Source organism: Rhodococcus jostii RHA1 (assembly GCF_000014565.1).
GTDB classification, from domain to species: Bacteria; Actinomycetota; Actinomycetes; order Mycobacteriales; family Mycobacteriaceae; genus Rhodococcus_F; species Rhodococcus_F jostii_A.
Map to the genome: position 1 here is coordinate 917,493 of NC_008269.1, position 205,583 is coordinate 1,123,075.

General features: G+C 63.5%; 168 protein-coding genes, 1 tRNA gene and 15 pseudogenes (1 of these 184 only partly in view). 85 read left to right on the top strand and 99 right to left on the bottom strand.

The genetic code is table 11. The features are described from left to right. The 3 genes from RHA1_RS39890 to RHA1_RS39900 form a co-directional block, all read left to right on the top strand. Nucleotides 1-135 carry the 3' portion of a cupin domain-containing protein gene (locus RHA1_RS39890; protein ID WP_011599675.1) on the top strand. Its footprint begins 429 nt before the window's first position, so the window shows 135 of its 564 coding nt (coding positions 430-564); its start codon lies off the left edge, out of view; the stop codon is at nucleotides 133-135. Between the two features lie 577 nt (nucleotides 136-712). Beyond that, complete coding sequence (locus RHA1_RS39895; protein ID WP_011599676.1) at nucleotides 713-1,990, top strand: PucR family transcriptional regulator; 1,278 nt, start codon at nucleotides 713-715, stop codon at nucleotides 1,988-1,990. A gap of 222 nt (nucleotides 1,991-2,212) precedes the next feature. Then, nucleotides 2,213-2,887: a hypothetical protein gene (locus RHA1_RS39900; protein WP_011599677.1), complete on the top strand. Its 675-nt coding sequence runs from the start codon at nucleotides 2,213-2,215 to the stop codon at nucleotides 2,885-2,887. 225 nt (nucleotides 2,888-3,112) lie between these two features. On the opposite strand, the gene RHA1_RS52610 is transcribed toward RHA1_RS39900, so the two are convergent. Next, the gene (locus RHA1_RS52610; RefSeq protein ID WP_011599678.1) at nucleotides 3,113-4,771 is read right to left on the bottom strand and encodes an SDR family oxidoreductase; all 1,659 of its coding nucleotides are present in this window, start codon (nucleotides 4,769-4,771) and stop codon (nucleotides 3,113-3,115) included. Between the two features lie 154 nt (nucleotides 4,772-4,925). On the opposite strand from RHA1_RS52610, the gene RHA1_RS39910 reads away from it, so the two are divergent. Further along, nucleotides 4,926-5,549 carry a TetR/AcrR family transcriptional regulator gene (locus tag RHA1_RS39910; RefSeq protein WP_011599679.1) on the top strand — a complete coding sequence of 208 codons (624 nt, stop codon included), beginning with the start codon at nucleotides 4,926-4,928 and terminating at the stop codon, nucleotides 5,547-5,549. 445 nt (nucleotides 5,550-5,994) lie between these two features. Here the strand turns inward: RHA1_RS39910 and RHA1_RS39915 are convergent, their stop codons facing one another. The 6 genes from RHA1_RS39915 to RHA1_RS39935 all read right to left on the bottom strand — a co-directional run bounded on the left by RHA1_RS39915 (nucleotide 5,995) and on the right by RHA1_RS39935 (nucleotide 10,717). Further along, entirely contained in the window at nucleotides 5,995-6,777 is a 783-nt protein-coding gene (locus RHA1_RS39915; RefSeq protein WP_011599681.1) for a class II aldolase/adducin family protein, read from the bottom strand. A gap of 77 nt (nucleotides 6,778-6,854) precedes the next feature. Next, entirely contained in the window at nucleotides 6,855-7,373 is a 519-nt protein-coding gene (locus tag RHA1_RS39920; protein ID WP_011599682.1) for a hypothetical protein, read from the bottom strand. Next, complete coding sequence (locus tag RHA1_RS47850) at nucleotides 7,357-7,950, bottom strand: flavin reductase family protein (protein ID WP_337505344.1); 594 nt, start codon at nucleotides 7,948-7,950, stop codon at nucleotides 7,357-7,359. Before RHA1_RS47850 ends, RHA1_RS39920 begins: the two co-directional genes overlap by 17 nt. 47 nt (nucleotides 7,951-7,997) lie before the next feature. After that, entirely contained in the window at nucleotides 7,998-9,191 is a 1,194-nt protein-coding gene (locus RHA1_RS45065) for an LLM class flavin-dependent oxidoreductase (protein WP_011599684.1), read from the bottom strand. A gap of 33 nt (nucleotides 9,192-9,224) precedes the next feature. Continuing rightward, a complete protein-coding gene (locus RHA1_RS39930) occupies nucleotides 9,225-9,650 on the bottom strand; it encodes a GlcG/HbpS family heme-binding protein (protein WP_011599685.1) in 426 nt (141 codons plus the stop codon). Nucleotides 9,651-9,688: 38 nt separating this feature from the next. Then, nucleotides 9,689-10,717: an NAD(P)-dependent alcohol dehydrogenase gene (locus tag RHA1_RS39935; RefSeq protein ID WP_011599686.1), complete on the bottom strand. Its 1,029-nt coding sequence runs from the start codon at nucleotides 10,715-10,717 to the stop codon at nucleotides 9,689-9,691. A 192-nt stretch (nucleotides 10,718-10,909) separates the two neighbouring features. Between RHA1_RS39935 and RHA1_RS39940 the strand changes: the two genes are divergently transcribed. From RHA1_RS39940 to RHA1_RS39965, 6 genes are all read left to right on the top strand, one after another. Further along, nucleotides 10,910-11,782 (top strand): LysR substrate-binding domain-containing protein, encoded by an 873-nt coding sequence (locus RHA1_RS39940; protein WP_011599687.1) that lies wholly within the window; start codon nucleotides 10,910-10,912, stop codon nucleotides 11,780-11,782. Between the two features lie 188 nt (nucleotides 11,783-11,970). Beyond that, nucleotides 11,971-13,488, top strand: a complete 1,518-nt coding sequence (locus RHA1_RS39945) for a GMC family oxidoreductase (protein ID WP_011599688.1) — start codon at nucleotides 11,971-11,973, stop codon at nucleotides 13,486-13,488. A gap of 67 nt (nucleotides 13,489-13,555) precedes the next feature. Continuing rightward, nucleotides 13,556-13,843, top strand: a complete 288-nt coding sequence (locus tag RHA1_RS47855) for a DUF1330 domain-containing protein (RefSeq protein ID WP_011599689.1) — start codon at nucleotides 13,556-13,558, stop codon at nucleotides 13,841-13,843. Between the two features lie 36 nt (nucleotides 13,844-13,879). Beyond that, a complete protein-coding gene (locus tag RHA1_RS39955) occupies nucleotides 13,880-14,800 on the top strand; it encodes a dihydrodipicolinate synthase family protein (RefSeq protein ID WP_011599690.1) in 921 nt (306 codons plus the stop codon). A 495-nt stretch (nucleotides 14,801-15,295) separates the two neighbouring features. Beyond that, nucleotides 15,296-16,960: an AMP-binding protein gene (locus RHA1_RS39960; RefSeq protein ID WP_011599692.1), complete on the top strand. Its 1,665-nt coding sequence runs from the start codon at nucleotides 15,296-15,298 to the stop codon at nucleotides 16,958-16,960. A 378-nt stretch (nucleotides 16,961-17,338) separates the two neighbouring features. Beyond that, nucleotides 17,339-18,895: an IS1634 family transposase gene (locus tag RHA1_RS39965; protein ID WP_011595823.1), complete on the top strand. Its 1,557-nt coding sequence runs from the start codon at nucleotides 17,339-17,341 to the stop codon at nucleotides 18,893-18,895. Nucleotides 18,896-19,603: 708 nt separating this feature from the next. Here RHA1_RS39965 and RHA1_RS39970 read toward each other — a convergent pair. The 3 genes and pseudogenes from RHA1_RS39970 to RHA1_RS39980 form a co-directional block, all read right to left on the bottom strand. Beyond that, nucleotides 19,604-20,676, bottom strand: a pseudogene (locus RHA1_RS39970) (IS110 family RNA-guided transposase); the annotation flags it as partial. A gap of 325 nt (nucleotides 20,677-21,001) precedes the next feature. Further along, nucleotides 21,002-21,642 (bottom strand): annotated as a pseudogene (locus RHA1_RS39975) (class II aldolase/adducin family protein). Nucleotides 21,643-21,644: 2 nt separating this feature from the next. Continuing rightward, nucleotides 21,645-22,076: a carbohydrate kinase family protein gene (locus tag RHA1_RS39980; RefSeq protein ID WP_050787593.1), complete on the bottom strand. Its 432-nt coding sequence runs from the start codon at nucleotides 22,074-22,076 to the stop codon at nucleotides 21,645-21,647. Between the two features lie 305 nt (nucleotides 22,077-22,381). Between RHA1_RS39980 and RHA1_RS39985 the strand changes: the two genes are divergently transcribed. Beyond that, a complete protein-coding gene (locus RHA1_RS39985; RefSeq protein WP_011599697.1) occupies nucleotides 22,382-23,209 on the top strand; it encodes a mycofactocin-coupled SDR family oxidoreductase in 828 nt (275 codons plus the stop codon). A 473-nt stretch (nucleotides 23,210-23,682) separates the two neighbouring features. On the opposite strand, the gene RHA1_RS50010 is transcribed toward RHA1_RS39985, so the two are convergent. The 3 genes from RHA1_RS50010 to RHA1_RS47880 all read right to left on the bottom strand — a co-directional run bounded on the left by RHA1_RS50010 (nucleotide 23,683) and on the right by RHA1_RS47880 (nucleotide 25,795). Continuing rightward, the gene (locus RHA1_RS50010; protein ID WP_148228493.1) at nucleotides 23,683-23,886 is read right to left on the bottom strand and encodes a hypothetical protein; all 204 of its coding nucleotides are present in this window, start codon (nucleotides 23,884-23,886) and stop codon (nucleotides 23,683-23,685) included. 50 nt (nucleotides 23,887-23,936) lie between these two features. Further along, nucleotides 23,937-24,386, bottom strand: a complete 450-nt coding sequence (locus tag RHA1_RS39990) for a nuclear transport factor 2 family protein (protein WP_011599699.1) — start codon at nucleotides 24,384-24,386, stop codon at nucleotides 23,937-23,939. A 1,055-nt stretch (nucleotides 24,387-25,441) separates the two neighbouring features. Continuing rightward, a complete protein-coding gene (locus tag RHA1_RS47880) occupies nucleotides 25,442-25,795 on the bottom strand; it encodes a hypothetical protein (protein WP_202800466.1) in 354 nt (117 codons plus the stop codon). Nucleotides 25,796-26,433: 638 nt separating this feature from the next. Here RHA1_RS47880 and RHA1_RS40000 point away from each other — a divergent pair. The 5 genes from RHA1_RS40000 to RHA1_RS40020 are packed head-to-tail and all read left to right on the top strand — an operon-like array spanning nucleotide 26,434 to nucleotide 31,219. Next, nucleotides 26,434-27,369: an SMP-30/gluconolactonase/LRE family protein gene (locus RHA1_RS40000; RefSeq protein ID WP_011599702.1), complete on the top strand. Its 936-nt coding sequence runs from the start codon at nucleotides 26,434-26,436 to the stop codon at nucleotides 27,367-27,369. Nucleotides 27,370-27,399: 30 nt separating this feature from the next. Continuing rightward, complete coding sequence (locus RHA1_RS40005; RefSeq protein WP_011599703.1) at nucleotides 27,400-28,305, top strand: SDR family NAD(P)-dependent oxidoreductase; 906 nt, start codon at nucleotides 27,400-27,402, stop codon at nucleotides 28,303-28,305. A gap of 40 nt (nucleotides 28,306-28,345) precedes the next feature. Then, nucleotides 28,346-29,578, top strand: coding sequence for a cytochrome P450 (locus tag RHA1_RS40010; protein WP_011599704.1), 1,233 nt, complete (start codon nucleotides 28,346-28,348; stop codon nucleotides 29,576-29,578). Nucleotides 29,579-29,586: 8 nt separating this feature from the next. Further along, on the top strand, nucleotides 29,587-29,907 hold the full coding sequence (locus tag RHA1_RS40015) for a 2Fe-2S iron-sulfur cluster-binding protein (protein ID WP_011599705.1): 321 nt from the start codon (nucleotides 29,587-29,589) through the stop codon (nucleotides 29,905-29,907). Continuing rightward, entirely contained in the window at nucleotides 29,894-31,219 is a 1,326-nt protein-coding gene (locus RHA1_RS40020; protein WP_011599706.1) for an NAD(P)/FAD-dependent oxidoreductase, read from the top strand. The genes RHA1_RS40015 and RHA1_RS40020 overlap by 14 nt, the downstream gene beginning before the upstream one ends. A gap of 7 nt (nucleotides 31,220-31,226) precedes the next feature. Here RHA1_RS40020 and RHA1_RS40025 read toward each other — a convergent pair whose 3' ends face one another. Further along, nucleotides 31,227-32,216, bottom strand: coding sequence for a MarR family winged helix-turn-helix transcriptional regulator (locus RHA1_RS40025; protein WP_011599707.1), 990 nt, complete (start codon nucleotides 32,214-32,216; stop codon nucleotides 31,227-31,229). 644 nt (nucleotides 32,217-32,860) lie between these two features. Between RHA1_RS40025 and RHA1_RS40030 the strand changes: the two genes are divergently transcribed. The 5 genes from RHA1_RS40030 to RHA1_RS53375 all read left to right on the top strand — a co-directional run bounded on the left by RHA1_RS40030 (nucleotide 32,861) and on the right by RHA1_RS53375 (nucleotide 38,939). Continuing rightward, nucleotides 32,861-34,108 carry an ABC transporter substrate-binding protein gene (locus tag RHA1_RS40030; protein WP_011599709.1) on the top strand — a complete coding sequence of 416 codons (1,248 nt, stop codon included), beginning with the start codon at nucleotides 32,861-32,863 and terminating at the stop codon, nucleotides 34,106-34,108. A 36-nt stretch (nucleotides 34,109-34,144) separates the two neighbouring features. Further along, the gene (locus tag RHA1_RS45075) at nucleotides 34,145-36,934 is read left to right on the top strand and encodes a branched-chain amino acid ABC transporter permease/ATP-binding protein (protein WP_050787596.1); all 2,790 of its coding nucleotides are present in this window, start codon (nucleotides 34,145-34,147) and stop codon (nucleotides 36,932-36,934) included. Then, nucleotides 36,931-37,665, top strand: a complete 735-nt coding sequence (locus RHA1_RS40040) for an ABC transporter ATP-binding protein (protein WP_011599711.1) — start codon at nucleotides 36,931-36,933, stop codon at nucleotides 37,663-37,665. Before RHA1_RS45075 ends, RHA1_RS40040 begins: the two co-directional genes overlap by 4 nt. Before the next feature lie 228 nt (nucleotides 37,666-37,893). After that, nucleotides 37,894-38,172 carry a hypothetical protein gene (locus tag RHA1_RS53370; protein WP_337505353.1) on the top strand — a complete coding sequence of 93 codons (279 nt, stop codon included), beginning with the start codon at nucleotides 37,894-37,896 and terminating at the stop codon, nucleotides 38,170-38,172. 236 nt (nucleotides 38,173-38,408) lie between these two features. Further along, nucleotides 38,409-38,939: a hypothetical protein gene (locus RHA1_RS53375; protein ID WP_337505354.1), complete on the top strand. Its 531-nt coding sequence runs from the start codon at nucleotides 38,409-38,411 to the stop codon at nucleotides 38,937-38,939. 97 nt (nucleotides 38,940-39,036) lie between these two features. On the opposite strand, the pseudogene RHA1_RS53825 reads toward RHA1_RS53375, so the two are convergent. The 5 genes and pseudogenes from RHA1_RS53825 to RHA1_RS40055 all read right to left on the bottom strand — a co-directional run. Continuing rightward, nucleotides 39,037-39,297 (bottom strand): annotated as a pseudogene (locus RHA1_RS53825) (FAD-binding protein); the annotation flags it as partial. Next, nucleotides 39,222-39,605 (bottom strand): hypothetical protein, encoded by a 384-nt coding sequence (locus RHA1_RS53830; RefSeq protein WP_011599713.1) that lies wholly within the window; start codon nucleotides 39,603-39,605, stop codon nucleotides 39,222-39,224. The gene RHA1_RS53830 and the pseudogene RHA1_RS53825, both read right to left, overlap by 76 nt. 117 nt (nucleotides 39,606-39,722) lie before the next feature. After that, nucleotides 39,723-39,902 carry a hypothetical protein gene (locus tag RHA1_RS53835; protein WP_423816305.1) on the bottom strand — a complete coding sequence of 60 codons (180 nt, stop codon included), beginning with the start codon at nucleotides 39,900-39,902 and terminating at the stop codon, nucleotides 39,723-39,725. Further along, nucleotides 39,902-40,399, bottom strand: a complete 498-nt coding sequence (locus RHA1_RS53840) for an FAD-binding protein (protein ID WP_423816306.1) — start codon at nucleotides 40,397-40,399, stop codon at nucleotides 39,902-39,904. Before RHA1_RS53840 ends, RHA1_RS53835 begins: the two co-directional genes overlap by 1 nt. Nucleotides 40,400-40,560: 161 nt before the next feature. Then, nucleotides 40,561-41,805 carry an NADH:flavin oxidoreductase gene (locus RHA1_RS40055; protein ID WP_011599716.1) on the bottom strand — a complete coding sequence of 415 codons (1,245 nt, stop codon included), beginning with the start codon at nucleotides 41,803-41,805 and terminating at the stop codon, nucleotides 40,561-40,563. A 173-nt stretch (nucleotides 41,806-41,978) separates the two neighbouring features. On the opposite strand from RHA1_RS40055, the gene RHA1_RS40060 reads away from it, so the two are divergent. Continuing rightward, nucleotides 41,979-42,587 carry a TetR/AcrR family transcriptional regulator gene (locus RHA1_RS40060; RefSeq protein ID WP_011599717.1) on the top strand — a complete coding sequence of 203 codons (609 nt, stop codon included), beginning with the start codon at nucleotides 41,979-41,981 and terminating at the stop codon, nucleotides 42,585-42,587. 151 nt (nucleotides 42,588-42,738) lie between these two features. Here the strand turns inward: RHA1_RS40060 and RHA1_RS53380 are convergent, their stop codons facing one another. The 4 genes from RHA1_RS53380 to RHA1_RS40080 form a co-directional block, all read right to left on the bottom strand. Next, on the bottom strand, nucleotides 42,739-43,854 hold the full coding sequence (locus RHA1_RS53380; RefSeq protein WP_337505356.1) for a flavin-containing monooxygenase: 1,116 nt from the start codon (nucleotides 43,852-43,854) through the stop codon (nucleotides 42,739-42,741). Beyond that, nucleotides 43,752-44,405 carry an NAD(P)-binding protein gene (locus RHA1_RS53385; protein WP_337505358.1) on the bottom strand — a complete coding sequence of 218 codons (654 nt, stop codon included), beginning with the start codon at nucleotides 44,403-44,405 and terminating at the stop codon, nucleotides 43,752-43,754. Before RHA1_RS53385 ends, RHA1_RS53380 begins: the two co-directional genes overlap by 103 nt. Continuing rightward, the gene (locus RHA1_RS53390; protein WP_011599720.1) at nucleotides 44,372-44,641 is read right to left on the bottom strand and encodes a hypothetical protein; all 270 of its coding nucleotides are present in this window, start codon (nucleotides 44,639-44,641) and stop codon (nucleotides 44,372-44,374) included. Before RHA1_RS53390 ends, RHA1_RS53385 begins: the two co-directional genes overlap by 34 nt. A 142-nt stretch (nucleotides 44,642-44,783) precedes the next feature. Then, nucleotides 44,784-45,173: a nuclear transport factor 2 family protein gene (locus RHA1_RS40080; RefSeq protein ID WP_011599721.1), complete on the bottom strand. Its 390-nt coding sequence runs from the start codon at nucleotides 45,171-45,173 to the stop codon at nucleotides 44,784-44,786. Between the two features lie 200 nt (nucleotides 45,174-45,373). On the opposite strand from RHA1_RS40080, the gene RHA1_RS40085 reads away from it, so the two are divergent. From RHA1_RS40085 to RHA1_RS40100, 4 genes are all read left to right on the top strand, one after another. Next, entirely contained in the window at nucleotides 45,374-46,459 is a 1,086-nt protein-coding gene (locus RHA1_RS40085) for a ferredoxin--NADP reductase (protein WP_011599722.1), read from the top strand. 134 nt (nucleotides 46,460-46,593) lie between these two features. After that, complete coding sequence (locus RHA1_RS40090) at nucleotides 46,594-47,757, top strand: 3-ketosteroid-9-alpha-monooxygenase, oxygenase component (protein WP_011599723.1); 1,164 nt, start codon at nucleotides 46,594-46,596, stop codon at nucleotides 47,755-47,757. Nucleotides 47,758-47,779: 22 nt separating this feature from the next. Beyond that, nucleotides 47,780-48,961, top strand: coding sequence for an acyl-CoA dehydrogenase family protein (locus RHA1_RS40095; RefSeq protein WP_011599724.1), 1,182 nt, complete (start codon nucleotides 47,780-47,782; stop codon nucleotides 48,959-48,961). A 45-nt stretch (nucleotides 48,962-49,006) separates the two neighbouring features. After that, entirely contained in the window at nucleotides 49,007-49,933 is a 927-nt protein-coding gene (locus RHA1_RS40100; RefSeq protein ID WP_011599725.1) for a VOC family protein, read from the top strand. A 73-nt stretch (nucleotides 49,934-50,006) separates the two neighbouring features. Here the strand turns inward: RHA1_RS40100 and RHA1_RS40105 are convergent, their stop codons facing one another. Beyond that, nucleotides 50,007-50,399, bottom strand: a complete 393-nt coding sequence (locus RHA1_RS40105) for a VOC family protein (protein WP_011599726.1) — start codon at nucleotides 50,397-50,399, stop codon at nucleotides 50,007-50,009. Nucleotides 50,400-50,632: 233 nt separating this feature from the next. On the opposite strand from RHA1_RS40105, the gene RHA1_RS40110 reads away from it, so the two are divergent. Together RHA1_RS40110 and RHA1_RS50970 are read left to right on the top strand one after the other, a co-directional pair. After that, complete coding sequence (locus tag RHA1_RS40110) at nucleotides 50,633-51,520, top strand: SDR family NAD(P)-dependent oxidoreductase (protein WP_041813273.1); 888 nt, start codon at nucleotides 50,633-50,635, stop codon at nucleotides 51,518-51,520. Between the two features lie 37 nt (nucleotides 51,521-51,557). After that, nucleotides 51,558-52,031 (top strand): hypothetical protein, encoded by a 474-nt coding sequence (locus tag RHA1_RS50970; RefSeq protein ID WP_041813480.1) that lies wholly within the window; start codon nucleotides 51,558-51,560, stop codon nucleotides 52,029-52,031. Here RHA1_RS50970 and RHA1_RS40120 read toward each other — a convergent pair. Continuing rightward, the gene (locus RHA1_RS40120; protein WP_011599729.1) at nucleotides 52,020-53,111 is read right to left on the bottom strand and encodes an IS630 family transposase; all 1,092 of its coding nucleotides are present in this window, start codon (nucleotides 53,109-53,111) and stop codon (nucleotides 52,020-52,022) included. The genes RHA1_RS50970 and RHA1_RS40120 overlap by 12 nt on opposite strands. A gap of 193 nt (nucleotides 53,112-53,304) precedes the next feature. Between RHA1_RS40120 and RHA1_RS40125 the strand changes: the two genes are divergently transcribed. The 4 genes from RHA1_RS40125 to RHA1_RS40140 all read left to right on the top strand — a co-directional run bounded on the left by RHA1_RS40125 (nucleotide 53,305) and on the right by RHA1_RS40140 (nucleotide 56,608). After that, nucleotides 53,305-54,183 carry an alpha/beta hydrolase gene (locus tag RHA1_RS40125; RefSeq protein ID WP_148228494.1) on the top strand — a complete coding sequence of 293 codons (879 nt, stop codon included), beginning with the start codon at nucleotides 53,305-53,307 and terminating at the stop codon, nucleotides 54,181-54,183. 658 nt (nucleotides 54,184-54,841) lie between these two features. Beyond that, nucleotides 54,842-55,387: a flavin reductase family protein gene (locus RHA1_RS40130; RefSeq protein WP_011599732.1), complete on the top strand. Its 546-nt coding sequence runs from the start codon at nucleotides 54,842-54,844 to the stop codon at nucleotides 55,385-55,387. 4 nt (nucleotides 55,388-55,391) lie between these two features. After that, nucleotides 55,392-55,664, top strand: coding sequence for a hypothetical protein (locus RHA1_RS47895; protein ID WP_011599733.1), 273 nt, complete (start codon nucleotides 55,392-55,394; stop codon nucleotides 55,662-55,664). Between the two features lie 77 nt (nucleotides 55,665-55,741). Then, on the top strand, nucleotides 55,742-56,608 hold the full coding sequence (locus RHA1_RS40140; protein WP_050787597.1) for an alpha/beta fold hydrolase: 867 nt from the start codon (nucleotides 55,742-55,744) through the stop codon (nucleotides 56,606-56,608). 258 nt (nucleotides 56,609-56,866) lie between these two features. Here the strand turns inward: RHA1_RS40140 and RHA1_RS40145 are convergent, their stop codons facing one another. Both RHA1_RS40145 and RHA1_RS40150 read right to left on the bottom strand, forming a co-directional pair. Next, the gene (locus RHA1_RS40145) at nucleotides 56,867-57,532 is read right to left on the bottom strand and encodes a Dabb family protein (protein WP_011599735.1); all 666 of its coding nucleotides are present in this window, start codon (nucleotides 57,530-57,532) and stop codon (nucleotides 56,867-56,869) included. Continuing rightward, entirely contained in the window at nucleotides 57,525-57,872 is a 348-nt protein-coding gene (locus tag RHA1_RS40150; RefSeq protein ID WP_011599736.1) for a hypothetical protein, read from the bottom strand. The genes RHA1_RS40145 and RHA1_RS40150 overlap by 8 nt, the downstream gene beginning before the upstream one ends. 154 nt (nucleotides 57,873-58,026) lie before the next feature. Here RHA1_RS40150 and RHA1_RS40155 point away from each other — a divergent pair, with 154 nt between their 5' ends. From RHA1_RS40155 to RHA1_RS40170, 4 genes are all read left to right on the top strand, one after another. After that, the gene (locus RHA1_RS40155) at nucleotides 58,027-58,713 is read left to right on the top strand and encodes a PadR family transcriptional regulator (protein ID WP_011599737.1); all 687 of its coding nucleotides are present in this window, start codon (nucleotides 58,027-58,029) and stop codon (nucleotides 58,711-58,713) included. A gap of 72 nt (nucleotides 58,714-58,785) precedes the next feature. Further along, a complete protein-coding gene (locus RHA1_RS40160; protein WP_041813279.1) occupies nucleotides 58,786-59,685 on the top strand; it encodes an acetaldehyde dehydrogenase (acetylating) in 900 nt (299 codons plus the stop codon). Next, a complete protein-coding gene (dmpG, locus tag RHA1_RS40165; RefSeq protein ID WP_011599739.1) occupies nucleotides 59,682-60,746 on the top strand; it encodes a 4-hydroxy-2-oxovalerate aldolase in 1,065 nt (354 codons plus the stop codon). The genes RHA1_RS40160 and dmpG overlap by 4 nt, the downstream gene beginning before the upstream one ends. A 308-nt stretch (nucleotides 60,747-61,054) precedes the next feature. Further along, nucleotides 61,055-61,861 carry a 2-keto-4-pentenoate hydratase gene (locus tag RHA1_RS40170; protein WP_011599741.1) on the top strand — a complete coding sequence of 269 codons (807 nt, stop codon included), beginning with the start codon at nucleotides 61,055-61,057 and terminating at the stop codon, nucleotides 61,859-61,861. A gap of 89 nt (nucleotides 61,862-61,950) precedes the next feature. On the opposite strand, the pseudogene RHA1_RS53845 reads toward RHA1_RS40170, so the two are convergent. Together RHA1_RS53845 and RHA1_RS40175 are read right to left on the bottom strand one after the other, a co-directional pair. Next, nucleotides 61,951-62,151 (bottom strand): annotated as a pseudogene (locus RHA1_RS53845) (IS110 family transposase); the annotation flags it as partial. A gap of 121 nt (nucleotides 62,152-62,272) precedes the next feature. After that, nucleotides 62,273-63,037 carry an IclR family transcriptional regulator gene (locus tag RHA1_RS40175; protein ID WP_011599742.1) on the bottom strand — a complete coding sequence of 255 codons (765 nt, stop codon included), beginning with the start codon at nucleotides 63,035-63,037 and terminating at the stop codon, nucleotides 62,273-62,275. A 612-nt stretch (nucleotides 63,038-63,649) separates the two neighbouring features. Between RHA1_RS40175 and RHA1_RS40180 the strand changes: the two genes are divergently transcribed. Then, nucleotides 63,650-65,386: a 3-ketosteroid-delta-1-dehydrogenase gene (locus RHA1_RS40180; RefSeq protein ID WP_011599743.1), complete on the top strand. Its 1,737-nt coding sequence runs from the start codon at nucleotides 63,650-63,652 to the stop codon at nucleotides 65,384-65,386. 465 nt (nucleotides 65,387-65,851) lie between these two features. Then, a pseudogene (locus tag RHA1_RS45085) lies at nucleotides 65,852-67,284 on the top strand (FAD-binding protein). A gap of 466 nt (nucleotides 67,285-67,750) precedes the next feature. Here RHA1_RS45085 and RHA1_RS40190 read toward each other — a convergent pair. Genes RHA1_RS40190 through RHA1_RS40215 form a run of 6 tightly spaced genes read right to left on the bottom strand, consistent with a single transcriptional unit; the run spans nucleotide 67,751 to nucleotide 73,834 of the window. Next, nucleotides 67,751-68,776, bottom strand: coding sequence for an alpha/beta hydrolase (locus RHA1_RS40190; protein WP_011599746.1), 1,026 nt, complete (start codon nucleotides 68,774-68,776; stop codon nucleotides 67,751-67,753). Nucleotides 68,777-68,811: 35 nt separating this feature from the next. Then, the gene (locus tag RHA1_RS40195) at nucleotides 68,812-69,486 is read right to left on the bottom strand and encodes a GntR family transcriptional regulator (RefSeq protein WP_011599747.1); all 675 of its coding nucleotides are present in this window, start codon (nucleotides 69,484-69,486) and stop codon (nucleotides 68,812-68,814) included. Between the two features lie 19 nt (nucleotides 69,487-69,505). Then, a complete protein-coding gene (locus tag RHA1_RS40200; protein WP_011599748.1) occupies nucleotides 69,506-70,759 on the bottom strand; it encodes a CaiB/BaiF CoA transferase family protein in 1,254 nt (417 codons plus the stop codon). Next, the gene (locus tag RHA1_RS40205; RefSeq protein WP_011599749.1) at nucleotides 70,756-71,871 is read right to left on the bottom strand and encodes an acyl-CoA dehydrogenase family protein; all 1,116 of its coding nucleotides are present in this window, start codon (nucleotides 71,869-71,871) and stop codon (nucleotides 70,756-70,758) included. Before RHA1_RS40205 ends, RHA1_RS40200 begins: the two co-directional genes overlap by 4 nt. Next, entirely contained in the window at nucleotides 71,868-73,001 is a 1,134-nt protein-coding gene (locus RHA1_RS40210; RefSeq protein ID WP_041813281.1) for an acyl-CoA dehydrogenase family protein, read from the bottom strand. Before RHA1_RS40210 ends, RHA1_RS40205 begins: the two co-directional genes overlap by 4 nt. Nucleotides 73,002-73,024: 23 nt before the next feature. Beyond that, the gene (locus RHA1_RS40215) at nucleotides 73,025-73,834 is read right to left on the bottom strand and encodes an enoyl-CoA hydratase-related protein (protein ID WP_041813284.1); all 810 of its coding nucleotides are present in this window, start codon (nucleotides 73,832-73,834) and stop codon (nucleotides 73,025-73,027) included. 128 nt (nucleotides 73,835-73,962) lie between these two features. Here RHA1_RS40215 and RHA1_RS40220 point away from each other — a divergent pair, with 128 nt between their 5' ends. Together RHA1_RS40220 and RHA1_RS40225 are read left to right on the top strand one after the other, a co-directional pair. Beyond that, nucleotides 73,963-74,721 (top strand): SDR family NAD(P)-dependent oxidoreductase, encoded by a 759-nt coding sequence (locus tag RHA1_RS40220; protein ID WP_011599752.1) that lies wholly within the window; start codon nucleotides 73,963-73,965, stop codon nucleotides 74,719-74,721. 35 nt (nucleotides 74,722-74,756) lie between these two features. Next, a complete protein-coding gene (locus RHA1_RS40225; RefSeq protein WP_041813287.1) occupies nucleotides 74,757-75,122 on the top strand; it encodes a VOC family protein in 366 nt (121 codons plus the stop codon). Nucleotides 75,123-75,555: 433 nt separating this feature from the next. Here the strand turns inward: RHA1_RS40225 and RHA1_RS40230 are convergent, their stop codons facing one another. Continuing rightward, a complete protein-coding gene (locus RHA1_RS40230) occupies nucleotides 75,556-76,356 on the bottom strand; it encodes an IclR family transcriptional regulator (RefSeq protein ID WP_011599754.1) in 801 nt (266 codons plus the stop codon). A gap of 610 nt (nucleotides 76,357-76,966) precedes the next feature. Here RHA1_RS40230 and RHA1_RS40235 point away from each other — a divergent pair. The 7 genes from RHA1_RS40235 (at nucleotide 76,967) to RHA1_RS40270 (ending at nucleotide 87,165) form a co-directional block, all read left to right on the top strand. Continuing rightward, nucleotides 76,967-78,592: a flavin-containing monooxygenase gene (locus RHA1_RS40235; RefSeq protein WP_011599755.1), complete on the top strand. Its 1,626-nt coding sequence runs from the start codon at nucleotides 76,967-76,969 to the stop codon at nucleotides 78,590-78,592. Between the two features lie 73 nt (nucleotides 78,593-78,665). Then, a complete protein-coding gene (locus tag RHA1_RS40240) occupies nucleotides 78,666-79,628 on the top strand; it encodes an alpha/beta hydrolase (RefSeq protein WP_011599756.1) in 963 nt (320 codons plus the stop codon). 88 nt (nucleotides 79,629-79,716) lie between these two features. Then, a complete protein-coding gene (locus RHA1_RS40245) occupies nucleotides 79,717-80,298 on the top strand; it encodes an SDR family NAD(P)-dependent oxidoreductase (protein WP_081437587.1) in 582 nt (193 codons plus the stop codon). Then, nucleotides 80,298-81,182 carry an SDR family NAD(P)-dependent oxidoreductase gene (locus RHA1_RS40250; protein ID WP_011599758.1) on the top strand — a complete coding sequence of 295 codons (885 nt, stop codon included), beginning with the start codon at nucleotides 80,298-80,300 and terminating at the stop codon, nucleotides 81,180-81,182. The genes RHA1_RS40245 and RHA1_RS40250 overlap by 1 nt, the downstream gene beginning before the upstream one ends. Next, nucleotides 81,179-83,170, top strand: a complete 1,992-nt coding sequence (locus RHA1_RS40255; RefSeq protein ID WP_011599759.1) for a flavin-containing monooxygenase — start codon at nucleotides 81,179-81,181, stop codon at nucleotides 83,168-83,170. Before RHA1_RS40250 ends, RHA1_RS40255 begins: the two co-directional genes overlap by 4 nt. Beyond that, a complete protein-coding gene (locus tag RHA1_RS40260; protein ID WP_011599760.1) occupies nucleotides 83,167-84,858 on the top strand; it encodes a 3-ketosteroid-delta-1-dehydrogenase in 1,692 nt (563 codons plus the stop codon). Before RHA1_RS40255 ends, RHA1_RS40260 begins: the two co-directional genes overlap by 4 nt. Before the next feature lie 1,491 nt (nucleotides 84,859-86,349). Further along, on the top strand, nucleotides 86,350-87,165 hold the full coding sequence (locus tag RHA1_RS40270) for a MaoC/PaaZ C-terminal domain-containing protein (RefSeq protein WP_041813295.1): 816 nt from the start codon (nucleotides 86,350-86,352) through the stop codon (nucleotides 87,163-87,165). A gap of 165 nt (nucleotides 87,166-87,330) precedes the next feature. On the opposite strand, the gene RHA1_RS40275 is transcribed toward RHA1_RS40270, so the two are convergent. The 8 genes from RHA1_RS40275 to RHA1_RS40310 form a co-directional block, all read right to left on the bottom strand. Continuing rightward, the gene (locus RHA1_RS40275) at nucleotides 87,331-88,389 is read right to left on the bottom strand and encodes a hypothetical protein (protein ID WP_011599763.1); all 1,059 of its coding nucleotides are present in this window, start codon (nucleotides 88,387-88,389) and stop codon (nucleotides 87,331-87,333) included. Between the two features lie 75 nt (nucleotides 88,390-88,464). Continuing rightward, entirely contained in the window at nucleotides 88,465-89,469 is a 1,005-nt protein-coding gene (locus tag RHA1_RS40280; RefSeq protein WP_011599764.1) for an ABC transporter ATP-binding protein, read from the bottom strand. Further along, the gene (locus RHA1_RS40285) at nucleotides 89,470-90,591 is read right to left on the bottom strand and encodes an ABC transporter ATP-binding protein (protein WP_011599765.1); all 1,122 of its coding nucleotides are present in this window, start codon (nucleotides 90,589-90,591) and stop codon (nucleotides 89,470-89,472) included. Next, nucleotides 90,588-91,457 (bottom strand): ABC transporter permease, encoded by an 870-nt coding sequence (locus tag RHA1_RS40290; RefSeq protein ID WP_237727079.1) that lies wholly within the window; start codon nucleotides 91,455-91,457, stop codon nucleotides 90,588-90,590. The genes RHA1_RS40285 and RHA1_RS40290 overlap by 4 nt, the downstream gene beginning before the upstream one ends. Nucleotides 91,458-91,522: 65 nt before the next feature. After that, nucleotides 91,523-92,470, bottom strand: a complete 948-nt coding sequence (locus tag RHA1_RS40295) for an ABC transporter permease (protein ID WP_011599767.1) — start codon at nucleotides 92,468-92,470, stop codon at nucleotides 91,523-91,525. A 55-nt stretch (nucleotides 92,471-92,525) separates the two neighbouring features. Beyond that, on the bottom strand, nucleotides 92,526-94,079 hold the full coding sequence (locus RHA1_RS40300) for an ABC transporter substrate-binding protein (protein ID WP_063721809.1): 1,554 nt from the start codon (nucleotides 94,077-94,079) through the stop codon (nucleotides 92,526-92,528). Nucleotides 94,080-94,723: 644 nt separating this feature from the next. Then, nucleotides 94,724-95,824, bottom strand: a complete 1,101-nt coding sequence (locus RHA1_RS40305) for a hypothetical protein (protein ID WP_011599769.1) — start codon at nucleotides 95,822-95,824, stop codon at nucleotides 94,724-94,726. 43 nt (nucleotides 95,825-95,867) lie between these two features. After that, nucleotides 95,868-96,308 (bottom strand): hypothetical protein, encoded by a 441-nt coding sequence (locus RHA1_RS40310; protein WP_011599770.1) that lies wholly within the window; start codon nucleotides 96,306-96,308, stop codon nucleotides 95,868-95,870. Nucleotides 96,309-96,703: 395 nt separating this feature from the next. Here RHA1_RS40310 and RHA1_RS53850 point away from each other — a divergent pair. Then, nucleotides 96,704-96,850 (top strand): annotated as a pseudogene (locus RHA1_RS53850) (IS701 family transposase); the annotation flags it as partial. Between the two features lie 1,879 nt (nucleotides 96,851-98,729). Here the strand turns inward: RHA1_RS53850 and RHA1_RS40320 are convergent. The 5 genes from RHA1_RS40320 to RHA1_RS40340 all read right to left on the bottom strand — a co-directional run bounded on the left by RHA1_RS40320 (nucleotide 98,730) and on the right by RHA1_RS40340 (nucleotide 103,191). After that, a complete protein-coding gene (locus tag RHA1_RS40320; protein ID WP_011599775.1) occupies nucleotides 98,730-99,251 on the bottom strand; it encodes a flavin reductase family protein in 522 nt (173 codons plus the stop codon). Nucleotides 99,252-99,261: 10 nt separating this feature from the next. Continuing rightward, nucleotides 99,262-99,573 (bottom strand): EthD family reductase, encoded by a 312-nt coding sequence (locus RHA1_RS40325; RefSeq protein ID WP_011599776.1) that lies wholly within the window; start codon nucleotides 99,571-99,573, stop codon nucleotides 99,262-99,264. Between the two features lie 11 nt (nucleotides 99,574-99,584). Next, nucleotides 99,585-100,829, bottom strand: a complete 1,245-nt coding sequence (locus RHA1_RS40330) for a styrene monooxygenase/indole monooxygenase family protein (RefSeq protein ID WP_011599777.1) — start codon at nucleotides 100,827-100,829, stop codon at nucleotides 99,585-99,587. Between the two features lie 84 nt (nucleotides 100,830-100,913). Beyond that, nucleotides 100,914-101,951, bottom strand: coding sequence for an AraC-like ligand-binding domain-containing protein (locus tag RHA1_RS40335; RefSeq protein ID WP_011599778.1), 1,038 nt, complete (start codon nucleotides 101,949-101,951; stop codon nucleotides 100,914-100,916). Nucleotides 101,952-101,967: 16 nt separating this feature from the next. Further along, nucleotides 101,968-103,191, bottom strand: a complete 1,224-nt coding sequence (locus RHA1_RS40340; protein WP_011599779.1) for a styrene monooxygenase/indole monooxygenase family protein — start codon at nucleotides 103,189-103,191, stop codon at nucleotides 101,968-101,970. Between the two features lie 110 nt (nucleotides 103,192-103,301). Between RHA1_RS40340 and RHA1_RS40345 the strand changes: the two genes are divergently transcribed. The 3 genes from RHA1_RS40345 to RHA1_RS50980 all read left to right on the top strand — a co-directional run bounded on the left by RHA1_RS40345 (nucleotide 103,302) and on the right by RHA1_RS50980 (nucleotide 104,565). Continuing rightward, complete coding sequence (locus RHA1_RS40345) at nucleotides 103,302-103,982, top strand: IclR family transcriptional regulator (protein ID WP_011599780.1); 681 nt, start codon at nucleotides 103,302-103,304, stop codon at nucleotides 103,980-103,982. Nucleotides 103,983-104,073: 91 nt separating this feature from the next. Beyond that, the gene (locus RHA1_RS50975; protein ID WP_167541000.1) at nucleotides 104,074-104,211 is read left to right on the top strand and encodes a hypothetical protein; all 138 of its coding nucleotides are present in this window, start codon (nucleotides 104,074-104,076) and stop codon (nucleotides 104,209-104,211) included. Between the two features lie 186 nt (nucleotides 104,212-104,397). Then, nucleotides 104,398-104,565, top strand: coding sequence for a hypothetical protein (locus RHA1_RS50980; RefSeq protein WP_167541001.1), 168 nt, complete (start codon nucleotides 104,398-104,400; stop codon nucleotides 104,563-104,565). A gap of 321 nt (nucleotides 104,566-104,886) precedes the next feature. Here the strand turns inward: RHA1_RS50980 and trxB are convergent, their stop codons facing one another. The 6 genes and pseudogenes from trxB to RHA1_RS40380 form a co-directional block, all read right to left on the bottom strand. Then, complete coding sequence (gene trxB / locus RHA1_RS40355) at nucleotides 104,887-105,870, bottom strand: thioredoxin-disulfide reductase (RefSeq protein ID WP_011599782.1); 984 nt, start codon at nucleotides 105,868-105,870, stop codon at nucleotides 104,887-104,889. Nucleotides 105,871-105,921: 51 nt separating this feature from the next. After that, entirely contained in the window at nucleotides 105,922-106,491 is a 570-nt protein-coding gene (locus tag RHA1_RS40360) for an OsmC family protein (protein WP_011599783.1), read from the bottom strand. Nucleotides 106,492-106,586: 95 nt separating this feature from the next. After that, nucleotides 106,587-107,675, bottom strand: a complete 1,089-nt coding sequence (locus tag RHA1_RS40365; protein ID WP_011599784.1) for an alkene reductase — start codon at nucleotides 107,673-107,675, stop codon at nucleotides 106,587-106,589. A 130-nt stretch (nucleotides 107,676-107,805) separates the two neighbouring features. Further along, nucleotides 107,806-108,183, bottom strand: coding sequence for a carboxymuconolactone decarboxylase family protein (locus RHA1_RS40370; protein WP_011599785.1), 378 nt, complete (start codon nucleotides 108,181-108,183; stop codon nucleotides 107,806-107,808). Between the two features lie 87 nt (nucleotides 108,184-108,270). Further along, nucleotides 108,271-108,693: a thioredoxin gene (gene trxA / locus RHA1_RS40375; protein WP_081437575.1), complete on the bottom strand. Its 423-nt coding sequence runs from the start codon at nucleotides 108,691-108,693 to the stop codon at nucleotides 108,271-108,273. A gap of 68 nt (nucleotides 108,694-108,761) precedes the next feature. Next, nucleotides 108,762-109,510: pseudogene (locus RHA1_RS40380) on the bottom strand (SDR family NAD(P)-dependent oxidoreductase). A 143-nt stretch (nucleotides 109,511-109,653) separates the two neighbouring features. On the opposite strand from RHA1_RS40380, the gene RHA1_RS40385 reads away from it, so the two are divergent. Together RHA1_RS40385 and RHA1_RS40390 are read left to right on the top strand one after the other, a co-directional pair. Continuing rightward, nucleotides 109,654-110,214 carry a TetR/AcrR family transcriptional regulator gene (locus tag RHA1_RS40385; protein ID WP_237727081.1) on the top strand — a complete coding sequence of 187 codons (561 nt, stop codon included), beginning with the start codon at nucleotides 109,654-109,656 and terminating at the stop codon, nucleotides 110,212-110,214. A 378-nt stretch (nucleotides 110,215-110,592) separates the two neighbouring features. Beyond that, a pseudogene (locus RHA1_RS40390) lies at nucleotides 110,593-111,411 on the top strand (transposase); the annotation flags it as partial. A gap of 51 nt (nucleotides 111,412-111,462) precedes the next feature. Here the strand turns inward: RHA1_RS40390 and RHA1_RS52620 are convergent. The 4 genes and pseudogenes from RHA1_RS52620 to RHA1_RS52635 form a co-directional block, all read right to left on the bottom strand. Then, nucleotides 111,463-111,648: a MerR family transcriptional regulator gene (locus RHA1_RS52620; protein WP_011599790.1), complete on the bottom strand. Its 186-nt coding sequence runs from the start codon at nucleotides 111,646-111,648 to the stop codon at nucleotides 111,463-111,465. 98 nt (nucleotides 111,649-111,746) lie between these two features. Further along, nucleotides 111,747-112,475, bottom strand: a complete 729-nt coding sequence (locus tag RHA1_RS52625; protein ID WP_011599791.1) for a hypothetical protein — start codon at nucleotides 112,473-112,475, stop codon at nucleotides 111,747-111,749. Nucleotides 112,476-112,634: 159 nt separating this feature from the next. Continuing rightward, nucleotides 112,635-112,871, bottom strand: a pseudogene (locus RHA1_RS52630) (recombinase family protein); the annotation flags it as partial. A 191-nt stretch (nucleotides 112,872-113,062) separates the two neighbouring features. Beyond that, a pseudogene (locus RHA1_RS52635) lies at nucleotides 113,063-113,524 on the bottom strand (recombinase family protein); the annotation flags it as partial. A 2-nt stretch (nucleotides 113,525-113,526) separates the two neighbouring features. On the opposite strand from RHA1_RS52635, the gene RHA1_RS50985 reads away from it, so the two are divergent. After that, nucleotides 113,527-113,913, top strand: coding sequence for a hypothetical protein (locus RHA1_RS50985; protein ID WP_041813303.1), 387 nt, complete (start codon nucleotides 113,527-113,529; stop codon nucleotides 113,911-113,913). 1 nt (nucleotide 113,914) lies between these two features. On the opposite strand, the gene RHA1_RS40405 is transcribed toward RHA1_RS50985, so the two are convergent. Both RHA1_RS40405 and RHA1_RS40410 read right to left on the bottom strand, forming a co-directional pair. After that, nucleotides 113,915-114,391, bottom strand: coding sequence for a helix-turn-helix domain-containing protein (locus tag RHA1_RS40405; RefSeq protein ID WP_011599794.1), 477 nt, complete (start codon nucleotides 114,389-114,391; stop codon nucleotides 113,915-113,917). A 173-nt stretch (nucleotides 114,392-114,564) separates the two neighbouring features. Beyond that, on the bottom strand, nucleotides 114,565-114,843 hold the full coding sequence (locus tag RHA1_RS40410) for a DUF5372 family protein (RefSeq protein ID WP_148228495.1): 279 nt from the start codon (nucleotides 114,841-114,843) through the stop codon (nucleotides 114,565-114,567). A gap of 101 nt (nucleotides 114,844-114,944) precedes the next feature. Here RHA1_RS40410 and RHA1_RS50990 point away from each other — a divergent pair. The 5 genes and pseudogenes from RHA1_RS50990 to RHA1_RS52640 form a co-directional block, all read left to right on the top strand. Continuing rightward, nucleotides 114,945-115,284: pseudogene (locus tag RHA1_RS50990) on the top strand (ATP-binding protein); the annotation flags it as partial. A 603-nt stretch (nucleotides 115,285-115,887) separates the two neighbouring features. Then, nucleotides 115,888-116,028 carry a hypothetical protein gene (locus RHA1_RS50995; protein WP_041813309.1) on the top strand — a complete coding sequence of 47 codons (141 nt, stop codon included), beginning with the start codon at nucleotides 115,888-115,890 and terminating at the stop codon, nucleotides 116,026-116,028. Nucleotides 116,029-116,186: 158 nt separating this feature from the next. Continuing rightward, a complete protein-coding gene (locus RHA1_RS40425; RefSeq protein WP_081437576.1) occupies nucleotides 116,187-116,468 on the top strand; it encodes a hypothetical protein in 282 nt (93 codons plus the stop codon). A gap of 799 nt (nucleotides 116,469-117,267) precedes the next feature. Then, a complete protein-coding gene (locus tag RHA1_RS40430; protein ID WP_041813497.1) occupies nucleotides 117,268-117,456 on the top strand; it encodes a hypothetical protein in 189 nt (62 codons plus the stop codon). Beyond that, nucleotides 117,456-117,542: pseudogene (locus RHA1_RS52640) on the top strand (hypothetical protein); the annotation flags it as partial. The gene RHA1_RS40430 and the pseudogene RHA1_RS52640, both read left to right, overlap by 1 nt. 30 nt (nucleotides 117,543-117,572) lie before the next feature. On the opposite strand, the gene RHA1_RS40435 reads toward RHA1_RS52640, so the two are convergent. From RHA1_RS40435 to RHA1_RS40470, 8 genes are all read right to left on the bottom strand, one after another. Further along, a complete protein-coding gene (locus RHA1_RS40435) occupies nucleotides 117,573-118,418 on the bottom strand; it encodes an SDR family NAD(P)-dependent oxidoreductase (RefSeq protein WP_011599799.1) in 846 nt (281 codons plus the stop codon). Nucleotides 118,419-119,325: 907 nt separating this feature from the next. Further along, nucleotides 119,326-120,162 (bottom strand): mycofactocin-coupled SDR family oxidoreductase, encoded by an 837-nt coding sequence (locus RHA1_RS40440; RefSeq protein ID WP_011599800.1) that lies wholly within the window; start codon nucleotides 120,160-120,162, stop codon nucleotides 119,326-119,328. Between the two features lie 70 nt (nucleotides 120,163-120,232). Continuing rightward, on the bottom strand, nucleotides 120,233-121,234 hold the full coding sequence (locus RHA1_RS40445) for an ABC transporter permease (protein WP_011599801.1): 1,002 nt from the start codon (nucleotides 121,232-121,234) through the stop codon (nucleotides 120,233-120,235). Further along, nucleotides 121,231-122,766 (bottom strand): sugar ABC transporter ATP-binding protein, encoded by a 1,536-nt coding sequence (locus RHA1_RS40450; RefSeq protein WP_011599802.1) that lies wholly within the window; start codon nucleotides 122,764-122,766, stop codon nucleotides 121,231-121,233. The genes RHA1_RS40445 and RHA1_RS40450 overlap by 4 nt, the downstream gene beginning before the upstream one ends. A 46-nt stretch (nucleotides 122,767-122,812) precedes the next feature. Then, nucleotides 122,813-123,883 carry a sugar ABC transporter substrate-binding protein gene (locus RHA1_RS40455; RefSeq protein ID WP_041813312.1) on the bottom strand — a complete coding sequence of 357 codons (1,071 nt, stop codon included), beginning with the start codon at nucleotides 123,881-123,883 and terminating at the stop codon, nucleotides 122,813-122,815. A 445-nt stretch (nucleotides 123,884-124,328) separates the two neighbouring features. Beyond that, on the bottom strand, nucleotides 124,329-125,333 hold the full coding sequence (locus tag RHA1_RS45105) for a 3,4-dihydroxy-2-butanone-4-phosphate synthase (RefSeq protein WP_011599804.1): 1,005 nt from the start codon (nucleotides 125,331-125,333) through the stop codon (nucleotides 124,329-124,331). 90 nt (nucleotides 125,334-125,423) lie between these two features. Beyond that, the gene (locus RHA1_RS40465) at nucleotides 125,424-126,593 is read right to left on the bottom strand and encodes an LLM class flavin-dependent oxidoreductase (RefSeq protein ID WP_011599805.1); all 1,170 of its coding nucleotides are present in this window, start codon (nucleotides 126,591-126,593) and stop codon (nucleotides 125,424-125,426) included. Nucleotides 126,594-126,665: 72 nt separating this feature from the next. Beyond that, complete coding sequence (locus RHA1_RS40470) at nucleotides 126,666-127,139, bottom strand: nuclear transport factor 2 family protein (RefSeq protein WP_011599806.1); 474 nt, start codon at nucleotides 127,137-127,139, stop codon at nucleotides 126,666-126,668. A 175-nt stretch (nucleotides 127,140-127,314) separates the two neighbouring features. Between RHA1_RS40470 and RHA1_RS40475 the strand changes: the two genes are divergently transcribed. Both RHA1_RS40475 and RHA1_RS40480 read left to right on the top strand, forming a co-directional pair. Continuing rightward, nucleotides 127,315-127,860 carry a flavin reductase family protein gene (locus RHA1_RS40475; RefSeq protein ID WP_011599807.1) on the top strand — a complete coding sequence of 182 codons (546 nt, stop codon included), beginning with the start codon at nucleotides 127,315-127,317 and terminating at the stop codon, nucleotides 127,858-127,860. 12 nt (nucleotides 127,861-127,872) lie between these two features. Beyond that, a complete protein-coding gene (locus tag RHA1_RS40480; RefSeq protein WP_011599808.1) occupies nucleotides 127,873-128,163 on the top strand; it encodes a hypothetical protein in 291 nt (96 codons plus the stop codon). A gap of 303 nt (nucleotides 128,164-128,466) precedes the next feature. Here RHA1_RS40480 and RHA1_RS40485 read toward each other — a convergent pair whose 3' ends face one another. The 4 genes from RHA1_RS40485 to RHA1_RS40500 all read right to left on the bottom strand — a co-directional run bounded on the left by RHA1_RS40485 (nucleotide 128,467) and on the right by RHA1_RS40500 (nucleotide 132,790). After that, nucleotides 128,467-130,041 carry an MFS transporter gene (locus RHA1_RS40485; protein ID WP_011599809.1) on the bottom strand — a complete coding sequence of 525 codons (1,575 nt, stop codon included), beginning with the start codon at nucleotides 130,039-130,041 and terminating at the stop codon, nucleotides 128,467-128,469. Nucleotides 130,042-130,122: 81 nt separating this feature from the next. Then, complete coding sequence (locus RHA1_RS40490) at nucleotides 130,123-131,457, bottom strand: FAD-dependent oxidoreductase (protein WP_011599810.1); 1,335 nt, start codon at nucleotides 131,455-131,457, stop codon at nucleotides 130,123-130,125. Nucleotides 131,458-132,113: 656 nt separating this feature from the next. Then, nucleotides 132,114-132,428, bottom strand: a complete 315-nt coding sequence (locus RHA1_RS40495) for a hypothetical protein (RefSeq protein WP_237727082.1) — start codon at nucleotides 132,426-132,428, stop codon at nucleotides 132,114-132,116. Nucleotides 132,429-132,430: 2 nt separating this feature from the next. Then, nucleotides 132,431-132,790 carry a hypothetical protein gene (locus tag RHA1_RS40500; protein WP_011599813.1) on the bottom strand — a complete coding sequence of 120 codons (360 nt, stop codon included), beginning with the start codon at nucleotides 132,788-132,790 and terminating at the stop codon, nucleotides 132,431-132,433. Between the two features lie 407 nt (nucleotides 132,791-133,197). On the opposite strand from RHA1_RS40500, the gene RHA1_RS40505 reads away from it, so the two are divergent. The 4 genes from RHA1_RS40505 to RHA1_RS40525 all read left to right on the top strand — a co-directional run bounded on the left by RHA1_RS40505 (nucleotide 133,198) and on the right by RHA1_RS40525 (nucleotide 136,438). Then, on the top strand, nucleotides 133,198-134,202 hold the full coding sequence (locus RHA1_RS40505) for a lipase family alpha/beta hydrolase (protein WP_041813321.1): 1,005 nt from the start codon (nucleotides 133,198-133,200) through the stop codon (nucleotides 134,200-134,202). Nucleotides 134,203-134,435: 233 nt separating this feature from the next. Next, nucleotides 134,436-135,602 carry an alpha/beta fold hydrolase gene (locus RHA1_RS40515; RefSeq protein ID WP_011599815.1) on the top strand — a complete coding sequence of 389 codons (1,167 nt, stop codon included), beginning with the start codon at nucleotides 134,436-134,438 and terminating at the stop codon, nucleotides 135,600-135,602. A 328-nt stretch (nucleotides 135,603-135,930) separates the two neighbouring features. Next, complete coding sequence (locus RHA1_RS40520) at nucleotides 135,931-136,278, top strand: hypothetical protein (protein WP_041813326.1); 348 nt, start codon at nucleotides 135,931-135,933, stop codon at nucleotides 136,276-136,278. Nucleotides 136,279-136,361: 83 nt separating this feature from the next. Beyond that, nucleotides 136,362-136,438, top strand: a tRNA-Ile gene (locus RHA1_RS40525). 143 nt (nucleotides 136,439-136,581) lie between these two features. Here the strand turns inward: RHA1_RS40525 and RHA1_RS40530 are convergent. Both RHA1_RS40530 and RHA1_RS40535 read right to left on the bottom strand, forming a co-directional pair. Further along, entirely contained in the window at nucleotides 136,582-136,872 is a 291-nt protein-coding gene (locus tag RHA1_RS40530; protein WP_011599817.1) for a DUF4193 domain-containing protein, read from the bottom strand. Between the two features lie 13 nt (nucleotides 136,873-136,885). Then, on the bottom strand, nucleotides 136,886-137,224 hold the full coding sequence (locus RHA1_RS40535; protein ID WP_011599818.1) for a WhiB family transcriptional regulator: 339 nt from the start codon (nucleotides 137,222-137,224) through the stop codon (nucleotides 136,886-136,888). An 837-nt stretch (nucleotides 137,225-138,061) separates the two neighbouring features. On the opposite strand from RHA1_RS40535, the pseudogene RHA1_RS53855 reads away from it, so the two are divergent. After that, nucleotides 138,062-138,221 (top strand): annotated as a pseudogene (locus RHA1_RS53855) (DUF4190 domain-containing protein); the annotation flags it as partial. 195 nt (nucleotides 138,222-138,416) lie between these two features. Here the strand turns inward: RHA1_RS53855 and RHA1_RS40545 are convergent. After that, nucleotides 138,417-138,917 (bottom strand): MTB12 C-terminal domain-containing protein, encoded by a 501-nt coding sequence (locus RHA1_RS40545; RefSeq protein ID WP_050787606.1) that lies wholly within the window; start codon nucleotides 138,915-138,917, stop codon nucleotides 138,417-138,419. 1,889 nt (nucleotides 138,918-140,806) lie between these two features. On the opposite strand from RHA1_RS40545, the gene RHA1_RS40560 reads away from it, so the two are divergent. The 6 genes from RHA1_RS40560 to RHA1_RS40580 all read left to right on the top strand — a co-directional run bounded on the left by RHA1_RS40560 (nucleotide 140,807) and on the right by RHA1_RS40580 (nucleotide 147,102). After that, a complete protein-coding gene (locus tag RHA1_RS40560) occupies nucleotides 140,807-141,127 on the top strand; it encodes a hypothetical protein (protein WP_011599824.1) in 321 nt (106 codons plus the stop codon). 551 nt (nucleotides 141,128-141,678) lie between these two features. Next, nucleotides 141,679-142,929, top strand: a complete 1,251-nt coding sequence (locus RHA1_RS40565) for an Lsr2 family DNA-binding protein (protein WP_050787607.1) — start codon at nucleotides 141,679-141,681, stop codon at nucleotides 142,927-142,929. A 368-nt stretch (nucleotides 142,930-143,297) separates the two neighbouring features. Beyond that, the gene (locus RHA1_RS40570; protein ID WP_011599826.1) at nucleotides 143,298-144,032 is read left to right on the top strand and encodes a hypothetical protein; all 735 of its coding nucleotides are present in this window, start codon (nucleotides 143,298-143,300) and stop codon (nucleotides 144,030-144,032) included. Between the two features lie 4 nt (nucleotides 144,033-144,036). Next, nucleotides 144,037-144,396, top strand: coding sequence for a hypothetical protein (locus RHA1_RS40575; protein WP_011599827.1), 360 nt, complete (start codon nucleotides 144,037-144,039; stop codon nucleotides 144,394-144,396). Between the two features lie 283 nt (nucleotides 144,397-144,679). Further along, on the top strand, nucleotides 144,680-144,850 hold the full coding sequence (locus tag RHA1_RS51000; RefSeq protein WP_167541002.1) for a hypothetical protein: 171 nt from the start codon (nucleotides 144,680-144,682) through the stop codon (nucleotides 144,848-144,850). 506 nt (nucleotides 144,851-145,356) lie between these two features. Further along, nucleotides 145,357-147,102, top strand: coding sequence for a hypothetical protein (locus RHA1_RS40580; protein ID WP_148228498.1), 1,746 nt, complete (start codon nucleotides 145,357-145,359; stop codon nucleotides 147,100-147,102). A 216-nt stretch (nucleotides 147,103-147,318) separates the two neighbouring features. Here the strand turns inward: RHA1_RS40580 and RHA1_RS40585 are convergent, their stop codons facing one another. The 5 genes from RHA1_RS40585 to RHA1_RS40605 form a co-directional block, all read right to left on the bottom strand. After that, the gene (locus tag RHA1_RS40585) at nucleotides 147,319-148,176 is read right to left on the bottom strand and encodes a helix-turn-helix domain-containing protein (RefSeq protein WP_167541003.1); all 858 of its coding nucleotides are present in this window, start codon (nucleotides 148,174-148,176) and stop codon (nucleotides 147,319-147,321) included. A 244-nt stretch (nucleotides 148,177-148,420) separates the two neighbouring features. Beyond that, nucleotides 148,421-149,593 carry a Wadjet anti-phage system protein JetD domain-containing protein gene (locus RHA1_RS40590; protein ID WP_011599831.1) on the bottom strand — a complete coding sequence of 391 codons (1,173 nt, stop codon included), beginning with the start codon at nucleotides 149,591-149,593 and terminating at the stop codon, nucleotides 148,421-148,423. Next, nucleotides 149,590-153,021 (bottom strand): ATP-binding protein, encoded by a 3,432-nt coding sequence (locus RHA1_RS40595; RefSeq protein ID WP_011599832.1) that lies wholly within the window; start codon nucleotides 153,019-153,021, stop codon nucleotides 149,590-149,592. The genes RHA1_RS40590 and RHA1_RS40595 overlap by 4 nt, the downstream gene beginning before the upstream one ends. Further along, a complete protein-coding gene (locus RHA1_RS40600) occupies nucleotides 153,008-153,796 on the bottom strand; it encodes a DUF4194 domain-containing protein (protein WP_011599833.1) in 789 nt (262 codons plus the stop codon). Before RHA1_RS40600 ends, RHA1_RS40595 begins: the two co-directional genes overlap by 14 nt. After that, entirely contained in the window at nucleotides 153,793-155,322 is a 1,530-nt protein-coding gene (locus RHA1_RS40605; RefSeq protein ID WP_011599834.1) for a DUF3375 family protein, read from the bottom strand. The genes RHA1_RS40600 and RHA1_RS40605 overlap by 4 nt, the downstream gene beginning before the upstream one ends. A gap of 278 nt (nucleotides 155,323-155,600) precedes the next feature. Between RHA1_RS40605 and RHA1_RS40610 the strand changes: the two genes are divergently transcribed. Next, nucleotides 155,601-155,912, top strand: a complete 312-nt coding sequence (locus tag RHA1_RS40610; protein ID WP_148228500.1) for a hypothetical protein — start codon at nucleotides 155,601-155,603, stop codon at nucleotides 155,910-155,912. A 395-nt stretch (nucleotides 155,913-156,307) separates the two neighbouring features. Beyond that, a complete protein-coding gene (locus tag RHA1_RS40615) occupies nucleotides 156,308-157,087 on the top strand; it encodes a DUF1883 domain-containing protein (protein WP_011599836.1) in 780 nt (259 codons plus the stop codon). A gap of 308 nt (nucleotides 157,088-157,395) precedes the next feature. Here the strand turns inward: RHA1_RS40615 and RHA1_RS40620 are convergent, their stop codons facing one another. Together RHA1_RS40620 and RHA1_RS40625 are read right to left on the bottom strand one after the other, a co-directional pair. Beyond that, complete coding sequence (locus RHA1_RS40620; protein ID WP_011599837.1) at nucleotides 157,396-158,250, bottom strand: hypothetical protein; 855 nt, start codon at nucleotides 158,248-158,250, stop codon at nucleotides 157,396-157,398. Continuing rightward, the gene (locus RHA1_RS40625; RefSeq protein ID WP_148228501.1) at nucleotides 158,247-159,467 is read right to left on the bottom strand and encodes a toll/interleukin-1 receptor domain-containing protein; all 1,221 of its coding nucleotides are present in this window, start codon (nucleotides 159,465-159,467) and stop codon (nucleotides 158,247-158,249) included. Before RHA1_RS40625 ends, RHA1_RS40620 begins: the two co-directional genes overlap by 4 nt. A gap of 101 nt (nucleotides 159,468-159,568) precedes the next feature. On the opposite strand from RHA1_RS40625, the gene RHA1_RS40630 reads away from it, so the two are divergent. From RHA1_RS40630 to RHA1_RS40640, 3 genes are read left to right on the top strand one after another with little or no spacing between them, the layout of a single operon-like run. Further along, nucleotides 159,569-160,036, top strand: a complete 468-nt coding sequence (locus RHA1_RS40630) for a TIR domain-containing protein (protein ID WP_011599839.1) — start codon at nucleotides 159,569-159,571, stop codon at nucleotides 160,034-160,036. Between the two features lie 13 nt (nucleotides 160,037-160,049). Continuing rightward, nucleotides 160,050-160,649: an Nmad2 family putative nucleotide modification protein gene (locus RHA1_RS40635; protein WP_011599840.1), complete on the top strand. Its 600-nt coding sequence runs from the start codon at nucleotides 160,050-160,052 to the stop codon at nucleotides 160,647-160,649. A 57-nt stretch (nucleotides 160,650-160,706) separates the two neighbouring features. Then, on the top strand, nucleotides 160,707-161,687 hold the full coding sequence (locus RHA1_RS40640; RefSeq protein ID WP_011599841.1) for a nucleoside triphosphate pyrophosphohydrolase family protein: 981 nt from the start codon (nucleotides 160,707-160,709) through the stop codon (nucleotides 161,685-161,687). A gap of 17 nt (nucleotides 161,688-161,704) precedes the next feature. On the opposite strand, the gene RHA1_RS40645 is transcribed toward RHA1_RS40640, so the two are convergent. The 8 genes from RHA1_RS40645 to RHA1_RS40685 all read right to left on the bottom strand — a co-directional run bounded on the left by RHA1_RS40645 (nucleotide 161,705) and on the right by RHA1_RS40685 (nucleotide 169,825). Further along, nucleotides 161,705-162,754, bottom strand: a complete 1,050-nt coding sequence (locus RHA1_RS40645) for a nucleotide kinase domain-containing protein (RefSeq protein WP_011599842.1) — start codon at nucleotides 162,752-162,754, stop codon at nucleotides 161,705-161,707. Between the two features lie 606 nt (nucleotides 162,755-163,360). After that, entirely contained in the window at nucleotides 163,361-164,524 is a 1,164-nt protein-coding gene (locus RHA1_RS47985) for a toll/interleukin-1 receptor domain-containing protein (RefSeq protein ID WP_011599843.1), read from the bottom strand. Nucleotides 164,525-164,598: 74 nt separating this feature from the next. Beyond that, nucleotides 164,599-165,963, bottom strand: coding sequence for a hypothetical protein (locus RHA1_RS40660; protein ID WP_011599844.1), 1,365 nt, complete (start codon nucleotides 165,961-165,963; stop codon nucleotides 164,599-164,601). 19 nt (nucleotides 165,964-165,982) lie between these two features. After that, nucleotides 165,983-167,620: a S8 family peptidase gene (locus RHA1_RS40665; RefSeq protein ID WP_011599845.1), complete on the bottom strand. Its 1,638-nt coding sequence runs from the start codon at nucleotides 167,618-167,620 to the stop codon at nucleotides 165,983-165,985. Nucleotides 167,621-167,951: 331 nt separating this feature from the next. Continuing rightward, complete coding sequence (locus RHA1_RS40670; RefSeq protein ID WP_041813338.1) at nucleotides 167,952-168,314, bottom strand: hypothetical protein; 363 nt, start codon at nucleotides 168,312-168,314, stop codon at nucleotides 167,952-167,954. Nucleotides 168,315-168,346: 32 nt separating this feature from the next. Next, nucleotides 168,347-168,616 (bottom strand): hypothetical protein, encoded by a 270-nt coding sequence (locus RHA1_RS40675; protein ID WP_041813341.1) that lies wholly within the window; start codon nucleotides 168,614-168,616, stop codon nucleotides 168,347-168,349. Between the two features lie 47 nt (nucleotides 168,617-168,663). Further along, the gene (locus tag RHA1_RS50030; RefSeq protein ID WP_041813343.1) at nucleotides 168,664-169,059 is read right to left on the bottom strand and encodes a hypothetical protein; all 396 of its coding nucleotides are present in this window, start codon (nucleotides 169,057-169,059) and stop codon (nucleotides 168,664-168,666) included. A gap of 37 nt (nucleotides 169,060-169,096) precedes the next feature. Beyond that, a complete protein-coding gene (locus tag RHA1_RS40685; protein WP_237727083.1) occupies nucleotides 169,097-169,825 on the bottom strand; it encodes a tyrosine-type recombinase/integrase in 729 nt (242 codons plus the stop codon). 112 nt (nucleotides 169,826-169,937) lie between these two features. On the opposite strand from RHA1_RS40685, the pseudogene RHA1_RS40690 reads away from it, so the two are divergent. After that, a pseudogene (locus RHA1_RS40690) lies at nucleotides 169,938-170,381 on the top strand (DDE-type integrase/transposase/recombinase); the annotation flags it as partial. A 1,515-nt stretch (nucleotides 170,382-171,896) separates the two neighbouring features. On the opposite strand, the gene RHA1_RS48000 reads toward RHA1_RS40690, so the two are convergent. From RHA1_RS48000 to RHA1_RS40715, 6 genes and pseudogenes are all read right to left on the bottom strand, one after another. Continuing rightward, on the bottom strand, nucleotides 171,897-172,457 hold the full coding sequence (locus RHA1_RS48000) for a 4a-hydroxytetrahydrobiopterin dehydratase (protein WP_148228502.1): 561 nt from the start codon (nucleotides 172,455-172,457) through the stop codon (nucleotides 171,897-171,899). 85 nt (nucleotides 172,458-172,542) lie between these two features. Beyond that, nucleotides 172,543-172,848 carry a toll/interleukin-1 receptor domain-containing protein gene (locus RHA1_RS53860; RefSeq protein ID WP_081437578.1) on the bottom strand — a complete coding sequence of 102 codons (306 nt, stop codon included), beginning with the start codon at nucleotides 172,846-172,848 and terminating at the stop codon, nucleotides 172,543-172,545. Nucleotides 172,849-173,630: 782 nt separating this feature from the next. After that, the gene (locus RHA1_RS45115; RefSeq protein ID WP_011599853.1) at nucleotides 173,631-175,439 is read right to left on the bottom strand and encodes a peptidoglycan DD-metalloendopeptidase family protein; all 1,809 of its coding nucleotides are present in this window, start codon (nucleotides 175,437-175,439) and stop codon (nucleotides 173,631-173,633) included. A 43-nt stretch (nucleotides 175,440-175,482) separates the two neighbouring features. Further along, nucleotides 175,483-175,791, bottom strand: a pseudogene (locus tag RHA1_RS40705) (integrase core domain-containing protein); the annotation flags it as partial. 7 nt (nucleotides 175,792-175,798) lie between these two features. Then, a complete protein-coding gene (locus tag RHA1_RS53865) occupies nucleotides 175,799-176,071 on the bottom strand; it encodes a DUF4185 domain-containing protein (protein ID WP_167541005.1) in 273 nt (90 codons plus the stop codon). A gap of 196 nt (nucleotides 176,072-176,267) precedes the next feature. Next, nucleotides 176,268-178,067, bottom strand: a complete 1,800-nt coding sequence (locus RHA1_RS40715) for a C39 family peptidase (protein WP_050787638.1) — start codon at nucleotides 178,065-178,067, stop codon at nucleotides 176,268-176,270. Between the two features lie 655 nt (nucleotides 178,068-178,722). On the opposite strand from RHA1_RS40715, the gene RHA1_RS40720 reads away from it, so the two are divergent. From RHA1_RS40720 to RHA1_RS40735, 4 genes are all read left to right on the top strand, one after another. Next, on the top strand, nucleotides 178,723-178,938 hold the full coding sequence (locus tag RHA1_RS40720; protein ID WP_011599858.1) for a hypothetical protein: 216 nt from the start codon (nucleotides 178,723-178,725) through the stop codon (nucleotides 178,936-178,938). Continuing rightward, on the top strand, nucleotides 178,935-179,282 hold the full coding sequence (locus RHA1_RS40725; protein WP_011599859.1) for a hypothetical protein: 348 nt from the start codon (nucleotides 178,935-178,937) through the stop codon (nucleotides 179,280-179,282). Before RHA1_RS40720 ends, RHA1_RS40725 begins: the two co-directional genes overlap by 4 nt. 682 nt (nucleotides 179,283-179,964) lie before the next feature. Beyond that, on the top strand, nucleotides 179,965-181,494 hold the full coding sequence (locus RHA1_RS40730; protein ID WP_041813348.1) for a M15 family metallopeptidase: 1,530 nt from the start codon (nucleotides 179,965-179,967) through the stop codon (nucleotides 181,492-181,494). 13 nt (nucleotides 181,495-181,507) lie between these two features. Next, entirely contained in the window at nucleotides 181,508-182,767 is a 1,260-nt protein-coding gene (locus RHA1_RS40735) for a glycoside hydrolase family 183 protein (protein ID WP_011599861.1), read from the top strand. A 334-nt stretch (nucleotides 182,768-183,101) separates the two neighbouring features. Here the strand turns inward: RHA1_RS40735 and RHA1_RS40740 are convergent, their stop codons facing one another. Continuing rightward, on the bottom strand, nucleotides 183,102-184,046 hold the full coding sequence (locus RHA1_RS40740; RefSeq protein ID WP_148228504.1) for a hypothetical protein: 945 nt from the start codon (nucleotides 184,044-184,046) through the stop codon (nucleotides 183,102-183,104). A 1,704-nt stretch (nucleotides 184,047-185,750) separates the two neighbouring features. Here RHA1_RS40740 and RHA1_RS40745 point away from each other — a divergent pair. The 3 genes from RHA1_RS40745 (at nucleotide 185,751) to RHA1_RS40755 (ending at nucleotide 203,828) form a co-directional block, all read left to right on the top strand. Further along, on the top strand, nucleotides 185,751-192,434 hold the full coding sequence (locus RHA1_RS40745) for a neuraminidase-like domain-containing protein (protein ID WP_167541006.1): 6,684 nt from the start codon (nucleotides 185,751-185,753) through the stop codon (nucleotides 192,432-192,434). Nucleotides 192,435-192,444: 10 nt separating this feature from the next. Continuing rightward, nucleotides 192,445-195,744, top strand: coding sequence for a Tc toxin subunit A-related protein (locus tag RHA1_RS40750; RefSeq protein WP_011599866.1), 3,300 nt, complete (start codon nucleotides 192,445-192,447; stop codon nucleotides 195,742-195,744). A 218-nt stretch (nucleotides 195,745-195,962) separates the two neighbouring features. Further along, nucleotides 195,963-203,828, top strand: coding sequence for a SpvB/TcaC N-terminal domain-containing protein (locus RHA1_RS40755; RefSeq protein ID WP_050787615.1), 7,866 nt, complete (start codon nucleotides 195,963-195,965; stop codon nucleotides 203,826-203,828). Between the two features lie 290 nt (nucleotides 203,829-204,118). Here the strand turns inward: RHA1_RS40755 and RHA1_RS51005 are convergent, their stop codons facing one another. Further along, nucleotides 204,119-204,313, bottom strand: coding sequence for a hypothetical protein (locus tag RHA1_RS51005; RefSeq protein ID WP_167541007.1), 195 nt, complete (start codon nucleotides 204,311-204,313; stop codon nucleotides 204,119-204,121). Nucleotides 204,314-205,583 lie beyond the last annotated feature (1,270 nt).

Consider the following 205,583-nt stretch of genomic DNA (forward strand, 5'->3'; position numbering starts at 1 on the left):
CTTCCGGGGTACTTCGCGGCCGTCCAGAATCTCGAGCTTGACCCCAACGACACGGCAGCGGTGGAGGCTTTCTGCGAAGAAACGCACAGGCTGTACGGGCTCGAGTTCTTGCCGCACATTCCTCTCGACGTGTGACGTCCGTGCCGGAAAAGAGTGAGTGCGCCAACGAAGAACTCGTCCACCGCTTCCTGGCCGCGATGGGCCGGTTGATGTTCCCGCGTTGAGCGAGCTCTTGGCGGAGGATGCAACCTGGTGGTTGGCTGGCGACCTGCCGGTCTCCGGGTTCTAAGACGGCAAGCCGGCTGCCATCGGGCGACTTCCTGTGGTCCGCAGCCGCTCTGTCCGAGCTGGGTTCTCTCGGCTTCAAACGGCGACACCTCGTCAGCGCGGCACGCACCGTCGTAGCCGAGTACGTCGCTCCGGACGGGGGATGCTCGGTGGTAGGCAATATCGCAATACGTACTGCACCGTGTTCGAGTGTCGCGACGGCAAGATCAGTCCGTGCGGGAGCTCGATACCGCACACGTCGGTGAGGTCCTCTACCAAACCGGCAACGCATAGTCGCACTGCTGGCCATAACGCAGCCGTAGGGGCTGCGGGTGCGCGCCGGCGCCCCGTAGCCCTGTGGCTGGCTGAGATTCTCAGCTGAACCATCTCATCGGATCGCGGAATTGCACGCCGGATCCGACCCGACTTGCGGCAGGATCGCCTCATGCGATGGTGGCAGAATTTGCGAGGCGAAGACATTCTCGTCCCGACGACTCAACCGAGAGCCGCACTGTCACTCGACGATGAGGTTCGCTCTCTGGCCGGTGCCGGCGCACTCGACTGGGCCCATGCACTCGCGGTGGATCTGACGCGGGAATATGTCGAAGTCTCGATTCCCGAGCTCAGGCGGTCGGCCGACTTCACCAGGGGCCTGCAGATCAGCGCGGAGGCGAACATACTCGGGGTCCTTCTTATCCTTGGCTCGCCCGGTTCGGAGGTCCAGCCGCCTCGAGAGGCGCTGGACTTCGCCGATGAGGCCGTCGTGCAGCAGGTGCCGCTGGTCGCGGTGCTGCGGGGCTATCAACTGGGTATGCAGCACTGGCTGCGGTGGTGCGCACCTGTGATTGCTCGCCATACCAATCCCGTGGTCCAGGCCGACGAGCTTCAACTCGCCGTCTCGGCAGTCGTGCGGTATATAGACCGCCTCTCCGAGATCATGATTGCCGAGTACGAGCGTGAACTGCAGCGACGTGCGACGTCGGGCGCTTCCCGTCGCGCCGCGCTGGTGAGAGCTGTCCTCGCCGGTGACGTGGTGAACGTCGACGACACCGCGCACCTCCTGCACTACCCACTGGCGGGCAGGCACATGGCGTTGGCCCTGCACAGCCGGGCGGACAGCACGAACCAGGTCGACGTTCTGGAGGCCGCAGCCAGATCTTTCGCTACTAGCGTCGGGGCAACTGGATTGCTGACCATTGCCACGGGCTTGGCCACCATGGATGCATGGGTCGCCGTCAAGGCGGACGGCGGAAGGCCGACGAACCCGATGCGCGAACGCGTCACCATCGGTGTCGGAACACCGCTGACTGGGGTAGCCGGCTTCGTTCAGTCCCACCGACAGGCGTTGCGGGCTCTGGAGATTCTTCACATGGCAGCGCCGGGGAAGCTGGACCCGATCACCTACTACGACCGAGTCCGGCTCATTTCCCTTGTAGCGAAGGATATTCCAGACGTCCAGACATTTGTCACTGCCACGCTGGGGGGTCTCGCGGGCAGAGATGAACGCTCTCACGAACTTCGCGAGACCCTCCTCGCGTTTTTGGAGGCGAACAAAAGTTATACCGCGGTGTCCCTCTCGTCTCATTTGCACAAGAACACCGTCGTTCAACGGGTGAAGAGGGCAAGCGAGCTAACCGGTCGAGATATCACGAATCACCTCAACCTGCATGTCGCCCTGATGCTGGTCGACGTGCTCGGCGAACGCGTTCTCGCTGATCCCTGACACCGAAGTGACCAGTGGAAAGAATGCTGAAGATGGGGGTCCTGTTACCGCAGGAGGCAGGCGTAGATGTTGCCACAGACCCAAACGGTCAGCGGCCGACCTATCGAGTTCGGTGTTGGGAGTGTGACATGTCCGTGTCATCCCATTGCACACTCAAGCCAATCGTCGATCGCGTTCATCGTGACCGAGAGTGCGTCGCCATCGAAAAGAAGGTGATCTGCGTTGAGGATCGAGACAAAGGTTGCCGACATCGAGGGTGAGATCGCAGCATTTCACGCCAATCCGGTGGATCGGCCCATGCCGTTGTACTTCCTCACCTTCCCGTCCGCGAAGGACCCCTCGTGGGACGAGCGCCATCCCGGGCGGGCCACCATCGACATCGGGGTGACAAGTCGGTCCCTCTTCGAGCCCTCTGCGGATACCGGGTGGATGAACCGCGGGGCGGACTACGACGAACTCAAAGCACGGCTCATCGAGGAACTGCTCGACCAGGTCTTCCGCTTCTGTCCCCAGCTGCGCGGCAAGATAGATCACACAGAACTGGCGACACCGCTGGGCTTCAACCATTTCCTCGGACGAGACCGTGGCGACTTCATGTCGCTCGCAGCCAGCCCGAAGCGATTCGCGATTCGTGGCCTCGGCGCGCACAGCGGCGTTCCCAACCTGTTTTTCAGCGAGCAAGATGTTGCCGCGGCCGGCGTCGTAGGCGCCGTGCAGGGCGGGGTGATCGCGGCATCCGGCGGTGCTCGGCAGGAACGTGCTCGAGGACCTTGCGGTTCAGTCCGGGTGAGTGTCGCCGCCACTACCGCGGACGTGGAGACGACTCGAGTACGTAGGCCGGCCGTGATCGAAGTCGGCGTTCCCGGCGGGTCCAAGGCTGCGACCAGGCCAGGTTGAACCTTCTTCGAGCAGTCCCGGTGATCAGACGCTTGTTCTCGCCTGTGTTGTACCTACTCAGAGTGGGCCGGGCTCATCCTGGACTCGCAGTTCCCGGTGGGACGACATGGTCGGATCATCGCGAACAGCGCCAACATCGAAGGAACAAGTGTCCTCCTACGCCTCGGACCCTCTGTCAGTTGGCGCGGTGACAGGGTTCAGATGAGCTGCGCTGTCCGCGATGGTTCAGAAGCCAGCGAACTTCTTGATCAGCCGGCGACGAATGGGAGCAGGCACGTTATTGGTGATCGCGCGAACAATCTTCAGCTTCGTGGTGTCGACGATCCAGTGAACTCGGGCCCTATCCTCGGCGGCTTCGAGGATCGTGGTCGCGACGTCGTCGGCGGTGAGATTGATTCCGATCGAGTCGACGATGTCTCCGTGGGCGGCATCCATCATCGGGGTTGCCACGAAGTTTGGCATGATGTCGCACACGTGAATACCGTGTCGCTCCCATTCGATGTTCATTGCCTCGGTGAAGCCGCGCACCCAGAATTTGCTGGCCGAGTAGGTGGCCTCGCTGGGCACTCCGTACTCGGCGGAGAGCGAACACATGTTGATCACCTTGGCGTCGCCAGTCTTCGACAGGTGGGGGAAGGCGAGGTAGGTGCAGTTGAGCACCCCGTTGACGTTGACGCGGGTGATCAGTTCGTGTTGTTCGAGGGTCATGTCCTCGAATTTGTCGATGAACGCGACGCCGGCGTTGTTGACCAAGACCTCGAACGAGCCACCGTGTGCTGCCGCGAACTCGGCGAAGACGCGGGCGATCTCTGCCTTGTCGGTGACGTCCAGGCTGGCGTAGGTGTGCTGGTCACCAAGGTCGGCGCGCAGTTCGTCGAGGGCGGACGAATCGACGTCCGTTGCACACAGCGTCCAGCCCTTCGCGGCGAAGCGGCGGGCCGCTGCGCGACCGATGCCTGCGCCTGCGCCGGTAATGACGACGGTGCGGGGCATGAGAGTCTCCTGGTTCGAGTCGAGGGCTTGCTGAAGGAACTGGATTTGGTCGGTGACGATGGTCTCGAATGTCTCGCCGAGGTAGGGGGCGAAGTGCCCGCAGTCGTAGGTACGCACAACGCCGCGCCGGGCACGCTTTCCGGCCTTGACAGCTGGTGTCGGCGGGGTGGTCTCGTCCTTGGTCGCGACCTGCACGAGGACGGGAATGTCGAGGTCGCGCAGTGCTCGGCCGGGCGAGTACAGACCGACCCGCAGTGCGAATCGCGCCGCGACCCGTTGGTCGAACTGATGCCCCTGCGGGACCAGCTGTAGATATCCGGCCGCCTCGGGTGCGGTCATCAGCGCGGGCGACCCGGGTTCGCCGGAGGCCGCGACGTAATGCGGGGACAGCCCGAGAGCAGAACGCACCACGTCGTAGAGGGCGTGGCCGGTCAACCTCAACGACTGCACCGGGGGGATCGCGAGCAGCGAGGCGATCCCGTCGGTGTGCGGTACCTGTGCGATTGCCGCGGCCGCGCCCACCGGTTTCGCCAGGGCCATGGCGTGCCCCCCGGACAAGGAGGAGCCCCACAACACGATTCGGGAGGAGTCCACTTCGGGCCGGGACCGGGCGTAGTCGACCGCCGCGATCCAGTCGGTGTGCTGCTTGCCGATGTCGAGGACCTGCCGCGGCGTACCGGCACTGGCACCGAAGTGCCGGTAGTCGAATACCAGCACGTGATACCCCTGGCCGGCGAACCGTTCCGCATACGCGTCCAGACGCATTTCCTTGACCCCCGCCAGTCCGTGCGCCATGACGATGCACGGCGCCGGTCCCTCGACGGCGGCGCGGTAGAACCACCCCGCGCACGCCTGTGAATCGGAAGTGAAGGTGATGTCGAAGCGGTCCATGGGGGGCTGCCTTCCGCGCCGGAGCGTCGTTGTGAGATGGCACCGATATTTCCGAACTGGTGTGGCCACCGACACACATTATATGGAACTACTTCCAAGATTGGAAGTAGTTCCAACTATGGAAGTGGTTATAGGTTCTGGGTAGGATGAGGAGGTGACTTCGCAGGGCACGAGCCGGACCGCGCGGCGGGCCGCCGCAACTTATCGGGCGATTGTGGATGCCGCCGAGGAAGTCATGCTCGAATACGGCTCCGACGCACTCACTTTGGACGCGGTGGCCGACCGTGCCGATGTGGCGGTACAGACGATCTACAACCGGGTCGGCGGCCGGTCGGCGCTGCTGGTCGCGGTGGCCGAGCGGGCGTTCGACGACAACCGTCAGTACATGGACGCCGCATACGCGGCCCCGGGTGCGCCAGTCGACCGGATCCTCCGGGCCGCGGAGGCGTACGCCAGGTTCGCGGCCGAGCGACCGCATCAGTTCCGACTGCTCGTCGAACCTCCAGACGAACCGGACGCTCTCACCCGGATCGCCGACCTCGTCGCCGAACAGAACAACAAACTCGCCGCGGCCCTGGCCGATGGGGCTGAGGACGGCAGCATCAACCCGCACCTCGATCCGGCGACCGCCGCGACCGCACTGTGGGCAGCGATGAACGGCATCCTTGCACTGACCTGGCGCGCGGACCGACTCCGTAGCGACGACGCGCAAGCCCGCGAGCTGGTCACCACCATGACGACGATGATCACTCAAGGCCTGTTCACAAGCACACGCTGACACGCTCCGGAGACTCCCAGGATCGGCCACCTTCTCGCCACGCCGCATGGTCTCTGATCCGCCGACGTCATCGATTCAGTTGGAGGCGCGGGTATGCGCCCGCGAGACTGCGTATTTCGTCATGGCCACAGTTCGATTGAGCAATAACCTGCCACAAGCGCTCGATGAACCGGTGCGTTGTCATTCCGAAGTGAACTAGGATTTCCTCCTCCGGAGCGCCGCCGTATGGTGCCCACATTCCGGCGAACTCGATGAGGCGCTCTGCTTCGGTGTCGGGGTATTTGCGTTTGCGCTGGGGTTCGTCCCAAGCGGCAGGACGCCTCTGGCGCCGCTGTCGATATTCGCGGGAGTTCATGGATGTCACAATCGGGACTGAGGAACATGTCGGAGTGTGTTGTTCTCGTCGCACCGAGGGACGAGCGGAGTGCCAAGCCCCATACCGCAACTAGTCGAGCAAATCGGGCTGTGATGCGACGATGCGCTGATATAGGGGCTGGAACTGGAACCAGCCGGCATATTCCAGACCGACCTGGTCATAGGTCAACTTCGCGGTTGCTGCATCGAGAGGTTTCGGATCACCTGCAGCCATAGCTATGAGTTGCGCCTGGCTTGACCGCTCCATCGTGATGAACCACCAAGCCGCGGAATCGACGGTGTGTCCGACTGTGAGGAGACCATGGTTTGCGAGGACTACCGCCTTGTTCTGGCCGAGGGCAACTCCGATCCGCCGACCTTCCTCCAACTCCGCTACGACGCCTGTGAAGTCATCGAATACGGCATGGTCGTTGTAAAACGCACATGCGTCCTGTGTCAAGGGATCAAGGCCTAGTTTGAGGCTGGACAATGCCTTGCCGTAGAGCGAGTGAGCGTGCGCGGCTGCGACCACGTCGGGCCTGGCGGCGTGTACCTGCGAGTGAATAACGAATGCTGCACGATTGACTGGCCGGTTTCCCTCGACAATTTCACCTTCATGGTTGACGAGGATCAAGTCGCTCGCCTTGATCATGCTGAAGTGCATCCCGAATGGGTTGACCCAAAAGTGATCCGTCTTTTCGGGGTCCCGAGCAGTAATGTGCCCGGCCACTCCTTCATCGAACCCGCACTGGCTGAACAGGCGCAACGCAGCCGCGAGACGCTGCTTACGGTGTTGCCGTTCGTCGTCCACCGAATCGAATTTCGGCGGTGACGGTACCTCGATGCCTTCGCGGGTTTGTGCGAATTCTGTCATTGTTCGGACTCCTACTCGTGTTGGTGCCGATGTCTCGCCCACCTGGCAAATTCAGGAGAGCGACTGGGCGCGGACGGCTAGTGCGCCACCGTGACTTCCGGTTTGTCGGACGCAGGCCGCACGCACGCGGATTTCCACCCGTCGGGTGCCCATCCGGGTACATGATCGATCACGCCGTAACCGTGGCTGCGCAAGTCGTCGGCGACCGCGTTCCAGAGTGCGGACGCATCGGTTGTCGGATCAACCGACACGACCGCACCATCCGCGATGCCGATTGCCGCGATGTCGTACAACAAGCTCGCGAGCGAGCGGACTCTGGTGGGCATGCGAAGGCAACTTTTACTCGCCACGTGCGCGGTTCGTGCATCGATGGATAGCAGAGTGCGGTGGGGGATCGCGGCGTACTCGTTGTCGATCTCGCGCGACATTGTCTGCGCCTGGCGTAGATCTGCCGCGGAGATAGTGATCAACTCATTTTCGGCCGGTCCGTTTCGGCGGAACCCTCCGGCATCCACGCCTACATAGAGGGTGATCACGCGTTCATCGCATTCACTCATAGTCCATCTCTTCTCGAATACGCTAAACGTGGAAGGCATTACGCTGTGCTATCGCGGGTCGACTCCCCGAATAGCGACCACGGTGATAGAGGAGCGGACTCGCACCGTCGGCAGTGGAAGCGAGGTGCCGTACCCGACCTACGACGATCAGGTGGTCACCCCCGGGATGGCTGGTCTCGATCTCGCACTCGATCCACGCGCACGCACCATCGATGATCGGGAGTCCTCCGGGTGACTCGCTCCAGGAGACACCCGCGAATTTGTCGCCACCCGATGTTGCGAAAGCGGCACTGATGGCCTGCTGCCCCTCGGTGAGGACGTTGACGCAGAATCTGCCGTGGCGCGCAATCAGCGGCCAACTCTTCGAGGACTTGGCTGGCAGTGCGAGAACCAGCGGCGGGTTCAGTGACAGCGACGAGAAGGATTGACATGTGAACCCTAGTGGGCCATCCGGCGATGTACCTGTAATCACCGTTATTCCGGTCGCGAAATGGCCCAGGACCTCGCGAAACGTGTCCCCTGGTTGTGCCGACATGGATGGTCGTCCTCTTTCATCAACGAGTTGCTGATCCGGATGCAGGCGGGAGTTTTCGGGTAACCCGCCCCCCGCCTGCATCCGACTGTCAGCGGCAGGTTCGCTTCACGCTGCTCGGGGGAGCGGACTCAACCACGCAGGCCCATCTTCTCCAGAATGGGGAAGATATCGTCCTGCATTGCGTGAAGCCCCTTCTGCGGGTCAAGGAAACAAGTCAGAATGCTCTCGGCCCCACCCTCCTGGTTCAGCTCACGCAATTTCTCGGCAATCGTCTCCGGGGAGCCGACAAGCTGAGGGGACATGAAACCGTGCGAGTAGCCCTCGTAGAACTCTTTGCCGAGGCCCGCATACGGGTCCTGGCTGAGCGCGTCCACGTCGCGGTCTTTGTACATCTCCATTCCGCCGAGTTGGCGGGCGTAGCCGAGCAGTGCTTCCCGGTCGATCTCTGATTGCAGCTCTGCGAACTTCTCCGCCGCGAGCTCGTCGGTGGCTTCGGCCACTACCCAACACATCGTTGCTGCACGGATTGACCGGCCGAACGATTCGGCCAGACTGTGCGCGCGGTCGACCTTCGCCCGAAGCTCCGGAACTGTGAGGCCAACGGTGAACAGCCAGTCGACATTGCGCGCACCGAAAAGCACTCCCCTGTCCGACATACCGGCGTTCATCAGAATCGGTCGCGGTGAGCGGGTCGGTCCGGGCTTCACAACTGCCCCGTACGACTGGTAGTACTTGCCCTCGAAGTCGAATGGTTCCGGTTCGGTCCACAGGTGCTTGAGCAACACGGTGAATTCCTCGGCCATGTCGTAAGCAACATCATGATCGATGTGCTCCATCCCGAATGCCGCCATCTCCTGCGCCTGATAGCCGGTGACAATGTTCAGGCCCCAGCGCCCGTTGGAAATGTGGTCGATGGATGCACCGATTTTCGCGATGTGGAGGGGATGAAACCGGAAGGTGATGTGGCAGGTGGAGAACACACCCATGTTCTCGGTGATCGGTGCGGTAGCGGCCGCCGTGGTGAGAAAGTCTAGCGACGCACCGTTGAAGTCGATGTCACCACCTGAGCCGAGCCAGCGGGCGAACGGAACCTGATAGTCGTATCCGATGTATTCCGCCTGCTCGATGAGGTTGCGGGAATTCGACCACTTCCAGTAGTCGCGCTCGCGGTCGTTGTTGCGGAGCGTTGCTTTGGACATGGTCATGCCGCCGCGAATGTTCCACCCGAAGAAGCCGAGTTCGAGGGCTTTACCTCTACGGCTGTCCGGCTGCCCACCGGGATCGTTGGGAATCCCGTCGGGGACGATCAGTTTTCTTGCCATCTTGAACTCCTGAAGTGAGGAACGGTGCGCTTGTCAGGAGGCCAACACTGCGGCGGCGGCGTTCGCGATCTGCTCATCCTGGTCGGGCATACCCCCACTGACACCCACCGCGCCGATCACCCGGCCCTCGAGCACAATAGGAACGCCACCGGAGATCGGGCAGATCCTGTCGATGCTGAACAGACCGAGCTCAAAATCCTTACTCGCACTGGTCACCCCGATCCACGCGCTTGTCGGGAGCTGGGTGGCGACGCTCGAGTAAGCCTTGTCCTGCGACACCTGAATGCCGGAGAGAAGGGAATTGTCCATACGAGAGAGAGCTTTCAGGATTCCGCTCTCGTCGAGGATCGCGATCGACGCTGCCAAACCAAGCCGCGCAGCTTCCGCTTCTCCCGCCTCGATCGCACGCTTCGCCGCGTCGGCACTGATGCTCTGCTTGGTGATGGTGACGTTTTGCATGTACTTCTCCTACTTTGTGGATCGTAAATTGATGGGGTTTACGGGACGAGCACGGCTCGACCGGCGACGGAACCGGTGGTCAGTGCGTGCAGGGCCTCGGTGGTGTCAGACAACGGGAATGTGGTGTGAAGCGACCGAAGCCCTGACCGCTGCATTCCGATGAGTTCCTGCAACTCGGTGTAGGTGCCCACCAGGTTGGTGACGATGGTGATCTCCTTGACGACGGCGCTGAGGGTGTCGACATTCAGTGATGCGCCGCCGCCGACGAGTGACACCGTTCCTCCCTTGCGGACGAAGTCCAACGGTGTCACCGACTGCGAGCCGCCGCTCGCGCAGTCCATGACGGCGTCGACGCCGCCGTTGGTCAGCTCGAGAACCGATTCGAGCAGTGTCTCGATCGGACCGTGGAAGCTGGCGTGCGCCCCCAGCTGTTCGCCGAGTTGAGCACGGGCGCTGTCCACATCGAGTGCAATCACAGTGCACGAGGTCATCTCTCGAAGTAGCTGAACCGCGAAGTGGCCTACGCCGCCCACTCCGATCACAGCGACGGTGCCGTTGGGATTCAGATACGGGACCAACCGCTTGACGGCGTGGTAGGCGGTGAGTCCCGCGTCGGAGAAACCCGCCAACTCCACCAGGTCCGCGTCACCCGGAAGTGGTACCACCGCACGTTCTCCGGTGAGCATGTACTCGGCGAAGCCTCCCCAGGTGGTGGCGTCCACTCCTGGAAATCGACTGTTCGAGCAGTACATGTCACGTCCCGCTCGGCACCCGTCGCAGAGTCCACATGTGATGAGGGGGTGAAGCAGGACTGGGTCGCCGGGGGCGACGACGGAGACCTCGGAACCGACTGCTTCCACCCAGCCCGTAGTTTCATGGCCGGCTACGTAAGGGAAGATCGGCTGGCCGTAGGCGGGGACGAGTCCTCCGGACATGGTTTCGAGATCGGTGCGGCAGACGCCGGCGGCGGCGACCTTGACGATCACGTCGGTGCTGCCGCTGAGTTGTGGGTCGTCGACCTCGCGAACCTTCATGCGGCCGAATTCGGGAATAACCGCGGCAATCATGATCTCTCCTCTTTCATGTCGTCACGCACAACGGGCCTGCGCTGAGGCGAGCCGGCGACCGGACGTATCCGCTCTGTGGGTGACGAAGACTGTATGACGATCATGGTGTGATGCAACTCGCAGATGCAAGACTATGTTGATATGGTTTGGCTATTGTTTGATATCGACAGAGTCTGAAGGAAGCCGCTCAGTATGGAGATCCGTCACCTCAAATACTTCCTCGCGGTCGCCGAGCACCTTCACTATGGGCGGGCAGCGAAATCGCTCAACATGGCACAACCGCCACTGAGCCAGCAGATCCGGCGCCTCGAGAAGATCCTCCAGATGGAGCTGTTCGATCGTTCGAGTCGACGCGTGACCCTGACGAACGAAGGTCAATTTCTCCTGGAGGCTGCCCGTGAGGTCGTCGGGCAGTCCGACCACTTCGAGAACCTCGCCAAAGCCCTACGCATGGGTGAGGCCGGCCAGTTGCGCATCGGCTTCGCCGCATCGGCGATGAACTGGGGATTGGGAACCAAGCTGCGGCAATTTCGTACAGCGTATCCAGAAGCCGACGTGATCGCCCACCAAATGTCCGTCGCCGATCAAGCGACGGCACTTCAAGATGATCGGATCGATCTCGCCTTCACGGTGGGCGGGCTCAACTACGAGAACCTGCAAGTGGTCGACCTGGACGAGGAGCCACTGCGAGCCGTCATTCCCAGCGATCACCCTCTCGCCGGAATGGAGACGGTCCGTCTTGCTGATCTCTCCCATGAGACGTTCGTGGGTTACCGCTTCGACGATCACCTGGAAGACATCATCGCCTCGGCCTGCTACCGGGCAGGGTTCACCCCAAAGATCTCGTTCCAAGGGGCACAGAGTCATACGTTGCTACACATGGTGAGCGCGGGTTTCGGGCTGGGTCTGCTACCGGCCTGTGACGCGCGGATGGGCGCCGACGGGGTCGTGTTCATCGACCTCGAGCCGCCTGTGCCCACGATGCGCATCTCGGTCGTGAGGCATTGGCGCCGCTTGACTCCGCTGGCCGAACGCATGCTCGAGCTAGTGAAACCGAAAGAATGACCCAAACGACGCCGCCACCCTGATTGATATCCGCAACGTCTCGAAACATCCACAACTGATATCGCCCTGCTCTTGCCTGTGGCCGGGGCCACAGAGCAGGCTTGTCCACGTCGTCACAGTGCAGTCGACGACGCGGCGAGTCCAGGAAACCTCTGGGCCGCTGATCTCAATGGGTGAGGGAGCGTGCGATGAAGCACTTCGACTACGTGATCATTGGGGCGGGATCCGCCGGATGCGTCATGGCCGACCGCCTTTCCAACGACGAGCGATGCACGGTGCTCGTCTTGGAGGCGGGCCCGGTCGACACGGACCCACGAATCTCCGACCCAGCTCGGTGGGTGGAACTCGGCGGGTCACCGGTCGACTGGGGCTACCTCACCGAACCGCAGAAGTACGCGGCCGGTCGACAGATCCCGTGGCCACGCGGACGCGTTGTGGGTGGAAGTAGCTCCATCAATGCGATGGTGCACATGCGCGGTTGCGCAGCCGATTACGACAATTGGGCTGCGCAAGGATGCACTGGGTGGGACTACGAGTCAGTGCTTCCCACGTTCAAGGCCTACGAAGACTTCGACGGTGGCGATTCCGGCTATCACGGAACTCGCGGCCCTTTGAAGGTGTCTCTGCCCCACGATGTTCACCCGCTATCCGAAGCCGCCCTCTCTGCAGCGCTCGGCCTCGGCCATCCAGCGAACTCGGATTTCAACGGCGAGACGACCCTCGGGGTCGGATGGAACCCGCTAACCGTCTGGGACGGACGCCGCCAAAGTGCTGCAGTCGCCTTTCTCGGCCCCGCCCTGAAAAGAAGCAATCTGACCCTGCGCACCGGCGTTCTCGTGACAAAACTCGTATCGAGCCAGGATCGGATCACGGGGGTCGAGTACGTAGAGAACGGCACCGCACGCACGGTTCACGTCGACGGTGAGGTGGTTCTCTGCGCCGGTGCCATCGAAACCCCGAAACTATTACTGCTGTCCGGAATCGGGCCGACCGACGATCTCAAGGACCTCGGCATCACCGTCACATCGCACGCACCGGGAGTCGGAGCCAATCTGCACGATCATCCCGGAGTGGGAATCACCTTCACCTCCAAGCAGCCGGTTGTACCCGGGCACAATCAACACAGCGAACTCGGAATGTTCGCCAACATCGACGGATCGCCAGAGCGACCACAGGTTCAGTTCGGAGTTGTCCTCGCTCCACACGTTGCGGAAGGTCTTGTCGCTCCGCCCAACGGCTTCACCTTCTATCCGTCGTGGACGACGCCCGAGAGTCGCGGATCACTAAAATTGCGTTCCGCTCGGCCCGAAGATCAACCCTTGATCGATCCGTGCTATCTCCAAACAGAGTCGGACTTGGACGGACTGACCGGCGCAATCGAACTATCTCGAGAATGGGCACACGCTCCGGCCATGGAGGACTGGACCGACAAAGAAGTGCTGCCGGGCCCAGGAATCCACGACAAACAAACACTGCGTGACTATGTTCGCCGCGCAGTAGGAACCTGGTTCCATCCAGTCGGCACCTGCCGCATGGGATCCGACATCGACTCGGTCGTCGATAATCGTCTGAAACTCCGGGCATTCGACAATGCCCGAGTCGCAGATGCCTCGATCATCCCGACTGTCCCCCTGGGTAACACGAATGCGCCCACTCTGATGATCGCCCACCGCGCGGCAGATTTCATCCTCGCAGACGCCCAGTGAAACCCATCCCTTTAGGTCGGGTAAATCCTGATATCGAACGACCGAAGGTGCCTCGAAGGAGAACCGCATGACCGCAATCGTCGTTGCCCGAATCCGTGTAACCGACGCAGACAAGTACGAGTCGTACAAACCTCTCTCCAAGCAAGCGATAGAGGAATTCGGAGGACGCTACTTAGTCCGTGGCGCCGCTCCGACCACTTTGGAAGGTAAATCCGACGATGTACGTTATGTCGTCGTGGAATTCGCATCCGTAGAGGCCGCAACAAAGTTCTACGACTCACCAGGTTATCTCCGTGCGCGCCAGGCGCGTGAGGGTGCCTCAGAAACCGTCATCGACGTCGTCGAAGGCGTATGAACCACTATTCAGCCTGCATCAAAAGGAGTATCTGAAATGACGCCACCCAGCTTTGACTGCACCGGAGTCATCCCGGCAAGTTTGCTTCCACTACATGCCGACTTCAGTATTGATATCGAGAGCTATCGGAAGCACCTCAACGACATGGCTGATGTTCGCGGAATTTCGGCGATCACCGTCAACGGGCACGCGTCGGAGGTCTCGTCGTGCACGTTCGACGAACAGCAACTTCTGCTCGAAACCGCCTGTGATCAGGTAGGTGATCGTGTGCCGATTGTCAGCGGAATCTACGCAGACAGCACCGCCGAAGCGGTACGTCTCGCTCGAATGGCTGAGAACGCCGGAGCCTCTGCATTGCTGGTCTTCCCCCCCAACGTATTTGCGCTGGGCAGTCGGCCGGAAATGGTGCTCGCGCACTTCACGAGCATCGCGGAAGCAACCTCGCTGCCACTGATCATATTCCAATTTCCAGTGAAGGAGCCGTTGTCGTACGGCCACGACGTCATCGGGCGTCTCATCGATTCCGTGCCCACAATCCGTGCGATGAAGGATGGTTCCAGCGATCCCGTTCGCAGCGAAATGGCGGTGCGTGAGTACCAATCCGATACCTTCAGTGTGCTGACAACCCATAGCGCATGGCTCTTGCAGTCGCTCGTCGTAGGATGCAAGGGAATACTCTCCGGCGCCGGTAGCACGATTGCGAATCTTCAAGTCGAGCTCTTCGAGGCGGTTCGAGGCCATGACCTCGAAGTAGCTCAAGCGGTTGCAGCCCGGATTTACAGCACGACACAAGCGTTTTACTGCAGCCCCGGGGTCGATATGCACAACCGAATGAAGGAGGCGCAAGTGCTGCTCGGGCGGTTGCCTTCATCCGTGGTGCGTCCTCCCCTGCAGAAGTTGCCGGCAGCAGAGGTCGAACGGATTGCTGAGCTCATGAGAGTTGCCCAAGTACTTTAGTCAGGACCCCCGGAGTTTTACCGGATCTCAGCGAAGCACGCGATCACGCATCAGTACCGGCGGGCGCTATCGCCCTGTAGTGCAGGTGAACAAATCGTCCAACCCTGGGCTATGCCCGGACGCCTACACCGGACCCGCAGCGTAACGGAAGTGCGCGGAAGAGGGACAAATGTCTGCACCACGTTGATTGGACTTCGGACAAGACCGGTCATCCAAGTCCCCGGGGAGAAGCATCGTTTCGTGCGCCACTGACCGCTGACTGGCCCGAAATGAATGCTGCGCTATGAGCAGTGCCACCCTGCGGGTGGATCTGGATGCTCGGAGGAGCACACCGCTGGCGATCGATGAAGCGAGCACGATGACGTGCCCCGCCCCATTCGGAACCGACGGGTCGAGATTTCCGCCCGGCTTCTTGAATCGACGATGGAGAAGCACTCGAGCGACCGGGACCGAGTCGACGTGCCGACTGCCCACGACCAATTCTAAAGGAGAACAATGCCATTCAAGAGCCCGTTTCCGGACGTCGAGATTCCGAACCTCAGCGTCTACGACTTCCTCTTCGGCCAGGTCGATGAGGCCGATCTGGATCGGCCGGCGCTGATCGACGGCGCTTCCGGTGCGGTCACCACCTATCAGGCATTGATCGCCCAGATCAACGGGGTCGCGGGGGCGCTCGCGGCCCGCGGTCTCGCCGTCGGTGGGGTGGCGGCGTTGCATTCGCCGAACGTGCCGGCGTTCGCGTCGGTGTTCCACGGGATCCTGCGGGCCGGTGGGGTCGCGACCACCATCAACGCCCTCTACACCGCGGAGGACATCGCCAAGCAGCTCACCGACTCGAAGGCGAAGTTCCTGTTCACCGTCTCCCCGCTGCTGCCGCAGGCGAAGGCCGCGGCCGCGCAGGTCGGGATCCCGGCCGCGCACGTGATCGTGTTGGACGGCGCCGACGGGCACCCGTCGCTGCAAGATCTACTGGCCGAAGGCGCGCCGGCGCCGGAGGTGTCGTTCGACCCGGCGACCCAGTTGGCGGTGCTGCCGTACTCGTCGGGCACCACCGGCCGGCCGAAGGGGGTGATGCTCACCCACCGCAACCTGGTGGCGAATGTGTGCCAGATCGACCGGCCGATCGGAATCCGCGCCGACGACAAAGTCCTCGCGGTGTTGCCGTTCTTCCACATCTACGGGATGACGGTGCTGCTCAACGCCGCCCTGCGCAAGCGGGCCGCGCTGGTGACGATGCCGAAGTTCGACCTGGTCGAGTTCTTGACGATCGTCGCCGAGCAGAAGTGCACGTATGTGTTCATCGCCCCGCCGGTGGCGGTGGCGTTGGCCAAGCACCCGCTGATCGACCAGTACGACCTGTCGAGTGTGCACTCGATCTTCTCCGGGGCCGCCCCGCTGGATCAGGAACTGGGTAAGGCGGTGGCGAACCGGCTCGGGTGCCGGGTGCGGCAGGGGTACGGAATGTCGGAGATGAGCCCGGTCTCGCATGCGATTCCGTTCGACCGGGACGATATCGCGCTGGACTCGGTGGGTCCGAGCATCGCGAACATGGAATGCAAGCTGGTCGATCCCGGCACCGGGGCGGAGATCGAGCAGCCGGCCGAGGGGGTCAGCGCGCCGGGGGAGTTGTGGTGCAAGGGCCCGAACATCATGGCCGGGTATCTCGGGGACGACGAGGCGACCGCGGAAACCCTGGATGCGGGCGGGTATCTGCATACCGGGGACATCGCGACGGTCGATTCGGAGGGGGTGGTGACGATCGTGGACCGGATGAAGGAGTTGATCAAGTACAAGGGTTACCAGGTGCCGCCCGCCGAGCTGGAGGCGTTGTTGTTGACGCACCCGCAGATCGCCGACGCCGCCGTGATCGGGGTTCTCGACGACGAGGGCGAGGAGGTGCCGAAGGCGTTCGTCGTCCGCCAGCCCGGTGCCGAATTGGATGAGGCCGCGGTGATCGCGTTCGTCGCCGAGCGGGTCTCACCGCACAAGAAGGTCCGCAGGGTCGAGTTCATCGATCTGGTGCCGAAATCCGCCGCCGGCAAAATCCTCCGCAAGGACCTACGCGCGACGGAGCCGTCGAGCACACACAGAGCGGCCCTGGTATGGATTCGTCGCGGTAGTCCAACGTCCGCGATACTCCTCGTCACAATGCGGACTTGAACGTACTCGGCACACACTTTACTGCCCACTGGTTCACTCCAACGAAGGCACACGGTATCGAGAATGAGTCTTCACGGACCTGGCACTGCGAAGTTGCATCGTCAAAGCTAAGCTATCTCTCCTGCAACGAGTCTCGCTGGCGGTCATGAGTCCGTATAGACAGGTCAGGCCGACCAGAACTGCAACCGAACCCAGTGTGCGAGCGGCCATGACGCCGACCCAGGACGTGATCCCGACGTCGACGAATACCTCCGCACGATCGACTAACCTGACTTGCACAGGTCGATGGGGATTTCCCGCTTCGGCTGGCGTTTGTGCTGGTAGTGGATTCGCGGGTCGGGGATATGGGGCACTAATCGGTCGGTAGGATCGCCGGTTGTGGCTGCCTATATCCGCAAGGTTCGGACCGCGTCGGGGGCGACGGCGGTGCAGATCGCCGCGAAGGACGGGGGCCGCCACAAGATCCTTGAGCACCTCGGTTCCGCCCACACCGAGGGCGAGTTGGCGGCACTGTTGCAGGCGGCCCGGGAAAAGCTGCAGGCCGGCCAGCAGGAACTCGACCTCGACCTCGGCGGTGGTGGGGAACGCGGATCGGTGATCGCGACGAAACGGTCCCGCTGGCTGATCGAGGCGATCGAGACCGGATGGCGACGCCTGGGTCTCGACGCTGTCGACGACGACGCGTTCTTCCAGTTGGTCCTCGGCCGGCTCGTCGAGCCGACATCGATGAGCGACACCAGCCGGGTCGTCGCCGAGATCGGCCTGACCCCGGCCCACCGCAACACCTACGCCAACGCATTGAAGCGTTGCGCCACAAACGATTACCGAGACCGGGTCGCGAAGAAATGTTTCGAGCATGCCGCCGCGACCGGCGGATTGAGCTTGGTGCTCTACGACGTCACCACGCTGTACTTCGAGGCAGAGAAGGAAGACGACCTGCGCAAGGTCGGATATTCGAAGGAACGCAGGGTGGATCCGCAGATCGTGGTAGGCCTGCTCGTCGACCGTACCGGATTCCCCCTCGAGATCGGCTGCTTCGAAGGGAACAAGGCAGAAACCCATACCATCGTCCCGATCGTCCGGCAGTTCCAGGCCCGCCACGACATCGAGGGCGTCGAGATGGTTGTCGCCGCCGACGCAGGCATGCTCTCCGCCGGCAATCTCAAGGACCTCGACGAGGCCGGACTCAAGTTCATCGTCGGGTCCCGCGTCACCAAAGCCCCCGCCGATCTCGCAAACCATTTCCATTGGAACGGAAATAGTTTTGCTGACGGACAGATAATCGATACGGTCACTCCCCGGCACGCGAAGAGCACCGTCAACAACGTCAACAAGCGCACCGAACCGGTCTGGGACGCGGCCGGACATCCGAAGTCCTGGCGGGCGGTCTGGCAGTACTCGAAACGACGGGCGGTCCGCGACAATCAGACACTCAACGCCCAGGAGGCCCGGGCCAGGGAGGTCGTCGACGGCGGCACAGCTCCGAAGTCGACGCGGTTCGTCAAGACCACCGCGGGAGGCCGCACCCTCGACACCGCATCTCTCGATCGGGCCCGATCATTGGTCGGGTTGAAGGGCTACGTCGCCAACATCCCCGCCACACTGATGGACCCGGGCGAGGTGATCGGCAAGTATCACGACCTTTGGCATGTCGAGCAGTCGTTCCGCATGTCGAAAACCGACCTACGGGCGCGGCCGATGTTCCACCACACCCGCGACGCGATCGAAGCCCACCTCACGGTCGTGTTCACCGCGCTCGCGGTCGCCCGCTATCTGCAGGCCGAGACGGGAGTCTCGATCGGGCACATCGTGAAAACCCTGCGCCCGCTACAAGAAATCAGCCTGACCATCGCCGGCCACCCCCACACCGCCGCCGACCCGCTCACCGTCGAAGCCGCAGCCATCCTCACCTCGCTGGAACTACCGACACGTTGACCGGGGTACTAAAACTGTGCAAGTCAGGACTAACGTAGCGAACCACTGGAAGCATTTCAGTGGAATTGAGGAGCGGTCCAGTTGTCACCTTCCGAAACTGCCGAGGGCGAGCGCACGTCAACGCTGCGGCTTGCCGTGGACGGCTGTAGACGGCGAAAACCACACGAGGACTGGCGAGCACTGCTCAACTCGAGACAACTGTCGCTTAGCCGAACAGGCAATCAGCGCGGTGTGCGTCGGCCAAAAAGGGCCAGCCAGACTGTTCGAACTTAAAGAACCCTTTAGCTCGGCCCGAGGTTTGGAGAATATATGCCATTTCTGTTCCTCAATGCTGTCACCGCTTGCCTGACCATGCTGTTTCGTCCTCACTATTGGCCTAGAGCTCTCAAGAACGGCGCGACTAAAATTGCATGCGCACGGACGGAAGCACGAGCAATCAATTTGCATGCTCGCCTCGCCGGGGACGGCGAATGAACCTGCGGCGTAATTGCTCATAGTTGTCGCGTGGGTCATTCCCAGGCGCTGTTGTCACCAACCGTGTGATCATCCGGGACGTTCGTGGGGTCCTGCCGGCCCCGGTCAGTGCCTCATCGGTCGTCGCCGAGGAGCGGGGGCAAGGTGGAGTCCCCGCAGCGCAAGCGAGGAGAACCGACCTTGCCGCCCGACGAGCAACGACCAGGGCCGCGGCGGGGAAGGCCCCGTGGGCCAGTCGTCGAGCACGGCCAACGACCAGCACCACCCGGCGAGCTCGCGGGCGATGACGGTGTTCGCCAGCCGGGACGCTTGCGGCGGGCGTCGAACCCGGCCCACCGCTCGTGCAGGCGCCGGTAGCCCCGTTGCCCGCGGGCTCGGGCCGCCGGTGAGGCCTTGTCCCAGCGGCGCCGCAGATCCACCCCGGCACGATAGCGCTGCCGGTGATGCCAGGCGGCCTCGATCAACAACCGGCGCGCGTGCCCGTTGCCGGTCTTGGTGATCGCCCCCTGCGAGCGGGAGGCGCCCGAGGACGACTCGGTGGGCACCAGTCCCAGGTAAGCGCCGATCGAGCGGCCGGTCAGCCGGTGCCAGTCCCCGATCTCGACCGCCAGCCCGAAGGCGGTCAACGTGGACACCCCGCGCAGACACCCGAGCCGGGTCACCACCGGGGTGTAGGCGCTGTCGGCGGCCATCCGGGTGATCGCGGCATCCAAACGGTCGCGCCGGCCGAGGGCGGCGAGCATGGTGTCGTACGCGGTCTCGTAGGCCAACTGCAGAACCGGCTCATCGAAATGCTGGCTGCGCAACCAGATGTCGTGCACCTGCGTCCACGCGTGCCCGCCGTAGTAGACGATTCCCTGCCGCAGAAGAAGTTTCGACAGCCGGTGCCGAGCCGCCATCAGATCCCGGCGCACGTCCTCACGGGCGCGCACCAGATCCCGGGCCGCCTCCTGCGCCACGCTCGGCACCGTGACCGAGGTGATCTGATCGAGGTGCAGACGAGCCAGATGCCGTACATCTCGCAAGTCGGTCTTGACCCGATCACCGGACGGGCGCTGCAGCTTAGAGGGCGCGGCCACCAGACACTCGATGTCCGCCGTGTCCAGGAACCGGGTCAGCCCGAACCCGGTGGGCTCGGCCTCGTACGTCGCCTTCATCGGATCCGGCAACGACCGGATCCAGTCGAGTATGTCGCGATGATCGGGCGTCAATCGGCGCTCGAACAGCTCACCGGTCCGCACGTCGAGGCCACACGCGACGACCGATCGTGCGTGCACATCCAATCCGACGCTCGTTCGCTGATTCATTGCTGGGGAGTCCGGAAGCGTCGATCCGAAAGCGCGCCCAATTCTGAGGACTGAGAGCAATCACCATCCACTCGGCACGCGGGAGTGCAGCGATGAGCGTGTTGAACATGCGGGCCGGGCACTGCCGGAGTGCCCTGTCCGGAACCTGGCGACCGATGCAGACCTTTGGTGGTGGACACCAGTGTGCGCAGGTCTGGTCGGATTAGCCGGTTCCGGCAACCCGATGTGCCGCGCGTCGCTCGCGGTCGGCATACCCACGCGGCGACTGCATCATTGACGGCTCGACCGACGGGAGACGGCGGACCAACTTTTCACCGACCAACGGCTACGGGTTCCCGTAGTTGGTACGAACCGCGATCTCCACCATGGCCTGCATCTGGGCATCAGTGAGCGCTCTCGGTGTGCCGACGGCCGCCGCAGCAAGGTACATTCCGCACAGCCATTCGAGCAGCAAGATGTTGTCGAGGGCGTTGGTGAGAGTCGCGCCGACAGCCACCGATCCATGATGCGCCAGAATCGCCGCGTTCTTCCCGCGCAGTGCCGACGGCACCGATTCAGCTAGTTCCTCGGTTCCGAATGGCGCGAACGGCGAAACGGGAAGGGCGCCACCGAGCAAAAGCTGCTGGTAGGGAGGGAGCTCGTCCGCGACCAGCGACAGAGCGATGGCTGCGGAGGCGTGCGCATGCACGACGGCGCAGGCGTCCGTCGAGCGGTACACGCCCAGATGGATGTCGATCTCCGATGTGGGGTGCTGCGGGCCGCCGCGATGGTGCCCGGCGAGGTCGATGAGTGTCACGTCGGCGGCTGTCGCGTCGCCAGCGTAGTTCCCGTCGCTGTCACGGCAACGATGTCACCGCTTCGCGCGCTGACGTTGCCGGCGGTTCCGAGAACGAGCTTGCGTGCGGCCAGTTGCTGACTCGTCGCCGCCACGGCGTCGCGCAGGGTGTGGAGTTCTGTGGTCGTCATGATCAGCGGACCTCCCGCGCGGTGTGGGAGGACGAAAACCGCTTCACGACGTCGAGGTCGTAGTCCCCGAAGTCACTGCCGAGGCCCTGCGCCACCTGCGCTGCGGTCGCATTGCCGAGTCGCGCCGCCGCCGCGGGATCCATTCCGAGGGATACGCCGCGTAGGAATCCGGCCGAGAATACGTCCCCGCAGCCGGTCGTGTTGACGACGTCGACGGTGAACGCGGGGACCTCGGTGATCCCGTACTCGGTGGCGACCACGGTCGGATTCGGGCCCGCGGTCACGACTGCACACTGGGCCCCGCGGTCCAGGAGGCGACGACACCCGTCCTCCACGGACGACGCACCGGTCCAGCCGATCACCTGCTCGTCGTTGGGCAAGAAGTAGTCGATGTGAGGCAGCGCCGCCTCGAAGTAGCTGAGTGCCTCGGGCACCCCGGGCGCGTCCTCTACAGCGGAGCCGGTCAGGCATGGTCGACGAAGTCTGGAACACCGACGCCTACAATGGGATTCCATTCGGGTCGGTTGTGATACGTGCGGTGACGGGGCGGATCAAACAAGATCTTGACTTCTGTCTGTAGCCTCGTAGGGTGAATACACCAAGCGGGTGCTTGGTACCTGTCTGATTCAGCCGCGGTAGTGCTGAGAGCGACCCAGACGTTGCGGATTCGAAGAAGGCAACCTGCCTTGGTTTGCCGGTTGTCAGTGTCGGATCCTGGTCCCCCACGAGTAGAGGAATCATGAGAACTGGACGTTTCGAAGGTCACGTTGCATTCATCACCGGAGCTGCCCGCGGCCAAGGACGCAACCACGCGGTGCGCCTCGCGGCCGAAGGCGCGTCGATCATTGCGGTCGACATCTGCGGACAAATAGCTTCTGTACCGTACGAAATGGCGTCCGAGGACGATCTCCGTGAGACCGTGAATCTGGTGGAAGCCCTTGGCGGAAAGATCTACGCGACCGTTGCGGACGTCCGCGATCGGGCTGTGCTGGAGGGCGCGCTCAACGAGGGTATGGCGAGATTTGGCGTTCCTTCCATCGTTCTCGCAAATGCCGGCATCTCCCCCCAGCGTGCGACCGAGCCGGATCCTCAGCAAGTGTTCCTCGACACGATTGCAACGAATCTGGTGGGGGTCTGGAACACGATCAGCATCGTCGCGCCGATGATGATTTCCCGAGGCGACGGGGGAGCGATCGTCATCACCAGCTCCGCCCAGGGGCTGATCGGACGTGGGGGCGACGGGTCCGGTGCAGCAAGCGCCTACACGGCAAGTAAGCATGGTGTCGTTGGCTTGATGCGATCCTTCTCGGCTTGGCTGGCTCCCCACTCGATCAGAGTCAACACCGTTCACCCAACGGGTGTGCACACTGCGATGGTTGAGCACGCTGAGATGATGGAGTGGGTGGCTGCCGACCCTGAGCGGGGAACCACCATGTCGAATCCGATGCCCGTCGGGATGGTAGACGTCTCCGACATCACCGAGGCAGTACTCTATCTCGTGGGCGAGTCCGGACGTTATGTCACTGGTGTGACGCTCCCCGTTGATGCGGGATTCACCAGCAAATGAGGACTCCGTCGAGCAGGGGCTCGAATTCCAGCCTCTGCAGCAGTTTTCTCGAGCAGCAGGCATGATGAGCGACGCGGCCCGCCGTAGGGGATGGTTCACCACCGGCCACGCGCCGGCCCTGATCGGCACGTCGTGCCGATCAGGGCCGGCAGACGCCGAACTCCCCGAGGGACTCGTCGTCCACCTTTGCCATCAACTTCTGCGGGGTGGTGTCGGGTGCTCGCTAGGGTCCAGCTGGAGCGGTCGAGTTACGGTCTACGACGAGAAGACCCGGTACGTCAGCGTTGCGTTCATGTGCAACCTCCCACGGCGCCAAGTTCCAGGCGAGCGCAATGACGGCCATTCCTCCGCTGCTTGCGTTGGTGTAGGGCAAGTTCCGCACGTACGGCACCAAGTCATCGCCGATGTAGGGGTTGCTTAGGTTCGGATAGCTGACCGCCTGCAGAATTTCGCCGAACCGGATCGAAGAGCACTTATGACTTCGGCCCGGGCGGGCATTGACGATTCTGCTGGCGCTCGGCGTTAATTTCTTGGGCGTGTTTGGCGAGTCGTTCGTGATTGGCTTCCGCTTGCGTGACGCGGCACCAGACGTTGACACCGGATGGGCTGGCGGTGGCAGCAGCCATTCCTTGCGCCCCGCCGGTGACGATGACGACCTTCCCGGTCAGTCCGGACATCGGATTTCCGAGCTCCTCGATGTGTTGGTTGGTGTCGGGTTGGCGTCGAATTATGCTGTGGAAGTGGGAAATGCGTGTGCGAGTATTCCGATGTTTCCCAACGTTCCCGTATGGAATTTTTGGCGTCGGGTGAGCTTCCAGCCGTCGGCTGTGCGCAACCATGAGTCGTGGTAGTCGGCGAGTGTGCGGAAGTACTCTCCCTCGAGTTCCCCGGTGCCGAGATGTATGTCGGCGACGTATGCCCGACTTGTCGCGTTGTCGCCGTCGACTTCGATTAGGACGTTGCCGATGAGGTGTTGGGTGGGTCCGCACTCGTCCAGAAACGAACGCAGCATCGTGATGATCTCTGCGGCTGAGGTGAGCTCCCCGTTCCCGAATTCGCCAGTCGCTTCGGGAATGGATATATCCTCGATCACAGACCAGTCTCTGTCGTCCATTGCCCGCGCGATGCGGACAATATTGCGGTAAATCTCCCGTTCGTCCCTGTTGTCGGTGTACACAGAAAGTCCTTTCTCATGAGCTCCGGCGCGCCGGTAGGAGTCTCCGAGCGACAGTAGGCTGGATCACACTGACGGCAACATGATCGATCCCATTCAGAGGGACGCCTGCCCTTCGGAACCGGGGCACATACGGGCGCAGCCGATTGTGGGGGAGTGTCATGATTAATCGCGTGCGTTTCGCAATGGACTGGTTGGACGTCAGGTCGGATCCCATCGGCAGATTGCCGAGGGTGAGCGGTTAGGCTGCAGCGCTCGTCTTATGCTGCAGCGTTCGTCGAAACTGTGTCTTCTCGGGTGAACGGGCGTCTGTCCGTGAGCGCGCTGCTGTTGACCCTCGCCGCGTGCGTCTTGGTCTCAATGCCGACAACACCGCCGCCATGATTAACGTGACTTCGCAGGGGGACCCAACGACGAGCGGACGCGGGATACTCCCGTGGTTTGCGCCCGTATGTGCTCCTATATGTGCCACATCACTGCTCATGACCGGCTGGAGTCGGCACGTCCGCACGACATAACTGAGAGGTCGATTCTTATGACGGTTGACTCGTCAGCATTGCCCCGGGACATCGTTCCAGGGGATACATAGTCAACACGGCGTCGATGGCCGGTTTGTAACGTCGGCCCCTTGCATCCCTATGTCGCATCAAAGGCAGCAGTGGTTGCATTGTCGGAGACGATGGCGCACGAGTTCGCGACGGAGTATCCGCACCTGGTGTCGCTCTTTATGGCCGGCCTACACGGCGACCAGCATCCGGAACGACGAACGGAACGCACCTGTGAGGCACGTTCCCCGGTCGCAGGCGGATCCCGATCTGGAGTCACTACGTGAACAAGTCAACTCCGACATTGACGCTGGTGTGTCGACCGAACGCGTTGCTGATCTGGTCGTGCAGGGAATGGCGGAGAGGAAAACCCACATCTTCCAGTCACCGGAGTGGGTCGACTATTGGCAGGATCGGGTCGATCGTGTGAAGCGGCAGCTTGACTAGTAGATCTCGAGTTCGGTCGACGGCTTCAGCCGAAAGAGGTTGCAAACCTCTCGCGACGACCAGGTGTCAGACGGCCGTCTCGTGAACATCTCGCCAGACAACGCACGGCTCAAGGTGAATCCCGACCCGACGACGGACACGGGTTGCTGCGGTGGCGTTGCGGAGGTTCTCGGCGCGCGGGGGTCCGGAGACGAGAGGAGTCACCGTCGTGGTCTTAAGACCACGACCAGTGCAACAGCCGGTCGAGCATGGCCGCGGCGAGGGTGGTGTCGCGCCAAGCTCGGCGATCAACGTCCGGTCGAGGTTCGGAGCGGCATAGTGGTCGAAGTCCTCGAGCGACGCCGGGGTGGGCAGGCAGGCGAACCGCAACCACGGGCCAAAACGGCGGGCCTCGGTAGCGTCGACCTCGATCGACAACATTCCCTCAGCATGGCGGTCATCGACAGGTTGTTCTTTGCCGAATATCGGCTCGGGGCGTTGTAAAGGTTGACCAACCGCGGCGGTGAAGCGGGCGCTGTTGTGCCCAAGCGGTTCCCCCCCGTGTGATCCTGTGCGCGCCGAGCGAACCGCTTGCTGTCCCATGCCCGATAAGAGGGCAACGGTGCGGCGGCCTGCGCCCATTGCGCATGTCGTGGTGGACCACAATCAAAGATGCCGCCCGGTGCGACCGCGGAGACCAGCGCACATTTCGGGCGCGGTCAGCTGGGCGGCCTCAAACGCGACGGGCCCTTGAGATGTTTCACCTTTCGCCCCCTTTGTTTCAACCAGTAGACGTGGCAACCGCAACTGAGTTTGGGCCGCGCCTCCACAGGGCGGTGACCGGTGTCGACGTGACAAGACACTGTTCCGTTGAGTGGATCCCGTTCGGTCGTGCGGGCGTCGGCGAGCAGTAGTAGTTGACAAAATGCATGTACTTGCTAGTGTGAGCCAAGACACGATCTTGGCTCTGATCTCTTCAGCTCGGACTAGACGCACCAGCCTCACGACGTGCCGGCGTTTGGCCGGTATTGCGTTGTGCAGCCGACAATCACGACCATCTATGGCAAGGACAACAACCTATGACCAACGCCGTCGCCGACGCCGTAGCCAATGCCCGGATCTTCGAGGCCCGTCAGAGTGCACAAGGTTTCTCGTGGCCGGAGTGCCCTCGATGGCACGATGATCTCTTCTGGTTCTCGGATATGTACACCTCGACCTTGAAGACCATCGACGAGTCGGGCACCGTCCGGGTCGTTGTGGACGCCACCGGTCGGGCACCGGGTGCCGGGGTCCCGATAGTGCTCGGCGGCTTCGGTTGGTTGCCCGACGGCCGAATGGTCGTGACATCGATGCACGAGAAGCTGGTGCTCGTGCATGACGGGTCAAGCCCGACCGACTTGTCGGTCTATGCCGATCTCTCTGCATTTGCGCCCGGTCCGGTCAACGACATGGTGGTTGCTGCGGACGGTCACGTGTACGTGACCCAGCTCGGGTTCGACCTGTTCAACGGCGCGGAACCGGCGCCCTCGCCGATCATCGTGGTGAGCCCGGCCGGTACGGCGTCCACTGCCGATGCGATCGGTCCGCTGATGGGAGCCAACGGAATAGCGATCTCGGAGGACGGTTCGCGGGTTTTCACCGCGGAAGCGTTCGCCAACCGCATCATCGTGATGGATCGGGCTACCGACGGCACGCTGTCGGGCAACCGGGTGTTTGCGGATTGTCCATTTTTGCCGGACGGTATCGGCCTGGATGCCGAGGGCGGCGTGTGGGCAGCGATGCCCGGCAGTGGATACGTCGCTCGGTTCATCGACGGAGGCACCATCACCGACGCGGTCGCCGTACCGCTGGAAAGCGGCGTCGGATCGGCCTGTCTGCTCGGTGGCCCGGATCGCCGCACGTTGTACATAACCGTCGGTATGGAGGTCTTCGACTTCGAGAAGTCGGCACGAGAGGCCAAGGCGAGTGTCTGGACGGCACAGGTCGACGTGGGTGCCGGCCGGACGCGACCCTGAGACCACTCGAACCAGAAGGAGGAGAACAACATGCAAGAACTGCGATTCGACGACCGCTCGGTGATAGTCACGGGTGCCGGACGAGGTATCGGCCGTGAGTATGCGCTTCTGTTGGCCGCTCGCGGCGCGTCTGTGGTCGTCGGAGACCTCGGCGCGACGATCGATGGATCCGACGTCGACGGCGACGACCCGGCTGCGGCTGTGGTTGCGGAGATCACCGCAGCGGGTGGGCGGGCGATCGCCTGCGGTGCCGACGTGTCGACCGAAGCGGGGGCCCAGTCGCTGGTCGAGGCTGCGGTCGACGGCTTCGGGCACCTCGATGCGGTGGTCAACAACGCCGGGATCGTTCGGACGGCACGTTTCCTCGAGGTTCCCGACGACGAGTACCAGCGCCACATCGACGTGCACTACTTCGGCACTCTCCGGGTTTGCCGCGCAGCCTGGCCGCATCTGGCCGCTTCAGGGTCGGGCCGGGTAGTGAACACCCTCTCCGCCGCGATGCTGGGCAATCCCATGATGACCCACTACGGGAGTTCCAAAGGCGCTGTTTTCGGGCTGACCCGCAACCTGGCTATCGAGGGGCTCGAGGCTGGGATCAAGGTCAACGCGGTCGCGCCGGGCGCGGGTACCCGGATGGCCGAGGCTTCCTCCGAGGGGCTTTCGCCGGAGATCATGGACTACATCCGCACCAGCCTGCGGGCTGAGCTGGTCGCGCCTGTTGCTACCTACCTCGTGCATCCTTCCGCGACGATGACAGGGGAGGTGTTCAACGTTGCCGGCGGCACAGTGAACCGGTTGGCGCTACTCAACACTGTAGGCATCACCGACCCGAATCTCAGCGTGGAATCCGTCGCGTCGAGGATTGACGAGATCATGGCAATCACGGCGGAGGCCAACTCTCAAATTATTGCACCGCAACAGGTCCCGGCCTCATGACGAAACTCGTTCAGGTCGGATCGAACCCGAGGAGAATCCGATGACCACTGTCGACGAACCGGTACTCGACACTACCTATCCGTTCGGCCCGGTGGAGCCGACCGAGGCCGCCGCCCGATACGCCGCGATCGCCGCCGAACGCCCGATGACGAAGATGACGATGCCGATCGGTGGTGACGTTTGGGTAATTCATCGTGAGAGCACCGCCCGAGCGATGCTCGCCGACAACCGGTTCGTCCGCGAACCGTTCCGTACGGGTGAGCGTCCGGTGCCGTACTTCGTCGAGTTCCCCGACTTCCTCAAGTCGACCATCCAGTTCGAGGACCCCCCTCACCACACCAAGCTCCGTAAGCTGGTACAGCGCTCGATATCTCCGAAACGTGTGCGCAGTATGAGGGACTCGGCGGTGGAGTTCGCGAACTCCTTGCTCGATGCGATGATCGAGAAGGGGGCACCGAGCAACTTGGTCGAGGATTACGCAGTGGCCTTGCCCATCCAGATGATCAGCAACCTGCTCGGCGTTCCGCCGGAGGACCGACCCAAGTTCCAGAAGTGGAGTTCGGCCACCCTGTCCGTGGCAGACATGCCCCAGGACGAGGTCATGGCGAACATGGGCGAGTTGGTGCAGTACATGATGGAGCTCATCGATGCGCGCCGCCGCGAACCGCGTGAAGATCTGCTGAGCGACCTGGCTAACGCACGCGATCGTGACGAAAGCCTGACCGACGAGGAGATCTTGCCCATCGCGCTCATCCTCATTGTCGCCGGTTTCGACAACACTGCGAACTTCATCTGCGCTGGGGTGCTTTCCTTGCTCCACAACCCCGATCAGCTCGAGATCCTCCTCGAGGACGTCGATGGTGTCGCGCCAACCGCCGTCGAGGAAGTTCTGCGCCATGGTCGATTCGAGTTGGGACGACCCGTTGCCGGTGGCGGTGGGCTGGTGCCCTTCGTTGCCACCGAGGACATCGAACTCGATGGGCAGATGGTGGCCAAGAACGAGGCCATTCTTGTCGATCCGGGTTCCACCGGACACGATGGGGCGGCGGTCGAGCACGGTGAGAAGTTCGACGTGCGTCGGGCGAACAACCCGCATCTGACGCTGAGCTACGGCCTTCACCACTGTCTCGGGGCGCCGTTGGCACGCATGGAGATGCAGGTGGCCATCAGCGAACTCTTCAAACGTCTGCCGGGGCTCGCTTTGGCCGGCGACGTCCAGATTGACGACACGAACCTGACGCAGCCGATCACTATGCTGCCCGTGACCTGGTAGGTGTGATCGTGCCGAAAGTATTCTACGTACAACCGGACGGTGTCGAGAAGGTCGTCGAGGGTGTCGTCGGCGACTCGGTGATGCAGACCGCCGTCCGCAACGGGGTTTCCGGCATCGTGGGCCAGTGCGGTGGTGTCTTGTCCTGTGCCAGCTGCCATGTCTTCCTCGCCGCAGACGAACTCGGCAACTTCCCTGAACAGGTGGAGGACGAGGAGGACATGCTCGAGTGCACGGCAGTCGACCGTGAGGACAACTCGCGACTATCGTGCCAGTTGGCGCTTCGTGAGGGTGTCGACGTGCATGTGACGATTCCCGATGAACAACTCTGACGTCGCCGGTCGGGCATCAGCGGTGGATCCACGCGAGGCCAGAATAGTGGTCGTCGGTGCCTCGCATGCCGCAGTCGCATTGGCCGACCGCTTACGCGCCGGTGGTCATCGTGGCACGTTGACGCTCATCGGCAGCGAGCGGCATCTGCCGTACCAGCGACCACCCCTGTCCAAGGCGTTCCTCAAAGGGGACGCCGATGTGCACGCTCTGGCATTGCGGGACATTGAGTTCTTCCGTTCCCACGGGATCGCCCTGCAGACGGGTGAGCGTGTTGTCGATGTACGGCGTGGGAAGGACGGATCCGGGGTCCTGCATACCCTTCGGCGGCACGGGTCGGCGGATGAGATGTCCTCGGATTCGTATGCATTCGATCGCCTTGTGCTGGCCACTGGCGCGCGACCACGACGGCTCTTGATCCCGGGCGCCGGGCACCGAAATGTCCTGGCACTACGCGACCTCGACGACGCCGCGCGGTTGAGGGACAGAATTCACAGAGGGCCCGTCGTGGTCATCGGCGGGGGATTCATCGGCCTGGAGGCAGCGGCCACGATCAAGGCGCTCGGTGGTGAGGCTGTGGTGGTCGAGGCCGGCCCGCAACTGATGGGTCGAGCCGTGGGCGCTGACACCGCGGCCTGGTGCGCGGCCGCGCACAGGGCTATGGGTATCGGAATCGAGTTACTCAGCCGGCCCGAAGCGATCGTGACAGATGGTGACCAGATCATCGGCGTGCGGCTCGATGACGGTCGACGGATCGCAGCTGCAACAGTCCTGATCGGTATCGGCGTCCTCCCGCGGGACGAACTGGCCCGCGCCCTCGGTCTGGAGTGCGCCGACGCCGGGGGAGTGGTTGTCGATGAGCACTGCCTGGCATCGGACGGCGTGACCGTCGCCATCGGTGACTGCACCATCCAGCCACGACCGGGCGTCGGTGACGGGAGCTTGATCAGACTCGAGTCGGTCGACAATTCCGATGAGCAGGCTGCCAGGGCGACATGCACGCTACTGGGGACCGAACCGACGGCGCGCTCTGTGCCGTGGTTCTGGTCGGATCAGGGTACGTACAAGTTGCAGATGGCAGGATTGGTCGGCGATCACGACGATGTGGTCCTGCGGACCGATCCGATACGTCCGGATCGCCGCGTTTTCATCTATCTGCGTGCCGGGACCATGACCGCGGTCGAGTGTGTGAACTCGCCAGCGGATTTCCTGGTGCTGCGCAAGGCGCTCTCGCGACAGGCGGCTATACCGCGTGAGGTGCTCGAGGACAACAGCTCTCCCTTGAAGAAGCTGCTGGCCACCGCACAGGTCTGACGGTCGATCAGGAGCCGGCTCCGAGGTAGCGCCCGGCGGCGACGTCAGCGGTCGCCAGCAGATCGTCCAGGTAGCGGTCGGTCAAACTCGCATAGCGGGCTGCGGCCTTAGCATCGACGTCGGCAAACAGCCTTCGGAGGTCTGCGAGCCTGGCCTGATGGGCGCTTTCGAGGAGGTGCGCCCCGGCAGGCGTCACAGTCAGCCGTCGGCTGCGGCCATCCGCGCCGTCCGGTGTTCGTTCGACGAGTGCTTGCTGGTGCAGTGCGGTCACCGACCGCGACGCTGTCGACTGCTCGAGGTCGAGTCGGCCCCCTAGCGCGGAAACAGTTGTCGGCCCGAATGTTTGGATGTCGGCCAACGCGAAGTACTGCGGCGCGGTGAGGGCGACGTCGACGGCGCGCAATGTCTCCTCGAAGTCGGCCCGGCCGACCAGATACACGATGTCTGCGATCACGGCCAGGCACTCGGCCACTTCAGAGCGGGGCGTGGCGGGCAGACTGAAGATGTCGGTCCTGCCGGGGGTGACCAGATCGGAATCGACGTGCTTGGCCATGGTCGGGGTGAGGCGGGTACACGCGCAGCGCAGCCACTCGGTGAGAGCGTCTACGTCGTCGGTCTCCCAGGTGTCCAGTGGTCGGCGCAGTTCGGTCAGCCACGAGGTCTGCCACCTTTGGACCAGACGCTCGCCCCTGTCGGTGAGTGCCAGAACGACGCGTCGCCGGTCCCCATCGCCGCGCTTCTTGGAGACGAAGCCCTGGCGGACGAGACCTGCCACCCGGCGGCTCGACTGCGTGGGGTCGGTACGCAGGGCCACCGCGAGTTCGCTGGCGGGCCGCGGGCCGCGGGCCAGGATGTCGAGGGTCTCGATTCCCGATCGTGGCAACAACACGCCGGTGGCAGTCTCGTACCGGCGACGAGCCGCGTTGCTGTGCGACGAGAACGCGAACAGGTCGATCATCCGCGCGAGGGCGGACTCGGGCGAAGGAATACGCGGCACAGACCGATGTTACTGCCCTCCGAAGTGCTCCGTCGGCGCTGGGTTTCCCTCCCGAATACTGCGGGTTCATCCAGGCCTGCGCCGGCGCGGTCCCGTCGACCCGAGCCGCGATGGCTCATGAACCCGAGCCGATCGAAGGAGTCGAGCGAACGCGCAATCATGCCGTCCCGTGGAACCACGCGAGCGCGCTGGAGCGTCGTTCTCGGAGTGCGGAATGCGGCCGGTGCACATGTACGGCAGCCGTTCGTGTGTACCGATCACTCCGCTCGTGACAATGGGTATGTCGGTCCCAGGCGACGCCCAAGCTGTGCAGAGTTGGTGAATAATCCAGGGCAGCAACAACGTTGACAACGGTCGAATTCTGGAAGGCGAAGCGAAGTCGGTTTTCATGTCATCGGTTGACGCGGACTCTACCGAACCCGCCGCCATCGTATGAGTGATGTCGATGACCGTCGGTGGTTGTCGAGCATCGTCACCCGTATCCCATATCCCGTCCACCGGGAGGGCGTATAACCACGCAGCCCCCTGATCTGCCCATAATTCACTGCTGCCATCCGCTGGTGATGTGCATCACAGCAGGCGCCCAACGTGTCAAGTGTCCCACTGGACGTGGACCTGCTTGTTCTCACGAAGGAGCTCTCATCATGGATCACGTAGGACTGGGTCGTCATCGGCGGCTCATAGCGGCTATCGGCGCACTGGCGTTGGTGGGTACGCTCGGCGCGACGGCATGCAGCGGTAGCAGTGACGGTTCGAAGGAAGTCAACCAAGCCGCCGGCCCGACGACGGCGCTCCCCGACAACAAGGCCACGGGCACTCCGGTGAAGATCGGACTCGTCTCCACCGAGGGCGGCGCGGCAGTGTCGTTGGTGGAGATGCGTCAGGGCGCCGAGGCTGCGGTGCAGTACGTGAACAACAACGGCGGCGGTATGGCAGGTCATCCCATCGATCTGGTGGTGTGCAAGCAGCAAGAGGAGCCGACATCGGCGACCAATTGCGCCAATCAATTCGTCGAGCAGAAGGTCGCCGCGGTGCTGTCGCCGGGGACATCTCAGGGGCCGGCCATCGTGCCGATCGTCGCCGGCGCGGGGATTCCCTACGTCACGCTCAACGGTGTTTCAGCGGTCGAGCTCACCTCGCCTGACTCGTCGGCTCTCTCTGCCGGCCTCCCGGGCACGCTCACAGCCGCCGCCACAGCCGCCAAAGACCAGGGTATGAAGACGTTCACCATGTTCGCCAGCGACGGCGGTGGAACGGCGGGAATCATTCAGGCGATGGGCGAGCCGATCTTCCAGGGCTTCGGCGTCGACCTGACCGTGGTGCCACTGGCGCTCGGGATCCCGGACGTGACGCCCGTAGTGACATCAGGCCTGGCGAGCAAACCCGACGGCATGAGCATTATCGCAGATGCCGCCATGTGCACTTCGGTGCTCAAAGCAGTTCAGACCACAGCTCCGACCATCAAGAAAGTCTTGAACACGGTGTGCCTCGACAAGAACGTCCTCGACATCGTCGGCGTGCAGAGCGTCAAAGGCAACATCGGAATCGCTGCCACGGACGTGACCTCCGACAAGCCCGGTTCGGTGCTCTATCGCTCGGTCCTCGCACAGTATGCGCCGAACCTCGCCATGACCGGACCTGCATCGTCGGGATACCAGGCAGTCATGGCCACAGTGCAGGCGGGCTCTGGGATCACCGGTGACGTGAATGCCGCGTCGATCAAGCAGGCCCTGAAGACGGCGGTGAACGTCGAAATGCCCGCCGGCGGTGGGATCACGTTCAGCTGTGACGGTACTGCATTCCCCCAGATGCCGTCGATCTGCTCTCGCCAGATGCTCATCGGTGAGATCAGCGATCAGGGCATTCCGCAAAACCTCAAGGTCACCGGCTGACCACGGGTCACCCGGCCCTCATTAGAAGGAATATCAATGACTGACCATCTCGCCTACCTCGTTCTCGGCTTGGGCAATGGCGCCGTGTACGCGGCAATCGGGCTCGCGCTCGTCATGACGTTCAAGAGCTCCGGCGTGGTGAACTTCGCGACCGGTGCCATCGCCCTGTACGCCGCATACACGTACGCACTGCTGCGGACGGGTGAGCTGATGGTCCCCATCCCGGGCCTCCCCAAGACCGTTGAGCTCGGTCAACCTCTTGGGGTGGCACCGGCGATGGTAATCGCCTTGGCGATCTCGGCAGTGCTGGGAGTCTTGTTCTACGCTTTGATCTTCCGGCCGATGCGCAGTGCGTCTGTGGTGGCCAAGGCGGTGGCGTCGATCGGTCTGATGATCGTCTTGCAGGCGCTGATCGCACAGCGCGTGGGAACGCAAATAGTTCCTGTCGAGCCGATCTTTGCACTGGACACCGTGACCATCGGCTCATCCCAGGCACCGACCGACCGTATCTGGCTCGCTGTCGCGATCATCGCGATCGCCGCGGCGGCAGCACTGATGTTCCGCTTCACGCGGTTCGGAACGGCCACCGAGGCGGCCGCCGAGTCGGAAAAAGGTGCATACCTGACCGGACTTTCGCCCGACAAGATCGCCTTCAGCAACTGGGCGCTGTCGTCGGTCGTAGCCGGCCTCGGCGGTATCCTCATCGCGCCGTTGGTAGCACTGAATCCATTTGCGTATTCGCTGTTCATTGTTCCGGCACTTGCGGCGACGCTCGTTGGAAACTTCTCATCCATTTGGCTCACGGTGGTCGCCGGCGTGGTCATCGGTTCGCTTCAGGCCGAGACGATCAACCTGCAGGCCACCTACGGCTGGCTGCCAGATGCCGGTATGTCCGAGGCAATCGCACTGATCCTCATCGTCGGATTCCTCGTGGTGAAGGGTCGGCCGCTGCCCGACCGAGGCAGTGTGATCCGTCAGGCGCTCGGACGCGCGCCGCGTCCCCAGCACATCGTCATACCGGCCCTCGCGAGTATCGCTGTGGCATTAATCGCCATGCTTCTGACGTCGGGGAGTTACCGCGCCGCGATTGTCACCAGCATCATTTTCGGCATCGTGGGCTTGTCCCAGGTGGTCGTCACGGGGTACGCCGGCCAGGTGTCACTGGCTCAGCTCACCCTCGCTGGAGTGGCGGCGTACTCGATCAGCGTGCTGAACACCCACCTGGGAGTTCCATTCCCGTTTGCACCGATTATCGGGGCACTATTTGCGATGGTGATCGGTGTGGTCGTCGGATTGCCTGCGCTCCGGGTACGCGGCCTACCGCTCACCGTCGTGACCTTGGCGCTGGCAGTGTTCTTGGAGGCCTTCTGGTTCCGTAACCCATCGTTGAACGGCGGCGTTGACGGTGCCTCCATCGACAACCCGCGATTGTTCGGTTTCAGTCTGGGAATCGGCGCGGGTGAGGGCTACCCGCGGATCGCCTTCGGTGTCATGTGTCTGACCGTGCTGACCATTGTCGGTCTCGGTGTCGCGTGGTTGCGGCGGAGCAGCCTCGGCACGGACATGCTCGCCATCCGTGCCAATGAGAGGTCCGCGGCCGCGGCCGGTGTCAATGTGCAACGGACCAAGTTGATCGCCTTCGCGATCGGTGCCTTCATAGCCGGTCTCGGCGGTGCGTTGATGGGGTACAAGCAGACGTTGGCCACCCCGGACTCGTTCATGGTTTTCGTTGGCATCTCGCTGTTCGCAGTCATGTACGTCGCCGGTATCACCTCGATAACCGGCGGCATCCTCGCCGGTGTGATGGCCCCCGGAGGTCTGATCTTCCTCATCGTCGACCGGTTCCTGCACATAGGCGACTACTACGCGGTGATCAGCGGCGTTCTATTGATCATTACGGTGATGGCCAATCCGGACGGCATTGCGAGCAAACTGCCGCCTATATCGTGGCCGACTTTCGGGCGCCGAAGGACGTCGGAGCCCGAAACTAACTCTCTGGCAGCCCAACCCGAGATCCTACGACGAAAGCGCGATGCCTCGGAGCCGCTGCTCGAAGTTCGTGACGTCAGTGTCATGTACGGAGCCGTCCAGGCTGCGAAGAACGTTTCCTTCGAGGTCTACCCAGGTGAGATTGTCGGTTTGATCGGGCCGAACGGCGCAGGAAAAACCACCGTCATCGATGCCATCAGTGGGTTTGCACCGTCCACCGGCACCGTCTTCCTCGAAGGCGTCGACCTCACCTGTGAGGCAGCGTACAAACGCAGTCGATCGGGCATGGGACGCAGTTTTCAGGACGTCGAGCTCTATGACGATCTGTCGGTCGCCGAGAACGTCACCGTGGGTGCGACGCGGTCTCGGTCGGATGTCGCTGTCACCCAGCGCGTTCGCCAGGTTCTGGCGACAGTCGGGCTCGGCGACAGCGCCGACGCGGAGGTCGCCACACTGTCACAGGGACGGCGTCAGCTCGTATCTGTTGCCCGGGTGCTGGCAGCCGGTCCGACCGTGGCTCTGCTCGACGAACCCGCTGCAGGCCTGGACACCACCGAGAGCCGATGGCTCGGGGAACGACTCCGCGACGCCTGTAATTCCGGTACCTCGATCCTGCTCGTCGATCACGACATGGAACTCGTACTCACGATCTGCGACCGGGTCATCGTGCTCGATCTGGGGGAGATGATCGCGTCTGGGCCGCCCGCGGTAATCAGGGCCGACGACAAGGTCATCAGCGCCTATCTCGGGTTGCCGGCAGGTGAGGTGGACAACGATGCCGGGGCGATTCCGGAACTGCACGCTCCGTCAACCGATACGCAGGAGGTTCTCCGATGAGCGCTTTGGAATGCCGGGATTTTGCGACCGGCTATGTGAAACAGCGACCTTGCGTGCGCGACATCGACCTGACCGTCGAACCGGGTGAGATCACCTGTCTGCTCGGACCCAACGGAGCTGGAAAGACCACGCTCCTGATGGCGCTGGCGGGGTTGCTCCCGAGGTTCAGTGGCGACGTGGAGGTCGATGGCCATCCGGTGCGGAGTGGTCGGCCGCGGGATGCCGTGCGGGCCGGCATGGTTCTGGTCCCGGACGATCGCGCGCTCTTCCGTCAGTTGAGCACCGTGCAGAACTTGCGTCTGGCGGTACGCCAGCGGGCCCGTCGTGGCACCGCCGTCGATGAGATCATCGGGTACTTCCCGTCGCTTGCCAAGCGGTTGAGGGTCGACGCCGGGAGGCTGTCCGGCGGCGAACAGCAGATGCTCGCCATCGGGCGGGCGGTTCTGCAAAAACCCAAAGTCATGTTGATCGACGAACTGAGCATGGGCTTGGCGCCGGTGATCGTCGACGAGATCCTGGCGGTTCTGCGCAGGCTCACGGACGAGGCCGGTATGGCCGTGGTTCTGGTGGAGCAGCATGTTCATCTGGCCCTGGGAATCGCCGACCGTGCCGCAGTGCTCGTCCACGGCAGCGTGGCGCTGCGAGAGTCTACCGCTACTCTCCGCGCCGATCCCTCGCTGGTCGAACGGGCGTATTTGGGAATCGATGCCGTCGGCGCCGGCCCATCGTGAACGCTTCATGATTCGTGCGGAGGTGGCGGGGGACTGCGCCGCAGCATTGTCCGCCGCCACCCCGGAGTGTCCACCGACCCGTGAGTCAGAACCCAGCCACGCGAAGTGCGCACCCGGGTCTCCCGCTGCGCGGGATTGCGGCAAGGCGGCGCACCTCGTCGGCGCTACTGTGATCTGAAGCAATACCGCGTTGCAGTGAACTCACGGTAAGCGGAGATGAGAAGATCCATGACAGCTACGCTCGAGCGGCATCCGATGACCCCGGTCGCACCCCCTTCGGTGATTCATGACTTCTATACGTCCGACGAGGTGGCGACAATCATGTCCGTCATCCGCGAGAACGCTCCATGGAAGCTGATACTCGCTCACCATTTCAAGTCCACAGAGGAATACCTCGCCGTATCGGGCGGGCAGAACCGCAAGCCCGACGCTCAGCTGTCCGACTTCGTCGCGCCGGTCTTCCGCGGCTTTTGCGGGAACGATGTGTCGTCTTCTACCCGGAACTGAACGACATCTACTTCGGCCGAAAGCTTCTCGACACCGCCAGGCACCTGCATGGTACGAAGTACGGTATGGCGCACAACCTCTTCTTCAACGTTTGCGGGCCGTCGCACAGCTTCGATGCCGGGCACTTCGATACCGGTAGCTTCCGGGGGATCGGTCTCCACAATGCTCCGGTCTGGATGCTCGCCGTCATGGCGAAGTCGGGACTGTTCGACGCCTGGGAGGTCAAGACGGCACAGGTGATCACGTACTTCTACAATTCCGACATCGACGGCGGATTCACATATTGGGCCGATGGCCCCGACCGGGCTCCCGAGCGTTTCTCCGCGCCGTTCTGGAACTCGGCCATTCTCACCGACAACTCGCGGATGTACCACCGCCGCGAATCGAACGGACCGAAGGACCGCCGCGATTATCCGGGACTTGCCCTGCAGTCCGAATTGCACAGTGCTCCCGACGGCGCATGGTCGATCCGCAACGGCGACGTCGAGATCAATCGCTTCGAGAGCGCGGACATGCGAATGTTGGTGCACTACACCGCACTGCTCTTCGATGACTTGGCAGCTGTGAAGCAGTTCCAGGACCATACCGATGACCTCACCAGCGAGCGGGTGTTCGAGATGCTCATCAAGGACATGCGCGCCAAAGGTGCGAAGGTTGCCGAGCCGAGTGACCCGTCGACCGACACGGCATTCATCGCTCAACTGACCGATTTCTACAAGATGGCACCGGGCCAGTATCCAGCTGAAGCGCCACTCGACGTGCGTTGATCGAGCTTTAAACAGTGAGGCCGCCCCGGATTTGCCGGGGCGGCATCGCTATTCGTGCGGGTTGCCTTGGCGGCGGTCGGTTCGGCTTGGGGGTTGCCTACTGTCCCTGGTGGGGGGCGGCTGCGGTTCTTCCGGCTCGTCGACCGAAGAAGCTGCCGTCTCCCAGACTTGCACCACTCGCGTAGCCACCTGCACACACTCCAGAGGTGCAGCGCCCTGCCGCGAAGAGGCCGGGGATGGTTTCGCCCGAGACATGAAGAACTTCTGAATCGACTGTCGTCTTCAAGCCGCCGAGTGTGAATCCCCCATCATTTCCCCGCAGGTCGTAGGCGGCGATCGGACCCATTCGGCCTTCTCGAAGAAGAACGGATCGGACGAGGTTGCGGCGTGTTGGTTGAACAACTCGACCGTTGACCGCAATCCGCCGATCGGAAGCCCCATTTCCGATTCCAACTCTTCAACGGTCTCGCACACCCACGTGGGCATGCCGCGCATTACCGCGGTTGTCGACTCCGATTGCAGCGCCTCCTCGTACGAGCTTTCGTCGAGGACCAAAAACACGTCGCCGTTCTGGCGAAGGAGGGTCTCCTGTGCTATCCGGCTGGCGTAGGTGTCCTCGGCGATGTATCGCTGGCCACGCCCGTTGACGAGTATGCCGCGCGCCATCAGTTGTGGATCGCAGAGATCGCGACTTCTGCTGCGTCCATGTGTGCGGTGGCGGCACCCAGCGCTTGGCACATCTGGATGGATCGTCCAGCGGTGCTCTCGATCGACGCCGCGGGCTTAACCCGCGATACGTGGAACGTGGTCTTGGAGCATCTCATCGTTGTACACGAAGCTGCCGGTGGCCAGGACGACACCGCGGCGGGCACGGATCGAGATGTCGACGCCGAGTGTCTGCACGCGGGTGTCGTACTGGGCCTTCACACCGAGGTCATGTGCGGTCTCAATCAACGGCTTCATCAGCATGTATCCGCCGGCTTGCTCGCCCTCGGCCGCCGCTGCCTTCCGGGATAGATGTCCTCGTGGGGCAGGGGGATCAGCGCGTTGAACGGAGCGGAGTTCTCGCCTCCGGAGAACATCAGGCCTTCGCCGTGCGGTGGCTCCCATCCCGGCTCGCCCCCGAACGATTCGTCGAAAACGACGCCGGCATCGACCAGCCAATTGAAGTGGTCGACACTGCCGTCGCAGTAGACATCGATCTTGGCCTCATCGACGCCGGGACCGAGAGCGGCCTTCATGAACGCCTTCATATTCTCGACCGAATCGCTGAACCCCAGCGCCTGCAACGGAGTGCCGCCGCCGAGGTAGATGAATCCGCCCGACAAGGCGGCAGCGCCACCCCCGGCGCCGAGTCGCTCGAGCACCAGTACGTCGGCTCCGGCCCGGGCGGCCTCGATGGCGGCGGCGACACCGGCTACCCGAAGCCTGCCACCACGACATCCGCTTCGTAAGCCCAACTGTCGACGGCTGATGCCCTGACTGGCTTGAGTGTTGGATCTGCCACCCGACTTCCTCGTTAAGGCTGTGGTCTCAGTAACCCATTGTGGCCCGCACGAGGCCACCGAATCTCCCTCTCATTGGGATGATTGGTGCTGGAATGCGAGGACGTGCGGGGGTTTCACCCCACCTGGCCGGAGGCGGCGGCACGTTCGGTGATGTTCGTGGTCTTGGACGGGTTCTCCACTGGGGCAGGACGGAGTACACATCTGGTGTTCGTGAAAGTGGTCACCATGCACTTGTTGTTGTGGTTGCACAATGAGCGGGTCGCCGAGTCGGCTGCGATCCGGTTGATCAGGTCTGGTTCGCGCAGAAGCGCTCGTCCCATGGCGACGAAGTCGAATCCCGCTGACATTGCCTCGTCCATCGTCTGCCGGTTCGTGACGCCGCCCAGCAAGATCATCGGCATCGATACGGCTGACCGGATCTGCAGCGCATCCTGCATGAGATAGCCATCGGCGTAGGGGTATTCGCGCAGCACGTGCTTTCCGACCAGCTTGACGCCGGTTCGAACCGGTTCGGGAAGGGCAGCCGCGAAGTCGTTGATCGGTGAGTCACCTTTGAACAGGTACATCGGGTTCAGCAGCGAACTACCCGCCGTCATCTCAAGGGCATCAGCGTTACCGGACTGCTCGATCCACTGAGCCACCTGCATCGCCTCGTCCAGCCAGAAGCCTCCGGGTACGCCGTCGTCCATGTTCAGCTTCACCACTATCGCGAGCCGATCCTGTGCAGCTTCGCGAACGGCATCGAGGATTCGTAGTCCGAGACGGGCACGGTTGGCGAGTGAGCCGCCATACTCGTCTTTTCGACGATTGATGTTCGGGCTGAGGAACGAGCTGGCCAGGTAGTTGTGACCGAGGTGGACTTCCACGGCATCGAATCCGGTGTCGATCGCCATCCGCGCGGCAGCGCCGTGGGCATCGATCACTCGTTCGATATCGTCCTTGGACGCCGCTCCTACCACTCGCAGGAACTGCTTGTTGAAATGACGGCTCGGCGCGATCGGTCGGGTCTTTGTCGACTTTCTGTTGTTCACCGGCCCTGAGTGACCGATTTGCGCCGAGATGGCGGCACCTTCTTCGTGGACGCTGTCGGTCAACCGTTGCAATCCGGGCACGGCTTCCGGGCGCCAGAGGATCTGATGGTGATCTGTGCGGCCGTCGGGCGCGACCGCGCAGTAAGCCACTGTGGTCATCGCGACACCGCCGCGAGCGTGCTCGACGTGGAAATCGATGAGCTGGTCGGTGACCAGACCATCGCGAGCCATGTTCTCGTACGTTGCCGCCTTGACGGTGCGATTCCGCAGTTTCACCGGTCCCAGGGAGGCGGGTGCGAGGACGTCGTGATGGTTCAGCTGTGCCATGAGGGATTCCTTACGGACGGAGGAGTGCAGGGAGAGGTTGCGCTATATGTCACATTGTGACATCTAGGCATACTATGACGACGCGGATTTCAAAGATTGGAGTCCGTGCAGGATACGAGCTGGGTATTCGTTACTCTCGTCTGCTGCAGCACAGATAACCAGGAGCGCCCGCGATGACACAGAGCCGAAGGACGCTGACCGAGCGCCGCGCCGACGAACTGCGCCTGGCGATCGCGGAGGTCGCATTCGACATGTTCGTCGCCGACGGGAACACGTCGGCGACGGTGGAGCGCATCTCGCAGGCTGTGGGCATCGCGCCCCGAACCTTCTACCGTCACTTCGAGGTCAAAGAAGACGTTGTCCGCCCGATCTTCACGAAGAGTTCGGATGTCATCGTCGATGCGCTCGCGTCGACGGGTGAGGACGTGGCGCTGCTCGAGGGTCTCGTCGCCGCGTTTCTCTCCCAGATGGACGGCACTGCGCTGACTCCCGAGGCGCGGACATTTTTGGGCCTGATGTTGACCACGCCGGCGTACAAGATCAGGTGGCTTGATGTCGATCCGCCTCTACGGCAGGCCGTCGCCGATCTGCTGGATCGCCGCCTCGGACTGAGCGCGGACCCCTACATCCACCTGTTGGCGGCAGACCTCATCGTGCACGCGGCTCGAGATGCCTTTCAGCATTGGGTGAGTTCCCAGGAGCGCGAACCCACCGAAGCGCTCCTCCGTCGAAGCTTCACCCTCATTCTCAAGGGTCTGGAACACGTCATACCCCGCACATAACGCCGTCTCCATTCGGTCTCGCTCCGCCCGGTGCCCCGATCACCGGCGGGGTGCTTACCGGTCGACGCTGGTGAAGATCAGGTCGTCCTTGTTCGGCTCGCGCAACCTCGTCCAGTAGTCCACGAGTCGCCACGGGCAGGGGACGATCGGCCTACCCCTGCTGATTGCGGTAGTACCCCGTCACACCTTCGCCTGGATGAGCCCACACCGTCTGGTCGAGGGCCTCATCGACCTTCTCGTTGTACACGGTGAGTGCTTCGGGCTTGACGTCCATCGCCGAGAAGTCGTTCTCCACCAGATATTGGAGACACTCGACGATGTAGTGGACGCGCTCTTCGCTAGTGATGTTGTGTCCAGCACCGTGATTGGGTGCGGCGTTCGGGCCTGCCGTGACGAACAGGTTGGGAAAGCCCGAGACTTGGATGCCCAGATATGCGCGCGGATCCTGACCGTGGTCCCACTTGTCGGCCAGCTTCTTACCGTTACGCCCGGTGATGTCGATGAAGGACGCGTACTCGACCTTGAACCCGGTGGCCAGCACGATGACGTCCGCTTCGACGAACTCACCGCTACTCAGGCTAACCCCGCCGGGGTGCACGTGCTTCGGTGACGCGCGGTGTAGCGACACGTGGTCACGCTCGAGGGCCTCCAGAAAGCCCGGATCCTTCACGATGCGCTTCGCGTACGGCCGGATGCTCGGTGTCAGCTTTTCCCGGAGGTCCGGGCGGTCGGGCAACGTTTGTTCCAGATACTGCAACGACGTCTGCATGACCAGGTCGTTGACCGGTGAGACCGACAGATGCGTCGCAGCCCATTCCGGGTCGATGCGCGGCATCATGTACAGGTTGTTCTGAGGCAAGCCAGTAGGCTCTGAGCCGGAACCAATTCTGGAAGTACGGCAGGTGCCGCATTGCCCACTTCTCCCCGGACGGTACCTCGTGGACCACAGTTTTTCGGGCACGATCCAGTGCGGACTCCTCACGATCGCGTCGACAGTGGCGACGTCGTCCACGATGCTGGCGACGATCTGGACTGCCGTGCATCCGGTGCCGACGACGACCACCCGCTTGCCCGTCAGATCCAGCGACGGATCCCATTCCGCGGTGTGGACGACAGTGCCCTCGAAGGTGTCGAGGCCGGGAATGTCGGTCTTGTTGGGGGAGTTCAGAACCCGAAACCGGTGATCGCCGCAGAAGCCCTGTGGCGTGGAGTACTCCCGTCGGTGCGGCGTGTCACCACGGTCCACTTCTGGGCCGCCTCGTCCCATTCGGCCGTTACCACGGCCGTGGACAATTCGATGTTCTTGTAGAGGTCGTACTTCTCGGCGACGGCGTGCATGTAGTCGAGATACTCCGGGCCGGTGGGGTAGTACCGCGACCAGTCCGGGTTGAGCTCGAACGAATACGAGTAGTAGTGGCTGGGGGTGTCGACGGCAGCGCCGGGATACACGTTGCGCGACCACGTACCTCCGATGTCGTCACGCGACTCGAACACCCGGTAGCCGAACCCGGCCTCCCCCAGCTTGATCGCCGCGTTGAGGCCGATCATGCCCGCACCAATCACGATGACGCCGAGGTCGGCGGGCGGCTTCTTGGTAACCGGGACCCGCCGTTGGCCGATCTGGAATCCCGCTTGTTCCAGCAAAATGGGAACGAACTCTTCGGCGACGGTACCCGCGGTGCGCAGTGATGCCATCCGGCGGAACAACTCGGGATCCGGCACGCCGAGAACCGCTGTCAGGTCGTTGGTCAGTACTTCGCGGGCACGCTTGCGGATCTCGGTGATCACCTCGGCCGGGAACTGTCCGGGCGGCGGCACCGCGCACCGCTCGAGGCACCGTAATGGGTGGTGGCTGCCTCTGCGTCGATCTTCAATGCATGCAGCGAAGCTGCCAGCTTCCCTTCGAACTCGTCGAGGAGGGACAGGTCGCCCGCCACGTGGACCATCGACATCAACAGCGATCCGGGCTCGGCCTGGTCGATTGCCGACCGCAGATCTTCCGATCTCTCCTTGTCACCCACGGTGAGGTCGATGACAGTGGACAGCGTGCTCATAGAATTCCTTCCGGTCGATTTCTCCACTATCCGTAACGATCTCGCGCCGCGCGTTGTGCTGATGCACTCAGCACAACGCACCTTCGCTCGAGGCGTAAGGCACGTGTCCGCCCAACGGACGCTTCGCTGCGGTGTGGCGGCCTCATACGATTCGCACGTCATCAGGCGACCAATAGGCCTTGGCGGAGGTGATCAAACCCTCCGCGGTAAAGGTCATCACATCGAAGGGCTCGATCTCCACAACACCGTCGGGTGTGTATGTGCGTACCCGGAAGTGGAAAGCCGCTGCACTACCGCTGTGGCGAAACCCGAGCAATTCGGTTTCTCTGCGGGCCTGGGTGAGCGGGCCGAAGAACTCAGCGATTGCATCCCGACCGCGAACCGGGTCGGATCCCACCGGATCCTCGAGTGTTGCGCCGTCGGCGTAGAGGGCTGCGATCTCGGCTGATGACGAGGCTCGAGCGATTGCTTCGAGGTAGCGGGTCACTGCCGAGACGGCGATGTCGCGAGTGATCTCTGCGGTGTGGGTCATTCGCCCGAAGATACGAGTGCTTCGAGGCGGTTACCACAGCGATTCCTACTGAGCGGACCACCTCGGCTGACTGCTTCGTGGCGGCGCGTGAACGACCTGTCGGTTGCCTCCCAATGAACGGAACGGTCCACCTCCTCGGTTGAGCGCAACCCATATCTTGGGACGGTCGTTACCGAAAGCGAAATATTGAGGACGTGGAAATGTATCCACAGCAGACGAGTGCAGCGGTCGGCGCCCGCAAGATGCGGGTAGTAGGTGTGGTGGAGGAGACCCACGACGCCCGCTCGATCTTGGTGGAGCCGCATCCCGAGCACATTGACGCATTCGACTATCGCCCCGGTCAATTCTTGACCGTCAGGGTTCCGGATGTGGGTTCGGGGACGGCGCGGTGTTACTCGCTGTCGAGTTCTCCGCACGTCGATTCGACCATGAAGTTCACCGTGAAGCGAGTCGCAGGGGGTCATGGGTCGAATTGGCTGTGCGACGAGATCGCATTGGGTGACGAACTCGAGGTGCTGCCGCCGGCTGGCACATTCACGGTCCGATCGCTGGATCAGTCAGTCGTCCTCGTTGCCGGTGGTAGCGGGATCACGCCAGTCATAGCTATCGCGAAATCCATCCTTCACGCCGGCACGGGAACGGTACTTCTGGTCTACGCCAACCGCGACGAGCGTTCGGTCATTTTCGGGGAGCAACTACGTGAACTCGGCGAGAGGTTCGGCAGTCGCTTCACGGTCATCCACGTGCTGGAGTCGGTGCAGGGTTACCTCACCGCTCCGGCGATGTCGAACCTGATCAGGCCCTTCACTGACCGAGCAGTGTATATCTGTGGGCCCGAGCCGCTGATGAAGCTCGTCAAAGCGGTGTGTTCGGCCGAGGGCATCGCACCATCACAGGTGATGACCGAACGATTCGTGTCGTTGAGTACCGACCCCTTCCGTAACCCGGTCGAAGACAAGCCGTCCACGTCGGACACGGGCGTCGAGGTCTCGGCGCAGGATGAGGCAGCCGCGGGTGACTGCACGGTGCACGTCTCGTTGGACGGGACCGAACGCACGGTGGCGTGGCCGCGGTCAAAGCGACTGCTCGACGCGCTGCTCGATGCGGGCGTCGAGGCACCGTTCTCCTGCCGCGAAGGTGCCTGCAGCGCGTGCGTGTGTTCACTGACCGAGGGCGAGGTGCGATTGGTGCGAAATGAGGTGCTGGAGGCCGATGACCTTGCCGACGGGTACATCCTTGCCTGTCAAGCAGAGGTCGTCACCGACCAGATATCGATCAAGTACTGAAGATTGGGTTGCTGTTTTGGTCTCCCATTCTGTGGGAGGAACCGAAGATGTGGCATCGACGTGTTGAGACACTGATCACAGCTCAGTAGCACTCGATCTCTCTGGACGGCCAAGCCGAACGATCAGGAGAAATAATGTCCGCTATACAGAACGGTACCGACGAAGTACGAGTCATCGACACCGGTGCCCCGCCGACGCGTTTTGCCAGGGGCTGGCATTGTTTGGGACTCGCGAGCGAGTTCAGCGATGGCAAGCCGCATCAGATCTCGGCCTTCGGTACCGAACTGGTGGTGTTCGCCGGCGAGGACGGGAAGCTGAACGTACTCAATGCATTTTGCCCACACATGGGCGGCAATCTCGCCGATGGCACCGTGAAGGGCGACACTATCGCCTGCCCGTTCCACGACTGGCGGTGGCGAGGAGACGGCAAGTGTGCCGACATTCCGTATGCACGCCGGGTGCCGCCACTGGCGCGGACCAAGTCGTGGTTGACACTCGAGCGCAACGGACAGCTGTTCGTCTGGAACGATCCGCAGAATCGCAAGCCGCCGGCTGAGGTCACGATTCCCGAGATCTCGGTGTTCGGCGATGAGGGCTGGACCGACTGGGTATGGAACAAGCTCGAGGTCCGTGGTTCGCACTGCCGGGAAATCGTCGACAACGTCGTCGACATGGCCCATTTCTTCTATGTGCATTACGGCATGCCCACCTATTTCAAGAACGTTTTCGAAGGACACGTCGCCACGCAGGTGATGCGTTCGAAGCCGCGGGCCGATGCGGTGGATGTCAAACTCGGCACCAATTATGACACTGAAAGTGCCTCGGATGCATCATATTTCGGTCCGTCGTACATGATCGACAAGCTGTGGACGGAGGGTGATGACAGCGGTGAACCCAACATCATGCTGATCAATTGCCACTACCCGATCTCCGCAGACTCCTTCATGCTGCAGTACGGCGTCATGGTGAAGAAGCCGGAAGGCGTTCCCGACGCCGTGGCGAACGGTATCGCAGCGCAGGTGGCAGCCGGGGTGGCGATCGGATTCGAGCAGGACGTAGAGATTTGGAAGAAGAAGTCGAGTATCGACAATCCGCTCTTGTCGGAGGAGGACGGTCCCGTCTATCAACTGCGCCGCTGGTACGAGCAGTTCTACGTCGATGTCGAGGATATCAACCCGGAGATGACGAACCGCTTCGAGTTCGAGATCGACACCGACCGGGCGCTGAAGAACTGGCAGGTCGAAGTCGATGCCAACCTCGCGGCCGGTCGTAGCGCAATCCCCAGTCCGGTCTCTTAATCCACGAACACAAGGAATCAGTATGAGTAACCGAGTACTCGACAACATCGTTGCGATTGCCGACGACATCAGGGCGCAAGCGGACGAAGCCGAATCCATCGGTCGCCTGCCAGATGAGATGGCAAAGGGCATGAAGCATGCAGGTGTTATCCGGATGCTGGCGCGCAAGAAGTACGACGGGTTCGAGTCACATCCTCGGGAGTTCGCCGAGACGGTAATGAAGACCGCCAGCATCTACGGTTCCGCAGGCTGGGTCGCCGGGATCGTCGGCGTACACCCCTGGCAGTTGGCCATGGCGGATCCCCGCGTGCAGGAGGAGGTCCTCGGCACCGACAGCGATACGTGGCAGGCGTCGCCGTACATGCCCGGCGGTATCGCCCTTCCGGTGGACGGCGGATACATCATGTCCGGGCGGTGGCAGTTCTCCTCTGGCACCGACCATTGCGACTGGATCTTCCTCGGTGCCATGGTCGGAGACAAGGAGGGCAAGCCGCTGATGCCGCCGCAGTCGCTGCACGTGATCCTGCCCCGTGCGGATTACGAGATCGTCCCTGACAGTTGGGATGTGGTGGGGCTGCGCGGCACCGGGAGCAAAGACATCATCGTCAAGGAGAAGTTCATTCCCGACTATCGGGTTATGGATGGCAATGGCGTTATCGATGGAACGGTCGCGAAAAACTACGGCGTCACTGAGACGCTGTACAAGATGCCCTGGTCGACAATGTTCCCCCTTGGCATCACTTCGGCCACGATCGGCATCGCAGAGGGTGTGCTGGCCGCCGGCATCGCCTATCAGCGGGAGCGAATCGGAGCGACGGGCACGGCCATCAAGGACGATCCCTACACCCTCTATTCTCTTGGCGAGGCCGCGGCCGAGATCGATGCCGCGCGGCAGCAGCTGCTGGGCAACGTGGACCGGATCTGGGATCTGGTGGACGCCGGCAAAGAGGTCGACTTCGCACAGCGTGCCGAAGGACGGCGCAACCAGACGCGGGCGGCGTGGCGTGCCGTTCGAGCCGCCGACGAGATCTTTGATCGCTCCGGAGGCAATGCCCTGCGAATGGACAATCCACTGCAGCGGTTCTGGCGGGACGCTCATGCTGGACTGCACCACGCGATCCACGTGACCAACACGGTCTACCACGCCGCTGCCCTGAGCTCGCTGGGCCCAGATCCGCAGGGGCCGCTGCGGGTGATGATCTGACGGCATCCCGACGTCACCAACGGTATCGAACAGAAGTGAGGAATCATGAGTGAGGTCAGAGGCCTCGGCTACGTGCGTGTCGAGGCAACCGATATCGATCGGTGGCGCGAGCTCGCCTTCGATGTCCTGGGTTTCAACGAAGGCTCCGGCCCCGAGGAAGGTGCCCTTCACCTGAGGATGGACGAACGAGCCTCGCGGTTGGTGGTGGTACCGAGTTCACACGATCGGGTGACGGCGGTCGGCTGGGAGGTCCGCGATCAACTGGCATTGGCGCAACTGCGCGAGCGCCTGGAGAAGGCCGGCCACGTCATCAAGCCGATGTCGCAGGAGGAAGCGGAGGCGCGGCGCGTCGAGGAAGCCTTCACGATGGATGACCCAGGCGGTACGCCGCTCGAGTTCTTCCACGGTCCGGTGCTCGATCACAGGCCGGTGATCACCCGGTACGGGCAGAAGTTCGTAACCGGTCACCAGGGACTCGGCCACGTGGTGGTGCCGTCCAGCAACTTCGACGAGACCTATCGCTTCTACACCGAAACCCTCGGGTTCCTTCCGCGTGGGGCGATGCGGATGCCTGTGCCGGCAGAGTTCGGTGTGCACCGGATCCGGTTCCTCGGGGTCAATCAGCGGCATCACAGCCTCGCCCTCATGCCGGTGCCCGAGGGCAAGGACCCCGGCCTGGTGCACGTGATGGTCGAGGTCGACAACCTCGACGCCGTCGGACAGGCGCTTGATCAAGTGGTGAAGCGGGACTTCCCCGTCTCATCGACTCTCGGACGACACACCAACGACAAGATGATCTCCTTCTACGTCGGTGTGCCGGGAGGCTGGGACATCGAGTACGGAACTGAGGGCTCGCTCGTCGACGAATCGTTCTACACCTCGGAAGAGATCACGCAGGACAGCTATTGGGGCCACGAGTGGGCGTGGGCAAAGCAGATGGCAGACGCCTCGGAGTCGGCTGACCAAGACTGACCGACCGAGAGACGAGCCCTTGCCGGGGCCCGATGCGACACCAAACTCCGGCGAGGGCTCTGTCGTGTTCAGCTCACAGATACTGGACGACCTCGATCACGTGACCTTCCGGGTCGGCGATGAATGCGACCGCGACACCTGCCTCGGGCATGGTTTTGGGTGGTTGCACGATCGACCCGCCATTGATTTCCGCCTTGCGGGCGATGTCCTCGACGTCTGCGACCGTGAACCCCAGAGTCGCCTCACCGGCGGGCGGGGTCGAGCGTTCGAGGTAGCGCCAGAGAATGAAGTTGGAGTCATCGTCACGGGCCGTGGTGAGGATGATCTCCTCGAGCGCATCGGCACCTTCGCCGAATGCCAGTCGCGCCTTCTCGCTCATGCCGAATGTGGATGTGTAGAACACGGCCTCGGTAACGAGGTCGTCGACAAAGATCTTGATGAATGCGAAGCGTGGGTCGGTGCTCATTCTCGGGTTCTCCTCCGATTCTGAAGATCTCGCCGGGTGATCCGGCGGATCGACACGTAGGTTCGGCACGTCGCCGATCCTGCGGAGATAAGACGCCGGTCGGGCCGGGGACACAATTGGGGTTCCCGCTGGACGGAAGACGAAGTGCCACCGATGCATCGCGTGGATCACGATATGACACAGGTACAGTCCGGGACCCAATGGTCCCTCCCATTCGGAGAAGGAGGAGCCCCATGGCCCACGCGTTGGCGGGCAAAACCGCACTGGTCACTGGTAGCAGCAGAGGAATCGGCCGGGCGATCGCGCAGCGGTTGGCTGCCGAGGGCGCGACCGTGGTGGTCACCGCGCGGTCGAAGGAGCCGTCCGCGTCGGTCCGGGGAGGTCGGTCCGTGTTGGTGCGGGGAACGATCGAGGAGACGGTGTCGTTGATCGAGGACGCCGGCGGTGCCGCCGTCGCGATCGCCGCCGACCTCGAGGATACGGACGCCCGCGACGGACTGGTCGACAGAGTCGTCGAGAAGGTGGGCGGCATCGACATCCTCGTCAATAACGCAGGATTCGCTGACTACTCGGTCATCGAACAGATGGAGCTCGAGACGTTCGACAGAACGGTCGATCACTATCTGCGGGGCCCTTTTGTACTGGCGAAAGCCGCCATCCCACATATGCGCAAGACGGGCGCGGGCTGGATCGTGAACATCGGTTCGTCGACCGGACTCAGTCCGATCCGCCCGTTCCGGGAGTACAACAAGACCTCCGGCGATGTCATCTACGCCGCGATCAAGGCGGCACAGCACCGGTTCACTCAGGGTCTGGCCGCCGAGCTGGTGGACGACAACATTGCGGTCAACGCGGTGGGACCGTCCACCGCGATCATGACCCCCGGTGCAGAGGCGTTGCTGCCTGCCGGGTACGAAACCGAACCGGTCGAATTCCTCGCCGAAACAGTTCTGCAGATGTGCCGGCTGCCGGCAGCCGAACGTACCGGTCTTGTGACCTTCAGTCTCCATTTCCCGCAGCATGAAGGGCTGACCGTGATGAGTTTGGATGGTAAGACGCCACTACCGCCGGTGCAGCCGCCGGCCTGGACGAATCCGCACATCCGGCCGTCCGGCTTCTAGCGCTGTGCCGGGCCGCACCACTGAAGAGGAGAGAACATTGTCGACCGACACGTTCGGACGTGACGAGTCCGCCTTGGCGACACAGCTCGCGCAACTCGTAGGCGCGTGGTGGTTCAACTACGACGAATGGAATGTCGAGATCCTACGGGGGCTGATCACCGACGACATCGCATTCAGTAGTCGTACCGATAGTGGAGAAACGGACTACGAGGACTTCGTCCGCGCGAACCTCGTCGGTGCCGACGACGTAATGGCGTGGCAGGAAGAGCATCGGATGAACAGCCCTTACCCGCTGCGACACAATGGATCGAACCTTCACATTACCGGCATGGATGGCGGCAAGGCCGAGTTCGCGTCGTATATCTTCGTGACGAAGATCGCGGACGGCAGACCGCTGTCACTCTCAACGGGGACTGCGTGTGGGACGGCGCAAATTACCGAGCGGGGTCTGTTGCTCCGACGATTGGACGTGGTCCTGGACACGACCGATTCGGTGGCTCTAGTGTCCTGAGTCTTTAATTCTGGCGCAGTAGTGTGCGATGGAGTCGAGGATCTGGTCGGCGGTCTTGACCCAGACGTAAGGTCTGGGGTTGTCGTTCCAGGTCTCGATCCATGCTCGGATGTCTTTGTTGAGCTGTTGGACCGAGGTATGCGTGGAGCGTTGGAGCTTCTTGGTGGTCAGTTCGGCGAACCAGCGTTCGACGAGGTTCATCCACGATGAGCTGGTCGGTGTGAAGTGGATGACGAAGCGCGGGTGCGCGAGGAGCCATCGTTTGACCGCGGGAGTCTTGTGGGTCGATGCATTGTCCATCACGAGGTGGACATCGAGATCGTCGGGAACCGCTGCGTCGATCTTGCGGAGAAATGCGATGAATTCTTGTGCGCGGTGGCGTGAATGGAGTGATCCGATCACCTTCCCCGAGGCGATGTCGAGTGCGGCGTACAGGCTCGAGGTGCCATTGCGAACGTAGTCGTGACTGGCGCGCTGCGGGGTGGTGGGAAGCATCGGGAATATCGGTTGGGTCCGGTCCAGTGCTTGGATCTGAGTTTTTTCGTCGACGCAGAGCACCAGAGCCCGCTCGGGCGGGTTCATGTACAGGCCGACGACGTCACGGACTTTCTCCGTGAACAGTGGATCCTTCGACAGTTTCCATGAGTCCTGTTTGTGCGGGGCCAAACCGAACGCGCGCCACACTCTCGAGACCGTCGATTGCGAAATATCGAGATGCTCCGCCATCGATCGTGTGGACCAGTGTGTGGCGTTCTTCGGTGTCGTTTCGAGGGTCGAGGTAATCAGATCCTTGATCTTGTCGTCGTCGATCGTCCGGGGACGGCCCGGGCGTGGTTCGTCGAGCAACCCGTCGCATCGGTCCTCGACGAATCTGTTCCGCCACCGCCGCACCGTGCCTCGGTACAACCCCAACCTCTGCGCCACTTCGGTATTCGATCCACCATCGGCAGCAGCGAGAATGATTCGCGACCGTACCGCCAAACCTGCAGCGGTCTTGCGTCGCCGCGACCACCCCTCGAGTTCTACGCGTTCGGTCTCGGTCAGCACAATGTCCGCCGGTCGCGGACCGCGAGTCGCCATGACCAATCTTAACAACCGATGGCTTATTTATGACTCAGGACACTAGCTCAGCGCACGCATCGTTCGCTGACACCGGCATGAGCTCGGGTCGACCACCGATACGCTGGTCCGACCGAATGGGAGAGATCTGATGGCTCTGTCCGCAGCAGCGAGGCAAATAGTCGACGCAGCCGCAGCGCGATTCCCTGGCTCCATGACCGCAACGCCCGTCCAGCAGCTGCGTGACATGTTGGCGGCCAGCGCGATTCCTTCGTCCACGGGCATCCATGGACGTTTCGACGTGATGGTTCCCTCGGCGGCTGGAGGAATACCCGTGCGGATCTACCGGCCGACGCCGGCACCCGACCTGCCGGTCGTCGTGTGGCTTCACAGCGGGGGATTCGTCGTCGGAAGTCTTGACCAGAACGACGAGTACCTACGGCAGCTGAGCAACGCCGCTCGCGTCGTCGTGGTGTCGGTCGACTACCGCCTCGCACCGGAGAACCGCTATCCGGCTGCGCTCGAGGATGCCCGTACGGTCTGGGACTGGATGAAGGCTGCGCCGGATGAACTCGCCGCTGACGTCGGGACCGCCGTGCTCGCCGGCGAGAGCGCCGGTGGGAATCTGACATTCGCGCTCAGTCAACAGCTCAAAGACCACGGGGCTCCGATGCCGGATGCGCAGATCAGTTTCTACGGTACTGCCGAAACGCGTGTGTCGAACCCCGAGTGCTCCACAAGTATGCTCAGTCCGCAGGACTGCGAATGGTTCTGGGATCAGTACGTGCCGCGTCGCGCCGGCCGTGCCGATCCCTATGTGAGCCCGGCACGTGCGCGCGATGTGACCTCACTGCCGCCGACACTTGTGGCGACTGCCGAAGTGGACCCGACCCGAGATGCCACCGAAGACTACGCACGACGTCTGGCCGCCGCTGGCGTGAGCGTGGACCTCCAACGTTACGAGGGCATGATGCACGGCTTTGCCACGATGACAGGGGCCTTGCAACCCGCAGCAGCGCTGTTCGAGCGGACCGTCCAATTTATCGACCGGTCACTGTATGCGCGTGAGACGGGCGATTCGAGGAGGAAATGATGTCAGTGCCACGGGAGCGGTTCTCGCGCCTGGTACCACATTGGTCATTGGTGTGGACATCGCCTCCGGCGAACCGAGTACGGCCACGAAGTCGACGTAGCCGACTCCCATGCCGTCGACGCGATGGCTGCCGCGGCGTTCGGGCGAGACGGCAGCCTCGAATTCCTGATCGGGACTGGCACTCCACGTAGCTTCTTCCGGCCGGCGGGGTCCTCCACACTTCCACGGCTTCTTCAGTCCCGACTGGATGTGTGAATTGCCTTGAACTCCTATGCGTATCGGCATGCTTTGGCGTCGCGCCGCTTGGATCGCAGCCAACCGGAAGCGCAACCATTCTGCACCGAGGTTAGATAGGACTTCCCGTCGTGCCGTATGACTTGCTCCTGCGGTGCCCTCGATCAAGCTCAGATATTGCCAGAGTGTTTGCGACAACTTGACCGTCGAACTACTTACCCGAGAGCCCACTAGAACAGGCTCTTGCGGCGGTTGCCTCGCCTGACTCCCGGCCAGTGGGAAGGGAGTCCTTGGCCAGGTGGTGCGGTCGATACCATCGAGCGACAGGTCATCTGAAGGGTCGGCATCGCGCCGAAATACCCCGGACCACTGTTTGTCGCCGGGCACGGCGATCGTTCTGAGCGGCTGCGGAGAGGTTGAGCGGATGCACGATTCGATCATGAATGAGAGCACGGACACCTTCGATGCTCGGGCGATGCGAGATGTCCTGAGTCACTTCGCGACCGGAGTGGTGGCGATCACCGGTATCGATCCTGATGGGGACAAGCCCGTGGGTCTGGCTGCCAACTCCTTCACCTCGGTTTCTCTGGACCCGCCCCTCGTCGCATTCTGTGTCGCACGGACGAGTTCCTCGTGGCCACGGATCCGCACAGCCAGGCGCTACGTCGTCAATATCCTTTCCGAGGCACAGGAAAACGTGTGTCGTAGCCTCGCCGCTCGCGGAGGTAACAAGTTTGCGGATCTGTCCTGGTCGCCGTCGCCGTCGGGAGCTCCCGTTCTCGACAATGGACTGGCGTGGTTGGAAGCGGAGTTGAAGGCCGAGCACGATGCCGGCGATCATGTCATCGTGGTGTCGCGGGTTCGGCACATTCACGCCGGTGGAGAGGCCCCGCTCATCTTCTACAAGGGCAAGTACGGTCGAGTGGAGCACTTTCCGCTCGTCGAGACCATCACCGAATCGGTGAGGTGAAACGATGACCATGCAACCGCTCAACTGTCGGACCTGCGGCCTCGCGGTGATGGTAGAGAAGTTCAGCAACGCTCACACATCGATCCAATGGTTGGCCGACGCCTCCACCTGTCCTGTCGTTTCTATGCGCGGTCATCTGCCTGCCGACGATGATTGTTGTCCAGAATTGCGTCAGAGTATCGACAGCGCAGTACGCGAGAACACCCTCACGGAGAGCCGGATCGAACTGCCGACGGGTACGGCGATACCTCGAATGTCCGGTGCTCGATCCGGTTGATCCTGAGCTCCTGCTGTGCCGTCCGCTGGATGGGAGCACCGGTGGAGAGGACCCCGCGCGGCTGCAAAGCTCGATTGATGACCACAATCGAGACAAATAGGCCGGGAACACCAGAAGAACTGAAGACCGAATCGGGTGTCCTTCGCTACTACGAGCGCGGTGACGGACCGCCATTGTTGTTGCTGCACGGTTCCGGACCCGGTGTCACGGGCTGGCGCAACTTTTCAGGTAACTTCGATGTTTTCGCGGCCCGTCACCGGACATTCATCTTGGAGTTCCCGGGCTTCGGGATCAGCGACGACTTCGGAGGGCATCCGATGATGACGGCGCAGCAAGCCGTCATCGAGTTCCTCGACGGCATGGACCTGGAGAGTGTGGCGGTCGTCGGCAACTCGATGGGTGGCATCGTCGGAGCTGCACTCGCAATCAACCAACCACAGCGGGTGAGCAAGCTGGTGACCATCGGTGGGATCGGCGCCAACCTGTACAGTCCGGGCCCCGGAGAGGGCATCAAGCTTCTCATGGAGTTCACCGACAACCCCAGCCGCGAGAAGTTGACGCAATGGCTCCACTCGATGGTTTACGACCCCGCCATGGTCACCGAGCAGTTGATCGAGGACCGGTGGACCCAGGCCATTGAGCCAGCCACCCTGGCAAGCGCCCGAAGGATGTACAGCTCAGCAGCATTCGGACAGATGGCTAAGGCCGCTGCAGCTTCGACAGAACCGCCGCTCTGGACGAAACTGAACCAGATAAAGGCTCCGGTCCTGGTGACCTGGGGTCGTGACGATCGGGTCAGTCCCCTCGATATGTCGATCGTGCCGATGCGGATGCTGCCGCGGGGAGAACTCCATGTTTTTCCCAACTGTGGTCACTGGGTGATGATCGAGCAGAAGGCCGCCTTCGAATCCGCAGTTTTGGCATTCCTCGGTCGTGAAGACTAGTTGTCGTGGTTCGCGAGGTGGTGACGCGATCGGTGCGCGTCGGTAGCTGAGAGCGCGGGTCTCGATCGGGATGATTAGAGGTGCGACCAACTTGACTCCGCCAGAAAGAGACTCGCGTGCCGGTGCCGCTTGCTCGATTTGAACCTGGCCGAGGAGTTGCCGCGGGGACCGGCCACCAGCGACCGGATTTCCACGCTGGCGTCCCTATGGTGACGAGTTCATACAACCAACAGCCGACACCGACGGTGGGACACACGATCAGGCGGTCAGCCCGGTGATCACTTGTCCGATGAGCGCGCCATCGAGAGCACAGAAGCTGTGGCAGACACGGTCGCGGACGATGCACTCGGGAGACTCGGGGTCGAACCACTTGTCCACATACGCCCAGTGGACGGGATGCGCCAGGTAGGGGCCCGACAATCCGTCGATGTCGGTGAACTCCTGTTCCCAGACATGGGTCCAGGCACTGCTTCCCTGGGCCACGAGGACCTCGCTCAGTTGCCAGGATGACATCGACTCGATGAATTGCGGCATGCGCAAGAGTTCGGTCTCGAATCGACGGACCAATTCGGCGCTGGTGCCCGGGGTCACGCTCAGAAGCAGCGCGCGGTAGACCGATGCTGACGGGTCGGCGCCGACGCCCAAAGATCCCGGCTCGTACTCGACTTGATCGATATGTTGGACAACGGGTGCGGACACTGCGGCGGCGAAGGCCGACCGAACCGAGTTCCAGTGGTTCACGTCGTCGAATTGAAGATGAATCAGGATGTCACCACCATTCCGGACACCGGGAAGAGTCGGCTCGATCAGCACTCGATGAGCCCCGATGTTTGCGGCCGAACTTCTCAGCAGCGTTACGGTCGCGGTGCGGGTCAGCTGGTCGGTGCCGTCCATCAGATGGAGAAGGCTGGTGACTCTATACATCGCACAACCCATCCACGTCGTCGATCGAGGCCGCCATCGAGCGCGAGCGCTCGACGATCATCGGGTCCATCTTTGCCCACCATCGGGCCGGACCGGGGTCGTGGCGACCTTTGACTGCGGCCTTCCACCATTCGGCTTGACCATGCACCGTCCAGGTCGCGGTGACTGTGTTCGTCTCGTCCTCGAACCAGATCGGTGGGCTGATGAGCATCCGATCGAACGCCATGCCCCTGTCGCGCGCCACTGGCGAATATTCGTGGGTGTAGGCATCGACGAACGCTTTCGCGCATCCGGGTTTCAATACCACTTGGTCCACCACATAGATCAGCTGGCCGGTCATTGCTGCAGGCTAACACCGGTGAAAGGCACAACAATCTACATCGTCCCGGTGGCCGGGAGATGACCGGGCGGGGGCCTCTACGGTACGAGAAGGGTCCCGCCTGAGCGCTCCATTCCTGGCGCATCCATCGGCGAATCATTGTTAAGCTCGTCCGATGCCGACACCAGTCCGCCGTAGTCACCCCGACCTTCCGGCAACCAGCTGGGCGGTTCTCGGCATGCTCTCGTTCGGTGAGGAATTGACCGGAAACGACCTCAAGAAGTGGGCCGACTGGAGCATCGGCTTCTTCTACTGGAGTCCGTCGGTGAGTCAGGTCTATGCGGAACTGAAGAAACTCGAAAACCTCGCTCTGGTCCGGTCCCGAACCGTGGCGGAGGTCGGTGCCCGAGGTCGGAGGGTGTATGCGATCACCCAGTCCGGGGCGACGGCACTGCGCGACTGGTCGCGCGACGCCCCTGTCGAAATGCCGGTCCTCAAGCACGGCGTGATGCTCCGGTTGTGGATGGGACACCTCCTCGAACCCGAGCGCCTGAAGTCGATCGTGCGCGAGCACATCGCCAATCTCGAAGCCAACGCACGTGATGCGGGCCGTCACGCCGAGCACTCGAATGACGAGCCGGCCTGGGCGTTTTCGCGGATGAGCCTGCGATGGGCCGACCGGCACCTGCGTGCGGAGATCGAGCTTGCCGAGCAGCTGCTCGAAGACATCGACGAAGCAGCACAATGGTTTCGCGACGAGACGGATGTCGATGACAATGGGGTGCCCCGGCCACGACATCCCGGGCGATGGCGTTACGCGGAGGATGCGGGCGACCCCTCGGGTGATCAGCACTCCCGATAGATGGGAACTCTCAGCTCCCGATAGATGGGAAGTCTTATCGGCCCGCGATGTACGTGGTGTCAGGCTTTCACCATGGAACCCATCAATGCCGCGATTGTCGGACCGGGCAACATCGGTACCGACCTATTGGCAAAACTCGAAAGAGTCGATTCGATTGCCGTCCAATATGTCGTCGGGGTCGTGGAGTCCGACGGACTCGAGCGGGCACGAGCCAAGGGAATCTCTGCCTCGGCGGGAGGCGTGGATTGGCTGCTCGAGCAGGATCCGCTCCCGGAGATCGTGTTCGAGGCGACCTCGGCAAAAGCCCACCAACTCAACGCGCCCCGATACCACGAACTCAACATCCAGGCCGTCGACCTGACTCCAGCGCATATCGGACCGATGGTGTGTCCACCGGTGAACCTCACCCATCACATCGACGCCCCCAACGTCTCGATGATTACGTGCGGCGGCCAGGCCACCATCCCGATGGTGCACGCCGTGTCCCGCGTGTCGGCGGTGCCCTACGCCGAGATCGTGGCCTCGGTGGCCTCACGCGGTGCCGGTCCCGGCACCCGAGCCAATATCGACGAATTCACCCAAACCACGGGTCAGGCGGTGTCCGAGGTAGGTGGTGCAGCCCGAGGACGCGCGATCATCATCCTCAATCCGATGGAACCGCCCATGATCATGCGGGACACCGTCTACTGCATGATCGACGCCGATGCCGACCGGGATGCGATCAGCGAATCTGTGCATCGGATGGTCACCGAGGTGCAGGCGTACGTGCCCGGGTACAGGCTGCGGGCCGATCCCCAGTTCGACGACCCGAAGGACGGCTGGGACGGACATGGCCGGGTGGCCATCTTCCTGGAGGTCGAAGGCAACGGCGACTACCTGCCCAAGTACGCCGGAAATTTGGACATCATGACAGCAGCGGCAGCGCGCGTCGGCGATTCGATCGCCCGCAATCGGATGGGAGTGCCAGCATGACAAGGCCTGAATTGCGAGACGACGTCCGGATCGTCGACACAACACTGCGCGACGGCAGTCACGCGCAGTCGCATCAGTTCACCGAATCCCAGGTTCGTGACACCGTGCGGGCACTCGATGGTGCCGGTGTGGAGGTCATCGAGGTGACCCACGGGGACGGCCTCGGCGGGTCTACCTTCAACTATGGCTTCTCCCGCATCAGTGACCTCGAACTGGTGCAGGTTGCGGCCGACACCGCCGAGCAGGCGAAGATCGCCGTCTTGCTCGTCCCGGGCATTGGAACAGCAGACGATCTGCGCAAGGCGGCCGACCGCGGGGCCGAGGTCGTGCGCATAGCGACGCACTGCACCGAAGCCGATGTCTCGCTGCAACATTTCGAGATCGCGCGCGATCTCGGCATGCAGACCTGCGGTTTCCTGATGATGGCACACCGAACCACGCCGGAGGAACTCGCCAGGCAGGCACGGCTGATGGTCGACGCCGGATGCCAGGTGCCCTATGTCACCGACTCGGCCGGCGCCCTTTTGATGCACGAGGCCAAGGATCGCTTCGACGCGTTGATCACAGAGGTGGGCGACGACGCCTGGGTCGGTTACCACGGCCACCAGAACATGAGTCTCGGAGTAGCGAACTCGGTCATCGCGTACGAGGCGGGCGTTCGTTACATCGACGGCTCTTTGTGTGCATTGGGTGCCGGCGCGGGCAACAGCCCGACCGAACTCCTCGCAGCTATCTTCGACCGCATGAACATCGCGACAGGGCTCGACGTGATGGCGACATTGGATGCAGCCGAGACAGTGGTGCGGCCCTACCTCAACCGTTGGCCGAAAATCGATCGGAATGCGATCGTGCAGGGTTGGGTCGGCGTGTATTCCAGCTTCCTCTTGCATGCCGAGACCGCGGGCGCCCGGTATGGCGTTCCGGTGCACGAGATCTTGCGTCGCTGCGGCGAATTGGGATACGTCGGTGGTCAGGAGGACATGATCATCGATGTGGCGATCCAACTCGCCAAGGTCAGTGGCACGGTATCCGAGCCGTCTGCTTCTCTGGTCGCGGGCTGATCGCGTAAAGGAAGTCACCATGAGATCGCCGTCGCGTTCGATGCCGCACATGGAGTGAGGACAGGAAATCCGCGAGCTGACCGCATGGACACGCGCCGTCGAGAACCAAGGTATTTGCCCGATCGTGTGCTACCGGCACCGATGCGCACAGTGATGTGCAGATCGATCGACGTCCGAGAATGCTCCGGATGCACCCCGAGGAGATCGAACCGGTCGCGCATGTGCGGCGTCATCGGACCACCGACTCCGGGAGAACACAATCGATGACACATTGACCCAATATTCAGTATTGCAGAGGAAGTGAGCCGATGATCGACGATCAGGCAAGGCAGGAAGCCGCAGAAATGCTCGCGAGCGCCGAAAACACGCGGCAGCCCATCGACCCCCTCGTCGCCCGGTATCCCGGCATCGACGTCGTGGATGCCTACGAGATCCAGCTATTGGGCATTCGCCGGCGTGTCGGGAGAGGTGCACGTATCGTCGGGCACAAGGTCGGACTGTCGTCAAAAGTAATGCAGGACATGATGAACGTGGATGAGCCGGACTACGGGCACCTGCTTGACGATATGATGCTCACCGAGTCGGTTCCGATCGCGGTGCGCGCGTACTGCGCTCCGCGAGTCGAGGTCGAGGTAGGGTTCATCCTGGGTGCCGATCTGCCGGGGAGCGGCTGCGTCGAGGACGACGTCATCCGTGCGACGACTGCGATCGTTCCAAGCATCGAGTTGATCGACAGCCGCATCGCGAACTGGCAGATCAAGATCGAGGACACGATCGCCGACAATGCGTCGTCCGCGGGCGTGGTCCTCGGACGGAACCGCCTCGATCCGAGCAGTGTCGACCTGACCGACGTCGGGGTGGAGGTCCACGTGGCCGATGCCACCGACCCAACCCCGCGATTTCTGGCGAAGGGACGGTCGGATGCGGTACTGGGTAACCCCGCGACCTCGGTCGCCTGGTTGGCGAACAAGGTCTCCGCCTTCGGTGTCTCACTGCGTGCCGGGGATCTTGTGCTTCCGGGATCGTTGACGCGCGCACTGGAAGTCCATCCCGGGGACACCTTCACCGCGTCATTCGGCGGGGGACTCGGTATGGTCACCGCCACGTTCATCTGATCCGGTTCGTTCGATTCCCCGTGCGGATAAATCGCGAGGGCTGCCGCGCGGGGGAGCGTCCCTACGGTTTCCGTCAAGCAGCGGCGGTAGCTGGGGGTTTGGTAGTGAGTCTTGCTTTCGCACATGACGTAAGGGACGTCGCATCGGCGTCGGGCGAGGCAGACCAGTGCGGCGCCCAGGCTTCATTCCCTCAGCGCGTTGCGGTCGTAGTAGCCGCGACTGGTCGGGACGCCCAGGGATGCGAACGCGGACAGGAACAGGGCTCGTCTGAGATTGCGATTGCCTGTTCGGGCTATCGAACCCGGCGACCGTGGCCCCGCGGAACGGAACCGTAAACACGGTAGCGGGCATGGACAGGGGTGGGCTCGGCCGCCGGCGTTCGATGGATCCGGCCCGGAGGAACGTGTGAGTTCAGGCGGGTGTGCGTACCGACTCGCTCATCGCGCTGATCACGCGCATCGAGCCGCCGCGTTGAATCGCTGGTTCCACCTGCTTGGCGAGGCCTCGCCAGACGGCGACGGCGGTCATCCGAACTTCTCCGCCGAGGCGGTGGTCGAACGACATCTGTCCGACCGGCCCGCACAGTGACACTGCTGCCACCGTCGAACCCATCGGGCCGACGGGTACCGCGATGCAACCGATACCCGCGACGGATTCTTCGCGTTCGAATGCGATGCCCTGATCTCTGATGATTTCGTACTCCGCACCCTGCTGACCATTGAAGGCCAGCAACGCCTTACCGATCGCAGTCCGGGTCGCTGGTCGACGTGCTCCCACCCGGGTCGGGACCATTCCGCCGAACTTGCCGCCGAACTTCTGGCGGTAGACGATGTCGGGCCCGTCCAGGACTGCGAGGTGTACGACGAAACCGGTCACACGGTGAAGGTGCATGAGATGGGGGAACGCCACCGTGTGCAAATGATCGTAATGGATCGCCAGCGAGCCCAACTCCACCAGGCGCAATCCGAGGGTGTAGTGACGTTCTTCTCGTTGAAGCCAGCGCAGCTGGACCAGATGGTCGAGCATTCGGTGAGCGGACGAGCGGGGCAGACCGGTCCGGCGGACGATCTGGGCGAGCGTGAGGCGTCCGGGGCCGTCGAAACTGTCGAGGATGAGTGAGACCCGATCCAAGAATGCGGTGGGCGCCGATCGGTCGATCTCTGATTGCGTGGTCATCACGCCTCCTCGACATGTGGATCGCAATACTTCGCTGGACGTCGCTATTTCTGTTAGGAATAGTGTCACAAGGCGCCTGATTTGTGAAGCGAGTCACTCAAATGTCGAGCTGGGGTGGGGCCTCAATTCGTGGGGCGAGAGGGGATGTGCAAGGCAGACCACTGGGCGTGAGGCCGCGTTCTACTCGGCGGAACAACTGCACTTACCCGTCGCTGCCACGGGCGACACCTGGCCCCTGAACCTGCCCCCGCGAAGGAAGACTCACATGGAGCATCAACGTCGAGGACTGCGATGCGGTCGTCATCGGCGGTGGCATCGGCGGTATGTGCGCCATGCGCGGCAGGTAGTGCGAATGGGAACCGCGTGGCGCAGAGCGGCGTGCCGGTGACCCCCATCGCTCCGGGGGCTCTTCCTTGGCCGCTTGACGTATCCCTCGATGTCGATGACCGAGCTTGCCAGGGCGAAGATTTAAACGATGGTGGAGGAGGCGACCAATCGAACCCTCCGCGTTCGAGTTGCCCGAGAAGACTCCCGCTGAACGGAAGCATGCGAGGAACCGGCGATTCTTGGGACGTAGGTTACTGGCAGTCGTCGAACCTATTGGAGTCGAGAATGGCAAAGAAGGAACTACCAGGCGTTGTGCCGGCGCATGATCTGACAGTCGACCTGTTGGTGATCGGTTCGGGGACGGGGATGGCTGCCGCCCTGGCTGCACACGAGCAGGGGTTGTCTGTGCTCATCGCCGAGAAGACCTCGTACGTCGGCGGGTCGACCGCACGGTCGGGTGGAGCTTTCTGGGTACCCGGGAGTTCGATACTCACCGAATTCGGTGGCCGGCGTAGCGACCCATTACCAGCCGCGCGCGACTACATCGGAGCGGTCGTCGGTGACTCGGCTCCGGCCGAACGCGGCCGCGCCTTCGTTGACAACGGCGCCGCCACCGTGGAAATGCTGCGGCGGACTACACCGATGAAGTTCTTGTGGGCAAAGGGGTATTCGGACTACCACCCGGAGAAAATCGGGGGTCGGGCCGAGGGTCGCACATGCGAGTGCCGGCCGTTGGACGCGTCGGTACTAGGAGCCGACCGGGGACGTCTGAGGCCCGGCGTGATGAAAGCTTCGATTCCAATTCCGGTCACCGGTGCCGATTACAAGTGGATGAACCTTCTGGCGCGCAAGCCGCTGAAGGCGCTGCCCAGAATCTTCCGGCGGGTGCTTCAAGGAATCGGGGGTATGGCGATCGGTCGTGAGTACCTGGCCGGTGGTCAAGCACTGGCAGCGGGCATGTACGCGGGAGTTCTGGAGGCGGGCATTCCGGTATGGACCGAGACCAGTCTGGTCCGGCTCATCGAGGACGGCGACGGCCGGGTCACCGGTGCGGTCCTGCGCCAGCACGAACGCGAGGTTGAGGTGACGGCCAAGCGGGGCGTTGTCCTCGCAGCCGGCGGCTTCGACCACAACATGGAGTGGCGGCGGAAATATCAGTCGGAACGTCTGATGGAGCACGCCAGTCTGGGCAGCGAGGGCGATACCGGCGACGCCATCGCGATCGCCCAGAACCTGGGAGCAGGCCTGGCGTCGATGCATGAGGCGTGGTGGTTCCCCGCGTTTGCGCCCCTGCCCGGCCAGCCTCCGATGGTCATGCTCGCCGAGCGGTCGATGCCAGGCTCGTTCATCATCGATCAAGACGGACGCCGATTCGTCAACGAGTCCATGGACTACATGTCGTTCGGTCAGGCCGTGCTCGCGCGGGAGAACGACGGTCGTCCGATCGAAGAGATGTGGATCGTTTTCGACCAGCACTATCGAAACAGCTACATCCTCGCCGGGGCCGTGTTCCCACGGCAGCCGATACCTCAGGAGTGGTACGACGCAGGAATCGCCCATCGTGCCACCAACCCTGACCAGCTGGCTCAGCTGATCGGTGTTCCGGCCGATACGTTCCGGCAGACGTTCGATCGCTTCAATGAAATGGCCGCATCCGGTACGGACACCCAATTCGGCCGAGGCGAGAGTGCCTACGATCGCTACTACGGCGATCCGACTGTCCGCCCGAACCCGAATCTTCGGGCGCTGCAAAAAGATACGTTGTACGCGGTAAAGGTGGTGCTCAGTGATCTGGGAACCTGCGGAGGGGTGGTCGCGGACGAACACGCCCGCGTGGTCCGCGAGGACGGTAGCGTGATCGACAACCTGTACGCGATCGGGAACACGGCGGCCAACGCCTTCGGCAAATCCTATCCAGGTGCGGGAGCCACCATCGGCCAGGGGCTCGTATTCGGATTTATCGCGGCACGTCACGCCGCAGCCCAGAACCGAACGGTGAACGAACACGCACGGGGCGTGTGAGTCATCCACGGGCGATCGCTTTTTCGGCTCGATCAGTGGCGTCGTCCAAGGCTGGTGTTGGAAAGCTATCCGGACTTTTGACCTCGCCTCACTCGTAATACGCAGGCCACATGGCCGTTCCGTCGAACCGCGTCGAATGGCTGAGTTGGAGATGCGGACGGTTCACTGAACCTGCGTGGTCTAAGCCAGATTGAAAGTCCTGGAGAATTGATGAGCCCCGTCCATCCAGCGAAGTGGAGGTTCTCCGACGGGTGGCGGAATCATTGCCCGATCGCTGATTTCGGATTCAGGGTTACCCGGGCTGGAGATTGCTGCGGCACGTCGGACGACATGATCGTCGTCTCCTGGTCAGCGGGAGACCGCGTCGCGCAATGAGCGCAGTGAGATTGTGGCCATCACCTTTCCGATCCGACAGTAGCCCGGCTATCGTGCGAGACGCGAGCCACCAGAAAGAAGGAACAACGAGTGAATTGGAACGATGAAGTCGATGTGCTGATTGCGGGGTCGGGGGCGCCCTCGCGGGTGCCTATACTGCTGCCCGCGAGGGACTCGAGGTAGCGGTTTTCGAAGCGAGCGACAAGTTCGGTGGCACCACCGCATATTCAGGCGGGGGTATGTGGTTCCCGTGTAATCCCGCGCTTGAGCGCGCGGGGTCGACGACACAATCTAGGACGCTCTGACCTACTACCGCGCGGTGGTCGGCGACCGGACTCCGCACGACGTTCAAGAGGCATTCGTCCGCGGCGGGTGCCGCACTTGTCGAGTACTGGAGCGAGACGAGAACATCGAGTTCGAGTTGCTGCCTTGGCCCGACTACCTCGGCAAGACACCCCAAGCCCGGCTGGACGGCATGCGTCACATGACGGCCGCGACGATGACCGCAGAGAACGCCGGTGCCATCCGCGACTCGGTTCGGCCGCCCCTGGACACCGATCGTCTCGGCTCACCGCGCCCCGCCCCGATGTACTGATCGGTGGACAGGCCCTCATCGCACGTCTGTTGATGACTATTTCCGCCTACTCGAACGCGTCCCTTCACCTGAACTCGTCACTCGTCGAATTGGTCGTGGAGCACGGCGCGGTCACCGACGCGATCATCGAGTGCGACGGGCAGCAAACCGCGCTCCGCGCTCGGCGCGGCGTAGTGCTCGGTACCGGCGGCTTCGAAGCCAGTGAAGATCTGCGAGCCGAGTTCGGCGTCCCCGGCGCGGCAAAAGACACCATGGGGGTCAGCACCAACATAGGCAAGGGTCTACGGGCCGGCCTCGCCGCAGGAGCAGATGTCGACCTCATGGAGCAGGCGCGATGGGCCCCCGGTATCACTCACCCCGACGGCCGTTCGACGTTTTCCCTGTGGATCACCGGCGGTATCTTCGTCGATCGAACGGCGAGCGGTTCGTCAACGAGTCAGGCCCCAAGGACCGGATCGGACGTACCGCACTTCGTGCTCTCGACAACGGCAACCTGTCCTTGCCCTACTGGATCGTCTTCGACGATCGCGAGGGCGCGGTCCCTCCGGTGAAGTCGACGAGCGTGTCGATGGTCGAGCAAGAGAAGTTCGTCGACGCGGGGCTGTGGCACACCGCCGACACGTTGGAAGAACTCGCCGAGATGATCGGCGTACCGGGTGACGCCGCCGCGATGGGCTTATCTGATCTGAGTACCAAGGGCGGTATACGAACTGATGCCGTTGGCCGTGCACTCGACGGATCAGGGAGGCCGATCCCGGGCCTGTACGCAAGCGGCAACACGATGGCGGCACCGAGCGGCGAAGCCTATCCCGCAGGAGGCAATCCCATCGCCACCTCGATGCTCTTCAGCCACCTTGCTTCGCTGGACATCGCGCGCAACCACGACACTGTTTTCGAGACCGACAAGGAGGCTGCCGGCACCAGCTGATTCTGCATGGATGCGCCGATCGTCCAGGCGGCGACAGTGCGGGATCGACTGGACCCACCCGTCGTCGCCCTTGTCGTCAACCCCGAATGACGCTGGTCCGGTGTGGAACCCCAAGCGATAGGTAAAATGGTGGCGCCGTCGGACGAGGGTACGCAGGCGGTGAGGAATTACCGGCTGCGTCTGATCGAACGAGGCGTTTTTGGGATCGATCGACGGAGCGGCCTGGGGCCTCACCCGGGATGGATTGGGACTCGACATCTGACTGGGCGGTTCACCGACCGCTGAAGACGGGAGCTCATTTCTGGCGAAACGCCGTCAGTGCCTCACTCATGTCGCAGGTTCGAGTTGGCTCGGAACCCGCCTTGCCCCGCCTGAGCAGGCGGCATTTCGCGCTGCTGTGCGTCGCGAACCAGCAGGTAGAAGCGCAGTAGCGAACGTCGAGGTCAGGCGGTCGCGACACGGGGTGTCAGTTCACCGGGTCTACAGCTGTGGGGCGCGGTGATGCCCCGCACGCTGGGGCGCTTTGGGGAAGCTGTCGGAATCTGGCCGCCACCAGCGCACCGACCTCGGCCATCGCCGTTCGAGCGCGCGCAATCGATGCCGTCTGCATGGCGAAACCGTGACCCACGCCGGGGTACCGGAGCTGGGCAGTCGGCACACCGGCGTCCCGTAGGCGATCGCCGTAGGCTTCCACGGCGTCACGGATCGGGTCTCCCTGTCCGACTGCAAGAACAGCTGGGGGGAGGCCGGCGAGTGACGTGGCCAGTGCGGGTACTCCGTACGAATCGTCGGTGAACGGATCCTCGCCAAGATACAGGTTCTTCATCCAGTCGATGTCCTCGGCCGACAGGAACGGAGAATCTCCGAACTCGCGCATCGACGGCCGGTCGGTTCGGCGCTCGATGCCCGGATAGAACAGGACTTGCTGAGCGATGCCGGGTCCGTTCTCGTCTCGACTGCGCAACGTGGTCGCCGCAGCCAGACCGCCGCCGGCGCTGTCGCCGCCGACACCGATCCGTCGCGTGTCGATGCCCCACTCCGCAGCGGTGTCATGCGCCCAGCGCAATGCCGCGTACGCCTCGTCGTTGGCGACCGGGTACCGGTATTCGGGTGCGAGTCGGTAGTCGACATTGAACAGGACGGCGCCGGTGGCATCGGCGATTTCGCGGGCGAGCCGATCGAACGACCGCAAGGTACCCATGATCATGCCGCCGCCGTGAAACCAGACCAGCGCGGGAGAGTCGGTCCGCGGTGCCCCCAAGGGGCGGTAGACCCGTACCGGAATCTTGCCGTGTGGGCCGTCGATTTCGGTGTCATGTACCGACCTCATCTCGGGGCCGGGTGGGCGGACGATTGATTCCAAGGCGTCGCGGGCCCCCTCGACGCCCACCGTGTGCAGAGGTCCGACGCGGTTGTCGCGCATCCGCCGGACCATGATGGCGACGTCGGGATCCCAGATCGATTGGGGCTGTACTGTTTCAGTGTGAACCATGGTGTCTCCTCGATGCTGAGTGTGGGGCCACGAGGTCAGTCGGCTGCCGCACCCGCGGAGCGGAGCATGATGCCGGTACTGACTTCTCCGCCCTGCCGATGCAGGTTCATCAATTCGATGAGACGCTCGTTGTCATGCTCGGCGAGGGCATCGATCATCTGATCGTGCTCGGCGAGGACCCGCTTCCGCACCGCGGGGTCGTACAGATATGCCGCGTGATACGGCATGGCGAGAGTCCACAGCCGCCGAAGTTCGGCGACTATCAGGTTCAGCGGGGACTGCTCGAACATCGCGAAGTGAAACGTCTGATTTTGCAGACGCATGCCGAGGACGTCGCCACGTTCGGCGGCGGCAGCGACCGCGTCACCATGCCGCCGAACCTCGGCGAGTGTGTCCTCGGAGAAGTCCGGCAGCGACGCGAGGACCTCCCTCTCGAGAGCGGCCCGCATCAGGTAGATCTGATCGAAGTCGGACTGCTGCAACCGGGCGACCGAGTACCCGACGTTGTGCTCGTGCTGTACCAGCCCCTCCGTGGTGAGATGGCGCAGGGCTTCTCGGATCGGAACTCGGCTGACGCCGAAACGCTCGGCCATCAGTTCCTGCCGGATCGGTTGTCCAGGAAGTAGTTCGCCGGTGACGATGAGCCGCTCGAGCTGCTCGACGACGCGACCGGCCGCGCGGCCAACATCGCGCTCCTGATCTGCCGTCACCGCGCCTCCGCCTCGTCGCTCACGAATCTCCGAGGATACCTGCCGAAACGAGTTCGGCGATACGCTCGGCACTGTACCCCATCGCGGACAGCACATTTGTGGTGTCCGCGCCGCGCGGCACCGCACGTCGAGGCGCCCGATGAGGGGATCTGCTCAGCGAGATCGGAACGCCGACACCGCGGTAGTCCTCGGACTCCAGGAACAGGCCTCGATGTCGCACCTGCGCGGACTGCAACGCCTCCTCAACGGTGTGCACCGGACTGGCCGGCACCCCCGCCTCTTCCAGCCGTACAGCGAGCTCGTCACGCCTGTACCCGGAGATCCGCTCGGACAGTATCGCGATCAGGTCGTGGCGATGGGCGTAACGCTCCCCGTTGGAGACGAATCGGGGATCGGTGGCAAGTTCGGGGACTCCAAGCACCTCGGTCAGAGAACGGAACTGACGATCATTGGCCGCGCTGACGAAGAAGTCACCGTCCTTGGCGCAGAAGACCTGGTACGGGACCACCGTCGGATGGAAGTCTCCGGTTCGTTGCGGCACCCTCCCACTGGCGATCCAGTTGGCGGCATGGGGGTGGAGAATCGAGATCACCGAGTCGAGCAGGGTGATGTCGACGAGCTGCCCACGGCCGGTACGTTCGCGCTCCAGCATTGCGAGCAGAATGCCGCTGACCGCCATGTTGGCCGCCACGATGTCGACGATCGGGACACCCATTCGCAACGGATTGCCGTCGGGGTAGCCGTTGATGCTCATCAACCCACCGAACGACTGCAGCACGGCGTCGTAGCCGGGAAGGCCACCCATCGGCCCGTCGACACCGAAACCGGTGATACGGCAGTAGACCATTCGAGGGTTCGAATCGGCGAGCACGGTTTCGTAGTCGAACCCCCAGCGCGCCAACGTTCCCGCCTTGAAGTTCTCGATGACGATGTCGGCACCGGCGAGAAGATTGCCGAGGATCTCGCGCCCGTCGTCGGTGCGCAGATCGAGGGTGATGTTCTCCTTGCTGTGATTCAGGCTCGCGTAGTAGGCACTGCTCGCGCCCGACTCTTCGAACGGTGGACCCCAGCCACGTGTTTCGTCACCGGACGGCGCCTCGACCTTGATGACCTCGGCACCGTGGTCGGCGAGGATCTGCCCCGTGTAGGGACCGGCGAGCACACGACTCAGATCGAGGACGCGCACACCGGTCAACACCCCGTTTCCGGTGGCAGTGTCGGCCGTGCGCCAAGCGCCGCGCCCGTCGATCTGCGTTCGGGTCGGTACACTCATGCGAGCCCTCCTGTCGCGCCCGAAGGCGGCTGCTGATCATCACATGGCTGGCGATCCACTCCGACGATGACATCCCAGACGTCGGCGCCGTCGTCGAGGATCCGGTTTGCCAGCGCACTGGCCCAATGGCGTTCTGATCCGTGACGATCCCGCCAGGTCCACAGTGACGTTGTGTATCTACCCAGGCGGTGTTCGGAGGTGAAGCCGATGGCGCCGTGGATCTGGTGTCCGGTGGCCGCGATCTCGCGTGCGGCGGACGAGGCCACCACTTTCGCGGCTGCTGTGGCGGCTCGGGATGCCGGGGTCGCGGCCTCGGACTCCTCCACCGCGGCCGCCGCGGCGGTCTGGGCCATTGCGGTGAGTGCGGCCAGTCGGGCGAGCTGCTGTTGAATGGCCTGGAATTTGGACAGTGGCCGGCCGAACTGTGTCCGCTCGTTCGCGTACCGGAGAGTCTGGTCCCGCACGGCCCGGGCGGCAGCCGCCAGTGCGACGGTGTAGGCGAGTGCTCCCCGCTGCTGCACTTCGGTCACATCGATCGGTGAGCTCGAATGGTAGAGCACAGGAGTCGCCTCGAAAGTGACCTCGGCGACCGAGGCACCGACGAGGTCGGTGCCGTGGTGCACGATCAGTCCGGTCGCGGTTGCCGACACCACGGCAATCCTCGGCGAATCGTGATTCGGCGCGGGCGCGACCAGTACGACAAAGGTGTCGGCCACGGCTGCGTGCACGATGCCTTCGACGGTGCCGTCGAGGACGATCGTCTCCCCGGTGACACTGGCCGTGCATCGCGCATCACCGATGCCCACAGTGGCGGTTGCCGACCCGAGTTCGTAACCGGCCTCGGCGGCCAACCACGACGCCAGCAGGGTGTGCTCGAGAAATGGCGTCAACGCGCCGCTCTCGCTGACGGTGGACAGAACGGTGAGCGCATCGGCCAGGGCGCCGCCGCTGCCGCCGGCCGCCTCCGGGATGCCGATGGCGGTGAAGCCGGATTCGGTCAGGGCATCCCAAACATCGGCGTCGATCGACTGCGCCGGGGTCTGCATGTCGACGTCGATTCGCTCAATCATTGATCTCGTTGCCGAGATCAGCTCGGCATTCCACTCGGTCATCGTATTCCCATTCCGCGAGCGACGATTCCGCGCAGGATCTCGTTGGTACCGCCACGCAGGGTGAACGCGGGGGTATGCAGCACGCTGGTGGCGAGCAGGCGCGCGAAGGGGTCGCCGCCGTCACGGCGGGCGACCCCTTCGCTCGACGATCGGACAGCCTCGACGAGGTCACCTTCGAAAGTCGAACCGACGTCCTTCACCATCGCGGCCAGAACGTCGGGTTTGCGTCCGGCATCGAGTTCGGCCGCCACGGACAGGGACATCCGTCGCAGAGTCCATGCGCGTGCGGTGAGCGTGCCCAGTGTGACGCGCTGTTCCGGCGTGGCTCCGGTGCGGCGCAACTGGTCCGTCCACGCCCGCAGCAGCGGCACCGTGGAAAGGTACCGTTCGGGTCCTGACCGCTCGAAGGCAAGCTCACCCATGACCTGTGCCCAACCGTTACCACGTTCGCCCAGCAACGCCTCGGAGCCGACTCGAGCGCCGTGGAAGATGACCTCGTTGAAGTGAGCGGCTCCGTCGATACTGCGTAGCGGTCGGATCTCGATGTCCGGATGCGGGAGATCCACTACGAACTGGGACAGGCCGGCATGCCGGTCGACGGGTTCACCGTCGCTTCGTGCCAGCAGGACCATCGCGTGGGCGACGTGTGCCCCGGTGGTCCACACCTTCGTTCCGGTGATCGTCCAGGAACCGTCTTCGGCGGCGACGGCCCGCGTCCGGACACCGGCGAGGTCCGATCCGGCATCCGGTTCACTCATGCCGATCGCGAAGAACAGTTCGCCGGCGGCGATACCGGGGAGGTAGCGCTGCTTCTGCGCCTCGGTGCCGTTGGCGAGGATGCCGGGTGCCATCTGACGGTCGGAGATCCAATGTGCGGCTACAGGTGCGCCGTGGGCAAGCAACTCCTCGGTCACGACGAAGCGCTCGATCGGAGAGCGGCCGTGTCCGCCGTAGTTCGTCGGAATGGCCATGCCGAGCCATCCCCGTGCGCCCAGACGGGCACTGAAGCCGGGGGCGAATCCACTCATCCAACTGTCCGAGACGGGTTCGAAGGAGCCGGTGTCGAGTTCGTCACGGAGGAAGGAACGGACCTCTGCTCGGAGGCCGTCGAGATCGGTGGCGTCGGGCATTCGCGGCGGAGATGTCGGTGCGGTCACGGTCGTGACTCTCCGGGTCCTCGAGAGGACCAGTTCGACTGTCCCTTTCGCGACATCGACCACATCTGCACGCCCCTCTCGATCTCCAGCGCCGACGACCAGCTCACCGCCGGCGGGCCGAGCTCGAGTCGGGCGCTGCGCATGATCCGCCGTGTCAGCTCTGGATCCGTCGCGGCCGGCCCGGTCAGCGTGGCGATGAACGCATCGATCTGGTCTTCCGGGAGCGCCGCGTAAGCGAGGCCGTGGTCTACCGCCTCCGGCCCGGTGAACGACTGTCCACAGGCTGCGAGCGCGATGGTGTTCGACCAGCCGACGGCGCGGCCCAGCAGTGCGAGGTGGCCTCCGCCGGGATGGATGCTGCGGGCCAGGAAACCGCTGTCCAGCACTGCATCTGGAGTGACTACCATGAGATCTGCGGCCATCGCGAGGTTAAGGCCTGCACCGACCGCGCCGCCGACAACGCGTGCGACGGTGGGCACCGGCAGGCTGCCTATGCGGACGAACGCACCGTATACCGCCGATGTGCGCGAAACCGCTTCTGGCGATGCCGGATCGGATGATGATGCGGCGAGGTCGCGAGTGTCTGCGCCGCTGCAGAAATACGCCCCGGCCCCGCGGACCACGACAGCGCCGATATCCGGGTCGGACTCGACTCGATCGCAGAAGTTGTCGATGAGCGCCGCCATCTCAAGGCTGATGGCGTTCTTCCGACGCGGGTTGTTCAGCGTCAGCTGCGCCACCCCGTCGGTGAAATCGGTCAGGACCGGCCGCTCGAGTGCCGGTTCGACGGAAACATCAGATGTCATAGAGGTCAAAGTAGCAGATTGGATCCAAAACAAGATCCAATATTTATTGACAGTTTGCATGCAGTTGCTGTGAAGTGGAGCACAACGTGAGCGTTCGGCTACACGGATGGATAGGGAAGGAAGAACTTGTGTTCGAGTTGAACGGGCGGATCGCCCTGGTGTCCGGTGCAGGTCAAAGCGTCGGTGAAGGAATCGCGAAAGTGCTTGCACGTCAGGGTGCGACGGTAATCGTGAACGATCTGATCGCGACCCGAGCCGAGAAGGTGGCGGCCGGGATCGTCGAGGAAGGAGGCAAGGCCATCGCACGGGCATTCGACGTCACCAATTTCGATGCCACGTTGGAGGCTGTCCGGTCCGCCGAAGCCGAGCTGGATGGCCGGGTCGACATCCTGGTGAACAATGCCGGCGTCGCCGAGGGACGGATCGCCAAGCCGTTCCGTGAACTGAAACCGCAGGAGTGGGCACCGTCGATCGACCTCAATATCTACGGCGCGATGAACTGCATCAAGGCCGTACTCGACGGGATGTGCGACTCCGGATGGGGCCGCATCGTGCAGATCTCGTCCGGTTCGGCCCGAACCGGACAGAACATCAATGTGTCGATGTATGCGACCGGCAAGAGTGGCATCGAAGGATTCATCCGACACCTCGCGGCCGAAACCGGGCAGTACGGTGTGACGGCGAACATCGTTGCGTTGGGACTGCAGGCGAATCTCGTGGACAAGATGACACCGGAAATGATCGACCAACTGGTGGCGACAATTCCCATCGGCAGGCTCGGCGATCCGATCGAGGTCGGTGCCTTCTGCGCGTATCTCGCCTCGAACGAGGCCGGCGGCATGACCGGGCAGACCCTGGACTTCAACGGCGGATCACAGACCCGATGACCGGGCCGGGCACCGCTTCGCCTGCCGGAACTACTATGTCGCTCACCGCGATCCGGGTGGCGGATTTGCAAAGGTCTGTCGAGTTCTACACCGCCGGATGTGGATTTGCTCTGGAGCGTGAGTTCTCAACCGACCTCTTCGACGCGATGATCCTGCGAGCCGGGACGGCCGGAATCGAGTTGCTCAGACCACGCGACGCCGCCGCCGCGCCCGATCACGGCAACATGTTCGCGAAGATGGTGGTCAACACCCGTGACGTCGACGGTCTCGTGGCACTCGCGTGCGCGCACGGCGGTACGGCAGAGATGCCGGTCACGGAACTGGAGGCGTTCGGCGGCATGGTTGTCGGATCGGTGCGCGACCCAGACGGCCACCTCATCGAGGTCGTTGGTCGCAGATGATCGGACATGACGCCGACCACTGAGTGGGACGGCGTACGTCCCCGTCGAAGGCCGCGATTTACGGTTGCGAAGAATCTGACGCAACGCAGCAATGAGGTGGGCTCGAGGTTGTCCGACGCGCCGGCCTCGGTGGAACAATTGGAATTCGGCTTCGGCCTCGTATTGACATAGTCTCCCGGACCGCGGTGCTGCGTCCTCGCGTACCGCGGTCTGGGTTATCAGCGTCCGGTTGGGCGACATCCCATGTGCGTGGCCGGGCGGCCGCGGAGTCCGCCGCCTCGCGGCGGTCGTTCCCCCTGCCGCAGCCCCGACGACGGGTCGGCCCGTCTGAGCATTACCGCAATTGCGACTGCGAGCGAGGATCGCTCCACCGAGCGGACGACGTGATCGTCGGCAATCCACAGGTCCGGGATGGAATCGGCGATATGGGATATCAGTGCGACGCGAGATCAGCGGCGACGCACCGGTCCCAAATCTCCCGCGCGGCCACCCGTGCTGGACCTACCAGCTTTCGGTAGTCCAGTGAGGTGACCGGAGCGCACACCGAAAGGCCCGCGAGATTACCGTAGATGTGGTCGGGCGGCCCGATCGAGACCCCGACGCAGCCGATACCGGCGAAGGCCTCGCCACGGTCGAACGCGGCGCCACGGTCGCGGGCCTGTGCGAACTCTGTGTCCAGTTGGGCGCGTGAGGTGATGCTGTGCGGGGTGCGCCGCACCAATTCGCCGTCACTGTCGTCTTGGAGTAGCTGCCGAGGGCGGGCTCCCTGGGACATGTCGGAGAATGCCATGATCACCTTGCCCACCGCGGTCAGGTGGCCGGGTATCCGCTGGCCCACAGCCGTTGGTGTCGGCCCGGAAGCCCGGCCGTTGAACTTCGCCAGGTAGACGGTGTCCCCATGATTGAGTACGGCAAGCTGGATGGTCATCCCGGTGCGCTGGGCAAACGCATGCATCACCGGTCGGGCTCCCTTCAGGAGCCGGTTCTGGTTCAGTGCAGCCTGGCCCATCTCGTAGGCCTTCACACCGAGTTCGTAGGTCTGCTCGGGCGAGCGGGCGAGCCACCCGGCTTGGGCGAGCTGGTCGAGGAGACGATGGACTGACGAGCGTGGTAGCCCGGTTCGGGCGGTCACCTGGGCCAAGGTCAACGGACCCGCACCGTTGAAGGTCTCCAGAACCAGGGATACACGCTCGACTACCGACACCGGTGAGTCGTCGGTGTGCGTTGTTCTCACTCAACCTCCCGCTTCACGCCACCTCAGTGTGTGACTGTAGTCACGGTACTCCCGGTACGAAGTCCGCATCAAATAGGCCCGGGAGCCTCAGCGGCGCCAGAGCACATCGAGGCCGACGCACCGCACTCTGCCGACCCCTCGGGCTCCGTGATGTACTCGTCTGCTGAATCGGATCACGGGGGAGTTCGGCGGCTGCAAGCCGCTCGACGAGTAGACCCCGATCGTCGGAGAAACCGACTGTCTCCAACCCGCGCGCCCGGGCGGCGGGTTGACCACGTAGTCGCCTGACCCGGTTGCGAAAACTTGTCCCACTCAGTCGGAGATGTACCTCACTATCGGTCGGCTACTTGCCAAGCTGGTCAGAGTGCGACGAGATATGCGGTCGCGACCAGCTGAACGGTAGTGCATCGAGGACGACCACGGGGCCCGCCCACACGACTGTGCGGGCGGGCCGAACGGCGGTCTGCCAGCGCCACGATGATGACATTTGGCGTCCCCACCCGCGGGAAGGCGAGGAGGCCGTCGGACGGGGCCACCCGCGCTACGAGCCCTTTCCTGCACGTACTTTGACGCTCCAACGCACGATCACCCGGAGAAGGATGTGGATGTTGTGACAGTCCAGGACAACGATTTCGATGCAGTCGTCGTCGGAGCTGGGATCTCCGGCTTGTACGCGGTCTACAAGCTTCGTCAGCGGGGTATGCGCGTACACGGGTTCGAATCCGCCGAAGGCGTCGGCGGCACGTGGTACCACAACCGATACCCGGGTGCGCGATGCGATGTCGAGAGCATCGACTACTCATACTCCTTCGACGAGGAACTGCAACAAGAGTGGACGTGGACCGAGCGATTCGCTACTCAGGACGAGATTTTGCGGTACCTCGAGCACGTAGCCGATCGGCACGATCTGCGCTCCGCGTACGACTTCCTGACCCGGGTGACCTCAGCGACGTATGACGAGGAGACCACGCGGTGGTCGATCACAACGGACACCGGTCAGAACGTGACCGCTCGCTTCTGCGTGCTCGCCACCGGCGTGCTGTCCGCAACCAACAAGCCGGACATCCCAGGGCGCGATACATTCGGCGGCGCCACCTACCACACCGGCGAATGGCCGCACGAACCAGTTGACTTCGCGGGCAAGCGAGTCGGTGTCATCGGAACGGGTTCGTCGGGCATCCAGTCGATCCCGGTGATCGCCGAAGAGGCGGCCGAGGTTTTCGTGTTCCAACGCAGCCCGAACTACTCGATTCCCGCCGGCAACCGACCCCTCACCGGCGAGTACATCGCCGAGGTGAAGGCGAATTATGCCGAGCGACGGCGACTGTCGCGGATGAGCGGCGGTGGCACACCGAACAGCGCATATCCAAAAGGCGCTCTGGAGGTGGACGCCGAGGAGCGCAGGCGGGTCTACGACGAATGGTGGCAGCGTGGCGGCTACCTCTTCGCCAAGGCGTTCCCTGATCAGACGATCAGCCAGGCGGCAAACGACACCGCGCGGGAGTACGTCGAGGCCAAGATCCGCGAGATGGTCACCGACCCGGACATCGCCGATCAGCTGGTCCCCACCGACCATCCCATCGGCACCAAGCGGATCGTCACCGACAACGGTTATTTCAAGACCTTCAATCGCGGAAACGTCACCTTGGTGAATCTACGTCGAACGCCGATAACCGAGATCACCGAAGCCGGTGTGCTGACCACCAACTCGTTCTACGGCCTCGACATGCTAGTCTTCGCGACCGGATTCGACGCGATGACCGGCTCCCTGTCACGTATCGATATCCGGGGACGCGCCGGCCGGAACCTCCGCGACGAGTGGTCCGCAGGTCCGAGAACCTACCTCGGACTGAGCGTAGCCGGCTTCCCCAACATGTTCATTCTCGCCGGCGCAGGCAGCCCCAGCGTCTTGGCGAACATGGTTCTGATGGCAGAGCAGCATGTGGATTGGATTTCGAACTGCCTGGACTACCTCGACGAGCACAACATCGAGACGATCGAGGCAACCGATGAATCCGTCGACGAATGGGTTGCCGAGTGCAACGAGAAGGCTGCCGGCACATTGTTCCCGACTGCCGACTCCTGGTACATGGGCGCAAACATTCCAGGAAAACCACGCGTGTTCATGCCCTACATAGGCGGATTCGGTAACTACAACACGATCTGCGCCGAGGTGGCCGCCGCCGGATACAAGGGCTTCGAACTCGGGGAGCGGCGCGTGGACGTGGACCAATGAACGCGAGACGGCACCATGGCGACGATCAGTGTGGGTTGTTCCACATCAGCGAGAAGAAGGGAATCTGGCCGAGATGAGTAAACGGCGAAGTGACCTGCATCCGGAGGTCGAGGCGATGCTCTCATCGCTGGAGGTGTTTCCAGATGTAACCCAGCACCGTGCCGCGGACCTGCGGGACATGATCGTCTCGCGTCGACTGCCGTTGACACGACAGCCGGAGATGCGCAAAGTCGACGATCTCGTGATTGAGGGACCTGGTGGTGCTCTCGCGCTTCGCGTGTACGCGCCCTACCGCGACGAGTCGGTGCTACCGGTAGTCGTGTTCGCGCACGGTGGGGGATTCGTCTTCTGTGACCTGGACAGTCATGACGAGTTTTGCCGATCGATGGCTGATGCGGTGGGAGTTGTCGTCGTCGCCGTCGACTACCGTCTAGCACCAGAGCACCCCGGTCCCGCAGCGATGGAGGACGTCTACTGCGCGCTGAACTGGGCCGCAGAGAACATCTCCGCGTATGGAGGCGATCCGGAACAGATTGCGGTGGCCGGCGACAGCGCCGGTGGGAACCTGGCGGCAACGGTGTCCCTTGCCGCTCGCGATCGCGGCGGCCCAAAAATCGTGGCGCAGATTCTGCTGTATCCGGTGATCGACGACGATTTCTCGACCGAGTCCTACGAACTCTACGGGGAGGGTTACTACAACACGACCAGGGCGATGCGCTGGTACTGGAAACAGTACGCACCGCACGGCACAGACGACCCGTACTTGGTGCCGAGCAAGGCCGATTCGCTCGCTGGACTACCTGCCGCGGTCGTGGCGACAGCAGAACTCGATCCGCCGTGCGCGGCGGGGGAGATGTATGCGAAGCAACTCGCCGCGGCGGATGTTCCGGTCACGGAGTATCGGTTCGACGGACTGTTCCACGGGTTCCTGACCTTTCCGGCGCTCTCATTGACAGGGCCTGCGCGCGCGCGCCTGTGGCGGATGATGCGGGAAGTGCTGACCCTTCCGGCCGCGTCGAATTACCGATCCCATTGAGCGGACTGCGCCCACCCGCCCGGCTGTGGCACCGCCGACCATGAAGTACCCATGCGAACCGGAGCACAGCGAAATGACAGAGGTGGTCATGACACAGAGTTTGGCGGGTAGAACCGCCCTCCGTTCGACCACCCCAAGCCCGTCGGTGAGAGACGGGGAAGCGCGGGTGTTGGAGGGCACGCTGGATGAAACCGTCACCGCAATCGAGGGCTGCGGGGACCGCGCCGTCGCGATCCCCGCCGACCTCGAGGACCGCCACCAGCGTGACAGCCTTATCGACAAGGTGGCCGATGCGGGCGATGGTATCGACATCCTGGTCAACAATGCGGGCTTCGCCGACTACAGTCCGATCGAGTCGATGAGCACCACAACCTTCGATCGCACTGTCGAGCACTACCTCACAGTGGGCCCGTCGACGGCCATCATGACGCCGGGTGCTGCCGCACTACTACCAGAGGGATACGAAACCGAACCGGTCGAGTACCTCGCCCAAACCGTGCTCGAGATGGTGACATTGCCGGCCGCGGAACGTACCGGACTGCTTGCCTTCAGTCTGCACTTCCCCTATGCCTCGGAGACTCCCGTAATGACGCTCGACGGACGATCCGAATTGCCCCGGCGTGAGCCGCCCGCGTGGACGAACCCCAACATTAAACCGGAAGTGCTGTGATGACTGCCTTTGCACGAGAGCGGTTCTCCCACGGGACCGCAGTGGTGACCGGGGCTGCGGCCGGTATCGGTGAAGGACTGGCCAGGCATCTCGCCAGCCTCGGCATGCTGGTGGTCGTCGCCGATATCGACGCGGATCGAGCAAGGAGCGTCGCGGTAGATATCGAGGAGCGTGGCGGGCGTGCCGAGGGCTACGGCCTGGACGTCGGCGACGCCGCAGCTGTGCATGCGATGGCCGCAGACATCTTCGAACGGCACGGCAGCGTCGAGCTGCTGGTCAACAACGCGGGCATCGAATCGGCCGGCCTGCAGTGGCAGATCGACACCGACCGGTGGCGACGACTCATGCAGGTCAACGTGGACGGTGTGTTCTTCTGTATCAAGTCATTCGTGCCACGCATGATCGAGGTGGGCACACCATCATGCATTGCCAACCTGTCCTCGGTCGGTGGCCTCAACCCGGTCGCCGTTCAATCTCCCTACATTGTCAGCAAGTTCGCGGTACAGGCGATGACCGAGTGCCTGCATCAAGACCTGTCGATTGTCGGCGCCCCGATACAGGTGAGTGTGGTCGTGCCGCACTCGATCCGAAGTGACATCTTCCTGGCTGCGCAACGCGAGGCGCCGACCGAGAACCCCACCGCCAACGCGGTGTTCGCCGCGATGCAGCGGGACAACGCCGACAAGGGCCTCGACCCGCTGGTCGCGGCCGAGTATATGGTCGAACAGATCGCTCGCGGAGACTTCTGGATACTCTCGGACGACGAGATGTGTACAGCCGCTGCCACTCGCCGAGGTGAACAACTCCTCACCCTCAGCCCACCCCCGAACCCACGTGACATGCTCGCCCGGATGGGCGTACCACTCCCGGAAGGTGCCTCATGACCGAGACCATCGCTGCAGGCCTCGCCGTCCCCTCGGACCGAGACGCTCAGCTGTACAACGCGATCGCCGAGAGCGATCCGGCCCCGCTGCTCATGGCGCTGGTTCACGCGACCGGTGACACCGGACTGCTCGACGAGTTCGGTGCGCGCCTCACGATCGAAGAACCCGGCAACCATTACCGCACCGGCATCCGGCCGACCGCGCCGCCAGGAATCTATCCCGAAGATGTCGCCGAGGACATCCGGATCCGCGCCCGGGAGATCCTGACTCCGGACGTCGTGGCCGAGCTGGGGGTACCCGATGACGAGCTGTTCGTCCGGATGGCCACCGTGTGCACAAGCCAACGCGTGGACGCCGAGTTCGCCCCCATCCTGCTGGAGCAGGCAGGGTTCACGAAAAATCGTCGCCACGTCCCCGTGACAGTCGCGCCGCCTGCCGATTTCGACGTGATCGTGATCGGTGCCGGGATCGTCGGCATCAACGCTGGCATCAAGCTGGGAGAAGCGGGGTTCAGATACACCATCATCGAGGAACGCGAAGACGTCGGCGGTACCTGGTATCGCAACACCTACCCCGGTGCGGCCGTGGACACCCCGAGCCACTACTACTCGTACTCGTTCGAGCTCAACCCGAACTGGTCCAAGTACTACCCGACCGGTCCCGAGTATCAGAACTACCTGCTGGACGTGGTCGAGAAGTACCGGTTGCGTGAGCACATCAGGTTCCGTACACGTGTGCTGTCGGCCAGATGGCTCGACGACGAGCATCGCTGGGAGGTGGTGACCGAGGATGGTGAGGGCTCGGTCGTCCGACACCGCGCCCGTGCGGTGATCACCGCGATGGGAATGCTCAACGCGGCCAACATTCCCGAGGTCGACGGGCTGGACTCATTCGCAGGGCGTGTGGTGCACACCGCGGAGTGGGACAGCGACCTCGACCTCAGCGGCAAGCGAGTGGTCGTGCTCGGAACGGGGTGTACGTCGGTCCAGGTCGTCGCGAACATCGTCGACCAGGTCGAAGCGCTCGATGTCGTCGTTCGCAGCCCGCACTGGCTGGTTCCGGAGAAGGCCGTATCCGGTGATGTGACCGAGGGCGAGAAATGGGCGCTCGCCAATCTTCCTTTCTACGACAGATGGTTTCGACTACGGTCATACTGGTTTGCATCCGACAACCTATATCCGCTTCCCCGCATAGACAAGGAATGGGCTGCCACCCACCTGTCCGCGTCGCCGGCCAACGACATGGTCCTGCGCACGGCGCAGGAGTACCTGCAGACGAGTTTCACAGATCGGCCCGATCTGATCGCGAAACTCACCCCGGACTTCCGTCCGTACGCGAAGCGGATCGTCAAGGATCCGGGGTTCTTCGCGGCACTCAACCGCGAACACGTGTCATTGCACCGCGCGTCGTTCGAGAAGGTCACGCCGGAAGGGGTTTATACGACGGAGGGCGCCTTCATCCCGGCGGATGTGATCATCCTTGCGACCGGATTCAAGCTCCAGTTCACCACCTCGATCGAAATTGAAGGCCGCGACGGAAGAACGCTGTCCGAGGTATGGAACGGCGGGGACGACCCCCGTGCGTACCTGGGTGTCCAGGTGGCGGGATTCCCGAATCTCTTCATCACCGCAGGACCCAATTCGGCGCCGAACCATGGGGCAGGGCACAATATTCTGAGCGAAGAGCATGTTCACTACATTGTCGAGTGCCTGCAATATCTGCTCGAGAACGGACACGATGCGATGGACGTCCGGCAGGATGTGCTTGACACGTACAACCGCAAGGTCGATGCGGCGCTCGACGACACAGTCTGGGTTCATCCGGGTGCGGAGGTCAATGGCTACTACCGCAACAGTTCGGGGCGCGCGATCGTGCCCTGCCCGTGGCGCCTAGTCGACTACTGGACGATGCTGCGGGAACCGAATCCCGACGACCTGACCTTTATCGGCAGGCGGGCAGAGGGCCGCAGGGAAGCGAGCGCGCGATGACCACACGGAACATCTCCGCATTGCCTCGACGGCATAAGGTCGACCTACTCGTAATAGGCTCCGGAACGGGTCTGGCCGCTGCGCTCACTGCGTCCGAGGAGGGCCTTTCCACGCTCGTGGTGGAGAAGTCCCCCTACGTCGGCGGCTCCACCGCGCGTTCGGGTGGTGCCTTCTGGGTTCCTGGAAACCCGTTGCTAGCCGCGAAACAACCCGACGACGACCGTGCCACTGCCTCGACCTATGTACGTTCGGTCGTCGGTGATACGGCGCCGGCGGAGCGGGGCGAAGCTTTCCTGGACAACGGATCGGCGACCATCGAAATGCTGTCGCGGACGACGCCGATGAGGTTCATGTGGGCGGAGGGCTACTCGGACTACCACCCGGAAGTGCCCGGTGGCTCGGCGGTCGGACGTACGTGTGAGTGCAAGCCATTCGATGTCGCCCAACTCGGTGCACATCGCTCCCGGTTGCGGCCCGGTCTGTTGGAGGCCGCGGGGCTGCCGATGCCGGTGACCGGCGCAGACTACAAGTGGCTCAACCTGATCACAAGCGTGCCGCGAAAAGCGTTGTGGCGCGCCGGCAAAGCGCTTGCGAAGGGAGTCGGTGGCCTTGCGCTGCGGCGCGAGTACGTCGCCGGAGGGCAGGCGCTGGCGGCCGGGCTGTTCGCCGGCGCGATCCGAGCCGGTGTCCCAATTTGGACGAACAGTCGACTGCTGAGTCTCACCGTCGAGGACGGACGGGTTACCGGTGCCCTGGTAGACAATGCGGGAATCCTGATCGAAGTAGTAGCCAGGCGCGGCGTGATTCTGGCCGCCGGAGGCTTCGACCACGACACCGAGATGCGACGAAAGTTCCAGTCTCAGAGCCTGGCTGAAGGGGTAAGTCTTGGTTGCGACGCGAACACCGGTGACGCGATCAAGCTGGGGCAGGAGGTAGGCGCAGCTGTAGGACTGATGGATCAAGCGTGGTGGTTCCCCGCCGTCGCGGCGCTCCCGGGCGGTCAGGCATCCGTTCTGCTGGCCGAACGCTCATTGCCTGGGTCGTTCATCGTAGATAAGACAGGTCGCCGATTCATCAACGAGGCCATCGACTACATGTCGTTTGGGCAGCGGGTCCTCGAACGTGAGCGAGTAGGTGACCCTGTGGGGGACATGTGGATGATCTTCGACCAGAAGTATCGCAACAGCTACATCTTCGCAGCAGGAGTCTTCCCGCGGCAGCCGTTACCTCAGTCCTGGTATGACAACGGCATCGCGTTCCAAGCCGACCGTCCGGCGGATCTCGCGCGCGCGATCGGTGTGCCCGTCGATGAGTTCGTTGCGGCGTTAGGAGGGTTCAACTCCGCCGCCGAGATGGGTGTCGACCACGCTTTCAGTCGCGGTGCCAGCGCGTACGACCGATATTATGGAGATCCATCGATCACACCGAACCCCAACCTGCGCCCGCTCCGGCATGGTCCGTTGTACGCCGTGCGGATGGTGCTCAGCGATCTGGGCACGTGCGGTGGGCTCGTCGCCGACGAACGGGCTCGGGTGCTCCGTGAGGACGGCACCGTAATCGAAGGGCTGTACGCGACCGGTAACACGGCCGCCAATGCTTTCGGTGCCACCTATCCAGGTGCGGGTGCCACCATCGGCCAGGGACTGGTGTACGGGTACATCGCAGCCCGGGATGCCGCAGCGTGCTGACCGGACGGTCGATCGAGCCCGCGATTGTCGAACCACCCGCACACCCGTGTGCGTTTGGTCGGGAACACGCGGGCGACCGACCCGATGCAGTGAGTCCGCCGCGCCACTGGGCTTCCCAGCCGTCTTGCCCAGGCAGAGAACTTCCCCGTAATTTACGATACATCCGTGATCAATGCGGCCGGCTTGATAATTCGTGCACCGTCTGCTGCTTCTTCCGCGGGCGTGGGTATCGACTCGGACACGAGGTTTACTCCTGGGTGAGGCGGGGGACCTACCCCGTTTGGAATTCACGGTGGTCGAACGCGATTCACGTGCGACCGACGGGACAGGATTCAGGGTGACGAGCATCGAACCAGTCAACAAGGTCGCATACTGCGACGCACCCAGCAATAGCGTGCCCACTGAGTGGCACTTTTCAGGACGTATAAGGGTGCGCGCTCGAGAAAACACAAACATTGTCGCCCGTAGCGTCGGTCCATGACGAGAAGACGCGTGAGCGCAACACCGGGACGTCGAGCCACGGAATCAACACAGCTGCGACAGGGGACAAGTCGGTCAAAGACACGGCAGGAAAACCTCTTCCGCTCGATGAGTAGTCACTTTCTGGATCCAAACGCTTCAACTGAATAGACCTGCGGCCTTGCGCTGGGGTGTGGCGTGGGACGTTCATCCGTATAAACCCGTCGTCGGACACCGCTTTCGTTCCGTCCTCTTCAATGAGCAGACCTCACCATTTGCCGAACCTCGGCGGCATCCAGGCCAGTTCCCTGGCATACTCTGCCTACGGCACCCTCGCCGGTCTTGCTTTCAGTGCGGCGGCCCATCTGGCGAGCAGTGCGTCAGCTCGCTCTCTCATAGCGCCCCACACGCAAGAAGTTCGAAATGCCCTCCCATCCTCCGGGACACCCCGTTTCGCAGCGGCTGCTGGAATTGCAATGCTGGTCAACGCGACGGACGAGATTTGTCGCGATCGTCCGATCAGGAGGCACGGTGACTCTCACTGGGACTGAGGACCCGCTCCGAGGAATCGACGCGGAGCTCCGCTGGAGCGCTACGCACCCATATGGCACGGTCCGGACTGTTGCGCGATCACGCTGGCGAAACGTCACAACCCGCGTGGTGCGGTATTTTCCTGCGAATGAACAACGTACTCGAGCGGTTCCCGCCGCGCGCACTGTGGCCCGCACGACACGATCGACGTGTCCAGCACGACCTACCAGTGTCCGCCGAGGGCCTCGTCGCGTTGTGATGTCCCGAACGGTGCAGTGCAAGTGATGTTCTGAAATATCGAACCTTGATGTGAAACCTGTGTGTGGACGGAAGGACCTTCAGCAGTGATTGAGATCAAAGAGCTCGGCTGTGTTCGCCTGCTCGCCCCCGCCATGGACCGGTGGCGGAATTTGGCGTTCGTCACGTTCCCCGCTGGGGTGGAGACGGTCGATGTCACGCACTGAGTCTGTCCAGGCGGCCGGAGGAGGTTCCACGGCTCCGGTGCTCTCTCCGTCGGAGCTTGTGGGCCTGTCACTTGGAACCCGCGTTGTCACCTACGACGAGACTGACGCGATCCTCTATGCACTTGCAGTGGGCGCTGCAGCCGAGGACACCGACTACACCTACGAGCGAGGTCTGCGGGTATTGCCGACCTTCGCGCTGCCGCTCGGACTCTGGACGGCCGACGCCGCGTCCGCGGCCGGCGCGTTCGTACCGGCGGAGGCGTTGCACGGGGCACAGTACTTGAGCCTGCGTTCGCCTTTGCCGGCGGCGGGCCAGCTGAGTATTTCCGGAAGCATTGCGGCAGTGTGGGATACCGGTCGGTCCGCGCTGATCGATGTTCTCGCGGAATGCGAGGAGTTCTCGGCCATCTACTCGATCATCTTGCCGGGTAAAGGCGGATTCGGCGGGGAGCGCAAACCTCGGAGGACACCGGTTGTTGCGGAGACCGATATGGATGTGACGACTGAGTTCGACACGAATCCAAGCCAGGCGGCCCTCTACCGACTGACTGGCGACCGTCATGCGATCCACATCGACCCGGTTGCCGCGCGAGCGGCGGGATTCGATCGGCCGATTCTGCACGGACTGTGCACCCTCGGCGTGGCGGCGCGTGAGGTGGCGTCGGCGAGCGACCGGCGTCCCGACGAGCTTCGTGAGCTCTCGGCACGGTTCGTCTCGCCGGTCAAACCGGGCGATCGACTGGCTACGACGTGTCGGACGAGTGCCGCCGATGCCGGCTCTGTTGCGAAGTTCGTTGTGTCAGTTGTTGAAAGAAACGTTCTAGCAGACTGTTTCGCGACCTTCGTGCGTTGAGTTGGTTTCAACGCTCCTGAGTATGAGCGAGCGCCGTCGATGCGTGCTCGCAGAAACCGATCCGGTGGCGAACGCAGTGGACAGTCGTATTGTAAGGGACCTGGTAGTAACGATCCGGCGATAGCCGACGCACAGTGGACGCGTCGGCTATCGCCGCTTTTCGTGCTACGCGGCGCCCACCCTGTCGAGGGGAGCCTCCTGCGGATACTCGGCCGGAGCCATTGCATACGCCTGATTGGCGATGCTGATGAACGTTCGATCCACGAGTGGATCGGTGGGTTCCTCGAAGGAAACACCCCGCGAACGCATGTCGTCGATCAGCATGTTCAGGGCTGTCTCGATAGTCAGGTCATCGGTGTGCTCGAGATACTGCGTGAGGTCGGCGCGGTCGTCGAAGACGTGTGCGCTGTAGTGGAAGAGGAATCGCATGTCGGCGTTGTGATACCGGGCGATCTCGGTGCCGTCGTTGCGAATCACCCATTCGTCATCGCCCTCGCCTGCGATCAGCGAGTTCAATTGCAGACCACGAACCTTGCGCCGATCACGTGGGCCGTTCGCCTCGCCGCGGTGGTACATCTTCTCGTTGTCGGTGAGCAAGCCACTGTTCCAGAACGGCGGCGCGAACCGCCTGGGTGGCAGGTCAGGGCCGTCGGGCCAATAGGTGAAGCCCCCGTCGATCGCGGAGTCGTAGTAGTACGCAATGACCTGGCCCGCCTTGACTGACCACCGGTCGAACAAGCCGGACTTCGCCATCACGCTGATCAGCCAAAGCGGTGTGTTGTTCAGATTGATCCCGCGCCAGCTTGCCCCGTCGAAGTGGCCCGCGTCGAAGCTGTGTGCGGGTGGGCGAAGGTTGAACAGGAAGGTGTGCGGCACTGCATATTGCGCACCGTGCATCCCCTTGATCATGTCAAGCAGCTTACGGCTGAAGTAGATGTCGTGAGCCTCCTGCTCGTACGCCACTCCGTAGTTGCCGAGGTACCCGCGGAATGTCGGGGTCAGGAGGTCTGACAGCTCCAGCTTGACGCTCGGGTCCAGGTCTTTCGGGCCCGATACGGCCATGTACTCCTCCGCCGATGTGAAGTGATGCGCGACGGTTAGCTGCCAGGGGCCGTTATTGCGAACTACATCGAAGAGAAGCTTCTCCTCTTCCGTGGTGTAGATGTCGGTGACGTACTTTGGTGGAACGAGGGGGGTCATTGGATGACGCGATGAGTTTGCCATAGGTGTTTCCTGTCTTGGTGTTCGGCTATCGAGATGACGAGAGAGCAGTTGGGTGACGCGATCGGTGCCCATCGACTATGGAGCTTCGATCAGCGGAAAGTGGCAGGCGACGTAGTGCTGTGGACCAACCTCACGGATCTCTGGTTCGGTTTCGGCACACAATGAGGTGGCTCGCGGGCAGCGTGTTCGGAACCTGCAGCCCGACGGTGGATCATGCGGCGAAGGAAGGTCACCCGAGAGGGTGAGGGTACTTGGCTTCACATCAGGGTCCGGTTCGGGCGCTGCGGAGAGCATCGCGGCGGTGTACGGATGTGCAGGCTCCGCGTAGAGCAGGTCGGGATCGGCGACCTCGCAGATCTTTCCGAGATACATCACAACCACACGGTCGCTGATGTTCTTCACCACCGCGAGGTCATGTGCGATGAAGAGCAATGTGAGCCCGTACCTGTTCTTCATGTCCTCGAGCAGATTCAGGATCTGGGCCTGAACCGACACGTCGAGAGCCGAGACCGGTTCGTCGCAGATCACCACTTCGGGCTCGACGACCATTGCACGTGCGATCGAGATTCGTTGGCACTGACCGCCGGAGAATTCGTGCGGCCGTCTGTCTCCGGCAGTTTCCGGATCGAGGCCGACAATGTCCATCATCTCGTCGACCATCGCGGCTCGCTCGGCCTTGCTGCGGCCGCCGGCGACCTCGAGGCCCTCCGCGACGATGTGCCGGACCTTCCGCAGCGGGTTCAGGGACGAGATCGGGTCCTGGAAGATCATCTGCACCGGCCGCCGGGCAGATCTCAGCGCACGCGGCGACAGCGACGTGAGGTCGTCACCCATGAACAACACTTCACCCGAGGTGGGTGAGGGTAGCTGCATGACCGCCTTGGCGAGAGTCGATTTGCCGCACCCGGATTCGCCGACAAGACCGAGTGTCTCGCCCCGCAGGATGTCCAGGCTCACCCCGGAAACGGCGTGAACTCTGCCTGAACTCCCGGTGTCGTATTCGACCACGAGGTTCCTGACGCTCAGCACCACATCCGGTGCGTCGTGCTCGCGCAGGTGTGCAGTTCCAGTTCCTGCCATTCAGACCACACTCCTCGAGTCCACAGGAAGTCCAGCTGCCGACATGCCATCCGCCGCGTTAGTTGTATGAGCTGTGTTGCCTTCGGGGGTTCCGACGGGATAGAAGCATGCGAGGCGGTGCCCCACACCGGCGCTCTGGGCGTCGACCAGTCGCGGCGTCTCGGCCAGGCACCGTGGTCTGGCATGCGGGCATCGAGGTGCGAACGCGCACCCGGGCGGGGGATCGATTACCGTAGGAGGGCGCCCTGGAATCGCTTCGAGTCTTGTGTGGCTCGGGGCGGCGATTCGAGGGATCGACCGGAGCAGGGCACGGGTGTAGGGGTGGCGCGTAGCACGAATCAGGTCCCTGGTCGGTGCCACTTCGACTACCCGGCCGGCGTACATCACCGCAATCTCGTCGGTCCTGCCGGCAACGACGCCGAGATCGTGCGTAATGAGGATCATCGCCATCTCGTTCTCGCGTTGCAGCCGAGCGAGCAGCGTCAAGATTTGGTGCTGAACCGTCACGTCGAGCGCGGTGGTCGGCTCGTCGGCGATGAGCAGCCGCGGCGAACAGGCCAGCGCCAACGCGATGACGACTCGTTGACGCATGCCGCCCGACAGATTGTGCGGGTACTGAGCGAGGCGTTTGCGTGGCTCCGGAATACCGACCCAGGTGAGCAGTTCCTCTGCTCGGGTCAACGCTTCGGCCTTGCTGAGCTTCAGGTGCTGTCGAAGGGTCTCGGTGAGTTGCGCGCCGATCGTGAGGACAGGGGTCAGGGACGTCATCGGATCTTGGAACACCATTGCGATCCGCGACCCCCACAGGGCGCGCGCTTCGGCGGGATCGAGCGTTGAAATGTCGCGTCCCTCGATCTGAATTCGTGAGCCTGGGCGGACCGAACTGTTGGGCGGAAGAATATTCATCACCGCTCGTGAGAGCACCGACTTACCCGATCCGGATTCGCCGACGATGCCGAGTGTCTTGCCGGCCGCGACGTCGAGATCGATACCGTCGACCGCACGAACCATTCCGCGGGGTGTGTCGAACCACACCTTGAGGTCGCAGATCGAGAGTGCGGATACTGTCGGCTCCACTGGTGTCTGAACCGCCGACGAACCCTTCCTTCCCAGAGATCTCACAGTGACGACTCCCGTCCGATTCGGTCACGAGCCCAGTCGCCGGTCAGGTTGAGCGCGAGCACCGTGAGGAGGAAGAACAATCCCGGCACGAGCACTAGCGAGGGATCCTCGTACAGGCTCTCCCGTCCCGCCGCGATCATTCCGCCCCAGCTCGGTGCGGGTGGAGGGACTCCGAGACCGAGGAAGCTGAGCGAACCCTCGGCCACAACCAGCGACGCGGCCACGACAATTGCGAACGAGAACACAGGAAGCAGGACGTTGGGGAGTATTTCTCGAAACAAGATGCGGAAGGTGCTCGATCCCAAAGATTTCGAGGCGATGACGAATTCCCTGTTGGCGAACGCGATGGTGCTAGCCCGTGCAATGCGTGCGAATGTCGGAACTCCGACCAGACCGAGCCCGAACGCCAGCGTGCCGATACTGGGTTCCATGACGGCAACCAACGCGATCAACAGAATCAGCGGGGGAAACGCAAGGACAGTGTTGGTTCCGAGGTCGAATGTCAGATCGACGCCGCCGCGGAAGTAGCCGGCGACCAGGCCGAGCGCCGTTCCAACGACCAGGGCGAGAAGAGTAGCGCCGATTGCGACCGCCAGCGAGATCTGGGCACCGTGGATTACACGGCTCAACTGATCCCGCCCGAGCTGATCGGTGCCGAGGATGTGAGAGGCATGCTCGAACGGGGGGAGCGAGTACTGATCGGTGATCGCGTCCGGCGGCGAAATCGGAAGAACCGAGGCGAGTACTGCGGCAAGTACGATCCCGATCAACCAGATCGCACCGAGGAGTGCCCCGACGTTGCGGCGCTTACGTCGCCGACTGGACGTTGCCGTGGGTGTCGCGTCGGACGGGACGGCTGATGGCATGGATTCAGTACCACGAGTTCCACCGTCGCCGCGTGGGTGTCGAGTCGGTGTCTCGATGGGTGTGCTCATGACGATCTCACTCTCGGGTCGAGCAGCGGGTACGCCAAGTCGACGAGCGCGTTGATCAGCACGTATCCGACTGCGACCAACAGGACGATGCCTTGCACGAGCACGTAGTCCCGGGAATTGATCGCGTTGAGCACGAGCGATCCCAGTCCGGGAAGAGCGAACAGCGACTCGATGATCACCGTTCCGCCGATCAGCCGCCCCATAGCTACACCGAGAACGGTGAGAAGTGAGAAGGCGGACGGCCGCAGGGCATGGACGAAGAGAATTCGACCCGTCGGAACGCCTCGGGCACGGGCCGACAGCACGAAGTCCTGCTGAAGTGTCGCCACCATGTCGTTGCGGAGCAGTCGAACGAAGGCGACAGCCTCGATTGCGGCGAGAGTGGCTACCGGAAGGATCAGGCTGCGTAGGTGCGTGCCGAGTCCTGCGGACAGTGGCGTCCATCCAGTGACAGGCAGTGCGTGCAATGTCACCGCGAAGACGAAGACAAGCAGAACGCCCAACAGGAAGCTGGGAATCGACAGTGTTACGGAGCAGAGGAACGTCGTGATCCGATCCGCAACGCCGCCAGGCCGGTAACCGGAATACACGCCGACCGGCAGGGCAATGAGCAACGCGACCAGAATCGACAGCCCGGCCAACTCCAGCGTCACCGGGAGTCGCTCCAAGATGGCATCGGCAACCGGAACCTGGGACTGCATCGATCGACCGAGATCACCCTGCAATACGCCCCCCAGCCACTCCAGATAGCGCTCGATCAGAGGACCGTCGAGACCGAACCGTTCGGCGGCCGCTGCCCTCATTTCGGGAGTGGCACCCTCCGGAAGCAGTGTCGCGAGAGGGTCGCCGGGGATCATCTCCAGAAGGAAGAAGGTCAGGATGCTGACCAGAACCAGCACTGCGAGCAGTTTGGCGAGATAGGCAGCGAATATTCGTCTGGTCAAAGATCAGCCCACCTGTGCTGATGCGCGATGCCGACACAAGCTCGTAAACGGCGCCTCACTGTTGCCTCCACACGAGTTCGGTGCGAATCCAGTACTGGTACGCCGGCTTCACTCCGTGCGTACCGGGACGGATGAGCAGGCTCGTCTCGGACGGACGCCAGTATCGGTACGCGTTGGTCGCGATGACCTCGCGGATCGCTGTCTTGTACGCCTCCTCGATGACAGCGGGGTCACTTGCGGTGTGTGTCAGGTCCAGCGCCTGGTCGACGGTGGCGTTCGAGTAGCCAGATGCGTTTCCGGATCCTTTGGTGTGGAAAACCTTGTACAAGTTGTCTGGGTGCGCACCGCCGAGCGAGTTGAGGATCAGGTCATAGTTGCCGGACACCAACGCGCCGGCGAAGCCGGCCCCGTCGAGCGCCTTGATCTCGAGCTCGAGACCGTCCACGGCTTCCAGCTGAGCTTGAAGGAGTTCGGCGACCCGATTCAGGACCGGGCTGCCCGCCGTGGTGACGTACGACAGTACGATCTCGCTGCCGCCGTTACGGGCGCGGTACTCGTCGACGAGCCTCTGTGCGCCTTCGACGTCCTTCTCGGGCCACGTGGCTGTCTCGTCGTAAAGCGGGTCGCCCTCGGGCATGAAGTGGGTGGCGCCGGGGTCGTCGGGGAAAGCGGCGGCCCGGATCTGTTCGTTGTCGATCAACATTCCGACCGCGGTGCGGATACCAGGATCGGCGAGTGCGCCGCGGCTGCTCAGCCGCACCCCGTTGCCTCCGAGTTGCGTGGACTGGACCACATCCAAACCTGCCGACCGGCCTCGGTTGGCGTACTTCTCACTGACGACAACCATGACATCGGCCTCACCAGCCTGAAGTGCATTGAAGCGCTGGTCGTCGGCGGGAATCGTCTTGTAGACCAGCCGATCCACGTACGGACGGGGTTGATCCCAGTAGCCCGCATTGCGATCGAGAATCATCTCGGTGCCTCGGGCCCACGATCCGAAGGTGAAAGGGCCCGCGCCAACCGGCGAAGTGGCGAAGTCTGCACCCTTCTGGGTGATCGCAGTGGGCGAGCCGACGAAAGCGAGAGGCTCGGTGCGCAGGAAGGGTAGCTGATGGTTGACCTCGTTGGAGGTGACCGTGAGTGTGGTGTCGTCGACCACGCTCCACGTGATCGACTTCGCCGCAGCCATACTGGGGGAGAGGAGGCTCGGGTCGAGGGTGCGCTGCCAATTGAAGGCCACTGCCTCGGCGTTGAAGGGGGTGTTATCGGTAAAGGTCATCCCTGGACGGAGTTTGAGCGTCCAGACTTTACCGTCCCCGCTGGTGAATGATTCCGCCATCCCCGACGTGATCTCGCGGTTCTCGAGGTCGTAGTACAGCAGCGCTCCGTAGATCGCCTGACAGGGGCCGATACCGATACCGATCGCGCAGGTCACCGGGTCCACGGACTGGGCATCGGTGTTGAAGGCCAGCGTCACCGTCCCACCTCGCTGGGGGTCGCCGGCCGGTTCGCCGACGCCGGTGGGCGACCCGGCCGAGCACGAGGTGAGAAGAAGCGAAACTGCGGCAGCTGCGCTCAGTGCGGCAGCTGCGCGGATACGGATTCTCAACGGTTGACTCCTTGGTCCTCGAGAACTGTGATGACGGGCAGTACCGCGCGAGGGCGCGTCCGTCAAAGGTCCGGACTATCTCGGTCAGAACACCGACCGGCAGAATGCCTGTCTCAGATCACCTGAGGGGCGGTCTAGTCGATTAGGACATTGAATGACCTCGAGGCCAAAGGTTTTCTCCCGTTCAGTGGACAGTGGGTGCGACGCAGGGTCTCTTGGCAGGAATGAAGCCGGTGGGTGTTCGCAACGTCGAGACCGACGCCTTCGTCTTCGCCCGCAGCAGCGACTCCTGCGAGACTGGCGATCGTGTAGTTGGCGGTCGCCAGCCACTACACCTTCAGTAATCGGAGGGGGCCATAGTGCAGCTCGCCGCGTGCACAACGTGCCTTGATGCCTCGCTGCACATTTCGGAGGTCCAGTGCGCAACCGCCGATCACAGCACGACGCCCGTCGTACACCGCCCGTGAGCGGATAGCGATGACCCGGTGCTCAGCGAACGATCACCGAGTTGCCATTGTCGATGGGGGTGGCCCACCGCAGCTACCGCCCATCAGTGTTGCCGTCTGCCTTGTGTCTGCACAGGGGCTGCGTCATCGGTCGTCTCGGCCGGCCCCAGAAGGCCGTCGGCGTCAACATCGGCCAGTTCAGACTGCCCCGATCAGATCGAGTGGAGCATCGGCAGGGTAGGAGCCCGGTGCCATGTCGTACGTCCGGGTCAAGATCTTCACGAACTCGCTATCATGCATCGGGTGGGAAGATTCGTCGAATTGCACACCGCGCCGACGAAGGTCGTCCGAGAGCATCCGCAGCGCTGTGTCGAGGGTGAGGTCATCCGTGTGCTCAAAATAGCGTTTCGCGTCGGCGAGGTCCTCGAAGACATAGGCGCCGTAGTGGAACAGGAATCGCATCTCGCTGTCGTGGTAGCGGGCAATCTCTTCATCCGCGTTGCGAATCACCCATTGATCGTCGCCGGCTCCCGCGATCGTCGAATCGAGCTGCAGGCCGGGGATGGACCGCTTGTGCCGGGGTCCACTGGCCTCGCCACGATGGAACATCTTCTCGTTGTGAGTGACAAGCCCGCTGTTGCGGAATGGCGCTGCGAAGCGAGCGGGCGGCCGGTCCGGCCCCTCCGGCCAATACGTGAATCCGCCGTCGACGTCGGAGTCGTAGAAGAGAGCGATCACCTGGCCCGACCTGAGTTCCCATTGCTCGAACAGACCGGACTTCGCCATCACGCTCGAGAGCCAGATCGGTGTGTTGAACTTGTTCATTCCACGCCAGCTCGGGCTGTCGAAATGGCCCGCGTCATAGCTGTGAGCAGGCGCGCGAACATTGAACAGGTAGCTGTTCGGTGCCGCGTACTTCGCTCCATGCATGTCCTTGATCATGTCGAGAAGTTTGCGGTTGTAACAGAGTTCATGTGCGGCCCCTTCGAGGGGAATTCCGTAGTTTCCGAAGTATCCGCGAAACGTGGGCGTCAACAGATCCGAAAGTTCCAGCTTTCGGTCCAGATCGCGATTCTTCGGCCCGGAGACCGCCATGTACTCCTCGGCGGACGAGAAGTGTTGGGCCGCAATTAGTCGCCACGGGCCGCCGCGACGGACGATACCGAAGAGGATGTCTATCTCCTCCGGCGTGTAGATGTCTTCGACGAAACGGGGGGGAACCGCCGGCACCATGGGGTGCCGCATGGTCGTGCTCACGAGAGTTCCTTTCGGGTGGGGGTGGAGGGTCGGGCCATGCATCGACCGGCGCCGTCGGGCAGCATTGACAACTGCCAGGCTGATGTCACGATCGCGGCGCCGTCGCCGCTTGGGCGTCGGCATACCGCACCGAGTCCTGTGTGTCCAGAACGGTCTCAACTCGTTCCAGGAGCATTCCGGTGGGAGTCCTGCGCGCCGTACCGCTGGTGATTCCGGTAGACAACGAGACAGGACGTCCGTGCACGATCTTTGTCACGAAAATGTATGAAGAGAAGTCGACGTCCCGCTCGCGATCGTCAGTGATGACGAAATTGGCCCCGTTGTGGCGCAGCGGGTACGGACTATTGGCCCGGTGGTCTTCCTTCCATGCCATCACCGCGTCCACCCTGCGAATGTCGCAACGGATGAAGTCCTCGTAGTCGGTCGCTCCCGTGTCGCTGCGACAGGTGAAGGCGAAGTCATCCGTCATCAGCGAACGCAGCTCTACGGGGTTCCATTCGTCGTAGTGGAACCACCACTTCGCCATCAGCTCGACGAGGTCTGCATATATCGGCTCCGAACGGCTAACAGGCCCTCCCAATATGTCGATTTCGATAGCTCAGGACGAGACTCGGGCCGCCCGAAGTTCGTCGCCCCGCGGACCGTATCAGTGGCCGATAGATCTGGCGCATCAGCTTTCCCATACAACGGGAGGGGGTTTCCTCCATGCTCCGGCGCCGGTTTCAAAGGGTTTTAAAGGCACCACACGGTCCGAACCGAGATCAAGTGCGCCGATCGGGTGAGGGCTTCACGATGAGCAACCGCACCTCCGACTCGATTGCGCTGATTGCCCTCGCGATAGACGCAGCTCGCCGATCAAGACTACGACTGGCCCGCCAATCAGAGCCGCCGTCCAGGTCGCGTGGTTGAAGCACCTCGCCGAAGAACGAGGCCGGACTGGACCAGTATCAGTACGCACCTACCGGGCCTGGTACGCCCACGCCGCCCTGTCGATGCTCGCCCTCGCCTGGCTTGCTGGGACAAAACCGAAGCGGCAAAGGGGTATCGGGATCAACGATCAGGGCATAATCACGTACACGGTACCCGAGTTTCGGCGGCTGCTCGTACATCTGATCCTGCGACACTTCCGCCTCGACGAGCACGTCTGGTCCTGGTCACGCTGGCGGAGACGCCGACAACAACAAGCCAGATCTTGCCATTACCGAATCCGCGGCGCGTCCCGCAAGTGCCGTTGCAATCCTATTGGTGACGCAGAAGATCGACGGGCTCGGACATCGAACAGAACCGGATATCCGCCGATCGCGGTGCCGGCCAACTGTCGGCGACATTACGATCGCACACGAGAGGCTATGCACTACTTGTGCATAAAAGGAAGTGGCGCCCCTAGGCCTGGCGCCTAGAGATGGATCAATGCCAACGATGGCCGTGAACGGTGACTCCCATTGGACGGGACGGCAAGTTCAGAGGCTGTCGGAAACTCGATAAACTGGGATAGGCATGCAGGACGATAGCCATGGCAGGCCCTGGCTTCCGAAGCGGGCGGGTTCCGCGCTCGCGTCGTTAGCTTCGTGGCAGCAATTTTCGCGACGGTCCCGTGTTTCGACTGCAGCATTCGTGCGCCCGTGCCCTTTCGTCGAATGGTGGTGACAAATGCCTGAATTTAGCTCCATACGCAGTCAGGAGGGAGTATTCGACCATGGGGGAGAGGTGGGTAGGACGGAGGTCGTCGGTGCCGAACTGGACGCCCGGAGGTTTCGGAGGTGGCGCGTGCGCAGACAGACTGCCGAGATTCAACGGCCAGCGGGCCGACAACTGAGTAGGGACGCGGAGGACATCATCGACTTCGCTCGTGTCTGGGCGGCGTTCGGTGGTGTACCTGCCGACGAGACATTTGTGAGATTCGGAATGTCGCGGACGCGGTTCGTCGATCAACTGTGGCAAGTGATCAGGGAGTTCGGCTGCGATGGGGATTTGGCGCATCGGTTCAGGGAGACCTTCCCTCCACCCAGTCTCCGTGACCAAGACCGAATCCCACCGGTGTAGTGACCAGCGACCAAGGTTCGCTAGACCATGTCGGACAAATATCGGGTCCAGGCGATGGCTGCGTTCAGGACCACTGCCGCTCGGCTAGACGATGGCGAGTTCGTCGGAGCGTGTGGCCAGTCTTTCCCCTACTTTAGGTGGCAAATCTAGCGTTCGACGACGGTGCGGCCACGGTAGCCGTCCCGATCGGATGCTGGTGGGCGGCCGCCCCGTGAACCGCGTCGGCGCCTATGGCCAGCCTGATCGTCCCGTTCTTCGATCACCGCCCGATCTCGCGGCGCCGCAGCAAGTGGCGTGGGCGCGAGAGGAGTACGCCTTTCTCGCCCCGGCGCCGAGCCGGGGGGTATGAGATCGCCCACCGTGGGCACGGCGAACCCGCAGGTGCGTGAGTAGGTGCGGAAGGCCATTGGGTCAATCCGTACAGAATTGTGTAGTCCAGCAGGATTGTCACCGCCACCCGCACATACGTTCCGCTCAGGACGCGGTTACGGGCGATCAGCCGGAGGTCGATGAACGGTTTACCGATTCGCAGCTCCACCGACGTCGATGTCGCGATGTACGACGTGGCAGTGAGCCCCCACACGACAAAGCAGATGAACAAGAGAACACACCCCGACGATCAGCCCATTCGGATGCTCCAACTCGCCGAGCACTTGCCGGCCAGCCCTTCGGACAGCCGACGCGACGACAGCCGTCGGGCGGTGTTATCCGTCAGGTGCATGTCGTGGTGCGGTCGACATAGAGCACGGTTCCGGAACTACTCCCGCCCCGTTTCTCCATGCTGCTCTCCCGAACCGGACATGCGAATTGTTCCCCGTCCGGGCGCACCGCGTAACCACATGGCACGCCCCACGACGACGTTCACAGCGATCACACCGCATGAACCGTTGAGGGGAAGAGTCCGCTAGTAGAAGAAGATGTCGTCGGTGAGTCCGACGTGCAGGGATCGGTAGTTTCCGGTGTAGAAGAGCAGTGGCACGCCGTCGCGGTAGTCGAGGTGCTCGACTTCGCCGATGAAGAGTACGTGGTCGCCGGCGACGTGCCGGTCGACGATGCGGCAGCCGATTTCGGCGAGGCCGCCGGGTACGAACGAATGCGCGCCTCGTCGGGTGAAGTCCACCGAGAGTCCAGGTTGGGTTCGTCCGCCGAAGTGCCGGGAGAGCGTCTCCTGATCCTCGGACAGGAGGGTGACCGCGTATCGGTCGCCCGAGTGGAGGTGGTCGGCCATGGCGCACCGTCCGAGTGAGACGAGAACCAGGGCCGGGTCGAGTGATACCGACATGAAGCCGTTGGCGGTCATGCCGTGGATGCCGTTGCCGGTGTCGGTGGTGATGACTGTGACGCCGGTGGCGAATCTTCCGAGCGCGTCCCGGAATGTGCGGGGGTCCGTGCCGAGGGGTCGGACATCGGTTGCAGGTGCGGTCATTTCGGTGACCTCACGGCGCTGTCTCGGCTGGCGCGAAGTGCATGATCTGGGCGCCCCCGGTGGCGTAGTGGGCAACGTCCTCGGCGACGGCGCGGCCTTGCTCGGAGGTCATTGCGTCGGCCATGGTTTCGGGGGAGTCGAACTCTCCCTCCCAGATCGCGAAGTACGGGGTAGGGCCGTCGAGGGCGGTGATGTCGAGGCTGTAGCGCATCGTGCGCAGGCCTGGCAGTTTCGCGGCCAGCGGCAGGTGGTGGTTGGTGTAGTAGTCCCGGAAATGATCAGGGTCGGCCGGGGGCGGATACAGGACTGTCAGACGATACATCTCGTACTCCTTCAGACCGCGAGGGCCGCGGCCGACTCGATGCCGTGGCGAGCCAGGAACGCGTTCGTACGTTCGGCGGTGGCGAGGATTTGCCATTGCCGGTCGGGGTGGTCGAAGTTGTGGGTGAACTCGTCGGCGACGGCCTTGTTCGCGTTCATGGCCTCGAACAGGCGCAACACGTGTTCGGCGGGAGGGGCCAGCATCAGATTGGTCCATTGGGCGGCGCCGAGAACGACATCCGCGCGGCGGCGGGCCACCCGGGTGCAGAACATCTCGTCGAATCCGAGGTCTTCGACGATGGCTTCGCCGGTGACCCAGGCAGAGTGGGAAGCGGAGTTGGCGCCTTGGCCGAGGAGGGGGTCGACGACGGTGTGCACGTCGCCGATAGCCAGGGCGAATTTGCCGCCGGGCAGTTTCGCATAGTCCTCGCGCACTGTGGGAACGAGGGCCCCCTGGAGGAGGTCGATCGACCGGTGCAGACCGAACTGGGTGTGGTCGACCCGTTCGAAGGTTTGCGGGTGGTGTCGGGCGAGTTTGTCGAGGACGGTCCGGTTGAAGGCTTGGGGGTCGTCGTCGTAGGACATTTTCGCGAGGATCTCGAGGTCGCCGCCGGGGATGTTCTCGAACAGCAGGGCGGTGAGAAACCCGTCCTCGGTGTACATCGGGATCTCGAGGAGGTCGCCATGGCCGGGGGACGTGCTGATCGTGACGCCCCTGGGATCGGACTCCGCGATTCCACGGTAGATGCCGACACTGAGGGCGCGTTGTGGTGTGTCGTAGGGACTCAGATCCGGCCGGCGAGGAAACATCGACGCAAAAGCCCCCCGGCCTGCGGCGACGACGATGAGGTCGTGTCGGGCGGCGATCGGCTCGATGTCGTCTGCCTGGAGCATCCGGACCTCGAGGTTTCCGCCGCGTTCCTGGAAGGCTTCGGACAGTTTGGGCAGGTACAGGCGGTAGTCGATGGCACTGGACCAGTTGGTGAAGTCGCCACGGAACGACATCGGCTGGTCACCGCCGAGGTAGTGGTGGTGGCAGGAGTATCCGTACTCCTCGACAGGCCAGAAATGGACGCCGAGAAGCCGTTCACGTTCGAGGGTGGGCCCGTGGTGGGCGACGCTGTTGAGCAGCCGTCCGCCGGCTATCTGGTTGGCGGTCTTGTCGGTGTAGATGGTGACGGGGATGTCATGTTGGCGCAGTTGCAGGCCCAGTTGCAGGCCGCCGATGCCGGCGCCGATGATTCCAATGTTCGGCATGATGGTCGCTCCTCGATGAAGTGTTGTACGGCAGTCGAATTCGTTCTCCTTCGAGTTCTACGATTGCAGTGTTTGCGGCCGCGGTCATGGCGTAGGCGGAACTTCGTTTGACGATGCGTGCACGACCGAGTTCGGTGCAGCCGAACCTCGCGACCGGATAGAAGCTGTTGCTGCTTTGTGGAATTCGGCTGGGCTCATAGCGAAGCGTGCTTTGAAGGCTCGGCTGAAGTGGGCGGCGTCGGGCAAGCCCCATTTGTTTCCCACTGCGCTGACCGACGGGACCGCGGTGTGACCGGACAGGTCTCGGCGGCACTGTTCGAGGCGCCGGTGTCGGATCCACCTGGCCACCGGTTCCCCGTCCGCGGAAAACAACTTGTGCAGGTATCGGGTGGAGACGTGGACCGCCGCGGCGACGAGGTCGGGATTGAGGTCCGGGTTCGAGAGGTTGGCGTCGATGAACGTTTTCGCCTGCACGAGCAGTGTCTCGTGTGGAAGCGGTTCGGGCGTACCGTTGTTCCCCGCGAGAAGGGCTGCCATCAGGTCGAGAACGGCATCGGCGAGAGTGAGTGCGGCGTTCGGGCGATTGTCGTCCACTTGGTCGACCAGGCGGACGAGGAGTGGGGAGAGCAGGCATCCCAGTTCGTCGCTTCTGCTGATCCGGCGCGCAAGGATGTCGTGGGCCATGATCGGCGGCAGGGGAAGGCGTGGGCGGGGAAACATGAATACCGCCATGTCCGTGGGCGCGGTGAAGGCCAGCGTATAGGGCTGATCGGTGTCGTAGAGAGCGAAGTCTCCCGGCCGGAGCAAGGCTTCGCGTCCGTCCTGCTCGAGAAGGCCGTCGCCGCGCAATTGAAGTCCGAGTTTGTAGTATCCGCGTTCACTGCCTGAGATCTGTTTCCTGGTGCGCCGCACGGTGTGTGCACCCGCGTCGACCCGGGAGACGATCGTCGATCCGAGTTCGGTGATGCGGAGGTGGCCGGTGAAGTCGGGTGCTGCAGCGTCTGCATCCAAAGGGACGAACGCGCGCGAGACCAGGTCGCGCCAGCAGTCGACCCGGTCCACAGGGTCGATGCCGTCGGTTCCCTGAACCCGGATATGTGAGGCTGCCGGTGCCGTAGTCATCGCATTCTCCGTTACGTCAGTCGGCGGTCGCCGTGTGTAGTCCTACGAACCGGTCCGCACGTTGATCAGTGGCCAGGAGATCCCACTGTTTGTCGGGGTGATCGAAGTTGTCCGTGAAGACGTTCGCGAGCAATCGATCACGGGAGCACGCCCGTAGCACGGCTTCCGCCCGGGGGTGCTGGTTCAGCATGAGATTGGTCCAGTTCGATGCGGCCACCAAGACCTCCTCGCGTGCGCGGGCAACCTGTTGGCAGAACAACTCGTCGTACACCGCGCTGGTGACAATGCGTTCGGCGACCACCGCGGCGCTGTAGGCGGCGATGTTGGCACCCTGACCCATGACCGGATCGACTACAACGTGTGCGTCGCCGAGGGCGAGCGCAAAAGTACCGTCGGCGATCTCGAAGTAATCCTGCCGGACGGCCGGGATCACCCCGCCTTGCAGAAGGTCGCGGCAATCGGTCAGCGCGAACTCGCCCACGTCGATCCGCTCGAAAGTGGCGGGGTGGTGCTCGCGGACAGTATCGAGAACAGTGCGGGTGAACAGGGCTTCGTCATCCGCTGCGCACAGGTCCGTCAGCGCGGCCGCCGCGGTTCCCGGCCGATTCTCGAACAACAGGGCGGTGACGCGTCCGTGCCGGCTGATGATCGGAATCTCCAACAGTTCCCCGGCGCCGGGGGCGATGCTGATGCCCACACCCTCCGGGTCGGGACGCGCGACTCCGGTATAGAGCCCGGCGCACAGACGCCGCTGGGGTGCGTCGAACGGAGATAACGTGGCGCGACGCTCGAACAGACCGCTCAGTGGACCGCGGCCCGACGCGATCACGACGAGGTCGTGCAGAACGGCGAGACTGGACAGATCGCGAGGTCCCACGGTGCGCACGCGTATCTCACCGCCGCGGTCGGCGAAGTCGGCGGCCAATGCAGGAAGGTACAGCCGGTGGTCCACAGCGCAGGACGGATGGGTGAACTCGCCACAGAAGCGGACGGGATCGGAGCCGCCGATGTAGTGGTAGTGCCGGTCGTACCCATGCTCGGCGGGTTGCCAGTGCATCACCCCGAGCGCCCGTTCCCGGGCGAGGGTCGGATGGTGGTGGACCACCGTATTCAGTAACGGCCCACCGGCAACCTCGTCGTATCCCCGCGCGACGTAGAGAGTGACGTCGAGCCCAGCGGTCCGGAGTGCGAGGCCGAGGTGCAGGGCGGCGACCCCGCCGCCGACGATGCCAATGCTCATTGCTACTCCGTGCTCTATTATCGAGTTACTAGTTCGAATACAGAACACACCTTACGTGCCTTGTGACGCACGGCACAAGACGCAGGGGTTGTCGATGTCGGGAGGCAGTCGTGGCGGTGTCGGAAGGCAAGGCGGGTGTCACCTCGCAGACCCTCGAGCGGGGCCTGGCCGCACTCGAGGTGGTGGCGCGGACGGGGCCGTGTAGTGCCACCGACGTTGCGCAGGCACTCGGCCTGCATCGTTCGATCACCTACCGCCTTCTGACCACTCTCGAGACGCGTGGGTATCTCGAGCGGGACGACGTCGGCAGGTACCAAGTTGGACTTGCCCCGGTGATGGTTGCCGCGGCCGTCCGCCGCGATCTGCGTTCGATCGCCGAACCCATCGTCCGACGAGTCGCAGAGGAACTGAATACCACTGCGTTTCTCGTGGTGCCGCAGGGTGAGGAAGCGCTCACTCTCGTGTCGATTGAACCTGTCGAAAGCCCGTCCGCGATCACCTACCGCCCCGGACTACGCCATCCTCTGACTCGCGGCGCACCAGGGCTCGCGGTTCTTGCCGCACTGCCGCCCCGGGACGAGGAACGTCCGGAAGTCACGCTCACTCGGGAACTCGGCTACGTCAGGACTACCGGCGAAGTCGTTCCCGGGCTGAGTGCCATTGCTGTGCCGGTAGTCCCGCGCCAAGGGCAGGTCGCCAGCCTGTGCGTGATGTTCATACCGGGCACGCTCGACGACAAGAGAGCGGTCGACGCGCTCGTTGCCGCCGCGGATGAACTTCACGGACAGTAGTTCGAGTTGCACCTGACCCGCTCAGCCGACACGAATTACATTGCACTGCAGTGTTAATGGTTGCTGGTATGCGGCAGTCGACCGACCTATGATGGTTCCACTCGACCGTTCCGCATGGAACATCACACTGGTCCTCCGCGCGTTCATGAGTACCGACAACAACGGAGTTCCGGCGATCATCTGGCACGACACCTACCGGCAACTCACGGGTGACCTCTGGACGCCGTAGTCGGCGCGCGACGGGCGGGGATACCCGAGCACATCATCTTCGACACCATGTGAATTACGGCAGGCCAGCTCCCGTGCCGGCCTCTTGGAGTGCTGCGCGTACGGACCCTCTTCAAACGCATCACTCCGAGGCTTGGCACCCCCAAAAGCTGGCCTACCATGCCCAAACATACTGTCTGCCTGGGATTTGCGGGAACGGTTCACGAAAGATGCTTCAGGCTCGGTCGGTGCGCTTGGTGCGCTTGGTGCCCTTGATGCGCTGGCGACGCTCGAATCGTTCACGCTGCAGATCGAGCAGGGCGGCGCTTTCCGCATCGACACGTTGGTGTCGGCGCGCTCCCGCCGCTGGTCCTGAGTGTGTGTATCGTGGCCCGTCTTCGAGTCCGTGCCGACCGTGTGCCGGCAGTCTCCAAGGACGGAGTAGGCGCGGGTGCATTTCACTATCCCCTGGATGCTATTTACTGAGGCCGAGCTCGGGTGGGCCGCCCGGCCGGTAGCCCTTCTCGAGGTCGCCGGAGGCGTGTAACCCGTTGGGGTCCTTGGTTGTCTTGCCGCTGATGAGAGCAAGACAACCAAGGACTCAGGCGGGCTCCGGCAGACCGGATTCGGGTCGTTCCTCTAGGCACTGGGACAAGAAGGACCCCAGCTGCGTGCCTGAATTTTGTTCGTTTCTCCGTTAGGCGGTGGTTGTTTCGAGGCTACTGGCGGGGTCCACCGCTATGCTGCCCAGCAAGTCCGGTGACAGTGTGACCAGGTAATGTTCTGCATCAAGGGCGGCCACGGCCCCCGATGCGGCGGCAGTAATTGCCTGGCGGTAGGTCGGGTCGGTCACGTCACCGGCGGCGAAAACGCCCGGAACAGCTGTCCGGGAGCTGCGCCCTTCAACGGCGATTGTGCCCCCGGGCGTCAGCTCCAGTTGCCCGTGGACCAGGTGGACGCGGGGGTCGTTTCCTACCGCAATGAACAGGCCCCGTACGTCCAGATTTTGCTGTACGCCGGTCTCGGTATCACGGACTGTGATGCTCTCCACTTGATCCTCGCCGTTGATGGAGACGACTTCGGAGTTCCAGACAAATTCGATCTTGTCGTTGGCGAAGGCGCGGTCCTGCATGATTTTGGATGCCCGCAGGCTGCCACGACGGTGAACGAGGTAGACCTTGTCAGCGAAGCGGGTGAGGAACAATGCCTCCTCAAGCGCCGAATCCCCGCCGCCGATGACAGCAATGGTCCGGTCGCGGAAAAAGAAGCCATCGCACGTAGCGCACCACGAAACTCCTCGACCCGACAGCCGGTCCTCATCAGCCAATCCGAGTTTCCGGTAGGCGGAACCGGCGGCAAAGATGACACTCAGTGCTTCGTGGACGGCTCCTGACCCGAGGGTGACCTTCTTCACGGGACCGGACAGGTCAACACCTGTGACGTCTTCGTAGATGATGTCGGTACCGAATTTCTCTGCCTGTGCCTGCATGTTTGACATCAGGTCCGGGCCCATAATGCCATCGGGAAATCCCGGGAAGTTCTCCACCTCGGTCGTGTTCATCAGTTCGCCGCCGGCCTCTACGGACGATGCGATGAGAAGCGGGCGCATATTGGCGCGTCCTGCGTATACGGCCGCGGTATAGCCCGCAGGGCCCGAACCGATGATAATGATCTGCCTCAAAATAATGTGCTCCTCTTCTGTCTGCTGGGCCCTGCCCGTGCCTGTGCGGTGTTAGCCGAGGCGGGTGATGACAGGGACGGGGTTGGCTAGGGTGTCGCGGATCGGTGAGGTCGCTTCCAATGCCACGATCAGGTCTTCCAGGTCCTCGCGGGAAGTGCCGGGGCTATCAATTCGGACGTCCACGGTGATCTGCTGAGCGCCCTTCCGGACGCTGTTGTCAATTCCGAGGAAACCGCTGAGATCGACGTCGAAATCCAGGGTCAGTGCGACGTGCTTCAGCGGTATGTTCCTGCCTGCAGCCAGGGATGCCAGCGTGGCGATGTAGCAGGCGGCGAGGCCTTTGAGGATGTATTCAGCGGGGCTGACAGCTGTGTCGGTACCGAGCAGGGAGACCGGTTCGTCGCTGTGCAGCGTGAACTTGCCGCGGCGCGATTCGTCGGCAGTGCCTGCCTGGGTGAGGGGTCCGGTGACGGTCTTGGCGGTCAAACCCCCGGCGGACTCGCTAAGCATGCTGAAGGTGACCTTGCCAAGCTCACGCTGCTCGGTGACGGCTGCTACCGTCGCTTCGATGGCCTCGAGGTCGGCGAAAGCCTCTGTGCTCAGGGTGTTCGTTTCGGTCATGGTGTTCCTATCGTTTGTTTGTCGGTGCGGAAATGCAGGCTTCGCACTGTTGAAACGCGATGCCAGGATGGCTGTCAGCGCTTTGGAAACGGTGGCTAGGACAGAGACTCCTGGTAGACGGGGTAGTCGGTGTAGCCTTTGGCGCCTTTGGCGCCTTCGCCGTAGAACGTGGACGTATCGGGTTCGTTGAGCGGAAGTCCGTCCTTCCAGCGGCGGGCGAGGTCGGGGTTGGCGATGGCGGGCCGGCCGACGACGACGGCGTCGGCGTGCCCGTCGGCGACAAGGGAGATTGCCTCGTCGCGGGTGGTGACGATGCCGAAGCCGCTGTTGACCAGGAAGGCCCCGCCGAACCGCGCCCGGAGATCCTGGACAAAGTCACCTGACGGGTCGTGGTGGAGCATGCTCAGGTAGGCGAGCTTGAGCGGGGCGATGCTGTCCGCGAGCACCTGGTAGGTGGCGCGCGCTGTGGCGTTGTTGGCTTCGTCCATGTCGTGCTGTTCGTTTTCGGGGGAAATGCGGATACCGACGCGGTGGGCCCCTACCGCTGCTGTTACTGCCTCGACGGTCTCGACCACGAAACGGGCGTGGTTTTCCGGGGTGCCGCCGTAGCTGTCGGTGCGGACATTGGTGCTGGGAGACAGGAATTCGTGCAGGAGGAAGCCGTTTCCGGCGTGCAGCTCAACGCCGTCGAACCCTGCTTCGATGGCGTTGAGTGAGGCAGTGACGGTCTCCTGGATAACCACCGGCAGCTCCTCGAGGGTGAGGGCGTGCGGGACCGGGTACGGCTTCTTGCCCTTTGGCGTCCGGGCTTCACCTGCCATAGCGAGGGCACTGGGCGCCACGATGCGGTGGCCGCCGGTGATGTCCTCGTGGGAGACCCGGCCGCCGTGCATGATCTGGGCGAAGATCCGGCCGCCCTCGGCGTGAACAGCGTCGGTGACTTTTTTCCAGCCGGAAATCTGGTCTGTGGTGTGGAGTCCGGGCTGGCCAGGCCATGACCGTCCCGCCGGGCCCGGGTAGGTGGCTTCGCTCACGATCAGGCCCAGGGAAGCCCGCTGGCGGTAGTGTTCGGCCATCAGGGCTCCGGGGATGCCTTCGTCTCCGGACCGGGTGCGGGTCAAGGGTGCCATCACCAGCCGGTTGGGCAGTTCAAGCTCGCCAAGGCTCATGGGGGAAAACAGCATAGATCTGGGGCCTTTCAAAGTATTGAGTGAGTCGCTGTGGGACTGGGCAGCGGGCGCAGGTAAAGACGGCCTAGGGCCACGGTGGTGTCCCCAAGGCCGTCTTCGAGCCTGAACCCTGGTTGCCGTTGAGTCAGGAAACCCCGGCCGGAGCGTGGGCGTGGTCGGCGGTTGCGGCGTCGGGTGCACCGTCGAAGAACTTCATGGCCATGAAACCGTGCGCGAAACTGCCACCAGCGCGCAGAGCCGATGCAATCATGACCGTTTCGGCCAGCTCCTCGGCGCTGGCACCCTCGGCCTTGGCTGCCTTCACGTGCGCTTCAATGCAGTACGCACACTGGGTCGTGAGGGCCACCGCGACGGCCATCAGTTCAGTGTTTTTCCGTGAAATGACCTTACTGGCGCCGTTCAGCACTTCCTGGTCAAACGCCAGAAACGACTTCACAGCGTCAGGGGCAGCGGTCCGGAGGTTGCGGAGGTAGCGGTGGTCGGTGTGCTCGTGGTAAGCCATAGTGCTTTCCTTCGTGTAGGAGGCGTATTGCAGGGTGGAAGATGCAGCCCTGGTGCCCCGGTCCTGGCTACCGGGGCCGCAGCGGCGTCAGTTGGTGGCTGCGGCGCCCAGGTAGGGGGCGAGCCGGTCTTCGAAGGCTTTCTTGGGCATGGCGCCAACGAATGAGCCGGTGACGTCACCGTTGTTGAATACCCGGAAAGCGGGAATTGAGGTGACGCCGTACTTCTGGGCGAGCTCGGGGTTCTCGTCGACGTTCACTTTGATGACGTCGACTTTGCCCGCCTGTTCTTGAGCCAGCTGGTCAAGAACGGGCCCGACGGCGCGGCACGGGGGGCACCACGGTGCCCAGAAATCGACCAGGACAGGCAGGTCGTTCTGGAGGACATCGGCTTGGAATGCGGCAGTGGTTGTTGATCGTACAGACACGGGATCCTCTTTCAACTGGTGGTTAGGGCAGGGGTTTTGCGGACCCCAGTGTTGGCCCAAGGCCACACTGGGAATGAAGGTCATGCGCCGCTGGGCGGACGGGCTCCGGGGCTGGATCCGGCGCACTAGGTCCGGGAGTTTCGCTCAAGGGCTTAGAGCTGGGTGGTACCGCCGTCGACGGCCATGTCCGTTCCGGTGATGAAGCTGCTGTCGTCGGAGGCAAGGAACAGGATCGCGGAGGCGATCTCATCCGGCCCGCCCATGCGGCCCATGGGGACTGTGCTGACAAGTGCGGAGCGAACGGCGTCGGGGTCTGAGCCGCCGGTGTAGAGCCCGTCGAGAATCGGGGTCTCGACCGGGCCGGGCTTACCGAGTTCACCCGGATACGACGCCCCATGAGTCCGGCAGCCCAGCTGCGGGCGAACGACCGCACGGCAGCCTTGCTGGCTGAGTAGGCTGGGAAATCCGGCCATCCGAGCCTGTGCCCGACCCCGGAGACCAAGACGATGGACCCGCCCTCATTGAGCAGGGGCAGCGCCTTCTGCACGGTGAAGAACGGTTCGCGGGCATTGATGGCGAACGTCTTGTCGAAGTGTTCCGGGGTGGCATCCGGCAGTGACGCGGCCTCAGCGATTCCGGCGTTGGTGACGATGACGTCGACTGAGCCGCGCTCCTGCTTCACCTGGGCCCAGAGGCGGTCAAGATCCGCCAGGTCCGCGATGTCGCCCTGCATAGCCACGGCGTCCCCGCCGATTTCGGCCTGGGCCTTCGCGAGCTCCTCTTCGCGGCGCCCGGTGATGTAAACGGTGGCACCCTCCGCGACGAACCTTTTCGCTGTCGCCAGGCCGATGCCGCTGCTGCCGCCCGTGATCACTGCCGTCTTGTTGCTCAGTTTTCCCATCGCATCGGCCCTTCTGTAGTGATCACTAAAGAACTCATGGGATGTACTGTAGTGGTTATTACAGAAAAAGCAAATGGCAGAGTTTGCTGAGACCAGGAGGGCGTGACATGCCGGGAGGCCGGAGGCGCGGATTTGATGATCAGGTGGCCCTGCAGACGGCCATGGAACTGTTTTGGCGGCAGGGATACGAGGGCACGTCCATTACTGACCTGACGAAGGCGCTGGGCATCAACCCGCCGAGCCTGTACGCCGCCTTCGGCAGTAAGCGGGACCTGTTCGAGAAGACCCTGGACCGGTACATGTGCGAGCGGACTCTCCAACTGGAGGAGGCCATGGTCCGGCCGACTGCTCACGAGGCGGTGCTGGACTTCCTGACGGGAAGAGTGGAAGTGTTCACCGCCCCGGGTCAGCCCTTCGGCTGCATGACAGTCCAAGCTGGACTGGCCTCCGGAGAGCCGCACCACGAAATAGTCGATCTCCTCACCGCCGCCCGCGAGCAGATGAGGCAGACCGTGCTGGATCGGTTCGAAAAGGCCCTCGCAGACGGCGATTTGCCGGCCGGCACCGACTGCACGGCCTTGGCGCGGTACGTCATGGCTGCGGTTTATGGGCTGAGTGTTGAAGCGGCCTCCGGGGCCCCCAGGGAGGAACTCACCGCGGCTGCGATCCTCGCCGCACAGGTGGTGCCGAGGGCTCAGATGTAGTCAGGGTGGCCCCTCTACCCAGTGCCGTGCCGATGGGCGCGGGCTTTCGCGGCGTTGCCGCGGCCTGCGGACCGGTGGCGGGGCCTCGCATCTGAGGTCACCGGCCGGTGACCCACGACAGCGCTCGGGTTCCGGCTTTCTCGTTGCCGCCCACCCGGGTTTCGGGCCGGACGGAGGGCGGGAGTGGTGCAATGAAGGTGTGTGACGAGGTGTGTCGCCTGCCATGAGCATGGGACCGGTCTGACCTAATTTCTGCCACCCTCATGGGACCACTCGGATTGCCAGTCATGGGACCACCCCGGCGCGTCGCGCCGGAGTCCCGCCGGATGACTCGTTTGATCGTCGTGTCGGTATCCCCGGTCACGAAGGCGGACGGGCATGGCGTTTCGGGAGGTCAACGTGAACGAAGTCAAGGAAGTGCTCCGCGTCTGGCTCGGAGTGCCCGGGTCCCGGACACCGGGGCTGCGCACGATCGCCGCGCACTGCGGGGTGGACCGCAAAACGGCCCGCCGGTATGTCGAGGCCGCCCAGGCCGCGGGCCTGCACCGCAGCGACGGGGCCTGGGCCCTCGACGACGGGCTGATCGGCGCGGTGATCGAGGCGGTGCGCCCGGCCCGCCCGAGCGGGCACGGGCCCGCCTGGGACCGGCTGCTGGGGTTCGAGGACCAGATCACCGCGTGGGTGGTCGGCGACGGGAACCATCCGCCGCTGACGATCACCAAGATCGAAACCCTGCTGGCCCGCCAGGGCTGCGTGGTGCCGTATCGGACGTTGCACCGATTCGCCACCGAGCGGTGCGGTTTCGGCCGCAGGGACACCACCGTTCGGATGTCGACGGCGATCCCGGCAGCGAATGCCAGATCGACTTCGGCTACCTGGGCTATCTGACCGATCCGGACACCGTTCGGCGCCGCAAGGTGCACGCGCTGATCTTCACCGCCGTGTACTCGCGGCACATGTTCGTGTGGCTGACGTACTCGCAGACCCTGGCGGCGGTGATCGCCGGCTGCGAGGCGGCGTGGACCTTCTTCGGCGGTGTCTTCAAGGTCCTCATCCCGGACAATCTGAAGGCGGTGGTCATCGAGGCGGACGCGGTCAATCCGCGGCTGTCGCAGGGCTGGTTGGACTACGCCCAGCACACCGGGTTCTACCGCCGTTCCGGCGCGGATCCGGTCGCCAAAGGATAAACCTCGGGTTGCATACTGCACCTCTTCCGGTCGGTTCGTGCGGGGTTGACGTTCTGACTGGTCAGGATCTTTTCGGCGGGCGGCCGATCGTCGGGCGGTCGGGCGGTTCGTCGGTGTCGGGTGGGGTGTAGAGGTACTCGCCCTTGTCGTTATACCGCTGGCCGCCGACAATCCCGGCCCGCCGCCAGGCCTTGATGGTGTCGTTGCAGACGCCGTGCGCGGCCGCGGTCTCGGCGAGCGTGAGCATGCCGGCTTCGCGGAGGCGTTGGCGGCGGCTGCGCAGCCGGTGGGCGCGGATGATGTGGTCGACGATGTGCCGGTGGAACGATTCGCCGGTGCTGCTGGTCAGACCACGCCGGTTAAGGATGTCGGCGATCTCGCCGGAGGTGTGGTCGTCGACAGGTCGTCGACGGCCGCGATGATGTTGGATGGGGTTTTGCGTTGCTCTCCAATGGGTTTGGGTGTCGGGAGGGTGAGGGTGGTGTGATCTCCGCCGGGGAAGCGGAAATGTGCGGTGATGGTGTCGCTGGTGCGGGTGAGGGTGACGTCGGTGAGTAGCAGTCGGGCGATGCGCTTGCGTTCACGCTGCGGGGTGTTCGAGTCGTTCCAGATTGCGGGCAGGTCGGTGACCAGTTGATTGATTCGGGCCTTCTGCGCGTCGGTCAGGTGCCCGGTGCCCTCGTGTCGGGCCTTGTCGTAGCTCTCCTGCGCCTGGTTCAGCGCGCGGAGGGCGGTGTTCCAGTCGGCCTCGAGGGTGTCGGCGACCAGCCGGTTGGCGGGGTCGACGGCCAGGTAGCGGCGGCGGGCCAGGTCGGCGAGGTAGTGGGCGCGTTCGACGTGCGCGGCGCGCAGCCGGTCGGCGTCGGCGGCCCGGTGCTCGAGCTCGGCCGAAACCTGGAGGGCCGCTTCGACGGTGAGTGGGGTGAGGGTGTCGATCAGCAGTTGCCCGATGGCCCGGTCGAGGTCCTGGCCGGGGATGGTGGCGCAGACCGGCCGGCCGTTCTCGATGCCGTCGCGTTGACACATATAGGTCGGCACCTCGGTGCCGCGGCGGTGGTGGTAGCGGACGGTCATCTTCAGCCCGCACCGGCCGCAGACGATGACGCCCTGCAGCAGCGCCGGCCCTTCGCGCGGCGGCCCGCTGCGGCGCTCGAGCCCGTGTGCGGCCGAGTTGGATTGCAGGCGTGCGAGGTTGGCGTCGAATTGGTCGAGGGTGATGTATCCGGGGTGGGCGCCGGGGAGGAAGGAGACCCACTGCTCGCGGGGCAGTTGCGCGGTGACGGTTTTGCCGCCCGGCAGCGTGTGCTGGCTGTGCCGTCCGTAGGTGAAGGCGCCGGCGTAGCGGGGATTGTGCAGCACCCGCAGCACGGCGTGGTGCGCCAACGGCTTCCAGTCGACCTCGCCCTTGCGGGGGCCTTTGAGGTGCCGCCAGGGGAACAGCAGCCCGGCGGTGCGGAACGCCTTGACCACGCGGTCGCCGATCCGGTGGCCTCGAAGGTGGTGAACAGGTACGCCAGCGCGCCGCGGACCGCGGTGTCGGGGTCGAGGATGACGTGGTGGGCTCCGTCGTAGACCAGGCCGACCGGCAGCGGCATGATCAGCTCGCCGCGGCGGGCCTTGGACAGTTGCCCGCCGCGCAGCCGGGCCTTGATGAAATGCAGTTCGGCTTCCGACATTTGGCCTTTCATGCCGAGCAGGAGGCGGTCGTTGAAGGTGCGGGGATCGTAGAGGCCGTCCTCGTCGCAGATCAGGGTGCCGGTCATCGCGCAGAGTTCGAGCAGTTGGTGCCAGTCGGCGCTGTTGCGGGCCAAGCGGGAGCATTCGAGACCGAGGACGATTCCGGCCCGGCCGAGGGAGACGTCGGCGACCAGTTGCCCGAAGCCTTCGCGGTCGGCGGCCGAGGCCCCGGACTGGCCCTGGTCGATGTCGATGACGGTGATCTGGTCGGCGGCCCAGCCGAGCGCGATCGCCTTGCCGCGCAGGTCGTATTGGCGGATGGCGGACTCGGTGTTGTGCAGGACCTGTTTGAGGCTGGACCGGCGGACGTAGAGCAGGGCCCGGCGCTGCAGGTGAGCGGCGGTCACCTTCGACGGGCCGGCGGTCGGGTGGGTGTCGGTGAACATCGGTGGGCTTCTCCTCGCGACGGTGGGGACGGGTGCGGCGGATCGGGGCCGGCGCCGGCGAGCGCGACGGCGGCGAGAACGTCGATGAGTTCGGCGGTCAGTGCGCCCGACAGCTCGGCCGGACCGCCCGCCGTCCGGCCGGGGCCGCGGGCCGAGGTGCGGTCGCAGGTCAGCCGGGTCAGGGCCCGCCGCCAGGCGGTGATGCCCCTGCCGACCAGCACGCCGAGCCCGAGCGGGAACGCGCGAGCACGTTCGTGCAGGGCGGCGTGACGGAGCTGTTCGTACCGGGTGTCGAGCGGGCCTGTGTCCCGGTCGGCGTCCGGGGACTGCGGGTCCTCCCGGTCGGCGTCCGGGGACTGCGGGTCCTCCCTCTGCTCGAAGGCGGGTGAGTCAGCGGCTTTTGGAGTGCTCCCGGATGCGGGCCACCGCTCGCTCGATGGAGCGGGGGTGCACGCGCACACCGAACCGCTGCTCGATCGGCTCGACCAGGTCGGCCGGTTTCAGTGCGGGGTCGCCGGCGAGCTGCTGCTCGGCCCAGGCCAGGATCTCGCCGGTGAGCTTGTGCCCGGCGCGGGGGCCGGGCTTGGCGGCGACCAGCCCGTCCAGTCCGCCCTCGGCCAGCGCGGCGGCCGCCTGGTAGTAGGTCTGCCGGGAGTACCCAAACGCCGCCGCGGCCGCGGTCACCGATTGGCCGTCCACCAGGACGGCTCGCACCATCTCGTACTTGACCTGCACCGCGTCCCGGGCGTCGAAGAACTCCTCGGTCAAGAACCCCGGATCGCTCACCCCCTCGGGGTGCGGGTTCAGGCTGCGGGCCTCGCGCAGCGCCGCCGTCTTGGGGTCCTCGGGTGTTGCGCGCCGGGTCATGTCGCCTCCTGAACCATGCGATCGTCAACATAATTATGACGACGATGCGCTGAAGAATCTTCGCGACACACCGAATACCATCCATTATCTGCTGTAGCACACGCCTATTTGCAATTGCTTGCTCGTGTTCGCGTCCGGATCGAAAGTTGATCGTGGCATAATTCTCTTGACGTTCACGGCGTAATCCGCCTGACTTCTTCGTCACCGTCGCGCTGCGCCCGGAGCCGGTCGATCAGATCCGCCACCGCCAGCAGTCCGTCGGTGGTGAACGCACAACGTCCGTCGGCGTCGACCACGAACGGGTCGACCGGGGCGACGTCGGTCCACCCGGCCGGCAGGGAGAACAGCTCCCCGTTCTCGTCGTGCAGGTGGACCCGGTCCTCGCCCCAGTTCTGCCGGTGCGCCACGAACTCGAAGTCCCGGCCGAACAGTGGATGGAACCGGTGTGTCACCCGCACACGCCGGTACCGATCGTCGAGATTGGGTGTAGTTGACGACGTTATGTCGGGATAATTCCGGGGTCGGGATAAGTCGAGTAATCCCGACATCGGGATTACTCGACGATTTCGCGCTTCGGCCCCTGGATGCCACCGAGACCAACGACTTCTACGAGTTGGTCGTGGAGCGCCATCGCCGCAAGGCGACGATCGTCTCCTCGAACAGGGAGCCGTCCAATCGAGTGGTTGTCGATGACCACAGATGCCCTGCTCGCGCAGTCGGCGATCGACCGGCTCACCTCCTCGGCGCACACCCTCGTCATCGAGGGCCCGTCCTACCGGCAACGCACCCGTCCGGGGTATGGCGCGGTTGACAGTTCAGAAGGCGAGGTCGATGCCGAGCAGCGCATTATCGATCTTCGTGAGCCGGAGCATGGAAGTCCAGGGAGTGTGTGATCCATGCCAATGCACTATTTTCGCAACCTCAGAAAACGGACCAGTAAGTGCGATTTCGGAGTTTTCTGCGGTGCGTACACGAATCGGTTGAAGCGACTGAGTCGCGATCGGCGCGAGCCTGCGACGGGGGTGGTACTGCCGGAACCGGCGTGTTTTGCTTCGCCACAGCAATGCCGACGGGCTTCGGAATCGAGTGATTGAGTGACAATCCCCTTCAGTCCGAACGCCGATCGTTCTGTACTGCAACATGTCCGAGAGTTCGCAGCTGTTCTGCGCAGATCGAGTATGTTCGGCGAGCTGCATTACCTACCGGTGTCGCTGACGAACCCCCTAACGATCTGTGCTGGTGTAGCGAAATGCTTGGGCGGCAGAGTTCAAACGCCGGTGTGTGACGTATAACATAGCTGAATTCGTGGAAGAAGCCTGGCGCTCGGGGGGATGTTCGGTTGCAACCCTAAGCTGAGACCCAAACCTCCAGACCTAAGTTCGGGTATGGGTGTAGGTAGTTCGGCCAATGTGCAGGTGTCGAGTCGGTCCAAGGTAGCTGGTGCGCGTCATCGACGTGGCAGTCGAGAAAAATCTGCACGTGAGAGAAGAGTTGTCATGGCACGGATCGCCGAGATTCTGGGCACGAATCTGCTGAATACGTTGCGGGTCGGTATAGTTGGCACTGTTCTGTACGCCGGGCTCATCATGGGCGTGGTTGTGGTGGCGGTGTGGAAGTTCCCGATGCCCGGCGTATAGGCCCGCGGCGACTCATAGTCCTGCGCCGATGCCGGCGAGTGAAACACTCGGTGGCAGTTCGGCGATAGAGCTAACAGGGGCGTGGTTGTGCCCGTGGCTCCGCGTGGCCGGGGATCAACGCGCGATGCCGTGACGGCCCTGTTGCTGTGGAAGGGACGATGATGTTCGGGACGGGCGTAGGTCTCATGGTTGCTCTGCTGGTGGTGACGCTTCTGGTGGTGCCCGTCTCGTTGGGTGTGGCGGCACGGGCGGACGCGAAGGTCCGCCGCCTTGCGGAGTCCCGGGCGTCCCATCCGAATCTGACGGGCTCGGTCGCTGTCGCGGATGTGGACGAGCGGTGTGATCGGTGGCGGCAGCTGGCGACGCGGGCGTGGTTGATCTGCGGCGGCGCCTCGCTGGTCGCAGTAGCGGTCGTGGGTGTCCTGATCCGTGTCGGGTGAAGGCGACTGCATTGTCGGGAGTGCGTGTAGTGGTTCGCGGCTGTCGGTGCGGGCGGGCTGAGCCCTCTGCCTCGAACCCGCAAATGAAAGATCAACGAAGCTGAAACCATTTCGGCTGCTGTGACATACGCGCCCGAGGCCGCCCGAGATGCGGGCGCGCACAGGTGAGCCGAAGCGGACCCGCCGAAGTGGAGTCCGCTCCGGCCGGGCCTCGCCGGGGCATACAACAGGTACCCGCCGCGTAAAGCCTGACCGCGCGTCACGCGGTGTGCGTCCGGGAAGCGGCGCGCTCCAGTCGGGCAGTGTGGTTCCGCGTTGGTGTGCCTGGGTTGTGGGCGTCGCTGATGTCTCCTCGGGCTTTGCTGCGTGTGAAACTATCGACCAGATTCACGGATTTCTGCGGAGCGGTGTCTGCACCAATCGCTGCTAGCCAGTACAGGTTTGGCGACCTGATCCTTCGTGTTCCGGTGCGAGAAAATGGTAGATCCGCCGCCCGCCCCCCTCGCTGAAATATGGCCCACGCCAAATGCCTTTCTCGGGTTGTACTTACGGCCGGCGGCCGTCGGTGCAAGCACGCCCGTTCAAAGAACGCGCATTCGAGTCCGGGCTTTGGTCCTGTCGGGGCGGATCGTGCCTGACCGATCGAGTCGACCGCGAATGATCCTCCCGAACTCCGCCACCGGCAAAGGAGAGATCGTCGGCGTGGGGTGGTCAGCGCGCGGTGGGTGCGGGTGTTCGAGGTCGGACTGGCCGGTCTGGACCTCGCGTAAGTGCGGTGTGTTGCGGTTGAATGGGTGACATGGGGTCGTCCGCGGGTGAGCGGCTGTGGCAGACGATGTGGGATTCTGGGTGGGCGTTGGTGTGTGTCCGCGGGCCGCAGTGCCGGTGGGCGGATCTGCTGCCGTGGGATGATGAGGCGGGGGAGCTGACCTGGCTGGCACGAGACGCCACTGAGATCGCCGAGCAGTATCGCCGCGACCGCCGATAGGAGCACACCCGGTGGCGGCAGGCGCGGGCGGGCACGCCTGCACGCAGTCGCCATTCGCCCTGATCCAGGAGATCCGCAGCTGGTTCGGCTCGGCGGGTGTCACAAGGCGCTGATCCTCACGTGGTTCCGGCGACGAGGCCGGACGCACGCCCCTCGGTGACCATCGGGGAGTGCTCGGTGAAGCCCCCGTCGACTCTGATGACCTGCCCTGTGATGTACCGCGCGGCATCGGAGTGCAGGAACGCGACGACCCGGGCGATGTCCTCGGGCTGACCGACGTGAGGGGTGTCGCAGTGGCGCGTGTACTGGGTAATCAGCTCGTCCCCGAGTTGGAGGCCGGGAGAGCTCAGTATGAGTCCGGGCGCCACGGCGTTGCACCGGATTCCCTGCTTGCCATGCTGTGCGGAGACGGCGCGCACGAGCTGGTTGACGCCCGCCTTTGCGACGCTATAGGTGGTCAAGTTGAGCTCGCCCATTTCGCCGGAGATCGACGACGTGCAGGTGATGCTGCCGCCGCCGGTGTTCACCATCGCCGGGATCGCGTGCTTGCAGCCGAGCATCGGGCCCAGGAGCAGTGTTTCGATCTGGGCATGGAAGGTGTCCACCACGAATTCCGTGATAGGGGGGTCGCCGGGCTCCCATGGGATCCTCAGGTCGGCGGCGTTGTTGTGCAGAATGTCGAGTCGTCCGAACTCGTCCACCGCGGTCGTAATCATCCGCTGGACCTGTTCCTCGACGCGGACGTCGGTCTCGACAGCGATCGCGTCGCCACCGTCGGCCCTGATCTGCTTCGCCCGTTGCTCGGCAACCTCGCCGTTGATGTCCGCGAGTACGACCTTGGCGCCGAGTTGCGCAAGCAGACTCGCGGTCGATGCGCCTTGGCCGACGCGGTAAGGATCGTCGTCGCCATGGAAGGACGCTGCGCCGGTGACGATGGCGACCTTGCCGGTGAGATCGATCATGCCGGCTGTCCCTCGACTGGTGCGGGCCTAGGACTGGGACGATCCGACGGTATCGCCGCGATGGACGCGAGGGTTAGATCCTTCCAAGGGGCCACTATCGGCTCGATTCGGGTATTTGGATTGCTGGTCATGCTCGCTCCATTTCCTCGTGCGCCACGGGAGGCGGCTGTTTCGCGAAGTAAGTTGCGTTACCGACTACGCGTAAATTGAACTCAGTTGAGTAAACTCTGTTTCTGTCGACCGTGCAACCGAAAGCAGTTGATATGGAATGACTTCGGCGTCACTGCGTGAGTGGGGGCGAGCGCTCGATGCCTGCTCCGGGGGCATCGGTCGGCGATGATCGTGTGGTGAACACGGGCAAGACATGGCCCCCGGATATCGGCGGTCGCCGAGTGCTGGGGGTTCAGGCGGAGTTGGCGCCGACAACGCCCCCAGGGCAGTGGGGCGGGTCCGTCGATCCGGTCCGAGTGCACGATATCGATGAAGGCGGGTGTGCGGTGCGTGATGTCGGAGTCGACGGATTGGGTGCGGTGGGGTTGGTGAAGTACGGGTGATGGCGCCGTACCGGTAGCGGGCGGGAGGAGATCGCGGGTTTCGCAGACTGCGGCCGCTACCGTCCGGATGGGGAGAGTGTCACCTCAGAGATGCTCGTCGTTGTGGGATAATCCGGAACGGAGGTAATCCGATCAGTCTGCCGTGCCGAATATCTCATGCCGCGGCTCCCGATCACCGCGCACCGAGGGTGGGCCTGGGGTTCGCGCCGATGTGTTGCTCCCTTCGGTCAAGCGCACGATCTGTTCAGCACGTTCGGCCGGGTGGTCGCCGCGGCTGCACCGCCAATCCCGCCTCCTTCCTGTGAATCCGCACCCTGATGGGCGCCGCGAACGATATGACGGTGATGGATTGGTTATGCCGCACCATTGGCGTTCTGGCCGGCCGCAACGGAGAGGGTCTCGCCGGTCATGTGTTTCGCACCGTCGGAGACCAGGAACATCAGTGCGTCCGTGATTGCCTGAGGGGGAATCCATGGAACTCCCTGGGGCTGATACCGACGGAATTCCTCGGCGACGTCGTCGATTGTCGGGGAGGCGAGGTCGGGTCGGAACAGCCCGTACATCGTGCTGTTGTGGATGATGGGAGTGTCGACGCAGCAGGGACAGATGACGTTCACGGTGGTCCCGGTGGTCGCCACCTCGAGGGCGACGGTCTTTGCCAGCCCGATGACCGCCCACTTCGAGGCCGAGTAGTGACTGAATTGCGGGTAGCCGCCTTTGCCCGCCATCGACGATGTGATGATCACCCGTCCCCAGGTCTGATTCAGCAGATGCGGAAGGCCCGCATGCAGCACGTTGAAGACGCCGTTGAGGTTGATGTCGATGACCACATCCCAGTCGGCGGGATCCATGTGGCGAAATTCGCTGATCGCCATGACGCCGTGATTGATCGCGAGAATATCGAGCGATCCAAAGGTGTCGACGATCCGCTCGACTGCATCGCTGATGGCCTCCCGGTCGCGCACGTCTGCCTTGAGTGCAAGTGCTTTTCCGTCAGCCTCGTTGATGAGCCACATGGTTTCGTCCATGTCCGCCTGCGAGGAGAGCGGGTAAGAGACATTCTTGATGTCTTCGCAGACGTCGAGGATGGCGACTGAAGCGCCGGCTTTGGCGAGCGCGAGGGCGTGCGAGCGGCCCTGTCCTCGCGCTCCACCTGTTACGAGGGCAGTTTTGCCTGTTAGATCGACCATTTCCGTTCCTCTTTCTCGTGGGTAGGTTGGGGACGATTCGGCGGCAGAGACCTGGGCGTGCGGCGAGCTATTACCGCGACTTACTGCGCCTGATCTGCGCTATGGACACTGCGGCCAAGAGCACGGCGCCGTTGAACAGGCTGCTTGTCCAGATCGGCACGCCGAGCAGTTGAAGCCCCTTGGCTCCGGTTGCCAGCAGCGCGATCGCTATCAGCGTCCCAGCCACATTCGCTCGGCCGGGATGAACCTGGGTCGATCCCAGGAAGATCGCGGCAAACGCGGGAAGGAGGTAGGGGGCGCCGGCGGTCAGGGATGCACTTCCGATCTTGGCGGCGAAGATCACACCGGCGAGTGAGGCGAGGATCGACGAAGCAACGAGCGCGCCGAAGATGTACCGTGCTGTGCGAATGCCATTGAGACGCGATGCCTCCGTGTTGCTGCCGACAGCTTGAAGTCGGCGTCCAATTGGCATCTGTTCGGTGACGTACCAGACGATTACGGCCACGACGGCCATGTAGATGACCACGACGGGAATCCCGAAGTACTGGGCCTGACCGAGCGAGAGGAATCCCTGCGGTATTCCGCCGACGATCTGGTTGCCCCCGGAGACGCCGTAGATGACGGCCTCGAGTATTGATGCCATCGCCAGGGTGGCGATGAAGGAGTTCACATTGAGTATCGCGATGGCGATCCCGTTCGCGGCTCCGACGAGGGCCCCAACTGTCAAAGTGAGCAGGGTAGCCATCGGGACGGATAGCCCGTGCGATGACTGCAGCCAGGAGACAAGAATGACGGCCAGGCCGAGGCCTTGCGCGACTGAGAGGTCGAAGGCACCCGCGCGGTACGCGACGAGCAGGCCTAGAGAGAGGATCGTCGTGATCGCCTGGTCGGCGATGAGTGTGCGGAAGGCCCGGATCGTGGGGAATGTTTCCGGTAGCAGGACGGAGAACAACACGATCAGCGCGGCGAGCAGGACGAGGCCCGAGTAGCGCTGCAGAACAATGCCGAGCAGCGGTTTCTTGTCCCCTTGAATCTGGGGGTGTGCTGCTGGTTTGGATTCAACGCTCGTCATGCCAGTACCTCGTCCTTCTCCGTGTTTTCGTGCAACCCCAGCAACTCTTGCTCCACGACCGCGGTGGTCAGTGACGAGCCGCTGAGTGAACGCGTGCACACCCCGTCCGCGAGAACAAGAACGCGATCACAGAGCTCGACCGCTTCCTGACCGTCCGTTGTGCACACGACGACGGCGATCCCGTCTCGGGCAGCCGCGCTCAGCAATGCGTAGAACTGTGTCTTCGTTCCCACATCGATACCCTGGGTGGGTTCATCGAGAATCAGCATCTTGGGCTTGGTTCGGAGCCATCGCGCAAGAAGAACCTTCTGCTGATTACCGCCGCTCAGGTTGATGACGAGGTTCTCCGGGTCTGATGGGCGGACGTGCATTTTCCCGATCCAGTCACCCGCGACACGGCTCTCTGCACGCCTGCTGATACGGCCCAGCCTGGTGATGTCGGCGAGCATGGGTAAAGTCAGGTTCTCGCGCACCGTTGCGTCTGGGATGACCGCGCTGCGCCGCCGGTCCGTCGGCAGGAAGGCGATCCCCGCCCGAGATGCGGTGTGGGGGTTCAAACCCGAGTATGTGCTCCCGTGTACCGTGACAGATCCGTCGATCGGCTCGGTCGCGCCGACGATGAGGCTGGCCACCTCTTCCCGGCCCGAGCCCGTCACACCGACCAGCCCGAGGACTTCGCCTGGGTAGACGTCGAAGTCCAGCGGTTTCAATCTCGTGCCGGTCAGCCGCCGAACCGTGACAGATGGCTCCTGGCTGGTGACCGAGAGACTTGTCGGCTTGTGCGGCACCAGTGGCCGGCCGAGGATGTCCCGGATGAGACTCTCCCGCGTCATGGTGGACGTCTGCGCAGTGGATACGCGGCGACCGCTGCGAAGCACCGTCACTCGATCGCAGGCGGTGAGCAGTTCGTCGAGCCGGTGAGAAACGAACAACGTGGTCACTGCGCGCTCGCGCAATCTCTGTAGGACCGCAAAGAGGCGCTGGACCTCCGTCGGTGGCAGTGCCGCGGTCGGTTCATCGAGAACGAGCAGCCGGAGAGCTGCGCTCGAGTCGTTGATCAGGGCGCGCGATATCGCAACACCGACGCGCTCTGAGGGACTCAGTTTGCTCACATCGGTGTGCGGGTCCAGCTCGTATCCCAGCGCGTGGGTGGCCTCCCTGGTAGCAGCTATTTGTCTCCGCCATCGGATGTTCCCGAATGGGCCGGTTGCGTACCCGGATCCCAATGCGAGGTTCTCCACGACCGAAAGGCCGTCCACGATCCCGAGATCCTGGTGGACGAAGTGAATTCCGACTCGGTGCGGTGCGGAAGGGTCACCGAAGGGGAGTGGTGCTCCGAGAAAGGTGCCCTTCGCTCCCGGGTCTGGGGAATGGTAGCCCGACAGGATCTTGATCAACGTGGACTTCCCGCACCCGTTCTGTCCCACCAGACCGTGTATCTCGCCCACCGTCAGGCTCAGATCCGCGCCGTCGAGCGCGCGGCCGCTGTCGAAGGTCATCGACAGGCTGGAGAGCTCTAACAAATCGTTCACTGGCTTCCTGTTCTGAAAGGCTGAGACCTCGAATGTTCGTGGTTGGTCAGGTAACTGGTAGGTTCCACATCGTCAGGAAGAGCTCCCTGTAGTTGCGCGGGGTGATCCAGGGATCCTCGGTTGGGGCGGTGTCCTTCGTGAGGATCTGGATCCACGGCCATGCGGCTGCGGTCGTATCGTCGGGGCTGTCGGCGACCGGCGAGGGGATTGCATCGCCCTTCAGCGCGCGCACCGCGGCATCGACGTAACGCCAGCCCAGTACCTGGTTGGAGACGCCCAGCCATGCCTCATTCTGGTCTCCGGCAGTTAAGCCCGCGATGTTGTCGGCGATCGGGCTGTTGCCAATGAGTTTTACGTCGGTGAACCCTGCCGCGCGTACTGCGGGCAGTACGCCCAGCGAGAAATCACCCGCTGTGAAGACGATGTAGTTGGTGTCGGGGTGCTGTTGCAGTGCGCTGACGACCTTGGATGGAATGGCCGTCCCGATGTCGTTGGCCGTGCCGTTGATGTTGGTGTTCGAGCACGTGTCCGGGCACAGCTCGGCGAGCCGATCCTCGTATCCGACCTGTGGAGGGACGACAATCGGGAAATCGGGAACGTTGACAAAGATGCTGTTCACATTGCCGCCGGACTTCGTGATCGCCCAGTCTGCGAGCAGCTGGCCCATGTAGCGCACCATGCTGGCCGGCTCGAGGAGGACCGTCGGTGGAGCCGGGTCGTTGTCTACGGTGCCGGCCGCCGTCTTGGGGTCTGGTTCGTAGATCGCGGAGTTGTCGATGAATGGAATGCCGAGGCGTTTCATTTCCTCACGTTGCTTGACAGTGGCGGACGGCGGGGTGCCCGTGCTGAAAATCGCATCCGGATGTAGCTGCACCGCGTTGTCGAAGGCCGACTGGATACTCTCCGGGGTGCCCTGGTAGGTCAGGGTGGTCACCGTCGCCCCGATGGCGTCGGCTGCAGCGGTCATGCCGTCGCGGAACGTCGCGCAGGTCGGCAGTGCGCAGCCTACGTAGGCGAACCGGAGTCCCTGACGCGGTGCGCCACTAATAGATTCGGTAACTCCGACGTTCGTCGCGTCCGCCAGATGCGTGTCGACTTCCGCTTGCGCAATCTGCACGGCGTGGGTATTGACCGAGCCGTCTCCCGCCGCGGAGGAGGATGTGGAGTCACACGCTGTGAGTGCGAGCGCAACTCCTAGAACGACTGTGGCACATAGGACCTTCAATTTCGCCTCGCTCTGAATCGAATTGGGTTCTGTTGGCGAACGGAGCCTGGATCACGGTGCAATGCCGATGCTGATCCAGCAGGTGCGCCCGATGGATCCATAGGTGTCCCCAATGTGATTGGGGCACAGTGCACGGAGCCGGGATCAACTGGTGTGCGCTCCGGCGCGCTGTCGCGGCGTTTCGGTCGTCGTCTCCGATGTTGCCGCTCGGGTTCCTGACGTTGTCGTGCATTCGTCCGGTCCTCGCGTGCTGCGCGGATGTCGCGCGAGTGGAGACGTCCGAGAGAGCCTTCTGCGTCGGACCTGCAGACGCAGTGAATGGTCCTTCCGTGGCCGGTTACCTGAGACTATCGGGGCGGCGGTGTGCTAGCACTGACAGGCAACCCAGACGGCGCAGGACGGCGCGGATCATGCTGTGCTGCCGATGAAGCCCGTCGATCGCACGACCGTATTCGTCCTCCGGCGTCTGGGGAAGCCCGATCAGAATGCGCGGCTCGGCGCCTGGAGATCCTGCGTCAATCAACACCCGATCTGCCGGCAGCAGATGAACAGGCACGTCCTCTCGGCCGGATACCTCACCCACGGCCACAACGAGATAGTTGTGGCCCAGGTCGGTGAATGATTCGAGAGATGTTCTCCCGCTGGGGAGGTCCACCGACACGTGGAGGATGGGCAGTGGTGTCTTCTCGGAGTCGAGGTCACGGAGTCCGACGATGGGAAGTTGGTGGGTGCGGGCGAACTCCTGTAGGTCGTTACCTGAGGCGACGTCTGTCGGGTGGGTAGTGCCGACGACTGTGGTGAGCACCGCGGCGGGTGGGAAACCGGCTGCCGCTACCAGATGTACTGCAGCTTCGGGATGCCCGAAGTCCGAGATGGGCAGGGCCGCGTCCGCGCGCAGGGGCACGACATGGCCTGGACGGCTGAATGACGCGGGTGACGCATCCGGGGACGCCAAGAGCCGGATCGTGCGTGCACGGTCCGCGGCAGAGATGCCGGTGGTGATACCAGTGGCCGCGTCGACGGTGACGCACTGTGCGGTTCCTGGGGCGGCACCCTGTTGAGCCGGCAGCCATAGGGCGTCGCACCGGTCCGGTGGTAGGGCGACTTGCAGGAATCCTGATGAATAACGGATAGCGAAAGCGGCATCAGCCGTGCTGATCCGGGCCGCAGGAAAGACGACCTCACCGCTGGTCGGCGAGCCAATCCCATCGGTGAGGATGATGGCCTCCCCGCGGGACAGCTGACTGATCGCGGCCATCACTCGTTCTTCCGCGCGGATCTCAGCGAGCGTTGGTGCGAGGGCGATGCGCTGTGCGAGCGGATTGTCGTCGGTGATAGTCATGGTGAGATCGTCTTCCTGGTGGTCACGCCGGGAACTGCCTGTCTCTCGGGCTGCTGCAGGCGGCTGGTCACAGCTCGACAGAATGCACTGCTAGTTGACCGATACCGGCTGCTGCTGTGCCGCGTATTTTTCGCTCGCAGCGTTGATGGCCGCCATGGTCTCGGCCTTCCACTCGTTACCCCGCACCCACGCATTGTGCTCGCGGATGGGCTTGAGCTGCCCCCGGAATTCGGGAATCACGTGCTCGGCCCAGAGCGTGACGGCATTTCGCTGGCGCTCGTAGTCGGTGAAGTCGGTGAGAGTCATGATGAAACTTCCGAAGCCGCCGGTTTGGTCGGCAAGTTGCCGGATCTTCTTGATTGCAGTGTCAGGGGTTCCGATCAGCACCGACCCGGACTCGATGGCCTCGTCGATCATTCCCTCGACATCTGGCTTCTCGGAGGCCGGCAGCGGCGAGATATGCGCCAGATAGTTCCAGATCTCCTCGAACCCGTGGGTGCAGTCCTTGCGCGCCTGCTCCTCGGTCTCCGCGATGTGGGTAATCGCCGAGAGCCGCCAGTTCCGACGCGACACCGTCCGCCCGGCCTTCGCTGCCTCGTCCTCGGCGATCTTCCAATGGCCGCGAAGGGCGCCGAAGGCGGCAGGGCTTGTGGCGGCAAGATTGATCATCCCCACACCCAGCCTCCCGGCCGTGACAGGCCCGGACGGTGAGGTGACAGCTGCGACAACTACATCCAGCTCCGGCAGACTGTAGGGGCGTACCTGTAGTTTGGCCTCGCGAAGATCGAACCAGTCTGTCTTCTCCGTCACCGTCTCACCGCGGAGGAGCCGAACAATGACCTCCGCGGCCTCGAGCATCATGTCGCGCTGCTTCGTCGGGTCGATACCCAGCATGTAGGCGTCGGAAAGGAGCTGTCCGGGACCGAATCCCATGATCGCGCGACCGCGAGACAGGTGATCGAGGGTGACCAGGCGCTCCGCGAGGAGGAAGGGGTTGTGGTAGGGCAACGAGTTGACGGCCGTTCCCAGTTTGATGGTTTTGGTGCGCTGCGCGGCCGCTGCGAGCAGCATTTCGGGCGCGCCGATCGGTTCGTGACCACCGGAGTGGTGCTCGCCGAGCCACGCCTCCTGGAACCCGAGGCTGTCGGCGAGCTCGATGATCTGCAGGTCCCGCTCATAGAGAACTGTGGGGCTCACTCCGATCTTGTGGAAGGGGGCCATGAAGACGCCGAACGCGGTCGGGTAGTTGGATTCGGACATGCAACACCTCGGTTTCTCGGTCTAGCGTGATTTTTGTCGTAGCCCAGCGAGCACATAGGTTGCTGATGCGCGTTAGGCACTTTCGGTATGGGCCGATCTGGCGCTTTCGATGGTCGCGGCCTCCACCCGGCCGCCGAGAGCGATAACCAGGGGAATCGGGTCGTAGAATTCGCAGAAGTGCGTGATCCTCCCGTCTCGGATGGTGAAGCGCGTGACGTACTCGTTCTTCAGCTCGACCGGAATGACCATCTTCATGTCGCTCTTGTACTCGGCGATGACCTCGCCGGGATCGGAGTGATACGTCTCGAGCCTGAAGTCGTACAGCCCCTCGGTCTCGATGATGGAGGGAATGGTCTCCAGGAAGGCCATCACTTCCTCGATGCCCTCCATCCGCCGATTGAATCCAGGCGGGGCGTAACGCATCTCGAAGACGATGTCCTCCGCGAGAAGCTCACGCTTGACTTTGAAGTCCCAGGTGTTGATGGCCTCTAGATACCTACGGGCGATGTCGATATTCGACGCTCGCAACTCCTCGACAGTCGGCACACGTTCTCCTTTGGCAAACTGAACTCATTTCATGCGAAGGTTAGGCTGTGATCCACGTCTCGTCAATAGATCTCGATGCTGGAAGTTGCGCGGCCGAAACGGTTCTGGTGCGCGGGCGTCTACGGTACCCTGACATGAACCCAATTCAGTTCGTTCCGAGTGGCGGTGGTGTTCAATGTCAGAAATTCAGGCAGCGGGGTCCGATGACGGATTCGTCGGCGGCGACGATCTGTCGCCGCGCGTCCTTCGTGGCGCGTACGGCCGGTTTCCATCAGGCGTCGCGGCAGTGTGCGCAGTGATCGACGGCGAACCGGCCGGTATCGCAGCCAGTTCCTTCGTGTCAGTGTCGCTCGAACCAGCACTGGTGTCCCTGTGCGTCGCCCTCACGTCAACAACATGGCCTCTGCTCCGACGAGCCCAATCTCTGGGTGTCAGTGTGCTGGCCGACGCCCACGCGTCGACCGCTCGGGCACTCGCGTCGCAAGTACCCGATCGATTCGCGGGAATAGAGTGGGTTCGCGACAATTCCGGGGCCGTCTTCGTTGCCGGCGCAGCCCTTTGGTTGAACTGTTCAATCTACGAGCAGGTTCGGGCGGGCGATCACGAAATCGCAGTGCTTGCCGTCAACCGCATCAAGATGCACAGTTCCGTATCACCCATCGTGTTCCACGACAGCCAATTCCATCGGATGGCGCGCTCCGGGCCTTACCCGTCGAGCTAGGGAAGGAAGACAATGTACATCGAGGTCACTTCTGCCAGTGTTGCAACTCGTCACCTCCTGGATCTCAAGACGTTTCACGTACAAATGAGCTCCGATCGCGAAAAGGCCCACGAATCGCTGGTCAGCGGAAATATCGGCTACATCGACAACGACACGGTCTTCATTCGATCAGCCTGGCTCCGCAACCAAGGACCACACACCCGTGAGTGGCTCGAGAACTTCGGAGCCATGCTGTCTTACGCCGAGGACCGCGGGTGGTACGACGGGGAATTCATCGAAGCGCATATAGAGCCCAACGAATAGACCAGATCTTGCTTCGAGCGCGCGCGTCACCATGCCCGCGGCCTGGCCGGGCATAGATTAGCCGTCGTCTCCAACGTGCACGCTGGGCTCGTTGCCGCAATCGGAGCCACCCCGCCCGGGCGCCCCTGCTGGGCGCAATTCTTGCATCCGCGATGGCCACCGCCGCGCACGGGAAAGGGCATCGACCAGGTAACCCGGATTCCGAATCGCGCGTTTCGTGTGAATGGATCTGTACCGGCCGAGGTGGGGCGAACAACCACACGTGGGGGAATCAGTCGTGTCGAGTGCGCCGGTCGGAATCTATCAGCGGTTGGAAAGCCTCGACATGGGGCGTTCGGCGCACGTGTCGACCCAGATTCTGTCGAGCAGGCACTTCTCCGGATCGGTCAACCGGGTGGATAGATACCGTCGGTACTCTGCGACATCGCGGAAATCGAACCGCTCGATCACGCGGTCCGTACCGACCTCAGCCGTCCAGCGGCGCGCGCCGAGACGGCGGCGGGCGCGTGCGAGGTCGCGCCGAAGTGCCCGAAACGACGCATGTCCGCCGGGCCGTAATTGATAGATCACGGTCACCCGGACCGGTGCCGACTCCTCCACCACCGGTGCCAGCGGAATCGCGGTCCGCGTACCCGCGGCGTCGAGAGTGGGGGCGATCGTCTCCGCCGGCACGATCCCATGGACAAGCGCGCCGATGCCCGCGCCGACCATCACTACGGACGCCGTACCAAATGCGAGCTCGAGGGAGAAGAGATCGGCGAGCGCCCCCCAGACGATTGAGCCGACCGCCTGGCAGCCCTGGAAGACCAGCAGCATCAAGGCAATGGTACGGGCCCGGATCCACGTCGGCAGAGCGCCGTGGGCGGCCATCATCCAGGAGCTCTGCACACCGACCCACGAGGCGCCGACGACCGCCATGAGCACGGCGACGACCACAACATTCGACACCGTGGCGACCGCGGCAAGAACGGCAGCATAGGCGAGTGATCCGGCGCAGATGAACGCGTTCTGCGTGATCCGGCGGCGAATGGGCATCACCGCCACGGTGCCTACGACGGCACCGAACCCGACGAGCCCGAACATCAGGCCGAACTGACTCGAGGACAGGCCCAACCGCTCGTATGCGATCACGGGCAGCAGAGCCCACAGACAACTCGAGGGCATCCCGAAGACCGAGAGGCGGTACAAAAGTCGCCGGGTCCAAGCGGAATTCCAGACGAACCGCGTCGCCGCCGCCAGTGCTGGGAGCATCCGTTCGGATGAGCGCGGCATTGCCGAGCCCACGCGCCTCCGCGAGCGCAGCGGCACGACCAGCACGGCGAAGACGACGCCCAACGCCAGAAAGAGGGCCTCGGACGTCGTCGCGGTCAACAGTGCACCACCGATGATCGGGCCGATTGCACGGGCGCCGTTGTAGGAGGCGCCATCGAGGATGGCCGCGGTACCCGCGAGGGGTCGGCCCACGATGTGCGGCATGAGTGATTGCCACGCGATCGTGATAGTCGACAGCCCGGCGCCGACCGCGCCGACCGTCGCGAGCATCAGCCATGGGGGCACGTCGCCGGTACTTGCGAGCACGGCCGCGGCTACCGCCGCACTCGCAAGGACGAGTAGCGCTCCGCGCATCAAGACCGGCCCCGCCCCGCGCTCACCCCAGACGCCCATCGGAAGTGCGAACAGGAGGAAGGGAATCGCTAGCGCTGTCTGAACGGAGGCGATGACCGTCGAGGATTCCCCGGACACGGTCAGTGTCCACTGGACCGCAACGACGAATACCCAGACGCACACATTGGTCACGCATTGGACGGCAACGAGGACTGTGAAGTCCGCGTTGCGGAGCGGATCTCGGAGCGAGGAGGTAGCCGCACCGGGCTGCATCAGTGATTCTCCTTTCCAATCAGCTGGCGGCGCTCCTGATGGATCCTGTGCCATGCACCGGTCGGAGCGAAGTCGACGGCCTCACGCGGTGACGACCGCACGATCGGCTGCAGCTCGGTCCGCCGCGGCGAGGCCGAACACGAGGGCCGGGGCGATGCCGCCGGTGTAGGCGTGGTCGTAGAGGCCGCCGGTGTCGGATCCCGCAGCGAACAGACCCTCGATCGTTCCGCCCGCAGCGGCGAGGACGCGGCCGTTCTCGTCGATGCGAACGCCGTGGAACGGGAACGTCAGCGCTGGGCACGCCTCGATCACGTAGTACGGGCCCCTGTCCAAGGGCTCGGCGTCGTAGGCGCGCGGCGGTCGCACCGCACGTCCTGCCGCATTGATCCTGCCGATCTCCTCGGCGATCACGGCACCGTCATAACCCCACTCCTCGGGCAAGTACGCGAAATCGTCGAGACTCTCGGCGAACCCGCACCTGCCGCCGCGGCGTTGTGCGAGGTCGAATTTGTCGATGGCAACGGCACCCTCCACGTAGCTGCCGGTGATCCAGTCGCGGTAGACCCGCTCGTCGGCCACCAGAAGTCCGCGGGACTCGGGCTGTTCGAGCAGGGCCATCGTGGTCAAGTGATCGCCGGCGGTCTCGTCGATGAACCGGCGGCTGTCGAGATTGAACAGCAACGCGTGCTCGCTGTAGTACAGCGACAGTGCCACGAAGTCGGCGGGCTCACGGAAGCTCACCCCGGTAGGAATGAGGTGTCCATAAAAGCCGGAGCGATCCTTCCCCGTCGCGGCACCAACGGCCTCGGCCAGCCGTAATCCATCACCGACGCTGGTCGGGTTGGAACGTAGCTGCATCGCGCTCGCCGCTGGATGGATGTGCTTGTTCGCCGCCTCGGGATTCGCCTGGAATCCTCCGGTCGCGATGATCGTTGCGCGAGCGCGGATCTCCCGTTCGGTACCGTCCGCCAGGCGCACCCGCGCCCCGACGACGGAACCGTCCTCGGTAAGAAGCCTGAGAGTGCTAGTGCTGGTGATCAGTTCGCCGCCGACCCGGATTCGCTTGCGGCACTCGCCGATGTACTGGTTGGTGTCGAACTGGTGGCCTGTGCCGTAACGCAGGACCGTCACGGCGTCCGCGCACTCGACGTCGAGCGAGCGAATCCACTCGATACCTGGTGCGAATCCGTCGACGAGCGCGCGTCGCAAGGCGGGGCTGCCATTGGGGTTGACTTCGTCCATCACCTCGTGCGACGGCGCCGTCCATGCATACCCGGCGAACTGGGCAGACCCGCCGACCGTGGCGGACTTCTCGACGACGATGACCGAACTACCCCGGCTCAGGGAGCGGGCGGCCGCGGTCAGTCCTGCCATGCCCGCGCCGATGACGAGTACGTCGGTGTCAATTCCTGGCATATCGTGCCCCTCCGTTGTGCTGCTGTAGTGTCTGCGGTCACATTAGCTCCCTAATTGAAGTCAGTTCAAGTCTTGGTGCATGGTGGTTCGACCGCCGCGCCAGTAACGGATGACAGCGGAGCCTGGTTCCGCTCGCGGAGGGATCGTTCGGCAGCGCGACGGCTTGAAAATGCTCGACAACGCCTACGATCCCCGACGCATGGCGCACCATCCAAGGTGTGTGACAACCGGGTGCAGCGGCGGGGCTACTACCGACTATCTATAGGCACGAGTTCGGGAGAACCGTGTGAAACCGCTACTGAGAGTGCAAAATTTCAACGTTTCGAGTGACGGAATCTGTGGTCGGAGCCCGGGCATCGGAGGGCTCACCGACGACCCGGCCCGCGAGTTCCGAGGGCAGCGAGGGCCCGGAGCGGGACTTCGCCACAGTGCTCGCCGACTACGACGAACACGACACCCTCGCCCTGGCGGAGATCGAGCAGTGGTCGCCCCGCACCCGAAGGATCGACGAACGGGACTTCAGGTCTCGGCCGCTGCCAAGGGGTAGGTGTCAGGTCGGCCCAAGGCCGAAAACCCCTGTGTGCTCTGCGGGCGTGACGGTTGACGGACCGCGCGCGTGTCCCGTATCCGTTCGAGCGCACTGTCCTGGTCGGCGTTCATCGACGTCGCGGCAACTGCTCCTGCGCGTTTCCAACGGCCGACATGAGGTCGCGACCCAGACGCTGATAGGTGCGCAGCCACGCTGCGTCGACCGGTTCGTCGTGCAGGTGCGCCATCAGCGTTTCGCTGTTGTTGCCGGAGTCCAACCATCGGCGCATCTCGGTGGTGCGATCCTGCACGGCGTGCAGCAACTGCTCTGGAACGGTCGCATTCGTCATCGGGTGCCGTCCTCCCTTGCCGTTCACCTCAACGTTTTTCGTTGCTCTGGTGGCGCGTTGGCTGTCATGCGTTCCCCCGTCGGTGGCCGCCACCGTCAGGCGTATTCGCGTGAGTCGGCCTCGTCGAGCGAGTCCCAGACGATCTCGTAGCGCCGGCGGGTCAGGTCGTCGGCGTCGGTGAGGAGCTCCTCGAACAGTGACCGGGGGTCGGCGTGCCACGACCGGGCCAGGGCCTCGACCTCCCGCGGAGTAAAGAGGCCGGACCGGGTGGCGGCGAGAACCCAGTCGTCGAAGTCGCGGTCTCGGATCCGCTCGACCGCGTCGAGGTCGACGTTCCCATCCTCGAGGTCGAACGAGAACATTGCCGCGACGAGGTCTCGGGGCGACTGGCTGGCGATATCGGCGGCGACCCGGCCCGCGATGATGGTGTTGCGGACCAGCTGTTCTGTGGTCATGGCGACCGCACCTCCTCGAGTGGGCGCGGGTTCCGACTCACTCTGTGTGTCGATTCGTGGGGGAGCCTTGGACGGCGTGTTTCTCAGCAGGGTAAGGCATCTCCGCAACCCTAGCTGTGGCTTGCGTCACATTACCGGGCGGTAGTGATCGAACCCGCAGGACGAGCCTGTCGGATGCGGCCATGGTCCCCCTGTTCAAGTGGTGGCCGGATGGCATGCGACCCAGTGGAACTGGTCGATCGACCTAGGTGAAACTGGACGATCGACCTAATGGTGTTTGCGCGCAACATATTCCACACTGTCCCCGGAGCCGACTCGGTTCAGCGGTGCTCGGGTAGTGGTGTCGGCACGAATATTCGGGCCGCCGAGGGAGAGCAGGGGACGGCTGGATGCGGACACATCGACAGATGAGGTGGACGGCCGCGGCCGCGGGCATGGGGCTGGCGGTGAGCATGCTGGGGGCGCCAGTCGCGGCGGCGGAGGAGGTTCCGGACCTGCCCGGGGCGATTTCGGTGTGGCAGGTCCCGGACCGGGTCGGTCCCGCCCACATTACGCATCACGATGCCGCCCGGTATGCGCGGCAGCACCCGGGATCGGTTCCGCCCGGCGTCAACGACTACACCTGCACCCCCACCGCCGACCATCCGAGGCCGGTGGTGCTGGTGCACGGCACGGACTCGAACGCGTACTCGGACTGGGCGGCGCTCGGTCCGCGACTGGCCGGGTCGGGGTACTGCGTGTTCGCGCTCAATTACGGCGGCGAGCCCGGGGGCGACAACTACGGAACCGAGGACATGACGGTCAGCGCCGGTCAGCTGGCACAGTTCGTGGACGAGGTCCGCGACGCGACCGCCGCTGCCGAGGTCGACATCGTCGGCTACTCGCAAGGGGCGACGGTGGCCCGGTTTTACGTCAACCGGCTCGGTGGTGCGGCGGCGGTCGATCAGTGGATCGGTCTGGCCTCACCGACCTACGGGGGCACCCTGTTCGGTCTCGTTCCGGTCCTCGAGCAGACGCCCGGCGGCATGCAGTGGGCGCGTGAGGCGATTCCCCCGGAATTGGTGTCGCCCGCGTTGGAGCAGCAGGCCCAGGGATCGTCGTTCCTCGACGACCTCAACGGCGGCGCAGACACCGTGCCGGGGACCCGGTACACGACGATCGGCTCGCGGCTCGACGAGGTCATTCAGCCGGCGACGAATATCGCGTTGCGCGACGGGTCGGCGACGAACCTGATGATCGGGGACCTGTGCCCGTCCAATCAGTCCGGGCATTTCCGGATGCCCTACGACGAGTACACCGTGGAACTGGTGATGGGTGTGCTCGATCCCGCACAGGCGCCGGCACCGCCGCCCTGCACCGTGGTCCCGGCGGGCACGGGGGTACTGGAGATGATCCTCACCGAGAAGTTCTGATGGCTGCGGCGTCAGGGGCTGATGGGTCGCGGCACCACGGCGGCGCGCCTGTTGAGCGCCGGTATGGAGAGGATGCGGAAACCTGCTCGCCGGGTGGTGGCTACGGGGCTGTCGCTGAGGCCGCCGCGGATCGAGCCGGTAACGGTGCGGGTGCCCGCGCGGATACAGTCACCGTGTCCTGACGAGGGGGCGCAGAGGGAGCAGGACGTGATGCGGCGAGGTTTCAGGGGTTGATGGCGGCGGTGCTCGGTGTCCTCTTCCTCGCAATGATGGTTCCGGTGCCGGCGAACGCGGAACCGCTGTATCCGTGGCCCGACCCGGACCCGTTCTACCTCGCGCCCGCCGATCTCGGGGCCACGGCACCGGGCGATGTGGTGCGGACGCGGCGGATCGACACCTGGATGTACGCCAACTCCGACGGGTGGCAGGTCGCGTTCCGGTCGACGAACTCGGCCGGCAACCCCATTCTGGCGGTCACGACGGTGCTCCTACCTAGGGGTGTGGCGAATCCGCCGTTGGTGTCGTATCAGGCGATCGTGAACTCGTTGGGAACCAAGTGCGCGCCCTCGCGGGCGCTGTTCAACCTGGAGATGCAGGAATCGCCGGGAATGTTGCTGGGCCTGCAGCGGGGGTGGGCGGTCTCGGTGCCCGATCACCTCGGCCCGACCGGTGCGTACGGGGCCGCCAAGCTCGGCGGCATGATCACCCTGGACAGTGTCCGTGCGGTGCAGCGGGTGACCGAACTGGGGTTGGCGAACAGTCCCGTCGCGTTGGCCGGTTACTCGGGTGGGGGAATGGCCAGCGCGTGGGCGGCGGCGCTCGCGCCGACCTATGCGCCGGAGCTGAGGCTGGCGGCGGTGGTGCAGGGCGGTGTGCCGGCGGATCTCGAGCAGATGGCCGAGGGGTTGGGGTTCAACCCGCATCCGGGGTTCGGGCTGGCCTTCGCGGCGGCGGTCGGTCTCGAGCGGGAGTACCCGACCCGGTTGCCGGTGTCCTCGCAACTGAACGAGACCGGTTTGTGGTTGCGGGAATGGATGAGCAACGAGTGCCGGCGGTTCCTGCTGTTCCACGGTGCGTTCCGCAACGCCGGGCAGTTGGCCGCGTCGAGGAGTCTGATGGCGAGTTCGGCGGCGCGGCAGGTGTTGCGGGAGAACAGTCTCCGCTATTTCGAGGGGGTGCCGACGGCGCCGGTGTATATGTGGCACGGCACGCTCGATGGGCTCACCCCGTTCGATTCGGTGGCGGAGGTGGCGCACCGGTACTGCGCGGCGGGTGCGAGGTTGACGTTCGTGCCCTATGACATTTCCGAGCACATGACCACCGCGGTGGTGGGTTTCCCGGATGCGTACGAGTTCATCGCGGCACGTTTCCGGGGTGAGCCCGCCCCAACACGGTGCTAACCGCCGGCCCAGGCCGCGCCGAACTGAAAGGTGCATGACGCCCCGGTTCCCGGCTCGTCGCCTGCACAGTCAGCTCTGGGTGGCGTCAGGCGTCGTTGGCACGAATCTCGTTAGTAGCCGGGTGATTACGTGACTAGCACGGATTGGGTCCAGGAGGGAGCGTCGTAGACGACCGTCTCACCGCACGGGATCTTTCGGGGCAGGCTCGAGTTGTGCCGTGTTCGGCGCCTGAAGTATCGCGCACCGTGGGGTCCGTGTCGCTCGACAAAAGGGGGTTGAACTGCCGTTTCAGGCTTACCGTGGCGGTATGAGAGGTGAGGAGGCGCGCGTGGCCCGGGACTTCGCGGAGTGGTTGTCGTCTCAGGGCTGGACGGTCCGTACCGACGAGGATGTCGTCGACATCGTTGCCGAGAAGGACGGACGCCTGCTCTACGCCGAGGTCAAGGGTGCGACCGCCGCGCCGGGGTTGGACGTCGATACCGCCATCGGGCAGCTCGTGCGGCGGATGCCGAGCGAGGCGGATCAGTCGGTGTCGTTCGCGCTGGTCGTGCGTGACGAGCCGCGTTCGGTAGAAGCTGCGGTGCGGGCACCGCAGCGGATTCTGGATCTGTTGGGGATGGCGCTGTATGCGGTCGATGAGGACGGCAGCGTGCGGCAGCTCTTCGGCCGCGTATGAGACTGTTCCCGGCACGGGCGGGGATGGACAGCAGGGTGGCCGGTAGCATCACCACACGCGCGATGGCGGGGTAGTGCGGTGATGGGGCGGTAGCTCAGTCGGTTAGAGCCGTGGACTCATAATCCATTGGTCGCGGGTTCGAGCCCCGCCCGCCCCACCATGTGTCGCCTGTAGAGCCGCAGGGAGCCCGTGGAAAAGAGATGTCAGGGCTGCCGCTCCGCCGATCGAGGGTGGCGATGCGGTGACAGTGGCGGACTCCGCTCAGTTTGTCGACGGCCGAGTTACTCGGATGCTCCGACGTTCTCAGGCGCAGTCGCGGCAGAATTGTTGAGCCGTGTCGGCGAGGCGGCTGCGGTGGTGGACCAGGAAGCAACTGGTGCAGGTAAATTCGTCCGCCTGCTTGGGGATGACGCGGACAGAGAGTTCTTCACCGGACAGGTCCGCGCCGGGCAGTTCGAAGGACTCGGCGGTGTCGGTGTCTTCGACGTCGACGACGGGGGACTGGGTGTCTTTCCGGCTGGCGGTCAGCTGTTCGAGGGAGGTGTCCGGCTCGTCGGATTCGGCGACTCGCGGGGCGTCGTAGTCGGTGGCCATGGGTGTTCTACCTTCACGCTCTGGGGGTTCGGATCCGCCAGGTTAGAGGGTCCGTCGGCACGACATGCTCGCGGGGTCGGGCCGGGAGGCGGGTGCGCCGGGCGTGGCGGGCGCGCTCGGTTTCGGACATGTCGCCCCAGATGCCGTAGCCCTCGGTGGCGGTGAGTGCATGAGCGCGGCAGTTGTCGAGCGCGGGACAGTCTTGGCAGATCTGTTTGGCGGCGCGCTCCCGCCGGGCGCGGACGTTGCCGCGTTCACCGTCGGGGGAGAAGAACAGGTCGGTGTCGGTGCCGCGGTATAAGGCGCGGTGCTGCCAGTCCCGGTCGAGGGGGCGGTGGAATTGGTCAGGCACAGCAGATGGATCGCTTTCGCATTGGAGCGGTAGGCGGCTCTTCGGTCAGGGCGGAGCGCGTGGGTGTGGCTGGCGGAGGTGGGCTTGTTGCCGCGGTCTGCCGGGCGGATCGGTGCGGCTTGGCGTGGCCTCCCGGGAACAACCACGTTGTCGTTCATCCGAAGGTGTTGTGCGACATGACCCCTCGATACACCGCGGTGTCACTTCTGATGCCCGGGAGGCGGCGGTCGGGTAGCGGCAGCGACCAACCTGGATCCGGGACTGTGATCGGTGCGGCACCACGTCCGCAGGGCGCGTCGGTGCATTTGATGCCTGGGCTCGACATCGGTGAAACCGGGACGAACCCGGATGATCCACACTCTGTCACCTCTCATGAGGTGGTAAAGGGTGTGCAGTTGATGGTAGCGACACGGCGGACGATACCGAAGGGCATCGCTCGAAAGTAACTGGCATCACATCCACCGTCACGTTCGCCAGCGTCGCCGACCACCGTGAGGACCGGTGCCGGACCGTGCACGGCGGCCACGAATAGCGCCCCACGACCGGCAAGGGGGGCAGGTGCGCGGAAACAATCATCGCCGAACGCGTACCTCGTCCGGCCGACGGCACGCCTTCGGCGCGTGGGGTACGCCGAACGCGCCCGGGTCCCGGGGTGCGGTCGCGGCGGCGAGCGGCGGATCGGCCGAACCGGCCATAACGGGGTCGAGTTCGATCAACACGGTGCCCGTCAGCGGGTCGGGTCGGCGCTGTCACGGATGCATCACCTCTCGCGCCCGCTGAGTCCCGTAATGCCCTGTTCGGCGGCCTCGAGGGCCGCGCGTCCGCGGCGTTCGCGCTGCCGTCGGGACTGCCGCGTTCGTGTGTGCGCTGATCGTGATCGCGTCCCCGGTCGGTATGGTGCTGGGCATCATCGGGTTGATCCTCTGCGGGCGGCCGGAGGGTGGGGATCACCGGGAAGGGTGTGGCGATCGCCGGTCTGGTGCTGCGGGCCACGGCGACGACGTCGCGGCGGAACTCTTCCGGATATGGCTCGGCATGTGGATCATCCTTCCACCGTGAGGGTGGATCCCTCACGGGTCAGGTGTCAACCAGAGCCGGGGCAGTCCCTGCGGTGCTGACGCTGCGCGAGTTCGTCGAGTTTGTTGCTCAGCGGCAGTGGAAGTCGAACTTGCCGCGCGTGCCGGGCGAAGCCTCAGCCGCAGACGTGTGGTGCGGCGAGAAACAATCCACCACAGACGAAGGCGCGCGATAGCCTCCACTCGTTGCCCGAACGCACGAAGGGAATTGGTCCCACCGGGTACGGTTCCATGCCCTCGATGTGGCCCTGCCCAGTCGCGTTGACCATCTCTGGGCCGACGAGTTCCACGGCGGTGAACTGGAGGTATTGGGGTGAGGGTTGGGCACCCCAGGCCCGCGCGATCGGCAGGGTCTGATCGCTGGGACCCTCCAGAAGTCGCGCCCGGTCCTCCTCGCGTATGGAGTAGTTGGTGGTGGCGTTGTACAGGGCGGTCAGTTGCTCGGCGGTGGGCACGAGATCGGTGATCGGCGCCGGCGGCGGTGCGAACTGTGTGGATTGGACGAAGACGGTCGGATGGCGCGATTCGGTGTCCTCGGGCGAGCAGGCGCAGGCGCAGCTCGCGGTTGCGATCGCGACAAGAGCGCTGGCACCTATCGCAGCTTTCCTCACCCTCATGATCTGGGTATCGCCCCATGCCGGCGCAACGTGACAAGCCGGTGCCACACCAATTCCCTGGTTGCATCTCCATCATCGATCGGATGCCGGTCATCGATCGGTGTCCGGTTCACCGACGCACCCCCGGACATGTCGCGGGCATGAAGGCGGTGAGATTGACCGATCAACAGCGGGTTGAGAGGGTGAAGAATGGCTTCGAAAGAATCGCGACGACCCCCGTTGCATCCGCTGGAGACTCCATCGTGGAACCTGACACTCTGTGGCGAGGAGGACAACGCTGCTGGTGCACCACCCCACTTCGTGGGTGCATGTCACGCCGTAGGGCGTGACACCCGCTGCTACGAGGAGCTGAGCTGGCTCGGTGAGATGAGCTGGCTTGTTGTCGACGAGACCAAAGTCTACGGGGGCTGGTCAATCGGGCTCGAGACCGAACACGGAGGAAGTCATGGTTTCGGAACCCCGGTTGACGTCGATCTCGCCATCCTCACCGCAAGAATTGCCGAAGCAGCTCAGGACTGGTTCACGGGGTGTGAACACACATTTTGGCCCGTTGCGAGCCGTAACCCGCTTCGATTGCTGAAGCCACAGGTCCGGAACGGACGCGCCGTCTGGGTCAGCCCCGGCGATGGCACGGTCATATGCAGTATCGGCGAACTCTGCGAATAGTCTGGATCGCCGAATCCGGCGCTTTGCTACGTGTTCCGGAGACGGATCCGCTACTGACGACATCTTCTGTGCCGCAGCCGCTATAGTCCGCCGCCGACTCCACCGCGGCTGCTGTTGAAGGGAAAGATGCGAGTATAGGACCCGTCCATGCGTCGAGGTGAGACCGACGAATAGGGGCTCGGGTTCCGGTCATGGAGAAGTCCTCGGAGGCCACGGAGGAGGTCTCGAAACGTCATCCTCTGGAACCAGCGTCTCGGGTCGGGTACGGGCTCAGACTCGTACGGAATCGGTTCCCTGCGCACGTAGTGCTCCATAACCCCAGATTGGTCGGCATCGAGCGTCCACCTTCTCGCTTGCGCGGACCGCCGCCACTGCGGCATCGCTCGATGCTCAGCTGCCGCCGGGGATGATCCCGCCCGCGAAAGCTGGCCCATTACATCGATCAGCCAGGAAGTGACTGTGGGCGGAAATGGGGACCAGAAGTTCCAGCTGTCTCCCGTCAGATGAATGAAGTTGTCCATCTCAATCACCCTCTCCGAGCAGTGGGTGGCGATGTCGTGGGGATCACAGCCCAGGATAATCGGCAACCGACGGGCGACAGCGCAAAACAACAATGGGAAGGGAGCGGCACGCGGGCGAAACCCCTAAGTGGATTCGGCGGAGCGGAGCGTTGGAGGCTCAGCCGTTGAAGATGCGATGGGGAGATCCCCGACCGAGAGGTGGAGCTCAAGGGTGCGGACTCGGGGTGAGCATCGAAGGCGACGACCAAAAGCCGGCAGCCTGCTCGATAAACGGTGCACCGGCTCGGGGCGTCCTCGGGTACCACAGCCGCACTGTTCGCGCGCACGACCAGCCCGACCGGCATGAACGGGGCGCAATTCTCAGGATCGGTGAGTTCAGCTCGGCTGTAGCGCATTTCACCGCGGGATGGCTCCGGAGATCCTCAGGCATAGCGCCGGCTTGTTCCGCGTTGTTGAGGGCGGTCTCGGTCAACTGTGCCTGTCACTGGCCCGCACCGGGACGAGGTCGGGCACCTAACGAACAGCCAACAGCGTCGGCGCTCGCCCCGTAATCGGATCGTCGACCGGTCGGCCTGGAAATAAGCTGTTCGACCGGCAATGGCCACGCATGTTCGAATGGGAACTGAGAATCGGCAACCAGATTTACGATGGATGCCAGGATGAGCCACGGCAACATCGACGTATCCGCCGGAGGGGACAACCATGAATCAGAACCACCCATTCGTCCTCGAGATGGCGTTCCGTCTCGTGGCACTGCACCGCGCAGGGGAGAGCAAGAAAGCGTTGTGGCTCCGCAAACAGCGTCAAGCGATGACCATCGACGACGACCAACTCAAAGACGCACTCGCGGTCATCTACCGACTACCGGACCAGTCGGCGGAAGCGATGGAGGACTGGGTGCGGACTCGGTACCTCGAAGACGGCCTCGAAAAAGGCTATGCCCAGGAGGGCACCGAAGACCCCCTGTGGTTGCTCGCTGCCAAGGCACACACCCATTACGGCGACCTGAAACAGGCCAGCTGAGTCAGACTGCTGCGGTGACCATTTGCGACCTCGAGCGGGTCCCGGGATTCTGGGTGAACGTCCCGCGAAGGGTCATCTGACGCGGACCCGCTCGACTTGCTTGTCCGGGAGGCGAGCTGCGATCGCTGACTGGTCACTGATCTTGATTATTTCTTGCTCGCAATGGGGTGGCGCTGCCTGGATCAGGGTTCACTCGAGGAGACCCGCAGATGCGCATTCCTACGTGATAGACACACGGATCGAGAATCGCTGATCCGGATCGGAGCGACTCGGCCTGACGGCTACCGCCTAGGCTGTAGCGCAATCCCAATGTTGCTCTATCGTGCTGCGGCAACCAAAGTTATTGACTGCCAAACTGATTCGCACTCTACCTGCCTGAATCCTAGGTGCGTCGCGAGTGGGGACTCCAGGAAGATCGTGTCGGCATGCCCAGATCGGCAATGGGTTGGGAACAATGAAATCTCAGCTCGGAAAAATTTCCTGATTACCGGGAGTGCCCGCCTGCCGTTTACTGTGTGCGTTCGACATTAACCCAGCGAAGAAGGAGACACATGGCGATATCACCGAGGAGTTCTGACAGTTCGGCGACGAAGACAACCAAGGAAATTCGCGAGTGGGCGATCGGGCAGGGCCGCGAGGTGTCTTTGCGCGGCCGGATCTCGGCCGAGATCGAGCAGGCCTTCCACGACGCTCAGCCGAAGAAGGTTCAGGGGAAAACGGCGCCGGTAAAGAAGACGGCCGCGACAAAGACGGCTGTGAAGAAGCCCGTCGCGGCGACGACTCCGGGAAAGCGGGCGAAGGCTCCAGTGAAGCAGGCAACGGCGAACACGCCTCCGGCGACGAAGACAGCCGCTAAGAAGACAGCCGCTAAGAAGACAGCTGAGAAGAAAAAGGCTACGACGAAGTCGGTTGCGGAGAAGACGGCTGTGAAGATGCCGGTCGCGGCGAAGGTGCCGGCGGCGGGGGAGGTGGTGAGTAAGGCTCCGGCGAAGAAGTCGTCTTCGAGGGAGATTCGTGAGTGGGCGCTCGGGGTGGGTCATGAGGTGTCTTCGCGCGGCCGAATTCCGGTCGAGATTCAGCAGGCCTTCCATGACGCTCGGGCGAAGCAGGTTCAGGCAAAGGCGGCGCCGGTAAAGAAGGCAGCCGCGAAGAAGGCAGCTGTCAGGAACACGGCCGCGGCGACGGCTCCGGCGAAGAAGACTCAGGCTGTATCGGCTCCGGCGACGAAAACGGCCGCGAAGAAGACAGCCGTAAAGAAGGCGGCCGCCGCGAAGGTGCCGGCGACGAGGGAAGCGGTGGGTGAGGCTCCGGCGAAGAATTCGTCGAGAGAGATTCGTGAGTGGGCGATCGGCGCGGGTCATGAGGTGTCCTCGCATGGCCGAATTCCGGTCGAGATTCAGCAGGCCTTCCATGACGCTCGGGCGAAGCAGGTCCAGGCAAAGGCGGCGCCGGTCAAGAAGACCGCCGCGAAGAAGACCGCCGCGAAGAAGACCGCCGCGACGGTTCCGGTGAAGCCGGCGACGGTGAGCACAGCTCCCACGACGAAGACGGCCGCGAAGAAGGCCGCGACCAAGACGGGGGAAAAGAGAGTGGGGGAGAAGTCGGCCGGGAAGAAGCCGGTCGCGGCGAAGGTGCCGGTGAGGAAGGAAGTGGTGAGTAAGGCTCCGGCGGGTAAGTCGTCGTCGAGGGAGATTCGTGAGTGGGCGCTCGGGGCGGGTCATCAGGTGTCCTCGCGTGGCCGAATTCCGTCCGAGATCCAGCGAGCTTTCCGTGACGCTCAGGTGGAGATGCCGGTCGCGTGAGTTGCAGCATCGCTCCGGTGCACACCGTGGACATCCTGTCGCGAAGGCCATGAGCCGGTGGGAATCATGGCCTTCGGCGCCATGCGGTGGGCGATGGTCCGTGTCAGCGGTGCCGGCGTACGGGGCGGGGTAATCGCGCACGAGGATGGCGCCGGGTCTTCGCGGGCACGGACGAGGTGACCGTCGATCCCCGCCCCGCCCCTCCGTGCCCGTCCGCTCGGGGCGGGACCCGCCAGCGAGAACTGTGAGGGGAATCGGTGGCACGCTCACTGGCCCCCGTTTGGGCCGCTGGTCTCGGGCATCGACGGATCGACCGCTCGAAGGTACGATAGGTACGTAGTTCGGACGATCGTACCTGGGAGGGTTGGATGAGTGCCGAAGCGTTCTCCTCGGGACCGGCTCCTGCCATCGATCCGGTGGTGGTGGCGCGGATGTCCGAGTCGATCCGTGTCGAGGGTCTCGAGCGGGCGTTGGGCACGTATTTCGCGGAGTTCCGTCTCGCCCTGGTCCAGGCTGGAAAGGCGCCGGATTCCGGGCCCCGCGCGGGTCGGCGCGGCACCGAACTGATCGCACTGGGGGCAGAGGAGGCGGGCGGAGACGTGGTCACCGCGCTCACCCAGTTTTCCGCGGCCGCCCTGTCACAGACGGAGCGGTTACAGCTCGCACAGTCACTGATCGCGACCGTCACCGACACCCATGACACTGGGCCGCGAGCCACGGCCCGCAGGTCGGTCCTCGACGCCCTCGAGGTGATCGACTCCAAGGAAGTCGCCACGATCCTGGCGCCGACGAGTGAGCCGATCCGCAGCGTCGCACAGAAACGGCGGAAGGCGGGGGAGTTGATCGGTTTGCCGATCGGCTCCCGGCCGGACTACCGGTACCCGCTGTTCCAGTTCGACCGGGCACGCCACCAGATCCACGACCTGGTGAAGTACGCGAACCGGCGGCTCGCGGTGGCGGACGACCCGTACGGTGCGGCGTCGTGGTGGCTGACCGCCACCGAGCTCCTCGACGGCCGCAGCCCCCTCGAGGACCTCGAGGCCGGCGAGCTGACCGAGATCGCGATCGACAACGTCCTCGACGTGGCACGCCGGGGCATGTGAGCGGGTGCGAACGTACAACGGCGCACCCGCGCACACCGACACCATTTCGGCCGGCACCGAGTTGTGGCGGATCCACCGCACCGACAGCCCCTTCCCGCCGAACAGCTTCAACTCCACCGCCATCGCCCCGCTCGAGGACGGCTTGACGATCAACACCCGCACCACGCGAATTCCGCGGCAGGGCCGGTTCGACCCGGTCGACGACGACCTCGTCTGCCCCGGCGGATCACTGCTCGGTGGCTACCTGTACGTCGGGTTATCGGTGGGTGCGGTGGTCGCCGAGGGGATCCTGCGCGGCACCGCCCGCAACCGGGTCATCGACTCCCTCCGCGACGACTTCGGGCTCGTCCTAGATATTCGGTGACCGGGGTCCCGCAACCACACCTCGCGGTCGCGCAGTCATGCGTGAAATCCTCGTCGCCGAGCCTGGTTTTCATCAACGGCACAGCGGGACTGCGCAGTACAACCCGGAGGTCGGTGCAGTCGGCGGGAAGGCGACCACGGCCCGTGATCGTCTGGGAGTTCCTTGTGCGACCTCGGCCCGGGGTGGGAACTGCCTCCTCGGACGGCTCATCGGCGGGCACCATTCGGCAGGGCCGGGATGAGTGGGGCCGACCGCGGCGGGTACCCCGTAGGTGGTGATTGGAATGACCTCCCACGATGCGATCCGGCGTTGGATCCCTGAACAGATGTGTCTCGACCTCGAGGCCGCAGATCCGGCCGTTCTGACCTACCTCGATGAGGTGACGGCCGTGGCGGAAGCGGGATACGTGCGGTCCCTTCTCAAGCTCGAGAGTTACCGTCCCCTGATCGGTTGACCTCAGGGCAGGTCCCCGAGCGGATTTGTGGGTCGAGAAATCGAGTCCCTGGCGGCGGATGATCGTGGCTTTCAGTGTGCGTGGTGCGGGTGCCATCCGCCCCGTTCCCGCCCCTGGCTCAATCGACCTCTGGATGGTCAGGAGTCGCGGTCGATGACGTCGGCAACACCACCGCCGCGGACAGCAGAGGCAACAGAATCGTGAGGCTTGGCACGGAACTGGCGCCGGTTGCATCGCCGTCGCCGTGGCGGAGCTTCGGACGCTAGCGCAGCAGCGCGGCGGTAATCGGCATCAAAGGTCGCGTAGGGAGATAAGGCGGACTACCGGACATCGCCACCAACGGTGCCTGGGTTTGGTCCCGTGAATTCCGGAGAGGTGTGTGATGCCGGGAGCCAAATAGGTGGTCGCAGAAAGTAGTATCGGCGGGTGTGAAGAATCGGCCCTTGTGTGGACGCGCGACAAATGCGGGTGGCTCCTGTCAGGCCCCGGTGCGGTATTCGAGGCCGTTGGAGCGTTTCGCGCCGGCGTGCCGGGCGCATGTGACAGCAGGGGAAGCCGCGGAGATCGACACGGATCCGTTGTGGTCTGACGAGGGCCAGGTGTTGTGGTGTCTGCAGCGGCACGCGAAGGCGGCGGATCTGGTCGCTGCGGCGCAGATCGCCGCGGAGTTGGGCTGCCAGGTTCGGCGGGTGATGTCTGTACTGGAAAGGCTCGAAGCCGGCGGGGAAGTGGCGAGTCACTCTGAGGGTCGGCGCCGGATGTGGGGCACCTCGGAGCAGGTGCGGCGTCTCGATGAGGCGGGCCGGAAAGCTGAAGCGGACCGGGCTGCCTTCGAACGGAGAACCGCTGACCGTAATACGGCGTTGAGAGGGGTGGGGGAACGACTCGAGGGAGTGTTTGCCGGTCGGGGCATCGGCGTGACCAGCCTAACGCGGATGGTGGGCTACGAACCGGCGCAGGTGCGTCCGGATCCGTTGATCATTACCGTCGACGATCCCGAGGCGGCGGAATGGTTGCTGAACCGGGTCAGCGCGGCAAGCCGCGAAACGGAGGTACCCACGCAGTTGCAGTGGTCGGAGCATTGGGAGCGTCTGCATGAACTGTTGGATGCCCTGCGGTGGGCGGGGTGGTCGATGGACGAGGATGAGCCGTGGGGTGAGTTCGACCCGGATATCGGGCCGATCCTGGCTACGCGGATGCGTCGAACATGTATGGCAATCGAGGTGGAGTACCGGCCCGAGCAGGGCGAATTGCTGTTGCAATCGTTGGACGGTTTCGGAGACGAAGAATCGTCGGAACTGTTCAGCATGCTCGATGACGACGAGGTCATCGACCTTGCGGGGGACATCGACCAACAACAGCGTGCGGTGACCGAGCGTGCCGGTGAGTGGGGTTTGCTCGATGCCACCCGAATAGCGTTCTCGGACAACGCTGTGGTGTCGCTTCCGGACTTCATGATGGGCAAGTACGCCGAGTGGATCTTCGCGGTAGCAGCTGTGGAACGCGACGTCACGGCCGAACAGGTAATCACCGATCTGACGACGTCGGACGAGCTGGTGACCTTTATGACCGCGGTCGCAGGGATGCTGGCCAGCGACGTTCTTCCTGACTGTGTACCGGACGCTGTTGCGTTGGGGATCGCCGCGTGGTGTTGGCGCAATGACACCGCCGTCGAAGCGTGGCACCTGGCCGACGACGTTCTGATGGCGCGGGTCAACATCGCGGTCACCGCGGCGATCCGTCCCCACATCGACCCGATCGAGGGGATCGACTGGGACGGCATACGGGTCGTGCTGACCGACTCCACCTGGACGCTGCCGGACGGTCGAGTGATCGCCGAGCTGTTCGGCGACGGGTGGTCCCAGGTCCAAGAGACCGTCGGCTCGCGACTGGATGCGTGGCAGGAGATTGACGCGCAGATCCTGGGCGGCGAGGCCACTATGCGGTTTCTGACGATCGGAGGCTCGACCGAGTACACCCGGCACTGGTGGGGGCAGGGCCGTTGGCAGGCGATCTGTACTGAGATTGTGCGCGATGCCATCAAGGCGGGGATCGATCTGCCGTCACCGTACGACGAGCGCGGCCAGGAGGTGCTGCTCGCGGACCTGGAGGATCCGAGTCAGCTCTCCGACGATGTGTTTGCATGGCTGATAGATATGCCCGGTGCCGCCGAAGATGGTCCGCGTGGGCTGCGCATGCACGAGGCGACGCGTTCTCGGACTCGGGTGATTACACCGATTCCGTATCGCTGAATTGTCGATCGAGACTAGCCCGTTGGCATCGTTACAAGGTCCGCGGCATCAAGGGGATCGGGGATTCGAGCATCCTGAACGACCCCAATGCAATTTGCGGCGGCACTCGAATCACGCTGAGGTGGGTAGATATTTCGCAGCGCAACCATGGCGTCCGGGTTCGGCGGTGCGACCACGCTCGGACGTATGACTTGGGTCGGTGTCGGGTGAAGGTACTTACGCACTCTCGTCTACGTCGATGTGACTTTCCTCCGTGTCATCGACAACCAAGCCCGACAGTTTCTGGAGGTAGCCGGCGCCGGTTCCCTCCGCGCGGTCGAACCAGTTGAACGGGTTGCGTTCGGCGAGGATGGCCGGGAGTAAGTCATGGTCCGCGTAGAGGGGCACCTCCCATTCGTCCCATCGACACAAATCGTCGAAGCGGTCGCTGACCGCATCCCACTCCTCGTCAACCATGTAGAAGTCATCGACATCGTCATCGTCTGTGAAGTCGCGGAACGGTCGAGGCGTGATCCCCTCGAACAGTTCCGGTAGTTGGTCCATGATGTGCGGTGCTTCGTGGAGAGCTGCTGCCATCAGGAGCTCGTCGAAGAAACACCCTGGCCGGTTGAACGGAAGTGTGCCACTTTCGATCTCTTTTGCAACTGCTCGGCAGCGTTCCAGTGCCTTTGCTGCCCATGCCTTGTTCCCGTCGACGTAGAACATCGCACGACGGTCGATCCCGGCGAAGGGGCCAACATCGTGCAGAGGGCAATCGAGGTCACCGTCGATCCACATCGTCAGGTCGGTGTCGGCCCATCCGTGCAGTATGACCGTCAATGCGTAGGCCTGTCGCGGTGTCAAGGTGACGGAGTCATTCCAGGTCTGTTCATATTTGTGAGAGATCTGCTTGGCTCGTTCCTTGGCGGCGGACTCGCGATCGATCACCTTCTCGCATTTCGTGCGAGTGGCACTGCTTACCGACGCGGGGTCGTCCTCCCAGCGTCGCCACGTTGCAACGCTAACGCCAGCCCTTGCTGCAGCTTCCGGTTGCGTCATTTCGAGCTCTTCACGTAACTGGCGAGCGTTCGGCATGCATCGAAGCATAATGAGCGCTCAGTGAGTAGTCAACGGTGCACTCTGTCGTGCGCGATTGGCGTAGATCGGAGTTGGTGCGCGGGCCTTGGGCATGGGTGTGGAGCCGCGAGAGTCGGCAGTATCGGGCAATAGGGGCTTCGAGGCGCTGCCGATGCGCCGGGTCGTTCCCGGCTGATCACCGACGCCGACTGGGTCGAGCCTCACATCTACCGTGGGTTCGGGGCCCAGGTCGCGCGGGAAGCTAGTCAGGGGGTTGGCGAGGCGTGCGGGATCGGACGACTTGCTCTGCAAGTTGGAGTGGAATGCGTTCTTGCTCGATTCGTAGCGGCCCGGAATGTTCTGAGTCGGTGATGCGGTTGTAGACAACTCTTTCCGAATCGGTGAGATTCGGAAGTGGCTTACGCTGAGCGGAGATCGGGTTTCCGCGCCGATCAGTGCGCACACCGAATTGGTGGTATTCGTCGTACGTTTGTGGGCCCATGAGTATCGAATCGACCGCGCTGTGTTCGGTGCGGAGTTTGTTGAGGATTTCGTAGCCGTGGGCGTCGATGTCTCCCCAGTAGACGATCCGTGGGCATTGCTGGAACCAGGTGTGGCGGGTGATGCGGTGGGTGATCGCCCATCCGCCGCCCTCGACGGCGATCCCTCGCGGGAGGGTAGGGAAGAACAGTGCGCTGTCCTTGTTTTCGGTGATGATGATGATGTCGGGTGGGTAGGCGACGGTGGCGTTGGTGTCGTCGGTGGCGAGGCTGTCGCGCATCCGGTTTCCGCGAGCACGCCAGTTCTGGTCCAAATAGGTCAGGTCGATGCGCTGGGGCCGGTCGATCAGGTCGAGGCTGTCCCGGTCCAGGAGGGCCAGGACCAGCGCGGTGTGCTTGTCGAGCCACTTTGCGTCTAGACCGGGGATCGGGACCTGCCGGGTGGTGAGGCCGGTCGCGTCGTGGTGGTGGAACCAGTCGACGGTGCGACAGAGCAGCGTGAAGTCGGTGTCGGCGAGGGCAACTGTCTGTTGAAGAAGGCGTGGCTGTAGGTCCAAGTCGAGGGTGTCGGACAGGATTTGGCGGCGATGGCGGGCGCGGGCGATCGTGATGGACCAGTCTTCGGCGGCGAGAGCGGCGGCCGTGTCGAGGTCGTAGATGTCGAGATGTGTGGGGATGTTCAGGAGAAGCCGGCCCACACGGCGGCGCGCGTAGCGGAGACTGCACGAGAGGTGGACGTGCTGAGCACCCCACCGGTCCCAGGCCTGCATGACCGGCCGGTGGGTGGTGGCGTAGTTGGTCTCGAGGTCGCCGCGGGCGGGTGTGCCGATCGGGTAGGTGCGTGGCCATCCTGTTGGCTCGTCGACAACCCAGGCCGCCCAGTGCTTGGTGAGCGCCTTGGTGAGGTCGGTGATGACGGCGGCAGGGTCTTTCATGATGTCGGCACCGGTGCGTCTGCGATGAATGCTGATGCCGTGGAGTAGCCTTCCGTGTCCTTGTTGATGAGGATGACCCGATCGACCTTGCGGGAGATCGCGGAGACCTTGTCGACAACCGATCCGGCAATGAGCTGGAACCCCAGGGTGATCCAGGCCTGCACGGCCCGAGAGGCGAACTGGGAGTCGGCCTTGATGAATGCCTCGTCGAGGATGATCGGGGCGAAGGTCGGGCGGGAGTTCTGTTCGTCTCCGAGCTGGTATCGCAGCGCCGCACCGACGATGAACGCCACCATCTCCTGCATCTCGCCACCGGACTTGGCGTCGAATTCGGCGTAGGTGCCCTTGATGTTGCCGGGGTCGGCGGGGTCGACTTTCTGGGCCTTGATGCTGATGTGGCGGCGCACATCGAGGATTTCCTCTCGCTGGGAGGACTCGCCGCGAGGTAGTTGGTCGGCAGGCATGATCTGCCGGATGAACTGGGTAATGGTGTGATAACGCGCCTTGGCCACGTCGAGTGTCATGGGTGTTGCGCTGCTGGATGTTTCGATGAATTGCTGCAGGCTGGACCAGAAGTGGCGCGACGTCGGGGTTTCGCGTTCGGCGGGGTCGATGCGGAGGCGGTCGCCGTCGCGGCCGAACGGGATTCTTTCCAAGATCGCGTTCACGTCGTGCAGCCGGTCGATGATGCGCCGCCTCTCGGTCTCGAACTCGCTACTGAGCAACCCCAACTCCATTCCGGTCCACTTGTTGACCTCCCCGAGGAAGTCGTCTCGATGACGGATGACGTCGGAGTCGACGAGTCGGCGGTAGTGGTTGTAGTAGTTCGGGTAGGACGCGATGTCGGTGCCCCACTCGTAGTTGTCCCATTCCGCTTTGAACCGTTTGAACATGTCCTCCAGTGCTCGTCGTGCATTAAAGGTTTCGTCAGTGGCGTCGGCCAACCTGTCGGTGATGCTGTCAAAGACCTTCCCGAACGCTTCCTGCAGGGTGTGGGCGTCGCCGGTGTAGGACAGTCCCAGCATTTTGTCGAGCAGACTTTGCTGCGCGTCGGTCACGGTGACCGAACCCGTGATCACCAGTGCGGCGTGGGTGCTGGCGTAGCGTTCGGCCAGCGGCTCGAGGGCGGCGATGGAGGCATTGAGGTCCTTGCGCTGGGTGCGTGCCACGGCTTTGGCCTCGCTGGCGGTGTCGCGGTCCTCCTCTGCCTGTTTCTGCTGTCGTTTCAATTCGGCGATTCTGTCGCTGGCAGCCAGGATTGCGTCGCGTTCCTGCTCCAACGCGTCGATGGCGGCGCGGGCGGATCCGGTGTCGATCTCGGTCCAGTTCAAATCGAGCACCGCTTCCCATGTGACGCGGTGCTCGACCATCGTCGAGCGCTGACTGTGCAGCTGTTCCGCCCGTTGGTGGGCTGCGTGTACCTCGTCGGTGAGGCGTTCGACCTCCGTTTCCAGTTCGGCGATGCGTTCGGCGTTGCTGAATCCGAGGACGTAGTCCTTGGGTAGCGGCGCACCGTGGGCACCGGACCGTCCTTGCCGGGTCTGCCCGTGGGCGGTGATACGTTTGCGCCCGTCGTCGATGAGCAGCGCGTCGGCAGTGTCGACGCATTCATGGGTGAACGTGGTGTTGATGAATCCTTCGAGCCAACCGATGAAGGGGCCGGGCTTGTACTGGACCTTCCCCGCGAGGGTGGAGGGATCGGGGATCGATGTCGGGGCGGACGCGTTGAAGGGGACCGCTTCTGACCGTAACCGCACGCCCTTGGAGAGGCGGTCGGCGTTCCGGACGAACTGTGCCCGGATGTTCTCGTTGTAGAGGATGTGGCGGCCGATGCCGCCCATCTCGGCTTCGGCAGCGGTGCGCCAGCGTTCGTCGTCGGCGTGCAGATCGATCAGTTCTCCGATGAACGGAAGATCGCGGCGCGGATCGGTGATACCGCACAACTCGGCCAACTCGGTGCGCCGTTGGTGGAGGTAGGCGGGAATTTTCGAGTCCGGACGGGTACGGAGATCGTCCAATTCGTCGGACACGGATTTGTGTGCGCGCTGTGCGTCGGCGTGACGGGCGTCGGCCTCGCGAGCTGCCGCGGTGACAGCCTCCAGTTGTTCTGTGTGTCCGTCCATGAAAGCGCGCGCTCGGAGCTGTAGCGATGACATCTCTCTCGCGTTGGCCGGAGCTACGACGTCGTCGAGATGGGCGATGCGGGCATGGAACTGGGCTTCCTTGCGCGCCCGCTGCTCGAGTGTCTCGCTCCAGCCCTTGAGTTCCGCTGTGATGTGGTCGAGACGTTCCCCGCCCTCGGTGCGGATTGCGTTCTTCAGCTCGTCGACCTTACGGTCTGCCGCGTCAAATGCTGTTGCGGTCCGTCGGCAGGCGTCTTCGGCCTCCTCGAGGTCCTGTTCGGCCGCGTTCAGGGCGGCCCCGTACTCGGCGTCACCGACGCTGCTCTGCCACAGCACCCACGGAGTGTCCCCCGAATCCTTGTGCCGCAGAGCAACGATGTCGGAGGCGTTGGCCATCGCGCGCTGGTACCGGTCGTGGCGCTCCTGAATGTCGGAGAGCACCTCTACCTGGTCGTACGCGCGCTGCATCGTCTCGTAACTGTTGGACAGCTCCGAGAAGTGATCGAGTGCCTGCTTGGCCGTATCAAACGTGGAGGGCTGCTCGAAGACCAGCTTCTTGTATAGGTCATCAATCGTGGCTTCTTGCTGCCCGGCCTGGATGCGGGCCAAGAGGGCCAGCGCCTTATCGCCCTCGCCCTTCCTACCGATGCTGAGGGTGCTCTGGGCGACGGTGAGGAACTTGGTGTAGGTGTCGTGCACCTTCGACCCAACGAAAGTGGCTTCCAGCTTCCGCTGGTAGCCCTGCTGCCCGAGACCCTCGACGAACAGGTCGTAGAGTCGCTCGACGTCGACGGTCCCGTCAATGGTGAGGCGCAACGGGTTTCCCAACTCGCCGTCGGAACTGATCGATGCTCGAACGAAGAAGAGCCTGGCGGCGGTGAAGTATGCGCCGGTGTCGTGGCGGAAGGTGACCGCCACAACTGCCGCGGCGTTGCAGGGCAGGCCCCGGGCATCGATTCCCCGAAGCCGGCGGTCGGTGAGTTCGCCGCTGGAGTTTTGCACACTGTCGGTCTTACCGCGCACGTAGGAGACCACATTGCGCTGGTTGCCGCCCCGAGCACGTCCCTGGCCGGCGTTGGAGGCACCGTTGAACGGAACGTTGCTGGGCATCATCAGCGCGGTGTAAGCGTCCATCAGGGTCGATTTCCCGACCCCGGACGGCCCGGAGATCATGGTCGATCCAGGTGAGAAGTCGATGCGGTGGTAGCCGTCGTAACCGCCCCAATTGAGCAGATGCATGGATTCGATCCGCCACTGCGGGCTGCCGGTGTCGGGGAACAACGTGCCCGTCTCAGTCGAGGTCATCGTCTGACCCTTCGCCGGGGCCCAGGTCGACCGCGGCGATCTCTCCGTCGGTGTCCGTGGGCTCCACCGTGTCGTCGGCGTCCAGGGTGTCGAGGTAAGCGCTGAGCGCCTTCAGTTTGTCCAGCGATATCAGTGGCACGATCACCGGGGAGATGCGGTAGCGGTCCGCGCCGGTGTCGCGCGTCGAGACGAGAATGCCCGCGCTCTCGATGCGTTCGAATGCCTTCTCCGCATTCTCGCGTTGCTTCTTCTCGTCGTTGCGCTGGATCGACTTGTCTGCCTGCAGCCGCTCTACCATCTCCGTCCTGGAGATGACCACGTTCGCGTTACCGTCCCGGCCCAGTTCGTTGGCATAGGTTTCCCGCAGATGCCGAAGCAGGATCGTCTCGGTCCAGGTGTAGGCACGGTTCTGTGTCGACATCAGCGTGGGGAACCGGGCGCCGGGGACCTGGACCTTGTAAGCGATCCCGGCGTCGGTGTCGCACACCAACATCAGGAACAGGTCGTTGAGCCGCGATTCGACGTCATAACGGTGTTTGAGCAGCAACGCCCACAGCTTCGGATGCTGGTCCGCCGACAGGTAATTACGTTTGAGAATAGCCGTCAGCACCGACCGGGCCTCATAGGTCAACGTGCCCTGATCGCCGGTGAACAAGATGGTGTCCGACGGCCGGAACCGAAACTCGTCCGGTTCGTCGTCGGACTCGGCGGGCTCACAGTCGTCGACGACCTGCGACAGCAGGTCATCCCACTCGTCCAAAGGATCGGTACTCATTGCTGTGCTCGTTCCATGTTGGCGATCAATACGCTGCGGTCTTCATCGGTGTAGGTCAGCCGGGGCGCTTCGAAGACACGCTCCTCGATCCCCAACGGATGTACGGTGAGATACCTGTCGGTCAATCCGACTGTGTGGGAGCGACGGAGGGCCATCGTGTCCGCCGACGCCTCGAACAAGGCGAACAGGTCCACCAGCCTCCGGTCCTCTCGGGGCAAGGCATTGAAGACCTCGGCGACGGTGGCGCGTGGGGACGCCTTCAACCGGGTGATCAGGATGCCTCGCATCTTGTCCACGTCCGGCCCACCCATGCGCAGCAGCTCGCGCTGTTCTTCGGCCGACATGGGGATGGCCAGATGTGGACGGGCCGCCGGGGGCGCGGCGAAATCGGCAGGATCAGCAAGGTTTGTGCGCAATCGATCGAGCTCGATCGTGGCGGGTACGAAAGCGATCGGAACCCGACTGCGCACCTTCGCCACGGCCTTTCGCTCCGAAAGCCGACGATCCAACTCCCGCAACAGAGTCCGCAGCTCTGTTGCTTGGATACGATCCGGGGCACTCAAATACGAGTAGATGGTCTGCACGATGTGCCGATGCGAGACCATCACCTGCTGCACCTCCCGGCTCAACTCCCTCGAGGTCCGCTTGAGCCGTCGTCGCTCCTCCGGCTTCAACCCCTGCGCGGCTTCGTGCGCCAGCACGATGTCCATGTCCGTCGCGAACGCCCGCATCATGCCGGTCTTCTGCAGCAACTCGACCGCGCCCACGAACGCCCGCCCACGGTCGTCATTATTGAGCAACGCATCCATGCGCTGCCGGTACAAATCCAACACTTCACCGGTGGAACGGTCGTCGTCACGGAACTCCTGGCGCAACTGTTCACGCATATCCGCGAACAGCTCGCCGACCTTACGAATGTCAGACGGCAAGTTGTTGACTTCGGAGAGTATCTGGTCCAAGACCTCGATGACCTCACCCGTCCCGGCGAACTCCAAATCACCACCGGAGAGCAGACGGTCACGTTCCTCCGTCAGCTTCTCGATCTGGGTGCTCAAAATGCCGATCCGCCGCTCCCGATCTTCGCTGATCATTAGCGCGGTGTCCTGCACCTTTGTGATGAGGTCCTTGACTCGAGACTCGGACACCATCGCGTGACGACCGGTCTCGCGCACGTACCGCAACGCGTCGAGCGCCTCGTTGGTGATCTCATACGTGGTGGGTCCACTCGGCGTCGACCCGTCCTTGTATCGCAGCCACCCTCGCGCTGCGCCCTCCACCCACGAATAGGCCAAGGCGCGACCCCGCTGTTGCGGCAGTTCAGTCCCGGGAACGGCGTCGCCGATCTGCTCCAGCAGGAAGTCCACGTGATCGTGCAGGTCGTCTTCGGCCACCACGCGCTGGTCGTCTTCGGAGAACACCTCGCCCAGCACCGCCACGATCACCGGCGCGTACTTCTGATGTAGCAACCGCAGCGTGTCGCGATCAAACGCGCCGGAAACATCGTGATAGCGAGCAATGACCGACATATCCGAAAGTCCTTGTCAAGTGCCGTGTTGAGCGTCAACTTGTGCAATCCCGTCAGACTGTAGCCCGCAACCCCGACACTCGGCACAGACCGACTGCCCGCGCATCCGAGGGACTTTGAACCGCGGTGACACCGCGGCGGACGCCATTGCCGCCCAAGGCCGGCGTCTTCCGCGGTGCTTCGACTCGCGAGAGCGATCGTTGCTGGTGCTGGTCGACCTCGCTCCCGGAGGCGCTCGTCTTGTGGGCGCAGCATCTCGCGGCGGATTTGGTGACTCCGATGAGCCTGCCGATGCCGGGCTCCTCCTGGCTGTACGAGCTCGACAACCGGGCACTGCGCACGTTCGCGCACGAGGTACACCTGGGTACTTCGGCGGGCAACGGGCTCAACGTACGATCCGGAACCCTGACCCCCTCGCTGAGCGTGATCACCACCGAGATCATTCTCCGCACTCATGTGCATGCCCGGGCGCATGTGGCTCCGGAAGTGCCCGGCTGGACGAGCGGGAGCAGGCACGGCGCGATGAGCTGCTCCTCGCAGCACACTCGCTGGTCGGGATCGCGTCGGCGGGGAAGACGCTGGCGCGGATGATCGCCCTCGATGATCGGAAGGGTATGGCGCTGCGCCACGTGAACGTGCCGCTACTCCTGGGATGCTTGGCGCTGCAGATTGCTTCCGATCGAGTGTCACGCAGAAAGGCAGCGACTCAAGACTGGGACGAGCTCGCAGCCGGCCTGCTGCAGTGGGCAGTGGACGTCTAGAGCGAGCAGGCCCGGCCCTGTCCTGACCGGCCAAAATCACTGCCAACGTCGCGTCCGCGTAACCAAACTCCTCGCCTGATCATCAGCAGTGCGGAGCCGCGTGCTCGATCGGTGAGTGCGCGAGGGAACCGAGTGTCCGGCACCTGTCGGTGGCTATCCCTAGAGTTCCGCCTACAAACTATCAGGAGGTCGCATGAGCGGCTGGGCATACTCGGAGATGCTGTAATGGAGCACCTCATTTTCGACTTGAAGCAGCAGAAGAAGGGTGCGGTTGCTGTCGTCACCCTTGATAAACAGGCGAATGTGAGACTCATGACGATGTCGAATTACCGGTACTTCAATGCTGGTCGCCGGGCTCAGATGATAGGCGGGCTGGCCAAGAAGTCACCTGCACGTCTCGGGATCCCGAGCAGCGGCCATTGGGTGGTCGTGGTGGATCTGGGAGGGTTACGTGGAAAGGTTCGTGCGGCGGTGGCTGTCGAATCTCCACCGCCGGGATTGTTGCCGCCCTTACGTGGACGCACGCCGGCGCAGGAGGTTGCGGTTCGCGAGCCGATTGAGCCCGAGGGGGATTTCCTCGGGGGGCAGACGTGGGACGTCTTCATCTCACACGCAAGCGAGGATAAGGGTGCGGTAGCGGTACCGCTTCGAGATGCTCTGACGGCCCGCGGAGTTACTGTATGGCTTGACAAGACAGAGATGCGCATCGGTCACAGTCTGCGGCGCAAGATAGACGAAGGGATCCGGTCGAGTCGCTATGGCGTCGTAGTGCTGTCGCTGTCCTTTTTCCGCAAGGGTTGGACTAACCATGAACTGGATGGTCTGGTGACGAAGACGGTGGCAGGTGAACAGACGCTGCTCCCCATCTGGCATGAGATTACCGGTGAGCAGGTACGCGGTTACAGCCCATCGCTGGCGGACAAAGTGGCGTTGAGCACGAGTTCCACCAGCATCGAAGAAATGGCTGATCAGATTGCCGAGGTCGCGCGGGGCGCCATCTCCTAGATTGTCACTGAGATATCGACCCCTGCGAACGTGTAGGACTCGAAGTGTGGTTACGGATCGATCTTTGCTCGAAGGATTCGGCGTGGCGGCCATGGTCGAGGATACCTTCGACGATGGCCGCAAAGGCCAGCGGTGGGGATTCGCGAGCGATCCTCGCAGGCGGGACGATGTCGACATCGCTTTCGTCCCTCTCGCGCAATATGTTCTGGCGGACGTCCTCATGCGCGCGATCACCTGCACGCGCCATGGCCGAAACGGTAGCGCTGCGGGTATGGTGATGCATCGAGCCGAAGTGACCGCGGATGCTGTTAGTTCCGATCGGTGTTGGGGATGTTCTTATTGGACAAGCCCAATACGACTGCTGTGGCGATGTTGGCAGGACGGTGGCTTGTCGCCAGCACTCGTCGTTGCTCTTCAGAGAGACCGTCGGTCCTTTCTACTGCGGCGTACGCAATTTGAAGATTTCGTAGCGCGGCTTGGACTTTATCGGTCTCGACTCCGGCAGGAAAGCCCGGCGGTGCCCACTTGAAGCTGTCATATCCGAGAGTTTGAGCAACCGCACTTGCTGCGCCTCCGTAGCCGCCGGCAACGTACAGCGTCTTACCTGACTGCACTGTTAGCCGTGCTTCTTCGATCACCCCAGGTTCAGCACCTTGGAATCCTGTCAGCTTGCCGCCCAATATGATCCGGGCGTCCGCACGTTCGCTGACCTGCTTGCGCATGGCTGTCAGAGCCTCGGCCGAATTCGCGGTTGGACGCGCTGTGGTGTCCTTCCGCCTTTGTGCCACAGTCTGCGGCTCTCCATCCGGGGTGAGCAGATATAGCCGCCCGGCGATGCCTAGTCGTCGGTCGATCTCTTCGAGCTCGCCGATGGGTATCTGCTGGTGCTCGGATGCGGGAATGTAGAGCTCGAGGGACAGACGTTCGGCGCCGTAGCGCTCGACTTCATCGATGAGGAGCTGGGTGAATCCTGCCGGTTTGATTCGTCCTCCGTACGCGATGATGCCGCCGGCCAGGATGATGGCGCGGGCGATCTCTGCCACCACCAGTTCGAGGTGGAACGGGGTCAGCCCGAGTCGGCCAAGGTCCTGGCTGTCGGAGATGGACAGTGCCACGCGACGTTCGAGTAGCGCGTCGCGTGGCACGATGATCGGATCGGTCACTGGGGAAGCCTTCCGCCGCGTGCTGCGAATGTGCGTGGGGTCAAGACATCGACTTTGTGGCTGAATCCGGCTAGTTCGCAGAGTTCGACGACGACTTCGCGCTCTTTCGGCCCCAATGGTGGATCGGGATGGAGGATCCATACGTGATCGTCCTGTGGCTGTTCACGTTTGTGCTTGATCAACCAGGGCGTCAGCGTGATGGGCTCCGGCGCGTGGGTGGGAAGCCAATCGAAACCGTTTTTCTTCAGGTAGACCGTCTGGGCGTTCCACAGGGCTCGCTTTAACGCTTCGTCCACCAGGCGGTTGAGTGCCGTGCGGATGCCGGGAAGTGGATCCTGCACGTTGCACGGGACGGACGGGATGTGGTCCATGAGAAATGAACCGCGTTCTTCCCCGGTCGTGAAGGCGTACATGCCGACGATAGGCACGCCTGCATGCTTGGCGACGAGGACCTCGCGCTGGGTCCATTCACGACCTGAGTACTTGTCGGTCCGAACCATTAGCAGCGCACAGTTGGCCGCGTTGCGGTCCAGCTCGGTCTCCCATTGAGAACCCGATTGGAGGTCCTGAGCATCGAAGAAGGCGTCTAGCTTGGTCTTCAGGATCTCTTCTCGCACTTTGTCGAACAGGACGGGGCCGTGTTCGTGATGGGGTTCTTCCAGCGAGAAGCGTTTGGTGTGACTGATGAAGACACGTACTCTGCACGGTTCGCCAGCTGCAGCATCCACTCGCTGGGCGATCGCTTGGCACAACTCGCGGCCCAGTATTGCGGCGTCGCTGACGCTCTCTTCGGGCAACGTTTGCAGAGATCCCACCAGCCCTGCGAGTTTGCCCGACACGGTCGTCTCGGGAACCCGCACCGGGTACACCCCGGTCCCTTCGACGCCCTCAAGACCCGCTATGTCGCGAATGTAGGCCTCCCACCGCGGGTCGTCCTCGACTGCACGCACCAGGTTCACGCCCAAGAGCGGCACGATAGCGTTGAATTGGGCCGCGGGTAGTTCACCCGCCAGGGGGGTTGCGATCCCCAGTGCGCGGGGTGGTGCTTCTGGACTTTCCCATCCTGCGCTGCGCGCGTACACCTCGACTGCCCCGCCCGCCAGTCCCGCAAATGCTGGGCTGTGGAAATGCTGAGACAACCAATCGCAGACTTCTGCACCTACGGCATCGTCTGGGTGCCAGACGACGAAGACGTCGAGGATCGGGGGGATCACCATGTGATCAGAGTACGGGCCGAGGCCGACGGCGACTGTGCAGCCTGACTTGTCAGCGCTCTTACGTATCCTAGGCGGAGGAACGGAACTATAGGGGGGCGTCGGTGTCCGATCGGCACAACATCTTCATCAGTCATCGTCACGAAGACGATGCGCTTGTTGACCGTCTCAAGGACCTGCTCGACGCCCGTGGCTGTGATGTGCGAGACTCATCGATTTACAGCGCCACTCCGAATGATGCGCACGCAGAGGGTTACATCCGGACGATTCTGGCCGACTGCATCCGATGGGCGGGGAAGATTATTGTCATCGTCTCACCCGAGACGAGGAACCACGAATGGGTCGATTGGGAGATCGAGTACGCCAACCGGTTCCCGGACAAGCGCATTATCGGCGTGTGGGCTCCGGGCGCCGACCAGTGTGATCTTCCTGAGCCGCTGGCAGACTATGCCGACGCGATGGTGAGCTGGGATGCCGAGGCGATCATCGATGCCATCGGCGGTGCCGATAACTGGCAGGCTCCCGACGGCTCGCCCGGCCCCGAACGTGTCATCTCCCGAGTAGGTTGCTGAGCGGAACTCTGGCATGAGACTTTTCAGTTACATCGTCCGCTACGACATCGGATTCGCACCCAACCCATTCCATGGAATGTGCACCCTGGCCACGTGCAAGCCGAAGATCCGGGCGACGGCCCGCATCGACGACTGGGTGATCGGCACCGGATCGAAGACCAAGAAACTTGAGGACCGCCTCGTGTACGCGATGCGAGTGGACGAAATCGTCGACTTCGACACCTACTGGAGCGAGTCCCGGTTCGTGCGGAAAATCCCCACCCCTCGCGGTAGCCGGAAACAGGCATATGGCGACAACATCTACCACCGCGGAGCCACCGGTAAGTGGATCCAGGCCAACTCACGTCACAGTTTGGACGATGGCTCGCCGAACCTGGGCCACATTGACAGGGACACGAACACCGATGCGGTCCTGATAGGTCGGGAGTTCGTATACTTCGGCGGATCCGGACCGAAGATCCCGCACGACCTGCGTGTTGGCTACGGTACGGACCTAGTCCACGGCCAGCGTTCACATCGCTGCCGATTCCCGCAGGAACTGGTCGATGCGACCGCCGATTGGATCCGCTCGCTGGGTACCGGCGTGCGTGGACGCCCCGCAGACTGGGGCTGACGTGGCATTTAATCCCCCCTGGAACTGGATCTCTACACGGAGATGGGTGAGCGTTCTGTGGATATCGATGACTATCAACAACGTGCCTGGGCATACGACCAGCACCCCGATGAACCCAGAAAGGGCATCACTATCGCGTTGCTCGGGCTGGGTGGCGAAGTGGGCACCCTCCAAACCAGCCAGAAGAAGCTCGTCCGTGACGGTGACGTTCATGTCGATCACCGCCCCGCGCTGATCGAAGACCTCGGGGACATCCTGTGGTACGTCGCAGACACCGCCACGTGGCTCGGCGTCCAATTGGGCGATGTGGCTGCAGCCAACCTGCAGAAGATCTCAAGCCGATGGGATAGTCACGACCGCCCGTTCCCGAGGTTGGAACCCGTCACGCCGGCGATGCCTCCACCGTTCGACATCTCGCGCGCCCTGCCGCCCGCCCGCATGTACGACGGAAGCTACTCGCCTCCAGAACGCTTGCCCCGCCGGATCGAGGTCTACCTCGCCGAACTCGACGACATGCCCGGAACAGTACGTCCTGTGGTGGACGGCAAGCCGATCGGCGACCGTGTGAACGACAACTCTCACGACCCCGATGGCTACCGTTGGCATGATGCCTTTCATCTTGCCAATCTCGCCACGCTGGGTTGGTCACCCGTCTTCCGTGCACTGCTGGGCCGCAAGCGCCGCAGCAATCCTGCCACCGATAGCGTCGAGGATGGCGGAAGGGCGATTGCTGTCGAAGAGGGCTTAAGTGCCATGGTCTTTGAAGCAGCATCGCGGGCGCGGATGTACGCGCACAGCCAGGTCGTCGACACGTCCATCCTGACAACTTGCCAACGGATGGTCGCTCCCTTCGAGGTAAGTGATTGCTCTGCGCTGGAATGGGAACGAGCGATACTCAACGGCTGCGAAGTATGGCGGACGCTCCACGATACTGGGCATGGGGTCGTCACATGCGACCTCGATACCCGCTCCATCTCCGTTCGGCCGATGTCCCAGGGCGAACGTGCTGCGCACGCAGCTACATGCACAGCACTTTAGGTGCTACCGTCGCTGGCCTAATCGATACCCCACTTCGGAGGGAAACGCGCTGTCAGCGGTTGCATCGTGGGGCGGAACTTCTGCTTGATCCGGGTCCTGCCGCTGATCCCGCTTACGTCAGGATGCGTCACCCGGGCATACTTGTCCGTCTCGCAGAACAAGTTCTGACAGTCGATGAGTTGCAGCGGGCGCCCCCGGAGGCCCTCGAACTGCAGACCGAGCCGCGCGAAGTGCTCGTCCTGGCTATCTGCCATGTACCGAATCACTTCAGCCTCAATGCCGTTGGCTCGCGGTCCGAAGCACTTACGAATCCCATCGCGAGCACCAGGACCGGCAACCACATACTCCATCTCGTCGAAGTTCAGCAAGGTCGAGTAGTTGATATCGATGAGAAACTGAAAGGCCAAAAAATCCCCGATCCCGGGAAAAGCACGTAATAGGACGAACGCCTCGTTCATGTCGGTGCTATCACGCAATCTCCGCGGCAGAGCGGAGGCCAACATGTGATCGAGCAATCGGAGGTGATTGGTATGTTTTCGCGTTGCCCCGAGCCCGGGAGCTGGAATAACGTAAGCGGCAGAATAGAGCGTCCTCCCGGAACCTGACGCTTCGGAGAGGGCCTCGTCGTAGCGGTCGACCGCGAAACCATCCGATGACAGGGAACCGAACTCGTCCTGAAGTAGTTCCCACGTTTCAATCTTGTTGAAAAACTTGAATAAGAGTATCCGAAAGAGAATTTCCTCGGGGTCCTGTGAACCAGAGTATGCAACTTCGTTGATCAAGTACTGGCTCACGCGATCGCTGGCGCGATAGCAATTGGTAAATCGATGGGCACGCAGAACGGGATCGGTGGACCACGGCGCAGACGCCCCGGACAGCCTACTTACGTATGCATGTTGACGTAACGCCGCGAATCTCCAGTACGTATCGAACACCGGGCTGGTGGAGAGCGGGCGGCCAGCGATAGTCACTTCTAGCGGCACGAAGTCATGAGCTCTCGACTCATAGTCCATGCCCAGGTCCAGCATCAACTCGTCCCGACCCGCGTCATTGGCCCTCGGGTCCATTTGTCCTCCACTTCCGTCTCCGTTCCCGGCTCTCGGGCGACAGAACCGCCGTGTCTTCCGCCGGCAGCCGCACGAAACGAACCTATCTGTTCTTCCTTCAAGAAAGAGAAATGGACACTTCGGCGGGCACCCTGTCTGCTTCGCCGCGCGCCGCCCCGCCGATGCGTGCGGTTGGGGTACCGGCACTTCGACGTCGGCGCGGCTCCCGCGCGTTTGGAGGTCCCGCGAGGGACTGATATCGGCTACGACCTGCTCGTGCTGGGGCATCGACTCGATGGATTCCCACACCGTCCCTGCAAGGGTTGGCTTCATCCATCGGTGCCGCAGGAGGGGTGGGCAATATGCGCATATCTCCGGGGAGTCCCTTCGCACCTCCCCGCAGTGTAGGCGGCGATCCCCGACATCCTCATGTTCGCTAACGGTAGACAACCTCGACGACAGAGGAACGCTGGGCTCGCTGCCGCGACTTTGATGGATCGACGCACAGGGATCGCTTACTCCTCCAAGAGCCAGATCGCGGAGGCATTGATGACAGGGGACGGATGGTTCGGATTGGAAACGTGTGTTTCCACAGTGGTGGCTCCGCCGCGGTGACCGAGCGTTGGCCTAGCGTAGGCCGATCTCAAATCGGTCGATGGCGTCCCAATCCTCAAAACCGCCGTAAGCAAGGCTCTGCGGAATGATCCATTTGGCGACCAATTCTTCGCTTCCAGCCATATCGGCAAGCATTTCTAGTCCGAAATAGGAGCCAGAACGGAAATGCCGACTCGCAAATGAGTCTTCATCGACATTAAATGAGTACTCATGACCGGACTTCGGGTCGCCGACTGCCATCCTCGTCGTCGCTCTAACTCCGTATATAGCCGCCATTTTATCTTCGCTGTTGACCGCTTCGAAGCAGGCCCTGCCGTACTCGTCGCTACGCGGCGTATCCGGGTTTTGCATTCTATACATTGCCGAAATAATTTCGCTGCGCGCGAGTCGCCAATACCAACGATATGATGTTTCTGGCCAGATCCATATTTCCTTTCTCGATCCACGCTCTGCGATGAGCGTCGCGAGATTTTTTAGGATTCTTGCTTCGGCAGAAAGAATTGATTTACAGAATCCTCGATATCCCACAGCGAATTCTGGGGTATAATGGGGATCTGACCTGATGCTGTCCAATCGGCTAATCATCCGGTGCCGCAGGCTCCGATATCCTTCTTCCTCCTGCATGCGAAACTGAGTTGGCTTGACCTCGTATCCGCTACCGTAGCGGCATGTCAGCTGACCGATGCGCTCACCGAGTTGTGCGGCATCGAGCTCCACTCCGTCTTCAACGAAAAGCGGAACGAGCTCCCGGCCCGGCTCGATTCCCGCTGGATGGTTGCCGATGCGCCGCCGCAGCTGCTCGCAAAGTGTCTCGAGTGGCTGGACGTAACTGCCGTCTGAGAAATCGGCGTATAAGCGATCGGAAAGCGCATCGGGGATATTCGAATTATCAATTCGAATTGGAAGAAGCATTTCTCTCTGTATTTTCTCCTCTACCTCAAGGGCGTGGTTGATCTCCCTCTCAACCCAATCTGACTGAAGTATTTCACGGGAGAGAACGACAAGGACAAATGAAGACGAACTCACGCCATCCTTTATTCGATTTGAGAGCCGAGACCCAACCTCTAGATTCCACTCGTCGTACCAAATTTCGAAGTCTCGCTGCACGAGGTCCATGGCAAGACGCCGCACAAAGACCTTGTCGCGTGATGAGTGTGAGATGAAAATCGATCCCATATTGGAAGCCGCCTTTCGGAGTCAACGCTGTCCGACTTGGCTTAGCCGCTCCGGAGGTAATCGTGGGTCCTGCCTCAGGGGTGGGTGGTTGCGGCGGCGATGGCGAGCTGGGCGAGGGCCGGTTTGCGGATGTCGGAGTGGGCGCCGGCGAACGGTTGGTCCTGCACGTTGTTGATGACCTCGATGGCGTCGACCCGGTAGAAGGTGCCGGGTGCGAACTGGTAGTCCACGCCACCGTTCTCGGGCATGGTGCGGTCGGCGGCGGGGCTGACGGCTTGGTAGCCGTCGGCGCCGATGCCGCCCCAGCGCCCGGCGATCCCGGCCTGTGTGTCTTGTCGGGACAGGAAGGACGCCTTCGGGTACCACCGGCCCACTGCCCAGTCGTGGACACTGAAGGTCGCGACGAGGGGGCCGTGGACCCGGTCGGCGTAGTTGTGTAGGGCGCCGGGGCTGCCGAAGGGGTTGTCCTGCGCATGGGCGAATGACCAGTGGGAGAACGCGGCCTGGATCAGCAGTAGCGATGCGACCGGGCTGTCCGCCGGGGTGGTGATGCCGGCGAGGGCGAACGAGACCAGGCGGGCGCCGAAGCTATGGCCGATGAGGTGGACCCGGACGCCGGGCGAGTCGCGGTGAAGCGCGACCAGCAGCGGTCCGAGCCCGGTCCGGCCGATGTCGCCGGCCCGTGCCTTCATGATCGTGTAGGAGAACACCCGGACGACGTCCTTGGCGCCGTTGATTGCCTTGCTGAACCAGTCGCCGATGCCCTGGACGGAGGAGCCGGGTGGTGCGCTGCCGAATGCATCGGCCGCCGCCTGGTAGTCGCGCACTGGGTCGTCGGTCAGCAGGACCGCGGTCTCGCCCTGGTCTTCGTACTCGCCGTCGGGTGCGGGTGGTATGAGCGATTGCAGGAGTTGGTTGAGCTGCTGCAGCCGCTGCTCCTTCACCGTATCGGGTTCGCCAGAGCCGACCGCGGCTACGCCCTCGTCGATGAGCCGACCGATCTTCGTCACCGACTGCCGCTGTTGTGGGTCTTCGAATCCCGGTAGCAGCGATGCGGCGATCTCGGCCCCGGACAGCACCGCCGTCCCGGCGCTTTCCTCTTCCAGCGCGCTATCCCCGCTCTGGGGCGATCCTTCCGGACGCGGAGGTGTCGCCGGTGTGTCCGGGAACCAGAGGGAGGGCCAGAAGATGCCCGCGAATCCGACACGGTTGATGTCGGGTACACCGCTCGCTGCGTCGCGGATCGACGGAAACATCGTGGCGTACAGTCCCTTGGCGCTTGATTCAGAGGTGCCCCATCCATGGCTGAAGATGAACAGGTCGGTGATGTCCTCGGCGTCGACCTCGCGGAGGAATTCGTCGGTGGCGGGTGCGGTCAGCAAGCCCTTCTCGTTGAACTCGAGGTCCCACACCGGTTCCCGGCTTGGCAGGCGCTCCATGATTGTCGGCTCCCTTCGGTTAGACGTTCGACAGCATCCGCATCAGGTCGACCAGACCGGCGCCCTGGGCGTACCGTTCCCGGCCGAGGTCGGTCGCGCTCTCGGTGAGTAGGCGCTTGACCTGTCGTGGGCGGCCGATGAACTCCGGGCGGACGGAAAGAAACGCCGCGATGACGCCCGAGACGTGCGGGGCTGCCATGGATGTGCCCGACTGTTCGGCGTACGTCAACAACGGGTGACGCTGCTGCGTTCCGTTCGGCTCCTCGCCGTTTCCATCCGATTGGCCCAGTCCGGCCGCGGCGCGGACCGCACCGGAGGCGGCCGAGGCGATCCACTCGCCCGGCGCCACGACGTCGGGCTTCATCCGCCCGTCGAGGGTCGGTCCCTTGCTCGAGGTCCAGGTGACGCCGAAGGCGTGCGGTGCCTCGCGATGTGTCGACCCGACGGCGATGCAGTCCTCGGCATGCGCCGGCTCGGTGATCGACCCCATCGCAGCGGAAGTGTTGACCGAATCGCCGCCGGTGGTGCGCGCCCCGAAGTTTCCGGCCGAGACGACCACCACCACACCGGTGGCAGTGAGCTGGTTGATGGCCTGGCAGAGTGGGGACTGGCCCGCGGCGTACTGCTCGGGGTGCCATTCGCAGCCCAAACTCATGTTGACCCCGTGCACCCGCAGGACCGCGGGGTCCACGTTCACCTCGGTGCGGAGGTAGGTCAACGCTCGGATGACGGCGCTGCATGAGGTGACCCAGGTGCCCTGACGGGTGCGTCGCATGACCTTGAGGCTCACCAGTTCGCACTCCGGTGCCATCCCCGACAACGTGCCGACCCGAGATCGCAGGACACATCCGCCGTCGCTCGGATCCTTCGACAGCGCGACCCGTGGTGTGCTGCCCGCCGGGCTGCAGCCCGAGATGATGCCCGCGACGTGGGTGCCGTGTCCGCTGTCATCGACCAGGGCCGGATTCGGCGTCACCGTCCCCGCGGATCCACCCTGATTTCCGGGTGCGACTGAGCCAGAGAGCTCGGGGTGGACGAGGTAGCTGAAGTCCCGGTGCAGGTTGCTCGTCAGCCCGTACGGCGATTCCTCGCCGCGGAACTCCGAGGCAAGCTCGAGCCCGGAGAAATGGGGGTGGCCGCCGTCGATCCCGCTGTCGATGACCGCCCAGACGATCCGCCGGCCGCGGGCGTCGTAGGCGCGCCAGGCTGCGTCTGCTTTCACGGTCGGTGCGGAGCGGTCGATCTGCGGGTCCAGTGTGTAGTCCGGCCATGCCCGGAAGATGACCGGTGGCCGATCGTTCTGGCTGGCAAGCTCCTGATCGCGGTTCACCATCTCGTGCAGGTCCGGGCGAGATAGCACGCATTGATAGAGCTTCAACGAAATGAACATGAGGCCTTGAGGGAGAGGTGGATCGAGGAGGATCGGCGCCGGGTCCGCCCAACGAATGCCGGCTCGGTGTGCGAACTCGCGCCAGAGCACTTCGAGGGCGCGGCGTGCGGCGCGCAGACCGCCGGGGTAGGTCACGTTGATCTCGATCAGAATGGGGACCTTCTCGCTTTCTTGGGCAGCGCGGGTTTCCGCCGAATGCTGCCCCTCTGGCGGCAGTTTGAGGTCGCCTACGATGGGGGACCGAAAGCGTCCTTCGAGTTCGTCCATTGGTCTTGCCCCTCATCGCACACCCGACGACGCGAACACAACTTCGTGCCGGCTCCCGCGCCTGCACACCGAAAGACCGGTCTGTTTTATTGTCCTCCCACAGTCGCCCCATGTCACCCGCGGTTCCGGATCGACGGTCCGTGAGAACATCGACGGTCGATGGCGGCTCATGTCGAGGAACCGTGCTGCACCGATGCCGACGCCGTTGCGCGAAGACATCGATGTCGAGCACTTTGACAGGTGGTCGACGGGTCTGGCGATGCTCGGCTAAAGATCACTTCCTGCACGCTCCATCCAAGTGCTGCCGCGGAATGGACAACACCATGCTCTTTCACAACGGAAAGCGGACCTCTTCATCGTTGACCTCGCTGCGAATTAACGTCAAGACTGGTCCGTACTGTTCGCGTCGAACCTGGTGGAGGTGGTCGCGGCGTTGGACGTAGTCGCCGACGGTCATGCGGTCCACGGCCGCCACCCGGGCGGCGCTGGTCTGGCGGGTCCATTGCCCGGGTGCGGTGATCTCGGGATGTTCGGCGGCAAGCCACCGCGCGGACTTGGCCATGATGGTGCGGATGGCCCTGCGGACCCCCAGGGGTGAGCGGCATTCGACCGGCTGCGCGTGCACCCAGCCACCAACGATCACCAAAGCAAGATGCTCCACGCGCTCCAACGTGCCGTCGCCGTACGCGGACACTGCGACCCGCCGGCGCGCACCGGAGACAACCCCTACGCTGTCATCGAAGGCACCACCGATTGCTGGGCCAACTGGGTCGCCCGTTGGCACGACACCTCGACCGCGGTATTCAGGTCCTCGAGCCTGGGGCTGCGGTTGATCAGCAGGGCCTGGCTGAGCCCCCCGCGCAGTCGATGTTTGCCGATCAAGACGCCGCGGTAGCCCCACTGGCCGAGGACCGCGCTGGCCTGGAGCATTGACTCCCCGATCGCCTCGGCGCCGAGGACGAGGCGGGCCAGGTGCAGCCGGTCGAATGTGCCCAATAGTTGGAAGGCCTCGAAGCTGCCGAGCAGATAGGCCAGCGCGAGGATTAAGGACGCACCGTGGTCTCGGTAGGCAGTTCCCTGGCTGCGAGGAAGGCCTCGGTGCTCGAACCGCACAGCTGCGCCCAGTCCTCGTTCGTCCACGCCCAGAAGGACCGGCCGGTGTCCGCGCAATTCTGCAAGATGCTCGCGGCCGCGTGCGCCCCGGCCCGCCGGAACCGGGCGTCATCGCCATGATGCAACCCGGCCCGCGCGGTGTCGAGCGGCTCGACGAGCCGCACCAGCGCCGTCCAATGGGTCGCGGTCCGGCGTGGGATTCCCCGCGCTCTATTGCGGCGCAACGCCTTCGGCCTCAAATCTCTCAGTGCGCGGCGCTCCGCGTCGGTCAGCTCCTCGCGCCGATCGTAGTGTTCGAGGACATCGGAAACGTCCACGCCGGCCATGTGGCATCCGCCTTGCCGACGGCACGAACCGCGGCGGTCACGTCGGGCCGTCCCGTCGGCTGCGGTGAGCTTGCTGATGCGCTGCGCATGCAGGTGCGTCATCGAACGAGTCAACTTCTCCGCAAGATCCCGGCCCGGTGGGCGAGGTAGCCCGACAGCAGCACCCCGTCGCCGCCGAGTACGCCACCACCCGCCCTCGACGGGTCTTGGTCGTCTCCGCCCGCACCCGCAGCATGCGGTGCGCGGGATCGAGATCGTCGGTGCGTAGCGAGCACAGCTCTTCACGGCGCAGCGCCAACTCGTAGGCAAGCGCCAGCATCAGCGGGTTACGGATCGGCTCGAGACGGAACACGTCAAGCAGCTGCAACCACTCGGCCTCGCAGGGGATCCAAGACAAGTTGATCATCCGCGGGACGAGCGGCCGGGACTGCCCACCGAAATGCCGGCCCGCCGTGTAACGGATGCCCTCCTCGACCAGGAAGTCGTAGAACAACTGCACCGGAACCAGCCGCGGCAGCAGTGTCGCGTTCGCCAGACCCGAACCCGAGTCCAACGCGACAACGTTGGTACCGCGCCGACTCGGGCGAGTCCGCAACTCCCTTACAAACAAGGCGATTTGGGCCCGGGTGGCGGCAACAGGATCGACGCCCTCGCGCTCGCAGGCCAGCAGATACTCGGCCAGGCCGCGCGCATACGCGTCGATTGTGCGAGGCGCACGCCCCAGATCGGTCCAGATCCGTAACCACTCGGCCGCTCGTGCCGGCACAGGACCGGCCACTTCTCCTCCAAGATCATCGACACAGTCAACAGGGCCCCTCAGCTCGTGGTGACACCGCGGGACGAACAACCGACCCCCGGCGTGATTCCACGCAACTAATACGGTGATCGACATCTGCTCACGCAGGGTGGTGGGCTGGTCCATCGCCGACCACATGAGCACCGAGTTCGTCACCGACGCGATCGAGATGGCGGTGCGTACACGCGGTGGTGACATACGTGGCGCTATCTTTCAAGCGATCGCGGGACTCAATACACCGCAGCCTCTTTCGTTGATGTTTGCCGTCGTCATGAGATCCGTCCGAATCGAGGACGGGTGGGCTCGAGTTACGACAACGCCCTCGCCGAGTCGTTCTTCCAAGGACTCAAAAGGGACTGGCTTCATGGGCGCGGCTGGTCATCGAAAAACCGCGGCGCGGACGGAGCTGTTCGAGTAGCTCTCGTACTACAATCGACGTCGCCGTCACTCCGCCCTCGACTACCTCGCCCCAGTCGAGTTCGAACAACGACTGATCGCGTCGTCTACGCTGTCAGTCGCCGCATGAAGTCGGGTGTCCACTCCCGAGGGGCAACCTCACTTCCGGTGATCGTCGGTCATACCACTGGCGGCCGGTGCGCCTGAGGAAGTACTCACGCACGGATCTTCTCACGTGGCCACACGGGCGTCGGCACTGAGATGGCGCGCAGGAGCACCTTCCCGTGGTCACTTCCACGATATCGTCACATCCGGTCTGGCTGCTCGGAGCTCTTGTCGGGTCGGGGATGTCGCGCAAGCTGCTGGTTGCTGGCTTCGCTCTGCCGACTGAGAGGGCGAGCTGCAACGACTGAGTAATATGGCGTAAGGCGTCTCGATACCGGCGGAAATCGATGGGAGTGGCGAGAACGGCTGGCTTTCATCGGGGACCGCCCGGCGTCCCGGTTGCGGATATCCGCTGTTCATAGTGCTCACGGTGAGGCGGATGACCACGGTACTGGGAAAATTCAGCCGCGATAGTAAGTGTTCCGAACAGGTGACTGCCATCTCTGAATTATCCCCTCAGCGGACGCGATATCCTCGGCATCGATTGTTGGCATCGGATATACGAAGACCTCAGTAGCTCCTGGATCGAAAACCCCTCCTGATATTCCGTTCTCCTTGAATATGAGTAGCGGAAGATCGAGCGCATACGCTATTCCCGCCTCAAGGTTGTTCCACGGAGTCGGGTGAACGCAGTCAGGTTCGATGACCCTCGGGCTATCTGTGTGTGGGCCCACGATGGTCCGGCCAGTCGATCGCGAGTGTTCGAACCCGAGGATGACCGCACCTGCGCAGTGTCTGGCAATGCTCAGCACTTCGCGCAGTGGCGTGCCGACGGGGTAGTCGGATCTACCTAGAGTGCGCGGTTCGAGACCGCAGGCTTCCAACCTTGCAGTGACTATATCCCGTATCTGACTTTGATTGATGCTCAATCTAGATGGGCAAGAGACAAATACAGGTATGCGCACAGGGAAAGGCTACAGCGTGACCGGATATTGGGATATCCGAGGTTCCTATCGCCTGGGTGCCGTGACCGCAGGCCACGGCACCCAGGCGATCGCCACAGTCAAGTTCAGCGGTAGGCGGTTCGTCGATGTCTCGTCTCAAGTAGGCAGGCGATCGAGTACGGCTGTACCCCGAGAGCTTGGTCCCGGGGTACAGTGCCGTAGCGACCGCGGAAGCGCGCTCAGCGACTACCGGGGTGTCGCTTGCCGGGTGAAGGGACCACCTCGTTGCGACGAGTATGGGACCAATCGACTATGCCGGTAATTTTACGGGTGATGAAATGTCGCCAAGGCTTCGCGCGGCTGGCCCGGAGTTGTCTATGGCTAAAGGGCATCCTGGCGCGCTGCAGGCGTCGGTCGAACTGGTCCATCTCGACGGAACAGCCTTTCACCTGAGTTCTAGCCCACGTCCAAGCCTTGATCGACGCATGGAACGACGATCCAAAACCCTTTGCGTGGACCAAAACCGCCGACGAAATCCCGGACAACCTCGCCAACTACTGCACGCAAATTAATCAACTGAACAACGATTTGAGATACTAGCGCATCTCGTCACTTCCTCGCTTTAAGAATTCCTCGTAGCTTTTGTCGATATAGTATGCAACCATCAGGTCCAGGTTTGAGATGCGGTGCTGAATATCCCATGTAGTTAGATGGATTGACACCGTCTTATATATGTTTTCCCAGCGCGGATGGTGATTTGCTTTATCGACGAAATCTGCGACGATAGACATAAAAGTGATTGCATCTTTAAATCTGTTGAATACTAAATCTCGGTGCAGTTCTACTCCTGTAAGTCCGGGTTTGCCGATAACTGGCCCTTTTGCGATGTCCCACTTGGGCAATTCTTCGGTTACGACCAACTCCAGTTCTTCCTCGGAAATCGGTGCTGGTGGATACTTCATCGGCGGACGCGGATATGGGAGCCTCTTACTGTTGGTGGGCGGTGTAACATGCGCGGACGAGCTGTCCATCAGAAGGCGCTGAACTTCGCTCAGGACTGGCTCCAGATCCCTTTCGAGATATGCCTCCCGTACGAACGCCGCCTGCTTCTCGACGAGTGTGGCTATCGATTCTGGCAGTGCTTCAGCTGGAATCATCTCTTCTCCGAAGATAATCGGAATGACTATTTTGCCACGATGTAGCGACAATTCAATTTCGTTTCGAACCCAGTCGTCGTGCTGATCAATGCGACGTCGCCCGAAAGGGTCTCTCGGCCTCAAGCCATTCGGGTCCGATGAGAACCAGGACGATGTCGGCGTCCTCTATCTCCTCACGGATCCCCTTCGGCCATGGATGACCCACGCGCTGACGGGTATCCATAAATACTTGTACTCGTGCATGCTCATTATTTAGAGAACTTTCCAGCCGGTTTGTGACAAGGATAGCGGCCATTAGATCCTTATCCCGCCTATAGTTAACAAATATCCTTAGCGGTTTCACTGTCTCGCCTCCGTATCCGCTCAGTGGTGATCGATGGCACTGACTCATTCAGCAATTGCAGCGTGGATGGAAGATTGCCGCAGAGATCGTCGTGTGCGCGTCGGATTGGCGGCGGTGTCGATGGCTCGTTCTACGAGATTGCCATCGAGGAAGGTAGTCTGCGGCGTGTATGAGTTGCAGACCCTGGCCAGCATTTCTATGCGGGCGCAATAGGTGAGCAAGCCGAGTTGCAGGCTTTAGCGTCCTCTTCAATTTAGGACGATCTGCAGTCGGCGGGTACTTCGTCGGAGGAGGACATACGCCGGTGAGTGCTATGGTCCTGCCCCCGTACCCATCGGCTCTTCCCTCGCTGGATGGTCTCGGTTCAGGCGAAGTTGGGGTGAACAATGGGGTCGGTAACCGTAGCGGGAACTGGCTCCGGGGCGTGTATGTTCCGGACATTCCCCAGCGTTCGACGAGCAAGGCGGCTCGTACGGGGTCGACATTCTGGGACGAGTTCTGCTCTCCCATGGGTCGATCCTATGGGACTGACAGGTCGGTTTTCTAGGGGTGGCGGGGCGGGTCATTGCCCTGTGGCCGTGTGTTATGACACGTCCCTGGTTTGATGTGGGCAGGTATCTCAATCTGCCATCGCCAGTCAGTTCGTCTGCTCCGCACACAATTAACGAACTTTCCCAGCGCGGGTCGCTCGAGGATGGTTGCCTCCGTGAAGGCAGGCGTACGAGCGGAATAGGATCTGGTCGACGTGCGTGTTGCCTGTCACCGAGGATGCAGATGATCGCGTCGCTGCATATGCAGACGGCTTCGGACTGTTTTCGAGGTCCTTCCGTTCAGTACCCGGGTACCCCGAGTTGGTGGCCGATGGCGGCGATGGCGTCGACGAGTGAGCGGTTCCCGAGTTGATTCCAGCCTGTGCCGTCGGGTCCTCGGATTTGATCGAATACGTCGCGGGCCCGGTCGACGGTGGTGGCGGGGAGTGGGGCGGCCGCGGCGCCGGCTGGTGGGGGTGTCATCCCGGGAACGCCGTGGTGCATGCCGATCTCGGCGAGTGCGTCGACGACGGAGCGGTTGTTCAGTTGTGGCCAGCCGGCCCCGGTGGGGCCGAGCAGTTGCAGCCAGAAGTCCAGGACGCAGTCGTCGACGCTGAGTTTGCCGGGGGCGCCGCCGAACAGTGTTCGCAGCTCGTCCGGGGTGCCCTCGTAGGCGTTGACATCGACCAGTTTCCCGGCGACCCGGCCCTTGTCGGAGAACTGCAGAATCTCGACCGGGGCGCCGGGGGTGTAGTCCTTCCAGCCGGCGAATCCTTTCCCGGGGTAGATGACGGAGGCGAACCCGGAGGCGGTGACGTAGTGCGAGTTCCACAGCGGGGGGAGATCGTTCAGGGGTGGGGCGCCCATGTGGCCTTGCCAGTACCAGCGGGGCAGGTAGATCGCGCACACCCGCATGCCGGCGGCGTTGATGGCATCGACAAGCTGGCGCATGTTGGCGCCGCTACCGGGGGTGTTGGGATCTTCGTAGTCGAGCATGACCGGGATGTTCGGGTCGCCGAGGTGCGCTTTGAGGTTGGCGACCTGTGCGGTGATCGGGTCACCGTTGCGGGCGAAGTGGTAGCCGCAGAACATGCCGGGGAAGTGCTGTTGCATCAGGTCGCGGTTGCGGGGCCAGAAGGAGTCTTTGAAGAAGTCGCCCTCGGTGCACTTGGCCGCCATGAAGGAAAATCCTTCGCGTTTGGTGGCGGCGATGTCGAAGTTCCCTTGGTGGTTGGAGATGTCGACCCCGTAGAAGGTCCCCGCAATCGGGTCGATGGTGCCGGTGGGTGGGTTGGCGGAGCCGACGAGGAGCGGTTTCGGGTCGATCGCGGCACCCCCGAAGCGGCCGGGCGAGTTCCAGACCTCGAAGTGCAGGTGCGGGCCGGTGGAGTCGCCCTCGTTGCCGACCCGGGCGATCTGCTGGCCGGCGCGGACGAACATGCCCTGCGATACGAGCAGGTCCGCCGCGCGCATGTGCCCGTAGACGGTGTCGACGTGGAGGGTGGCCTGGTGGTCGAGGACGATCCAGTTCCCGAAGCCGGAGGCCGGGCCGGAGCGGACGACCACCCCGTCCTCGACGGCGTAGATCGGCTCGCCCTGGGGTGCGGCGAAGTCGATGCCGTTGTGATCGGGCCGCCCCGGGGTGCGGAAACCGGAGGAGATGATGTTGTTGCCGCCAGCGACGGGCACAAACGGGAAAGCCATTGCAGGTGTCCCTTCAGCGGTGGGGTGGTCGGTCAGGGTCGTGACCGCCGGAGTCATCTCCCCGGACAGGGTGGTGGTCACCGGCGTCACCGGTGTGATGCCGGAGATGCGGTATTGCATCGCCCGGTAGGGGTTGCCGTCCGACGCCCATTGGCTGACGATCATGGCGAAGCCGCCAGGACGGTCGAATCGGCTGTCGGGGTGGATGTAGCAGCCGTAGAGCCGATCGACGACATCGGGACCACCCGGACCGAAGAACGAGCCCTTCACCGGTCGATAGGTTTTCGCGGTGTGCCAATTGTGGGTTGGCTTCGCCGCGACCTTCACAAAGGCGTTGTAGGTGCCGGCATCGAACCCGGAGAACACCAGGTTGCCCTGGATCCGGCGCAGGCAGATCTCACCCAACTTGGTGCGGTCTGAACCGTGCTGGACGAAGTAGAGACCTCGTTCAGGACACCTCGGGGATCGAGGCGGCGATGGGGCGCTGTTTACGGTAGCGCGTCTCATGCTCGATCGGTGAGAAGTAGTCGATCGACGAATGCAATCGGTCCGCGTTGAACCAGCGGACCCACTCGGCTGTCTCCCGCTCCACCTCTGCCCGTCCGGTCCATGCCCACTCCCGGTCGATGAGTTCGGTCTTGTAGAGCCCTATGGTCGATTCCATCAGCGCGTTGTCGAGGGCGTCCCCGACACTTCCGATGGATCCGGCGATCCCGGATTCGACCAATGCCTCAGTGAAGGCCAGAGACGTGTATTGACCAGGCTCAACCGGTGGAAGCAACACCTCGATAACGGAGGTGCGGGATGGGACGACCACCCGGGTGGGCGGCAGCGTTGACGGGGCGTGCGGTGATGCGGTCACCGGGACGTCCTCCGATACGACGCCAATTCGGCCCACCCACCTGGGGTTGTGTCCCGGCGAACGTGTCACCGAGGACGAACCCGATCTGACCGTTCGGCATCCGAAACGGAATGCCCAGGTCGGTGCCGCCGATATCGAACTGCGCCAGCGGATTCAAGGACTTGACGAACGACATTCCGCCTCCTGCCCTCGGCGCGCTCATTTCAGCCATCCCGAGACCCGCCGCCCGGTGTGCTGCACGGGTGTCGCGCGTCTCAACGGCACGCACAACCTGCTCCGCCACCGACTTCAGATGTCGCAGCAGGGCGAGCGGCACAGATGGTCAGATGTTCGGGGCCGAATGGTCTCGGTACGGCCCGAAACCCCCTTTCCTACGAGGTGAAACCGGGGATACCCCGGGCCTGGCCGATGGTGGCGATCCCGTCGACAGGTGTGCGCCGGTTCAGTTGTGGCCACCCTTTTCCGTCGAAGCCCAGCAACTGAATCCAGATGTCGAGGACACGGCTGTCGGTGGTACTCGGTTGCGGCACATTCGTATGTCCGGCGGGTGGCACGAACGCGACGAGACCCATCTCCTGGCCGAGGGTGGCGACGGCGTCGACGAGGGTGCGCCCGCCCAGTTGCGGCCAGCCCTTGCCGTTGATGCCCAACAACTGAATCCAGATGTCGAGGACACGATTCGCTGTGGTACTCGTTTCGGGGACCCCGGTGTGCTCCGCGGGTGGTACGAACGCGGCGATGCCCATCGCCTGGCCTAGGGTGGCGACGGCGTCGACGAGGGTGCGTCCTGCCAGTTGTGGCCAGCCTTTGCCGTTGATGCCGATCAGTTGGGTCCAGATGTCGAGGACGCAGTCGTCGACGGTGGCGCGTTGTGGGATATCGGTATGTCCGGCGGGTGGCCCGAACCCGGCGATGCCCATGTCCTGGCCTAGGGTGGCGACGGCGTCGACGAGGGTGCGTCCGCCCAGTTGTGGCCAGCCTTTGCCGTTGATGCCGACCAACTGCGCCCAGATCTCACCGACCCGCACGATCAGGTGCCCCCCAGTTGCGGTCGTGTAGCCTTTCGGCGGAATCAAACTGGCCATCTGCTCGAACGAGCACCAATAGCCGTACGGTACGAATCCCGAGTCGGCGACCCAGAACGCGCGGGCACCGTTGTCGTCGGCGTATCCCATGATCGCGATGTAGTGGAAGACGGTCCCGCCGGCATACTGGGGGCTCACGGATCCGCGAACACCGCGGGGGTAGTTGCTGGGTGGGGCGACGATGTTGGCCACCACGCCGTAGCCGTTGTCGATGCTGCGCACGACGTCGTCCCACAGTTTCTGGGCTTGCTTTTTCGTCGGCGGGTCGTTCGGCATCTGTACCACCCGGTAGTCCGCCCCGGATACGTACTTGTTGAGAACCGGCGCGACCAGGCCGATATGGTCCGTTCCGCCCTGGTCGGTGCCCATCTGATGTCCCAGATCGCTCTCCAGAATCAAGCCCCCGGTGCGGGCGATGATCACCGTCTGGGTGGACGCGGGACCGCAGTTGAAGAAGGTGTCCTGCTTGATGTGGATGCGCGGATAGTCGAGAACTTTCTCCACGGCCGGTTTCCTCTCGATGGTGGTGGGCAGCAGGGCCGCCCCGAGGGCGCGGCAACGATTCCAGCGGTTGGTGCGGTCGGGCAGGCCGTTGAGGCCGCCGTTGACCGCCTTGGTGGCGCCCTCGATGTCGCTGGCGTCGGAGAGCTCGTTGAGCTTGGGTCGGGCCACCGTCCAGTAGTAGGAGGCCGCCAGGAATCCCCACTTCGGGTCGGAGACGAGTGCGGGTGCGGTCAGGAAGTGATCCTCGGTCGGGACGAGGCCCTTGCTGTGCGCCCACACGCTGAACCGCCGGTAGTTTTCCCTGCCGGTGAGCTGGATGGGTCCACGGCCCTTGAACCGGCGTCCGTCGCCGGGTTGGGTGTTCCCGAGATCCAGGCGCCCCTCGTAGGCGCTGCCGTCGGCGATCTCCTCCATGTATCGCAGCCCGCCGGACTCGTGACCGACCTGAGCGCACCACATCGCCACCCGGTTGACGGTTGTGCATTCGGCTGCGAACAGTGCCTCGTTGAGCGGCCCGACAAATCTTTCGTATTCAGTCGTCGGCAGGTTGCCCATGGCGGTGGAAAGTGTCTGCAGGTCCATCATTGTGCTCCCGGTCCGGCGTACCGGCCGCCGCTCGAGGTGACAATCGTCAGGGGGCACCGAGGCGCCCGTGAAATCGCAGTCCTGTGCCGTGATGGATGAGGTCCGTCGCCCGCATCGCTGCACCTCCGGCACCGTTTCGGCGTCGTACGTAAAGACTGGTCTGTTTAAATTGTTCTCTCGCGGGATCTCGGATGTCACGGATCGTTAGGGTTAGAAAAGGGAAAGGCGCTGCCCGGCCGTCTGCCGGGCATCGCTGCGCCCTGCGCTGCTGGGCAGCGTCCTTATCGTCATCGTGGCAGTCGGTGGCCGGGGAGGGGATGGGTGGTAGGAGGTGCTTGCCCGGAAATGCCACCTCGTTCCATCCGAGGTTCCTCATTGCTGGGGTGGTCGACCGCGCGATGACGCGTCCGGGTAGCACTCCGATGGCCGGGAGGTCCGGTATGGGCGTATGCGTGCGAAACATTGGGTGCACGCGCCGATCCCGGCCCTGCGGACATGGGCGGCCACCTCGCGGTGGTCGTCCACACCCGGGGAGTGGAACGTTCTTCGGACCGATGCCCAGACATATCCCGAGCGATGCGTATCTGAGCCGTACTGAGTACGGCTTTTGGGGTAGGCTGGGCAGGTCAGCTCACACCTTCAGGAGGGCATCATGAGCAAGGACGACGTCTCCAAGGTCACCGCGAACCTGCCCAACGACGACATCAAGACGCTCGACGAGATCGCCAAGCGGCACGCCTCGACCAAGACCAGTGCCCTGGTCCGGGCCATCCGCACCACCGCCTACATCGACGAGGCCGCCTCCAAGGGCGCCAAGGTCTTCATCGAGGAGCCCGACGGCACCAAACGGGAGGTCGTCTTCAAGTGACCGAACCGGGACGGCGCAACACGCGGGGAGAGGACACCGCCCTGGACGACGCGACCGTGGACGAGGTCAACGTCGGCAGCAGCGACCCCCAGGTGACCGCACAGCCCGAGGTCACCATCCGCCGCCTCGACGAACGCCAGGAGGACACCCGCAAGGCCCTGGCGATCGGCCTCTCTATCGCGACGTTCCTGGTCGGCCTGATCTACCTGCTGGTGCCGCTGTGGGCCGGCGCCGACAAGTGGGACCGCGCCAGCAGTCCGTTTCAGGTCGTCTTCACCGCGATGGTGGGCCTGACCGGCAGCGCCATCGGCTACTACTTCTCCTCACGAAACCCTCCGTCGTAGGGCACCGCGGACCCGCCACCATCGCGGGACTACCGGCCATCAGCGCCCTTGCGCGGAAGTGTCGGTAGCGGCCGGTCCCTGCGGTGACGACCGACGGAAATGATGGAACGACGGCAGTCGGAACGTTCCCGAGCCGCATGGCTCCGTGGCGTGCACTGCTGGGAACGTGTTCCCGGGGGAGCGGCAGCAATCAACGGCCGCACCCCGCGGGCGTCCCTGCCGGACGGTGACCCGTCCCTGCCCTGTGCATCAGCCGACAACGGCCGTGCCCTGGTGCATCCCTCTGCTGGTCGTCGCCTACTGTGATCGACGCGGCTGGCACCTGGACGCTGGAGCGGCGATGTACGACTCCGCTAATACCACCACCGGGCTCTACTCAGAGCGTGCCGTCACCGGAACTGTGATGTCCGCAGATCAGACCAGGTCATGGCCGCCCACGGATTTCCTCGTGCCCGTGGACAACTGGTCGCTCGACCAGGGTGTTCCGCAGAAACGAGTAGGGCGCTACTTGCGATATTTTGCCGCGCCGGGCGGCACACTGAAGTGCGGTCGACTCGTGCGGGTGCGTGTTGGTGTCGGTACGTGGTCCTATCGTCCGGGGTGCACGATGCGACGACCATCCGCCGCTGCAGGATCGGCAGCCACCCGATCGTGGTGGTGCGACAGAAACGAGGTGAGCGCGATGGGGTTTCGCACCTACAAGGGGAACACAGTCTCCGAGAACGGCTGGCGCATCTGCGATACCGGCGAAATCGTCAAGCCGCTGGTGCCCGGCACGGACAACGTGCGTCCGGAGGTGCGCCGGGGCGCGGCGGCGACGATCCTGGTTGCCTGGGCCGCGGTCTGGCATCGGCGGATCTGGCGGATCGACAGCTACCGGCCCCGCGACTACTGGGGGTTCAGCTGGGACAACGATATTGCCAACAGCAACCATCTGAGCGGGACGGCCGTGGATCTCAATGCCACCCGGTTGCCGTGGAAGGTGCGGGCGTCGGTGAACATGCCGGCCGACAAGATCGTCGCGGTCCGCCAGATGCTCACCGAGTTCGAGGGCACGGTGTTTTGGGGTGAGGACTGGGCCACCAAGGACCCGATGCACACCCAGATCAACCTCCCCGAGGGTGACACCCGCCTGGACGCCTTCGCCACCCGGCTCGACAACGGCTACCTCTGGGTGTACGGGCCACCCGATCCGGACGCGTTCCCCCTCCCGGCGGGGTACTACTACGGTCCGCTCGACGGACCCGCCGAGTCGATCAGCGGCCTGTTCCCCACGGACCCGCAATCCTGGAAGGACGGCCTCAGGCGCTGGCAGAAGACCTGCGGCATACCGGAAACCGGAATCTGGGACACCGACACCGCCCGCGCGGCGACGGCGCTGCAGATCGCGAACGGATGGCCGGTGACCGGCTATGTGTTCGAGGGCGAATGGAATGTCGTGATCCGCCACGGGCAACGCCCTGACCTCGGCGGACCGGTCACCCCACCGCCGCCGCCCGTGGTGCGCGGCAAGACCTGGGCGGATGTGTCGCAGCATCAGATCACCCCGGTCACCGACGCGTACCCGTACGACATTTTCTGTTTCCGGTCCAACAGCGGGAACATGCGGGACACGAAGTTCGCGGCGAACCACGACTGGGCGGTGCGTGCCTGTGACGACGGCCGGCTGCGGTTTTTCATCGTGTACTGGTTCTTCCGGCCCGGTCAGGCGAACATCGACTTGCTGATGCAGATGGTCACCGAGCAGGGCGGGCCGCATCCGCGGATGGTCGTCATGGCCGACGTCGAGGACGCAGCCGGGACGATCACCGGGGACCAGTCGGCGGAGGTCAACGACGAGATCCGGCGCGCCCGCGAATGGCTCGGCGAGCGGCGGGTGATCGGCTACTGGAACCCGGTCTCGAACGCGGACCTGTGGCGCACCCGCCCACCAGGTCTGCGATTGGTGACTCCCAGCTACGGCCGGGAGCCCGGCTCGCCGAAAATCAAGCCGGACGGCTATTTCGCGCACCAGTACACCGACAACGGCCCGTGCCCACCGTTCGGTCGCTGCGACCTCAACTACACCCACCTGAGTACCGACGAACTCGACGCAATGCTCGGCCTGGGCCAAAGCCCCCCGCCCCCGCCCCCGCCTCCGGTTCCGGAACCGTTCCCGGTCGACGACGCGGCGCTGTGGGACTACATCGCCGGGGAGGTTCTCGGCCGATGACACTGGTGCGGTCATGAAGATCAGGGATCTCACTCCGGTGCCGCAGTTCGGTGTGGGCGGGACCGACCTGGGCATCCCGGTGCGAATGCCCACCGGCGAGATCGGTTTCTTCTTCGGTGACACCTTCGCCGAGAACCGGGTCGGTGGCCCCGGCTGGCGCAGCCCGGTACTGCTCTACAGTCACACCCACGACCTCGATGACGGGGTACGGTTTCACCGCGCCGCCGGGGGCAGCACTGCGAAACAGCTCTGGGACTACCCGCACAACAACCCGGAATTCAGCACCGTACTCCCGACCGACGCGATCGTGATCGGCACCCGGATCTACCTGCACGTCCTCGTGGTCCGGGGCCTGCCCGACACGCGGTGGACCGAGATCCAATACTCCGACGACAACGGCGAGACCTGGACCCACGGTGGACCCAAGGCCCGCTGGGAAGGATGGGAGTTCGGCGGCCATCGCCGGATGCTGACCTGGGAACACGGCGGCGACGGGTTCGTCTACGTGATGACCACCGGCGGCCTCGAACGTGACAAGAACGTGCTGCTATTCCGCTGCCCCGAGGACCAGCTGCTGAACCGAGACTTCTACGAGCCCTGGGGATTCAGCAATGGCGCCTGGGCGTGGGGCAATCCGCCCACCCCGATCCTGCCGGTCGGGTCCAAGGTCGGGGAACTGTGTCTGCGCCGGATGCAGAACAACTGGGTGCTCAGCTACTTCAACGAAGCCGAATACAACATCACCATCCGCGTCGTCGGACAGATCACCGACAACTGGCACACCGCTCCCACGTTCCGGCCGGTACGCGGACCGTCGGGAAACGGTGGCCCCGACGTCGTCACCCGCCTGTACGGCGGATACGTGCACCCGGACAGCACGTTCGACAACTTTCACATCATCGTGTCCGAATGGGCCGAATCCGGATGGCCATACCGGGCCATGCAATTTCGGGCCCAGGTTCAACCCGCAGTACCGATCGAGGAGGACGAACACATGAGTGCACGCGAAGTTGCCGCCGCGTTCCGGGACGACCACCCGGTCACCCTCTACGACGGATCCGGGCGCAAGCTCGATCTGCGGGAGGCGATCGCCGAGATCTTATGGAAGGAGGTCACCAATCTCGGTCTCGAAGGCCGCCCGGTGCCCGCCGACCGCCAGGACGATCAGTTCGGCCACATCCTGTCCACCCATGCGCTGGCAGAGCAGAACAACAAACTACTCCGGGCACTGTGTGAGAAGGCGGGCATCGACGTCGATCAGGTGTTGGGCTAAGACGTTCCGTGCGGTCGGTGGCACGGCACAAATGCTCCCGCTAGCCCTCTGCCGGACTCGGCGGGTGCCCGCCCGTTGCCGCTGGTTCGGCCTGGGACGCCGGCCACGACTGCAGGGGCGCTGTTCGTACCCATTTTGCGCAACGGCGGAGAACTTTTTCGTAGAAGGTGTCGACTGAATCGGTAACACTGCTGACGAATCCGGACGCTGGACCCTTCCTGAGAGATGTCCTACTTCCTCATTTCATGAGGAGAGTCATGGTTGATCGACGCTCCCAAATCCTCGCGGCAACACGGAATGACAAGATCGGGGCCTCGTCGTCGATCGTTCGGCGCTATGCATCCCCGGTCTTGTTCGTCCCGTCGAACTGTGCGGTTGCCGAGATCGCCATGCTGGAGAACAGTCGACCGGAGAAGCCGAAGAGCAGGGCGAGCGCCAGGGCGATCGGGGTGTAGGGAGCGTCCCACGAGTTGTCCAGGAAGACGCTGCCGAGGATGTTGATTCGTGGGTCGGACAGGAATCGCACCAGTAGTAGTCCTCCTACCGCGGTCAGTGCGCCGCCGACGGGGCTGAGTACCATCACGCCCCAGGACGAGGATGCCCGCTTCCCGGTGAGTGTGGTCACGGCCGGTGCGAGGAATCCGCCGAGTGCGCCGAGTAGCATCGTCTGCTCGTGTCCGAGAGCTATTCCGACGGCAATGATCCCGCACAGGCCGACTATGGCCAGCCACAGGGTGATTCGAGTGTTCTCCAGCTCGGCGGCCAGTCCCTCCTCTTCTCGCTCGTGCACGAGTTTGTGCGCGCCCTCAATGATGCGCCTGGTGGCGGGGGTGGTCGCGTCGCCGAGCAGCGTGCGCAGCCTCTGCTCGGTGTCCTGATCGAGCGCGGACAGTTTCAGGAGGATGGGTTCTGCGTATGCCGACAGCTCGTCGCCCGGGACCAGATGCACCAATCTGCGCTGCAGCGCGTTGAGTCTCTGGATGTCGGCGACCAGCTTGGTGAGCGGCACGTTGAAGACCCACCCGAGGCGTTCGAGAACGGGGTGCCGTTTGCTGCCCTTGAGATTGTTGAGTGACATGAGAATCGACACGTACGCGGACCTCGCATGTGGCTCTGCCCCGGCCTGCTCGATCATGATGCAGGCACGGTCGCGTAGGTCCTTGATCTGCGATCTGAGCAGCCGGTAGCGCGGTGCGGCGATCAGTCCGCGGTTGGTGATCAGAATGATGACGAAGTAGCCCAGACAAATTGCCACCAGAACCACTCGATTGGCTGTCATGTCGAAGTTCATGTCGACCTCCGCAGGTTCCGGACATGATGAGACTAGCGTGGCACCGCGTTGTCCAGGCCACGAACGTTAACGGATTCGACATCGGCTGGAACTCGGACCGCATCCAATGCTCAACGCTTCCCATTCGGGAATCACCGACCTTCCTCACCGTCTAACGCTGTGATCTGCGCAAAGTGGGTGAGAATGAATTTCGCGGTTGCACAGTCGAGGCGATCACTCCTCAAAGGGGGTCGTGAAAACCGTTGGAGAATAGCATAATTCGCCAATCCGCGTCCGGGTCGCACCCAGGACGTGATGTCGGTACATAGTCGCGGAACCTGGCGGGCATGGGCGCCAAGGGGTGCGGCGGTGGACAGCCGCGGCCTGGCGGCGCTACGGGCTGGATCGCGGCCAGCGCACCGAACGGTCGCGAGCGCTGCGCGACGCGGCGCAGGTTGGGACCCGACGGCGGTGACCGCGGCGCGCGCCGACACCGGCGAGCCCGCGTTGTTCGCACCGGAGGAATTGAGATGACGAGCGCTACCCGTGATCCGAGCGAGAGGGCGCCGCGCTGATCTCGCGCCCTCGATCGGTTCGGCCATCCGGGGCGCATGCTGGCGTTGGCCGTCTGGGCGATCGCGTTGCCGGCGACCATCATACCGGTGGTGCCTGCCGAGAGACGCTACGCCAGGCGCGCGGTGGTTCGGGGCAACGGGGAAGCTCCTCTGATGGCGATGGCAGGACGCCGCGACGCACTTGGCGACCTCCGCGGTCCCGGACAGTCCACATCCAGCGGCAACATCGGTGGCCGACCTAATCGGGGACCTTACGCATGCTTAGCTTCAGGCTTCTACTTTGCTCCGTGCATGATGCGCAACGGAGGGCAAACGCCGACCGGGAAGCGGCGTTCCGGACGGGTGGCGCCTGTTACGGCAGATCGACAGCGAAATAGACGCCCGCCAGCGGTGGACGTTCAGCATCGCCGAGGACATGCAGGACAGCGAGTGGCTCACCAGGGGCACCCATATCGGAGGCGTCGGCTTCGGCACACAAGGTGATGCGGGTTTCGTCCACCCGGTCCGACACACGCTGAGGCGTGATCAGGACTGGACCTGTCCGCGGTCCGCGCCGCCATCGAACACCCTGGTGCGCCTCATCTGCAGCCCCCGCGGCGGATGTCCAGCACCGCGGGAATCGGCGACGTCAGAGTCCACCGGCTGCGTCACCATCACCGCTTGGCCACCCAGGTGTTCAACCCGGCACGGGTTGGACGCCGTCTCGGCATTCAGATGGTCGTTAGAACACCGAATCACCAGTGACTTTGGGGTGAGGCGAGCGGACACTGGGACTGGTACCAACCAGTCTTGATGTAGTGGTTTCGCGCAGCTCGCGAAGGACAGTCGGATGACGGATCGCTCTAGGACGCTTCGGCAGCGCACGGCTCTTTTGTGGAGTGTATTCCTGGTTCCGCTGTGTGTCCTGGCCGTTATCTTGTTGCATCGCTGGTTTGGTCACGATGGTCAAGTCGTGCTGACTCTCGGCCTGGTTGGGGCGGTAATTGTCGGGCTGTTGCCCATCCTGTTTGTTGTCCTGTCTAGGGTCGGGTCGGTCGACACAGAACTCCCGCCGTCCGGCGAGGCCGCGACGTACCGCGTCACCGGCCGAGTCACGAGCAGCACAAGTCCGTCGGTGGGCGGCCTGCTTGTCAGGATCGTGGACAAATCTGTCAACAGGGATACGCTCCTTGCCGACGCTCCGACCGGCTCGCGCGGCAACTACGCGGCATCCTTCCCTGTCGCCGCGCTCAAACGATGCGGCAAGGACAGGCCAGACCTGCAGGCGCGGGTCTTTTCCGGCGAGCGGTTCCTCGCCGCCTCTGAGGTCCGCTACGACGCCAAGACGGTCGAGACCATCGACGTGCTGCTTCCGGACACGGCGACGGCCGCGCTTGCCAGTGAGTACGAGGCGTTGACCACCGCGATCCGGTCGCACTACGACGCAAACCTGCGCGATCTCAAGGAATCCGAGGAGCAGCGGGACCTGACGTACCTGGCGAATAAGACCGGATGGGATGCGCGGGCGGTCGCGCTGGCCGCCCTCGCCGACCAGTTCGCGGCCCGAGCGGCAGAGACGAAGGCTGAGATTCCGCCGGTGTTCTTCTACGCCCTGTTTCGGGCAGGAGTGCCAGCCAACTATGCTGCGGTGTACCAATCCGGCGGCAAGGCGGTCGGTGCGATCTGGAGGCGCGCGGCCGAGCAGGGCGTCATTCCCATTGACGCGGCCGAACAGATCCCGGCAGTTCTCGAGCAGTTCCAGCGCCTGAGCGCCGAGCATCTACTCACGAGCGAACCCGTGGCCGGCGTCTCTACGCTGACAGAGATGCTGGCCGCATCCGGCGTCCCGACCGATCGTCGATCCGCGTTCGCGTCCCTCTACACCACGCACCGCGGCGATCTACCGGCCTTTTGGCGCTCGGTCGTCGCCGAGTTCGGAGACGAGACCGCGAGCCGACTCCAGATCGACGGAAAGCTGGGCTTTCTCACGCTCAACAACGCCCCGCTGATCAGCGTCCTGCGAAAGGCGCTTGCCGACGGCAGCCATGACCGGATCGACGACCCGGTCGAACTCGCCAAGGCGGGCTACTACCGTCCTGAGAAATGGGCGGCACTGCTCGATGACAGCGTCGTTACACCGCCCGAAATTCCGGGTGCAACGCCTCAGGAAAAACGGGAGAACTACGGCGAGTACCTTGCCGCGGAGGTCCGGCTGAGTTACCCGACGGCCTCCATCGCCGACAAGATCGGCAAGGGTGAGCTGGCCATCAGCTTCCCCGATCGCGTGCGGGAATTCCTGACCGAACAGCAGGGCGCCTTCGAGTTGGGTATGCAGCCGATCGAGCAGTACCTTGCCCGAAAAGACATTCAGCCAGAGCCGGAAGTGGTCGGCGAGATTAAGCGACTGCAACGCGTCTACCAGATCACACCCAGTGACCGAGCCATGGAAGGGCTCCTACGCCGCGGGATCGACGCCGCGTACCACGTGGTGCGCTACGACAAGCAGACCTTCCGGACCTCGTTCGCCGACGACCTAGGCGGCCCGGACGAGGCCGACCGAGTCCACGACCGGTCCATGCAGCTGCACAACACGGTCCTCAACCTCGTGATCGGCTACGTGACTGCCCGAAACGGCGTCCCGCTCGCTGCGCTGCCCCCTGAACCGGGCGCCGGGACCAGGCTAGATCTAGGCATACGGCCCGGACCCCCCGGGGCCGCGGCGCCGAGGCCGGCCACCGACGTGATCGCGTACCCGACCCTGGAGACGCTATTCGGCGAGATGGATTTCTGCGCGTGCGAACACTGCCGCTCCGTGCTTTCCCCCGCCGCCTACCTGGTGGACCTGCTGAATTTCATCGACAACGAGAAGGTCGACCCCAACCCGTACGACGTGCTCCTCGGGCGGCGACCGGACCTTGCCCATCTCCCCCTGACGTGCGAGAACACCAACAAGGCACTGCCCTACATCGATGTTGTCAACGAGACGCTTGAGTACTTCATCGCCAACGAGAACGCGCCCCTTTCTCTCGGCGACTTCGAAGGACACGACACCGGAAGCGCCGAGTCGGCGGACCTGCTGGCCAGCCCGCAATACGTCAATGACATGGCGTACACGATTCTGCGCGACCAGCGGTTCCCGACCGGGCTGCCGTTCCACCAGCCCTTGGAGAACGCGCGGCTCTATCTCGACAAGTTCGAGACGTCGGTGGAGCTGGCGATGGAACGACTACGCGTCAGCGACGAGCTCGACCGCGGCGCGCAGCGGTACGGTTGGCGCGACATCCTGATGGAAAGTCTGGGCATGTCCCGCCCGGAATACGAGATCCTCACTGACTCCGAAGCGGTGCCGCTGTGGCGGGCGTACGGTTTCCCGGACCGGATCAGCGAAGCCGACGTGATCGACGCACTGTCCAACGCGAAGGCGTTCGCCCGCCGGTTGCAGATCACCTACGAGGATCTCATCACCCTGCTGCAGACCCGGTTCGTTAACCCGGACCTGAATCTCATCCCTAAATTGGAGCGCCTCGGCGTGCCGTTCACGACATTGAAGTTACTCAAGCTCGGCCCGCTCACCGACGAGGCCTTCGACGCGTTGCTGCCGACCGGCTCGTTGGCGCCGGATCCCGCCGAGTACGAGGGTGACATCAAGGCATGGGTGCGCGACCCGGGCACCTATGCCCGCATCATGGGCCTCGTGGTCCTGGTGGACCCCACCGGGGAGGCGCCCGTGGGGAGCTTCGACACCCTTGAACTGCGCCGAGCGGAGCCGATTACGGACCCCGACGATACCTCTACCCGTCTGGGCGCGGTCGCGTTCACCCGGCTGCTGCGGCTGATCCGGCTGTGGCGGCGAACCGGTTGGACGATCCAGCAGACCGACGCCGCTGTCTGCGCTCTGTATCGCACCGACTTGCAGTACATGAGCGCCGAGGACATCGACACCGTCGAAAAGCTGGATACCGGATTTGGTGTGCTGCTCCCGCGCCTCGGGATTTTCGTGAGAACGCTGCGGGCGCTGAAACTGACCCCACAACGCGAGCTGCTGTCACTGCTGGCCTTGTGGGCGCCGATAGGGACCGACGGTCCCGCATCGCTGTACCGGCAACTCTTCCTGGATCCGACTCTCCTCAAACGGAACCCGACGCCGCCCGAGCGGGACCCGTTCGCAGACAACGGGTACGGCCGGTTTCTGGTCGACCCTAACACCCGACTGGCTGAGCACTCGGAGTCGGTCCGCGCCGCGTGCCAGCTCACCGGCGACGAGTACGACCAGATCGTCGCGGGGCTCGGCTACGACGAGAACACAGCGCTGAACCTGCAACATGTCAGCGAGGTGTTCCGGCACGGCTACCTGGCCCGAAAGCTACGGATCAGTGTGCGCGAACTGCTGCTGCTGATCTCGATGACCGGCCTCGACCCGTTCGCGGCACCGGATCCGACCCGCCCGGCGATACTGAAGCTAGCCGCGCTAGTCCAGTCCCTGCGAGACAGGTCGGTGCCGTCCGAGGCGGCGCTGTATCTGATCTGGAACCAGGACCTCAGCGGCCGATCTACGCCCACCCCCGCCCAGATCGCCGAGTTGGCCCGCACGCTCCGCGGCGACTTCGCGGCCATCGACGAACAGTTCGCGGTGACCGAGGATCCGGGCGGCGACCTTGCCCGAACTAGGATGACACTGGTCTACGGCGACGAGGCCGCCGGCGCCTTCTTCGCCCTGCTGGACGGCACGATCGTGGTGGAGGTCGGGTATACGCATCCCCAACTGGACCTGGAGTCCGCCATCACCGCCGCCGACCCGCGGCTGACCTACGACGACTTCGGCCACCGCCTGTCGCACACCGGGCTGCTCGACGCCACCACCGCCGACGCGCTGAAGGCGGTCGCCGGGGCGCCGGCCGAATTCGCGACCGCCGTCGACGCGCTGCTCGCCCACAGCGTGGACGCGCACGGCTCCTTCTTCGCGCTCCATCCGGAGCTGCAGCCGCTGTACGAGACATACGTAGGGTCCGCGGCGCCCGTCGCGGACAAGCGTGCCGCGCTGCTTTCGGCCTTCCGGCCGGAACTGTCCCGGCGTCGCAAGCGCCAGCAGACGATCCAACGGCTCAGCGCCGACGTCGACGTATCCCTCCCACAGGCGATCCTCGACCCGCCGACCGCACCCTACCCCCTGCACGCCGCACGTCATCCGGAGCGGCCCGCGCTCGACGACGTGCTGAAGGTGCAGACACCAGGCCTCGCCGTGAAGTTCTACTTCCGCGACACCGCCACCGGGCCGGTCGACCAGAGCGGCACCGCGGCAGACCTGGACTACTCCGTCGACGGATCGAACCCGCTGCCGGCCAACCCGATACCCGGCGAGTCCGTGTCCGGCACCTGGGATGGACAACTCGAGACACCGGAGTCCGGATTCTTCAACATCGTGGTAGAGACGGACGCCGGCGCGACCGTGCGGCTCGCCCTGGACGGCCGAGACCTTGACCTGACCCGCAACGGCGAGATCCGGCGCAACAGCGACCCGCTGGAGCTCACGGGCGGACAACTCTACGACCTCACCCTGACAGTGGAAAATGTTCGCCGCACCCTGCGCGTCAAATGGGAGACGCCGAAGCGGTCCCGCGAACCGATCCCGGGACGCTACCTCTACCCCCCGGACATCACGGAGCCGTTCACCGCGACCTACGTCCGATTCCTCAAAGCCGCATCACTCGCCGCCGCGCTTCCCCTGACCGCAGGCGAGCTTTCCCACTTCGCCACCGCACCGGAATACGCGATCGACGGCGAGGGCTGGCTCAACGCCCTGCCCGTCACCGGTGACCCGAGCGAGGCCACCGCCGCCGCGCTGCTGGCACCGCTGCGCGCCCTGCTCGACTACGCCAGGATCAGGTCGGAGCTCAGGCCCCCCGACGGTGCACTGCTCGCGGTGCTCCAGGATCCGGTCGAGGCGTCCGGGCCGGACGGCACATTGTTGGCCATGACCGGGTGGAACCGCGCGGACCTCGATGCCGTGGTGGTAGCCCACTTCGGCCGCACAGTCAACGATCTGGCGAATTTTGAACTATTCGGCAGGGTATATGACGCCCTGGCACTGGCACGGATGGCCGGCATCGCTGCAACATCCTTGATTGCCGCGACCACCAACGAACCCAGCGGCGACACGGTGCGGGAGCTGCAGATCGCGCTTCGTGCCCGCTACAGCGCCGAGGACTGGCGTTCGATCGTCCAGCCCATCAACGACAACATGCGCGAGGCGCAGCGGGACGCGCTGGTGGCCCACATCCTCCATCACATGGCCGGCGACGAGGACACAGCGCACATCGACACCGCCGACAAGCTCTTCGAGTACTTCCTCATGGACGTCGAGATGCAGTCCTGCATGCGGACGTCACGGATCCGGCATGCGCTGTCCTCGGTGCAACTGTTCATCGAGCGCTGTCTGATGAACCTCGAACCTGACGTATCGCCTGCCCGCATCGATTCCCGGCGGTGGGAGTGGATGAAACGCTACCGGGTGTGGGAGGCCAACCGGAAGGTCTTCCTTTTCGCCGAGAATTGGTTGGAACCGGAACTGCGCGACGACAAGTCGCCGTTCTTCAAGGAAATCGAGAGTGAACTGCTGCAAGCCGACGTCACCGAGGAGTCGGCGACCACGGCACTGTTGAACTACCTCGCGAAGCTGGAAGACGTGGCGAAGCTGGAGCCGTGCGGGCTCCACCACATCGAGCAGGACGCTGAGGCTACCCCGCCAGTGCCTCCGATCAGCCACGTGATCGCACATACCGCCGGGGCGCGCCGCACGTACTACTACCGCAGCCTCGAGCACGGGTCCTGGACTCCGTGGGAGCAGATCAAGCTCGACATCGAGGGCAACCCGGTGGTGCCCTACGTGTGGCGCGGCCGATTGATGCTGTTCTGGCTGCGCATCCTGCAGGAAGCCCCCATCGACGCCAACCAGCTCACGACCACCTCCCCGAACTCGGACCCCGTCACGTCCCTCAGCCTCGCCGACATCCGTGCCGACGCGAAGACCAGCGCGCAGAAAGGCCGCACCAAGGTCCAGGCGGTGCTGTGCTGGAGCGAGTACTACAACGGCAAGTGGCAGGCGGTGAAGACTTCTGACCTGGACCGCCCGACCGACCTAGCATCCTTCCCGCCTGCGGGGGCGGGAGCATTCGACCGCTCGCAGCTGATCATGGACATCAGCGAAGAGAACACGGCGCTGCGGGTCAAACTCTCGAACCAGGGCTCAGCGGAGTTCCTGATGTACAACTCCAGCAGCGTACAGCTCGGCGAGGACGCGCCGCTCGCGCCAGTCCCCGTAGTCGTCCCGCCCACCCGCGGTTTCGCCGGTGCACGCACCGGACGCACCAACCTGTCGCTGTCATTTACTTACACCCGTCTAGCGGGGCGGCCCGACATCTGGGCGCGGCAGGTACTCAGACCGGACATCCCCTTCGATCTGGTGTTTACCCGACACAAGGTCGACGACCCCTGGAACGCCCCGTTTCTCCTCACCGATCGACGGCACGCGTTCTATGTCACCTCGACCGACGAGCCGAAGGAGATCACGACCGTCGAGGAATATTGGACCCAAACCCCGTTCGTTCTAGATCTTTCCGGCTTATCACCGCTAATCGTAAAGAAGGTCACGCAAGTAGATCTCCGACCGATCTTCTGGGGCAACGGCATCCGGGACGACGGATACACCGATCCCGTCCCGATGACACAATTCCTCGCGGCAGACCCTCTCATTCGCCTCGGACTGGCGACGGTCAGGCCTGTGCTCTACGACGGTCAGCGCATCGGGCCGGCGGGCGCCATCGTGCGACTCAACCGGATCCGGTAAGGAGCAGATGATGCCCGAGCAAGGACAGCACGACAACAGGATGCGGAGGCATCAGAAAGAAGTTAGCCGCCCGGATACCCGGTTCGTCTACACCTTCCAGAACTTCTTCCATCCCCTGGTCGGCGCGCTCCTCGAACAACTCAATCGCAAGTCGCTGCCGGGCATGCTCAATCCGATCTGGCAGGCCGAGCAGGGGGGCGACTTCTTCTTTGATGCCGCGTACCACCCGACGGATGACGACAACGACCTTGTGGCGGTCGAGGACTTCCCCAAGCAGTTCGACGTCGACAACCAGCCGTACGCCAACTACAACTGGGAACTGTTCTTCCACATCCCGCTCACCATCGCGGTCCATCTGAGCAAGACCCAGCGCTTCGCCGAGGCCCAACGATGGTTCCACTACATCTTCGACCCCACGTCCACCGACAGCGAGGACCCGCCGAAGCGGTTCTGGAACTTCCTGGCGTTCCGACAGGACGAGCCCCCCAGACAGATCGACTACCTGTTGGAGTTGCTGAGCAAGAAACCAGAGGACCTGTCCTCGCCCGACAAGACGCTGCGCGTGGAGGTGCTCACCGGATACAGCGCGATCCTCGACAAGCCCTTCCAACCGCACGTCGTCGCGCGGACTCGGCCCCTCGCCTACCAGTACAGCGTCGTGATGAAGTACCTGGACAACCTGATCGCCTGGGGTGACCACCTATTCCAGCAGGATACGGTCGAGTCGATCAACGAGGCGACACAGAGGTACGTTCTCGCGGCGAACCTGTTGGGACCCCGTCCCCAGCGCATCCCGCCACGAGGCACGGTCCGGCCGCAGACGTTCGCTCAGCTCAAGAAACGAAGAAAGGAAACAGCAAAGGAAACGAGGGACCCGCTCGGCAACGCGCTGGTCGAGCTGGAGGGCAAATTCCCTTTCAACCTCGATCCGGGGCCCGCGGGCGAAATCGACAGCGACGGTGCCAGCACACTGTTCGGCATCGGGCACACGTTCTACTTCTGCATTCCCCGCAACGAAAAGATGCTCGGCTACTGGGATACGGTGGCCGACCGGCTATTCAAGATCCGTCACTGCATGAACATCGGGGGCGTCGTGCGCACGCTGGCACTCTTCGACCCCCCGATCGATCCCGGCATGCTCGTGAAAGCCGCCGCGGCGGGGCTCGACGTGTCCAGCATCGTCAGCGGACTCAACCAACCGACCGGCCCCGTCCGGTGCGCGACCATGATCCAAAAAACCCTGGAACTTTGCGGTGAGGTACGGAGCCTCGGTGCGGCGCTTCTCTCCGCGCTCGAGAAGGGCGACGCCGAGCATCTGGCACTGATCCGCCAACGCCACGACATCCAGATTCACCAGATGACCCAGGAGGTCCGCTTCCTGCAGTGGCGGTCGGCGCAGGAGCAGACCCAGTCACTACTGACCAGCCGGGCCGCCGGGTTGGAACGATTCCACTACTACGCGCGCCTGCTCGGACAACAGGCCGACCCCAACGCCAAGGAGACACTCGCACTTGAACGACCGGAACTGACCGAGGAGAACTTCGACGAGGTGTATGCCGGATTGGTCACCGCGTACGACACGCCGCTCATGATGCAGCCATACCCTGCCTCGAAGCCGTCGGCGGGCGCCTCGCCCGCCGCGCAGTCCGGCGCCGCCGGGCAGGGCCGGCTCTATCTGACCGGGAACGAGGACGCCGACCTCAACCAGCACGGTCCGGCAGCGCGCGATGCCCGAATCGGTGCCATGGCGACCGATCAAGTCACCGGTGTCATGGCCCTGATGCCGGATATGGGCGTAGATCTTCACTTCTGGGGACTGGGCGGACACGCGACCGTTTTCGGCGGCTCTCTTCTCGCCTCCGCCGGCCGTTTCGCCTCCGCGGTGCAGAGTGCCGATGCCACCGTCAAGGAAGGCCAGGGCGCCAGCGCACTCAAAACGGCCGGCTTCGAACGCCGCGCCGACGACTGGCTGTTGCAGTACAATCTGGCGGCGCATGAGCTGATGCAGAACGGCCGACAGATCCTCACCTCCCTCATCGCTGAGCAGCTCGCCCACCACGAGTACCTCAACGTGCAGCAGCAGATCGCGAACGCCCAAGAGATGGACCAGGTCCTGCACGACAAGTTCACCAACGAGGAGCTCTACCTCTGGATGCAGGGCGAGATTTCCCGGCTGTACTACGAGTACTACCGGTTCGCTTTCGACACAGCCCGCAAGGCGGAGCGGACCATGAAACAGGAACTGATGTCGGCCGATGTCGACGCCCAGACGTTCGTCAAGTTCAACTACTGGGACGGCGGACGAAAGGGGCTGCTCTCCGGCGACGCTCTGCACCTTGACGTCAAACGCATGGAAATGGCGTACCTGGACAACAACAAGCGTGAACTGGAACTGACCCGACACGTATCGCTTCGCCAACTCGACCCGGTGGCATTGCTCGGCCTGAGAGCGACCGGCAGCTGCGAGGTGAGCATCCCGGAGTGGCTCTATGACCGCGACTGCCCCGGCCACTACATGCGCCGAATCAAGAACGTCGCGCTGTCGGTACCGTCCGTCGTCGGACCGTACACCAGCCTCAACTGCACACTCTCGCTGCTGCGCAGCAGTGTGCGCCGGTCCTCCATTGCCGGAGACCAGTACGCACGGCAGGGCGCGGAAGACGAGCGCTTCGTCGACTACACCGGCAGCGTGCAGTCGATCGTGACCAGCGGCGCGAACAACGACACCGGACTATTCGAGACCAACCTACGCGAGGAGCGTTTTCTTCCATTCGAGGGCGCTGGCGCGATCAGCACCTGGAAGCTCGATCTGCCGAAGGACTACCGTCCCTTCGACTACGCCACCATCTCGGACGTGGTCCTGCACGTGCGCTACACCGCCCGACTGGGCATCGACGCCACCAAGGTGAAGACGGCGCTAGACGAAATGTTCGAGGAACCCACTGGTGCCAGTCTTGCCCTGCTGTTCAGCCTGCGACACGACTTCCCGACGGAGTGGTCGGCGTTCGTGAACAGCACCACCGATGCGGATTTCACCGCGACCATTCACCACGACTACTTCCCCTACTTCACCCAGGCCAAGACAATCACGATCGCCGGTTTCGACCTGTACGGTCCGGACGCCGACAACGACTTGCGGCATCACGAAGTTGGTGACCAGAGGACTTGGGGCGACGCGACAGACGAGTTGGCAAATAACGGCGAGTTCCATTTCTCTAGCGGTGTGGACCCTGCTGGACCCACACAAATCCTCACTCGCGACTTGGACCTCGACGCCTTCCTCGTCGTGTCCTACTCGATCGGTCCGTAGGAAGAAAGGAGCGAGCGATGCGAAACACCGGATCCGCGGCCCTATTCACCAGGACATCACGAAGCATCACGCTCGGTCCATGACCATGGTCGAGTCTGCGGGCTACCGGCCCAACAGCCTGAAGCGGAACCGCTCCGATGTCTGAGAAGCCGCCGACGTCCACTTCGGCCGGTGGCTCGGAAACGAGCGCCGACTCGCCTCGGCCACGGTTACCGTCCGTGTCGGTTCCCAAAGGCGGTGGTGCCATTCGGGGCATCGGTGAAAAGTTTTCGGTCAACCCCGCGACCGGGACGGGTTCGCTGTCGGTGCCCCTGGTGTCGACACCAGGCCGGTCCGGCTTCGGTCCGCAGTTGTCCCTTACCTACGACTCTGGCGCCGGCAACGGAGCGTTCGGCTTCGGGTGGAGCCTCGGCCTGCCGTCGATCACCCGCAAGACGGACAAGGGCCTACCCCGCTACCGCGACGGCAGCGAATCCGACGACTTCCTCATCTCGGGGGCGGAGGACCTCGTCCCGATCCTTGACGACGCCGGGCACCTAACCCCGTTGTCGCGCACCGTCCATGGCATCACATACACCGTCCATCTCTACCGTCCTCGCATCGAAGGACTGTTCGCACGGATCGAGCGGTGGACACGAGAGGAGGACGGCATCAGCCATTGGCGCACGATCACCCGAGACAACGTGACAACAATTTTCGGCTACGACGACAACAGCCGGATCGCCGACCCGAACGACGCCCGTCGAGTCTTCTCCTACCTGATCCAGTTGACATTCGACGATACGGGGAACGCCACCCATTACACGTACGTTCCCGACGACGCCCGTGGGGTCGACCCAGGTGCGGCGCATGAGGCCAACCGAGACGATTCGCAACGCCGCAACCAGCGATACCTGAAGACCATCCGGTACGGCAACTTCCAGCCCTACTTCGCGGACTGGTCTGACGAGGGGAGCGACGACCCGTTACCCGCCGACTGGCATTTTCGCATCGTGCTCGACTATGGCGACCATGACGACGATGCGCCGACGCCGGAGCGGGATACTCCGTGGCCGATGCGTCCGGACCCCTTCTCCAACTACCGGGCTGGCTTCGAGGTGCGCACCTCCCGCCGCTGTAGGCGGGTTCTGCTCTTCCACCATTTTCCGCGGGAGGCCACTGCGGGGGCGGAATACCTTGTGCGGTCGAGCGATCTGCATTTCTCCGACGAGACCTCACCGGCCGATCCGCGGAATCCGAACTACACCATGCTGGAGTCGATCACCGAGGTGGGCTACCGGCGCCGAAATGGCGGGTACATTCGCCGGGCCATGCCGCCCTTGGAGCTCTTCTACAGCCAGCCGGAGATCCAGTCCCAGGTGTTGACGCTCACCGATCCGGACAGTGTCACGAATCTGCCGGAGGGTGTGGACGGCGCGCGCTACCGCTGGGTCGACTTGAACGGCGAGGGTCTTTCGGGTGTGTTGACGGAACGAAACGGTAGCTGGGCATACAAGCCGAACCTGAGCCCACTCCACGAGGTGACCCTTCCGGATGGTCGCCGGCACACCCGCGCCCGATTGGGTGCTCTCGAGCGGGTCCGGTCGATGCCGGCACCCGGTGACCTGAACCGACAGCAGTTGTTGGACCTCTCCGGGGACGGGCGACTCGACCTCGCCACCTTCGAGGATCCGGATCCAGGCTTCTTCGCGCGCGCTGGCGACTCCGGGTGGGAACCGTTCCGAGCCTTCCCCGGTCTGCCCCGTCTGAACTGGACGGAGCCGAACCTCAGGTACGTCGACCTGACCGGCGATGGCCTTGCCGACGTGCTGATCACGGGCGATGATGTACACACGTTCCACCGGTCGTTGGGGGAAGGCGGATTCGGTCGCGCGGAACTGGAATTCGTGCCCCGTGACGAGGAACGCGGACCCTGTGTGGTGTTTGCGGACGGAACCGAGACCGTCGCGCTGACGGATCTGACTGGCGACGGACTCAGCGACATCGTCCGGGTACGCGCCGGCGAGGTGTGCTATTGGCCCAACCTGGGCTACGGGCGCTTCGGCCGGAAGGTGACGATGGACGGGGCGCCCCGCCCGGCCGACCCCGAAAGCTTCGACCCGCGCCGCATCAGGTGGGCAGACATCGATGGCTCCGGCACCACCGATCTGGTCTATGTCGGGGCCGACGGAGTACAGGTGTACTTCAACCAATCCGGCAATTCCTGGGCTGCACCGCACCGACTGGCCGTATTTCCCGGCGCCGACAACCTCAGCTCGGTAGATGTTGTGGACCTTCTCGGCAACGGCACCTCCTGTCTGGTGTGGTCGTCCCCTCTGCCGGGCCAGTCCAGCCCACCGTGTCGGTACGTCGACCTGATGGGGTCGAGCAAACCGCACCTGCTGATGTGTCTGCGCAATAACCTGGGTGCGGAAACGCGATTGGCGTATGCGCCGTCGACCAGGTTCTACCTGCGCGACAAGCTGGATGGCCGCGCATGGGTCACCCGGCTTCCGTTCCCGGTACAGGTCGTCGAACGGGTCGAGACCTACGACTGGATCGGCCGCAGTCGGTTCGTCAGCCGCTACACCTACCATGAAGGCTTCTTCGACGGTTCCGAACGCGAATTCCGCGGTTTCGGCATGGTGGAGCAGCGCGATACCGAAACGCACCGGGAAGACACGTTGTTCCCGGATTTGGTCACCACGGACGAGGACAACGCATCCTTTGTACCGCCGATGCTTACCCGCACCTGGTTCCACACCGGCGCGTTCGTCGAGTCCGGGTCGGTCTCACGCCAGTACACCGACCAATACTGGGCGGAGCCGTCGCTGCGCGGCACCGACCCGGCGTCGGTCGCCGCCCGGGAAGCGCTGCTGCTACCCGACACGGTGGTCGAGAGTGGACTAACTCCCGACGAGCTGCGCGAGGCCTATCGTGCGCTGAAGGGTTCGGCGCTGCGCACCGAGGTATACGCCGAGGACGGCACCGCGCGCGCCACGCACCCCTACGCGGTGACGGAACAGAACTTCACGGTACGGCGGATCCAGGCTTTCGGCCCGAACCGGCACGCGGTCTTCCTGGTCCACCCACGGGAGTCGTTGACCTACCAATACGAACGCGAACCCGACGACCCGCGTATGTCCCACCTCGTCACCCTGGAGGTGGACGAGTTCGCCAACATCCGGCACTCGGTGTCGATCGCGTACGGCCGGCGGGTCGGCCACCAGGAACCCGCCCCCGAGCTATCGGCCGGCTTTCGGGACATGCTCGCGCACGACCAGACGCGCCTCCACATCGGTGCCGCCGAAAACCTGTACACCAATCCGGTTCATCGGCCGGACGAGGCCGTGGTCTTCGACGTCTACCGCGGTCCACTGCCCGCGGAGGCGATCACCGCCGAGCTGACCGGGATCGCCCCCGCCGCAGGCCGCTTCGGGTTCGACGAGCTAGTCGGGCACTGGGCGAGCTTGTGGAGCGGCCCGCACGACATCGCCTACGAGGACGTGTCGACGCCGGACATCGAGGGTGTCGGCGTGCCGACCGCGCTGGCCCGCCGAATCGTGGCACACCGTCGCACGCTCTACCGGTCCGACGACCTGACCGGCCTGCTGCCGCTGGGGGCGCTAGAGTCGCACGCGTTGCCCGGGGAGGAATACGTCCTCGCCCTGACACCCGGCCTCATCGACCGTGTTCTCGCAGGCCGCGCGACCGACGCGGTGCTCGACGAGGGCGGCTATGTTCAACTGCCGGGCAGCAACGGCTGGTGGCGCTCGTCCGGCCGGCTCTTCTATTCGCCCGGGGACGCGGATCCGCCGGCGCAGGAACTGGCCGCCGCGCGCACACACTTCTACCAGCCGCGCCGCGCGGTGGATCCGTTCGGCGCCGTCCACCGGGTACTCCATGACGACTACAATCTGCTGCCGGTCGCGGCTACCGACCCAGTCGGCAACCTCACCACCGCCGCCAACGACTACCGTGTCGCACGGCCGTTTCGCTCGACCGACCCAAACGGCAACCACACCGAAGTCGCCTTCGACTGTCTGGGCCAGGTGGTCGGGACGGCGATCCGCGGCAAGGCCGGGGAAGGAGATTCGCTCGCCGGATTCGACGCCGACCTGTCGGTCGCCGCCTACGCCGACGCGCACGCCCACCCGTTCGCCGACCCGATGGCGCTGCTGGGTGCCGCGACCTCACGCATCATCCACGATCGGTTCGCATACCTTCGGACCCGAGACCTGGCAGCGCCCGACGCCCCCACCGTCTACACGATCACCCGCGAGACTCACGGCTCCCAGTTCGGGGCGAACCAGTCGCCACGGGTTCACCACCTGTTCGTGTACTCCGACGGGATGGGCCGCGAAGTACAGCACAAAGCTCAGGCCGAGCGAGGGGCGGTGCCCGGCGCCGGGCCGGACGTCGTCCCGCGCTGGGTGGGCAGCGGCTGGACCGTCTACAACAACAAGGGCAAACCGGTCCGCACGTTCGAACCGTTCTTCACCGACACTCACCTATTCGAATTCGGTCGCCGGGCCGGGCTGAGCTCGGTGACCTTCTACGACCCGGTCGAGCGTGTCGTCGCCGTCCTGCACCCGGACGACACATTCGAAAAGACCGTATTCGATGCCTGGCGAGAGCAGACGTGGGACGCGAACGACACGGTGCTTATCGCCGACCCCCGAGTCGACGACGACGTGGGCGAGGCCTTCCGCCGACTGCTCGGCTCGGCGGTCGGTGCCTTCACGTCGTGGTATGACCGCCGGATCGGGGGCACATGGGGTGAGGACGCCGACGAGCGGGCGGCCAACCGGGACGCCGCGCAGAAGGCCGCCGCCCACGCCCGGACACCGACCGTCACCCACTTCGACTCACTGGGCCGCAAATGCCTCGCGGTGGCGGACAACGGCACCGAAAACAGCATCGCCCAACGCTATGCCACCCGCACCGCCCTGGACACCGAAGACAAACCGCTGGCCGTCATCGACGCGCGAGGCCGTCGCACCATGGAGTACTGCCTGCGGGAACCGCGCGCCGACGGCGGATTCCGGTACCTGGCTGGCTACGACATGGCCGGAGAACCGCTGTACCACAACGACATGGACGGCGGAGAACGACGCCTGCTCAGCAACGTCGCCGGTCACCCCATCCGCAGCTGGGACGCGCGCGGGCAAGTGTTCCAGCTGCGCTACGACCCACTACAACGCCTCACCCACCGCTTCCTGAGCCGACCCGACAGTGAGGACGTGCTCCTCGAGCGCTCGGTGTACGGCGATCGCCACCCCGACCCAACCCGCAACCTCAAGGGACAAATCTTCCGCCGGTACGACGGCGCCGGCGTCAGCAGCAACGAGCGCTACGACTTCAAGGGCAACCCGACAGAGAATTCCCGACAGTTTGCACGCCAAAGGCCCACCCCAACCCGCACGCGTCAGACCCCGGACTGGTCAGCGATCGCGACCATCCCTGACGCACCGATCCTCGACGTAGCCGCACTAGACGCCGCCACCGCACCGCTGCTGATCGCGGCCGACCGCTTCACCTCTACCAGCCACTTCGACGCCATGAACCGGCCCATCCAACTTGTCCTGCCTCATGCCGCCGGAGCCCCACCCTCCGTCGTCCAGCCGACGTACAACGAAGCCAACCTGCTCGAGTCCGTCCGCGCATGGATCCGGCAACCGAACACTCCGACCGAGCTCCTCGACCCGGCCACCGCCGACGCCCCGGCCGTGACCGGTATTGAATACAACGCACACGGCCAGCGAATCACGATCCGTTGCGGCAACGGTTCGGTCACCAGCCAGTCGTTCGACCATCAAACCCAACGCCTGCTCGCACTATCCACCACACGACCACACAACGACCCGGACGCCCGGGTGGTGCAAGCGCTGCGCTACACCTACGACCCGCACGGCAACATCACCCGATTGCGCGACGACGCCGACATCCACAACGTCGTGTTCTTCCGCAACCGACGCGTCGACCCGACCGCCGACTACACATACGACGCGATCTACCGCCTCATCCGGGCCACCGGTCGCGAACACCTCGGACAGACCGGTAACGCCCCGACCCCACCGCACCAGGTGACACATGACGACGGCCCACGCACTCACCTCGCCCAGGGAGTACGCCTGCTCAACCCCGGCGACGGCAACGCCGTGGACACCTACACCGAGAATTTCAAGTACGACCCGGCCGGCAACCTCGAGACGATGATCCACCGAGTGGCAGGCGGCGGCTGGACCCGCCACTACGCCTACACCGCGCCGAGCCGGATCACCCCGGCGGAAACCGGCAACCGGCTGACCGCCACTAGCCTGCCCGGAGATGTCGACGACGGCCCCTACAGCGCCACCTACGACCACGACCCACACGGAAACATGACCCGGATGCCGCACCTCCCTGTCATGACCTGGGACGAAACGGACAGACTGCAAGCCACTAGTCGCCAGGTAGTCGACACCGGCATACCAGAAACGACCCACTACAGCTACGAGGCAGCCGGCGAACGCCTGCGCAAGACCACCTATCGGCAGGCCGCGCTCGGGCAAGTGCCGACCCGCAAGAACGAGCGAATCTACCTGGGCGCCATCGAGATCTACCGCGAATATGACCCGGATGGGACGCTCACCCTCGAACGCGAGACGCTGCATGCACTGATCGACCACCGCAGAATCGTCACCGCCGAGACTCGCATCCTCGACCTCCACCGAACCGATCAGGCCCCGGTCCAGTTGTTCCGATACCAATACTCAACCCACCTCGGTTCGTCCACGCTAGAACTGGACGCCCAGGCCGGCGTCCTCAGCTACGAGGAGTACTTCCCTTACGGCTCGACCGCCTATCAGGCGGTCCACTCGGAGACCGACGTGCCGAAGAGATACCGCTACACCGGCCAGGAGCGCGACGAGGAATCCGACCTTTACTACTACGGGGGCCGCTACTATCCGCCGTGGCTGGGCCGCTGGACAGCGTGTGATCCAGCCGGCCACGAAGATGGGCCCAACCTGTACATGTACGTGCACGGCAATCCCGTCGCGATCAGCGATCCGACCGGGATGTGGAGCTGGCGCGATGTCGCTGTCGTGGCCGCTGTCGTGGTCGTCGGTACGGTCGTCACGGTCGCCACAGCCGGCGTAGCCGGTCCACTTGTCGCCGGCGCGGTAGCAAGCGTCGGTCTGAGCGGCGCGGCGGCCACCGTCGCGACCGGCGTAGCAGTAGGCGCCGTGGCGGGAGCAGCAGGAGGGGCCGCGGGCGAGCTGACCCGCCAAGTCGGAAGCGGTGAGCAAATCAGCGGCAGCAAGATCGGCCGTGCGGCACTGGTCGGAGCCGCGCTCGGCGGTGTCACCGGCGGCATCGGGGCATACGCTACAACCGCCGGTGGCGCAGCCCAAGTGGCCCGAGCATCGACAGCCGTGCGCGCGTCCAGCGTCGGGCGTGCAGGTGCCGCCGTGGCCGCCGTCGCGAGTGCCGGGGCAAGGGCCGTTGCCCGGGTACCCGGCGTCCGCCAAGCGGCTTCGGTTGCCGAAGGTGCCGCCCGGCAGGGTGCACGAGCGTTAGGTGGGATCCAGCGCACTGCAGAGAATCTCGGCCTCCGCGCCGGTCGTGCCCTGTTCACTCAGGGCTCACGCGGCGCGCATGCCGTCGAGAGAATTGCTGCGGCCCGCAATCTCCCTGGCGGTCCGTCATCCGGTGGTGTACAGCCAGTAGTTGAGCGAAAAGCGTCCGATCCGTTGGCTGGCTTGACTCCAGGTGAGATTGAGTCTGCCGTATTAGCGCCAGGCCGCGCCGATCTCATATTGCAGGCTCCCGCGCCGACGGGTGCCCGAGTGAATGTTTCAGGAGGCATGATGGTCAACGAGCACACCGTGCCCGCCGCAAGTACGGCCAAAGGAGCGACTGGCATTGTCGCAACCCGAATCCGCGTGCATACGGCCGATCCAACCGCTCCAGAGGGTTCCAATTCTGCTTCGGGTAACACTGTGAGCATTACGCAGGGTGGTGGTGCACGGAGGATGCTGCCGGATGGATCCTGGGTCCAGACGTCAAGGGCGACCGGCGAGCAGATGAATTTGTCCCATATTCCGATTCACCGTGACTGAGCACCCCAATGTCGCCGGTCACTGAGAGTGCGGGCGACGGTGTCATCGGGTTTGTAGACGCGCAGTGGTCGATCGTCGGCATCGTGACGGCCTCGTCGTCCGGGTGACGGTACTGACGCTCGTGGGTATTCCAATGCTCGGCGCGGTGATGACGACACGGCCGGACGGGACGGGACGGTGCTGTCAGCCGGCTGCGGGGTGGGGACAGCAGAACGAGAACAGCGGTGATGAGCAATCACACCAGGGACCGGTTCGTGTTGGTCGCAGTGGGGCGCCCGGCCACCGCGGTCTCAGCCTCGACCAAGCGGCCAGGTCGTCGCCGATGCCAGCACGGACCTGGGCAGCATCATCATCATCGGCTGGGGGAGAACCACTCCGATACCGAGATCACCACGCCCCGCCCCGATCAGGTCACCGCTCGCCGCAACGGGAGCGGAGACGAACTCGCCGTTGACATCACCGCCCCACACAACTGGAAGATCCACGCCCGCAGCGGCTCCCAAGTACTCGCCGGTGAGAATGCTGCTACTCCACCGATCGCACATGGCGGAACTGCGCGGAGGGACGCTGGCCCGATACGGAAGGGGGTGTTGTGGTTGGCGAGTGCGAGCGACGCGTTCTCGAACAAGGTGGTCGGCTGGCGTACCGGGCCGCGAGCGGACACTGGTGGGCGAGGTCGGTGAGGATCTGGGCGCTGGTGGAGGCGGGGTTGTCGGGCAGGGCCAGGAGGTGGTGGTCGGTGCTGATGCTCTTCGTGCCCGAGCAGGGCGGTCTTGCGCAGGCTGCTCTCGAGGACGTTCTTCGTCTTCGCCGGTGATCGGGATGTTGCCCGGCGGCTGGGGAGCCCACAGGTGCGCTGAGCTCCTCGAGTGTGCTGTCGAGTGCCGGCTTGGTGACGCCCCCATGAGGTCAGTGCTGCCGCTCCGGGGCAGCCGGCGCCCGAGGATCTGGGGCGGGTAGGTGTTCGGTGCCGGCGCCAGTTCTGGTGGTGGGTGCGGGGCGGCTCCGGCGGCGAGGGGGTGACTACGTGGCGGGCTTGATCGGAGAATCTCTCGAACACGATGACGCGCTCCCTCCCCAGGCGTCGCTTCGAGCGACGCGATCCACTGCTGAACTCCCTGCTGTTCATTCGGGGGTCCTGGCGGGTGCGTAGGTGGGTAGGGGTGGGATCGATGCGACGCTTGCACTTGCGGGTGTAATGGTGCTGTGACCTGGTGTGATGACATGTCCCTGGTTTGTGATGTTGGGGATGCCGGGCGACGTGTCGGCGGGGGCGGTGGGCGTCTGTTTCGCACGGTTTCGGATCGATCTTGAAAATTGTTGTTTTACAACATGTTTGGGTAATCAATTGATGAGTAGGCATTTACAAAAATTATGCACACCACTCAGCTTGTAATGTTTGTAATCTGTTGTAAATTAACAAGTTTAGAAGTTCGGAGATTTTCTACGATTTTAGGTTCCGTGAAGTGGGTGGTATGCTTGTGGGTATGACATTGAGCGGCGCGGATAGCCGATGGGGAGACAGGCTGGGCGCACCCTCCCTGTCTCCCCAGCCTCATTCGGGTGTGGGGGCCGGATCGATCTGGACGATGAAAAGTGCAGGTAATAACCTAATCTCGGAAACCCAGAGGAGCGAAGCGACTCGATCGACGGCAACGGAAATGGACCCACTGCGAGCCGCGCAGCGGCTCCCTGGCGGGGAGCGAAGCGACTCGCCCCGTCTCCGGGTGCGGAGCACCCGGAGCAGCGCCGCGG

What these genes read in the sequence shown, in the direction of transcription:
- RHA1_RS50030 (WP_041813343.1), bottom strand. Translation starts at nt 169,059, where the DNA reads ATGGCCGGCGTGGACGTTTCCGATGTCCTCGAACACTACGATCGGCGC.
- RHA1_RS40715 (WP_050787638.1), bottom strand. Translation starts at nt 178,067, where the DNA reads ATGGACCTGCAGACACTTTCCACCGCCATGGGCAACCTGCCGACGACT.
- RHA1_RS40570 (WP_011599826.1), top strand. Translation starts at nt 143,298, where the DNA reads ATGAGTGCCGAAGCGTTCTCCTCGGGACCGGCTCCTGCCATCGATCCG.
- RHA1_RS40565 (WP_050787607.1), top strand. Translation starts at nt 141,679, where the DNA reads ATGGCGATATCACCGAGGAGTTCTGACAGTTCGGCGACGAAGACAACC.
- RHA1_RS40585 (WP_167541003.1), bottom strand. Translation starts at nt 148,176, where the DNA reads ATGCCGAACGCTCGCCAGTTACGTGAAGAGCTCGAAATGACGCAACCG.
- RHA1_RS40475 (WP_011599807.1), top strand. Translation starts at nt 127,315, where the DNA reads ATGTCAGAAATTCAGGCAGCGGGGTCCGATGACGGATTCGTCGGCGGC.
- RHA1_RS47895 (WP_011599733.1), top strand. Translation starts at nt 55,392, where the DNA reads ATGACCATGCAACCGCTCAACTGTCGGACCTGCGGCCTCGCGGTGATG.
- RHA1_RS51000 (WP_167541002.1), top strand. Translation starts at nt 144,680, where the DNA reads ATGACCTCCCACGATGCGATCCGGCGTTGGATCCCTGAACAGATGTGT.
- RHA1_RS40545 (WP_050787606.1), bottom strand. Translation starts at nt 138,917, where the DNA reads ATGAGGGTGAGGAAAGCTGCGATAGGTGCCAGCGCTCTTGTCGCGATC.
- RHA1_RS40735 (WP_011599861.1), top strand. Translation starts at nt 181,508, where the DNA reads ATGAAGATCAGGGATCTCACTCCGGTGCCGCAGTTCGGTGTGGGCGGG.
- RHA1_RS47880 (WP_202800466.1), bottom strand. Translation starts at nt 25,795, where the DNA reads ATGTTGTCGATCGAGGTCGACGCTACCGAGGCCCGCCGTTTTGGCCCG.
- RHA1_RS40090 (WP_011599723.1), top strand. Translation starts at nt 46,594, where the DNA reads ATGTCCGCTATACAGAACGGTACCGACGAAGTACGAGTCATCGACACC.
- RHA1_RS40425 (WP_081437576.1), top strand. Translation starts at nt 116,187, where the DNA reads ATGATGTTCGGGACGGGCGTAGGTCTCATGGTTGCTCTGCTGGTGGTG.
- RHA1_RS40150 (WP_011599736.1), bottom strand. Translation starts at nt 57,872, where the DNA reads ATGACCGGCCAGCTGATCTATGTGGTGGACCAAGTGGTATTGAAACCC.
- RHA1_RS40095 (WP_011599724.1), top strand. Translation starts at nt 47,780, where the DNA reads ATGAGTAACCGAGTACTCGACAACATCGTTGCGATTGCCGACGACATC.
- RHA1_RS39930 (WP_011599685.1), bottom strand. Translation starts at nt 9,650, where the DNA reads ATGCAAAACGTCACCATCACCAAGCAGAGCATCAGTGCCGACGCGGCG.
- trxA (WP_081437575.1), bottom strand. Translation starts at nt 108,693, where the DNA reads ATGACCTTCATTCCCAGTGTGGCCTTGGGCCAACACTGGGGTCCGCAA.
- RHA1_RS40190 (WP_011599746.1), bottom strand. Translation starts at nt 68,776, where the DNA reads ATGGTTCACACTGAAACAGTACAGCCCCAATCGATCTGGGATCCCGAC.
- RHA1_RS53835 (WP_423816305.1), bottom strand. Translation starts at nt 39,902, where the DNA reads ATGAAGCCGTTGATTGAGACCGCACATGACCTCGGTGTGAAGGCCCAG.
- RHA1_RS39945 (WP_011599688.1), top strand. Translation starts at nt 11,971, where the DNA reads ATGAAGCACTTCGACTACGTGATCATTGGGGCGGGATCCGCCGGATGC.
- RHA1_RS40485 (WP_011599809.1), bottom strand. Translation starts at nt 130,041, where the DNA reads ATGCAGCCCGGTGCGGCTACCTCCTCGCTCCGAGATCCGCTCCGCAAC.
- RHA1_RS40515 (WP_011599815.1), top strand. Translation starts at nt 134,436, where the DNA reads ATGGCGGCGGTGCTCGGTGTCCTCTTCCTCGCAATGATGGTTCCGGTG.
- RHA1_RS40740 (WP_148228504.1), bottom strand. Translation starts at nt 184,046, where the DNA reads ATGACAGCCAATCGAGTGGTTCTGGTGGCAATTTGTCTGGGCTACTTC.
- RHA1_RS40500 (WP_011599813.1), bottom strand. Translation starts at nt 132,790, where the DNA reads ATGACCACAGAACAGCTGGTCCGCAACACCATCATCGCGGGCCGGGTC.
- RHA1_RS40175 (WP_011599742.1), bottom strand. Translation starts at nt 63,037, where the DNA reads ATGACCACGCAATCAGAGATCGACCGATCGGCGCCCACCGCATTCTTG.
- RHA1_RS40080 (WP_011599721.1), bottom strand. Translation starts at nt 45,173, where the DNA reads ATGACCCACACCGCAGAGATCACTCGCGACATCGCCGTCTCGGCAGTG.
- RHA1_RS50995 (WP_041813309.1), top strand. Translation starts at nt 115,888, where the DNA reads ATGGCACGGATCGCCGAGATTCTGGGCACGAATCTGCTGAATACGTTG.
- RHA1_RS40040 (WP_011599711.1), top strand. Translation starts at nt 36,931, where the DNA reads ATGAGCGCTTTGGAATGCCGGGATTTTGCGACCGGCTATGTGAAACAG.
- RHA1_RS47855 (WP_011599689.1), top strand. Translation starts at nt 13,556, where the DNA reads ATGACCGCAATCGTCGTTGCCCGAATCCGTGTAACCGACGCAGACAAG.
- RHA1_RS40530 (WP_011599817.1), bottom strand. Translation starts at nt 136,872, where the DNA reads ATGGCCACCGACTACGACGCCCCGCGAGTCGCCGAATCCGACGAGCCG.
- RHA1_RS39955 (WP_011599690.1), top strand. Translation starts at nt 13,880, where the DNA reads ATGACGCCACCCAGCTTTGACTGCACCGGAGTCATCCCGGCAAGTTTG.
- RHA1_RS39940 (WP_011599687.1), top strand. Translation starts at nt 10,910, where the DNA reads ATGGAGATCCGTCACCTCAAATACTTCCTCGCGGTCGCCGAGCACCTT.
- RHA1_RS40005 (WP_011599703.1), top strand. Translation starts at nt 27,400, where the DNA reads ATGCAAGAACTGCGATTCGACGACCGCTCGGTGATAGTCACGGGTGCC.
- RHA1_RS40180 (WP_011599743.1), top strand. Translation starts at nt 63,650, where the DNA reads ATGGCAAAGAAGGAACTACCAGGCGTTGTGCCGGCGCATGATCTGACA.
- RHA1_RS39895 (WP_011599676.1), top strand. Translation starts at nt 713, where the DNA reads ATGCGATGGTGGCAGAATTTGCGAGGCGAAGACATTCTCGTCCCGACG.
- RHA1_RS40325 (WP_011599776.1), bottom strand. Translation starts at nt 99,573, where the DNA reads ATGTATCGTCTGACAGTCCTGTATCCGCCCCCGGCCGACCCTGATCAT.
- RHA1_RS40660 (WP_011599844.1), bottom strand. Translation starts at nt 165,963, where the DNA reads ATGGAGCGCCTGCCAAGCCGGGAACCGGTGTGGGACCTCGAGTTCAAC.
- RHA1_RS40030 (WP_011599709.1), top strand. Translation starts at nt 32,861, where the DNA reads ATGGATCACGTAGGACTGGGTCGTCATCGGCGGCTCATAGCGGCTATC.
- RHA1_RS40595 (WP_011599832.1), bottom strand. Translation starts at nt 153,021, where the DNA reads ATGACCTCGACTGAGACGGGCACGTTGTTCCCCGACACCGGCAGCCCG.
- RHA1_RS40290 (WP_237727079.1), bottom strand. Translation starts at nt 91,457, where the DNA reads ATGCCATCAGCCGTCCCGTCCGACGCGACACCCACGGCAACGTCCAGT.
- RHA1_RS40435 (WP_011599799.1), bottom strand. Translation starts at nt 118,418, where the DNA reads ATGATCGATCTCACCGGCAAGGTCGCCATCGTCACCGGCGCAGCGTCC.
- RHA1_RS40250 (WP_011599758.1), top strand. Translation starts at nt 80,298, where the DNA reads ATGACTGCCTTTGCACGAGAGCGGTTCTCCCACGGGACCGCAGTGGTG.
- RHA1_RS40625 (WP_148228501.1), bottom strand. Translation starts at nt 159,467, where the DNA reads ATGGTGATCCCCCCGATCCTCGACGTCTTCGTCGTCTGGCACCCAGAC.
- RHA1_RS53830 (WP_011599713.1), bottom strand. Translation starts at nt 39,605, where the DNA reads ATGGCGCGCGGCATACTCGTCAACGGGCGTGGCCAGCGATACATCGCC.
- RHA1_RS40605 (WP_011599834.1), bottom strand. Translation starts at nt 155,322, where the DNA reads ATGTCGGTCATTGCTCGCTATCACGATGTTTCCGGCGCGTTTGATCGC.
- RHA1_RS40610 (WP_148228500.1), top strand. Translation starts at nt 155,601, where the DNA reads ATGAGCCTGCCGATGCCGGGCTCCTCCTGGCTGTACGAGCTCGACAAC.
- RHA1_RS48000 (WP_148228502.1), bottom strand. Translation starts at nt 172,457, where the DNA reads ATGATTCCAGCTGAAGCACTGCCAGAATCGATAGCCACACTCGTCGAG.
- RHA1_RS40160 (WP_041813279.1), top strand. Translation starts at nt 58,786, where the DNA reads ATGGAACCCATCAATGCCGCGATTGTCGGACCGGGCAACATCGGTACC.
- RHA1_RS40310 (WP_011599770.1), bottom strand. Translation starts at nt 96,308, where the DNA reads ATGGCGAAGTGGTGGTTCCACTACGACGAATGGAACCCCGTAGAGCTG.
- RHA1_RS40305 (WP_011599769.1), bottom strand. Translation starts at nt 95,824, where the DNA reads ATGCATGGCCCGACCCTCCACCCCCACCCGAAAGGAACTCTCGTGAGC.
- RHA1_RS40020 (WP_011599706.1), top strand. Translation starts at nt 29,894, where the DNA reads ATGAACAACTCTGACGTCGCCGGTCGGGCATCAGCGGTGGATCCACGC.
- RHA1_RS45105 (WP_011599804.1), bottom strand. Translation starts at nt 125,333, where the DNA reads ATGACTATCACCGACGACAATCCGCTCGCACAGCGCATCGCCCTCGCA.
- RHA1_RS40490 (WP_011599810.1), bottom strand. Translation starts at nt 131,457, where the DNA reads ATGCCAGGAATTGACACCGACGTACTCGTCATCGGCGCGGGCATGGCA.
- RHA1_RS53865 (WP_167541005.1), bottom strand. Translation starts at nt 176,071, where the DNA reads ATGTCGTTCGTCAAGTCCTTGAATCCGCTGGCGCAGTTCGATATCGGC.
- RHA1_RS40085 (WP_011599722.1), top strand. Translation starts at nt 45,374, where the DNA reads ATGTATCCACAGCAGACGAGTGCAGCGGTCGGCGCCCGCAAGATGCGG.
- RHA1_RS40155 (WP_011599737.1), top strand. Translation starts at nt 58,027, where the DNA reads ATGCCGACACCAGTCCGCCGTAGTCACCCCGACCTTCCGGCAACCAGC.
- RHA1_RS40055 (WP_011599716.1), bottom strand. Translation starts at nt 41,805, where the DNA reads ATGGCACAGCTGAACCATCACGACGTCCTCGCACCCGCCTCCCTGGGA.
- RHA1_RS40260 (WP_011599760.1), top strand. Translation starts at nt 83,167, where the DNA reads ATGACCACACGGAACATCTCCGCATTGCCTCGACGGCATAAGGTCGAC.
- RHA1_RS45065 (WP_011599684.1), bottom strand. Translation starts at nt 9,191, where the DNA reads ATGGCAAGAAAACTGATCGTCCCCGACGGGATTCCCAACGATCCCGGT.
- RHA1_RS40200 (WP_011599748.1), bottom strand. Translation starts at nt 70,759, where the DNA reads ATGAGTGTACCGACCCGAACGCAGATCGACGGGCGCGGCGCTTGGCGC.
- RHA1_RS40750 (WP_011599866.1), top strand. Translation starts at nt 192,445, where the DNA reads ATGCCCGAGCAAGGACAGCACGACAACAGGATGCGGAGGCATCAGAAA.
- RHA1_RS40645 (WP_011599842.1), bottom strand. Translation starts at nt 162,754, where the DNA reads ATGGACCCGAGGGCCAATGACGCGGGTCGGGACGAGTTGATGCTGGAC.
- RHA1_RS39985 (WP_011599697.1), top strand. Translation starts at nt 22,382, where the DNA reads ATGAGAACTGGACGTTTCGAAGGTCACGTTGCATTCATCACCGGAGCT.
- RHA1_RS52620 (WP_011599790.1), bottom strand. Translation starts at nt 111,648, where the DNA reads ATGCTCACGCTCGCCGAGACCGCGGCCGCGCACGGCGTCTGCAACGAC.
- RHA1_RS40560 (WP_011599824.1), top strand. Translation starts at nt 140,807, where the DNA reads ATGAATCAGAACCACCCATTCGTCCTCGAGATGGCGTTCCGTCTCGTG.
- RHA1_RS40205 (WP_011599749.1), bottom strand. Translation starts at nt 71,871, where the DNA reads ATGACCGAGTGGAATGCCGAGCTGATCTCGGCAACGAGATCAATGATT.
- RHA1_RS45075 (WP_050787596.1), top strand. Translation starts at nt 34,145, where the DNA reads ATGACTGACCATCTCGCCTACCTCGTTCTCGGCTTGGGCAATGGCGCC.
- RHA1_RS40110 (WP_041813273.1), top strand. Translation starts at nt 50,633, where the DNA reads ATGGCCCACGCGTTGGCGGGCAAAACCGCACTGGTCACTGGTAGCAGC.
- RHA1_RS40145 (WP_011599735.1), bottom strand. Translation starts at nt 57,532, where the DNA reads ATGTATAGAGTCACCAGCCTTCTCCATCTGATGGACGGCACCGACCAG.
- RHA1_RS40405 (WP_011599794.1), bottom strand. Translation starts at nt 114,391, where the DNA reads ATGACCCGGCGCGCAACACCCGAGGACCCCAAGACGGCGGCGCTGCGC.
- RHA1_RS40255 (WP_011599759.1), top strand. Translation starts at nt 81,179, where the DNA reads ATGACCGAGACCATCGCTGCAGGCCTCGCCGTCCCCTCGGACCGAGAC.
- RHA1_RS40060 (WP_011599717.1), top strand. Translation starts at nt 41,979, where the DNA reads ATGACACAGAGCCGAAGGACGCTGACCGAGCGCCGCGCCGACGAACTG.
- RHA1_RS53380 (WP_337505356.1), bottom strand. Translation starts at nt 43,854, where the DNA reads ATGGGACGAGGCGGCCCAGAAGTGGACCGTGGTGACACGCCGCACCGA.
- RHA1_RS40465 (WP_011599805.1), bottom strand. Translation starts at nt 126,593, where the DNA reads ATGTCCGAATCCAACTACCCGACCGCGTTCGGCGTCTTCATGGCCCCC.
- RHA1_RS52610 (WP_011599678.1), bottom strand. Translation starts at nt 4,771, where the DNA reads ATGGACCGCTTCGACATCACCTTCACTTCCGATTCACAGGCGTGCGCG.
- RHA1_RS40120 (WP_011599729.1), bottom strand. Translation starts at nt 53,111, where the DNA reads ATGGCGACTCGCGGTCCGCGACCGGCGGACATTGTGCTGACCGAGACC.
- RHA1_RS40125 (WP_148228494.1), top strand. Translation starts at nt 53,305, where the DNA reads ATGACCGCAACGCCCGTCCAGCAGCTGCGTGACATGTTGGCGGCCAGC.
- RHA1_RS40505 (WP_041813321.1), top strand. Translation starts at nt 133,198, where the DNA reads ATGAGGTGGACGGCCGCGGCCGCGGGCATGGGGCTGGCGGTGAGCATG.
- RHA1_RS40215 (WP_041813284.1), bottom strand. Translation starts at nt 73,834, where the DNA reads ATGACATCTGATGTTTCCGTCGAACCGGCACTCGAGCGGCCGGTCCTG.
- RHA1_RS40010 (WP_011599704.1), top strand. Translation starts at nt 28,346, where the DNA reads ATGACCACTGTCGACGAACCGGTACTCGACACTACCTATCCGTTCGGC.
- RHA1_RS40615 (WP_011599836.1), top strand. Translation starts at nt 156,308, where the DNA reads ATGGAGCACCTCATTTTCGACTTGAAGCAGCAGAAGAAGGGTGCGGTT.
- RHA1_RS40360 (WP_011599783.1), bottom strand. Translation starts at nt 106,491, where the DNA reads ATGACCGAAACGAACACCCTGAGCACAGAGGCTTTCGCCGACCTCGAG.
- RHA1_RS40130 (WP_011599732.1), top strand. Translation starts at nt 54,842, where the DNA reads ATGCACGATTCGATCATGAATGAGAGCACGGACACCTTCGATGCTCGG.
- RHA1_RS47985 (WP_011599843.1), bottom strand. Translation starts at nt 164,524, where the DNA reads ATGGGATCGATTTTCATCTCACACTCATCACGCGACAAGGTCTTTGTG.
- RHA1_RS40000 (WP_011599702.1), top strand. Translation starts at nt 26,434, where the DNA reads ATGACCAACGCCGTCGCCGACGCCGTAGCCAATGCCCGGATCTTCGAG.
- RHA1_RS40730 (WP_041813348.1), top strand. Translation starts at nt 179,965, where the DNA reads ATGGGGTTTCGCACCTACAAGGGGAACACAGTCTCCGAGAACGGCTGG.
- RHA1_RS40170 (WP_011599741.1), top strand. Translation starts at nt 61,055, where the DNA reads ATGATCGACGATCAGGCAAGGCAGGAAGCCGCAGAAATGCTCGCGAGC.
- RHA1_RS40240 (WP_011599756.1), top strand. Translation starts at nt 78,666, where the DNA reads ATGAGTAAACGGCGAAGTGACCTGCATCCGGAGGTCGAGGCGATGCTC.
- RHA1_RS53860 (WP_081437578.1), bottom strand. Translation starts at nt 172,848, where the DNA reads ATGAGTCAGTGCCATCGATCACCACTGAGCGGATACGGAGGCGAGACA.
- RHA1_RS40370 (WP_011599785.1), bottom strand. Translation starts at nt 108,183, where the DNA reads ATGGCTTACCACGAGCACACCGACCACCGCTACCTCCGCAACCTCCGG.
- RHA1_RS40140 (WP_050787597.1), top strand. Translation starts at nt 55,742, where the DNA reads ATGACCACAATCGAGACAAATAGGCCGGGAACACCAGAAGAACTGAAG.
- RHA1_RS53390 (WP_011599720.1), bottom strand. Translation starts at nt 44,641, where the DNA reads ATGAGCACGCTGTCCACTGTCATCGACCTCACCGTGGGTGACAAGGAG.
- RHA1_RS40320 (WP_011599775.1), bottom strand. Translation starts at nt 99,251, where the DNA reads ATGACCGCACCTGCAACCGATGTCCGACCCCTCGGCACGGACCCCCGC.
- RHA1_RS40635 (WP_011599840.1), top strand. Translation starts at nt 160,050, where the DNA reads ATGAGACTTTTCAGTTACATCGTCCGCTACGACATCGGATTCGCACCC.
- RHA1_RS50010 (WP_148228493.1), bottom strand. Translation starts at nt 23,886, where the DNA reads ATGTCCGGACTGACCGGGAAGGTCGTCATCGTCACCGGCGGGGCGCAA.
- RHA1_RS40445 (WP_011599801.1), bottom strand. Translation starts at nt 121,234, where the DNA reads ATGACGAGCGTTGAATCCAAACCAGCAGCACACCCCCAGATTCAAGGG.
- RHA1_RS40245 (WP_081437587.1), top strand. Translation starts at nt 79,717, where the DNA reads ATGACACAGAGTTTGGCGGGTAGAACCGCCCTCCGTTCGACCACCCCA.
- RHA1_RS39915 (WP_011599681.1), bottom strand. Translation starts at nt 6,777, where the DNA reads ATGACAGAATTCGCACAAACCCGCGAAGGCATCGAGGTACCGTCACCG.
- RHA1_RS40340 (WP_011599779.1), bottom strand. Translation starts at nt 103,191, where the DNA reads ATGAGCATTGGCATCGTCGGCGGCGGGGTCGCCGCCCTGCACCTCGGC.
- RHA1_RS40100 (WP_011599725.1), top strand. Translation starts at nt 49,007, where the DNA reads ATGAGTGAGGTCAGAGGCCTCGGCTACGTGCGTGTCGAGGCAACCGAT.
- RHA1_RS40430 (WP_041813497.1), top strand. Translation starts at nt 117,268, where the DNA reads ATGGGGTCGTCCGCGGGTGAGCGGCTGTGGCAGACGATGTGGGATTCT.
- RHA1_RS47850 (WP_337505344.1), bottom strand. Translation starts at nt 7,950, where the DNA reads ATGCAGGCGGGGGGCGGGTTACCCGAAAACTCCCGCCTGCATCCGGAT.
- RHA1_RS40105 (WP_011599726.1), bottom strand. Translation starts at nt 50,399, where the DNA reads ATGAGCACCGACCCACGCTTCGCATTCATCAAGATCTTTGTCGACGAC.
- RHA1_RS40225 (WP_041813287.1), top strand. Translation starts at nt 74,757, where the DNA reads ATGTCGCTCACCGCGATCCGGGTGGCGGATTTGCAAAGGTCTGTCGAG.
- RHA1_RS39920 (WP_011599682.1), bottom strand. Translation starts at nt 7,373, where the DNA reads ATGCCTTCCACGTTTAGCGTATTCGAGAAGAGATGGACTATGAGTGAA.
- RHA1_RS40335 (WP_011599778.1), bottom strand. Translation starts at nt 101,951, where the DNA reads ATGACTACGGCACCGGCAGCCTCACATATCCGGGTTCAGGGAACCGAC.
- RHA1_RS40480 (WP_011599808.1), top strand. Translation starts at nt 127,873, where the DNA reads ATGTACATCGAGGTCACTTCTGCCAGTGTTGCAACTCGTCACCTCCTG.
- RHA1_RS40665 (WP_011599845.1), bottom strand. Translation starts at nt 167,620, where the DNA reads ATGGACGAACTCGAAGGACGCTTTCGGTCCCCCATCGTAGGCGACCTC.
- RHA1_RS53370 (WP_337505353.1), top strand. Translation starts at nt 37,894, where the DNA reads ATGACAGCTACGCTCGAGCGGCATCCGATGACCCCGGTCGCACCCCCT.
- RHA1_RS40210 (WP_041813281.1), bottom strand. Translation starts at nt 73,001, where the DNA reads ATGCCCGACGCCACCGATCTCGACGGCCTCCGAGCAGAGGTCCGTTCC.
- RHA1_RS40600 (WP_011599833.1), bottom strand. Translation starts at nt 153,796, where the DNA reads ATGAGTACCGATCCTTTGGACGAGTGGGATGACCTGCTGTCGCAGGTC.
- RHA1_RS39960 (WP_011599692.1), top strand. Translation starts at nt 15,296, where the DNA reads ATGCCATTCAAGAGCCCGTTTCCGGACGTCGAGATTCCGAACCTCAGC.
- RHA1_RS40590 (WP_011599831.1), bottom strand. Translation starts at nt 149,593, where the DNA reads ATGAAAGACCCTGCCGCCGTCATCACCGACCTCACCAAGGCGCTCACC.
- RHA1_RS40275 (WP_011599763.1), bottom strand. Translation starts at nt 88,389, where the DNA reads ATGGCAAACTCATCGCGTCATCCAATGACCCCCCTCGTTCCACCAAAG.
- RHA1_RS40330 (WP_011599777.1), bottom strand. Translation starts at nt 100,829, where the DNA reads ATGCCGAACATTGGAATCATCGGCGCCGGCATCGGCGGCCTGCAACTG.
- RHA1_RS39935 (WP_011599686.1), bottom strand. Translation starts at nt 10,717, where the DNA reads ATGATTGCCGCGGTTATTCCCGAATTCGGCCGCATGAAGGTTCGCGAG.
- RHA1_RS40440 (WP_011599800.1), bottom strand. Translation starts at nt 120,162, where the DNA reads ATGGTCGATCTAACAGGCAAAACTGCCCTCGTAACAGGTGGAGCGCGA.
- RHA1_RS40280 (WP_011599764.1), bottom strand. Translation starts at nt 89,469, where the DNA reads ATGGCAGGAACTGGAACTGCACACCTGCGCGAGCACGACGCACCGGAT.
- RHA1_RS50975 (WP_167541000.1), top strand. Translation starts at nt 104,074, where the DNA reads ATGGTTCCACTCGACCGTTCCGCATGGAACATCACACTGGTCCTCCGC.
- RHA1_RS52625 (WP_011599791.1), bottom strand. Translation starts at nt 112,475, where the DNA reads ATGACCGTCCGCTACCACCACCGCCGCGGCACCGAGGTGCCGACCTAT.
- dmpG (WP_011599739.1), top strand. Translation starts at nt 59,682, where the DNA reads ATGACAAGGCCTGAATTGCGAGACGACGTCCGGATCGTCGACACAACA.
- RHA1_RS40720 (WP_011599858.1), top strand. Translation starts at nt 178,723, where the DNA reads ATGAGCAAGGACGACGTCTCCAAGGTCACCGCGAACCTGCCCAACGAC.
- RHA1_RS40365 (WP_011599784.1), bottom strand. Translation starts at nt 107,675, where the DNA reads ATGCTGTTTTCCCCCATGAGCCTTGGCGAGCTTGAACTGCCCAACCGG.